We start from the raw sequence: 229,720 nt of genomic DNA, 5'->3' as shown, positions 1-229,720 counted from the left end.
CGCTGAGTGCTCGGCTCAGTGATGGCAATGCCGGGAACGTCGAAGTACTTGCCATGGTGGTTGATGGGGTGCACCTTGTCAGGATTGGTGAAGACACCGCTGGCTTTGTCGTACTGAACAGCATCGTCTTCCCACGACCCCTCGAGGAGTTTGTAGACGACCTCGAGATATTCATCCGCGCGGTCATAGCGCTCATCGTGAGGAAGCTGGTCAGTATCGCCTAGGTTTTGTGCAGCTGAGGGCAGATAGCCGGTGACGACGTTCCAACCAACACGACCATTCGTGAGATGGTCGATAGTCGCTAGACGACGGGCAAAGGGATAGGGGTGCTCATAAGCGGTTCCGGCAGTAATTCCAAAGCCAAGGTGCTCGGTCGCTTGTGCCATTGCGGAGACGAGCAAGATTGGATCATTGACGGGAACCTGCGTGCCAGCACGCAAAGTGGCTTCGTTGCTAGCGCCGTAGACGTCGTAGGTGCCAAGTACGTCAGCGATAAAAAGGCCGTCAAATAGTCCTTTTTCTAACGTCTTTGCTAGATCAACCCAGTAGTCGATGGTGTTGTAATCGCGAGCATGATCATCGGGATGTCGCCATAGCCCGGGTGATTGGTGCGCTACGCAGTTCATATCGAATGCGTTGAGGAGGATCTGTCGTTTTGTTCGCTCAGGCATGGTTGTTGTGTCCTTTTCTTAAGGGGCAGCTGTTAGTGAGAAGTTGGGGCAACTGTTGTTACCTGGGAACCGTGGAAGACCAGCGGGCGAGTGGTGCTGAATTCAGTGGCACCGTTGACCTTCAACACGGCGAGAATGTGGTCCCCGAGAGGAATCTCATCAACCACGTAAGTGGTCAGCTGTGCGCAGCAGTGGTCGAGGTGCACGGCATCGCCGTCCGTAAACCAGCCAACTCGGTCAAATCGGTGTTCCTTGGGGCCGGCGAGTTGGCGAACTAGGTGAGCGTGGTTTTCGGTCAGCACACTGATGCCTACGGCGTTGGCCGAACGAAGCCGAGGCCAAGTCGATGAGGTGTCTTGGATAGCCACCCCTACGAGGGGAGGATCCAAGCTAATGCCGACAAAAGAACCTGCGATCATGCCATCCGGTTGACCGTCGACAAGCGACCCCAGTGCGACAATTGATGTCGGTGCGTGGGCGAGAACGGTGCGGAGATGTGTTCCGGTGAGTGCGGGAGAAGTCATGTTTTTCCTATCGGGTCACGGGGACAAAAGGCACGGCGTTGTGCTGGGGAGTGGTGTTGCGGTCGTGGTTAGTGACCTCGAGGCCCAAGCGCTGTAATGCGGGAACGACGCCTTCGCCGACGTGGTAGGCCTCTTCGAGATGCGGATAGCCAGATAAGATGAAGTGCTCAAGGCCAATGCGGCGATATTCAGCTATCCGAGCTGCGACCTCGTCATAGGAGCCGACCAATGCGGTGCCAGCTCCGCCACGAACGAGGCCTACGCCGGTCCACAGGTTCGGTGCAATCTCCAGGTCACGGGCAGTAGTGCTGCTGGTGAAGTTGCCGCCCTGATCGTGCAGCTCGGTCATCCGACGCTGCCCCTCCGACTGGGAACGGCCTAGACCTGCCTGAATGCGTTCGACAGTATCGGGATTGAGGTCCGCGAGTAGTCGTTCGGCAACAGCCCATGCTTCCTCGCTAGTTTCGCGGGCTATCACATGCAGCCGAATGCCATAGTCGAGTTCCCGGCCTTCTTGGTCGGCCTGCGCTTGAACGCGGGTGATCTTTTCCGAGACTTTCTGTGGCGGCTCACCCCAGGTCAAGTACACATTGGCGTGTTTGGCAGCAACGTCAATGCCGGGCTTGGAAGAGCCTCCGAAGAAAATCGGGGGCGCGGTTTGTGGCCGGGATTTCAGCTGTGCTCCCTCCACGGTTACGTACTGGCCGTTGAAGTCAACGGGGTCTGGCTTTGTAAGGAGATGGTTGGTGATTGTGAGAACTTCGTCGGCACGCTCATAGCGCTGCTGCTTGTTCAAGTGGTCCCCAAAAGCTCGCTGCTCGTGGTCCTCGCCGCCGACGACAACGTTGACCAGCAGGCGATTGTTTGAGAGGTCCTGGAAAGTTTGGGCTTGCTGCGCAATGATCGTCGGGCTGACTAGCCCAGGGCGCAGCGCGACCAAGAATTTCAGGCGTGTTGTCCGGCCAATGAGTGCCGCGGTGGTTAGCCAGGCGTCCTCGCACCACTGTCCGGTGGGAGTGAGCACGGATTCGAACCCATTGGCCTCTGCCGCGAGAGCGAGTTGAGTTAGGTAGTGAAGGTCTGCTTTTCGTTCCCCGACGTGTGGGTCGGTGCCGTGTCCACCTGCCATGATGGCGCGCGAGTCGCCGTAGGTGGGAAGGAACCAATGAAGAGTTACGGTGTTGCTGTCTGACATGCCAAAAGTAGACCACACGGTCTATGTTGCGGTCGAGGATTTTTTGCAGTGTGAATATTCGCTGCTAGGGACAGTGAAAGAAAAGTGGGCAACTCGGTGCGCAGCCTAGACAGTGTTGTCTATAATTCAACAGCATGGCAATAACTACTCGAATCGCAGCATCGGTCACGCACGCGCATAACATCCAGTTCACCCTGCCCAACCAGCCGACAGCGCGAGTAATGCACCAGATTCGAGTTATGCAACAGCCCAGCCGCGCCCAGCTGGTAAAAACGCTGGGTTATTCCCAGCCGAGCGTTACGCGCTACGTCAATACGCTGATTGACGCAGGTCTTGTTCGTACTCAGATAGAACCTGGCCACGACATTCGCGCCGGGCGCCCTGCAGAGCAGTTGGTAATAGACGGCCACCAATTTGTGACCTGGGGAATCCATATCGGTGCTCGCACCACGGAGCTTGTCATTAGTGATGCCGCCGGCCGAGTGCTGCGGAGTCAGTCAATCCCTCTGCGAATCATTGATTACAGCGTCACCGATGCGCTGGGAAGAATCTGCCAGGAAGTGCACAAGCTCGCTCGTGGTCTCTCTCAGCCCTTAACAGTGGGAGTCGCGTTTTCTGAGCACGTGGACAGCAGTGGCTCCGTGACCTCGTCCGTCTATGGCTGGGATGGTGTCGCTGCCGGTGACATCGTTGCAGACATCTTGGGAAAGCAGGTTTGGGTTGCTTCCGGAGTCAGTGCTATGGCTGGCTCAGAGCTCGCACATGCACCGCTTGACGACGGTCCCCCTGATGCCAGCCCTCAGAAGAGCGAGTCAACTCTTTACTTCTATGTCCGCGAAGTTATCGCACACGCCTGGATCTTTCACGGGGCGGTACATAGGCCCCGCAGTGGTGTTTCGCCGAGAGCCTTCGCTCAGATAGCGCAGTCGGGTCCCTTTGAGGCAGAAGAGGGGGTCCACCCGTTGGGTAACAGTGCGGTGGTCAATGCTGCTCGAGCTCAGCGAATTCCGGCTACGGATCTCGCTCATTTGGTTGAGATTGCCAAGTGCAATGCCGCTGCACGCCGCCTCCTCGATGAGAGAGCCGAGCTTCTTGGCCGCATAGTCCGGCTGGCCATCGATGTCGTAGATCCCACAACTGTGGTCTTTGCGGGAGATGCCTTCACAACTGATCCCAAGGGAGTGCAATTGATTGCCCAGCAATTACGTCGTGACGCACACGGCCTCAGCGACTTGCGAATCCAGCGGGCCAGTCAGTCGATTGTGGGTGATGCAGCAAGGGCAGTGGCTACGCATCAGCTGTGGCAGGATCCCATCGGGACCCTCAACCGTTACGCGTAACCTAGTGGCATGAGATCAATGCTGACGAGTTTCACCTGGTCCGAGGTGCCAGACGTCTTCCTCGTGTACCTGTTAATCATTGCCATCCCCACTGCTCTCACATGGGTAGGTACCGCGTGGCTGGCCAAAAAGTACGGTGAGCGCATCGCATATGGTCACACGGTTTTCGTCTTTGTCGCCGCATTCGTAATCTGCTTTTGTACGCTCGCGTGGACGCTCGAGGGCGAATACGACTATTCGCCATGGCAGGTTTTCTGCAGTGGCTTCGCGATGGTCATCCTCACTGCCTCTGCCATGATGCGCGTGTCCGCACCAACTCTGAACCTGCTGCCCACCTGGTGGGCAGCAGTCGCCGGCTATGCCCTGTGCTGGAGCATCATCGCCGGCACTGACGACATCACCGGGCTTTGGGGAGTCGGTCTGATATTCCTGCTTCTCGGTCTCATCGCAGGCATCGGCGTAGTCGTGTGGCTTACGCTGGCGATAAGGAGGCTTTTGTTGGATTCTGCCGCTTAGGGATTCTTAGTGGAACGGAGTTCGACAGCTAACTCGTCGATACGGCGCTCGAGGTCATCGCGAATCAGGTCCATGCGTTCTTCTCCGTCGATGCCTCGTTTTGAAGGCTCGTCAGTAAGCCAGCGCTCGAGTGAGCCTTGAGCGTCCGAGGGGAGCTCTATATGAGCGGCATCGCCGATGATGACAACACGATCTGCAGTCCGGAGAATCGTGGGGGCAATGGGCTTTGGTGATGCACCGTCCATAGAGGCGCCGATTTCTGCAACTGATTTGGCTGCAAGCGCATTGGTAGTAGTTTTGGGGTTCGTTCCTGCTGAAAGGGCGATGAACTGCGTGGCATATTTTGCACGCGCAATGGCCTCGGCCATCTGGGATTTACCGGCATTTGCCACGCAGATGAAAAGTACCTTCGGGAGTTCATTCATTTCAGAATCCTTTTTCTATAGTTTGTCCGGTACGGAAAGGTCATTGGGGAAAAGGCGCGGCCCGAGCCAGCGGGTGACATAGACAAGTGCAACGAGTACGGGTACTTCAATAAGTGGTCCAATCGTTCCCGCAAGTGCTTGCTGGGACAATGGGCCGAAGGTGCCAATCGCAACCGCAATTGCCAACTCGAAGTTATTTCCGGCGGCCGTAAAGGCAATCGATGCGGAGGTTGCGTAGTTCATGCCCGCGGCCTTGGCCGAAGTGAGAGCGATCGCGAACATGGCGAGGAAGTAGATCACTAGTGGTAGCGCCACTTTCGCAACGGTCCAGGGATTCTCAAGAATCTGCTGTGACTGAAGCGCAAAGAGCAACACAATTGTGTATAGAAGGCCGGCAAGCGCCAATGGTGAGATTTTGGGCAGGTACTCATTTTCATACCAGTCGCGACCTCGGGTGCGTTCACCAATTATGCGTGATGCCGCGCCAGCCAGAAGCGGAATACCGAGGAATACCACTACGGATAGTGCGATTGCCCAAAAAGAAAAGGTGGCGGAAGTGGTTTCCAGCCCCAGCCAGGAGGGCAGAATCTGCAGGTAGAACCACCCCAGAGCACCGAACATGCAAATTTGGAATAGCGAGTTTACGGCCACCAATACGGCAGCGACTTCAGTATCGCCGCAAGATAGGTCGTTCCAGACCAAAACCATTGCAATGCAGCGGGCGAGACCGACGATAATCACGCCAGTGCGCAGTTCTGGACTATCGCTGAGGAATATCCAGGCAAGGATGAACATCAGTGCGGGGCCGAGAATCCAATTGAGGAAGACTGTGATGCCCATCAGCTTCTTTGATGTCAAAATTTTGCCCGTTTTGTCGTATCGAACCTTTGCCAGCGGTGGGTACATCATGACCAGCAAGCCGATGGCGATTGGTACGGAAATTGTCGCAATTTTTGCTTCTGCCAGCCAGTTCACAAGTGACGGTGCAATTTTGCCCAGAATGAGGCCAATTGCCATTGCAGCTGCAATCCAGAGCGGCAAGAAGCGATCTAGGAAGCTGAGTGACTTTGTAGTCTGTGTCATAGTTTCCGGTGTAATCGATATATCGATGATTGTCAATATATTTAGAGGGGAGGCCGTGTAGCCTCAACAGGTATGGACGAAATCTCAGAATGCTGTGCACTTGGCGGTCGGCCTCTCGACACGGCGGAAGCGCAGGCTGCGGCAACGCTCTTCAAGGCGCTGGCGCAACCGGCGCGCCTGCAAATCTTGTCTCAGCTCGCTGCCGCTGGTTGTAGTCCGATGACCGTGGGTGAGCTGGCCGCTGTTTCTGGGCTTAGTCAGCCGACGGTGTCGCATCATTTAAAGACCATGGCGGATGCCGGGCTGCTTACTAGGTCTAAGAGTGGACGGGTAGTAACCCATGAGGTACGCCCTGAGGTATTTGCTGAGCTGCGACGTATCCTGGATATCGGTCACACGGACGGGAAATAGTGAGCCGCTCGTCGCAAAATTGCGATAGGTCGGAAGAGTCTGTTTACCCGTTCAGGCGCTTGACGACGGCGTCGTGAAGCAACCCATTCGTCGCAACTGCGTCCCCGCCGTGTGGCCCGTCGACGCCCGCTAGGGAAGTGAAGCGGCCGCCAGCTTCCTCCACCAGAATCGCAAGAGCTGCCAGGTCCCACAGGGAAACTTCTGGCTCGGCGGCGACATCGACCGCACCCTCCGCTACCAGGCAGTAGGAGAAGAAGTCGCCATAGCCACGCAGGCGCCAGGCGTCATCGGTGAGTGCAATGAAGTTGTCGCGCAAATCGCGCTCGGCCCAACCGGTTAGCGAAGAATTGGAAACTGAGCAGTCCGCGATGTCGGCAACCTTTGAGACCTCAATGCGGCGCTCAGTGGCTTCCCGGCCGCCGACCTGCACGCGCTTGAATGCGCCGTCGCCCTTGGACGCCCACCAGCGACGTCCCAGCGCAGGTGCGGAGACCACGCCGACAACGGGCTTGCCGTCCTCCAACAGGGCAATCAGGGTTGCCCAGACCGGGACATTGCGCACGAAGTTCTTCGTGCCGTCGATGGGGTCGATGACCCACTGACGGCCCTCAAACACAGCTTCGCCACCGAATTCTTCGCCGAGAACTTCATCGTTCGGACGCTTGTCCGACAGAATCTCGCGGAGCAGCTTTTCGCACGCGATATCGGCATCGGAGACCGGTGTGAGGTCGGGCTTGGACTCGACGATTAGATTGGCCGCCTCGAAGCGGGACATAGTGAGGTCGTCGGCTGCGTCGGCAAGCGAGAGTGCGAGGGCGAGATCTTCGGAGTAAGAGGTGGTCATGGCCGAAATTCTAGCGCAGAACCTCACGTAACTCTGCGACCTGGCCACTCGAGCCCGCGAGCTTCCAGCGCCCCACCGACGTGCCTTCGCCGCCTGCGCCCGTAATAAGCGCATATCCAGGCAGCCAGTCCCAAGCCGCGACGTCGCGCTGGAACCATACGCCGATGCGACCGTCGGCCACGCCGGCCATATCCACCGACGCTGAGCCCAGCATGCGCCAGGTAGCGCTGCGGGACACTGCATCCAACCAGGACTTTGTGGCTCTGACCTCGGATTCCTCGCTCGAGTTCACCACCGTGGTGTGGAGGTAGGTCGCTGCGCAGACTTCCGAAAGCGGGTGGTCAGTGACCCGGAGATCGTCAACAGTGCCGTCAATGTTGATACGAGTGGTCGGGAGATTGGGGCCACCAATCCAGCTTTCGCCCGTGGCCGGACGGTGCACCGCGCCGAGGATGACCTCGTCCGGATTGTTCGCATCGCCCATAACCAGCGCTAATGCGCTGCACCAGTAGTCCGAACCAGTGGTGAAGTTGTAGGTGCCATCGACGGGGTCAATCACCCACGTGCGACCAGACTGGGACTCCTTCGCCGATCCTTCCTCGCCAAGAATGCCGTCCTCCGGGCGGAGCGCGGCCAAAGCCTCGACGACGAACTTTTCCGCTGCGCGGTCGGCCGCGGTGACGACGTCGGAAATCGATGTCTTGTACTCCGTGACCAGGCCTTCGTCGCGCATGCGAGCAGCAATGGCAGCGGCACGCTTCACGATGGCAACCGCAACACTGGTATCCGATGCCACAATCGACTCGGATGCTTGGGAGAGAAAGAGTTCTAGGTCTTGGCTGGAATCTTGGTGCGGGTCTTGGCTGGAATCTTGGCTGGCGGTGGATTCAGACATACGTCCTATTGTGCACCGAAACAGGAGGTATAGCTAAGGTAGTACCCGTGAACCCGGATCTGAATGCTGACCTCAAAGAACTCGACGCGACGCTGACCACCATTGAGAAGGTGGTCGATGTCGACGAGCTTTCCGACCGGATCAGGGAGTTGGAAGCCCAGGCCGCCGACCCGTCGCTGTGGGATGACCCCGACCACGCGCAGCAGGTCACCAGTGCACTGTCGCAGGCGCAGGCGAAGAAGAAAAAGATTGACTCGCTGCGCGGGCGCCTCGACGATCTCTCCGTGATGTACGAACTCGCGGAAGAGGAGGGCGACCCCGACGCCGTCGAGATGGCCGATGCCGAACGCGCTGAGCTGCGTGCCGACATCGAATCCCTCGAGGTCACGACGATGCTTTCGGGGCCTTACGACGAGCGCGAGGCGGTCATCAACATCCGCTCCGGTGCCGGTGGCGTGGATGCCGCTGACTGGGCCGAGATGCTCATGCGCATGTACCTGCGCTGGGCCGACAAACACGGGCATAAGGTCGAGGTTTACGACACGTCCTACGCTGAAGAGGCCGGTATTAAGTCCGCTACTTTCGTCGTCCATGGCGAGTACATGTACGGCACCCTCTCGGTCGAACAGGGCGCGCACCGTCTGGTTCGTATTAGTCCTTTCGACAACCAGGGGCGCCGCCAGACCTCCTTCGCTGAGGTCGAGGTGCTGCCGGTTGTGGAGGAAACGGATCACATCGACATCCCCGAGTCAGATTTGCGTATCGACGTCTACCGCTCCTCCGGCCCAGGTGGGCAGTCGGTGAACACCACGGACTCCGCGGTCCGACTTACGCACGTCCCAACCGGCATCGTGGTGACTTGCCAGAACGAGAAGTCCCAGCACCAGAACAAGGCATCTGCTATGCGAGTTCTGCAGGCGAAGTTGCTGGAGAAGAAGCGCCAGGAAGAGCGCGCGGAGCTGGATGCTCTCGGCGCAGGCGGCAATGCCTCGTGGGGTAACCAGATGCGCTCCTATGTGCTGCACCCGTACCAGATGGTTAAGGACCTGCGCACCGAGTACGAAGTCAACAACCCACAGTCGGTCCTCGACGGTGACCTCGACGGTTTCATCGAGGCCGGTATTCGCTGGCGCATGGCTCAGCAGTCCGAAGGGGAGTAACGCTAGAAGGGCGGTTCGTCTTCGGGCGCTTCCGGTGCCTCGGGTGTTTCCGGTGTGGTGGGCTCGTCGGCTTCTCCGTTTCTCTCGTTTTTGTTTATTCCCAGTTCTTCGCGAGCCTGATTTGTCAGCTCCTGTGATTCGCGGAGGTTTTCCAACCTCTGCTCGTTGTACTCCTTGAGCGTCTGTGCTTTCTTTGTCTTGCGCAGGTCGAAAGAGTAGCGACCGTGGCCGGAGAGCGGTCCTGATTCTGTGCTGATAAGCGCAGCTTTTTCGGTGCTTTGATCAGTGACGGAGGTCCAGTACTCCACGCCGTCGATATCGCGCACGACATTCCAAAGACCGGCCGTTTTTAGATTGTGATGGCGGCGGCATAGGCAATGGAGGTTGGGCGTTTCGGTTCGGCCACCTTCTTCGGGATTCTCGTGGTTATACGGCTGAATGTGGTCGATGTCGCACTTCGTTGCATCGACATCGCATCCGGGAAAGCGGCAGGTGCCGTCTCTACCTTGGACGTAAGTCCGCTGTCGCTCTGTTGGTGAGTACTTTTCCGTTTTCTCATCAGCTAGTAGCCGGATGCTAGTGACCCGGTCGAGCCAGGATTCAGTAGCGATTTTGTTGATCCACCCCAGACCGCCAATCCATGCCTCCTGTGGCTTGTCTTGAGTAAGTGGGCAGTACAGATTCAACGTGGCGGTGACCTGAGCAGTTCCGTGCAGAAGGTGTGAAAAAGCCTCGACGAAGTCGCAGTCCTGATCAGCGGTAATTTCTTCTAGGACCTTTTGGAATTCAATTGCCCGCTCAGGCATCAGTTCCATGGTGACTTCAGTGAGGTTGTCCTTTGACTCGAACTTTATAGATTCGCCAGCTTTTTGCTCGATGCCTTTTTGAAACGAAGTAATCGGCGGGTCGTACTCATTTTTAGGGCGCAATAGCGGGCTGACTTCATTAATAAATCGCTGAATATTCTGTTGAAGACTCCGAACCCCTCGAAGAACTTCACCATTGACTCTCGGCGTGATCAGTTCGAGGAGATGGTCTTCGAAATATTTCACAGCAGAGGTGTCATCCAAGGGGAGGATGGCTGTGGCAATGACCCGCATGTGGGGAAGCGGTAGCTGTGCGCGTTTGAGCAGAAGCTCTTTCAACCGCGGGAGCCGCTCTAGCTGCATCCCGATATCGATGTACTGGAGTGTTCTCCCGCGCGACATGCCAAGAGCTGGAGCGATTTTGGCGATGTAATCTTCGACATCTTTTGTTGAAGAAGAGGGAACACAAGCAAGGGCAAGCTTCAAGTCAGCTCGATTACGGTCAATTCCAAGACGTGCTGGTGCTGTTTGAGAAATCTCATGGTGAAAGCGTGGCGCTGTTGCTTCCATCGCCGCAGCGTAAGTGCGTTTCCGTGGTATATGTTCCCCGCTGGCCATTGTTGAATCCCCCTGAAAGATAAGGCCTGGACGTTGAAATGTTGAAATAAGGAAGAGCTAGGGAAAGTATTTTCGACTAACTCTGAGTGTTAATTCTCCGAGCTTTAAGCAGCTCGGCGACGTTATTTGGTGTATTCAATCCTCGCGTTTAATCTTTCATGGGTCATTTTAATCGAACATGTAGGCGAAGTAAAGGGGGATTTGAAGATTTTTTGGGAAAATAATTTCGAATACTGCCGTAGTGTGCACTTCTGTGTGGTCACGCGGTCTGGGGGGGGCAACGCCACTTAGCCCCACAGCCTCGCTATTCCAGTGCCCAATTCCATGCATTCCAGAGTGACTTGAGTGGCTTAAGTGATTAGAGTGTCTATCTATGATCACTTTCGACGGGGTTACCAAGTCCTATTCGACTTCTAGCCGACCAGCTCTCGACGGCGTTTCAGTCCACATAGATAAAGGTGAGTTTGTCTTTCTCATTGGACCGTCGGGCTCTGGTAAGTCGACATTCCTGCGCCTTATGGTGCGTGAAGAGAAAGTGGATTCAGGAAAACTGACGGTCGCAGGTCAGGATCTGACCAAGATTTCTCGCCGCAACATCCCGAAATTGCGCCAAAAGGTAGGGTACGTCTTCCAGGACTTCCGCCTGCTGCCAAAGAAGACCGTGTACGAAAATGTCGCGTTCGCATTGCAGGTAATTGGCAAGCCGAAGGCGAAAATCGACAAGGCTGTTCCGGAAACGCTCGAAATGGTCGGGCTCGCAGGCAAGGAAAATCGCTACCCGCACGAGTTGTCTGGTGGTGAACAGCAGCGCGTTGCCATTGCTCGCGCCTTCGTTAACCGCCCGCTCATCTTGCTTGCCGACGAGCCCACCGGCAACCTCGACCCAAGCACTTCCGGTGACATCATGCTCCTGCTTGACCGCATCAATCGGATGGGCACGACCGTTATCGTGTCGACTCACGACAACGATGCCGTGGACTCCATGCGTCGCCGCGTACTGGAGCTGGAGCTGGGGCGTCTTGTGCGTGACGACGCCACGGGCGTTTACGGCCTGAACAATTAGCAGACAGTCCATCGGTAGAAGAACTCATTCGAAAGGTATTACTGACCTATGAAGACTCGCTTTGTCCTCGGTGAGGCTTTCTCCTCCTTGGGCCGAAACATCACGATGACTATCGCGATGATTATTACGACTGCGGTGTCGTTGGCGCTGCTTGCGACCGGCATCCTGGTTACTGAGCAGACTAGCCGCACGAAGGATCTCTATCTCGATCGCGTAGAAGTACAGATCGAACTGAATGAACAAATCTCCGCTGAGGACCAAACTTGCTCCTCACCGGAGTGTGCTGAGGTCGTCGGCAAGCTTGAAGAGACTGACGGCGTTGATTCGGTGACCTTCCGAAATCGTCAGCAAAACTTTGACCACTTCGTGGAGATGTTCAAGGATAGCGACCCCGTGCTCGTAGAAAATGCGACGCCGGAGTCGCTGCCGGCTGTGGTGATGGTGCGTCTGAGCGACCCGACCGATGTCAGCCCGCTCGATCCGATTCGGGAACTACCGCAGGTCGACCATGTAACTGATCAGCATGAAGAGATTGGTACTGCAGCTCAGAACCTGGACTCGGTGCGAAATGCGACCTTCCTGCTGGCGGCGGTGCAGGCCGTTGCCGCTGTGTTCCTGATTGCGAACATGGTCCAGATTGCGGCGTTCTCGCGTCGTAAGGAAGTTGAGATTATGCGCATGGTCGGTGCCAGCCGCTGGTTCACGCAAGCGCCGTTCGTCCTCGAGGCTGTGATTGCGTCGCTGATTGGTGGTCTGCTGGCCATCGGTGCGTTGTTCCTGGGTAAGGCGACGGTCATCGATCCGGCGCTGGGTAACCTGTACAAGGCGCAGCTCCTGGCGCCGCTGACCAACGGCGATATTGGTGTGGTGGCGCCAATCGTGGTCATTATCGGTATGGTCTTTGCTGGGCTTGTTGCGCAGGTCACGCTGCGTCTTTACTCGCGTGACTAGGGCTCCAATTAGGTTTGCGATTAGACCCCACGGTTAAACCCGGCGAATAGGGGCGTTGCGCTCTGCCGGGTAAGCTGAAAGCTATGAATAATGACGACGTCCAGCGCCCACCGAAGCTCGACAAGAAGGCTTATGAGGCCGAGCTCAAAAAGCTCCAGGCAGAGCTCGTCGAAATGCAGCAGTGGGTGGTAGAAACCGGTGCCCGAATTGTCATCGTGATGGAGGGTCGTGACGCTGCCGGCAAGGGGTCGGCTATTAAGCGCATCACGCAGTACCTGAACCCCCGTACCTGCCGTATTGAGGCCCTGCCGGCTCCGACTAGCCGTGAGCAGGGTCAGTGGTACTTCCAGCGTTATGTCGAAAAGCTGCCGACTGCTGGTGAGATCGTGATTTTCGACCGCTCCTGGTACAACCGTGCCGGCGTTGAGCGTGTCATGGGTTTCTGCACCTCGCAGGAGTACCGTCGCTTCTTGCATCAGGCGCCGATTTTTGAGCGTCTGCTGGTTGAAGACGGCATTATCCTGCGCAAATACTGGTTCTCCGTGTCGGACGAGGAGCAGGTTGCTCGCTTCAAGTCCCGCCGTGAGGATCCGCTGCGCCGCTGGAAGCTCTCGCCGATGGATTTGGAGTCCATCACTCGCTGGGAGGACTACTCCCGCGCTAAGGATGAGATGTTCATCCACACTGATATCCCGTCCGCACCGTGGTTCACGGTTGAGTCCGAGGACAAGAAGCGCTCGCGTATCAATGTCATCAACCACCTGCTGACCACCATTCCGTACGAGCACATTCAGCGGGATGTTCCGGAAATCCCGGAGCGTCCGGAGTCGGAGGGGAGCTACGAGCGTCCGCCGCGTACTGAATTCCGCTATGTGCCGGACGTTGCCGCGAAGCTCGAAGCTGACCGTGTGAAGGGTGCAGGCAAGTCCGATAAGAAGGGCAAGAAGCACAAGAAGGACAAGAAGAGCAAGAAGAAGTAGCTTCTTTGTTCAGGCAGTTTTAGCCGCCGTCAGTCGTTCCATCAAGCCAGAACCTTTCCCTGGTTAGTTATCTGTGTCACACTGGGTGGCATGACTGCTACTGATAACGGTTCTGGCACTGCACGCACCGAGGTTGATGAGCCGAAGGTGCTGCGAGAAGTCCACGGGCGATCTGGTCACCTCCGGCTGAATAGGCCGAAGGCACTTAATTCGCTCGATTTGGATATGGTCACCGAGGTCGTCGAGGGGATTCGCGCATGGCGTGACGACGACTCGGTGGATCACATTGTTGTTTCATCCGGTCACCCCAAGGCGTTTTGTGCCGGTGGTGACGTGCGCGCAGTTCGGCAGGCTGTGCTCGATGGCGTTCCGGAGCAGGGGGAGAAGTTCTTCCAGGACGAGTACGAGATGAACGCGATGATTGCGGAATTCGCGCAGTCCAAACCATATATCGCGATTATTGACGGTATCGCTATGGGCGGTGGCCTGGGAGTTTCCATGCACGGCTCCCACCGAATTGTGACCGAGCGTGCCAGCGCTTCCATGCCAGAAATGGCAATCGGCTTTATTCCCGACGTTGGCATTACCTATTTTTCGCAGCATGTGAACACTCAGTTGGGAGGGCCCTCGCCCGCGATTGCCCGGTTTGCAGGACTGACCGGTTACCGCCTAACTGCGGCGGACATGCTGTGGGCTGGATGGGCGACACATGCGGTGCCATCCGCGCAGCTGGGCGAGTTCGTCGCGGCCTTGGACCGAGATGGAATTGATTCGGCGCTCGCGGAGTACGCGCTCGATGCAGACTCAGCTGAGGCTCGTGAGCTGCTTGGGGATCCGCAGTTGGCCGAGTGGAGCGACTGCATTGAGGCTTGCTTTGGGGCTGATACCTGGTCGGAGATTGAGCGAGCCCTCAACGAAGCCGCTGAGGCGGGCTCCTGTGCGTCGTCAACAGTGGAGACCATCCGCGACCTGCTGGCACCAGCCAACCCGGAGAGTCTCGTGGCAGCTGTGGAACTCTATGCGGCTAACGCCGCCCACGAGGTCACACTGCAGGAGGCGTTAGGCCGGGAAATGAAGCTTGGCGCTTACATGCGTCAGCACCCCAATTTTGCCGAAGGCGTGCGGGCGGTTTTGGTGGATAAGGACCGCGACGCCGCCTTTAGACCCGCTACCGCGCAGGAAGTCGATGTCGAGGGGATTCGACAGCACCTGAGCTAAACAAAACTGTGACGGCCCGTAGTCGGCGCGAAGTCATCGGCAATCATGGCCGCCAATTCGAGATAGCTCTGGGTAGTGGCGGGCTGGAGATTGTCCAGCTCGATATTCGCGCCATTCGCAATGTGCGGGTCATAGGGGATGACCTGCACTGCGCGGCAGCGCTGGGCAAATAGTTCGTGCACGGTCTCTGTGGACAGCCCCTGTTTATTTAGCTCGTTGACCACCACGACAGTGGTAGAAACCAGCCGTTCGAAGCCGTGCGCTGAAAGCCAATCCAACGTCGTCCAGGCGCTTTTCACGCCGTCCAGTGCGGGCGTGGTGACCAGCACCAGGCAATTGGCCGCAGACAGAATCGAAGCGCAGATGGGCTGCGTCAGGCCGGTACCGCAGTCTGTCAGGCTCACATTGTAATGACGCCGAAGGATGTCGAGGGCTGCGCAGTATTCACCGTCGGAAAGCGCGATAGTCGATGTCGGATTTTGGTCACTGCCGACAACCTCCAGCCGCGATGGCGTGTGTGATGTATACGCGCGGACCTGCGCATATTTGTCCGTATCCGGGGCTCGGAGCAGATCGCGAATGGATGCGGGATTGGCCGCGGTGACGCGTGCGCCGAGGGTGCCAAAGTCCGGATTCGCGTCGATTGCGACGATTCGGTCACTGCGCAGGCTTGCAAGCGTGGCGCCCAGGCACATGGTTGTCGACGTCTTGCCGACGCCACCTTTCACGCTGACAACAGCGATGTTGTAGTCACCGTAGATAGGCTGTCGCACCCGCTCTATCAGCTCGCGTTGCTTGCGTGCCGACGATGATTCCCGCAGCGAAATTGCGCCCCAGGTGGCCTTATGAACCCAGCTGCGCCAGCCCGACTGTGGTGCCTGCCGCGAGTTCAGGTTAACTGCCAAGTCTGAGACGGAAACTGCGTGAGTGACTGTGCGGTCGACGGTGTAATTGGTGGAAGTCATAGACTTCATCCCCTCCCCAAAAATCCCCAAAGTTTGTCCCCGCCGTCGTTTTTACCACGCGGCCAGAACGACGGCGACTCCAAAGAAGGCATCGAGGATTCCGACCTGTTTCGGAGTCCACGGCCGAGCACGGCGAGCGCCGGAGATTGGCATGGCAAAAGACCTGATGAGAAGCCCAATGGCGACGATGGGCACACTGATGCTGATTAGATCCCGGTCGTGGAGGAGGAGCCACCCGATGATGGCTGCGGCGGTAATGAGGACGTGGTACGTGACCGAGCCGATGAGCCACTGGCGGTTGCCGCGCTTGCGAATCATTGTTTTTACATAGGGCACGGTGCCGACGAAATATCCAGCGTAGATAGCCGCAATTGCCCAGGCTTTCGGGGAGGGGCCGGCGATGATAGGCACCATAAGGCTAGCGGCCAAAACGGTGGAGACGCCAGAGAGAAGTGAGCGCGGTCGGCGGCGGTAGGTTTCCCAAATAGCGATAGCGGCAAGAGGGGCGATGAGGATGACCCAGGTGAGAAGGGAAACGTCGGCAAGCAGAGTGATGCAGCCAGCGACGGCGGCGAGCGCGGTGTAAGTGGCGGCGGGTGCCAGGTGGCGGCGTTGGCGACGAGAGCGGAGCCAGACGCTGACGGCGAAGAATGCGAAGTAGCCGAGCAGCCAGGTCGCGGTGACGGCAAGGCCTGTCCATGTGGGGTTGAGTGCGAGAGCGGTCAGCGGGGGAATGGTGACCATGAACCAGGCGCCGTGCTGGTCCGGAACCCAGCCAGCGGAGCGCTTGTGGTGGGAGCGGCGGGCGGGGCGGGAAGGACGTGGCTGGCGGGGCTTTTGACTCATACTACGCATTATAGATTCGTAATTACGTCGGGACTGTATTAGAACCTCATTGAATAAAATGCACATGCGCGCAAGGCGACAGTGCTAACGTTGAACTCGCATTCTCAGGGCGAGGTGAAATTCCTCACCGGTGGTGATGCTGCGGCTGACGCAGACAAGTCCACGAGCGCCCTACCTGTGGCCAGAAGGGGCATCAGGTAGGGGACAAGCAGATTTCGGTTGGAATCCGAAACCGACGGTCATAGTCCGGATGAAAGAGAAGGAGTTGAATAATTCGTGGAATACGTGTCGGATTTTTTGGTGGGTTTCCTCACTGCACAGCTCAGTGTGGCGGGAGCACCAATCTTAATTCGAGAAATTGTCGGTAACCTCTTTGGCCTCGCGTGTGCCTTCCTAGGTATGAAACGCAAGGTATGGGCTTGGCCGGTCGGCATTATCGGAAATGCCTTGCTGTTTACCGTCTTCCTCGGCGGAGTTTTCCACACGCCGCAAAATCTTGATCTCTATGGCCAGGCTGGGCGTCAGGTCATGTTTATCGTCATCAGTCTCTACGGGTGGTTCAGCTGGGTCAAGAGCCGCAATCAGAGCGGTGATGAGGTCGCAATTGAGCCGCGGTGGGCGACGGCAACGGAACGCATTGGGATGATTGCCGTGGCTATCTTCGCCACAGTGATCTGTGCCAATGTCTTTGAGATGCTGGGCTCGTGGGGGCCATGGGCCGATGCCTGGATTTTCGTCGGTTCGATGCTAGCGACCTGGGGCATGGCCCGCGGCTGGAATGAATTCTGGCTGATCTGGATTGCCGTTGACGCCGTGGGAGTGCCGTTGCTGCTCAAGGGTGGCTACTACCCGTCGGCAGCGCTGTACCTCTTCTACGGATGCTTCGTTATTTGGGGCTTTGTCTCCTGGGTTCGACTCGAGCACCAGCACGACAATAACCAGCAGAAGAGCTCCGAGACCGACCAAGTACCGGCTTTGGCAGCAGTCGAGCGGTAGGATAGTCCAGGTGAGCTTCCGACCAGATAACTCCCGTACCAACCGCGCCCATCAAGCCGAAGAGCGTGCCCGCAGTCTCGTGCAGGACGTCCTCGACCGCGAGGAGCGGGTACGCAACAATCTGGCCAGCGCTGATGTCGACCCGTGGACGATGCGTTTCGTCGTCGATGAGTCGATTTCTGAGGGCGCAATCATCACCTGGCGCAATGAGGCCACTCGTGCCCGCCGCATCATGCGCCGCTACGACATTCAACGGGGCTACCGCGAGAAGTTGCGCGAAGTTGAAAAGCGCATCGATGCCATGTTGCACCTCGCGGAGTCGCTGGAGGAGTCGTGGGACGCCGCGGCACACGCTTCAAAGAGACTTTCCGACGCGGAGGCCCGCGATGTTGCCGCCTTTGAGCGTGAGCGCGAGCGGCAAAATGACGCGGCAGAGACTAAGCGTCAGCGCGAGGAGAAGGTCCGCAAGTTCCGTCGGAAAGCGGAAAACATTGCTACCGACGCGTGGGACGCGGGCCGTGACGCGCTGGAGAAGCTGCCGCCACTGTCGTCTTCGTTGAAGGACATCGCGGCCAAGTTCCGTTCGCGGGGCTCGGAGGAGCAACCGCGCGAGGTACGGCGGGCAACCGCCCGCGACCTACGCAAGGAGCCTCCGCTGCCGGAGGACTAGTCAGCGACCAGCGTCTCGAGCGTGAACTCCGGGTGCTCCTTCTCAATGAATGACAGCTTCCACTTGTCGCCGAAGAGGGCGATGAGGGCGCCGTCGGAACGGGTGAAGATCTCCACGCCGCGTTGCTTTGCCAGCTCCGGCGCGGTCTCTTCGTCCGTGCGGCGGGCAACGGAGTAGGGGATGGGCTCGGCAATAGTCTCGACGTTGTACTCGTTTTCCATGCGGGCCATCATGACCTCGAACTGCATCGGACCGACCGCAGCCATCACCGGGGCAGCATCGCCGCGGGCATCGTTGCGCAGAATCTGCACCACGCCCTCGGCATCGAGCTGATCAACAGCCTTGCGGAACTGCTTGTACTTGCCCAGGCTCTTGGCGCGCAGAGTGCGGAAGTGCTCCGGCGCGAACTGAGGCATTGGCTTGAATTGGACCTTGCGACCCTCATAAATCGTGTCACCCGGAGCCAGCGAACCCGCATTGACCAGGCCGACAATATCGCCCGGGTAGGCCGTCTCCACAGTCGAACGCGTCCGGCCGAAAACGGTCAGGGCATACTTCGTGGAGAAACTACGTCCCGACTGCGCATGCGTGACCTGCATGCCGCGGTCAAACTCACCAGAGACAACGCGCATGAACGCCAGCTTGTCGCGGTGGTGCGTATCCATACCCGCCTGCACCTTGAACACGACGCCCGAAAAATCATCGGTCGGTTCGCGCTTTTCGACGATAGCTCCCTGGCCGCCAGCCGCAGCAGCAGCAACGGCAGCCGGGTCGGACTCGCGGGCGCCAGGGGCCGGAGCGAGCTCACAAAGAGTGTCCAGGATCTGGTGGACACCCCAGTTCAGCATGGCAGAAGCGAAAATTACCGGGGAGGTGTCACCAGCGAGGTACATCTCCTGGTCGTGGTCAGCGCTATCGGCGGAGAGCAGTTCGGACTCCTCGGCTGCCGTCTCCCAGGCATCGCCCTGCTCCGCGGCGGCCTCCTCTGGGGTGAGGTGGCGCTCAGCGGCGATTGTGGCGCCACCGGCAGTGCGCTCGAAGCCAATGAACTGCTTGGCTTCGCCGTCCTCGCCACGCTCCAGCAGACCGCGGAAGTCGCCGGCCTCACCGACTGGCCAGTACAGCGGAGTCGGTTGCAGACCAATCTCCGCGACAATCTCATCCATCAACTCCAGGGGAGCCTTACCCGGGCGGTCCCACTTGTTGATGACGGTGACAATGGGAATTCCGTTGGACTTACAAACCCGGAACAGCTTCAACGTCTGAGGCTCGAGACCCTTGGCGCCGTCGACAAGCATGACAGCGGCGTCGACAGCCGTAAGCACACGGTAGGTGTCTTCGGAGAAGTCGGCGTGACCAGGCGTATCGACGAGATTGATCATGTATGGTTCGCCGTCGTGCCCCTCTGGCTGGTACTCGAACTGCAGCGCGGAAGAGGCAATCGAGATGCCGCGATCCTTCTCCATGTCCATCCAGTCGGACACAGTCGACTTGCGGCCGGCCTTGCCGTGGACAGCACCGGCTTCGTTAATGACATGAGCATGCAGCGCCAGCGCCTCGGTGAGCGTGGACTTACCGGCATCCGGGTGTGCGATGACGGCAAATGTGCGGCGGCGTGCTGCTTCTTCGGCGAGAGTGGTCACAGGGAGACTACGCTTTCCTTAAAAAGAAAATCGGAATAAGGGAATCGGGTTCAACCTTTCTAACTTACCGCTCCAGTGGGGTAAGGGGTCAATTACGGTGGGGCGGCGTTAGAGGTTGAACAGTTCGCGCAGCGTCGTGATGACGCCTTCCTCCGCATTCGACGGCGCGATGTCGGTTGCGCGACGCTTGATTTCAGGGTGCCCATTGGACATCGCAAACGAGCGACCTGCGTAGTCGATGAGCTCGAGGTCATTCAGGTAGTCAACAAAGCAGACAGTTTCGGCAGGAGAGACACCGAGGGCCTCCTGCAGGGCGGCGAGTGCGGTGCCCTTGTTGGTGTTGGCATCAATGAGATCGACCCAATGCGCACCGGAGACTACCGCGCGCAGGTGCGAGCTCTGGGAACGCAGGTAATCGGCGGATTCCTCCTCGACGGAGTAAGGATCGAAAGCGGCAATTTTGACGATGCCGTCCTCGGCGGCAGCGACGATGACATCATCGACCTTCTGTAGCTTCAAGTAGTACTTGGCGGCCTCGTTGAACTGCAGCTGCTGAACTTCCTCCGGAATATTGAAATGTGGCGGGAAAAACTCCACGTATGCGCTGGCAGCACCGCAGATGATAACCGATAGAGGAGTGCGCCCCGCTGCCACGCGGTTGTCGTTGAACTGGCGGATCGCGTGTACCAACTGGGTGACGATGTCGTGGTCGATACTGGTAACCGAGACCACCTCGCCCGCATCCGCGACATAGTTGCCGTTTTCCGCAATGATGGGGATGCGGTGTGCAATGGGGGCGAACTGGTCAGCCAGAGTGGCGTACTGGCGGCCCGACGCGGGAGCGAAGTGGACACCGCAGTCGAGCAGTTCGGTGACTACCGGCCAAAAGGAATCCGGGATTTCCTTGTCTTCATTTAATAGAGTCCCGTCCATATCCGTGACTACAAGGCGGTATGGCGGCTGGGCGGGAGATTGCTGCTGGATATCCAGGGGTTCCGTCATGGCTTTAATTCTAACGGGTAAGTAGGGTTCACTTTTCTTCCTCAGGTCGCCTCCCAGCGCCTCCCCCGATTGGGTGAAAGCTGGGCCACAATACGGGGTACCCAGTTGAGGGTGATAGCCGGTGAATAGCGTGTGCGGGGTATTTTGAGGGGGAACTCAAATTCATTTAAGCCAGGAGGATTTATGTCGGATTCGGCCCCCATCAAGCGCAATGACTGGAATGAGCGCATCAGCCTTGCAGAGCAGATGATCCCCCTCCTGGGACAGCTGCGACGCAACAACGATGTCGTGACTTCAATCTTCGGCCGCCGACTGGAAAACGTCACCGAGACCGGCATCATTAAGTCGCACCGCTACGCCCGTCGCATTACCTCGCAGGAGCTGCCTCTGAGCCAGACTCTGCCGATTCTGCAGGAACTGGTGAAGATGGATCTCGGCACCGCCTCCATCGACCTGGGCGCCCTGGCTACCAGCTTCGAAGAGGAAGGCGGCGACCTGCGCGCATTCCTCGAGCGGGAGCTTGCCGACGTTATCGGTGCCGGGACACAAACCCCGAAGACCGACATTGTCCTCTACGGTTTCGGACGCATCGGTCGTCTGCTGGCCCGCATTCTGCTGGCTCGTGAGGCACTGTTCAACGGCCCGCGCCTGCGCGCGATTGTGGTTCGCCAGAATGGTGAGGACGACATCGTCAAGCGTGCTTCGCTGCTGCGCCGTGACTCCGTCCACGGTGCATTCGACGGCACCATCTCGGTTGACCGCGAAAACAACATTATTTGGGCAAACGGCACCCCGATCCAGGTCATTTACTCCAACGACCCGGCAACTGTTGACTACACCGCCTACGACATTAACGATGCGATTGTCATTGACAACACCGGTCGTTGGCGTGACCGTGAGGGACTGTCGCAGCACCTTCAGTCCAAGGGGGTTTCCAAGGTTCTGCTCACCGCGCCGGGCAAGGGCGATGTAAAGAACATCGTCTACGGAATTAACCACAGCATCATCGAGGACTCTGACAATATTTTGTCGGCAGCTTCCTGTACTACCAACGGCATCACCCCGGTGCTGAAGGTCGTCAATGACAAGTGGGGCGTCGAGTTCGGTCACGTCGAGACTGTTCACTCCTTCACCAATGACCAGAACCTGATTGACAACTTCCACAAGGGTTCCCGCCGTGGTCGCGCAGCCACCCTGAACATGGTTCTCACTGAGACTGGTGCCGCAAAGGCCGTCGCCAAGGCTCTGCCGGAGTTTGAGGGCAAGCTGACCGGTAACGCCATCCGCGTTCCCACCCCGGACGTTTCCATGGCGGTGCTGAACCTGACTCTGGACACTGAGGTCGACCGCGACGAGGTTAACAACTACCTGCGCGAAGTTTCCCTGAAGTCCGTCCTGCGCCAGCAGATTGACTACATCCACTCACCAGAAGTGGTCTCCACCGACTTCGTTGGTTCCACCCACGCTGGCATCGTCGATGGTCTGGCTACCATCGCCAACGGTAAGCACCTAGTGCTCTACGTCTGGTACGACAACGAGTTCGGTTACTCCAACCAGGTCATCCGCATTGCTGAGGAGATTGCCGGTGCTCGCCCGCGCGTCTACCCGAAGCGCAAGCACATCGACGAGCTGTAAGTCGGCGGTCCTGGGCTTGAGCTGTTGAGCCCTCGAACGCCCTCTTCCCCCTCCTAAACCACGGGGGTTGAGGCGATGGGGAGGGGCAGGGGAGGGGGGGGGACGGAGCTTTCGGTGCGGGAGGCCGCTATCGCCTACCGCTGGTGGACGTGGTTCTGCGCGGCTTCGGCGCGGATGCATGGGCCGGGGCGGTAGGGGATAGATGACGTTGCAGCGGCTCCGGGCAAGCCACATCACCGCGGCATTGTGCTTCTGTCCTTCACCCCGTTTACGCAGGTAGTAGTCGCGCGATGCGGGATGGCAGTTCGACGCGATCCACGCCGATCGAAACATCGCGTTTTTCAACTGTTTATTGCCGGCCCTGGTGGGAAACTCGCCGCGGACCGACGTACCCGACTGCCGGGTGGTCGGCGCGATGCCGGCGTAAGCGGCCAAGTGCGCGGCATCGGCGAAGTCCTGGCAATCGCCGATGGACAACAAGATGTTAGAGGCAGTCGTGATGCCTACGCCGGGCATCGACATCAAGACCTGGGCAAGAGGGAACGATTCGAGCATCTCCTCGACTTGCCCGGCGATCGTGTCGCGCTGTGCTTGAAGCGCTTTGATGTTCGCCGCCAGCTGGGAAATGACCAATTCTGCTGCCGCAGTGCCGGGTACCGTGACAGTTTGCTCGGCAAGGGCAGCGAAAATTGCGTCAACCAGGGCAGCAGGGTCCTTCTTGGCGCGGTTGCGTATCCACTTCAGGATCCGGCCTCGACCTGCGGCGGTCAGTTTTGTCGGACCTTCGTAGTGGATGAGCGAGTCCAGCACCCAGCGTGCGCGAGAGAATCTCGCCTGCAAAGACGCGCTCGAGTGCGGGGTGAATCTGTGTGAGCACGCTGCGAAGGCTGTTTTTCGTTCGGGTGGCGTCTTTGGTGATGTCGTCGTGGAATCCGGCGAGCGTCTTCAGCGCTGCTAGTGTCTCGTCGTCGCGGTCGACTGCCCGCAGTGTGTGCGGCATGGTGCGGGCGGTGTCGGCGATGATGAATGCATCCCGGCGGTCGGTTTTTGATCGTCCAGGGTAGAGATCGGCTGCTTTTCGTATGGCTAGGTCGGGGAGGTCTCCGACCGTGCAGCCGCAGTCGCGGGCCACGGCGATGGGCAGGGCGCCGATGGTGTTGGGTTGATCGACGACCATGAGAACGCTGCCGTGGGCCTGCATGGACGCGAAGATTTCGCGCCGTGCGGCTTCGTCTTGGGGCAGTGGTTTGTCGTAAATTCTCTCGCCGGTGTTGGTCAGCGCGCAGGCATGGTGGCCGGTTTTGCCGACGTCGAGGCCGATGATGATGTCGGGTGTTGTGGACGGTTCCATGGTGGTGCCCTTCTGTTGCGGCTGGTCGCCGGTGTCTTGGATATCCGTTGCAGGCACCCACGTTACGACGAGACCTCTGTTTGGTCCGTGGCCCTATTAGCTGTCAGCGGTTGTCCCCGGTGTCCGGTGGCAATATCCCCGGATTATGGAAATGTTCACGCAGATAAGCCATACCGGGCACGGTGACCGCGCCCCGTGAGGGGGCACCATCGTGGTAACGGGGGAGGGGGTAATTTCAGTGAATTGAGCCTTGCGTAAGGCGATAAGCATTGCCTAACCTAATGCTGTTTTAGGTGGTGTTCCCGATCGGGAACCGGCAACGGAAGCGAGGCGGCGACGATGAACGGAAAACGTGGATCGACCGGAGAGCCCCTCTCCGGAGAGGGAGTCGGGGACGCGGTGGCGTCGCAGACGGATGACGGGCGGTTGGTGCACGTCGCACCGGTCGCAGCGGGTGGCCGACCATCCACCCGCGACATGCTCGTCGCCGCCGCGATCGGCGTTGCGGGGTCTCTCATCATCGTGCCCCTGACCTACCTGCAGGTGTTCGCCGGCATCGCCCACGTTTATCTCGTCGCGGCGACGCTCGGGTTGTGGTTCCTGCAGTGCGTTGTTCCCCTCATCGTCGTCCGCAAGCTTGGCGCGAGCCTCATCGCGTGCCTTGCCATGGGCGTCGTGTCCGCGGCGACCACCCCGTTCGGCGTCGCCGCAATCGGGGCGCTGATTATGGAAGGATTGCTCATCGAGCTTCCGTTCATGGTCACCCTGTACCGGCGGTGGACGCGTCCCCAGTTCGTGGCCTCGGCGATGTTGTTCTCCGCGCTGATGGGAACGATGGCCCCGCGCGCAGTCGGCGTCGACTCGCCGACCACGCCCATGACCCTGATCAGCTTCGCCGTAGCCTTGGCATCGAGCTTGGTGTTTTTGGTCCTGGGCTTTGCCGTCGCAAAGGGGCTTCGCAGCCGCGGGGTCACCCGGTGACCGGCGGAGCACCCGCGTGCGCCGGTGCGACACGCGGGACGGCCCCGTCCCGGTTACGGGTTAGGGGCGCGGGCGTGCGGCACGCCGATGGGCGATGGGCACCCGACATGGTGGATCTCTCCTTCGATTTCGGCACGATCAACGCCATCACGGGACCCGTGGGATGCGGAAAGACGAGCCTGGCCCACCTCATCGCTGGACTGATCCCCTCGCACATCCCCATCGACCATGCCGGATTCGTGCACATCATCGATGCCGACGGCACCGAACGCCCCGTGGACGGGGACCGGGTCACCCTCGTTGGGCAAGACCCGGCGACGCAGGTGCTCACGCTCCGAGTCGTCGATGACGTGGCCATGGCCCTCGAGTTTTCCCTCGTGGAAGCCGGTATCGTCGCCAAGCGATCAGCCGAGGCTCTATCGGAGCTCGGGCTGTCAGAGCTCGCGGAGAAGGATCCGTGGGCTTTGTCGGGCGGGCAACGCCAGCGGATGGCCATCGCCGGTGCGGTGGCCAGGGCGCCGGAGGTCATGATCTTCGACGAGCCCGCGGCCCACGTCGACGAGGACGGTCGCCGGTCGCTGTTCGCCGCCATCCGTGATTTGCGGGCCCCGGGGCGCGTCATCCTGCTCATCGAGCACGACCTCCGCCCGTTCGACGGGTGGGTCGACACGGTGACAATCCTCGATGCGGACGGGAGCGTCGCCGCCCACGGAGCGCCGGATGGCATCGCGGTGAAGGGCATTGCGACGACGGCCGCGACCGCCGGAACGCCGGACGCCAGTACGCCGGGCACGGGGGCGCCGGACCGTCCCGATCCGGAATCAGAGGCGGATGCCGTTCCACTGCTGGCCTTGACCGGAACCCACGTGGCCCGAGGCGGGGAGAGGATCCTGAACGGGGCCGATCTGACACTGGAACGGGGCGAGATTCATGCCCTAGTCGGTGCCAACGGAGCCGGTAAGTCCACCTTGCTGGCGGTGCTGTCGGGCCAGATGAAGGCGGGAGCGGACCTCCGGATTGACGGCGCGTCCGCCCGGCGCGTCCCCGACGCCTTCGCGTCGTTGGCGTTCCAGAACCCCGAGCACCAGTTCACCCGCGCGACCGTCGCTGCGGAAATCGACTCCGCGCTGGCCGGCACGGACCCGCACGGACCACTCGGCACCGATGAGCTGCGGAAACTGCGGGAAGCCCTGTGCCCCCGGGCACTTGACCCCGTCTCGCCGTTCGTCCTGTCGGGCGGACAGAAAAGACGGTTGGGCATCTTCCTGGCGGTGGCAGCCAATCGCCGTTTGCTGCTTCTCGACGAGCCGTTGGCGCACCTGGATTCGCCGAGCTCGCGCATCGTACTGGATGCCCTAGCGGAATACGCCGGGGCCGGCGGAACCGTTGTGTTCACGTGCCACGACCGCCGTGCCGCGCGAACGTGGGCGGATCGGGCGAGCATCGTCGCCGAAGGGAAGGTCGCCTGGTCCGGTCCCGCAGCCGACGTGCCGGCTTCCCCTGAGTCGTCCCGGCGGGATCGCGCACTGCCCGCGGCCGGCGCACGGACGTCCTTGGACGAAAGCCCCTGGACCAGTGGATCCGCCGCTCGAAGGCGCGCGGGGTTGAACGCCATCACGATTGTCGCGGCGGTGATGCTCGTCCTCGTCGCCGGGCTGCTCTCCGGCGGAGACGCCGTTCTCGCTCTGACTGGGGTGGCGTTCCTCGCACTCGCTGCGATCGCGGAACGCGACGTTCGGGCGACGGCGGGGAAGGTCCTCCTCGTCCTGTTGATCGGGGTGTTCTTCGGCCTGCTCGGGTGGCGCTCCGAGTTCTACGGCGGTGGGGATCCGGCGGAGGCTGTCCGCCACGGCATCCATCACGGACTGCTGCTGACGGCCGTGTTTGCGGGGACGGTCCTGGTCTCCGCGTGCATGCGCGTCGAGGAGCTTTTCGACGCCATGGTGCAACGCCTCCGGGTGCCCTACACATGGTGCACCATAGCGATTTCCGGGGTGAGCATCGCGGCGTTCCTGCGCAGCGAAATCCCCCATCTGACATGGGCGATTAGATTGCGCTCAATGCGACCGGGGCAGTCTTTCCGCTCCGGCTTCATCCGCGCGACGACGCCCGCGCGCATCGCCTTTCCCCTGTTCGTCAGCGCCGTGCGCTGCGCCGAAAAGCTGTCCCTGACCCTGGCGATGCGCAACTTCGGCCGCCATCCGCGGCGCACCTTCCGCACCGATTACCCCTGGCGAGTGCGTGACGGGTTCGTGGCCGCAGCGTCCGCCGCGGCCTTCGTCGCCGCCCTGGTGTCCGCAGTGACTTGACGGGCACCCGGAACCGGCGGGTCCCGGGCCCGCGAGCGTTTCCGAGCTTGTGCGGAGACGCGCCCCACCCAGTTTCGTCACCCTTTCAACCCTTCAGACACATCCGCCGGGTCACGCCATGCGGCCCGGTCCGCCCGGCACCGGCATGGCGCCGACAACCGAAAGAGGTACCAATGAACACGATCCGGACCATCAGCGACGTGCTTCGGGACAAGGCCGATGAGACGAAAAAGGGGATCACCTTCGTCGAGAATCGGCGGGACGTCTTCGTCCCGTATGGCCGGGTCCATGCGGAGGCGGTGGCGGGCCCGGTTGACGTCGACAGGGTGCGGACGCTCTCGGACATGATGCCCGGGGCCCCGATCCTGGTCGACGAACGCAGTCACACGCTGCTCACCGGCGCAAACGGTGCCGTGGTCGTGGGCGAGGACCGGCTGCTCGACGTGTCCATCGTCAATGACGCTGCCGCGGAACCGGGTGCGGCGATGCCGGGTGATGCTGAATCGGACTTCTCTCAGGCGGGGGACGTGGATTCCGGGGATGGCTCCGGGGCGGTCCCCGCGTTCCCGGTGCGAGGTGGGACGGCCGGCGAAGCCCTTATCCAGTTTTCGTCCGGCTCCACGGGATCGCCAAAGGGCGTCATCGTAACCAACGAGTCCGTGCTGAACGGTCTGCGCGCGACGATCCCACGCCACGCACACCGGTACGAGAACAAGATGCTCACGTGGCTACCTTTGCCCCACAACCTTTCGCTGATCGGCTTCCACGTCTACGCCCTTTTTCGTGGTTACGACCAGGTGTTGCTGCCGGTTTCCGAGGTGGTCGCCGATCCCCCGAGGTGGTTCGAGGCCGTGACCAGGCACCGGCCGAGACGACCGTCGTCCGGGCGACCGGCCCGGGTTCCTACAAAATGACCGCGGCGATTGCTGCCGCCACCGTTGTGGCGGTCGCGGGGAAGCCGGTCGCGCCGGGGTGCCGGGATCTCGTCGGCCACCCCCGGCTCCTCGAACCGGTCCTCGCCTTCGCCCGCGATGCGGGCATCCATATCGAGGTGCCGCATGACAACCCGACCACGGGCCCGCTGCCGACAGCGGCCCACTGCGATACCAAAGGAAAGGGGAAACGATGACGGATCAAGCTGAACGAGGTGCGGCGATTGTCGTCCGCGACCTCACGAAGAGCTACCCGATTGCGGGCAAAGCGGGCACCCCGCCCGAAGGCGGGGCAGGTGCCCCGCCGGACGGCGGCCGCAAGGGAAAGCGCGGTGCCCGGATGCGCAAGCATGTGCTCGACGGCGTGAGTTTCACCGTGCCCACCGGGGCGATCGTGTCGTTCCTCGGCCACAACGGTGCAGGCAAGACCACCCTCATCCGAATCCTGTCGACGCTCATCACCGCCGACTCCGGCGAGGTGAGCATCTTCTCGCGCGATGTGAAAGAGGACCCGGCGGGCGTGCGCGCTGACATTGCCACCACCGGCCAATTCGCGGCGATCGACGAGAACCTCACCGGCCGGGAGAACCTGGAGTTCTTCGGGCGGCTGCGCGGACTCGACCGCGCCGCCGCGGCCGCCCGCGCGACGGAACTGCTCGCGCAATTCTCGCTCGCGGACAGTGCCTCGACGCTGGCGTCGGCCTATTCGGGTGGCATGCGGCGCCGCCTCGACATCGCCGCGTCGCTGTGCGTCGTGCCCAGGCTGCTGTTCCTCGACGAACCCACGACGGGGCTGGACCCGGTCAGCCGCGAAGAGCTGTGGGGCTTCATCCGGCAACTGCGGGACGACGGAATGACCCTGGTGCTGACCACCCAGTACCTGGAAGAGGCGGAGGCGCTGGCAGACCACGTCCATCTGCTCAAGGATCGCCGCATCGTCGCCAGCGGAACGCCGGAGGAATTGCGCCGCGACTTCGGGTCGCACGTGCTTCGCGTGTCCTTTGCCACCGCCGCCGAGGCGGAGGCGTTCGCCCGCTGCCTCGGGGGAACGTGCCTGGACGGCGCCCGCGTCGCGGGGAAGTCGGTGTCCCTCGACGTCGACCCCGGACCGCGGGTCCTCGAGGCGGTGGCGCAGGCGATGGAGGCCTCGGAAGCGTCGCCGGATTCGCTGAGCGTGTCGCCGCCCACCCTCAACGAGGTGTTCATATCGATGAACGCAGGGGGTGCGGCGCGATGAGTGCGACGTCGGTCGCGGCGTTTCTCCGTCGGGATCTGCTGCTGTTGCGACGCAACACCGCGTCGCTGATCTCCATGTTCGTAGTTCCGCCGCTCTTCCTGCTGTGCCTGTACGCGGTGTTTGGGTACTCGGCGGGGCAATCCGGCTTCGGGTACCTGCGTTTCGTGCTCGGCGGCTGCCTGTTCCAGGCGGCGATGTTCACCGCCGCGGCGTCGGCGATGGCGGTGGGACAGGACGTCGAGTCCGGGCTCGTTGACCGCGTGCGCGTGTTGCCCGGGGCCACAGGCGGCTATGTCGCCGGCAGGCTCGCCACCGATGTGCTGCGGATGTCCGCGTCGATCGCGGCGCTGCTGGTCGTCGCGTGGTCCTGCGGCCTCGACATGGCTATCGGTGACGTCGCGTGGACTGTCCTGTGGTCGCTGCTCGCCGCGGCGGTCCTGTCCCTGGTCACGGACGGGGTGATCCTGATGGTGCCCGCCCCGGTGTCGACGGCCTCATCGATCCAGGCGCTGGAAATGCTGCTGCTCATGTTCTCCACCGCGTTCATTCCGGCGACCGCTTTGGACGGCTCCCTTCGCGACGTCGTGCGCCACATGCCTTTTTCGCCGGTGATCGAGGTGATTAGGGCGGCGTCCCCGGACGCCTTCCCGGATCGCGCCGGGGAAGAGGCCGCCCTGTGGCTCGGTGTCGCGGCGGTCGCCGGAATCGTCCTGTTCATCCGCCGGTTCACCTCGAGGAGCGAATCATGATCGGCCCCATCTTCGTGCATCTGCGGCGCATCGCCCACATTTGGCTGCGGCGCCCCGACTTCTGGTTCATGACGTTCATTGCTCCGCTCGTGTACCTGTTCATCGTCAACCGCATGTTCGGTGGCCTGGTCAGGCAGCTCACCGGAGAGTTCGAACTCCGGAACGCGGTCATCCTGGTCGTGACGGCGTGGGCGTTCATCCTGGCCATCACGGGATCGTCCACCGTGTTCGTTGAACGCAGCAATGGCTTCCACGAGCGGTTAATCACCATGCCGTCACCGTACGCGGCCGTGCCGGCCGCACGGATCATTGCCGAGTTCATCCGGATCATGGCGATGACGGCCGTCGTCGCGGCGATGGCCGCCTTGCTTTCCGACGGCCCCCCGGAGGTGTCCTGGTGGTGGAGGATCGCGGTGACCGGCGCGATGGTTGCCGCGGCGGCCGCATGCACCGGCACGTACATCGCGTTCTCCATCACCAGCCCCCAGGGTTCTGTGGCCCTCATCCCGTTAATCATCGTTGCGATGTTCGTCAACACGGTGCTCATGCCTGCCGACCACTTCCGTCCCCTCCTGCGCGGAATCGCCGGGCACACCCCCGTATCCGCGGCCGGCGAGGCCGTCAACGGCACCGGGGCTGCGGGTCTGGTGGTCTGCGCGGCCTGGTTCTTAGGCATCGCCGTGCTCGCGGCGTGGGGCATCGCCGTGAAAACGAGGCCGGGGGAGTCTGCATGACGGGCACGTCCACGGGGGCATCGCCGCCGACGACGGCCCGCGAACCCGAGCACCTAACCCGAAACGGCCGCGCGGACGCGGCCCACACACCCCGGAGACAGAACCAGATGAAGTCGATTGCCCAGATCGTCCAGAACAACCGCAGACTCCTTGCGGCCTACGAGGACAAGGTCCAGCCGAGGTTCCTCAGCCGCTATGCGCGTGAACCGATGGACGCCGCCGCCGTGTATCGGAAGCTCCGTGCGCTGGATCCTGGGCCGGATGCGCCGGCCCGGGTTCTCGACCTCGGTTGTGGAACCGGGTGGCTCGCCCGCATGCTCGCCGCCGAGCCTCGATATCGCAGGGCGAATATCGTCGGTTACGACCTGTCGCCCAATGCGATCCGCATCGCCCGCGAACGCGCCGCCGTCGACGGGCTCGGGGCCCGGACGGAATTCCACGTCGCCGACGTCCTCGCGCCGCTCGCGGGAGAGCCCGGCGGGGCCGATGAAATCTGGGTGTGCGGCGCGCTCCACCAAATGAAGGATGCGGGTGCCGCGCTCGGCAGGGTCGCCAGGCTGCTCGCCGACGGCGGCATCGCTTACGTGCAGACGTTCGCCGAGGATCCCGACGTGAACGAGCGGGTCGACATGGCCGTCATGGCGAAGATGGGCCACCGGGTGTTCCGGGGCAGCGAGCTCGAGGACCTAGCCGAAGCCAACGGGCTGAAGCTGGGCGGAGCCTCACGCGCCGGCATGGTGTACTTCTGCACTCTCGCGAAGAAGAGCGCGATCGGGGAGGCGGGCAAGTGAGCGCCGTGGACGGGACCGTCGGCCCGTGGTCGCTGCTCGCCCCAATCCGGACCCGGATGCGTGCGGTGGTCGCGTTGTCCGCCCTGTCGTCGGTGGCTACCGTCGCTTCGCTGGTCGGCATCATCGACATCGCGATGACGTACCCGGAGGCCCCGGCGCATCGGACGTGGTTGGCCGTGGCTGTCATCGTCGTCGCCGCGACGGTGCGCATGGTCGCGGACGGCGCCGCCGGCATGCTCTCGCACCGGGCGGATAACGACCTGCAGCTCCACCTCCGGCGCCGGCTGGTAGCCCAAATCCGGAAGTTGCCGCTGGGCTGGCTGGACGCCCGGCGCTCGTCGGGAATCATCGGGTCGGTTGAGAAGGACGTCGCGGCTGTCCACCAGCTCATGGGCCACACCGTCGGTGAGACCGTGGTGGCGGTGTTGGTTCCCCTGCTTTCCCTCATCGCGCTCGTCGCGGTGGATTGGCGGATCGCGGCGGTGGCGGTCGTCCCGGTGCTGGTCACCTTCGCCCTGATGGGCGTAATGATGTCGCGTGGCGCCGGCCTTCAGCGCGACTACGAGCGAGCCTCCGAAGGAGTGACGGCCGCGGTCATCGAGTTGGTGCGCGGCATCCCGGTGATGAAGTCCTTCGGACGCGCCAACCAGGGCTCGGGCCGCTACGATGCCGCGGCGTCGTCGTTCGTCCGCGCGTGGTCCGCCTGGTCCCGGCAGTCGAACATCTATCTTGGGCTCATCGACGTGGTGACGTCTCCAATCACGGTCCTCGCAGTGGTGTGCGGCGCCGGCCTCGCTCTGCGGGACGCCGCGGGCGGCACACCGGAGGGTCTCGTCGCCGGGCTGGTTCTCGGCCTTGGACTCTCCGCGGCGATCGTGCGGGTGGCCATGAACTCCGAACCCATCATCGCGGGGATCGCGGCCCTGAAATCCATCGCGGAGGTGCTGGGCACGCCGCCGATCGCCGAGCCCGCCGATCCGGTGCCCGCGCGCGGGGGCGCGCTCGAGGTCCGGAACCTGGTCTTCTCCTACGGGGATGGGCCGCGGGTCCTCGACGGGATGTCCGCGACGTTCGAACCGGGGACCCTCACGGCGTTGGTGGGGTCCTCCGGTTCCGGAAAGTCCACCGTCGCCCGGTTGTTGGCGCGTTTCCACGACCCCGTCGAAGGCTCGGTGCTGCTGGGCGGCGTTGATCTCCGCGACATCGCTGTGCGCGACGTGCACCGCTCGGTGTCGGTGGTGTCCCAGGATCCGCAGTTGCTCACGCTGCCGTTGCGGGAGAACATCCGGCTGGCCAGGAGAGACGCCACCGACGGCGACATCATGGCGGCCGCGAAGCTCGCCAACCTCGATACGGTCATCGCGGCGCTGCCGAAGCGCCTGGATTCGGTGGTCAACGTCGACGTGACCTTTTCCGGTGGCGAGGCGCAGCGCGTGGCCATCGCGAGGTCGATCGTTACGGACGCGCCGGTGCTTATCTTCGACGAGGCAACCGCTTACGCGGATCCGGCTTCCGAGGCCCTCATCCAGTCCGCAATCGAGCGTTTGGCCCGTTCGCGGACGGTGATTGTGATCGCGCACAGGTTGAGCACGATCCGCAACGCCGACCGCATCCTCGTTCTCGATGGGGGAGCGGTCGCGGAGGCAGGTACCCACGACGAGTTGCTTGCGCGCGGTGGCCGCTACCGGGATTTGTGGCGCGCGTTCGCGCTCGACGACGAACCATCCGCCCCGCGGGGCACTGAATCAGACGATGAAAAGGCGGGGAACCGATGATTCGGGACTTGTGGTCGATGACGGATCGGCGTTCGAGAATGACGCTGGCGTGGCTCATTGCGTTGGCCGCGCTTGCCGCGCTGGCCCAGGGCGCGGCGTTCGTCGCGCTGCTGCCGCTGCTGTCGGCTCTGGCCGAGGGGGATGATGCGACGGCGTGGCGTTTCACCGGCGTCATCGCCGGCCTCGCGGCCGCCCATGCGGTGCTGTCTCTCGCCGCGGGGACGGTGGGCAGGGCGAATTCCGCAGCGGTGCTCTCGTCCCTGCTGCGTTCCCTGGGCGAACGCGTGCTGACGTTGCCACTCGGGTACGTCACCAAGTCCACGGCCGGCCGCTTTTCGGAGATGGCGTCGTCGGGTATCGCGTTTGCGGCGTCCGTGCCGCACGTGATCCTGCGGCCCGTCATCGCCGCGGTGGTTGCGCCGACCGTCATCGCCTTCGGAATTCTGGCGGTGGATTGGCGCGTCGGTTTGGTTCTCGTCGCGTCGGCGCCGGTGATCTTCTTCGCCTACCGAGCCATTGGCCGGGTCGGCGGGGAGTCGGACGAAGCGCATGCTGACGCCGTCGCTACCGTCTCCGGCAGGTTGATCGAGTTCACCCGCTGCCAGCAGGCGATTCGCGCCGCGAGCGACGGTTCGGCGGCGGACGCGATGGTGGATGAGGCGATCCGGGCCCAGCACGATGCGTTCGCGAAGGCGACCTCGACGCAGGGGGCGGCCATCGGACGGTTGAGTTCGGTCGTCCATGCGGTGTTCACGGCGGCGGTAATCGTCGCCGTGGCAGTCGCCGCGACGGGCGGAATGGCGCCGGCGCATTTGGCGCCAATGCTCATCGTGGTCGTCCAGTTCACCGGACCGATCACCACGGCGGGAGCGTTGTCCGGCGGTTTCGGTGCGGGTCGCAACACGTTGGCTGCGTTGCGTGACCTGCGGGCAATCCCCGCCCTTCCCGAACCTGCCGCACCGGAGCCGCCCGACGGGCATGACGTGGAGTTCCGCGGCGTGAGCTTCGGGTACGGGGATAAGAAGGTTCTCGACGGCGTCAGCTTCCGTGCACCTCAGGGAGCGCTGGTTGCCGTAGTGGGACCGTCGGGGGCGGGCAAGACGACAGTCATGCGGCTGTTGTCGCGTTTTCATGATCCGGACTCGGGGGAGATCCTCATCGGCGGGGTGCCCTTGCCTCGGATCGGCACCGACGGCGTGAACTCGCTGGTGACCCCGGTGTTCCAGGAGACGTTCCTTTTCGACGCGTCCGTGCGGGACAACGTGGTCTTCGCCGACCCCGAATTCGGTTCCGGGCCCGGTGACGGGGACCGCTTGCGTGAGGCCGCCCGGCGTTCCGGGGTGGACCGCATCGTGGAGCTGCTGCCTTCCGGGTGGGATACCCCGGTGGGGGAGGAAGGGACGCTGCTGTCGGGAGGCGAGCGGCAGCGCCTCGCCATCGCCCGAGCGCTTTTGAAGGATTCCCCGGTGGTGCTTCTCGACGAGCCGACATCCTCGCTGGATGCGGCCACTGAGCGGGCGATCGTCGGCACTATGGAGGCGTTGCGCGGCGATCACACCGTGATCGTCGTCGCCCATCGCCTGCACACCGTCCGCGATGCCGACCTCATCGTCGTGCTTTCGGAGGACGGGACGGTCGCAGAACGGGGTACGCACGATGAATTGCTGGCGAAGGGCGGTCGCTACGCCGAGTCGTGGGCGTGCCGGACGGGGAGCTCCCCGGGCGCCTGATCCTCATCACCTGGTTGATGCCCTCACGGGCGCCCTGCCGCAGCTTCCCGAATCCCACCGCCAGGCGCTCGGTGGACAGAGCGAAACCGCCGACGAAAACGCCGAGCAGCACGAACACCGACGAGCTGTAAAGACTGAAGCTCCCGGGAACGCGAAAATAGCCCCCTTTTCTCATCCCAGTGAAAGTTGGGAGGGAAGGGGGCTCGTTGCTGCCATTTGCCTCTATCTGCTACCGCCCGTGCACCTGGTTCTGAGCAATCTCCAGCCCGTGGCTGGCGATTAGCTCCACTGCCTCCGCCGCGGTGGGCAGGGTGAAAGCGAGTTCCTCGCGCTCCTTGGCATTGAAGTTACGCAGCACGTAGTCAGCGGGATCTTGGCGGCCCGGAGGTCGGCCAATGCCAATGCGCACCCGTATGTAGTCCTTCGTGCCCAACGACTTCGTGGTCGAGCGCAGGCCATTGTGACCATTTTCGCCACCGCCACGTTTGAGGCGGACCCCGCCCGGGTCCAGATCCAGCTCATCGTGGACTACGACGACGTCGGTAGGTGCCACGTTGAAGAACTTGGCCAGTGCCGCAATCGGCCCACCCGACAGATTCATGTACGTCCTGGGCTTAGCCAGAATCACCTGTCGCTCGCCACCATCGGAGGTCTTAAACCGAGTCTGCACAATCTCAGCGTTGGACTTCTTATGCACGCTAAACGACGAGGGCATCGGAGAAGTGCGGCTGGCTAGTTCATCTAGCACCAGATGGCCGACGTTATGACGGGTGAGTTCATATTTGGGCCCAGGGTTGCCGAGCCCCACGACAAGCAGGGGTGTGGTGGAGACGTTCATGAGTTCAATCTTGGCACACGGGCCGGGTTGTGGAGAACAGGCAACTGCGGGGGTAGAGGCCGGGGCTAGTCGAATGAAAAGTGAAAAATAAGTGGTTGCGTTAGGTTAGCCAATGGTTGCAAAATTAGGTCATGCTAAATTACTTAAATCGAATGAGCATGGCTGAACCTCGCCGCGCACGATTTTTCGCCGCCATTATTGCAATGAGTCTCGCCCTGGTGTTTGTCCTGGTCGGATGCGCTGATGGGCAGGAATCTAATGGTGACTCTGCGGCAGAAGAGAAGAAAGACGCTTCCTCTATCCGTGTAGTAGCTCTCGACTGGCGTTACGAGGAAATTCTTTACGCACTTGGTGTTAAGCCGGTCGGTATTGTAGAGATTGGCAAGTCCGCCGCGCCTAAAACCCTCGAGGGCAAGCTCGACGGCATTACATCGGTGGGGCAGGCGAAACAGCCGAACTTGGAGGTCATTCAGTCGCTTGAACCGGACTTGATTCTGGCAAGCCCGACACGGCAGGCATCCATTATGGATCAGCTGAAGGAAATTGCTCCGACCGAAGCATACGGTGACACCTCCTATACCGAGGTGCTCGATGCGATGGATGACATTGCGACCAAGATTGGCGCTGAGGACAAGGCTGCAGAAGTCCGCGCCCGCATCGAGGACAAGGTGGTAAAGGCAAAGGAGAAGGTCGCGCCGGGCACGCGAGCAGCCGTCGTTGGTTGGTCCAAGAACACCCTCTACACTTGGGTCAAGGACTCCTTCGCAGGTTCTCTCCTGACCGCTGCTGGTTACGAGTACGGCTACGATGGAGAGAAGTCCGCCATCGAGTCCAAGACTGACGTAGCCGAGCTGACCGGTGACAAGCTCCCGGGAATGAAACTCGACGTTATGTACCTGTACAACGATATTGAGGGATTCCGTTCCAGCCCGTACGCAGATGTCGTAAGCAACATCGTTGACGTTGATCAGGACACTTGGTCACGCTCCCGCGGTCCGCTGGCCGCAGAGGCGATGTTGGATCAAATTATCAATTCCTAATGAAATTCCGTGCCTTTTGGGCATGCGTACTCATCTGTGTAGTAACTGTCGTGGCAATTAGTTTCTACCGACTATCTGGACTGTCAGCTCCGGCTAATGCCCCGCAGCTCTATCCGGAATTACGCAGCCTTACCCGTGATCGACTTTTAGCAGCTGTGATCGTCGGCGCCAGTCTCGGTGTCGGCGGCGTTCTGCTGCGTACCGCAACTGCCAATCCGCTGGCTGACCCGCAAATTACCGGAGTTAATTCCGGTGCTGCATTTGGCGCTGTTGCGACTGCGTTCGTAACTGGGTCTGCGACTGGTGCGCTGCTTTTGCCCGGCGCGTTAATTGGTGGTGGCGCGGCGGCAGCATTCACTATCTCTTTGAGTATGCGTGGATCTAGCCCAGAATCTGGCGGTGCAAACGCGATTCAAAAGATGGTTTTATTGGGCATTGCTGTGTCGGCCATATTTAGCGCGCTGACATCAATCTTCCTCGTCTTGGATGAAGCTCAGCTGACTACCGTATTGGCCTGGCTCAATGGTCGTCTCGCCGGAGTTCGCCTGCCGGACCTGGTTCCAGCCCTAATCGCCTTGGTGCTCATCTTTCCTGCCTTTGCCGCAGGTGGGCGTGCCCTAGATGCCCTCGGTGCCGGTGATGCAGTCAGTAGGTCTATCGGTGCGAATCCCGCGCGTGTGCGTGTCGGATCAGTTGTCGGGGCTGTAGTACTGACCGCCACATGTGTAGCGGCCGCGGGGCCGATTGGTTTTCTGGGGCTGCTTGCGGCTGTCGTCGCGCAGCGAGTAGCGGGTCGCACGCACAGGCGCAGCCTGGTGGCAGCTGCCGTCGTAGGCTCGGCCACGCTTCTCATCGCGGATAGCCTGGGGCAGTGGCTGTGGGCCCCCGCGGAGACTCCGGTAGGCATTCTCACCGGTATTGCAGGCGCTCCGCTGCTGCTATGGGGAATCCGTTCGATCAGGTCTGCACGTCAGGGAGGTCGCAGGCGTGGTTACTAAGAGTCGCTTTGCCCTAGTGCTCCTCGTCAGTTCATTGTTCCTCGTGCTGGCTTGCCTAGTCGGTATGGGGATTGGAGCAGTTCAGAAGTCGCTTCCCGACGTTATTGCCGGGCTTCTTTCCGGAGAAAATCTCTATTGGCGCTACAGAATGCCACGCATAGTCGTGGGCGTGCTGGCGGGTGTGGGGATGGCCGTGGCAGGAAGTTTGCTTCAGGTCGCATTGCGTAACCCGCTAGCGGCGCCGGACACTCTAGGAATTACTGCTGGAGGTGGCCTGGCGGCGGTCGTCGCACTTCTCGGTTTCGGATCTCTGCCAGCACTGGCACTCACCCCGATCGCGTTCGTTGGTTCCCTTCTCGGGGGATTGACGGTTTTTGCAGCGGCTGGTCGGGCAGTGGCTGATCCTGCGCGTTTGGCGCTGACAGGCGTGGCTGTATCTGTGGGGCTTGCTGCTGTGACACAGCTGCTCCTTGTGCGTGTGGCGCCAGAGGCCGGTGCCGCGATGACTTGGCTGAAGGGTTCTCTATATGCGCGCACCATGTCGGATGCGCTTACCGTTGCCCCCGTCATCTTTGTGGGGACAGCAGTGGCATTGGTGTTCGCGCGCCACTTCAACACCCTGGTACTGGATGATTCAACGATAGTCAGTATCGGTGGCCGTTTTAACGTGCTGCGAATCCTAGCGCTGATGGTCGCAGTGGCATGCGGCTCCGCGGCGGTAGCAGCAGCGGGTGTCTTGGGATTCGTCGGGCTGATTATCCCGCACGCAGCGAAGCTGTTGGTGGGGCAGAATCTTGCGCGTCAGATTCCCGTGGGCGCCGTGGCGGGTGCAGCTCTGGTGGTCGCTGCTGATGCTGTGGGGCGCTGGGCGTTTGCTCCGACGGAGATTCCCGTGGGGGCGTTAATTGCAATTGTCGGAGCGCCCTATTTCATCTACCTGGTTCATCGAGTAACGAGCGTGAAGAGGAAGTAGAAACTTATGACAGACTCTCTTACCTGTACTGAAGTGTCGGCGGGCTATGGCGCAGAGTTGATTGTCAAGGATGTCACGCTGAAAATCCCGCACGGGAAAATTACGGCTCTTATCGGTCCTAACGGCAGTGGAAAATCGACCCTGCTGAAGGTGCTTGGCAGGCAGTTGACACCTGAACGTGGAGCCGCAGAACTGGACGGTCGCCGAATCTCCGAATTTGGGGCTCGTCAGTTCGCCCGGCGCCTGTCCTTTCTACCGCAGCAGCCTGTGGTTCCGGATGGGATGACAGTTCGCGAGCTCATCGCTTTCGGCCGCTACCCGTATTCGGGAGCTTTTGCGTCGTTAAGCGCCGAGGATCACTCGGCGATTACGCAGGCGGCCCGGCAGACCGGAATTGAACAATTCCTTGATACGGATGCGATGGCGCTGTCCGGTGGGCAGCGGCAACGAATGTGGATTGCCATGACCTTGGCTCAGGACACCGATATTATGCTTCTCGATGAGCCGACGACCTTTCTCGATCCCGCGCACCAGCTGTCGATTCTTGACTTGGTTCAGGAACTAAACCGTAAAGGGCGGACGATTGTAATGGTTGTCCATGACATGGCTCATGCGGCGAAGTACTCCGACTATGTGGTTGTGATGCGCGATGGACGCATCGTTGAACAGGGCCCGACGCGAGAGACTTTCGATTCGGCTTTGATTCGACGTGCATTTGGAATCTCGTCGCTCATGGTTGAAGATCCGGAGACTGGGCGAAATCTTCCAATCGCCTATGGCGTGCATAAGTAAATTAGGGTAGCCTTACCTTCTGTGTTGCCAAATGTGTATGTAAATAGTGACAGTTGTGAAGCCGAAATTAGGCGACGACTCGTTTCAGCTCTCCGATCCGAGCGTCTCCTGATTCAAGAAGGAAAGTCAGTTCAACAGGCCGAACGCCTCATCGACAGTGAGCTAACTTCAGCAGATTTACTTAGGAGACTCGCTGAAGAGCGCTTGCTCAGCATAAATCCAACGAACCTCGACCGAGCCTGTGCTGAAATCTCCGATAGTGTGGCAGGCCTGCGCCGAGCTCGTCAGGGAATAGTTCGGCGTTGGGGCGTAGGGGACTCCGGAGCAGGTTATTTCGCACTGGTGGATGCATTGCGTCGGCGTTCGGAAAAACTCTCGGGTGAAGCTGGAGCCTCTGCTCTTCTCTCTCGGTGTGAACAGCTAGTCTGTGACGGCCACCCGGCGAGTCCAGCAGCGAAGACGTCGCTCGGAATTGGCAAAAAATGGTCCGACGTCCTCCCCGAACAGACCGAATCTATCCAACTTCGCTTCGCCGCTGTGAACAACGCGCGGGTGCATGAAGTAGGGCTGCCCACGCTGGAGGCTATTCGCAGCCACTTACCACGCCTTGCCTCGGCGCTGGCATCAGAGCTAGAGCGACGGCGAATTAGCGGATGGTCCGTGATTCCAGTCCACCCGTTCCAATGGGAGAGAATCATCGCATCCGAGTTCAATAACGAAATCGCTAATGGCGAAATCATCTTGCTGGACACCACTGCCTTTGCCGAGCCCCTAATGTCGGTTCGCACTCTCCGAGTGTCGGATGGAAAGGGGGCGATGCACATCAAGGTTGCGGTTGAAATTCAGCTCACAGGGGCGGTTCGAGGTATTTCGGCGGGAGCGGTCGCGGCACCGGTTATCTCGGAAAAAATTTCTGAGGTGTTGGAGCTTGACAGCGGGTTTAACCCGCGGAGTAGCGACGATAAGCCGGGATTTGTCGTCGCAAGAGATATTGCTGCCGTGCGGTGGGATGCAGACTCAGGACTGCGAGCGCACTGCTTTGGCGCCGTATTCCGAGAGGATCCCACTGCAGACCTTGAAGCTGATGATGTGGCCATGCCGGTGGCGACGCTTCTTTCCCGCAATCCGCTGTCGTCTCGTCCCATTCTGTGCGATCTCTTCGATGAATTGGGCAACGAACCAGGTGTATACGAAAAGTGGTTCCGGGAGCTGGGACGGCTCCTCTTCGTGCCAGTCGCAGCGCTGCTGGCACGGTGGGGTATCGCGGTGGAGCCGCACCCGCAAAACACTGTGATTGTGCTGCGTGATGGTTGGCCGGAGCGCATAATCGTCCGTGACTTGGGCGGGTGCCGAGTCCTCGAGCAGGGGCCCATCGGACGTACTTCAGTAGGGCAGCAGCTACGAGGAACCGCGCTTGTCGAAGATGACCCGATCCGGCTTGTGGATAAAGCCTTTTATCCACTTGTCGCGAACCTTTACCGTCACCTGCACTTAGCAGCCAATCTTCCCGCACCTACGCGTCGTAGGATTGACCGGGGCAATAGTGAATTGCTTGCGGAGGAGTACTGGCGTATCCGTGCAGCTTTGCTGGAGTCTGTGGAGGACGGCGGCGAAAACATCAGCGAAATCGTTTTTCGGAAGTTTCTCGGTTCCGAGGTGCCGATTAAGCGGGTGCTCGGTATGCGGCTAAGTGGCGCGGTCACAGAACAGGACTATGTCTATGAACTAAATCCACTCGCTGCTATTGAATTGCTGGACAATAAGCACTTCTGTCAGCGTATTGAGCCATGGCTGAGCTGGGCTGATGAGACTCTCCGACACCGGATTGAGAAATCGGCCGCCGAAGAGGAACTTTCCGACGATGCCCTAGTCGCCCTGCAACCTGATATCTCCAACGCCCGGGAGAACTTGGCGTTGGTTCGAGCTCAAGTAAGTCGACGGATTGGGGACTGGTCCGGTAGCTTCTGGGAGCTGCTGCGTCCCTTGCTGTCTCATGAGGCGACAGCGGCCGCTGATTCTTTCTGTATTTCTGGGCATAACGTACACCCGTTGGCCAAATTACGGCGTGGTTTTAGTACAGAGGAATCGATGCTCTATGGCCCAGAATCGGGCGGCACGGTTGATCTCAGATTCGTCGCCGTCGATCGAGGCATGGTGGAAATGTCCAAGCCCGGGGCCAGTGGGGATTTTGAGCAGCTTCTGGAGCAGCATTTTCCGAAGCATATCGAAGCAGCAAAGTCTTACCTCGACCGAGCCCATGTTGCGGGCGACTACGCAATTATTCCGGTGCACCCCTGGCAACTACGCCACGTCATCACCGACGTCTACGAGGACGAAATTGTCGCTGGCAAAATTGTTGTGATTCCGCTGCTGACTCTTGCTGCCCGACCGACAATCTCTCTTCGCACCTTGATTCCGCACTCGCTGGGAGCTTTGGGTTGCAGGCCGTTTCTCAAGTGTGCTGTCGACGTCACCCTGACCTCGACCAGGCGGTCGATTTCCCAAAACAGCGCGCTGGGAACGCCTAGAGTCGCCGAAGTTGTTAGTGAAGCCGTTGAACGGCTGCGTCAGGAAGTAGGGCTGAACCCTCAGGTGACGGTGGTGCCCGAGCTGGCGGGAGTCGCACTGGCTCGCCGCGAAGAGGACACAAAGACTCGACAGAGGGGTTTATCGGCACTAATACGCGAAGATCCCTCGGTGTACTTGAACGACGGGGAGATTGCAGTGAGTGCTTCCTCACTAAGGGGTCACTGCGAAGAGGTACAAAGTCCATTGGCGGATATCGCACCCGGATTCTTCGATGACTACGTCTACGACCTCGTGGCAACGGTATTCGGACTCATGTTCTTCCACGGCATTTCCTTGGAGCAACATTTGCAGAACACAATGGTCAAGATTGACCTCAGCGGGGAGGCTCCAGTTTATCGAGGATTGCTCCTCCGAGACTTTTCCGGGCTGCGTGCGCTGGCTTCTCGGTTAGGAGCCAAATCGGCGCAGGCATTCGAAAAAGGTTCAATAACCCTGACCGACAATTATGAAGAGTTTCTGAACAAGGGATTCTACGCCTGTGTATTCGGCAATCTCGATGGAATCGTGCAGGAGTTCGCCAAGGCTCAGGGTATAGGCGAAGAAGCGCTGTGGCACCGCGTCCGAGTGCAGGTCGACCGCGTTATCTCGGAGTGCCGACTACCTATTCCTGTTCAGGATCTCGAGTGGATGGGGCGACCAACCATGAGACGCAAGGGATTTTTGTCTATGAGGTTGACGGAGACTGGTGCAGACATTTATGTTGACAGGGCAAATCCGCTGGTAGCGGAGTTGGTGCATGAGTGATAGACGTTTGAATTGGGCAATTCGAGTACTGATTGGGCAGGCTCTCCTGTCACGTATCGCAGCTGCGGCTGAACTAGTGGCGCTCAACTGGTGGGTGTTTCATACGACGAATTCAGCGACGATGGTGGGAATAATGACCCTCGCCCGCCTGGTTCCGCTCATCGTAGCCGGGCCACACCTGGGCGCGCTGGCCGACAGGTCCGAGCCCACCCGACTGCTGGCTGCTGTATTGGCCGTTGGGGCCGTGATGACTCTGGCATGTGCCGGAACAATGTATTTCGTTGCAGACTATCAGTGGGCAGTGTGGGCGGTTTTGCTTCTCGTGGCCGCGCGCTCAACGGTAACCTCGGCAGAACCAGCAATTCGCAATACCGTACTTGCGCGGATTAGTGCGGAAGCGGGACTGTTGAGGTCGATGTCGTCGCTGTCACTAGCACTGACAACATCGTTGATTCTTGGGCCTGGGCTCGCAGGAGCACTAATGGCAGGAGAGGGACCGGCACTTGTAATTGCAGTTAGTGGGCTTGGATTCGCTATCTCGGCAGTGCTGGCCCGTGCACTTCCACGGCAATTCCCTGTTGGCTGCGTGCATGCTCGAGCGAAGAAGTCGCCCTGGTCGGAGGTGCTAACTCAGGCGTGGAGCTTCCCCAGACTTGGAGCTCAGCTAGTTCTCGGTGCAGGTCCAATGCTGTGCATATTTCCCTACACAGCCATGCTGCCAATCCTCGCCGATGTGATTTTCGACGAAAAGGCGGAGATGGGAATCGCCTATCTTTCTGCGTCTTCAGGTGTCGGAGCAGTCACCGGAGCACTCTGCCTTCGTTTCCTATTACCCGAGCGCCCCAGCACAATTGCTTTCCTGTCTGCTGCGCTTCTGTGCTTGCCGACGGTAGCTCTGTCAGCAGTTGGGTACCTGCCGGTAGCAGTCGGACTAGTTCTAATCGGGGTGATTGGACTGGTGGGACAGTTATACAGAACTTCGAATAGGGCAGCGGTCCTTTTGCTGGCTCCGGAAGAGCAGAGAGGTCTATTCGGTGGTATCTCTCAGACCGATCGCGTTTTGATTCCTGCCGGCGCGTTGCTGTTTGGCGTTATTGCAGATGTGGGCGGGGTAGCGGCTATGGCCATTGCGATGGCTGGTGCTAATGCTCTGCTGATTACGCCGGCAGTGGCGATGATGACGAAACATCGCAAAGCATAGAAAAGCGGGGACGGAAGATTGCTTCCGTCCCCGTTTCGTCTAGCTGTTAGCTAATTTTACGAGCGCTTAAATTACTCAGCGGATTCCTCAGCCGGCTCATCCGGGGTCTCAGCCTCGCCCATGCCCTCGATGTCGGCATCGACGTCACCAGCCGGCTCCTCCTCCGGCTCGACGATGTTGAAGATGAGCAGGTCAGCGTCGTCGGTGAGGACCAGGCCCTCTGGCAGGGTAACGTCGCCGGCGTGAACCATGGTGCCGACCTCTGCACCCTCGACGGAGACCTCGATCTCTTCCGGAATAGCCAGAACCGGTGCATTGACCAGAATGGTCTCGGCATCCTGCATGAGCAGGGCACCCGGAGCGAGCTCGCCAGTCGGAACGACCGGAACCTCAACCTCAACCTTCTCGTCACGGTGAATGGCGAGCAGGTCAGCGTGGTCGATGTCGAGAGTCAGCGGGTTCTGGTCAACAGCCTTAACCATGGACAGCTGGGACTCGCCCTCGATGTTGACGTCCAGAACAGCGTTGACACCGTGGTTACGGATGACAGCGTGGAAATCCAGAGTGTCAACGAGGATGTGCTTCGGAGCATCCAGGTCAGCGCCGTAGATGACAACCGGGATGTCGCCAGCAACGCGGGCACGGCGAGCGGCACCCTTGCCGAACTCGGTGCGGTTACGAGCATCAATCTTGATGATGTTGGGCTTTGCCATGAAAATGGACTCCTAAACGATTCGATACTGAGTCGTCGAGTCGAGCACGTGCCGCATCCATGCCACCGTGGGCGCAAAAGTTGGGCTGCGAGCGTCGCGTCGATAACGGCAACCACCTACTGTGGCCGCCCTCGCCGAGACTTACCGGAAAAATTGTAGTGGACTAACAGGTCAAACAGCAAACCCCGCCACCACCAGCAAAACTAGGTTGCTGGTCGCGGCGGGGTGCCCGTCGGCAAGCGGAAAGAGCTTATGCCTGGCCCTCGAAGAGAGTGGTGACGGAACCGTTTTCGAAGATCTCGTGGATCGTCTTAGCCAGCAGCGGCGCGATTGGCAGGACGGTCAGGTTGTCCCAGCCCTCGGTGGACTGCGGCAGAGTATCGGTGGTGATGACCTCGCGGGCACCGCACTTCGACAGGCGCTCGCGAGCTGGGTCAGAGAAGACACCGTGCGTGGTAGCGATGATGACATCGGAAGCGCCAGCCTCACGCAACACCTTGACAGCGCCGGCGATGGTGCCGCCGGTGTCAATCATGTCGTCGATGAGTAGACAGGTCTTACCGGAGACCTCGCCGACCACACGGTTGGCGACAACCTGGTTCGCGACATCGACGGAACGGGTCTTGTGAATGAAAGCCAGCGGGGCATCGCCCAGGGTGTTGGCCCACTTCTCGGAAACCTTCACACGGCCGGCGTCAGGGGAGACCACGACGAGGTTGTCCAGGGAGTAGTTCTTCTTGATGTACTCCGACAGAATCGGCATGGCGTGCATGTGATCGACCGGGCCGTCGAAGAAGCCCTGAATCTGATCGGTGTGGAGGTCCACGGAGACGATGCGGTCAGCGCCGGCGGTCTTGAGCAGGTCAGCGACCAGGCGAGCGGAAATCGGCTCACGGCCACGGTGCTTCTTGTCCTGGCGGGCGTATGGGAAGAACGGCAGGATAGCGGTGATGCGCTTGGCCGAACCGCGCTTGAGCGCGTCAATCATAATCAGCTGCTCGATGAGCCACTTATTCAGCGGTGCCGGGTGTGCCTGTAGCACGAAGGCATCGGAACCGCGGACGGATTCCTCGTAGCGCACGAAGATTTCGCCGTTGGCAAAATCACGAGCGGTCATCGGAGTCAGCTCTGTGCCGAGCTCCTTGGCAACTGCCTCGCCCAATTCCGGGTGTGCCCTTCCGGAGAAGAGCATGAGGTTCTTTTGGTTATCGATCCACTGGCCGGTCATCTGCCGTCTAGCCTTCCTGGTCTTCCTTGTTGTTGTCAGCGTTGTCAGCTACCTGCGCCGCCTGCGCTGCCTCAGCAGCAGCGGTACCTGGACGCTTCCGCTCGACCCATCCCTCGATGTTGCGCTGACGGCCACCACTGACCGCCAATGCTCCCGGAGGAACGTCGTCCTTAATAACAGTACCTGCACCTGAGTACGCACCATCACCCACGGTCACCGGAGCGATGAACATGGTGTCGGAGCCGGTGCGAACATGCGAGCCGATAACGGTGCGGTGCTTGTTGACACCGTCGTAGTTCACGAACACGCTGGAGGCGCCAATGTTGGAGTGCTCGCCAATCTCCGCATCGCCGACGTAGGTCAGGTGCGGAACCTTCGAACCGTTTCCAATCTGCGCGTTCTTCGCCTCTACGAAGCCACCGAGCTTCGCGCCGACACCGAGTTTGGTGTTCGGGCGAATGTAGGTGAACGGTCCGACCGTCGCATCCTCGCCGATCTCCGAATCGGAACCGTGTGTACGCACGACGCTGGCGCGCTTGCCGACGACCATGTTGGTCAGTGTCGTGTCCGGTCCCACGGTGGCCCCGTCGCCAATCACAGTCTTGCCGTGCAGCTGGGTGCCCGGCAGAATCGTGACATCGCGTCCGATCTCCACCTCAACATCAATCCACGTGGTGTCCGGATCGACGATAGTGGCACCCGCGCGCATAGCTTCCTCGCAGGTGCGGCGGTTGAGCTCGCGGCCAAGGGTAGCCAGCTGTACGCGGTCATTGACACCGGCGACGACGGTGGCGTCGGCGAGGCGGTGGCCGCGCACTGAGCGGTCAGCCTCACGGGCGATGCCAATGACATCGGTGAGGTAGAGCTCGCCCTGGGCATTGTTGGTGTCCAACTGCTTGAGGGCGTTTGCCAGGGTCTCGGCATCGAATGCGTAGACACCGGAGTTGACCTCGGTGATCTCACGTTCCTCGTCGGAGGCGTCCTTTTCCTCCACGATGCGCAGAACTTCGCCGTCGGCGTTACGAACGATGCGGCCGTAACCGTGCGGGTTTTCAGCAGTGGAGGTCAGCACGGTCACGGCAGCGCGTGGCTTGCGGTTGTGCTCTTCGAGCAGCGCCTGGAGCGCTTCGGAATCCAGCAGCGGAACATCGGAAGTGGTTACCAAGATGGTGCCATCGAAATTCTGCAGCTCAGGGTGTTCCAGTGCGCACTGAACAGCGTGGCCGGTACCGTTTTGCTCTTCCTGCGGGGCAATGACGACGTCGTTGGAGTGCTCGGCCTTCTCTGTCCAGGTGCCGATGGCGTCGATTACCTTTTCGCGCTGGTGGCCAACGACAACAGCAATCTCTTCCGGATTAATGCCCTTGGCGGCATAGAGCGCGTGCTCCAACATGGTACGACCGCCGATAGCGTGCAGCATTTTCGGCGTATCGGATTTCATTCGGGTGCCTTGACCCGCGGCGAGAATGACCACAGCGGTGGCCGAACCGTTTGACATGAAACTTGCTACTCCTCGGTCAGGGTGCATCACGGTCACGGCGGGGCGAAAAGTCACTTCTTAATTAAGGGGCCGGCCCCCCGCTTGCTCTCCCACCAGGACTCGAACCTAGAATGCCGGTACCAAAAACCGGAGTGTTGCCATTACACCATGGGAGAATGGGGCGAACGCGAAAAAATTGCATGGCTGAGTCGACTCAGCCGGCTCGCTTGCGCCTGCGATATACGATAGCAAGACTTTAGCCACTAATCTAAAAGCATGGCCTCCAATTCTCCGAGACGACGTATGACCGGTCCACAGCGCAAAGCTCAGCTGACAGAAGTCAGCCGTGGAATCTTTGCCGCCAAGGGGCTTGATGCCGCCTCAATGGAGGAGATCGCTGCCGCAGCCGGGGTGTCAAAGCCGGTTGTCTACGAGCATTTTGGTACCAAAGAGCGGCTCTACCAGGCAGTCGTCGACCAGGAGATGAAGACCCTGGAGGCCACGATTAGGGAAGCGTTGTCCCTGGGGCGCTCGCGTTACCGCATCGAACAGGCGGTGTTGGCACTGCTGACTTATGTCGAGGAAAACCCGGAGGGATTCTCCATTATTTCTCGCGACCCCGGTGTGGCGGGTGGCTATGAGACGCTGCTGAATAATGCCACTGAGTCGGTTACGCCTATCCTCGCCGAGGCTTTCAAACGCGCTGGCTTCGACCCGGCCATGTCGGTGCTCTACGGAAACTGCATGGTCGGTATGGTTTCGCAGACCGCTCGCTGGTGGATGGAGAAGCGCAGTCCGGATAAGGAGACGGTGGCGGCGCACATCGTGAACCTGTGCTGGAACGGGCTGGCCGGCATGGAGGGGGCCCCGACTCTGCATGGCTCCGCTGATGTGCCAGCGGCCGCTGAGGGCGCGAAGTTCGGAGCAGGTGCTGCAGCAGACCCGATGCAGGTGGCGGAGAACGGCTAACCAGCACGCAGGGTGAATCCGGGGTGCATGGTTATATTGGGGCTATGCCAACTTCTGCGTCTTCCTCGGCGAAAGCCACACCCAGCATTCTGCCGAACCCGCTGTCGGGGCTGGAAAGCCTCGTTGTCACGGATCCCCAATTTGTCGGCGTGCTCGGGCGCATCGGCGAAGACGAGCTGGCGCTCACGGGTGCGGACCCGGTGCGTTCGCACCTTATTTACGCCATGTCCACGAAGGTGCCGGTGCTGGTCGTCACGGCTACTGGCCGTGAGGCGGAGGACCTGACTGCCGAGGTCAAGTCGATGATCGGCGACCGTGTAGCTATGTTCCCCTCGTGGGAGACACTCCCGCATGAGAAGCTTTCGCCGGCCGTGGATACCGTGGCGCAGCGTCGTAAGGCGCTTTACGACGTTCGCCGGGGCAAAGTCGACGTTCTGATTGCGGCGGTGCGCTCGTTGGTGCAGCCGATTGTGGACGACCTCGAGGCTGAAGCCAGCGCGCCCATCCACATCCAGCTGGACCAGGACTGCGAGAACCTGGTTGAGCGGCTGGTGCATCACGGCTATTCGCATGTGGACATGGTCGGCAGGCGTGGCCAGTTTGCCGTGCGTGGCGGCATCGTCGATGTCTTCCCGGCGACCGAAGAGCTGCCGGTTCGTATCGAGCTCTGGGGTGACGAGGTTACCGACCTGCGCGCCTTTTCCGTCGCTGACCAGCGCACAATCTCTGAGATAGAGATCGACCAGCTGGATATCTTCCCGTGTCGTGCACTGCTTATCGACGACGACGTGAAGGCCGCCGCGGAGAAACTCGCCACCACGCGTTCTGGACAGGTCCAAGAAATGCTCACCCGCATCGGTGATGGCCAGTGGGTGGAGGGCATGGAGTCGCTGATTCCACTGATTAGTCAGCATCCGATGAAGATGCTCACCGAGGTCATGCCGGAGAAAACGCATGTGCTCATGTGCGGGCCGGAGCGCATTCGCTCTCGCGCGCAGGACCTGATTAGTGCGGGCGAGGAGTTTATGGCCGCAGCGTGGGAAACGGCCGCGATGGGTGGCTCGGCGCCAATCGCCACCGATGGTCTGGAGCCCAGCGCTTACCGCAGCTTGGCCTCTATCCCGATGCCCACCTCGTGGCATATTTCCCCGCCCGGCATGTTGGAGGCGGGGGTCACCGAAGATGATGTGCTGCCGCTAACCTTTGAGCCTGGGCCCGCGCCACGCGGTGACTTAAAGGAAATTGGTCACCTGATGAAGCAGCTGCGCGATGCCACGGTCGCGGGGGAACGAGTGGCGTACGTGGCGGCGACGCCCGCGGGAGCGCGTCGGCAAGCGGAAAGGTTTAGGGAAGCCGGAATTGCGACGCGCATGGCGGCGGGCCCGGAGTATCCCGAGTCCGGAAGAATTACCGTCTACCAGGGTGTTTTGCACGGCGGCCTGGTGTTCCCGCGTATTCCCGGTGGCGCGCTGACTCTGATTACTGAGCAGGACATCACGGGTAACCGCATCGCGGAAGGTGCCCTTGGTGGTCGCCGTAAACCGGCGAAGCGCCGTGGTCGCGTGGATCCGCTGGCACTGAAGGCCGGCGACTACGTCGTACACGACACTCATGGCATCGGTCGATTTGTGAAGCTCACTGAGCGCACCATCGGCACGGGCGAGGATCAGGCTCGCCGCGAGTACGTGGTGCTCGAGTACGCACCGAGCAAGCGCGGAGGCCCCTCGGACCAGCTCTACGTGCCGATGGAGAGCCTGGATCTGCTGTCGCGCTATGTCGGCGGCGAAAAGCCCGCGCTGTCGAAGATGGGCGGCTCGGACTGGAAGTCCACCAAGCGCAAGGCCCGTGGTGCTGTCCGCGAGATTGCGGAAGAGCTGGTCAAGCTCTACGCCGAGCGTCAAGCCGCGCCGGGCCACGCGTTCGCGCCGGATACGCCGTGGCAGCAGGAGATGGAGGATAACTTCCCCTTCACCGAGACTGAGGACCAGCTGCAGGCCATCGACGAAATCAAGTCCGACATGGAAAAGCCGGTACCGATGGACCGCGTGCTCATCGGCGATGTCGGCTACGGCAAGACCGAGGTGGCACTGCGTGCTGCTTTCAAAGCGGTTCAAGATGGCCGTCAGGTAGCAGTGTTGGTGCCGACCACGCTGTTGGCACAGCAGCATTTGACTACTTTCACTCAGCGTATGGAGGGCTTCCCAGTCACCATCCGCGGGCTGTCTCGCTTCACCTCGCCGAAGGACTCCAAAGAGGTTCTCGAAGGGTTGAAGAATGGGACGGTTGATATTGTTATCGGCACGCATCGTCTCTTGCAGACCGGCGTGCAGTGGAAAGAACTCGGTCTGGTCATCGTTGACGAGGAGCAGCGTTTCGGCGTCGAGCACAAGGAACACATCAAGGCGCTGCGTCACCACGTCGACGTGCTCACCATGTCCGCAACGCCAATTCCGCGCACGCTCGAAATGTCGATTGCCGGCATCCGCGAGATGAGCCAGATTCTCACCCCACCGCAGGACCGCCACCCGGTGCTGACATACGTCGGCGCGCAGTCTGACAAGCAGGTCGCCGCTGCTATCAGGCGCGAGCTGCTTCGCGACGGCCAGGTGTTCTACCTGCACAATAAGGTGGAAACCATTGACAAGGTCGCACAGAATATCCGCAATTTGGTGCCCGAGGCCCGTGTGGTGGTGGCCCACGGTCAGATGGGGGAGGAGCAGCTGGAGCGCACGGTCGATGGCTTCTGGCAGCGCGAGTACGACGTGCTGGTGTGTACCACCATCGTGGAGACCGGCCTGGATATTGCCAACGCCAATACGTTGATTGTGGAAAACGCCCACCATATGGGTCTTTCCCAGCTACACCAGCTGCGTGGTCGCGTGGGCCGTTCCCGTGAGCGCGCCTATGCCTACTTCCTCTACCCGGAGAATCAGACGCTGACGGAGACTTCCTACGACCGTCTGTCCACGATCGCGCAGAACAATGACTTGGGTGCCGGTATGGCCGTGGCCATGAAGGACCTGGAAATGCGCGGAGCCGGAAATATCCTCGGTGCGGAGCAGTCCGGTCACATTGCCGGCGTCGGCTTCGACATGTACGTCCGACTGGTTGGCGAGGCCGTGGCTGCACTGAAGGCAGTGGCCGATGGTGAAACGCCGGATGCTTCCGATAACGAACCGAAGGAAGTTCGGATTGATTTGCCGGTGGATGCGAATATTCCGGCCGAATATGTGTCGTCGGAACGCCTACGTCTAGAGGCGTACCGCAAATTTGCTGCCGCCAGTGCGCTGGACGATATCGACGTAGTGCTCGAAGAACTCATCGACCGTTACGGAACCCCACCCATTGAGGTGGAAAGACTGGCGGTTATTTCACGACTTCGAATTATTTGCCGGGAATTCGGCGTGCATGAAGTTCAAGCCATGGGTGCGCACATTAGAATAACCCCTATGGAGCTTGCTGACTCCAAGCAGGTGCGTCTCAAGCGCCTGTATCCACAGGCGACCTATCGTGCGGCAACGCGCACGGTTTCCGTCGGAATGCCGAAGGAAGGGCGAGGGTTGCGGGCAAAACCTGTCCGCGATATTGCATTGGTGCAGTGGGTAGCAGACTTCTTGACATCGATGGCGGGAATTCCACGTATGGATATCTCGCACATGGGAAAGGACTAGAAACCGTATGACTATCATCAAGCTCGATAGCCGCTTTCCAACTGCAATTCCGCTGGAAGCCGCTAGCCTGCTGACCGGTGAAGTCAGCTACACCGAAGAAGTCCCGATCCGTGTGCGCTGGGCAATCGCCGACGCCGGTGGGCACTCGGTGTCCCAGGCGGAGATTCTAGTCACCACCGATATGGAAAATGACGAGGTACTCGATCGCCTCGATGCGGGCGAGAAAGTCTACTCCGTCGAACTGGATGATGCACCGGACCCAGCAGCTCCAGCGGACCCGGCCGCTCCGGTTGCAGCGGCTCCCGTGCAGGAGTCGGCGCCGGAACCAGAACCGGAACCAGTGGCAGAACCGCTGACTCCGCAGGAACAGCTTGCCGCAGCTCGTCTGCCCCACGTCGTCGAGGCGGTGGACATCATGGCGGCCGCACGGCGCACGGGGCAGTGGGAAGCTCGCCAGACGCACAAGAGCCTGCTGCCGTATCTCATTGAAGAGACCTACGAGTTTGTCGATGCAGTCAACGAGGGCGGTGACATTCGTAGCGAGCTGTCAGATCTGCTGCTGCAAGTCCTCTTCCACGCTGAAATCGCTGAGGACTTCGACTTCGACGACGTGGCGACCGACTTTATTTTGAAGATGCGAGCTCGTCAGCCGTACCTCTTCGACGGCACTGTGGCCGAGGGAGAAATGGTCTCGGAGGAAGAGCAGGAGCGACTGTGGACTTACGGCCGCGGACGTCCGCGCTCGAACCCGGCTACGCAGTTGCCAGCTCTGACTTTGGCTGAGGAAGCCATCCGCCGCGCACGTGCGCTGGGACTGTCCGATGCAGACATTCCAGTGGAGATTCTGGTCCCGACCCCGGGACTGGAGACTGAGTCCGGTGCGGAAGAGCGAACCCGACAGGCTTCACGCGCATTCCTGGCTGAGCTGGCCCAGATGGAGAATCAGCAGGCCGGTAGTGCTGGGCAGTGGGCAGCGGGCAGCGAAGATAACGAAGAGGCTGAGGACCTCGGCCCGTCGGAAAGCGACAGCTAGTTTCCAACAAAAGTGATTTCTGTCCTCGAGTTTGAGTGATTTTTATGGTTTACCCCGTAGAGTAATTCCCCATGCCTTCTAATTCTCCCTTTGATGAATACGCGCACCCCGCACCCCGCGGGGCGAAGTCGCGTGGCCGCAGTAGGGGGAAAAAGAAGTCCTCGCGAGGCTGTGGCTGCCTCGGTCTAACCTCCCTGGCGGTGCTGATTATCATTGGCACGGTTGGGGCGTTGGCGATGTTCACTGGACCCGTTATCCCGTCGTTGACCAAGAAGCCGATTCCGGACAATGTGCCGCCTGCCGCGGCTGAGCCACCGCCGATGATTGATGTCAACGCGCCCGGGCGCACCTCTGAACAGCTCCGACAGTGGGCGCAGCAGATTTCTCCGAAGACGGGGATTTCTGAGGACGCCCTCCGCGCCTACGGCAACGCATATGTGATTGCGGCCGAACAGTTCCCGAACTGCCACCTGGAGTGGAACACGCTTGCAGGACTGGGCAAGGTGGAGACTAATCACGGCACGTACTCGGGCAATTGGCTCAAGCCGGCGCATATCGGTGCCGATGGGGTAGTGCGTCCGACGATTATCGGTCCGCCGCTGGACGGCACGAATGGCTTCGCTGAGGTTCTCGATACTGACAATGGCGAACTCGATGGTGACACAGAGTATGACCGCGCTGTGGGGCCGATGCAGTTTATTCCCGAGACATGGCATCGCTTTGCGATGGATGCTTCGGGGGATAGTGTCGCGGACCCCAATAACATCGACGACGCGACTGCGACGACCGCGCGGATGCTCTGCAGCGACGAACGCGACCTCGCCACCCCGGAAGGGTGGGCATCTGCAATTCGCTCATATAACCAATCTGAGCAGTATCTTCGCGATGTTCGGGACGCTGCGGCGAACTATGCGCTGAATCAGCCCGCATAGGGTGAAAAGGATTTAAGGCGAAGGTTGGCAAACCGTGCCACAATTGGAGTCATGTGCCGGAACGGTTCCGGCGGAAAGGTGACCTATGGCTGCAATCATCGAGTTGAACGCACGCGAAATTCTGGACTCCCGTGGTAACCCGACCGTTGAGGTTGAGGTGCTGTTGGAAGACGGCGCTGTGGGCCGCGCTGCGGTTCCGTCCGGTGCCTCCACCGGTGTGCATGAGGCTCACGAGCTCCGCGATGGTGAGGATCGTTACCTGGGCAAGGGTGTCCAGAAGGCTGTCCGTGCGGTGCTCGAGGAGATTGAGGACGCAATTATCGGCCTCGAGGCTGAGGATCAGCGTCTCGTTGACAAGACCATGATTGAGCTGGACGGCACCGACAACAAGTCCCGCCTGGGTGCCAACGCCATTCTCGGTGTGTCCATGGCCGTTGCCAAGGCTGCTGCTGAGTCCGCTGGCCTGGACCTGTTCCGCTACGTCGGTGGCCCGAACGGCCACGTTCTACCGGTCCCGATGATGAATATCCTCAACGGTGGTGCACATGCGGACTCCGGCGTTGACGTCCAGGAGTTCATGATTGCTCCGATTGGCGCCCCGACCTTCAAGGAGGCACTGCGTGTCGGCGCTGAGGTCTACCACGCACTGAAGAAGGTCATCAAGGACAAGGGGCTGTCCACTGGTCTCGGCGATGAGGGCGGCTTCGCTCCGTCGGTTGACTCCACCAAGGCTGCTCTTGACCTGATTGTTGAGGCAATCGAGGCCGCTGGCTACAAGCTGGGCGACGACGTCGCTCTGGCTCTCGACGTGGCTTCTTCCGAGTTCTTCAAGGACGGCAAGTACCACTTCGAGGGCGGCGAGCACACCGCTGAGGAGATGGCCGCTGTCTACGCTGACCTGGTTGAGAACTACGCCATCGTCTCCATCGAGGATCCACTGCAGGAAGATGACTGGGAGGGCTACACTACCCTGACCGCTCAGCTTGGTGACAAGGTCCAGATTGTCGGCGATGACTTCTTCGTTACCAACCCGAAGCGTCTGGCTGAGGGCATTGAGAAGAAGGCCGCTAACGCTCTGCTGGTCAAGGTCAACCAGATCGGTTCCCTGTCTGAGACCTTCGAGGCCGTCGCAATGGCCCACAACGCCGGTTACAAGACCATGATGTCGCACCGCTCCGGTGAGACTGAGGACACCACCATCGCTGACCTGGCCGTTGGTCTCAACTGTGGCCAGATCAAGACCGGTGCTCCGGCTCGCTCCGAGCGCGTTGCTAAGTACAACCAGCTGCTGCGCATCGAAGAGTACCTCGGCGACGCCGCAGTCTACGCTGGCCGCAGCGCTTTCCCGCGTTTTAAGTAAGTAGTTGATACGCTGCGGAAGCTGCGTATAGCACTGCCCGCCCGCACCACGCACGTGGTTGTGGGCGGGTTTTTGTTATTTCATCGGCTGGCGGTCGGGTAGAGTGTGGGGCATGAGTGCATCGGACCGATCTCGCCGCGGAACACAGTCGCGCCCTGCAGGGGCGGGGCAACGTTCGGCAGCGGCAATCGCATCGGGAATGCGCTCGCTGAGCACGGCACAGAAGATCGGTATTGGTCTACTGGTGCTTTTCTTAGTATCTGTTCTCGCAATCCCGCTGCGGACTTTTGCACAACAGCAGGCGGATGTGGCTGCAACGCAGGACAATATTGCTCGCATGGAACAGCGAATTGAGCAGCTAGAGGATGAAAAGGAGCTTTACTCCAACCCCGCCTATATCAAGGAGCAGGCACGTCTGCGCCTGGGGTTGGTAGAGCCGGGGGAGACCCCATTCCGTATCCTCGATCCGGCAGTGGGCGAACAGCCCGTGACGCAGCCGGAGGAAATTCCGCAGCACCAGGCAAAGAAGTGGTACGAGACGCTGTGGGATTCCATTTCCATCCCGCCCGAACCTGAAGAGACTCGCCCTAATCCGGGGCGCGATCAGGCAACGAGGCCCGAGAGTTTGCCGACGGTACCGGAGTCCTAAATCTCCGTAGGGCTCTCGGTGAGGTTGCATGCGCGGCGGAGTGTGCCGTCGTAAAGCGAAACAACGCGCTTGTAAGGCCACTGTGAGATTATGTGTCAGTAAAACGGAAGCAAAAGGAGTGTGACCGATGTCTGTGGATACCGCAGATTTGGAAGTGATAGCGGAGCAGCTCGGACGTGAACCGCGGGGTGTAGTGGACATCTCTTACCGCAGCCCCGACGGCACTCCTGGTGTGGTCAAGACGAAGCCTCGTTTGGACGATGGCACGCCGTTTCCCACGCTCTTTTACCTGACTGATCCGCGTTTGACAGCGGAGGCCTCCCGGTTGGAGACGACCGGCGTGATGAAGGAAATGACCGCGCGTCTGGAAAGCGACGAAGAGCTTGCCGCTGATTACCAGCGTGCACACGAGGCGTTTCTGGCTGAGCGCAATGAGATGGAAGACCTGGGCACGGACTTCTCCGGTGGTGGCATGCCGACGCGCGTGAAGTGCCTACACGTTCTTATTGCCTACGCGTTGGCAAAGGGGCCGGATCACTTCCGACTGGGTACGGAGTCGGTGGCGCTGGCGGCGGAGAATGAGAAGCTGCGCGGCACCGCGATTCCCGCGGACTGGCCGACGATTTCCGAGCTCGGTATTGCGTATCCGGGGGTGGAGGGGTAAATGATGACCCTCGCTGCCGTCGACTGCGGCACTAACTCGCTTCGACTGCTTATCAGCCAGGTCGAGGTCGTCGATGGAGTTCTCGAAATCACAGAACTGCACCGACTGATGGAAATCGTCCGCCTTGGCCAGGGCGTGGATGCCACTGGCATGCTGGCCCCGGAGGCACTGGAGCGCGTGCGGGAGGCTCTGATGAAGTATGCAGAGCTTATGCAGGTCGAAAAAGTGCAAGCAGTCCGAATGGTGGCGACATCGGCGACGCGCGACGCAAGCAACCGCGACGATTTCTTCGCCATGACCCGCGAGATTCTCGCTCCGTGGGGTGCAGAGGCCGAGGTTATTTCCGGCGACGAGGAAGCCGCGCTGTCCTTCCGCGGGGCAGTCGATGACTTGGAGCCCGAGCTGGGGCCGTATTGCGTCATCGACGTCGGCGGCGGCTCCACCGAGGTTATTGTCGGTGACCACGATGGTACGGTAGCCGGCTCTGATTCCGTGGCTATGGGCAGTGTGCGCTTGACCGAACGGTTCCTGCAGGCCTCGCCGCCGACGGCGGAGCAGGTCCAGGAGGCGCGTTCGTATGTTGCGGAACTGGCCGACGAGATTGTTGCGAAGGTGCCTGTCGACAAGGCTCGCACCATCGTCGGCTGCGCCGGGACCTTCACCACCCTGTCGGCGCTGGCACAGGGCCTAGAAACCTACGACCCGGAGGCAATCCACCTGTCGCAGCTGCGCTTTGCGGCGTTGCGTGCGTTGACAGCATCCGTCGTCGAGACCGATGCGGAATCCCTTGCTGCGAATCCGGTCATGCACCCGAAGCGCGCGGATGTCTTCGCCGGTGGTTCCATCATTGTTGACGGTCTGATGGACATGTTTGAGGCGTTGCCGCTTTCCGAGGCAGCCAAGGAAGAGCAGCGCTTTTTCTACATCAGCGAGAAGGATATCCTCGACGGAATTGTGGCGAGTTTGGTAGACACCCATATCGCCCATTAATCTTTTTTAGGGGCCCCTATAGCCCAATTGGCAGAGGCAGAGGACTTAAAATCCTTTCAGTGTGGGTTCGAGTCCCACTGGGGGCACCAAAAGGCCAGGTCAGAGAGTTTTCTGACCTGGCTTTTTGCTATTTGTGTGCGCTACACACGTATTACGGCAGGACGTTGAACTTCTTGCCGAGGACAAGTGCCGTGTTGAACACCTTCGAGTACAGCTCACGCGGCATCTGCGGCATCGACACCGGGGAAAGACGCTGCACGGTCACCGTCTGCTCATCGGTGTACTTCAGCAAGCCGCCTGCTGCTTGACGACGGCCCACACCCGAATCCTTGAAACCACCCATCGGGGCATCGACAGACGCGAAGGCTGCAGCAAAACCATCGTTGACATTCACGGTGCCGGCCTCAAGCTGTGGAGCCAGCTCCTTTGCGCGACGCGGGGAGGTCCACAGCGAAGCGTTGAGGCCATAACGGGAATCGTTGGACTTGGCGATAGCCTCATGGACATCCGAGACGCGCTGGAGGACTACCACTGGGCCGAATACCTCTTCGGTCAGCAGGGCGACGCCCTCCGGGACGTCGGCAAGCACGGTTGGCTCGTAGAACAGCGGTCCCAGATCCGGGCGAGGACGACCACCGGCCAGTACAGTGGCACCGGCCTCGATGGCCTCGTCGACCATGGACTTGACCGTGTCGAACTGCCCCTGCGACTGCAGGCAGCCCATTTCGGTTTCCCACTCGTAGCCAGCGCCGATGGACATTGCCTTCACGCGGTCGGTGAATGCCGGGACGAATTCGTCCCAGACGGAGTCCACGACATAGATTCGCTCAATGGACACGCACAGGTGACCGGAGTTGGTGAAGCAGCCGATGCGCGCGCCCTCGACCGCGCGGTTGATGTTGGCATCCTCAGCGACAATCAGCGGGTTCTTGCCGCCGAGCTCCGCGGAGAAACTAATCAGGCGCTCGCCGCACTGCTGTGCCAGTGAGCGGCCGGTCTCGGAGGAGCCGGTGAACATCAGGAAGTCGCACTGGCCGACAATGCCCTGGCCGACAACACGACCTGGGCCTGGAATGACCTGGAAGAGATCCTCCGGAAGACCAGCGCGGTAGAGCAAATCGACAGCGAAGAGAGCGGTAAACGGAGTGGTGCTGTCCGGCTTGAGCACGATGGCGTTACCGGCCATCAGTGCAGCCAGCGCGTCGGAAACCGCGAGGGTCAGTGGGTAATTCCACGGAGCAATAACACCGACGACGCCCTTTGGGTGGTGGTAGACGGTGGTCTTGGAAAGTACCGGGACAGCGCCGTGTGCTCGCTTCGGCTCAAGCAGTTTCGGGCCCTGATTGCCGTAGTAGCGGGCGGTGATAGCGGTGTGTACGAGCTCCTCGTGGGCACTGGCTCGGTTCTTGCCGGTCTCGGCCTGCAGTAAATCCAGCACCTGGTCGCAGTGGGTAAAGAGCAGGTCGTGGAAGTGGTGCAGCACTTCGCCGCGCTTTTCCGGTGCCATGCGGGCCCACTTCTTCTGCGCCGCACGGGCACGCTTGAAGGCCTCGTCGACATCGGCCTGGGTACCGACAGGAATCTGCGCCAGCTCCTGGCCGGTAAATGGCGCCGAGATGGTGGCGGTCTTCGACTTATCAGCTACCGTGACGCGCTGAAGAAGGCGGGCAACGAGCTCGTCGTTAAGCGGATTGCGGATGGTAGTTCGGTTTGTCGTGGCAGTAGATGCTGTCATGGCACAGATACTACTGTTGCGCGACGCTCCGAGATAGTAAATTTGGCAAAACTACTAAAAGTTAGTAGGTAGTCCAGCCCATCCGACGGTTGCGGTCCGGGTCGCGCGGGCCATCGTTGCCGAACTCGAACGGTTCGTGGCCGTCGACATCGCCGTAGCGCATCTCCGGGTCATCATCCAGATCGTCGTCGACATCGATGTCCGGCTTTTCCTCTGCCAACCGCTTGCCGAGAGTGTCATGCGGAGAAGCACCCCGCCAGCGGTCCGGCGTATCCATTACATAGTTTTCGCCGTCACCGGTGAGGAAGTCGCCATCGAGCCCCTCTGAGCCATCGAGCGTGGTCTCGTCGAAATCACCAGTCGTATCCGGATCGTAGTCAAGGCCATCAGACATCTTGACCAACCTCCTGTTTCGTAATCACTCAAGTGGTGCCCACGCCTGGCGACTGTGAGTGTTTCCGCGATTACAAAATCACCGCCAGCAGGCGAGGAATTACCTTGATAATAACTGTTTTTCAGGGTTGGGAACAATACCTTTACGTCGCCCGTTGTAGACAGTGTAGGCAAACGTATGCGCGTGTGCCTGAGTTCAAAACTTGTAAGAAAAACTGAGAAAAAGAAAGAAGGACGACGTGCGCGAAAGCAGCAATCCTGCATTCAGTTCACTTACTAAGACCGTCGCCCGCGGACAGGCGGGCGCACATCACTACGGCCAAGGTCAGATGGGCGCTGACTACGGGGATAACCCGTACCAGTCGCAGGTTGCCGCCGACTACCGTCCGATGACGGTCGACGATGTCGTTTCCAAGACTGGCATCACACTGGCAACCATCATCGTTCTGGCTGCAGTCAACTTCTTCATTGCCGTCAGTGTCTCCACCAGCCTGGCCATGATTCTGACTATTGTCGGCGCCATCGGTGGTCTGATTACTGTTTTGGTGTCCACCTTCGGCAAGAAGTACGGCTCCGCTCCAGTCACCCTCACCTACGCGGCCTTCGAGGGGCTCTTTGTCGGCGGCATCAGCTTCATGTTCACCGCCCCGATTCAGGGCGTTGCTGCTGGTGCGCTGATTATGCAGGCCGTGCTGGCCACCCTGGGTGTCTTCATCGGTATGCTCTTCGTCTACAAGTCGGGCGCTATCCGTGTGACCCCGAAGTTCACCCGATTCATGAGTGCGGCTCTGATTGGTGTCCTGGTCCTCATGCTGGGCAACCTGGTGCTCTCCCTGTTCGGCCTGGGCTTCCCGCTGCGTGACGGTGGCATGCTTTCGATCATCTTCTCGCTGGTCTGCATCGGCCTGGCAGCCTTTAGCTTCCTGATTGACTTCGATCAGGCTGACCGACTGGTTCGCGCAGGTGCTCCGGCTCAGTACGCCTGGGGCGTCGCCCTCGGCCTGGCCGTGACCTTGGTCTGGCTCTACACCGAGATTCTGCGTCTGCTGTCCTACTTCAGGGACTAAACGCTAGAAAAACTAACTAACGCACAAGCGCCGGTTAGCCCGTTTTACGGGTTGGCCGGCGCTTTGCTCTTATCTGATGAGCTGCTTTCTCGATTCGCATTAAACCCGGGTGTGCGGTGGGCCAATCGACCGGCAGTCGACATATTGACCGATTGGGCTGTGCAGTGTGACGTCGTAAAGCGTGATATCGAAGCGGGAGAGGGTACAAAAAATGGACCGATAGGCCATATGGGCTTCTATCGGTCCAAGAATCGGGCGCTGTGGCCCGAGATCGCCGCCTGGGTTGAGGCGGTCTAGCGCCGGGGTAAGTAACCTCAGCGCTTAGGCATCCATCTCCGGGTTGTACGGCTCAGCCTTAATTACGGTGACAGACACTTCGTCGCCGCTCGGGGAAGCGTAAGTGCGGGTCTCGCCCTCCTTAGCGCCGACCAGAGCCTTACCCAGCGGGGAATCGGTGGAGTAGGTCTCCAGGTTCGGGTTGGAGGAGTCAGCGCCGCGGGTACCGATGAGGAAGGTCTCGGTGTCGTCCTCGTCGCCGTCGTAGTAGACGTGGACCACGGTGCCGACCAGAGCCACACCGGACTCCTGCGGAATCTCGCCGACAGTGGCGCGCTGGAGCAGGTCTTCGAGGTAGCGGATGCGTGCCTCTTCCTGTCCCTGCTGCTCGCGGGCGGCATCGTAGCCGGCGTTTTCCTTCAAGTCGCCCTCTTCGCGGCGCTCGTTAATCTCGGCGGCGATGACCGGGCGGTTTTCATATAGCGCCTCAAGCTCGGCCTTGAGCTTGTCGTGGGACTCCTGGGTGAGCCATGGGCTATTGTTCTTTGCCTCAGTCATGGTTCCTCCTGTGTTTTTGGCTATTTAATACAAAAGCGGCCCCGCGTGGGGCCGTCGGCTGCGTCACAGGATAGCACTGTCACGCCACAAGGCAATAACAGGCGCGTTCGGAGTGTTGTCGCGCACGCTTTACGACGTGGCCCCGCAGCGCACAATCCTCAGTTGCGAAGGGAGATTACTTCGCAGGTGCGAGGAACTCCGGAATGTCGGTGGAGCAGCCATAGACATCGCCTGCGACGGCCAGCTCGCGGGTGGCAATGGGGACGTCCATCCGCACGGTAGCGGGGCCGCCGCCCGGGATGAATACGTCGCGACGGCCGACCTCTGCCACGTCATAGTTCAGCGCATAGATAATGCAGTAGCTATCCAGCTCTGGCTTTTCGCGGGTGACGTCCAGCGTAAAGATGAACTGCTCATCTTCCTTCCCTGGAGTGCGGCTCCAGCCCGCTTGCGTTGCAGAGACATCCGGGGTGGAGACGCGGTTCATCTGAACGAAGATGTATGCGCCGGCGATGACGAGCATGCCAACAATAGCGATGACAACCAATTTTGCGGGGAGAGTGCGACTGTTGTCCCCATAGCGCTCGCGCTGCTCGTTACGCGCTGCGGTATTTCGGGTGTTTCGCTCCGAACTTTCAGCCATGCTTTTTAGCCTATCGGAGTTCTCGGTCGACGTGGTAAAATGTTGACAGTTAAACAATCTTTCTGGTGCGGCGCGGTGTCCTGCTGCTATGTCGTTCCACCGAGTAGCGATGCTGCGTGGTCATATGATGGTGCAACGCTATAGTGGGGCGGTATTGAAACGGTGCTGTAGTAGCATCGTTGCGGTCGAAGGGCTCCGGCCTTGGCCAGAAAAACATGGACTGAGATAGTAGCGGGAGTGACTTCAATTGGCACTTCGTCTGATGGCAATTCACGCTCATCCTGATGACGAATCGAGCAAGGGCGCCGCAACAATGGCCCGATATGCGGCGGAAGGGCATCGCGTCAAAGTAGTGACCTGCACCGGCGGTGAGGCCGGTAGCATTCTCAACCCTGCGATGGATCGGCCGGAGGTGCGGGAGAATATCGCCGCGGTGCGCGTTCACGAAATGGCTGCAGCCGCTGAGATTCTCGGCGTTGAACATGAGTGGCTCGGCTTTACCGACTCCGGTCTGCCTGCGGGCAACCCGGTGCCGGTGCTGTCGCACGGTGTGTTTGCTCGCCAATCGGTCGAGGATGCGACCAAGCCTCTCATTCGGGCAATCCGCGAGTTTCGTCCGCACGTCGTCATTACTTACGACGAAAACGGTGGCTACCCGCACCCGGACCACATTATGACCCATATCGTGTCCATGCGCGCTTGGCTGGAGTCTGGAGCGGATAAGTACCCCGAGCTCGGTGAACCATGGGAGATTTCCAAGCTCTATTACACCCACGGTTTCATCAAGGCGCGTCTCATCGCGCTGGACAACTACTACCGCGACAACGGCTTGGAAAGCCCGCTGGCCGAGTCCTTCCGCCGTTGGACTAAGACTCCCGGCGACATCATGACCCGCGTGACCACGCAGGTTGAGTGCGGCGATTACTTCCAGCAGCGGGATCAGGCGCTGCTGGCGCACGCTACGCAGATCGATCCGAACGGGCCATTCTTCGCCGTGCCGGTAGACATTCAGCAGCGCGTTTGGCCGACCGAAGAGTTTGAGCTTGCCCGCACTCGAGTGCAGACCGAGCTGCCAGAGACCGATCTCTTTGCCGGTATCGACCCCGACGCGGAATAGTCCGGAATTAACGCTAAGCTGGAACTCATGATTGAAAGCTTCGATGCCTTGGCGGCTCGCACGACAATTTTCCTGGCGCAGAACCCCACTGGTCCGCGGGGTGCTGACTTCGGTAAGGCCTCTCCTGTTGGCCTGCTCATCATTGTCGTTTTGCTCATCGTCATCCTGGCTCTCGGCTGGGATCTCTCGCGGCGCGCGAAGCGCATGGCCGCTCGCCGGAAGTTCGCCGAGGCACACGGCATGGATCCCTTCGATTCCGAGGCTGTGGATAAGGCGATGGCTGCAGCAGAGCAGCGTCGTGAAGCGGAGTAGTCAGCGTCAAGGTGTGTGCGCGTCGCTTGACGACGGGCAGTTGCGCGCGCCCCTGATTGTTTCCCATGTGGCGGGATTTGGAGTTCGAATTGCGGGATTCTAGACAGTGCGCTACAGTCAAGCACATGCGTATGTGGCGATTTTATTTTTCGAAGGCTCCGGAGGCAGTGACGACATAGTCACAGCCGGCGGCTAATCGTCACGTCGCCACCAACCGGAGCCAAAGGCAGCAGCCCCACCAATAGGGGCGCTGCCTTTTGTCGTATCTACAGCCAAAATGCGCAACTAATCACCCAGAGAAAAGAGACCTCAGATGACCCCTCCAACTTCCCTCGAAGCCCCCGCCTCTACCGCGAACCGCCGTGTCGTAGCCTTCCACGACCTGCCCTCCCCAGAAGAGGTCATGGCCAAACAGCCACTGACCCCGAACCTCGTTAACGAAGTGGAGCAGTCGCGACTCGACATCGCCCGCGTCATCGCCCGCGAGGACGATCGCCTGCTAGTCGTTGTCGGCCCGTGCTCCATCCACGACCCCGAGGCCGCTATCGACTACGCCCGCCGCCTGAAGGCCACCGCCGATGAGCTCGACGAGGACCTGCTGGTCGTCATGCGCGTCTACTTCGAAAAGCCGCGCACCACCGTCGGCTGGAAGGGACTCATCAACGACCCCGACCTGGATAGCTCCTTCAAAATCACCAAGGGCCTGCACATGGCGCGCGAAGTACTCATCGAGGTCCTGCGCACCGGTCTGCCCGCCGGCGCTGAATTCCTCGAGCCCAACAGCCCGCAGTACATCGCCGACGCCGTCTCCTGGGGTGCGATTGGTGCGCGCACCACGGAGTCGCAGGTCCACCGCCAGCTCGCTTCCGGACTTTCCATGCCCATCGGCTTCAAAAACGGTACCGACGGCAACGTCCAGGTCGCCGTGGACTCGCTGGTCTCTGCAGCTAATCCACACTTCTTCTTCGGTATGAACGACCAGGGCCGCGCCGCCGTCGTCGAAACCGCCGGCAACCACAACTGCCACCTCATTCTCCGCGGCGGCACCTCCGGCCCGAACTGGGACGAGGCATCGCTTAACGACGCCGAAGCCCGCCTGAACAAGGCTGAGCAGACCGTCAGCATCATGGTGGACGCCTCCCACGCCAATTCCGGAAAATCCGAGGTGCGCCAGGCTGAGGTCGTTGAGGAGCTCGGCAAGCTCATCGGTGCCGGCGACGAGCGCATCACCGGCATCATGATGGAGTCCTTCCTCGAAGCCGGCGCGCAAAAAATTACCGATGGCCGTAATGGCCTCGTATACGGCAAGTCCGTCACCGATGCCTGCATGGATTGGGAAACCACCGACCGGCTGCTGCGTACGCTTGCGGCAGAAGTCCGGAAGCGTCGGCAGGCACGTGACTAAGCACAAAGTGGCCGTGCCCATTGGGTAGAGTTACATATGTGAAAGAAAACCAGCCATCCTCACTCCGGCGGATTGCGTATCCGCTCTACGAGCGCAAACTAGCCCAAGAGCTAGAAGGAAAACCTCGCCCCAAGCACGTTGCCATCATGGCCGATGGCAACCGCCGCTGGGCGAGGGAGGCTGGATTCACCGACGTCAGCCACGGCCACCGCGTCGGCTCTCGCAAAATCGCAGAATTCGTCGGCTGGTGCGCCGAGCAGGAAATCGAGCTGGTCACCATCTACCTGCTCTCCACCGAAAACCTCGGGCGCGACCCCGAAGAGCTGGAGTTACTGTTCGACATCATCGCCGACGTCGTCGACGAATTGGCGCAATCGCCTAACGACGTGCGCCTGCGCATGGTCGGCCACCTCGAGCTCCTTCCGGAAAGAATGACCGCCCGGCTGCGCCACGACGAAGAAGTCACCGCGAACAACACCGGCATCCAGGTCAACATCGCCGTTGGCTACGGCGGCCGGCAGGAAATCGTCGACGCGGTGCGCAGAATCATCCGGGAATCAGTCGCCGAAGGAATTGATGCTTCCGAGCTCGAGGAGAGCATCACCACCGACGCCATTTCTCGCCGCCTCTATACATCCGGACAACCGGATCCCGATCTAGTCATCCGCACTTCCGGAGAACAGCGGCTCAGCGGCTTCCTCCTCTGGCAAACCGCCTACTCCGAGATTTGGTTCACCGATACCTACTGGCCCGAATTCCGCCGCATCGACTTCCTCCGCGCACTTCGAGACTTTTCTCAGCGCTCACGCCGCTTCGGCAAATAACCACCCTACATCCGGAAAAATTTCCGGATGTTAGAGTTTGCGCATCCGGACCCTCGAAACCTTGTGGTCCCGAGACTTCGTAAGAACTAATGACGCCCGCACTCGAGTGGGCAAAATATTTTCCGTCAGGTTCGGCAAGTTCACCTGCTGCCAAATGCGTCGGGCCACCTCGGCCGCAGCTTCGTCGTCAAGCGTTGCATAATCCGCGAAGTGCGCGCCCGGAGCGCGAAACGCCGTCTGGCGGAGACGAAGGAAACGGCTGATGTACCAACGCTCGATGTCCGCGCGCGGGGCATCGACGTAGACACTGAAATCGAAAAGATCGGAAATCATCAGCGTCGGACCCGTCTGCAAAACATTGAGCCCCTCGAGAATGAGAATGTCCGGACGGTCAACATCGACGAACTCGTCAGGGACTCGGTCATAGAGTGTGTGCGAATACACCGGAGCCTTCACATGCCGCGCTCCCGACTTCACCGCCGTGACAAACCGCATTAGCGCACGCTGGTCATACGACTCCGGATACCCCTTGCGCTGCATAATGCCACGGCGATTCAATTCCTCAGAAGGGTAGAGGAAGCCATCAGTGGTGACCAAGTCCACCCGCGGATTAGTCTCCCAGCGCTCGAGCAGTACCTGCAGCAAACGCGCCGTCGTTGACTTGCCAACCGCCACCGAACCCGCGACGCCGATAATAAACGGCACCGACGCGCCCTTCGAAGGATTTTCCCCAAGGAAGTTCGACGTTACAGCGTTCAGCTCCCGATGCGCCGCCACACGCATGTGAATCAGGCGAGAAAGCGGAAGATAGACCTCGGCGACTTCGTCCAGGTCGATGTTTTCACCGATACCGGAAAGTCGTTCAGCTTCCTCTTCCGTCAGCACCAGAGGCATATTCTTGCGCATTTCGCGCCACTGCTCGCGTTTGAACTCGACGTACGGGCTGGGGGATGTTGCGCGCGTCATACCTCCAATTGTGCCAAGGGGGGCCCAAAACCGGAAAACGGAACAACAAAGGGGGCATGCTGGAATGGTGCTGCTTTCGTGGTTTGCCCCATAAAGGGCTAGCATGGCCTGTGGCATTGAAGTTTTATTGAAAGGTCGAAAACCTACTCATGACCGGGTCTAACAATAACGATGTCCGCTACCAATCGCTGCGTGAACTCGATCCCGACCTCGCAGAGGCAATGGCAGGGGAGCTCTCTCGTCAGCGTGACATGCTCGAAATGATTGCTAGTGAGAACTTTGTTCCACGTGCAGTGCTGCAGGCTCAGGGCTCGGTTCTGACCAACAAGTACGCCGAAGGATACCCGGGTCGTCGTTACTACGGCGGCTGCGAATACGTCGACGTCGTCGAGGACATGGCACGCAACCGCGCCAAGGAGCTCTTCGGCGCTGAGTTCGCCAACGTTCAGCCGCACGCAGGCGCGCAGGCCAACGCTGCCGTTCTGCATGCGCTGATCAACGCCGGCGACAAGATTATGGGCCTCGACCTGGCACACGGCGGTCACCTGACCCACGGCATGAAGCTGAACTTCTCCGGCAAGCTCTACCACGTCGCCGCATACGGTGTGGATAAGGACACCATGCGGATTGATATGGACAAGGTGCGTGAGCAGGCGCTCGCAGAAAAGCCGGATGTCCTCATCGCAGGTTGGTCGGCGTACCCGCGCCACCTCGACTTCGAAGCTTTCCGCTCCATCGCCGATGAGGTCGGCGCGAAGCTGTGGACTGACATGGCTCACTTCGCAGGTTTGGTTGCCGCCGGTCTGCACCCGTCGCCGGTTCCGCATTCTGACGTTGTGTCGACCACCGTTCACAAGACTCTCGGTGGTCCTCGTTCGGGCATGATTTTGGCCAAGCAGGAGTACGCCAAGAAGCTGAACTCCGCTGTTTTCCCGGGACAGCAGGGTGGTCCGCTGATGCACGCTATCGCCGGCAAGGCCGTGGCGCTGAAGATTGCTGGTACCGAGGAGTTCAAGGAGCGCCAGCAGCGCACTCTCGCCGGTGCCCGCATCCTGGCTGAGCGTCTCACCGCTGCCGACTGCGCCGAGGCTGGCGTCGATGTTCTCACTGGCGGCACCGATGTCCACCTGGTTCTGGCGGATCTGCGCAATTCTGAGATGAACGGCCAGGAGGCCGAGGATCTACTCCACGCTGTTGGTATCACCGTCAACCGGAATGCTGTTCCGTTTGACCCGCGTCCTCCGATGGTTACATCCGGACTTCGTATCGGTACTCCGGCGCTGGCCACCCGCGGTCTCGACGAGAAGGCCTTCACCGAGGTCGCCGATGTCATCGGTACTGCTCTCGCCGCCGGCAAGAATGCGGATGTTGACTCCCTGCGTGCTCGTGTTTCGAAGATCGCTCAGGAATTCCCGCTTTACGACGGCATCGAGGACTGGAACCTCATCTAATTCTGCGTTTTTGCAGCGCAAGTACCCGTTCTAGCAGTGCGCTAGGACGGGTTTTCCCGTACATCCGGGTTTTATTCCGGAGGTGGTGGCTCCGGCCCGAGCTGTCTCGTTGTGCCCGCCCGGTATCCGGCGTAGGACCTCCCGGACATTGATGTCACAAATGAGTTGCTAAACAGGGGCGGTCGAGTTTTGTCCGGCGGGCGCCATCGAATATGTCCGGATGTGGGGATACGTTCGAGGTAGCCGTTGCGTCCTTCCCGGTCGTCGTCGTTAAGCCCGTTGTGTTCTCGGCAGACCATGGTGAGGTTGTCCAGCGTGGTTGTGCCGCCGTTTTTGTGAGCGACTAGGTGGTGCGCTTGTCCGCTATAGGCGGGGCGTTCACAGCCGGGCCAGGCGCAGATGGGGTTGTCGATGAGCATCGCGATGCGCTGCTCTTCAGTCGCCAGACGGGGGTTGCCGATGGGAAATAAGTCCGTAATGGCGCTGTGTTCGTCGTAAAGCACGGCCCATCCGGTGTCGGCGAGTAGGGCGTTGAGGAAGACGTCGGGCGCGAGCGCGGAGCCGTTGGTGGTGGCGGCGAAGCGCGGGCTGTAGTCGATGATGTCTTGCGCGGTGATGATGATGGCGGGTTGGTAGCGCATTTCATCGAGCTTGTCGACGGGCATTGCGGCATCGGCATGCTCGAGGCGCTCGGCAAGCGCCTGACCGACGCAGCGGTCGTGGGAAAACTCCAGATGGGACTTCCGGATTTCTGCGGCGCGGATGGTAAGCGGCGACAGGAGATTGTCGAGCATATCCGAGGGGCCGGAGATATGAAAGTGCTTCATTCCCCGGATGTCTACCTTCCGGGAAAACCGGGCGCGCAGGTGCTGGGGTGGTTCGTCTTCGGTGTTGAGCTCGGTGAGAGTTTCCCGCATGTAGAGATCGAGTTCTTCGAAGCCGAGACGCTCGGCGGCTGCGACGAATGTGAGCCGCAGGTTGTCGTGGAGTTCTGCGTTGTTGGCTTGGCGGCTGCGCTTGTCGATAAGCACGCAGGTGTCCAGGCTGAGCCCGAGTCGGCGGGCCAGAGCTGTGGCGTCTTCGCGGGCTTTGGTGTTTTCCTCGGTGTCAGCGGGTTGAAGATAGTGGGCGGCGACGCGTAGCAACAGCCGGAGGCGCGCCGGGTCAAGGCCGAGGGTTGCCGCCAGGTGGGAGGTGGCGTCGTGGCCGTCGGGACGCGCGGCGTGGAGTTCCGCCAGCGTGTCCATTCCGCGCGAGGCCAGTGTGGCGAGCGTCCCAAGAACTGTCATGCCTTTGAAGGTAAAAGTCCGGATGTAGGGGGACAACGCCCATGAGGGCAGGCTGTGGATAAGTCAGCCGGTTTAGCAGTTATCCACATCCGGACTTTTCTGTTGCCGCCCCGCGCAAAAAGCAGCACCGCGCAACCATGCGACCGCACTGCCGCACCGCCAAACAACCGCCTCGCCGCACGGCCGCCTGTTACGCCCCGAAGTCAGCGAGCGGCTGTCCGGTGAGGCGGAAGGTGTCCCATTCGTCCATGGGGAAGGCACCGAGGGAGCGGTAGAAGTTGATGGAGGGTTGATTCCACTTCAGGACGCACCACTCGACACGTGAGTAGCCTCGCTCCACGGCAATTCGCGCGAGGTTCTGCAGCAGTGCTTTGCCCTTGCCGGTGCCGCGTGCCTCGGGGCGGACGTAAAGGTCTTCGAGGTAGATGCCGTGGGTGCCTTCCCAGGTGGAGTAGTTCAGGAACCACAGTGCAATGCCGTCGAGGCGAGGGCCGCCACCAACACCGCCACTACTAACAACACCGCCACTACTAACACCGGCGCCGTTATCGTCGCAATCGTCCAAATTTTCGGATGTGGAGTCGACGACGTGGCAGAAAATCGCGGGGTTGTCCCCGAAGAGCTGTTCGCGCAGGCGCTCGGGGGTCAGTCGGACGGCGTCGGGTTCTTTTTGGTAGGCTGCCAGGTCTTTGATGAGGTCGACGATCTCGTGGACGTCGTCAGGCGTGGCGGGGCGTGGAAGTGTCATGTGTCCCTTGTTACTCGAGGCGGGTGATTTGGTGCAAAAGTGCGTCCGAGGCGGGGGAGATTGCGATAACCTGCGAGGTTATGAGCAACGTTACTCAAGACTTTTCCGACGGCATTCTAGCCATCACCATCGACCGCCCGGATGCCTATAACTCCCTGGATAAGAATCTCCGCTTGGAGCTAAAAGCCGCTTTTGAGCGTGCGCAGGAGCCGGATGTGCGCGCTGTTATCCTGCTCGGCGGGCCGAAGGCGTTTTGTACGGGTCAGGATTTGAAGGAGCACATTTCCGACCTGCAGTCCGGCGCCGGCATGGGCAAGGTTGTCGAGGAGTACAACCCGATGGTCGCGGAGCTGACCGCGATTAACGTTCCGGTTATTGCTGCTATCGAAGGTGCTGCGGCGGGTGCCGGTTGGTCGCTGGCGCTGCACTGTGATTTCCGTATCGCTGGCCCGAAGGCATCGTTCAAAGCGGCGTTCCCGTCGATTGGCCTGGCCACGGACTGTGGCATGTCGGCGCTGCTGCCGCGTATGGTCAGCGACGCGAAGGCGCGTGAGCTGTTGTTCTTCGATAAGAAGGTGCTTGCCGACGAGGCCCTGAGCCTCGGCCTCGTCACTGAAGTGGTGGATGATCCAGCGACTCGGGCACGCGAGTTGGCAGCTCAGTTTGCAGTGGGGCCGACGGCCGCTCTGAAGGAGATTAAGGCTCTGCTGCGTCGGGATACCTTGGCTGCTGCTGCGGCGGAGGCGGACGCGCAGGCTCGTTTGGCGGTCTCGGCCGACCATAAGGAAGCGGTGGCCGCGTTCTTGGAGAAGCGACCACCGCGTTTCGTAGGTGAGTAAGTCAGATACCTGGAGTGGCAGGGGAGGTAGTAGTGAAGAACTACTGCTCTTCCTGCGCTCCTAGTACTTCGCTGGTGAGTTCTGGGTGATCTCCCAGCTCACCGGAAACCTCGTCAGGGTGCTTGGATAGGCTGACCAGCGAGACCGCCAGGCCGCCCCAGATGACGATGATGAACAGTGCCATCATGACAATTGCGATACCGGACATTTGGCTTAAACCTCCTCGATTTCCGGAGTGTGCTTGCGTGGCAGGTGTGAGGTTCGCTTGAAATCTGGCGTTACACCGAAGTCTGAGCCCGGAGGGCCGTCGAGACGGTGTTGGCCGCGCCAAGGCAGGATGGCCATAATCAGAGCGCCGATGAGAATCACGCCGATGACGCCCCAACCAAAGATGTCGATTTGGGTGTCGGAGTAGCCTTCGTAGTTTTCCTGGAAAAGTCCGATGAGCTCCTGGAACAGGATGACGGCGAGAATGACCGGCGTGATGTTTCCGACGAAGATCTGCCACATGGTGCCGACCTTGAACGAGGACACGGCGTTGAGGTGCATGGCGAATTCGTTGGTGCGGCGCAGGATCCAGTCGATTGCGATGATGGTCAGCAGCGCAACCAGGACGATACCGACGTTGTTGGTGAACTTATCGACGATGTCGAGGGTTACCAGACCTGAGGTGGTCGGGAAGGCCAGCAGCGAGATGACGGCCATGGAGCCACCGACGGTGAGAGTGGCCTGGACGCGGCCGAGGTTCAGCTTGTCCTTGACTGCGGAGACGACGACCTCGAGTAGTGACATCAGGGAGGTCACACCGGCGATTGCCAGGGAGAGGAAGAACAGCAGGCCGAAGACCGAACCGATGAAGTTTGGCATCTCAGAGATGACTGTCGGGAAGGCGATGAAGGCAAGACCAATACCGGAGGTTGCGACCTCGTCGACAGCCTGGCCGGATTGGGTTGCCATGAAGCCCAGGGTGGCGAAGACACCGATACCGGCAAGAACCTCGAAGGAGGAGTTTGCGAACGCGGTGACCAGGCCGGAGCCGGTGAGGTTCGTGCGTGGCTTCAGATAGGAGGCGTAGGTCAGCATGATACCGAAGGCCACGGACAGGGAGAAGAAAATCTGTCCGTAGGCGGCGATCCACACGCTGGAGTCAGTAAGTGCGGACCAGTCCGGGGTGAAGAATGCGTCCAGGCCCTTTGCAGCGCCATCCAGGGTCAGGGAGTAGATGACCACTGCGACGAAGAGAACGGTCAGCAGCGGGATGAAGATGACGGAGACCTTACCGATGCCCTTGTCCACGCCAGCGGCCAGAATGCCGATGACGAGAACCCAGACAATGAGCAGGACGATGGAAATAGAGGGGACGAAATCGAGAGAGAAGACGCTCTCGGTGTCCGCTTGGAGGAAGTCCTTCATGAAGTGGGTCTCGGCATTTGGACCCCAGCTCTTGCGGAGGGACTTCCAGGCGTAGATGAAGGACCACGCGATAATAACGGCGTAGTAGACGGTAATGAAGAAGGCGATACCGACTTGAATCCAGCCAATTGGTTCAGCCCAGGGCTTGATGCGACGCATCGACTTCGGTGCTGACCCGCGGAAGCGGTGGCCGATGGCGAAGTCGAGGAAGAGCAGTGGGATACCCGCGGTCAGTAGTGCGACCAGGTAGGGGATAAGGAAGGCGCCACCGCCGGAGTCGTATGCGACATAGGGGAAACGCCAGATGTTTCCGAGCCCGACTGCCGAGCCGATGGCGGCGAAAATGAAGGCTGCTCGGGTGGAAAACACCTCCCTTCGCTGAGGGGTAGCGGTCGAGTTAGTTGTGCTCATACCTCTGGAACTCCAATCCTTCATCTCCGGTCACGCGCCCGCGTGGCCGAGGGGAAAATTGGTGAAGTGCATCACCATTACCTAATGAAATCTTAGTATATGAGATAGGTATCTCATTGTATAGTTTCAGTTTTGTAGGGGGTAATGGTTTTGGTGAGGGCTGTGGTACAGGGGGGGGAGGGAGGCTCCAATCAAGCCTCGTAAATAATCACCGACCCTAAGAGCTGCCTCAGTCACAAGCATGCAAAAACCCCGCCAGGAAAACCTGACGGGGTTTGTGTCGAATCAGCTAGGCCGACGTGCGCTATTTACTCTGCGCCGCCCTTGGCGATGCGACGGAAGATGATCTCCTTCATGATCTCGTTGGTGCCACCGTAGATGGTCTGGACCTTGGAGTCGAGGTAGTGAGTGGAGATCGGGTACTCGAGCATGAAGCCGTAGCCACCGAACATCTGCAGGCAGCGGGTAACGATGTCCTGCTGCTCCTCGGTGGTCCAGTACTTGGCCATCGAAGCACCGGTCTCGTCCAGCTGGCCAGCGTTGTGAGCCATAACGGCCTGGTCAACGAAAGCCTGCAGGGCGGTGACGCGGGTGGCGATGTCAGCCAGGTAGTGGCCGTGGACCTGGTGCTTGATAATCGGGCGACCGAATGCCTCGCGCTCCTGAGCGTACTTGTAAGCCAGGGTCCAGGCGCGGCGGGAAGTTGCGACAGAGCCGCAAGCCAGGGTCAAGCGCTCGTGAGCGAGGTTGGTGCGGAGGTAGCCGAAGGCTGCGCCCTCTTCGCCGAGCAGGTTCTCAGCCGGAACGCGGACGTTGTCGAAGTTGAGCTCAGCGGTGTCCTGAGCCTTCAGGCCGACCTTCTGCAGCGGGCCAGCCTTGGTGAAGCCCTCGAGGTCGGCGTCGACGATGAACATGGAGACACCGGCGCGGCCCTTGGACGGGTCGGTGATAGCTGCAACGAGAGCGAAGTCGGCCATCATGCCGTTGGAGATGAAGATCTTGGTGCCGTTGAGGACGTAGTGGTCGCCGTCCTTCTTAGCGAAGGTGCGCATACCAGCTAGGTCGGAACCGGCACCCGGCTCGGTCATGGCGAGGCAGCCGATGGTGTCGCCGGCGTTCATGGAAGCCAGGTACTTCTGCTTCTGCTCTTCGTTACCGAACTTAGCCAGGTATGGAGCGACCAGGTCGTTGAGAACGCCGAAGGAAACGACGATGGAGCCACAGTCAGCGTTGGAGAGCTCCTCGTTCAGGACCTGGTTGTAGCGGAAGTCCATCTCTCCGCCGCCGCCGTATGCCTCCGGAGTGGACATACCAATCAGGCCGAGCTCACCGGCCTTCTTGAAGACCTCGCGGTCCGGCTGACCTTCCTTGTGCCAGCGCTCTACGTTCGGGGTGATTTCCTTCTCGACGAAGCCGCGAACCATGTCGCGGAACATGTTGTGCTCTTCTTCGAAGTGAGTACGGGGCAGAAAGTCCTTCATGACATGCTCCTAGAAATATTGTCGTGGAATTTTTGTCTTAAGGCCTTTTCGTACGTCGCAGATAAACGCTGCAGATAAACGCGATGGCCTCGGTTCATCGTCATAGTGACTATGACTGTTGTACCCCATTATGCATGAGTGTGATGAGAGACACTTGTTTTTTTAAAAGTTTTTTCCCGATTGGTGATGTGAAATCGCTTGACGACGGATATTGCGCCCAGCCTTCCCGGAAAACTACCCCCGTTGCGGTTGGGGGTGCTATTGAATTCGGGCTATCACCGACGGTCGGCAATGTTAGGTAATGCTAACCTGCAGAGCCAGGTGAATGGCTATTTTTGTCATGTCCGCTAGTCGGACTGCTGGGGCTTTGGGGTGGAGAGTGTAAGCGTTTGAGATGGCCGTCATGGGGGTGATTAACGAAACATTCTCGTTTTCTTATTCCCATTAGTGCTGGTGGTCGTTAGTATGAGCATCAGGTGGAGACCGGTTCCCTTGATTATCCGAGCTTCTTCCACTGCAGTCATAGCAACCTCCAATTGCACTCGAAAAAATGACGCGACCCGTGCGCCGTCCCTGTGGAATGGACAGCGAGCAGGTCGCGTCATTTTTTATTTTTTATTGCTGCGATTAGGCGCTAGTCGGCAATCCCATCAATGTGCGCCAGCAGGGCAGAGTTGTAGTACTCCGGGGTCTCCTGGTTAAGCAGGTGCTTGGCCGGCGAAATGACGACCATGGTCGAGCCCGCGATGCCGTCGTGAAGCGAAGTGACGACGTCGAGAGATGTAGAGGTGTCCTGCTTGCCGGCGATAACCAGCGTCGGAGCGGTGATCTCGGCGAGGCGCTCGCGGGTGTCGAAGCGGGACAGTGCGCCGCAGGCACCGATGTAGCCGTCATCGGGGCAGTCGGCAATCATGTCGCGGAAGCGGGCTGGTAGCTCGGGGTTGGTGTCGAAGCACTCGTCGGTAAACCAGTTGCGGACGACAGTATCGGCGAGCGCGACCGTGCCCTTGTCGCGCACGAGCTGGGCCTTTTCCTGCCAGGCCTCGGGTGTGCCGAACTTCGGCGCTGTCGACGACAGCGTCAGGCTGGCCACGCGATTGGCGTGCTCTAGCGCGATGGTCTGGGCGATAGCGCCGCCGAGCGATAGGCCGACAAAGTGCGCGTGGTCGACATCCTCCTCATTGAGAACCTCGATGATGTCGGCAGCCAGGTGACTCATATTCCACTCGCCCTCGGGGATGGGGGATTCGCCATGGCCGCGGACATCTGGCGTGATGACCTGGTACTTTTCGATCAAAGCAGCTACTTGCGGCTCCCACATCTCCTGTGTGGTGCCCAGCGAGCCGATCAGGACAACCGTACCGTTGCCCCTGTGGTTGATTGCATGTGCGGTGTAGTCGATGGCCACGAGGATCCTCCTTGAAGACGTCAGCTGTGTCGGCTGTGTCTGCTATTTCTCGGCGTTGCGAGCAGCTTCAGCGGCAGCCCGACCGGGGCCGTCGTCCTTCTTGGACTCTGCCTCAGCGGCTTCCACGCGCTGCTTCGCCATGGATTCACGAGCGGTCTCCAGCCACTCCGGCATCTGCTCGAGCAAATCCTTAATCTCCGCCGTTGTCAGCGGCTTGTCCATGTCATTCTTCTTCAACGCCGTGATAGTAATGCCCAGCTTGCGGGCAACTTCCGGGCGCGGGTGCGGTCCGTTGCGGCGTAGCTCAGCGAGCCACTCCGGCGGATTGGACTGCAGTTCCGCAAACTGCGCGTGCGAAATCTCACCAGTGCGAAATTCCTCGGGTGTGGCCGGGAGGAAAATGCCAAGTTTCTTGGCTGCGGTTAGGGGTTTCATGGGTTCAACGCTAGCACCCATTCGAGTAACCTTGCGGAGTATGTCGACTCCTGAACCCGCCGTCCTGCGCATCGTGTTCGCCACCGGCACCAGTCCCGAGAAGTGGTTCCGCCGCTTTAGAGATCGGATTCCGGCAACACTGCACGCCCACGCCGCCGACGATCCGATGTCCGACCTGGTCGGCGGTGCCGCTGACATGGCGCTGGTTCGGTTAGAGTCTGAAAGCTCGCTGCCCGAGTCGCTCCATCGCATCCGGCTTTACGACGAAGCCTGGGGCGTGGCCTACGAAAAAGAACACGTATTCTCCCTCACAGAGTCCGTGCCGGAGGAGCTGTTGGCGGACGAAACTGTGCTGCTGACCTCTGTGGATGCGGACGAGCTGCGACAGATGCTGCCTGTCGCAGCCACTGGTGCAGGCGTCGTAGTGGGGCCTCGCACGATTTTGAAGGCGCTATCGAAGAAGGCGGTGGCCTCATCGGACTTGGTGGCCGAGGAAGGTGCCACAAATCCGCTGTCCCGGACAGCTATTTGGTTGGTGTGGCCGAAAGCAGAGGACGACGAGCTCCGGCAGGAGTTCGTCGGCATTGTCCAGGGGCGTCGGGAGGGGTCGACACGCACGCAGCTGGGGCGCAGGAAGTCTGACGAGCACCCGAAGAAGTTGTCGGCCCGAGAAAAGACGCTGGCCAAGCAAGCCCGTCGCAGGGCCGCAAGTGGCGTCGTAAAGCATGCAAAACCCACTTCGAAGGGGCGTGGCGGGCGCGGTGGACGTGCGGGTGGCGGTCGTCCACGCAGGAGAAAGTGATTTTTTTACAATATTTTTACGGTTTCGTTCGACGCGCACCGAAAAATTAGCGACACTGTAGGTATGGCAGATAAGAAGCGCGATTTCACGATCCGAATGATGCGTGAAGAGGACTATCCACAGATCCAAGAAATCTATGAGATTGGCCTTGATACAGGACATGCATCGTGGGAACATTCGGCACCCGAATGGGACGAATTTATCGCTCTAAAGCGCGTTGACCTGTGTTATGTCGCAGTCGATGCGGAGAATCCAGACAAGATTTTGGCATGGGCATCAGCCGCGCCGGTGTCTAAGCGTCCGATCTTCAACGGTGTCATCGAAGACTCCATCTACGTCCATCCGGACGGCCAGGGGATGGGGCTGGCAGCGACGATGCTGCAAAAGCTTATCGATGATGCCACGGAGAAGGGCTGCTGGTCCATTCACTCTTGGGTTTTCCCGGAGAATGTGGGCTCGCTCAAGCTGCACCGCAAGCTCGGTTTCCGCGAGGTCGGCATCTACCATCACATGGCCAAGATGACCTACGGCCCGATGGCGGGGCAGTGGCGTGATGTCATTATTCTGGAAAAACTGCTGGAAAAGCCGGAGGAGCGCGCACTCAAGCGTGTCCAGGAAGAAGCAGAGGCCGCCGGCGAGCCGAACCGTCCAATTCTGGAAAAGCTCGACCGCGCCGACGGCCAGGTGGGGGCGTAGTAGGAGGTTGTCGAGGTTTTACTCGACGGTCTCCTTCAACGGATCCTCACGGACGAAGAACACAATGATTGCCGCCAGGACAATAACTGGCGTCAAGTACAAGAAGATCGGTGTCAATCCATCGTTGTAGCTGGAAATCAGCGCTTCGTGGATTGGCGCCGGCAAACTATCCAATACCTGCGGAGTCAGGGAACCGATGGACTTGGAGGAAAAGCCCTCCGGTCCCATTTGCTTTGCGAACTCCGCGGCAGCCTCGGGGGAGGCGGCCTTAATCTGCTCGATGGCAGCCGGGACACGCTCGCCGGCCAAGTCCTTCATGCGGTGGATGAAGATCGAGCCCACGATGGAGGAGCCGACCGCGCCACCAATCTGGCGGAAGAAGTTGTTAGCTGCTGTAGCAGTACCGACCATTGCCACCGGGAACGAGTTCTGAACAATCAGAACCAGAACCTGCATACCGGTACCCAGACCAAAGCCCATGATGAACAGGTAAATACCGAGCTGCCACAGCGGAGTAGAAGGCTCCAGGGTGGACAGCAAGTACAGCGACACAGCCATAATCATCAGACCGATGAACGGGTAGAAGCGGTACTTACCGGTGCGCGAAATAACCTGGCCCACACCAATTGAGGTCAGCAGCATACCGACCATCATCGGAGTCATCATCAAACCGGCCGCAGTCGGCGACATCGAGTGCACCATCTGCAGGTAAGTCGGGATGTAAGCCATCGTGCCGAACATCGCGATACCGAGAATCAGACCGGAGGAGGTCGTCAGCACGAAGTTCCGGCTGCGGAACAGGTGCATTGGGATTAGCGGGTTGGAGACGCGGGTTTCAGTGAAGAAGAACAGCGTCCACGAAATTGCCGAAGCAATGACCAGCGAAATGATGGTGCCCGACGTCCACGCATACTGCGTGCCACCCCAGGTTGTGGTGAGAATTAGCGTGGAGGCAGCAGCGGTGAGGAACATCGTGCCGATGTAGTCGAAGTTGCCCTCGCTCTTGCGGCGCGGCAGCTTCAAGAAGGCAGCGGCAGCGACGAGCGCAATCAAGCCCATCGGGACGTTGATCCACAGACCCCAGCGCCAGCCCGGGCCATCGGTAAACCAACCGCCCAGCACCGGGCCGAGCACGGAGCTCAGGCCGAACACAGCGCCCATGATGCCCATAAACTTACCGCGCTGACGTGCAGGGATAACCTCAGCCAGAATGGACTGAGAGGAGACCATCAACGTACCGCCAGCAAATCCCTGGAAGGCACGGGCGGCGATGAGAAGGCCCATGGAGTGGGTAATCGCGCCGATGATGGAGCCCACCATAAACAGGACAATGCCCATCATGAACAGGCCCTTGCGGCCAATCATGTCACCGAGCTTGCCGACAATCGGCATTGCCACAGTCTGTGCCAACAGGAACGCAGAAATGACCCACGACATGTGGTCGACACCGCCGAGCTCGCCGACGATGGTCGGCAGCGCGGTGGAGAAAATCATCTGCCCCAGCGAGCTCATCAGCATAGTGAGAATGAGCGCGAAGAAGATGATGCCCAAGCGTGATTCGTTGTCAGAAACCGTAGTGTTGGTTTCGCTTTGGACAGTGGTGTTACTAGCGGTCACTAATCCTCCTCCTAAAATTTGTAACGGCGTGTGCAGCGTCGTGAAGCGGTGTATCTGTATTGAATTCGTCCAGGTGAACGGATGAATAAAGGACGCATTCGCGAACAAATCCAACCGACAGTGATACCTCGGCCTCCAGTGGAAGCTCCGGGTGGCTGCGCGAGCTCGGATCTATTTCGAAATAGCGCTCAAAAGCGGAGCGAACTCGGCGCATGGAGTTTCCAAAGTTGGAGATAACCACCGTGGACAGTTTCGGCTCATTACGCAGGATTTCCTGGATGCGGTCACGCAGCATGCGACGAAACTCGTCAGTAGCTCCCAGAGCCTGATACCTGCGAAGCTTGTTGCGCTTTTCGGCCTCAATGTGATCGAGCATGTTAGCAATCGGGTCTTCGTGTTTCTGAGAGACGAATTGCTCTTCATCCTCGACATCGAACGACATAATGCCGTTGCCGAAAATGGACTGATCCTTGGAATCGAAATAATTGAAGAATGTACGTCTACTAGTGCCGGCTCGCTCGCAGATGTCTTCGATATTGACATTGTCATATCCGCGGTCGAGTACCAGCGCAGTGGCGGCATCCGCCAAATTACAGTGCGTTTTGAACCGTTTTAGTTCGCGTAGCCCGCATTCAGGACGCTCCCTGGAATGTTGACCATTGCTTTGTTCTTGCACGGAGTGAAAGTTTACACCCCGTGCAATCATGTGCAAGTTGATGTATCAACCTGGGGTTTTCTGGGTAAAGTAGACCAGTTCAGTCTTGCCCTAGTCCCTCGCTAGTGCTCTTTCACAAGCTCGTGCTCGAGCGCACGCTGCAGTGAAGTGAAACGGAACTCATGGCCGACCTTTGCCAACACCGCCGCATCGACACCATCGAGCAAGTCATGCGCAGGCTGGGCCGTATCCCACAACCGCGCTCCACCATCACCATTGCCGTTCTCACCCGCCGGCCGCGTCTGCTCCGGGTGGCGCACCAAGGACACAACCGTGTATCCCGCGGTCATCAGCAGCGCACGCAACTGCGTGCCGACGGTCCCCGACGCCCCCGTCATCGCCACCGTCAGCGGCTCCGGAGAATGCCCGAGGTAGGTAGAGAGCTTATCGACGGCACCAAGATCACCGGCAACTTTGGTAGCGCGATAAGAAAACATTGACCTAAGTCCCGGCACTGGCACCTTCGTAGACACGGTATCTACCAGTGCTGTTGCCTGAGCAGTCCCCGTAAGACTGATGGCATCTTCCAGGCGATGAGTGTGACGCCAACCAGTAAGCGCAGCAAAGGGCTGGTTGGTTACGACATCGACAAACGGTTTCCCCGGCTCGAATTCTGCACCTTAATGCTGCGCAACCCATCTGCCGCCTATGGGCAGGGAGAACACCGTGGTGCCGTCGACAAGCGACGATGCCTCAGACTTCGGTGCCATCGGAATCAGCCCTGGAGTGAGACGCGTGACCGCGCCGGGTCATGCGAACCACTCGGCGACGCGAGCGCGCGGAAAATTGACGGTGTGATGGAAGATTTTGTCAAAGGCTGGCAAGCGGGTGCTCATGTCTGCCACGGTACGGCAAAGTGCGGATTCGTCGAGTGGACATGAAAAATCCCCTCCCAGGAAGTTGCCGTAAAAGCGGCAACAGACTGGCAGGGGACTAGGTTTCGCTAGCCACGGTTAGCGTGGCAGAAAACCTGCGATTAGTCGCGGTCGGTGTTTGCCATGTCGAGGACGTTCAGGCGCTTGTCCAGCTCGTCCTCGGTCAGCTTCTCACCGTCGACGAAGCCCATGTCAATAACAGTCTGACGGATGGTCTTACCTTCCTTCAGGGCGGTCTTAGCGACCTTAGCTGCGTTCTCGTAGCCGATGGCGGAGTTCAGCGGGGTGACGATCGACGGGGAGGACTCAGCCAAAGTCTTCATACGCTCGATGTTCGGCTCGATGCCGTCAACCAGCTTCTCAGCGAAGACGCGTGCGGTGTTCGCCAGCAGCTTAGCGGACTCCAGCACGTTACGTGCCATGACCGGGATGAAGACGTTCAGCTCGAACGCACCGTTAGCGCCGGCGAAGGCGACAGCGGCGTCGTTACCCATGACCTGTGCTGCGACCTGAGTAGCGGTCTCACACAGAACCGGGTTGACCTTGCCCGGCATGATGGAGGAACCCGGCTGCAGGTCCGGCAGGTGGATTTCAGCGAGGCCGGTCAGCGGGCCGGAGCCCATCCAGCGAATGTCGTTTGCAATCTTGTTCAGGGAGACAGCAACCGAGCGCATAGCGCCGGAGAACTCAACCAGGCCGTCGCGGTTAGCCTGAGCCTCGAAGTGGTTCCGAGCCTCGCGCAGCTCCTTGATGCCGGTCAGCTCGACGAGCTCAGCGGTGACCTTGGCGCCGAAGTCCGCCGGGGTGTTCAGGCCAGTGCCGACAGCGGTACCACCAATTGGCAGCTCGCCCAGGCGCGGCAGGGTTGCCTCGATGCGCTCAATGCCAGCCTCAATCTGGCGAGCGTAACCGGAGAACTCTTGACCCAGGGTCACCGGGACGGCATCCATCAGGTGGGTACGGCCGGACTTAACAACGGTCTCCCACTCCTTGGCCTTCTTAGCTAGGGACTCCTGCAGAACCTTCAGGCCCGGGATGAGGTCCTTGACAGCTGCCTCGGTTGCTGCGACGTGAGTAGCAGTCGGGAAGGTGTCGTTGGAAGACTGGCCCATGTTGACGTGGTCATTCGGGTGAACCTCAACGCCGTTGGCCTTTGCGATGGATGCAATGACTTCGTTGGTGTTCATGTTGGAGGAAGTGCCCGAACCGGTCTGGAAGACATCAATCGGGAACTCAGCATCGTGCTTGCCTTCAGCAATTTCCTTGGCAGCGGCGACGATGGCATCTGCCTGCTCAGCAGACAGCAGGCCGCGGTCCTTGTTGACGATGGCGCAAGCTGCCTTCAGCAGACCCATAGCGCGAATCTGTGCAGACTCCAGCGGACGGCCGGAAATCGGGAAGTTCTCAACTGCACGCTGAGTCTGTGCGCGCCACAGGGCGTTAACCGGAACCTTAACCTCGCCCATGGTGTCGTGCTCGATGCGGAACTGCTGCTCTGTCATTCGTTGCCTCTTTCAGCTAGGGGAACTTGAGTGCGCGCAAAACGGCCAATTATGCATGTCATTTTCATGCGACGCAGAACCGTTAGCGCATTCGCCTTCAAGTATGAATCAGATTGATAAAAAAGTGGTGCCCTGAGGGCACCACTAAAGGGGTAGTTACTTACAGATCGATGTTCGGCATCTCACCGGAGCCGTAGTCGATGGTGGCGTACTTACGCAGCTTCTCCAGGGAGTGGAAAGCCTCGATGCGGCGAATGGTGCCGGACTTGGAGCGCATAACCAGCGAGCGGGTCCATGCACCGTTACCGCGGTAAGCGACGCCGCGCAGCATGTCGCCGTTGGTGACACCGGTGGCAACGAAGTAGCAGTTGTCGGATGCAACCAGGTCCTCGGTGGTCAGAATACGAGACAAATCGTGTCCAGCGTCAAGCGCCTTCTTAATTTCCGCCTCATCGCGCGGGTGCAGCTTGCCCTGAATCTCGCCGCCCATACACTTCATGGCGCAAGCGGTGATGACACCTTCTGGGGTGCCGCCGACGCCCATCATGATATCGACGGAGTTGGTGTCCTGCGCTGCGGCAACAGCGCCGGCAACGTCACCGTCGCCGATTAGGCGAACCTTGGCGCCAGCTTCGCGGATGTCACGAATCATGTCAGCGTGGCGCGGGCGATCCAGCACGACAACGGTGACATCTTCCGGACGCAGACCCTTGGCCTTAGCGACGGCCTTAATGTTGTGCTCAACCGGAGCCTCGATGTCAATCTTGCCGGCAGCCTCTGGGCCAACAGCAATCTTGTCCATGTAGAACACAGCCGACGGGTCGTACATGGAACCGCGGTCTGCAGCGGCAAGAACAGCGATGGAGTTCGGGCGACCCTCTGCCATCAGGGTGGTGCCATCAATCGGGTCAACTGCGATGTCGACGGCCGGGCCTTCGCCGTTGCCGACCTTTTCGCCGTTGAACAGCATCGGAGCTTCGTCCTTTTCGCCCTCGCCAATAACAACGACACCGTTCATAGCCACGGTATTGATGAGCTGGCGCATGGCATCGACGGCAGCGCCGTCGCCCTTTTCCTTCTGACCACGACCGACCCACTGACCAGCTGCCAGTGCAGCGGACTCAGTAACTCGGACGAGCTCCATCGCAAGGTTGCGATCTGGTGCTTCAGGATTCGAGGCGTTCATTGACTTCTGGCCCTTCCGTCGTTTTTTAGGAACTCTTTTGAGGTTTGAGAATGTGCTGGGAGACGCCACGCCAGGAAACTGGGGTTTGGCGCTGCAACAATTTCTATTTATCGATGTTTGGCGCGACCTTTTGAGCGCCATTGCATCTGTTACTAGTGTTCCACCTTTTTCGTGTTCGGGGGTGGACGCAGCGCCAAAGTGGGGGGAGCTTCAGGGCTAAACCCCCACATCATGCGGGTATCAAAAGTTTGTTCCGGCGTCAGTTCGCTTGACGACGTCGACAGCGTCCGTCATCAAGTATTGCTAGCCGCAGCTGTGCGGATGCGACTGATGACTAGGTTCGTTGCGGGGCCTTTGGCATACTTGAGCGCGTGGCGAATGAGAAACCTAGGATTTTGCAGGACAGTCGAGACATGATTCTCACCCTCGTGGTGATGTTTCTTGCGGTGGCTGTCACCATCGGCTTTACCGGCCTGTGCAGTTTTAACCCCGGGAAGCCGGAAAACGGTCCGGTGCGCGAGGTCGATGCCGCCCCATTCGTGAACATGGAGGCTCGGCGCGTGGACTATCCAGTTCGCCTGCCGAAGGTGCCTGAGGGCTGGACTTCAAACTCGACCCGCGCGGGTATGGCGGCGGGGAAGCAGACGACCATTATTGGCTATGTCACCGCTAGCGGAGCATTCATTCAGGTCACGCAAACAGATGCGGAAGCAGGTCAGCTGCCGGAGGACGGTAAGAATCGTCTCCGCGACGGTACCACTGACGTGGAAGGTACAACCTGGACTAAGTATGTGCCGGCTGAGGACAACGTGCGTCGCGTATGGGTTGGGGACCTCGGTGACTCCCGCGCAATTATCGAGGGCACTGCCAACGACGAGGAGTTCACACAGTTGGCTGCGGCTTTGCAGAAGGCCGAGCCAATCGATCCGGACGCGACAATGCCGGATCCGTCACAGCCACAGCAGACTGCGTCCGAGACGCCGTCGGCACCAGCAAAGTAGGCCGAGTCGAGCACTCGCCTGGATTGGTAATCCCAACTAGGGCCATAAAATAGCTGAACTCAGCTATCGGCGACGAGACGAGAATCGATATGCACTGACGGTCGTTTCTCGTCTCTTTTTATTCCTCACCGCTCCCATTCTCGGCCGAAGCCGCGGCATCCTGATTCTTGCTGGCCAAGGCGGCTTCAACCTTTGCCCGGGCGCCAGCCAAATGCTCCTCGCAGCGGCGGGCCAGCGCCTCGCCTCGCTCCCACAGCGCCAGGGATTCATCCAGGCTCATCTGCCCGAGTTCTAGGAGCTTGACGGTCTCGACCAGCGCATCTCGCGCCTGCTCGTAGCTCAGGTTCTCAACCGGTACCTGTTCCTCCGAAGAGGGAGCCTGACCCGCGCCGAAAACATTGTCATTCATTAGCGAATACGTCCTTCACATCTAGTAATTAAAGCTTCAAGGTTGGAAAAGTCATTGCTTATTAATTCGCCGGCTTCGTAGCTAGCGTCGCTGCAGAGATGGAACCGTCACTGACGCGAATTCGCAGCTGGGAACCCATCGGAGCATCTGTAATAGAGGTCACAATCTGTGGTTCTGGCTGAGCAGCCGATTGTGCCTGCACGATGGCATAGCCGCGAGCGAGTGTGGCAGAGGGGCCAAGTGCTGAAACCTTGCCGCGCAATCCCGATACCACTGCTTCCTCGCGTTCCAGACTGCGGTGGATGAGAAAACGCAGCCGATCCACCTGCGCCGTGACAAACTCTTCACGCACGCGGATGGGAGTGAGCGGATCGCGCAGTACCGGCCGCGACGTCAAATCCCGCAGGGTCGCTACTTCACGGTCAACCCATCGCCGCAGAGACGCCGAGGAGCGCTCACGCAGCTGTGCAATTAGGCGGCGTTCCTCAGCAGCATCGGGCACTGTTTTCTTCGCTGCATCCGTAGGTGTGGCAGCACGTAAATCAGCGACGTAATCCAACAGCGGAGTATCCGGCTCGTGTCCGATCGCAGAAACCACCGGTGTGGTCGCCTTACTCACCGCACGAATCAGCGCCTCATCTGAAAAAGGCAGCAAATCTTCGACACTGCCACCGCCACGGGCGACGATGATGACATCGACCTCCGGGTCGGCGTCGAGCTGTGCCAGCGCCTCAATAATCTCCGGAACAGCCTTGGCTCCCTGCACAATTGTGTTGATTACCCGGAAATCCACCTCAGGCCAGCGGGCACCCGCGACCGAAAGCACATCGCGTTCAGCTGCCGAACCGCGACCGGTAATCAACCCGATCTTGTTGGGGAGGTAGGGCAGAGGGCGTTTCAGCCGCGGATCAAAAAGGCCTTCCGCCGCTAGCGCCTGGCGCAGCTGTTCCAGCCGTGCCAATAGTTGCCCCAAACCTACGGGCCTCCACTCCGTAGCCCACAGGGAAAACTGCCCCCGCCCGGCATAAAACGCAGGCTTGCCCAAAACCACTACGCGGTCGCCGTTGCGCAACGGATTATTACGCAGTGCCGCAGTAGAACAAGTCACCGACACCGAAAACTCCGCGGAGGTGTCACGCAGAGTGATGTAGGAGAGCTTCCAACTCGGCTTGGAGTTGATCTGGGCGATTTCCCCCTCGACCCAAATTTGTCCAAGGCGCTCAATGTAGTCCTTGACTAACTGGTTCAGGCGTCGAACCTGAACCGGTTTCTCGGCCGACGTTTCCAATTTCGACATACATCAACACTTACACGATGGGGCGGATCACCCTGCTAATAAACGCACGTTGCCCACAGGCTAAATTTGCCTGTGGGCAACTGTGACGGTAAAAGTGCAAGCCCGAGCTACTTGCGGTAACGAGACCTGCTATCGCGGCCGGTTATCCGCTCCTGGCGAGGGCGCTGCTGTCGCGGTGGCCACTCCTCGGTGCGGCGGTGGTTGCCCACTTGGCGTGCGGGGCTCTGTTGAGACTTTTCGGACGGAGACTCCGGCGAAGACTGCTCTCCCCACATCCGTGCCGTTCCTTCAGCTTGACGACGGGGAAACTCTGGCGTTGGCCGCTGCGGTGCGTTTGGCCTTTCAATCGGACGACGAGGCTGCTGTCTAGTCGAGTTCGACGAAGCGGAATCCTGAGTGAACTGTGCCTGCCCCGGATGCGGGCGAGACTGCCAACGGGAGGTTGGCTGCTGAGCCCGCTGTGCGAAATTCGAGCGCTGCTGGGCACGCTCCCCAGAACGGTCAACTGGTCGCTCACGCAGTTGCTCGGCGTTGCGCGATGCCGAGTTGGCGTTCGCTGCCGGTCGGGCACCAGAACGAGAAGTCCCCTGCCGAGAGCGTGCAGCCTGCTGGCGCGCCTGGCGGCGAGCTTCGGCATCTCGGATAATGTCCGCAGCGGGACGTCGTGAAGCAGGACGTTCCTGAGAGCGAGAAGCTACGCGGCGATCAGATTCGGCGAGACGACGGCGAACCTGAGAGCTGGATTCGACAGCGGCTTCGTCACGGTGCTGGCGTTGTTTAGCGGCCTTGCGCTGGGTGTTGAGGGATTTCTCCTGGGTGCGGGTGATTTCGAGGTAACGCCACACTGCGATGATGACACAGATAATCATCAAGATCAGCAGCCACGGGAACTGCTGGATGATGGGATATGCGGAGGTCACCAAACGAGCGCGTTTAGAGGTCGTCGCGGTCGCGCCACCATTTTCGGGATCGGCTAGAGAACCGGTAAACCACGCTGTGAAAAAGGTGACAAGCGCGAACAAAATGGGGATTTGAGCGACGGTAACTACCAGACCGCGAGGAACCACCAACAGTGTTCCGGCCACAGCTGCCACGGCAAAAGCAATGAAGTAGGGCTTGCCAATTGACCCGTTGGGAACAGAAAAGAGCAAACCAATAACGCCGGCCAGAAGCATCAGCAACGGCGGCACAAACATTGGCACGCGTGGAAGCAGGGGTTTGTTCCCACTGCCTTTACGGGGTATTGCTGATCTGTTCGACACGAATGCGTATCCTACCGGTTATTAGTGGTAAAAACGGGCAAGCCCTGTATATAGGCTCGCCCGTGTCTTGGAATCTGGCCTTACTTGTTTTTCTTAGAGAAAGACCCGGAGACTACTTCACTGATCTTGTGGAAGGCCTTGGTCATCGTTCCCTCTTCCTGCTTGGTCGGGCCAGCATCGGAGGAAACCTGACCGGCGGTGCGAGCATCTGCCTTCACAGCGCTCTCCGCGGAGCTGTCGGAGTCATCACTGCCCAGACGGAACGAAGCCAGTCGGTCGCGCATCGCACGGCCGGCAGCTTCAATCTGAATGCCGGAGATTGATCCGGCATCCGTGGCGAACTCGATGTCCTTTGCGGTCTTGTCACCCGTTCGCAAATCCGTGAGGTCGCCGAGGTAGCGGAACCAGACCGCGACGACTGCAGTGACTGGCACAGCCAGGAAAGCGCCGATGATGCCGAAGATACCGCCACCGAGCAGAACCACCAACAGGACGATTGCGGCGTGCAGGTCCATAGCCTTGGACTGCAGAATCGGCGAGAGGATGTTGCCCTCAATCTGCTGGACGGCAATGATGATGAGCAAGACAAAGATTGCTGTGGTCAGGCCGTTGGCAACAAGTGCGACAACCACCGCAATGAAGCCGGCGGTGAACGCGCCGACAATAGGAATGAAGCCAGCGAAGAAAGTCACCACGGCCAGGACCATTGCCAGCGGCACATTCAAAATCGCAAGACCGGCACCGATGAAGACCGCGTCGATAAGCGAAACGATAGCCTGCGTGCGGATGTAGCCCGACAGCGTGTTCCAGGAGCGGGTGAGTACCTCCGTGAGATGCCAGCCGAGGCGACGTCCGGTCAGGCGGCGGAGCCATGGCAGGAAGTCCTGGCCGTCCTTGATGAAGAAGAACGTCAGCACCAGCATTGCCATCAAGGTTACGGCGACCGAAGAGACCACCGAGATGCCTTGGAAGACTGTGTTGGCGATATCGCCGGAGCGCTCCTGGAGCCATTGGGAACCCTGGTCCAGAGCGTCGAGGATTTGTTCATCCTTGACGTTAAATGGCGGTGCCTGAATGATGTTCTGGACTTCTTGAATGCCGTCGGTGAACTGGCGACGCAATTCTGGGAACTGCGACTGCACAGTCGGTGCGAGGAACGCGACGACGCCGCCAAGCAGCGCCAGCGCGCCTAGGATGACCGTCAGTGCGGAGAGTGCGCGGGGCCAGCGGTGTTTCATCAGGAACACGGCGGGCGGAGCCAGCACCGTGGAGACAATCAGAGCCAGCAGAATCGGCAGAACGCCAGCCCAAATCTTTCCCAGAATCATAGCGCTGACATACAGCGCCGCTGCGGTGATGAGGAAACGCAGGCACCAACCTGCGAACCATCGGGCGCCCTCGCCAATGACGTCGGCGCGGTCGATGGACTCGGAGTCATTTTCGCTCATAAGCTCATCGAGGTTTTCAGCATCTTCCGGCAGATCCGGTTGCGTTGCCGCTGACTTATGGGCGTCGGAGGGGATAGACAGAGACTGTTCTATACGCAGAGGCTCCGATCCCATTACGTGATCGATAGCGTCTTTTTCGGACTGCGCAGTCCACTCTTCGCCTTCATTGGGTTTATTGCTCACGTATTCATTATGGGGGTTCGGAGGGGATAGGGGGCAACTTCACGAAGTTAGGGCGAGTTCAAATCTTTCTCCCCGAGCCCGTAAGATGAGCAATGTGAGTCTTACACTTGGAATCGTCGGTCTGCCCAATGTCGGAAAGTCAACCCTGTTTAACGCCTTGACACGCAACGATGTGCTGGCTGCGAATTATCCGTTCGCCACCATCGAGCCGAACGTCGGCGTTGTGGAGCTTCCCGATCCCCGTTTGAATAAGCTCGCCGAAATTTACGGCTCCGAGCGTATTCTTCCGGCTACGGTGTCGTTTGTGGACATCGCCGGCATCGTCAAGGGTGCATCGGAGGGCGAAGGTCTAGGTAACAAGTTCCTCGCCAACATCCGCGAGGCTGACGCTATCTGTCAGGTCGTCCGTGTCTTCAATGATGATGACGTTGTGCATGTCGACGGCAAGGTTGACCCGGCCTCTGACATCGGTGTGATTGAAACCGAGCTCATCCTGGCTGATATCCAGACTATTGAGAAGGCGCTGCCGCGTCTGGAAAAGGAAGCCAAGAAGGATAAGGAAAAGGTCGGTGAGGTTGAAGCCGTCAAGCAGGCTCTTGCCGTACTGGAAGAAGGGCGCACTCTCTTCGCTGCTTCCGATGATGTGAAGCTCTCCGCTCTGCGCGAGCTGCACTTGCTCACCGCAAAGCCGTTCCTCTACGTCTTCAACGCTGACGAGGAAGTGCTTGCCGACGAGGACCGCCGCGCGGATCTGGCCGCTGCTGTGGAACCGGCGGACTGTGTGTTCCTCGACGCCAAGGCTGAGTCGGACCTTCTGGAGCTGGATGAGGAATCCCGCAATGAGCTCCTGGCTGAAATTGGCCAGACCGAGCCGGGTCTGCATTCGCTTGCTCGCGCTGGTTTCCGCACTCTTGGTCTGCAGACTTACCTGACCGCTGGCCCGAAGGAGTCTCGCGCCTGGACCATTCCGAAGGGTGCTACGGCCCCGCAGGCTGCCGGCGTGATTCACACTGACTTTGAGCGTGGCTTCATTAAGGCTGAAATTGTGTCCTTCAGTGATCTGGTCGAGGCCGGTTCGATTGCCGAGGCAAAGGCTAAGGGGAAGGTCCGCCAGGAGGGCAAGGACTACATCATGCACGACGGCGACGTGGTGGAGTTTAAGTTTAACGTTTAGCCGAAAGCTCATGTCCGGTTCTCAGCGGAGGGCCCACACATCGAGACAGCAGTGCTGTCGCATGGCCGTCGCAGAGAGGCCCGCTCCCGCACCTAAGCGGACGGCTTGTGAGCCCTCATGAGCGCAACGCCGGTCAGCGCGGTCCAGAGCGTCAGCGAGTCGAAGGAGAGCCGCTCGGCACCGCCGAGCCCGATCCAAGGCATCTCGTACCCATCCAGTGCTGCGACGAACATGATGAAGCTTGCGACGGAGAGGATCACGACCGCGGCCGTGACCTTCCGGAAACTGCCCGGCCCGGCGGCGACGGCGATGAGCGCCATGGCGATCCACTGCGCGGCGGCTTGAAGCAGGGCGAAGCCGTCGTGGGCTGCGGGCGACACGTCCCAGGGGAGAAGGCCGACGCCGATGACCGAGGCTCCGGCGATCGCCATCAGGATGGTTCCGGCCTGGCCGGCGAGCCGAGCCCAGTATCCATGCAGGACAACCGCGCCGAGCAGGACCAGAGCCCCGGATGCAACCATGCCGATGTTGAAGACCGCGTGTTCCGGCGAGCACACCTGACGTATCTGCTGACCGAGTTCGGAGTACTCCCCGCAGGTGGTCACACCGAGATCGCTGATTGTGTTGCGAGAGAGCGAGTAGCGATCTGGCCAGCCCAGCGCCACGAACAACTGAATCGGAATCACCAGTGCGCTGAGCGCCCAGGCCATCGCGCCGACGCGGTACCGCTTCATACGAGCCTCCTCTAAAATACGATCGTATGGTAGATGCTAGCAGCGATCGTCGACGTGTTCGACGTGCACAGGCAGTCGGCGCCCAGCTCGTGGTGGATGCGGCGGTGCGCGTCCTCGTGCGGGATGGCTTGGATGGGTTGTCGGTGCGCAAGGTGGCGTCGGAGGCCGGGCTCTCCATCGGTGCGGTTCAGCATCATTATGCGACGAAGAATGCACTGCTCGTCGCGGCGTCTGAGCGCGTGACGGAACAGTTCACGGCACGCGCTGATGCCCTCACCCACCGAGCTCTCGTCGAGGGCGGAACGTTCGCGGCATTCGTCGCCTTCTGCGAGCTCTTGGCGAACGCGTCGCCGCCACCGGAGGGGACCGGGGACGATACGACGGCGTCCACCGTGTGGCTCTGGTACGCGGCGAAGGCGACGCGGCCCGGGCCCGTGGCCGATGCCTTCGCCGTGGCGTGGTCCCGAACGGAGGAGTATCTCGCGGATGTCATCGCTGAGCTGTACCCCACGCTCAATCCGGTAGACGAGGCGTCTCATCTCCTCGCTGTTCTCGACGGCATCGCCGTCGCGCGAGCCGCGGAACCTCAGCGGATGCCGCTCGCGCGGGCACGGATGCTGGTGCGGCGGCATCTGGACTGCTTGTCGCGGCGATGATGCACGGGGTTGTTAGCAGGCCAAGCTCAGCGCTCCTGTGCTCGGTTCAGCGTTGCTGATGGCAAGCACTGCTGCGCGGCGGCGCGGTGCTGCTGTCTCGGTAAAGCCGTAACACGGCCTGTGTCGGTGTAGAGGAAGACGGCGTGAGGCTCGGGCGTGCCGTCGAGGAAGATCGTCATGTCCCCCGGGAGCCCGCGCGGGGCACAGCCTGCCTCCGGGAGGGTCCTTGGGGAAGCCAATGACGGCAAGCTTGGGCGTGCTCCATGCGGAGATGCGCTCGCCGGCCTACTTGATGCCTTCCAGCGCTTCCCAAGAAGCCTGTCCTCCCTCTGCGTATCCTGTACGTGTCGTCGGCGACGGCCCAGCTCGGACGGGGGCTTGAGACCGGCCCGCCCGAGGACGTTCTTGAGCCGGGGCGCTCACGTTCCCGCGCGTGGTCAGACCCCGGTCGTCCTGGGCATGCTTGCCCTCCCATGTCTCGCGATCCTCGAGGAGCGCAAAAGACGGCCGTAGTGCCGAGGCAGTCGAAGGCCTCGACATCGGCCTCGGTGGTGAAGCCATCGGTGGCCACCGAATTAGGGCGACCTCGGTGGCCACCCCGGGCAGGAGCGTGCGGACGAGGCTGGTGATCAGCGCTGTGTGGCAGGGGATCTGGGGCGCTGATTTAAAGTCCATCCGCAGGTTGCCGCGATCACTGCGTTGCGCGTCGCGTGACTACGATTAGTCGCCTTCGTACGACGACGATGCTCAGTGAGAATGCATGCCGACATTGATGACGTTGCCTGATCCGTCGCGGTAGAAGAAGCGCGTTACGCCCCACTCTTCGGTCGTGAGAGGGTGCACGATCTCGCAACCTGCCTCGACAGCGCGACCGTAGGCGGCTTCGACATCGCTGACGAAGACTGAGACATCGGGATTCTCGCGGGCTGTGGCATCTTTCGCGAGGAGATTCAGCTGACAGCCTCTGGAATCGGCGAGTGTGACGATCCAGCCGTGATCCATGACCACCTCGAGACCGAGGACCGCAGCGTGTTCGTCGACGCTTCTGCGGAGGTCTGCCACCGTGAGGTTGGGGACGATGCGTTCGATATCCATGCCTTCATGCTTCCCGCTGGAGGAGTGCCAGTCAAGAGGTTATTCGGCTACGGAACGTGGTCGAGTTCAAGTTCAACGTGTAGTGCTTAACCTCTGCGAGGAACTCTTTGATCCCGGGACGTGATGAGGACTGGGGCTATTGTGCTCCCCCGAACGCTACGGCCCGGGGGCACGAGGCTGTGTAGCAGGTGCAAGCGAGAGGACCAGGAGCGAAACACAGACCGCTGAGTCGACGCAGTCACGGTAAAGACGGAGCCGTCTAGGCGGTGCTCGAGGTTGTGCGAGACACGGTGACGCTGGGCGTCGGTAAGCGATGCGCATTCGGCGACATTGATGGAAAGCTGAGCTTTGCCGTCCGTCGTGTTGACGCCCTGGCTGCCTGGAGTCGACGATTCCGCGAAACGCTCCGCGAGATCGGCGGCGGCGATGACCGCACCGTCGGGGATCCCCGGGCCGGGCGCTATGGTCATGTCGTTCATGCCGCCCAGCCTAGGTGCCCACAACCCTTTCTCGTCTCGGCGGAAGTGGAGACCGCGTCGCGACGGCCGGGATCCAGCCTCAGTATTATCCTCGTCACCGGTTGATTCGAACGCTTTTTGCTCCTCCTTCTCCCGTCGGGCTTCGATTTTAGCGGCCTCCGCAGGTGGCAGTGATCGCTGGATCCGCTCGAACTACCGGTTCCGATCAGTGGTCGAAGGATTTTCGCAGCAGCCGGACCTGCGGCGCCGGTGCCGCCGCCGTAGCCTGACGAGCATCCCCGCCATGACGGCCATCACGACGGCGGTCCCGGCACCGATGATCCAGGGATTACCGAGGAGCCCACCGACGCCTGCGAGTGCTCCGCCCGCCGCGATGAACGGCAGGCCGCAGCAGAGCAGCGACGGAAGCGCGCAGCATGCCAGCAAGAGCAGCCCGGTCACTGCAGCGACGACGGGACCGGCGCGCCATTCGTCGCGGTCCTGATCGGCGCTCATCGTCTGCTTCAGGATGAGATCTCCCCGATTGCCTGCGTTGCCGTTCATGCGCAGCACGACAGCAGCGACGGGTCGGTGGTGAAGGCCTTCGCGGCGATCCGGATGCCCTCGGCCATGGTCAGGTAGGGGGCCCAGGCGTTGGCGACCTCGGCGACGGTCCTGCCGAGCACGTGGACGCCTGCGGCGGCGAGCTCCCCGGCGTCCTTGGCGACGGCGGTCAGGCCGAGGATCTCTTTCGTCTCGGCGTTCACGACGATCTTGATGAACCCGCGGGTGTCGCGGTTCACCAAGGCGCGGGGCACGTGGTGCAGGGGCAGGACGCGGCAGTCGCAGCGGATCCCCGCGGCGAGGACGTCCTTCTCGGTCATCCCGACCGCGCCGATCGCGGGCCCGGTGAACGTCACCCGCGGCAGGCGGGCGTAGTCGACGGACCGGTCGGCGTCGGCGAACGCGTTCTCGGCGACGAGGGTGCCGTGGTGGGCGGCGACGTAGACGAACTCGGGGTGCCCGGTCACGTCGCCCGCGGCCCAGACCCGCGGGTTCGAGGACTGCAGCCGGTCGGAGACGACCACCTCGCCGGAGTCTCCGGTATTCACCCCGACCGCATCGAGGTTCAGGCCATCGGTGACGGGACGGCGTCCGAGGGCGACCAGGACCTGGTCGGCGCGGAACTCCTGCGAGCCGCCGGACAAGGCGGCGGTCACGACGGCCTCGCCTCCCGTGCCGCGGGAGACCCGGGTGGGCACTGCGCGGCTGACGACGCGGATGCCCTCGTCGGCGAACACCTCCTGGAGCGCCTTCGACACCTCCGGCTCCTCCTTCGAGGCGAGCCGGGACCGCACGAGCAGCGTGACCTGCGAGCCGAGGCGGGCGAACAGCTGCGCCTGCTCCAGGGCGACGTAGCCGCCGCCGAGCACCAGCAGCGACTCGGGGACCTCCGTCAGCTCCATCGCCGTGGTCGAGGTCAGGTATCCGGTCTCCTCCAGGCCGTCGATCGGCGGTGCCCACGGGCGAGAACCAGTCGCGACCAGGTAGTGGTGGGCCTCGATGGTCTCGACGCTTCCGTCGGATCCGGCAACATCGAGAACCGGCGCATCAGGGGTGCCCACGAACGAGGCGTCGCCGCGGAGGACCTGCCAGCCGTAGGAGTCGGCGACGTCGGCGTACTTCTCGCCGCGCAGCGACTCCACCAACGCTTGCTTCCCAGCGATCAGCGCGGGCATGTCGACGGGATCCGCCGTCGTCGCGATCCCGGGGAACCGGGTTGCGGCGTCGACCGCGACGTGCCGCGCGCCGGCCGCGGCAATGAGCGCCTTCGACGGGACGCAGCCCGTGTTCACGCAGGTGCCGCCGAGCGTCCCGCGCTCGATCATCACCACCGACTTCCCGAGCGTGCTGGCGCGGATCGCAGCGGCGAACGCGCCGCCTCCCGATCCGATGATGGCGAGATCGTACTTCGTAGGCATCGCTACTCCTGTCAACTCTTGGCTTTCTGCTCTGTCTCAGCCATACTGGACCTTCCAGTGCAGGGGAAGGTCAAGCGCGGCCACGGAGGGAGACAGCAATGTGGATCGGAGAACTCGCCGAGAGGGCAGGCACTACCGCGAAGACCCTTCGCTTCTACGAGGAACAGGGCCTTCTGCCCCCGACCGAGCGCACGCCGTCCGGATACCGCGACTACGCGCCCGAGACGGTCGCTCGGATCGACTTCATCCACCGCGGCCAGGCCGCGGGCCTCACCCTCGCCCAGATCCGCCAGATCCTCGACATCCGCGACGGCGGCCATGCGCCCTGCGAGCACGTGCGCGACCTGCTTGACGTGCGCCTCGCTGAGATCGAGCAGCAGATCACGCAGCTCTCCGTGCTGCGCGACACTATCGCGGACCTTAGCCAGGACGCCGCGCACCCGGATCCTGAAACGTGCAGCACCGATCAAGTGTGTAGGTACTTGTAGACGGCGGGAGTCAATGACTCAAACGCTACAACCCCGATATGTGCTAGCGCATGTCGATGCCGCCGGTGCCCACCTCGATGATTTTGGTGGTGGCCGCGATAGCACACAGCAGCGGCATCGGGGCGGAGGCCTGCAGCGCGAAGTGGTGGACTCGGAAGGACGCGTTGTTCACGCCGATTTCGTCCGCAGCCTGGGTGATCTCCAGACGAGTCTTGGCGATCTTTTCCGCAGATGGCCCGCACTAGCTGCCGAAGGCGTAATGCCCGAAGCTTAAGAAGCCGAACGCTTTCATTGGATAACACTCCTTTTGATGGTGTTAACGAGAGGGGGTAACTTTGCAACGACATACCGTCGAATTCAAGTTCAACGTTTAACGCGGGCAGCCGCCGCCGGATTCTCGGTGGCGATTCCGGCCCGAACCTCGGGGACATTCTCGCGCTTCCTCATCTACGTGAGCTCCGCGACGCCGGCCAGCTCACCGCTACCTCCATCTTCGATAGCTTGAACGAGCTCGACCACGACCATCTAATCTGGTGCACTGGTTTCCGTCCGGCCCTCGGCCCATTCCGCCACCTCATGCGTGGCCGTGAAACCGCGATGAAGAATCTCCATCTAGTTGGTTACGGCAACTGGACCGGCGACGGCTCGGCAACCCTGATGGGTGTCGGGCCCTTTGCCAAATACACTGCCCAGGTAGTCGCGGGTCGTGTCGATGAAGCTCGGCTTCAAAAGTTTTGAGGCGACGCTTGGTCCCTGAGCAGCTCGATCCTTCCAAGATCCGCGCTGGAGAGTCAGCGCGCTGGGCGAAGGTGTGTCTCAGCGCTTCGCTCGCGCGGCCCGCAGGCCGTTCAAGATCACGATAACTTCAGCGACCTCGTGAACCAATACGACGGCGGCCAGACCCAGCACGCCGCTAATCGCCAGCGGCATCAACACGATGATGATGGCCAGAGACAGCACGATGTTCTGGTTAATAATCCTGCTGCCTCGGCGGGCGTGCTGCAGCGCCTGCGGGATCAGCCGGAGGTCGTGGCCGGTGAAGGCGACGTCAGCGGACTCGATCGCGGCGTCAGAACCGGTTGCCCCCATCGCGATGCCCACCGTCGCGCCCGCCAATGCCGGCGCGTCGTTGATGCCGTCGCCGATCATCGCCGTCGGCGTCTTGGCGGAGAGCTCGGCGACGATGCTTGCCTTGTCCTCTGGACGCAGCTCGGCGCGCACGTCGTCGATTCCGGCGATTTCAGCCAGCGCCCGGGCGGTGCGAGTGTTGTCGCCGGTGAGCATGCTCACTTCCACGCCGTTGGCGTGTAGGGTCTGCACAGCTTCGGGCACCTCGGGCCGCAGTTCGTCGCGGACCCCGATCGCCCCGGAGAGCGCGTCATCGACGGTGACAAGGACGCAGGTTTGACCCTCGGACTCCATGCGCTCAACGTCTGCCTTCAGTGGCCCGGCGTCGATCCACCGGGGACTGCCCACAAGTACCCGTCGACCTTCGACGGTGCCGCCGATGCCATGCCCGGCTTCCTCGCTGATGTCCAAGGCAGCGGGCGCTTCGGGCCCCGCTGCCGCGATCGCAGCGGCGAGGGGGTGCGTCGATTGCTGCTCAACTGCCGCCGCGAAAGCAAGCACCTGAGCCCGATCGAATCCGTCTGCCGGGACCACGTCGGTAACCTCGGGCTGGTTGCGGGTAAGGGTTCCGGTCTTGTCCACCGCCAGGTGACGGATGCCGCCGAGTCGCTCGAACGCCGCGCCGGATTTGATGACCACGCCGAACTGGCTGGCCGCGCCGATCGCGGCCACGACCGTCAGCGGCACGGAGATTGCCAGCGCACACGGCGATGCTGCGACCAGGACCACCAACGCGCGGGTGATCCACGTCTCGGGGTCGCCCAGCAGCGAGCCAATCATGCCGACCAGCACCGCCAGGATCATCACCCCGGGCACTAGGGGTTGGGCAATCCGGTCGGCGATCCGGGCGCGGTCGCCCTTTTCCGCCTGCGCCTGCTCGACCAGGTCCACGAGTGTGGTCAGCGAGTTGTCCGTTCCAGCTGCGGTCGTCTCGACCTCCAGCACGCCGGCGGAGTTGATTGCTCCCGCGGGCACCTCGTCGCCGGGCGCAACCTCCTCCGGAATGGATTCTCCGGTGATCGCTGAGGTGTCAAGGCTGGAGCGCCCAGACCGAATGATGCCATCCGTGGCAATCCGCTCTCCGGGGCGCACGAGCATCAGCTCGCCAGCCACGAGGTCCTTCGCTGCGACCTCAACCGACGTGCCGTCGCGCAGCACCGTCGCGGTTTGCGGTACCAGCTTCAACAGTGCCCGCAGTCCGCCCTGGGCCCGGTCCATCGCCTTGTCTTCCAGTGCCTCGGCGATCGAGTACAGGAACGCTAGCGCCGCGGCCTCCCCGACGTAACCGAGGATCACCGCGCCGACCGCGCTGATCGTCATCAGCAAACCAATGCCGAGCTTGCGCTTCGTGACAAGGTTTCGGATCGCGCCGGGCGCGAACGTATATGCCCCTAGCAGCAGGCCGACCCAGAACAGTACTGTCGCGGGTGTCTCGAGCCCGGACCAGTCCAGCGCCAGGCCTATGCCGAGGGCTATGCCGGAGAAGATCGGCAGTAGCAACTCGGGGTCCTTCCACCATGGCCGATCGAGATCATCGATCTCCGTGGCTGGTTCGTGTTCGCATCCACATGCTGAACTCATGCGTCCGCTCCTTTTCCGTCGCAGCCAGGCACCGAGCACTCAGGGTCGATGCACGGGGCGTTTTCGTCGACAGCCAACGTCGCGTTCACTAACGCGTTGAGCGCTGTCGCGAGGTGCGGATCGGCGATTTCGTAGCGTGTCTTGCGGCCCTCCGGCTCGGCGACGACGATGCCGCAGTCACGCAAGCAGGTCAGGTGGTTCGAGACGTTCGAGCGGGTCAGGTCCAGGTCGCGCGAAAGCACGGCTGGGTAGCTCGGGCCGTCGAGTAGGGTCAGCAGGATTCTGGAGCGCGTCGGATCCGCCATGGCCCGGCCGAGCCGGTTCATGACGTCGAGGCGTGAAGCAATAGTCAGCATGTGCTGAACTATACAGCAATTACTGAACTATTCAACGCGCACTGAACTGACATTGAAGCGAAGAGCTGGCGACCTGCAGGAATTAGTCGATGGGATAGCCGGTAACTGGGCCTTCACGATTCGGTTGCCAACCCAACGCGGGGGCGACATGCGTGGCGAAGTTGTCCAAGATCTTCACGTTGACGTCCACGCCCATCCCGGTGAGGCCCTCGCTTCTGCTGTAAGTGATGCCACATGTAGGAAGGTGTTCGGCAAGGTGGTCGCCGTTGAACCACGGGTACTTCCTGGACCCGGGCAGCTTGCGCACATCCACGATGGATGCCACACCGGCAGCCTCGATCATTTCAGCGAAGTCCTCGAACTCGAGGTTGGAGTGGCCCACGGTGAAAATGCGCATGTCGCCAATGCTACGCGCCAAGCGGTTACACCCACATCGGCTTCACGAATGAGAAGGTGACTTTGCAACGACACGTCGAGGAGTTTAAGTGCAACGTGTAAAGGTTTTTCAAGCATCGCGCGATGGGGATGTGGACCCACGATCGCAGGGGCGACTGCGACGGAGTGACCATTGTCTGGCTCAGCCAAGCTATTGACTCTGCGGCGTCCCGGGTGCGCCATCAGACTCTTCATGCTGAATGCGTGCGGCATGCAGTCGGGCGTGGGCGATGGCATCGAGAGTGTTGTCGAAGACGTGATTCTCGTGCGCAAGTTGGTCGAATACGCCGAGTTCGCGCAACACCGGAATATGTTCGGGCTTCGTGGCTGCGAGCAAGACCCTGGTACCGCGGCGTTCGAGGCGCCCAATCGTGTCGGCGAGCATCTGGGCGCCGGTGGCGTCAATCGTCGTAACGTAGCGCATGCGGAGCACGACAACCTTGACCGACGAGACATCAGCGAGCTCGAGGAGGAAATCGTGCGCTGCACCAAAGAAGAGGGGGCCTTCCATACGGAAGGCGGCGATGTGCTCGTCGAGAAGCTCACGCTCCTTGTCGCGGTGGTCTCCCTCGTCTAGCGGGGCGGCTTCCAGCACCGCCGTGCGGGCGGTATCGCGCAGTGCGAAGAAGCCCGCCATAACAAGGCCGATGAGCACGGCGACTACAAGATCGAACACGACGGTGGCGGCAGCCGTGATGAGCAGGGTCGCCCCGTCGCCCTTGGTGGCGCGTATCACCGAGCGGAGGTTTCGCGGGTGGATCATCTGAATCGCAGTGGCGATGAGCACGCCGGCGAGCGCGGCGAGAGGAATCTCGCCCACCCACCGGGCCGCGACGAGTACGGCGACGAGCAGCAGCAGCGAATGGAACACCGCTGCCAGGCGTGTGCCTGCGCCTGCCCGCACATTGACGGCAGTTCGGGCGATCGCGGCGGTCGCGGGAATCCCGCCGAACAGGGGCGCGACGACGTTGGCCACGCCCTGTCCGAAGAGCTCGCGGTCGGGATCGTGCCGGTCGCCGACAGTCATTGCGTCGGCAACCGTCGCGGATAGCAACGATTCCAACGCGCCGAGAGCTGCGACGGCGACTGCTGCCAACAGAAGCGAATCCAGGTGCTCCCACGGGATCTGTGGCCAGCGTGGAGCAGGCAACGTCGACGGGATGTACCCGATTGTCTTCAGACCGCCGTCGGCCAGCATGTTGATGGCCGTCGCGGCAGCTACCAATACCAGTGCCGCGGGGAAGCCGCTACGAATGCGCGCAGCAAGCACGATTCCAGCCGCCACCGCAATGGTCATCACGGGCGCCTGCCATGCCGGAGCGTCTAACCAAGCTTTGATTGAGCCCCACGCCAACCCGAGGACTTTCTCGCCGTCCACGTCAACACCGAGTGCTGCGGGCAGCTGTTGGAGGCCGATGATTAATGCAATACCGGCGGTGAAACCTTCGACGACAGGTAGTGGCATGTACTTCATCGCGCGGCCAGCGCCGGTGAACGCCAGCAAGAGCAGCATGAGCCCCGCCAGCACGCCGACGACGAGCACCCCATCGGCACCATGGTTGGCCACGATGGGGATTAACACGACGGTCATTGCGCCGGTCGGGCCGCTTACTTGGACGTTACTACCGCCGAAGACTGCGGCCAGGATACCCGCGACGATGGCCGTCGTAATTCCGGCCGCCGCGCCGACACCGGACGCAACGCCGAAGCCGAGTGCGAGGGGGAGGGCGACGAGGGCCACCATGAGGCCTGCCGAGAGGTCGCGCCCGATTGTCGCGCGGGACCAGTCCGAGCGGCGCGGTGCGAAACGCAGGGCACGGGACCGGATGCCCACCGTAGAGGCGGCGGAGGAGGGGCGGGTCATGCTACTTTCTTGCTCCTTCAGGGCTCAATGACACTCAAAGGATACACAAGGTGTCATCCTCCGACGGTCACATTCCTGGTTCTGGCCGAGGCCTCATGTCGACGGAATAAAACTTCCTGACCTGGCGGGAGTTCCGTGGATCGTTGTCGCGGTACTTGGAGTGACGCGTGTGAGCCGGTGTCTGAAGAGCAAACAGCCCAGGAGAATCTGTACCAGTGCCATACAGAGCGCGACACCACTGCTCATGGGTCGGGCCTGACGACGGGCTGGGGGCGAGGACCGGCTACCGGATCCGGGCTTTCGCGGCGACGAGCAGCAGGGCGGCATGGTCGACTTCGCCGTTTTTGATCTCGCGATTGAGCTTGTGTAGCACCACGGGGCAGCGCAGGCAGCGGATGCCGGATTTGCAGCACTTCTTCTTCGGCGTCATCGCAGCCAGTTTAAAGGGGTCCTTGCCGGCGAGCTTTTTCGCGGCTTTGGCCTCGGCCTTCGAGTATTCGGGCAGACGTAGCGAGGTCGTTGCCGCAGCCTTTTTCGCGGCTTTGGCGGCGTCCTTCTTCTTGCCCTTGTCGCCTTTCTTGCCCTTGGCCATGCGCGTTCCCTTCGTCGCGAATTTTCCTGAATTAGGTTAGCGTCACCTCATGCGATGTGGGGAGGCGTGGGTGCCTGACGGGTGTAATTGGGTGTTGCTTGACGACGGCTCGCTTGTCGGCCAGTGTCGCAGCGGTAAATGACGGCCAAAGGACGCAAAATCGACCAAAACGACTCAGGTCTGTTTGCTGTGACCTGCGGAAATGGCGAGCGGTAGTGAGTTGTTTCGGCGACCAGTACAAGCAGTGGAATGCAGCTTTCGACGCGGGGTACTGTGCCGCGCTGGACAAGCCGTACATCACGCTTCACGGTGAGGACATTGTTCACCCGCTCAAGGAAGTTGATGCTGCTGCTCAGGCGTGGTGGACGACGACCGACCAGGCTGTAGAGATTCTGCGCTATGTGCTCAAGGCCTAAGGCCTGCAGAATTAGGAGCCAAAACAAAGAGCGACTTCGGAAGACAATTCCGAAGTCGCCCTTTGCTTAGTCAACGCTGCGCGGAACAAACCGGACAGAAACAAGCCTGCTAGGAGATTGCGAAGCCAGATGCTGGGCCTGGCTTTTCGACGGGCTCGCCAGCCTCGTCGACCATCCAGTCAATTTCCAGCTCTAGCCCGCGCTCGATGTCGGTACGCTTTCGGGAATCGACGACTTCTATCGTTGTATTAAACGATGTCGGCATGGTCATCGTCACCGCGGACTCGCCAGTGCCGAGAGTCATTTCCCCGGCGCGGATGCGAGCTGCCAGTGTCTCCAGCAAATCAGCGAGCTCGTCGCGATTGAAGCTTGTCTTGCTCTTCACCAGCTTTAGATTCTTCGGGGCGTAGTCTTTTTAGGTTTCGGTGCCGTGTCTTTACTTACCTTTCCAGCCGTATCGGTACTTGTGCAGCGCGGAGAATTGGCCGGCACTCCACACTGTCTTTGAAGATGGTCTAGAGAGCTTTCAGGAAGCCTGCCTATCCCCATTATCCCAATAAAAAGGTGTTTTTAACAGGAGAAATAATAAGAGGCTAGAAATTCCTATAGGTAGGTTATAAATTGTGGAAAACCCTTACGCTATGCTCTGGGGTGCAAGGTCCTGAGTGCTTTAGGTGAAGAGCTCTAGTAATGGCGCCCTTCGTCAGTGCTTCAAGTGGGTCGACCGACAGCAATAGGGGAGGAGTAAACGTCACATGGTGTCACCCGACAACATCCTGATGTACCTTCTGCCTGAGCAAGAGGCGCAAGTAAGAGAAATCTTTGCGCAACTCGCAGAGAGTGGCTTTCCGCAGCAGAATCAGAAGCCGCACATCACGGTCACGTTCGCGCCGACCATGCGCCCAGTGGCAATCCAACGAGCAGCCGAGATTCTCCCACCGCTTATGCCAGCGGAGTTTCGCAGAGTGGGAACGGTCATCTTCGGCGCCAAGAGTAAGCAGACTGTTGCCTGGTTGCTGGAAACCAGCGACGAGCTGGAAGAGGCCGCCCGCGTAATCAGCCGTCTCAATCCTGATGGGCGTGGCTCCCGTTGGATTCCGCACCTGACCATGGGCCTGAGAATTCCACGCGATATTGTGCCGGACTACGTGCGCGCACTTGACGAAATAACGAACCCGCACTTTAAAACTCTCAACGCGCCACGAGCTGCGTTCTGGAGTCCCAAAGTGCAGGAATTAACGGAGTTCTAGGGAGACTCCAGTACTTGTGTGCTGCTGTTCCTCAGCGATTGCGTCCCGCTATTTCGCAAAAACTGTGGTTTCAGAAAACAGTAGGCTAAGAAGAAAAACTAAGCAGCATCCATAATTTTCTTGGCCTGTGCATTGAAAACGTCCAACGCACGCTTCTTTGCTGCTTCCTTAGACTCTGGAGTTGCCTCTGGAACCTGCATAGGATCCGTCGTGTTTTCCATGTTGCCAGTTGGTACATCCGGAGTCGGGGCGGCGGACACCATTACCATTACGCCATTGACGATGCCGACAATGTCGTAGCTGGTGGCCGTAGTATCCGTGCCACCGGCGTTAATGTTCGCACTGGTCTCGTGTGCAGTGAACTCAGCTGGCTTGACGGAAAGATTTGGCTCCCACTTTTCTCGGTGCAGTTTCATTGTGGTCGTCATGTCCATGTCATTAAACATGTCCTGCATCTCAGGAGAAATCTCCTGACCTTCCATGGAGTCTTTCAGAATGTCGGAAGCATCCATCGTAGCCGTCACATCGGAGCACTTTTCGAGGTTGTCCTCGTACTTCTGGTACGCCTCAGGATTCTTCAATACCGAGACGCTGACAGTGACGTTCTCTTGCTTAATGTCCGTGTAAGCGCCGGCAGCATTCTCCAATTCCTCAGTTGAGTTGGTGAAAGTGGCGCATTCGGCCGGTTCAAACTTCATGGAGTCTTCCGAAAACATCTCCATGGCATCTTTGAACCCGGTGATTTTGTTTCCGGAGAAGTCCGCCCCTTGAACTTCATTGGTCAGCAGGAGTTGATCCTCAGATGCAGCGGGGGCTGATCCATCTGCCTTCGTCATCTTGGTCGCTGAATCCTTGCCGGTTTCACCACCTGCATTGTTGCCCTCATCGCCAGAGCCACATGCGGTGAGCAACGCGGCGCTTGCCAGACCCGCCACTACAGTTGTCGCAAACTTCTTCCACATTTCAGAGCCGTGCTGCTTCATGATTCCTCATTCCATCGAGCTGAATTTCAACAACCTATGCAACCCGCCCAGACGTCCTAAGCCGGAGCCAAGCTTTTGTGAAAGAAAGAATACAAGAGCGCGTCACGGCACGCTTCCCAAAAACAAGAATTTCAGTCGCGTCTGCTTTACGACGCTCCGTCGGACCTCACCGCAGACTGCGCAACCTTTGCCACGGGATACATGGATGCCAATGCAATAATCGCACCGAAGATGAAGACGGGCACAAACCCGAATTTCGGCGCTGCGAAAGAAATGACAAAAGGAGCGAAGAAGCCAACATAAGTCAGCGAATAGTAGATGGCGGTGGCCGCGCCCAACTCAGCCGTCGGTGCGATAATTTGCACTTCGCGGAGGCCGGAGACCATCATTACGCCGTACGCGGCACCGAGGGCCAGAGCAGCGGGGAAAACGCTCCACACATTCTGGGTGAGTGCGACGATAAGGCTGAGCAGCATTCCGACCGTCGTCAAGCCGAGACCGAAAATAGCTGGCGGGATAAAGCTGCTGGAACTAATTCGAGTGACCAGTGGTTGCACCAGAACGCCGGTGCCCATCGTAATGCAGGCGATGAGTCCGGCGAAGGCAATGGGGTAGCGGGATTCGGTGATTGTCGGAAGGACGACGAACGATGTGCACGCGGCACCGAAGACCCACGGTGCCCAAGCGGCGACTGCCCACAGGAATCTCGGGCTTAGGATGGCGGAGGAGAAGAACCGTTGCGGGGTGTCGCTGTGCTCAGAGGTTGGCAGTCCGCCGGAAGCGTTCCATGTCAGTGGTGTGATGCCAAGCAGCAGTGCGAGATGAACAAGATAGGGGATGACATCAGGGCGGGGAGCGAACTCCGCGACCAACCCGGAAGCCAGGGGACCGAGGGAGAACCCGGCGGAGAGCGCAACGGTTGCGCGCCGGGCGGAAATTTGAGGTGCGACGGGCGCAATCTCTTTGATCCACGAGGCGCCGGCGGCCATTACCATACCCATCGAAATGCCGACGACAAGGCGTCCTATCAGCAGTGATGGGAAGTGGAACCAGACGCCGGTGAGTAGGACGACGGAGCCGGCGGCAGAGGTTATGAGTGCGGGCCGGATGATGGCGCGACGGCCGAGTCGGTCGGAAAGTGGGCCGCAGATGAGTAGCGCGGGGATGAGCCCTGCGACGTAGATGGCGAAGAGAAAGGTGACCTGGGACTGGTTGAGAGCATCGGTTATTCGATACGCGGGCAGGAGCGGAGCAAAGAGGTTGGCGCCAAATGCGACCGCGAACATACCCAGGGCTACCCGAATCCAGTCTCGTGCCACGATTTGCCTCCTGTCGACTCTCCGATGGGGATAAGCAGCGTAGTAACAGAATAGGCCAGCTAACAAGCGCTAGCTGGCCTATTGAGTTATTCGGGTTGCCTACCCAAGTTAGTCGCCCTAGTTATTGGCGGCACCGAAAAACGCGGTAATCGGCGAGAAGAATCCCTTGGACTTCTTTGCCTTCTTAGCTGCCTTTGTCCTGCCAAGAATACGCTCAGAGATGCGGTCGGTAAGAACCCCTACCAGCTTGCCGCTGCGGACGACGGGCAGCTCGCTGAGGCGCCCGTCGATAAGCTGGCGAGCCCTGATGGCAGCTGGATCCTCGGGCTTGACGAAGACCTTCACCGGAGCGCCGACGGTGTTCATGTAGGCATCGCGGTCGGCGTATTCGCGGAGTTCCTTCAGCGTAATGTCGCTGGTCAGGTAGCCTTCATCGTCGACGAGAAAGACACAGGTATCGTCATCGAGACCAGCAAATTCAGCTGCGTAGGTGCTCAGTGCCTCGCCGACAGTGATGTCCTCCGGCAGCGCAATGTAAGAATCCGTCATGTGCATGCTTACGGTGTCAGGCAGGAGGCTGTAGGGGCTGATTGAAGACTTTGGCTTGAAGAAGTTGGCGATGGTGTTCTGTGTCTGTGTCATTGTGGATCCTTTTCCAGGTATCCCAGCTCCTTTGCTAGGAGGGAATTTCTGTCGATTGATAAATTGTGGCTCCCTCGCCTAAGAGCATTGGCAATGTAATGCCGTAACTAAAGGTGGCCACTTGAGATGAGCCCTTGCCTCGGGAGTCTTTCGAAACTCTCGATTAAGTGCAGGGCAGCGGCCTATGTGGATATAGGAGCCTTACCTAACGAGGTTGTTCGCTACGCAAAGGTTAACACAAGGTTACGTACACAGTAAAGAGGAATGAACGAAAAGCTTCCTAAGGGTGGCGGAAGCTACAAGCCCATGAACTCTCGAATTGCTGGCCATTCGGCATCGGCTTGTGCACGGCCGAGCTCGTAGTTGTGCATCAGCTTCGACCGCCTCCGCTCCGCCTTTGTGATGCTCATGTTATTGGCGTAGAAAACATATGCTTGGCCTTTTCGTTCAAGCTCAGCAGCCCAATCGAGAGAGGCGTTGTAGCGCTCGTGCCTGGTGATAAGTAGCTCAGCCACTATCGGGTTACTGCGGAAAATCTGGCGCAGTAGCTGTGGGCGCTTAGGGGCGGTGCGGCGGAATCCCTTCGGACGGGTCAGAACGATGAGGAACTTCTTAAAGCCGTCGGCTTCTGCGGCATCGATTGGGATACCACCTGATGATCCGAGTGCACCGTCGACAAACGGAACGCCATCAATATAGGGCATGCGCATGACGCCCGGAATCGTCGAGCTGGCGCGAGTGTACTTCATCAGCGTGGGTAGATCTGGAATATCGTCCGGCCCCCAGTTGATGGTCTCACCCGTATCCGCTCGGACAGCAGAAATCCGATAGGGAGTTGGATTGTTCTTAAAAGTCTCGTAATCCAAGGGCATGGCGCCGTCGGGAAGCCCCGCGTCTTCATAGATGTACTCGGCATCGAAATAGCCGCGTCCGCGCAACATTGGGCGCCAGCCGCTGCTGGCCGGCTGTGCAATGAAGTCAGTGAAACTATTTATAGAGCGCTGGATATCCCGGGAAAGGTAATTGACTACGTGAGAGGCACCGGCGCTTACCCCGCCGACCCAACCGACATCGATGTCCTCGCGAAGTAGCCGTTCGACGAAAGGTGCCGTGTAACTATTGCGAGTCCCTCCGCCCTCGAAGATTAATGCCACATCGCTGACCTGCATTTATATCCCTCCGGTTGTTATCGCGCTAGTGCCTTTCGGGCGTTACGATCGTTCAAGACTACCCGAACGCCATCCATATTAGATTTCGGTTAGCGTAGTTTACGGCGCATCCTGGAGGATGACCGGCAGCAGCCCCTCGCCCATATCTGGGTTCGGCAGTACGCCCTCCGGGTCGTAGAACAAGATCTCCTTGCCCTCGTGGCTCAGACGTCGCATCGCTTCCAGAATCAACGTGCGCCCCACCGGGTTGACAACGCCAACGCGGCTGACGTCGAAGACAACTTCGCTTTCCGACGGTGTGGAAGTCGCCAACCTGTTGAGAACAATCTCGGCCGCAGTGAAGTTGACTGGCCCCTGAATCTCGATGATCGAGCGGCCATTGCTGACGCGCGTACCGCGCAGCGCACGCGAACCAATCGCATCGGCATCCATGAGATGAAGACCCAAATCTTCGGAGAGCTTCCGGAAGATGGCAATGCTGCGGACGCTGTTGCCGTGGTCGTTCAATCGCGGCGAAAAGGCTGCGAGACCCGCCTGTCCAGGCAGCGCGCCCAGCAAGCCGCCGGCGACACCGCTCTTGGCGGGAATTCCGACTTCGGTAAACCATTCACCGGCCTCGTCGTACATGCCGGCAATAGCCATCACGGACAAGACTCTGCGAACAACCGAGCGGCCGAGCACAGTCTGATTGGTAACCGGGTTAACGCCGCCGTTGGCCAACACTGCGGTCATCATGGCGACATCGTGGGTGTTGACCAGCACGGAGCACTGTGCGGTGTAGCCGCGGACAGCATCGTGGGGAGTGGTTTCGATAAAACCGTAAGCTGCCAGCATATGTGCGATGGACATGTTTCGATGCGCGGAATCCATTTCGCTTTCATAGGCGTCGTAGTCAACGCGGAGCTTGCGGCCAGCCAAAGTTGAGAGAAGCTCCACCATGTGCTTGGTGCGAGTCTTCCAGTTGGCACCTGGCTGGCATACGAACTGGTTGATCGCCAGTGCACCGACGTTAATCATCGGATTCTTTGGTCGGTGCGTGCCTTGCTCCAGCGACAATTCATTGAAGGCCTCACCGGAAGGCTCGGTGCCCACAATGCTGTCGATTTTGTCTTTGCCGTGCTCAGTGATGGCTGCGGCATAAGCGAAGGGCTTGGACATCGACTGAATCGTGAATTCAGTATCGGTGTCGCCCGCGGTGTAGGTGCGGCCCGACACCGTGGTCATAGCTAGTGCCAGGCGGTCGGGATTAGCTTCAGCAAGGGTGGGAATATAGTCCGCTACCTCGCCAGACTCATCGGGGCGGACGGATTCGACGATTTCGGAAAGGTAATCTTTGATCGGCGTTTTCATCAGATTTTGCTAAGCATCTTTCCTGGGAAAGGTAATCCCGGTTGAGTCAGTGGAGTCCCGTTCGAACCTACACCAGGCAAGGCCGGCCACTGATCCTCACCTCTGTGCACTCTCACCGTGCGCGCCGGATAAATCAGCATATCCTGGGGTATGTGAAATTCCTCAACAATCAGTCCGTGCCCTACGAGCTGACCTACAGCGATGTGTTCATGGTGCCGTCGAAGTCATCCGTCGGCTCTCGCATGGGCGTCGATTTGTCCACTAATGATGGCACCGGCACAACCATTCCGATTGTGGTGTCCAATATGACGGCCATCTCCGGGCGCCGGATGGCCGAAACCACCGCCCGCCGAGGCGGAATTGCCATCCTGCCGCAGGACGTTCCAGCTGATATTGCCGCTGAGACTATTCGCAAGGTCAAGTCCGCTGGGCTGGTTTTCGACACCCCGATCGTCGTCAAGCCTCACCACACCGCGGGGTATGCGCGCCATCTTCTGCCGAAGCGCGCGCACGGTGCGGCAGTGGTGGTGGAAGACAACAAACCGGTTGGTCTGATCACCGGCCGTGATCTGGCGGGCGTTGACAACTTTGCGCAGGTGGGGACGCTCATGTCCACTTCGCTATTTACGCTTCCGGCCGACATTGAGCCCCGTGACGCTTTCGACCAGCTCACTGCATCCGGGCGCAAACTCGCTCCGGTGGTGGACGCCGATGGCGCGCTGGTGGGTATTCTCACGCGTAAGGGCGCGCTGCGTGCGACGCTTTACAAGCCCGCTGTTGACGCTGAGGGAAAGCTGCGCGTCGGTGCGGCGCTCGGCATCAACGGTGATGTTGAAGGACGCGCGAAGACACTGCTCGATGCAGGCGCCGACGTGCTTGTTGTCGATACCGCGCACGGTCATCAGGATTCGATGCTCCGTGCTTTACGACGAGTCCGCGCGCTCAACCCGCCTGTGCCAATTGCCGCTGGCAATGTCGTGACCGCCGATGGTGTTCGCGACCTAGCGGAGGCGGGAGCCGACATTATTAAGGTCGGCGTCGGTCCGGGTGCGATGTGCACAACCCGAATGCAGACCGGTGTTGGGCGTCCACAGTTCTCCGCCGTGCTCGAATGCGCTGCAGCTGCTCGTGAATGCGGCGTGCATGTCTGGGCTGATGGCGGAGTGAAGGATCCCCGCGATGTTGCGCTTGCGTTGGCTGCGGGTGCGTCCAACGTGATGATTGGCTCGTGGTTTGCCGGCACTTTCGAGTCCCCAGGAGATGTCCAGAAAGACGTCGACGGGCGCATGTTCAAGGAGTCCTTTGGCATGGCTTCACACCGCGCAGTGGAGAGCCGAAATGCGCAGGTAGAGGCCTTTGAGAAGGCCCGGCGTGAGATGTTCGAAGAGGGCATCTCGACTGCGAAAATCTACCTGGAGCCCGGCCGCGAAGGCGTGGAGGACCAGATCGATCGCATTATCTCGGGTGTACGTTCTTCGTTTACATACGCGGGTTCGGCCACCATTGAGCAGTTCGCTGAGCGGGCAGTGGTGGGAATTCAATCCGCTGCGGGCTTTGCGGAAGGAATGCCGAGGGCGACGCGGTAGCCGTCGTCAAGCCTCTCGGGGCTAAACCGACTAGCGGCGCTGCCGGCCAATTGGTAGGTATGTAAAGACGTTGTTAGGACGTGTTTAGTACCACGTGTGAGATTGGGGAGGGCTGGCGACTATGGGTCGGCAGGTAAGAGAAAACAGTGCTGTAACGGAGGCTGGATTGGGAGCAGGAAACGGTGCTAGAGCAGGAAGCGGGAACGCATTTTTCGCTCGCGCCCGCGTTACTGATTCCGATTTGTGCCCGTGCGGTGGGGGACTCTACGGGCAGTGCTGTGGCCCGCTGCACCGCGGTGAGCAGGAGGCTTTGACCGCAGCTGAGCTGATGGCAGCGAGGTACAGCGCTTACGCTGCCCATGAGGCGGATTACATCTGGCGGACGTGGCATCCGCGCTACCGCCCGGAAGTTATCAATGTCGATGACGGTGTCGAATGGGAAGGACTCACCATCATCAACACTGTCGATGGTGGCGAGGACGACCGCGAAGGCATCGTGGAATTTGAAGCGGCCTTTCATGACCATGACGGTGTCGGCACGATGCACGAGCGTTCCCGTTTTGTTCGTCGTGCGCGACGTTGGGTCTACGTCGACGGTGAGGTCACCTACTCCTAAGCGTCAGCTTTCCTTGGCAGAGGCCTTCGCTGCATTTTCCTGGTCAGACTTGTTGTGCTTGCCGTGGCCGAATGGCAGCACGGCGACAATCGCCACAATGATTGCACCCCAGATGGTGCCGAAAATCAGTGAGCCGGTGGTGTTGGCCAACCAGCCGAGGAAGCCACCGGTAAACAGCTGCTCAAGGTTGTGGACCAGCTGGTAGGGGAGGTGCCAGCCCAGCTCGTCGAGACCGACCACCATGATGTGGCCACCGACCCACAACATGGCAAACGTGCCAATAATGCCGATCGTGTTCAGAACGATTGGCATGGCTTTGACCAGCGCCGCACCAAACTTGCTGATACCGGCTGACTTCTTGGACTGCAGGTGCAGGCCAATGTCATCAATCTTGACCAAGAAGCCCACCACGCCGTAGACCGCAAGCGTGATGATGAGTGCCACCACGATAAGAATCAGCGCGCGGTTGAGCAGCGGCTGATCAGCGACCTCATTGAGAGAAATCACCATGATTTCCGCAGAGAGAATTAAGTCGGTGAAAATTGCAGACTTCACCAGCGAATCTTCATTCTGCGGTGTGCGGTTGGTCGCCGCCTCCATCCGTTCCTGCTCAGTCTGATCGGGAGAGATCCGGTGCTTAATCTTCTCCCAGACTTTTTCCATGCCCTCAAAGCACAGGTATGAGCCACCGAGCATCAAAATCGGCGTCAGCGCCCAAGGCAGAAACTGACTGAGCAGCAGCGCAATCGGCAGAATAATGACAATTTTATTTACCAAGGAGCCCTTGGTGATACGCCAAATAATCGGCAGCTCGCGTTTCGGCGAGACACCATCGACGAATTTAGGCGTCACCGCGGCGTCGTCAACCACAACACCGGCGGCTTTAGCGCTAGCTTTGCCGGCCGCAGCCGCAATATCGTCTGTTGTTGCCGCTGCAGCACGTGCAATCGTGGCAACGTCGTCAAGCAGCGCGACAAGTCCGCCTGCCATAAAAACCTCCCGCATTGGAGGACGCGACCAGGAGTCGTCGTCGTATCAAAGAATTACCGGAGCAATTTTAACCGCTTTCCCGGATTGACTCTGTGTTGTCGGTAGGGCGTCGATGCCCTATCGATAGTTGGCGTGCTCCTCTGAATGTGAGCACGTGGCAAGATATAGGCCATGAACGCTTCCTTCTCCGAAATCTACCGACAGGTCAATGCGGACAACTCGGACAATGCTGACACCGGGGCAGACACCAGCAACGACGCCCACTCCGAGGAACAGCAGCGTCCGGCGCGTCCCCGCATGGCACTGGTAGTCGTCGACGCTCAGAATGATTTTTCCGCCGGCGGCGCACTTGCCGTCGACGGTGCTGAGGCAGCGTACACCGCTACCTATCTGCATGTCGCGGGCACAGCGAACAAGTACTCGGTTCTTGCGACCACCCGTGACAATCACGTCGACCCAGGCACTCACTTCTCTGAAACCCCGGATTTCGTCGATACCTGGCCGAAACACTGTGTCGCAGGTACCCCGGGTGCGGAAATTCACCCCGGCATGCAGCGCGCCATCGCGTTTTTTGAGCAGCTCAACCCCGCTGCTGTGCGCATCGATGTTACGAAAGGGGAGTACGCTGCCGCCTACTCCGGTTTCGAGGGAACAACGGAGGCTGGCGTTTCGCTTGCCGACGCTCTCCGCGCCTCTGACATCGAGGAAATCGATGTGGTGGGTGTTGCGACTGACCACTGCGTCCGCGCCACCGTGCTGGATGGCCTCAAGGAGGGCTTTTCCGTCCGCGTTTTGAGCAATCAGGTCGCGGCGGTGGACCCGGAGCGCGGCAAGGCTGCACTAGCGGAATTGGCTGCTGCCGGGGCGACCGTGGTCTAGTTAAAAGTCACCATATCCAGGTCGACCTCGCGGAGGTGGCGGTGGTTGGACGCTGTATCCACATAACGCCCTGCATGGGCGATGAAGCCCTCTGCTTCCTCTGCCGTGAGCTGGCGACGCACCTTGGCGGGAACGCCGGCTGCCAGTGATTTCGGTTCAATCACCTGATCTTCCAGCACCACGGCACCTGCGGCAATGAGGCTGCCAGCGCCGATACGGGAACGCGAAAGCAGGGTGGACTTCATACCGATGAGGCAACCATCTTCAACCGTGGTGCCATGAACCAGTGCCATGTGTCCGACGGTGACATCATCGCCGAGAATTGTGGGCACTCCTCGGTCGACATGGACCGTGGAGTTGTCCTGAATATTGGTGCGCTGGCCAATGCGAATCGGTGCGACGTCACCTCGGAGAACAGAACCGTAGAACACGGAGCTATCCGCACCGATTTCGACATCACCGATAATGACCGCGCCGGGCGCAATCCAGGCGCTGGAATGAATGCGTGGGGTCTTATCTTGGTACGTGAGAATGAGCGGAGTGTTCATCATACAAACCAATATAACTGTCACCTGAGGTCAGCGTAAGAAAAATTCTCAGCGAAACTCTATTCGTCGAAGGGTGCAATTCTGCTTGGACGCGCATACAGTGGGCGACATGATTTTTATCGTTGTGAATTACCAAGTTAAGCCGGAGTTCGCCGACGAATGGATGGACCACGTCGCTGAGTTCACCGCTGCCACCCGCGCAGAGGCTGGCAACAAGTGGTTTGAATGGTCCCGCAGCGTAGAAGACCCCAACCAGTACATTCTCGTCGAGGCATTCGATGATGACGCTGGTGAAGCCCACGTCAATTCTGAGCACTTCGCCAAGGGCCTTGAGGCGATGAAGCCGCTGCTCGCTGAGACCCCGAAGATTGTCTCGCAGGTACTGCCAGATAAGCAGGACTGGGATCGCATGGGCGAGCTGCAGGTCGACTAATGTCCTCAGACACCATTCGCGATGGCGCAGCCGCTTCCAGCAGCGACACCTATTCTCTGATTGGACGCGGCCTGCGTATTGGCGCCGCTGTGCTGGCCTCTGCTCTCGTCGTTGGTCTCAGTGCCTGTGGGGACAGCGATGAGGCAGCTTTGGAGGGCAGCCAACATCAGCCAAGCCAGGCGCCGAGTGCTGTTGCCTCCACCGCCGCTATTCGGGATAACTTGGCTCAGCTGGCGGCGGATACTGCGGCGCTGAAGAAAGCATCGCAGACGCTAATTGGGAAGGAAACGGTCTCGGAAGAGACCCGAAAGATTGCGCAGCAGGCGGAGCCAATCTTTGCTGAAGAGGAAGCGCAGCTAGTCAAGACTCTCGGCGTCGATGTCGATCCGTCTGAGACCAAGCTCGACACCGCCACCATGACTCGCCTCGAAAACGAGGAGGGGCCACACGCAGATATGGCTTATCTGACGTTGATGGAAGGCAGCCTGGATAAGATGCTCGGCCAGTGGGAAGAACTGGAAAAGCATGGCGGAAACGACCTGCAAGAGTTGGCACGCTCTTCTCAGCAGCAGCTGGAAGATATTCAGCAGGCGCTGGAAAAACGTATGCAGTACTAGCCGCTGCCCAAACCTCGTGGGGGAAATTCAAGTAAAAAGTCCTGCAAAGCGTGCCCGGGGAACCGGGGAAGTGAGTAGCGTGTAAATAAAGCCAGTGCGCTGTGATCGTCGTCAAGCGAATGCGCACTCGGATGAAGCGCAATGCTGACTAATAACCCAGAGTAGAAGGTAGGAAAATACGCCAATGGCAAATAGCATCTCGCGAGTAGGTATCGTCGGCGCCGGTCAGATGGGCTCCGGAATTATTGAGGTCTGTGCGAAGGCCGGTAGCGATGTCAAGGTCTGGGAGGCCAAGGAGGAGTTCCTTGAGTCCGGTCGCGCCCGTATTGAAAAGTCGCTGGATAAGGCCGTTTCCCGTGGCAAGCTAGAGCAGTCTGCACGTGATGAGATTCTGGGGCGTATTAGCTTCACCACCAAGCTGGAAGACTTCGCTGACCGTGAGCTGGTCATCGAGGCCATCGTGGAGAACCCGGAAGTAAAGGCCAGCGTCTTCTCGCAGCTCGATGAGATTGTTGAGTCGGACGATGCCATCCTGGCTTCCAACACCTCCTCGCTGCCAATTCAGTCCATTGCTGCAGCCACCAAGCGCCCGGAGCGCGTCATGGGCCTGCACTTCTTCAACCCGGTTCCGGTTCTGCCTCTGGTAGAGCATGTCGTCACTCTGACGACCGGTGATGTTCAGTCGGAGCGTGCGTACGAGTACGCTTCCGAGGCGTTGGGCAAGACCGTCATTCGCGCTAAGGACCGCTCGGGCTTCATTGTTAACGCTCTGCTGGTTCCGTACATCCTCGGCGCTATCCGCATGCTGCAGGACGGCATCGCTACCGCAGAGGACATCGATGCCGGCATGGTCAATGGCTGTGCGCATCCGATGGGCCCGCTGACTCTGGCCGACATGGTTGGTCTGGACACCATCAAGTTCATTGCTGATGCCATGTTCGATGAGTACAAGGAGCCGACTTACGCGGCACCTCCGCTGCTCAAGCGCATGGTTGAGGCGGGGCACTTCGGCCGCAAGTCCGGCCGTGGCTTCTACGACTACTCCAAGTAGTCCACGCTTTTAGCCCCGTTTGGGGCGAGTATTGAATTCTTACCGGTTGACGGGCGCCTATCCCGCCGACCGGTTTCTTTATGCATTTATCAGTGAAAACCCGGCGTCTGAGGGGAAAAGTTCCCACGATTGGCACTAGCATTTTGGAAACTTGTTTCTTTTCAACGCGCCGAAACCTCACCGTGGCCTTAGCATGAGTGAAGATTTTGTCAGACCTTGACTTATAGGGCACTTCACAACTGGTGCCCCAGGCAGCAATCTGGAAAGGAACGTCTTAGTGTCTTCTTCGAAGCCGCACAAGCGCACAGCAACTCGTACTCGCGTTGGCGCTGCTACCGCAGCGATGGCAGTTGTAATGGGGCTCACGCCGGCAACGGCTTGGGCGGCTCCGGTTAACCCGCTGGCTGAGCTGGGTAGCCGCCTGGACTCAGTTTCGACGCTCCCAGCTAATGTAACCGCTCCGGAAGGGATCAAACTGCCCGGCGGTGGCTTGGAGGTCCCGGATTCCATTTCGCTGCCATCATCTTCCGGGGAAAACACCGACCCGAATGCGCCGAAGCCAACCTCGTACCGCCCGGACCAGATTGCGCGCGCGTACCCATCGGATGCCGCCACCGATAACTGGTTCTACTTCTACGTTGTGCATCCTTTCGTGGAGCTGGAGAAGAGCCACCCAGAGGTCATGGACCAGAACCTCGAAACGGTCGTCCGCATTAACAACGCTGCCAAGAATGACCCACAGGCACAGGAACTCGCTCTCGATGACGACTACCTGGATCCACTGGTCAATATCTCCACTGCTTTCGGTGCAAACCTGGGTCAGCATTTCCGTGATGCCTTCGATGAGGGACGTCTGCCGAAGGTGAAGGCACTGCTGTCCGGCAACCTTGCCCGCGGTGGTGGCCTTGTCAGCTCGACCTTCTTCGAGAAGTACGCATACGGCTATGATCGCCCGTTTGTGGTGGCGCCGGAACGCATCGAGCGCTACTACCGCGAAGGTCAGGATGACCCGTACTCGACCACGCCGTCCTACCCGTCGGGCCACACCAACAAGGCTGCATGGACCTCGACCATGCTGGCTATGATGCTGCCGGAGGTCGCACCGCAGATTCAGGCGCGTGCTTCCGAAGCTGGTCATTCGCGCATTGTCATGGGCGTGCACTACCCGCTGGATGTCATGGGTGGCCGCATGATGGGCAACCAGGCCGCAGCTGACCGTTGGGCAGACCCAGAGTTCCGCTCACTCATCGAAGAAGCAATGGATGAGCTGCGCACTGAACTTGAATACCGTTGTGGCGACACCATCGCCAACTGCGTTGCCAAGGACACCCCGTACATGAGCACCGCAGCTGCCGTTGAGCAGTACACCGAGCGTATGACCTACGACTTCAAGCAGGTTGGCCCAGCTAATGAGCCAGTTGTTGTCCCGAAGCGTTACGCAGGTTTGCTGGAGACCCGCTTCCCGCAGCTGACTGAGGAACAGCGCAACTCCATCCTCGCTCAGACCGCAATCCCGTCCGGTTACCCGCTCGACCGCACCGACGGTGAGGGCCAGCACGTTCGCATGAACCTGGCTCGCGCCCTGGCCGCCAACGTTGTTGTCAACGCCGATGGCAGCGTCACTGTCACCAACTAAAACGTCAACTACAAGCGCAGGGCCGCGTCGAGACGGTCCAGGGCCTCACTGAGGATTTCCGGGGAGGTCGCAAAGTTAAGCCGCACATGCCCAGCCCCGCCTTCGCCGAATGCGAAGCCGGGGTTGAGTGCTATTTTGGCGTTTTCAACCAACCACGCAGCTGGGTCATCACTGTCAACACCAGGCACGTCGCCTAAGTCCAACCACGCCAAGAATGATGCCTGCGGCGGGGTAAAGCGAGCCTGCGGCGCAATAGTGGACAAACGTGTTCGCAGAGTCTCACGGTTGGTGCGCAGGACATTGACAAAGTTGTCCAACCAGGGCACACCATCGCGGTAGGCGGCGGTGGCCGCGGCGACTCCAAGAATTGAGGCGCCCTCGCGCACAATGAAGGGCAGCTCCAGCCAGGTTTTGGCATCTTCGTCGTTAAAGATAATCTGCGCACACTTGAGGCCAGCGGTATTCCAGCCCTTCGAGGTAGCAGTCACTGTGATAGTCACGGCCGCCGCAGTATCCGACACCGACGCGGTTGGAGTGTGAGTGCCATTTAGAACTACTGGGCCGTGAATTTCGTCTGAGATAACTCGCGCACCAAAGCGAGCGGCTAAATCGGTAATCTCACGCAGTTTGTCAGCGGAGTAGGTAAAACCGAGAGGGTTATTCGGGTTACACAAAATTAGGCAACCTGCACCGTCGGCGAAGGCGCGTTCGAGGGCGCTGAGATCCGGGCCGTCGGCAAGCGTGGGGATGCACACTGTCTCGCGCCCCAGCGCGGGACCTACCTGGAAGAACGGCATGTAGGCGGGAGTGGGGACGACAATTGCGGAATCGGGGCGGGTGAAGCGTTCAACCGCGAGCGTGACACCGCGGACGACGTCGGCGACTGCAAAGATATTGTCGGGGTTCGGGCGCCATCCGTAGCGTGCTGCGGAAAAGTCCGCGGTTGCGGTCGTAAGCGCGGTGATGTCTTGCGAGAGGTATCCGAACTGTTCGCGCTGACACGCCTCGTCGATTGCGGCGCTGACCGCAGGGCAGGTTGTGGCATCGGATTCGGCGACCCACAGTGGCAGCACGTCCGGGGAATATGCGGTCCATTTGACTGTCCCGCGGGAGCGGAGTTTATCGAGGGAGGGGAATGTGACAGCGTTATTTACATTCATAGTTTCCGTGTATACAGAAAAAGCGGGAAGTCCGAAGACTCCCCGTTTTATCCAGTAGCTACGGCCACATCAGAAGCAGCCACAGCAATGACCAGCGCTAAGCCAGCCTCAGTGCCTCCTCAGCAGCTGGCAGGGCAGCTTCGCGATCAGCCTTGACCAGCCCCAGACGTGTGCGGCGATCGAGAATATCGTCGACACTGAGAGCTCCCTCGTGCGTCACATGCCAGGCGAACTCGGCGCGGGTGACATCGAGACCCTCCGCTACCGGGGCAAGCGGTCGGTCGAGCGGACAGGATTCGATGACCTCGAAGGATTCGGCACCGTAGCGATTAAACAGCGGCATCGGGATACGGCCTGCAGCGGCAGCGGTGCGAGCGCGGTCGAGCTCCTCCGGCTCGGAGCCCAGCACAGGGATCGTGCGGGTGGAGCACGGAGCAAGCGAAACACCGAGCTTCTCTTCGACCTTGTCCACGGTTTGCTCAGCCATAAGACGGTACTCGGTGAGTTTGCCACCAGTAATGGAAATCAGGCCGTTCGGGGCCTCCAACAAGGCGTGTTCGCGGGAGAGGTCAGCGGTGTGCGCCTCGCCGGCGTCGATGAGCGGACGCAGGCCGGCGAAAGCGCCGATGACATCGTCGCGAGTGAGCGGAACCTCGAGTGCCTGGTTGATGACATCGAGCAGAAAAACGATGTCATCCTCCGGTACTTCCGGCTCGTCCGGGATCGGGCCCGGTGCATCCTCATCTGTCAGGCCAATGTAGACGCGGTTGTGCTCTGCGGGCAGGACAAAACAGAAACGGTTGGTGTGACCGGGCACCGGTACCGTGAGAGAGCCGGTAGGGTTGCCTAGCTTCGCGGCGTCGAGAACCAGGTGTGTGCCGCGAGATGGGCGAATCTTGATGTTCGTCGCCAGTTCGGCTGCCCACACACCAGTGGCATTGACCACAGCGCGCGCCGGCAGCTCGAAGGAATCGCCAGTGAGCTCGTCGACTAGTGTGGCGCTCGTGCCAGAGGCAGTCTCGCAGCGCACCCGGGTCAGAATAGTTGCACCGTAGCTAGCGGCAGTTCGAGCGATAGCGGTGACCAAGCGTGCGTCGTCACGCAGCTGACCGTCGTAGTTGACGTAGCCGAATCTCACCTCGCGCTTACGTACGGTCGGCGAAAGCTGGCTGACTCGGCGGGAACCGACAGTGCGGGACAACGGAAGGGTAGTGGCGGAGGTACCAGCGATAATGCGCAAAAAGTCACCGGCCAAAAAGCCTAACCGTGGCAAAATTCGGGTCAGCGGTGCAAACTTATCCATCACCGGTACGACCTGCGGCAGGTTATGCACCAGGTGCGGAGCGGTGACGTCGAGCAGCGCACCACGTTCAATAGCTGAGCGGCGAGCGATACCGACATTGCCGCTGGCAAGGTAGCGCAGGCCGCCGTGGGCGAGCTTCGACGACCAACGAGAGGTACCGAAAGCTAAATCCTTCGATTCGATGAGAACGGTCTTCAAACCCCTCGACGCTGCATCTAAAGCGATGCCGACACCAGTTATACCGGCGCCAATGATCAGCAGATCGGGGATGTTGCCCTTAGCGGTTTCTTCGCGCAGACGATTCAAGTCCGCTTGCCGACGAGCCTTGTTCAAAACCGCAGCTGAGCGATCGCGCTGAGGAGCGTGCGTGGCAGTCATAGTCTTTCTTCCTCGACTTTCCCGAAGACGGTAATAGTGATGAAACGATCTGGCGTACGTGATGAAGTTGTGGAGTGCGTAGTGAGCGTGAACTATTTCGGGCGTAACCCATTGCAAGGCAATTAGAAATAGACTAAGTTGTTCATTATCAACGACCGGCACGGATATTGATTCAAGAAATCTTTCTTAGTTGCGAATCATTTCCCGGGGATTACAAGGAAGGAGACACCTCGATGGCTATGCACCCAGCGTCCAACCGCTCTGAGTCCATGAACCGAGCTTTCGCTGCTATTGCACCATCGCTGCAGATGTGTTGCTGCTGTCTCCAGTCCGTGCCGCCCCAGACAGGTCGTAACTAAAAAGACGCGCTTAGGCATGTAAAACGCCACGCTGTTTGCGGTCGCACGGACGAAATCGCACCGATTGAGCCGACCCATCCCACCATCCGAGCATTCTCGCTTGGAATCCTAGGAAGAAGCGACAGCGACAATGACCGCAGCACTCGAATCTTTTACCCTTGACGATTACGTTTCACTGTTTATTTATGACGGCCCAACGTCGCCGGAAATCTACGCTAGCGAACTGGTCAGTCTGGCGCACTAGTCGCTGCTAATGGCTAGGCATGCCGGACTTTCCATGTTTGGCAGAAAAAGGCTGTTGGGCTGCAGATGGCGGCACCAGGGTTAAATCATGTTGCCGTCGTAACGCTCTTCCAGGGAGCGCGGGCCGGTAGCCAACTTGCCCGGGTTGAGGATGCCAGCGGGGTCGAGTTCGTCCTTAATTGCGCGCATGACCTTGGCGAACAACTCGGTGTTCTCCTCGTAGTACTGCGGGCTGTGATCCTGGCCAATGCCATGGTGGTGCGTGATGGTGCCGCCGAATTTCATCATGGCTTCTGATGCCGCGGACTTGATGTCCATCCACTGCTGGAGAATCTCGCCCTCGGTCTCGCGGAAGAAGTACGTGAAGTACAGCGAGCAGCCGGATTTGTACATGTGCGAGATGTGGCAGAAGACGTACACCGGGGTGCCATGCTTTTCGCCAGCGGCTTCCATCGCGGAGGCGATTTCGCGGCGCAGTGTAGCGGCGTTATCCCAGGTGGTGGCGGTCTCTAGGGTGTCGACACCGACGCGGCGGGTCATCATGACATCGCGCAGGTACGGCGAGGAGAAGCGGTGGTTAACCCACGCCATGCCCGGGATGGAGCCCATGCGGACGCACTTCTTGGTCAGCAGGCGAGCGGCCAGGCGCTCACGGGTGACGCGGGCGCCGACCGGATCGGTCTGGGCGAAGCCAAAAATCACCATGCACGGGGTATTGATGCCACGCAGCTTCAGGTACTTTGTGACCTTCTCGGACATGCTGGCGGAGCCCAGCTGAGTGAGTCCAAACAGCGTCTCCTTCTCGTCGGAGATGCGCGCTAGGTGCGGGATATTTCCGCTCTGTTCCAACTTGCGCAGCTCCTCGGCGGCTTCCTCAAAGGAGTTGAAGAAGTAGGTGTCGAAGAGCATCTCCTTTTGTGGACGCTGATTTAGGGCAATCGTCACATGCGTGATGATGCCCAGGGTGCCCTCCGACCCCAGGAAAAGCTCACGCGGGTTTGGGCCGGATGCCGACGACGGCATGTCGCGGAACTCCATGGTGCCGGCTGGCGTGACGACGCGCATGCCAATCACATTGCGGTCGATGCGACCGTAACCAGAGGATTCCTGGCCTGCAGAGCGGCAGGAAACCCAACCGCCGACAGTGGAGTACTCGAAGGACTGCGGGAAGTGACCAGCGGTGAAGCCGACCTTGGACAGCTCCTTTTCCAGGTCGGGGCCGAAAACGCCGGTCTGGGCGGTGACGGTGCCAGCGACCTTGTCAATGTCGATGATCTTGTTAAAGGCGGTCATGGACACTGCGATGGCCTTACCCATGCCACCGTCAATAGCCTCCACGCCGCCGACGACCGAGGTGCCGCCGCCGAAGGGGACGACTGCAATCTTGCGCTCAGCGCAGACCTTGAACAGGTCCTCGATATGCTTTTCAGTTTTCGGTAGTACAACAGCATCTGGGGCAACATCGAGCTTGGCAGCACGAAGGCGAACCAGGTCGGGGTAGGAGCGGCCGACCGCGTGCTTGACGCGGGTTTCATGGTCGGTGGCGACGGCATCCGCGCCGATAGTAGCGCTCAGGGCTTCGATATCCTCGGTGTTGAGGCGGCTATCGGGGATGGTGACATCGGCGATATTGCGCGGCGGGTTGTTTGCGTCCAGCGACATACCGATTTCGCGTTGCAGGAGTTTCTCGCTGGCCACGGTGATTGGCTTGTCGTTGCCGTCAGCACCCCAGCCCCACCAGCGCATGCGGTACGGAATCGTGAGCTTGTTAGACATCCTGAGCTTCTCCTTGGGCATCGGTGCTGCGCGTCTGAACTGAGAAGTTATTTGTAGCTTGTGCAGAAGCACATCTTTACAGCTTTTATTATAGCGACATTGCGTTACGTTTTCTCAAAAAATGTCAATCATTCTTGGTAGACTTTAGTTAGATGCGGTAGCAAAACCGCATAAAGGCCAGTTTCGGCTGGTCAAAAGCCCACGTAAAAGTAGGTAATTCTTCGATGAACGCTAACGACAAAGATCTCAGTTACCCGCTGGGAACAACTGAGATTCGTACCCTCGCTCTGGTCACTAACCCCCACGCCGGTCATGGCGCCTCGCAGATTGCCTCAGCTCGGGCAAGTCGGGTGTTCGCGGATCGCGGTATCGACGTCATCGCTCTCCAAGGTGCTAACCCCGACGACGCCCGCAAGCTCATTCGTGAGGTCATCGCCGACGGCCGAATCGATGCCTTGGCAGTTTGCGGTGGCGACGGCATGATTAACCTCGCGCTGCAGGAGCAGGCACAGACCGGCATCCCCCTCGGTATTATCCCCGCTGGCACCGGAAACGACCACGGCCGTGAATACAATCTGCCGCGTGGCAATGCTCGCGATGCTGCTCACGTTATCGCCGACGGTTTCTGGACAACCACTGACCTCGGCCGCATTACGAGCGCAACAGGGGACCGGCGCTGGTTCGGCACCATCATGTGTGCCGGCTTCGACTCCATTGTCTCCGACCGCGTCAATCAGATGACCTGGCCACACGGCCGCAACCGCTACAACCTGGCCATCGTCCGCGAATTCTTGGCTTTCCACTCCCTGCCATTTCGCATCACGCTTGATGACAATCGGGTTCTCGAAGATCCCATCACGCTGGCCGCTTTCGGCAACACCCGTTCTTACGGCGGTGGTATGAAGATTTGCCCGTCTGCAGACCACTCCGATGGCCTGATGGACATCACCGTCATCGGCAAGGCCGGACGGATCAAGGCCGCCCTTGCTTTCAAGTCCGTATTCGACGGCACCGTTGAAAGAATCGGTGAGGTCAGCACCTATCGCGCTAAGAAGGCTTACGTGGAATATATTGGCCCGCCACGCCAGATGAATGCCTACGCTGACGGTGACCTCATGTTCCCGATGCCAGTCACGGTGGAAATCGTTCCAGGCGCTGGCCGCTACATCGTTCCCCGTCCGTAAAAGAGCGCAAGGGGGTTCTCGTCGTCAAGCTTTTCCCGCATGCTTGACGACGGCGCGCTACCCCTTGATGCCGTACTTCTTCAGGCGCAGACGGTCCGCCGCCGAGGCTGAGGCCGTCAGACGCAGTAGCTCTGCGTAGATGCCGTCGGTCTGCGCCAATTCGGCGGGCGCACCCACCTCGTCGACGTGACCATCACGCAGAGTGACGATGGTGTCGACATCGGAAATCGTGGACAGACGGTGGGCAATGATAACCGTGGTGCGCCCCTCCATCAGCTTGTCCAAGCCACGCTGAACTTCGCGTTCTGCCTTGGTGTCCAGCGCCGAAGTGGCCTCGTCCAGGATGAGCAGGGGAGCATCCTTCAAGATTGCGCGCGCAATAGCGATGCGCTGCTTCTGGCCACCCGAGAGCTTCAGCCCGCGCTCACCAATAGTGGTGTCGTAGCCGTCGGCGAAGCTGCGAATGAAGTCGTCGGCATTGGCCTTTTTGGCCGCAGCGATGACTTCCTCATCGGTAGCGTTGGGTTTGCCGTAGGCGATGTTCTCCCGAATCGTGCCGGAGAACAGCGAGGAGTCCTGGAACACGACGGCAGAGCCGGCGCGCAGAGTCGAACCGGAAACCTCGGAGACATCCGACCCCAGAACTCGTAAGCGGCCTGCGGTCGGGGCATAAAAGCCGAGCATCAGGTTGACGATGGTGGACTTGCCGCCACCCGATTCGCCGACCAAGGCGACTTTTTGGCCTGAGTACGCCTGGAAGCTGACGTTGGAGAGCACCGGCTTGTCCTCTTCGTAGGCGAAGTCCACTGCATCGAAGTCGACGACGGGAGCGTCAATAGCCTCCTGCTCGGCTGCGCGTTCCAGGGAGGAGCGGTAGGTGCTGTCGCTGGCCTCGTTGGTTGAGGTGGAACCAACGGATGCGGGGGCGAAGTCGCCGTTGTTCGCGGTCGCCGCATTGAGCAGCTCTGACTGCGTGCGAGCCTCTGGGGTAAGTTCCATGACCTTGAAGTAGTCCCGGGATCCGGCGACTGCGCGCTGGGCAGCGTCGACCAAGAAGCTCATCATGGTCACCGGTTGGCGCGCCATATTAATCAGCTGAATGAGCATGACCATGGTGCCGATGGAGAATTCCCCCGACAGCGTGCGCAGGAAAAGCAGCAGGTAGATGCCTGCGAAGATGACGTTCAAAATGCCACCGCGCAGGGCATCCATGCGGTGCCACCACGTCGACTGCTCGTGGGTCAGGGAAATGGTGCGGCGGAAACGGGAACCAAAGAAAGCAATCTCGCGCAGCTCCGCAGTGAAGGAGCGAACAACCTTGACCTGGCCGATGACCTCGGCAAAACGGCCACCGGCGATATCAATCTGTTCGTTCTTCTTGGCTTCAACCTTTTGCCAGCGTCTCGACGTCAATGCGGTGAGTAGGGTGTAGACCGGGAAAACGATAATCAGCAGCACCGCCAGCGGCCAGTAGTACCAAGCAGTGATGCACAGCACGGCGCCGACGGTCAACAACATCGGGAAGAAGTTGTTGGAAAAGGCCTGGAGGAACTGCGTGATATTGGTAATCGAGCGTTCCAGGCGGGCAATAATTGTGCCAGTGACCTGGCTGTCGAAATAGCGCTGCGGCAGCGACAGCAGCTTTGCATAGTAACGGGTCGACAGAATCTCGCGCATGCGCGCAGTCATCACATCGCCTAGGTAACCACCGATGTTATGCACGATGGTTTGCGTCAGATCAGCAATCAGCAGTCCGATGACCAGCCAAATCACGATGCGAGTGGTGTCGGACATCGCCGCTTGGCTCAAGCCTTCATCGCTGGACACCGCGCCGACGATGGCGTCGGTGGCATCGCGGATGAGGAAGGGGCTAATCAACGACGCGGCGGCGGTGGCCAGCGAACAGATGATGACCCCGATATAGAAAGGCCAGAGCACTCGCGTGGTGGATAGGATTCTGCTGAGCAGACGCACGGAAGACCTCTATCTTGTGGGATAGCGAATCCCACTATGAAATTACTGCGACAAAAGCCCTATCCTAACAGCGAGCGCACAGCACCAAGCGGCAGCGGCAGCCAGTTGGGACGGTTCTGTGCTTCATAAAGGCACTCATAGATGGCCTTATCCAGCACAAACGCTTCCAACAGCGCCGGGTCGCTGCTGTCGCCATAGCCTTCCAGGAAGGCATCGATATTGCGGCGAGCCCACTGCTCAACACGCTCGGTCGCTGCCTCGGTGTCCTCACGTCCCGTCAGCAGCGGATAGTGAGCGGCGTAATCGAAGGAGCGAATCATGCCGGCGATATCGCGCAGGCGGTGGTCCGGCAGACGGCGCTCCTCCCACGGGCGCGACGGCTCGCCTTCGAAGTCAATCAAGCGCCATGAGCTTGGAGTGCGCAATACCTGCCCCAAGTGCAGATCACCGTGGATTCGCTGGACGACGGCACCACCTTCCGGTACCGCAGCCTCTGCTCGATCGAAGATAGCCTGCGCTTTATCCTTGACCTCCGCAATCTGTGGCACCACGCCAGCGACAAAGTCCAGACGGGCACGCAGTGGAGCTATCAGCTCCGCTCCAGTCAGGCGATTCTTCACCGCGACAGCGGCTGCAAGACTGCTGTGCACCGAGGCCACTGCTTCGCCGAGCGCACGCGCTTCGGATGCAAAGTCGGTGCCCAAATCTTCCAGCGGGGTCTGGGCGTCGCGGATGGCATCGCGCACTGCGCCGAGAGCCAGCTCCCAGCCATCGACCGAGTTCGGTGCGAATTCCTGCAGCATGGCGGTGGTGTAGGTGTCCTCGCCAATGGTGGTCTCTACCCAGGAGTAGAGCTCAGGGACGAACTTGCAATCCGCCTGGGCCAGTGCGGCCAGCAGCTCCACATCGGCATTAGTGCCGGGGTAGAGGCGACGGAAGAACTTGCACATCACGCGGTCGTCGAAAATGACCGAGGTATTCGACTGCTCGACTCCCATGGGGCGGCCGGATTCCGGTCGGGGCTGCTCAGAGCCCGGCACACGCCGCAGTTCCATGCGACCGAGCTTGCCTTCGTCGGAAAGCTTCTGGCCGAGTGCCGTGATGGCATCCGAATCGATCAGAGCGTCGTAGCCGACGATGCCCTCGGCGCGAACTAGCAGGGATTGCTCGTGGCCCTCGGGGACGTCCTCCGCCCAAGCGATGGGCAGCTGATAGGTCGGTGCGGAATGGGCGGTGTGCACCCTCACCAATGCGATATCGACATCGGGACTGTCGGGATTGTCGCGCAGTACGGGGTCAAGCGCGAGAATCTCGACGTGGTCGATGTCAGAGACCTTGTCAGCGAAAAAGCGCATCTTGACCAGTGTGTCTGCCAGCTCTTCAGCAATGAAATCGGCGGTGGGAATAGTCATTTCAGTTCATTCGCCTTTCGGGACGTAAAAGATCACTCTTTATTATCGGCGTTTGTGACGGCATCGGTGGCGGTGCCAGAGGGCTCGCGTGATGACGTCACCGGCGCGTCCGATATCGCCTGTGCAACCGGGATTGTCGGCGCGGACATTGAGACGCTCGATTCGGCGTTTGTTTCCGGCGGAAGCTGGATTTCGAACCAGTAGAACCCGTGGCCAGGAAGCGTGATCTGGTAGGAATCGGTGCCAATCGTGGGGAAGGGTACCGAACCAGTGAGCTCTACCGGTGTGGCACCGGCGAACTCGGACAGATCCAGTGAGACGGCCGCGGGGTAGGAGGACAGGTTGTTGACGCACAGCAGCACTTCGTCGCCGTATGTGCGCAAATAGGTCAGAACAGAGGCGGTATCGCTATTCAGCTCGCGGAAATCACCGAGACCAAAAGCCTCATAGCGCTTGCGCACCTGAATCAGTCGACGCACCCAATTCAACAGGGAGTTGGAGTAGCTCGCTTGGTTTTCGACATTGACCGCCTGGTAGCCGTAGGTCGCATCCTGAATAGTCGGCAGATAGAGCCGACCCGGGTCGGCCTTGGAGAACCCGGCGTTGCGGTCGGGCGACCACTGCATTGGTGTGCGCACGCCATCGCGGTCGCCGAGCCAGATGTTGTCGCCCATGCCAATTTCGTCCCCGTAGTAGAGCACCGGCGAACCCGGCAGGGAGAGTAGCAGGGCATTGAAAAGCTCGAGCTGGGTGCGGTCATTTTGCAGCAGAGGCGCTAGCCGACGGCGAATGCCGATGTTGGCCTTCATCCGCGGATCGTGGGCATACTCGGCGTACATGTAGTCGCGCTCTGCATCAGTGACCATTTCCAACGTCAGCTCGTCGTGGTTGCGTAGGAAAATGCCCCACTGAGCCGAAGAGGGAATCTCTGGCGTGGACTCCAGGATCTCCGAGATGGGAAAGCGGGACTGCTTGCGCACCGCCATGAAAATGCGTGGCATAAGCGGGAAGTGGAAAGCCATGTGGCATTCGTCGCCACCGACCTCCGGGTCGCCGAAGTATTCCACCACATCGGAGGGCCACTGGTTGGCCTCCGCCAGCAGGACGCGACCCGGGTATTCCTCATCCATGACCTTGCGGCAGCGCTTTAGAAAAGCGTGGGTCTCGGGCAGGTTCTCGCAGTTAGTACCCTCGCGTTCAAAGAGGTAGGGAACAGCGTCGAGGCGGAAGCCATCAATGCCGAGATCCGACCAGAAGCGCAGCACATCGAGCATTGCTTCCTGCACCGCCGGATTGTCATAGTTCAGATCTGGCTGGTGGGAGAAGAAGCGGTGCCAGTAGTACTGACCACGCACCGGGTCGTAGGTCCAGTTGGAATCCTCGGTATCCACGAAAATAATGCGCGCGCCCGAGTAGGTGTCCGGGTCATCGGTCCAGACATAAAAGTCGCCGTAGGGGCCATCGGGGTCAGTGCGCGACTGTTGGAACCACTCATGGCTATCGGAGGTGTGGTTCATCACCAGGTCAGTAATAACGCGGATACCGCGCGCATGGGCCTCGTCGAGAAGCACCTTGAAATCCTCGACCGTGCCAAACTCGTCGAGAACGGCGCGGAAGTCGCGGATATCGTAACCGCCGTCGCGCAGCGGGGAGTCGTAGAAAGGCGGCAACCAGAGGCAGTCAACGCCCAGCCATTGCAGATAATCGAGCTTTTCCGTCAGCCCTTTGAGGTCGCCGGAGCCGTTGTCGTCGGAGTCAAAGAAGGCTCGGACGAGCACCTCATAGAACACCGCGCTGCGGTACCACTCGTAATCTTTCTTGGCGATAGTCATGCATCCCAGCGTAATGACTATGCCACTAGCCTGCAGAGAGAACCTTTCTGCGAGATCCCACAAAACCGCGCGAGTCGGCCGTCCTGGGAGACCTCATGAAACACCTTTTAAACAGCCTTGTGTTCCTGAATCAGCGCGGCGAGTTGGTACGCATCAGCCAGCGCGGGGTCGACCGGCTGCAGCGCAGAATTCTCGGGGATTAAAAGATTAAGCGGCTCCATAGTTGACAGTTAAACACAGAGGGAAAGCTTGCTTCTGGCCTGGGGGTTCGGTTACAACGGTGGCTATGGATCGCAGGAAACTTATCGCAGTTCTCATCACGCTTATCACCATTTTGGTCTGTGTAGAGATTTATCAGTACATCCAGACTTTGCCGGCCTAAGTTGCTGGGCTAAGTCGTTGAGTACAACAGTGCGGTACTAAGCAACGCAGCGCTAACCAGTGCGGCCAATGGCAAGCCTTACCCCGCCTCATGCGCCTAATCCCGCTTTATGCGCCAAAGAGCTGGCGCGGAGCCGCCCACGCATCGATGGCAATGCCCTCGACTGCCTGGGCGTCAGCGCCGGCAAAGGTAGTCACCTTGCGGTCATCGTTGTAGCGGGGCATGCGTGAGGTGCCTTCGCGGATGAACTCGACCGCCACTTGGTGGAATGGATGGTTGGGCTCTTTCATACCGAAGAAGCGTGCAATATCGATGCAGTGCGGAGCACCACTGGTGCGGCCAGCAGGTGCGTAGCCCAACCCTTCTCCCGGTTCGAATTGTGCCGCCCACACATCTAACCCAGCCGCTACGGACCGTTCGGCGACTTTAACAGCGTAAGAACGAATCGCGGAGTCAGAAATGACATTTCCCATCGGACGCTCGGCATAGGCGCCGGTAGGAAATTCGCCGCGGCCGCGATGCCCCCTGGCATAGCGCCGAGCCATCCACTCCCGCATGGGCAACTTGTCCATCGCCACAACCGGCGGTTCTGAGAAGAACTCTTCGCTGGTGGCGGTCACCATCGTGGGCAGTGTGGGAGCAAAGCTGTCAAAGCGAGGCCCAATTGCCGGATCCGAAGGCGAGGATGCCGAAACCAATTTCTGGGCCCGAGCGACCCTGCGTTCGTCGGCACGCGAAAAGACCTCGGTGGACGGCGCCCGTCCCACACCGATGCCCGCCAACGTGCGGCGGAGGCGCGAGCCGGACAGCAGCGAGAAGGCCGGCGACATGGCGATGGTGCGCTGGATCTGACCGCGCGTGCGTTCGTCGGCCGCGAGGGTGAGCGCCAGCGCCGCACCCGCCGATTGCCCCGAGATAGTGATGTTGTCGATATCGCCGCCGAAGGCAGGCGCGTTACGACGAGCCCACTGCAGCCCCAGATACAGATCATCAATGGCCCGGTAGGTCTCTGTTTGACTGTCGCGCCAGAATCCCTCCAGTCCCTTGCGGTATCCGAGCGAAACGGTGATGATGCCGGCCTGCGCAAAAGCCGTCGCGTCCGTCCAGGGCTCAGAGGGATGCCCAAACTCGTAGCTACCACCGTGAATCCACAGCAATACGGGATAGGAAGCGTCCGCGGGCCCAGCCGGTGCGGTGACGGTGAGAACTAACTCGCGCTCGGGCTCACAGCGCCGAGTGCCTGACTGTGGGCCGTCGGCCACTGGTACCGACGCGGCAAACGGAGCAGCATCTGCGTAATCGATATTGAAAACTTGTATTGCGCCTTCGCGAATCCGGCCGGTCAGTTGCCCGCAGGGAGCGGAAATAGTCGTCTCTGTCATGGCGGAAAACGCCTCCTCGTCACTGTTTGGTCCTGCCAGAAGGGCGGGGAGCCTGTGGTAGTCGCGCTCGCGTTTTCGAGCACGCTACAGTTGAATTCACTATGACCAATGATGCACGAAATCCACTGTTGACACCGTCGGAATTGTTCTGCGAATTGCCAGATTTTGCGGCAATCGATGACAGCCACGTCCGCGAGGCGTTTAGCGAAGCAATGCACAGCCATGCACGCGAGATTGACGCCATCGCCACGTCGTCGGAGGCACCGACCTTTGTTAACACCATCGAGGCAATGGAGAAGGCGGGCCAAGATCTGGACCGCGTCGCTGCTTATTTCTTCAACGTTGCCGGCACGGACGCCACCGATGTCCGCATGGAAATTGAAGCCGAGATTGCTCCGCAGCTCACAGCACACCTGGATCAGATTCGCATGCGCAGTGACCTGTGGCAGCGCATCAATGCCATTGACAGCGTTGACGATGCCGCCAACCCGGAAGAGGCGAAGCTGCTGCTGAAGAAGATCCGCGAGGACTTCCAGCGCGCCGGTGCGGACCTCAGCGACGAAGACAAAACCGAGCTTAGTCGCATCAATTCCCGCCTCTCTGAGCTGTCCACCGCCTTCGGCGAAAACCTGCTGAAGGACACCGTTGCGCGCGCCGTGGAAATCTACGACCGCGAAGAACTCGCCGGGCTTTCCGACGATGCCATTGCGTCCTTCGCCGCCTACGCGAAAAAGGCAGACACCGATGCGCCGTGGCTGATTCCACTGGACCTACCATCAACTCCTGCACAGCTGGCTGACCTGGATAGTCCGGCTACTCGTGCCAAGCTCTACGAAGCCTCACTGGGACGTGCGGGTGCTGCCTCCGGCAAGTTCGACAACTCCGACATTGTGCTGGAAATGGCACGCCTGCGCGCCCGCCGCGCCAAGCTGCTCGGTTACGACACGCATGCGGATTACGTCATTGCCAAGGAGACGGCAACCACCGCAGAGGCTGCTCGAAAGCTCATTGCAGACCTGGCGCCAGCTGCCATTGCCAATGCTGAAGGCGAGTACAAGCGGGTCGCTGATCTGGCTGGCGATGAGACGGTCACGGGCGCTGACTGGCCGTACTGGGAGCGCCGTCGTAAAGCGGAAGAATTCGCAGTCGACACGGAGGAGCTCAAGAACTACTTCGAGCTGCACCGTGTCATCGAAGACGGCGTGTTCTACGCTGCCCGCAAGCTTTACGGCATCGAAGTCGTCAAGCGCGAGGACCTGCAGGGATACGCGCCGGGAACGACTGTGTGGGAGGTCCGCCAGGGCGGAGGGGAGACCATCGGCCTGATTATTACGGACTACTTCTCGCGTCCGACCAAGCGCGGTGGTGCGTGGATGAGCTCGTTTAGGGATCAGTCCCGTCTGCTGGGCCGCCTGCCGGTCGTGGTCAACGTGATGAACATTGCCCAAACCGAGCCGGGAACCCCGGTGCTGCTGACACTCGACGAGGTCACCACTGCTTTCCACGAGTTCGGGCACGCCCTCCACGGTCTGCTTTCCGACGTCACGTACCCGACCTTCTCGGGCACTAACGTCCCGCGCGACTTTGTGGAATTCCCCTCTCAGATCAACGAGAACTGGGCGCTTGAGCCGTCCATTCTGGCCAACTACGCCGTCCACGTTCGTACCGGTGAGCCGATCCCAGCAGAGCTAGTCGAGTCGGTGAAGAAGGCCCGCACCGCTGGTGAGGGATTTGCCACGGTTGAGTACCTCGCAGCTTGCGCCATCGATTTGGCCTGGCACAGCCTCACCGAGGAGGAAGCGGCTCAGGTCACCGATGTCGACGCTTTCGAAGCGGAAGCACTCGCCGAACTCGGCCTCGATGTTCCCCACCTGGCCCCGCGTTACCGCTCCCGCTACTTCAACCACATCTTCGCCGGCGGGTATTCGGCGGGCTATTACTCCTACCTGTGGGCAGAGGTGCTCGATGCGGACGGTTTCGGTTGGTTCACCGACAACGGCGGTGCCACAATCAGCGGCGGCAGCCACTTCCGTGAAGAGATCCTCTCCCGTGGTGGCGCCATCGACTTCATGGCTGCGTACCGCGCTTTCCGAGGCCGCGATAAGGACATCCAGCCGCTCCTCGAACGCCGCGGACTGTCGGGCACTGATGCCTAGCTTCATGCTTTACGACGAGCCCCGCGACCGCCGCCCACTGGTTATTCCGGTCACCGGCAGGGTAGGTTGACACTCATGGCAGAAGCATTCGACAGAGTAGGGCAGTGGCTTATTCAATTGCCACTGCTTGCGCAGGTCAGCGCGCTATGCGTGGTTCTGCTGGTAGTCGGAGGGTTTGTTGCTTTCGTTCTCGTTGGTGCAATCGATGTTGTCAGCGGTCGTCTGTGGCAGAGGTCGGTGCGCCGGCGGGAGCGTTCGCAGGAGCGTCGAGGAGCGGGCAGCGAGAGCTAGCCGATGCGGTAGTGGCCTGCGGATAGCTCACTGGGAGGCCCGAAGAATTGAGCTGGGACAAGCCCCCGTTTAAGTGTTGGGTCGCTATCGCTGCCCTAAGGTATGTCTTAAAGTATTAGGAAATTTGCCCAACAGGCTAGAGTTGGGTAGTTCGCAAATATTTCGCAGTAGGGAGCTGAGTTAGCATGCATCGGTCGAGGCACTCGAAGGTCCTACTTGCCCTAATCGTTTTGCTTCTTCTCATCCTCATCGCTGGTGCAGTCACCGATTTCCAGTTTTAGCCTCGGTTTTAGTGCCGGGCACATAACCTGAAAAATCGGTGAACAGCAAAAATGAGGGATTAGGCGCTCACGAACCAATTAACGCTTGAATCCGGGGAAGCGAGGCAGGTCCTCGACAAGCACGGCCTTGCCCTCGGCATCGGTTAGCGGAATGCACCAGTTCGGGTATTGGTCGTGGCTCGTGCCCGGCTGGTTCTGGGTACGACGATCGCCGACCATGTCCACCAGGGCCTCACACTTCAGCGCGGATGGCGTCTGGTCGAGGAAGCGGTGCAGGCCCGTGACCAGTGCGTCAATTGGTGGCAGATTTTCGCGGGTAAGGGACTGAACATCCATGTCTGCGGCAGCCGTGTCACCAAAGCAGCCAGCTTCTTTGGCGGCGCCCAAAACCTTTCGAATCCACTCGAAGTCCCGGCGGTCTTCCTCCGCGACGTCGGAAAGCAATAGCCCCAGGCGTTCCCGCAGTTTGATGTGCTCGCCTGCGAGGTAGCCTGCCGTCGGCGGCAAATCGTGCGTGGTGACGGAGGACAAGCACAGGCTGCGGTAAGCGCTCGGTGGTTTCGGCTGGTCGCCGTCGGATTCAAACCACACGATTGAGGTGCCCATGATGCCCCGCGAAGCCAGGTAGTCCTGCACCCACGGCTCGAAAGTGCCCAGGTCTTCGCCTACGACGACGGCCCCAGCGAGCTCGGCCTCAAGTGCGAGAATGCCGACCATGGCCTCGTGGTCGAAGTACAGGTAGGTGCCATTGACGGGGGACTCCATCCGCGGCATGACCCAGAGGCGGAACATACCCAGCACGTGGTCAACACGAATGCCACCTGCGTGGCGAAGGATTGTGCGCAGCATGTCGCGCCAGGGGCGGTAACCGGCCTCGGCTAGCTTGTGCGGGTTCCACGGCGGCTGCGACCAGTCTTGGCCGCGCTGGTTAAAACCGTCTGGCGGTGCGCCAACAGAGATAGCAGGGGCGAGCCAATCAGCGAGGTTCTCGGCATCCGCACCGCCAGGGTGTACGCCGACGGCAAGGTCGGCCATGATGCCGATGCGCATACCCGCATCCAGGGCTGCCTCTTGTGCCTGGCCGAGCTGCTGATCGAGAATCCACTGCACCCAGAGGTGGAACTGGAAGATTTCCTCCCGCAGAGATTCGACACTGGCGTGGTTGCCCAGCGGTGGAACCAACTCGATATCGTTCTCGGCTACGGCACCAGAATCGGAAGTGGCAGCGCGTGCAGCATCGCGGGCAGCAGCGCGATCCGCGAGCTCGCGCTCGGTGCACCACGACGCGTAGTCGTATATGCCACGGCCCTCGGCCTCCAGCCAACGGTCAAATTCCGCCTGGCGTGCGTTGGACAGGGAGATCTTGTGAATTGCCCGCAATACCTTGAGCTTTGCAGCGTAGATGGGGTTGCGGTCAATCTCATCAGAGCTGTGATTGAGCTGGTGGAAGGAGTTCGCTAGCGCACGGGCTTCATCGGCCTCGTCCTTGTCCAGGTACCCGAACTCGTCGATAAGCTCTGGACGCGCGTACAGCGGATTGACATAGCGGCGCGTGGTGGGCAGGTACGGCGAGTCTTCTACCGGAGGCAGCGGTTCTGCGGCGTGCAGCGGATTGATGAGGACGAAATCAGAGCCCGCGTGCTGAGCGCTGACCTGTGCCAAGTCGCCGAGGGTAGCGAAATCGCCGATACCCCAGCTGCGGCTGGAGCGTACCGAGTACAGCTGTGCCATGACGCCATGCGCAGGATTCTGCACGTACTTGTCGGCAGTAGCGAGACGGTTGGGGGTTACGGCCAGATCGCACTCAGCGGCGTTGTCGTCGTTGACTGCACGCAAACGGTGCCAACCAAGTGGCAGATCCTCTGGAATTGCGAAGGCGGCTTCTCCCATCAACACATCGCCGACCTGGCGTGGTGGAACCAAGTGATGCACCTGTGCGCAGGGCCATTCTGCGCCATCCTCCAGTTTCACAGTCACGCTGACATTGCTGCCGTGCGGTACGTGAACCAGAACTCGGTGGAAGATGCCCTGGCGGGTAACTACCACGGGTGGGAGAAGGCGAGACCACTGCGTGTCCGCCCACTCACGACGGGCGTCGTTGATTTCGGCATCACTGGGATCTGGGCCCAAATCGATGTCGAGAGCAGCGAGAGTTTTTAGCACTGTCTCACGAGAGACGTGCACGAGTTGGCCCTCGGTGGAGTAGTAGGAAACCCCAACTCCGACATCTTTAGCGAGGTCGGCGAGCGGAGAGGAAAGGGGAGGATTGGAAGCTGCCTGTGTCACTCTTTCCATCATGCCAGTTTAGAAAAACTTTGCCAGTAGTAAGACAAATCACTTCGTTATCGAAATATTTAGTGAAATCACAACGGCGCAGGGTTTGATGTTCTAAGTTGATTCCTAACGAAACCAACGACGGACAGAACTACCGAAAGTAGGGGTTTGTAACTCGATGCGTGAATATACTACCGAGGCGAAATACGTCATCGGCGAGGACGAAACGATTATTACCTCGCTGCAGGAGCTGGTGCAGAAACGCCCGAAGCTGGTGCTTTTCACCCGCCCCAAGAACTTTGAGTGGGTAAATGTCACCGCTCAGGAGTTTTATGACGAGGCAAAGGGGGTCGCTAAGGGGCTAATCGCCAATGGTGTTCAGCCGGGCGACCGCGTAGCGCTGCTCAGTGAGACTCGCTACGAGTGGAACCTGATCAATACCGCTATCTGGATGGCGGGCGCCGCTGTTGTCCCGATTTACGGCTCTTCTTCGTCTGGCCAGATTCGTTGGATTATTGAAAACTCCGGTGCTGTTTTCGCATTTACTGAGTCGCGTGAGCACACCGACCGCATGAAGCCGCTGCTGGTCGAAAAAGGCACCGAGAACCCGGAGGGCGAGTCTCAGCTGCGTCGTGTGCTGGAGATTAACGCTTCCGCTACTGACACCATTAGCTACGAAGGCCGTGACATTGACGGCGACGAGGTCGAGCGTCGCATCAAGGGCACCAAGGCCGACGACCTGGCAACCGTGATTTACACCTCCGGTACCACTGGCCGTCCGAAGGGCTGCGTGCTCCTGCACAGCAACTGGCTGGCGGAGGCCCGCGCCATCCTCACCAACGAGATTGGCCTGATTGCCCGTCCGGGTAACCGCATTCTGACCTTCCTGCCGTTGGCGCACGTGTTGGCTCACGCAGTGTCCCTAGCTTCGATTATCGCTGGTGCTACCCAGTCTCACTGGGCTGATACCAAGACCGTCACCCTGGAGTTCCAGCGTTCTCGTCCGCACCTGATTCTCGGTGTGCCGCGCGTGTTCGAGAAGGTTCGTGACTCCGCCTACGCCTCCGCTAAGGAGAAGGGCGCATTCGGTCTGGCCATGTTCGAGCGTGCGGAGGCCACCGCCATCGAGTACTCCAAGGCGCTGGATACTCCGGCAGGTCCGTCGCGTGTCTTGAAGCTGCGTCGCCAGCTCTACGATCGCCTGCTGTTCTCGAAGATTCGCGCAGCTATGGGTGACGCCGTTCAGTACACCATCTCCGGTGGTTCGGCTCTGTCCTCTGACCTCGGGCACTTCTTCCGCGGTCTCGGTGTGCCTGTCTACGAAGGCTACGGTCTGACCGAGTCCACGGCTGCCATCACCGTGAACAACCCGGGCGAGCAAATCATTGGCACCGTTGGTCGTCCAGTTGGTGGCTGTTCCGCCGCTATCGCCGATGATGGCGAAGTTCTGCTGCGCGGTCCGGTTGTGTTTGACCGCTACTGGAAGAACGAAGAGGCAACCAAGGAAGCCTTCATCGACGGCGAATGGTTTAAGACTGGCGACCTCGGTGAGCTGACCGAAGAAGGTCACCTGAAGATTACCGGCCGCAAGAAGGACCTCATTGTCACCGCCGGTGGTAAGAATGTCGCGCCGGGCCCGATGGAAGACCGCATGCGTGCGCACCCGCTGGTGTCTCAGGCAGTCGTCATCGGCGATGGTCGTCCGTTCATCTCCGTGTTGGTCACTCTTGATGAGGAGGCACTGGAGAAGTGGAAGATTGAGCACTCCGTCCCCGAGCACACCTCGATCCGTGAACTCGCTGCCTCCAGTGCAGTTTTGCGCGCCGAGATTCAGGATGCCGTCAACTCCGCTAATGAGCTGGTTTCTCACGCAGAGGCTATTAAGAAGTTCCACATCCTGGACAAGGACTTCACCGAGGAAAGTGGCGAGCTGACCCCGACCATGAAGGTCAAGCGCAACATTGTCATGGACAACTACTCGCGTGACATTGAGGCTCTCTACCAGCGTTAATTCACGCTCTACCCGCTGTCGATAGAAAACGGCAGCGTGTTGTTACCGCGCTAGCGCCCCTCACCCCATTAAGGTGAGGGGCGCTAGAAATTTTTAAGGAGTTTTCAGTTTTCGAACGCCGAAGTTCGCCGATATTTTCCGGCATTCGTCAAAATTCGTCGGTATTCGAAAGCGGAAAACTGCAATGATGTCACTGACGCCGAAGATGTCGTGGGAGGGCGGGCAATGATTAACCACTTCGATGCTCGGCTACGCCTGCGCGAAGTGACCCAAGAGCTCTACGACATTGGTGACGAAGTTGCCGAACACATCGAGCACCTCGCTCAGGCGGTTGCTGATGTAGATCGTGAGCTGGTGGACGAATGTGTCCTCGAGCTCGCTGACATCGTCGACGAGGCCGTTGAGGACTGCCGCCCTCTGATTGGTGAACTTGATGGGCTACGCCAAGCGTTTACCTCCGGCATTCGCTCGGGGCGCATCGGTACTCTTTCCTCTGCTTCGACACCGCGGCGACACCCGCATCCGGCACCGAAGTCACCGGATGTGCAGTCGCTGTCGCTCATCCCGGCGCCATTGAAGCATCCGGTTGCAGTCCCTACGGTCACGCAGGCAATGATTGCTCGCTCCGATGCCGTGGCCTCCTACCTGGAGGAACTCGCCGACTGGGTTTCCGCCGAAAACATCCGAGGCGTGGAAAAGCTCGGTAGTGTGGTGCTTCCGCAGCTTTACGCGCAGTCTGGTCGCCGTGCTCTGTCTGCTGCCGCTGCCTGGTGCGTTGCTGTTCCCGAGACTCATCCTGCAGTTGCAAATGCGCTGCGCGGCCGCAGGCCTCCGGAGTTCCTGATGGAACGCGCCCGCATCGATGAAATTGTCCGCCGCGTCAAGCAACGTCGAGCCAAGGAGCATGCGTGAGCGAAGCCTCCGCACACACCGATTCCTTCGGTGTCTACTTACACGTCCCCTTCTGTGCCACCCGTTGTGGCTACTGCGATTTCAACACGTACACGCCAGGTCAGCTGGGCAGTGGCGCGACGCAGGGAGACTACCTCGATGCCATCGTGGCTGAGCTCGAGATGGCCGTCGTTAAGCACCCTGAACTCGCGCGTGGTGCCGACACCGTATTCGTCGGCGGTGGTACGCCGTCGATGTTGGGGGCGAGCGGTCTTCGTCGTCTGCTCGACGGTGTGCGCAACAGTTTTGGGCTTGCCGACGACGCCGAGGTCACCACCGAGTCGAATCCCGAGTCGACCTCTCCGGAGTTCTTCGAAGGCCTGGCCGAGGCAGGGTTTACCCGTGTGAGCTTGGGCATGCAGTCGGCTGTGCCGCATGTGCTGGCCACTTTGGATCGTACGCACACGCCGGGGCGTCCTGCGGCAGCGGTGGCGGAGGCACGCGCGGCCGGTTTTGAGCACATAAACCTCGACGTTATCTATGGCACGCCAGGGGAGTCGATGGCTGACCTCGATACGACGTTGGAGGCAGTCCTGGCCACGGAGGTCGATCATGTTTCGGCGTACTCGCTGATTGTCGAGCCAGGTACCGCGATGGCGCGTAAGGTTCGTCGCGGTGAACTGCCGATGCCTGACGACGATGATCTCGCCGATCGCTACGAGCGCATTGATGCTGCACTGAGTCAAGTCGGTTTCTCCTGGTATGAGGTGTCCAACTGGGCGAAGCCGGGTGGCCAGTGTCGCCACAACATGCTCTACTGGCGCGATGGAAATTGGTGGGGTGCGGGACCCGGTGCACATTCGCACCTGGATGGCACGAGGTTTTACAACGTCAAGCATCCGGCTCGCTACGCGGCGACCATTTCCGGCGGCGAGTTGCCGATCAAGGATTCAGAAGGGCTAACGGCCGAGGATCGACACACCGAGAAGATAATGCTGGGCCTCCGCCTGGCCGAGGGTATTGATGCCAATCTGCTCGGTGAGGATGAACTGGACAAGGCACGTCGGCAAGCGGAAGCGGGCATGGTGGAGTTTGTTTCCGTCGATGGTGGTCAGCGGATTCAGCTCACCAATCGCGGCCGTTTGCTGGCCGACGCAATAATTGTTGACATCCTTAGTTAAACTATCCGCATGTCATCTCAGACGGATAAGCGCAGGCAGGAAGTTCTTCGGGCAATTGTCTCGGATTACGTAGCTTCCCAGGAGCCGGTCGGCTCGAAGGCTCTGGTGGAGCGCCACAATCTGGGTGTGTCCTCGGCGACCATTAGAAATGACATGGCTGTGCTGGAGGCCGAGGGCTATATCCAGCAGGAACATGCATCATCCGGGCGTATCCCGACTGAGAAGGGCTACCGCCTTTTTGTGGACAGCCTTTCGCAGATTAAGCCGCTGTCCCGGGCTGAGCGCCGAGCTATCCTTGAGTTCCTCGAAGGTGGCGTCGATTTGGAGGACGTGCTGCGCCGAAGTGTGCAGCTGCTGGCCCAGCTAACCCGCCAGGTTGCAGTGGTGCAGGTGCCGACGCTGGAGGTCTCCCGCGTCCGACACTGCGAGGTCGTCCAGCTCGCCGACGCGCGATTGTTGCTGGTCGTCATCACCGACACCGGGCGCGTGGAGCAGCGCAATGTTGAGCTGCCAGCACCGATGGATCCCGATCTCGTGCCGCTGTTGCGTGAGCATTTCAACCGCGCAATGTCGGGGCACACACTTGCCGACGCGTCGATTGCGATTTCCGATCTTGCGGCTAACGCCCCGCGCGATTTGCGGGATGTAATCATCCGCTGCTCGACGGTGCTGGTGGAGTCGTTGATTGAGAAGCCGAATGACAGGCTCATCCTGGCCGGAGCGTCGAATTTGACCCGTGGTAATATGGCCGGTCGCTTACCTTCTACGTTGCCCATGGTTCTTGAGGCTCTCGAAGAACAGGTGGTCGTGCTGAAACTGCTGTCGGCCGCGCAGGATTTGCACCATGTTCGCGTTTCTATCGGTGAGGAAAACGAGGACGAGGAGCTGCGCGCTACTTCAGTTGTTTCAACTGGCTATGGCACCGGCACTGAGATTTTGGGCGGCATGGGAGTAGTTGGCCCCACATTTATGGATTATCCGGGAACAATTTCCTCGGTTGCTGCTGTTGCACAGTACGTTGGCCGGGTATTGAAAGGAAGTAGCTAAAGTTGGCACGCGACTATTACGGCATCCTCGGAGTGGAGAAGGACGCTACGGACGCTGAGATTAAGAAGGCGTACCGAAAGCTGGCGCTCAAGTACCACCCAGACCGTAATCCGGGTGATGAAGAAGCTGCGGAGAAGTTCCGTGAGGCCTCTGAAGCGAACGAGGTCCTGCTGGACCCTGAAAAGCGCCGGATTGTGGATATGGGAGGAGATCCTCTCAATCCACAGGGCGGTATGCCAGGCGGTGGCTTCGGCGGTTTCGGCGGCGGCGGAGTCGGCGATATCTTCGAGGCATTCTTCGGCGGTGCCGGCGGTACCCGCCAGCGCCGCTCGCGTGTACAGCCAGGTGCAGACGCGCTGCTGCGTATTTCTCTGGGCCTCGATGAGGCATTCACCGGTGTCCGCAAGCCCATCACGGTGGACACCGCGGTGCTGTGTGACCAGTGCGAGGGAACCGGCTCGAAGTCCAAGTCCAAGCCGAAGATGTGTACCAGCTGTGATGGCACTGGCGAGATTCAACAGGTCCAGCGTTCTTTCCTGGGCAATGTGATGACCTCGCGGCCGTGCCCGACTTGTGAGGGCACCGGCGAGATCATCCCAGATCCGTGTAACAACTGCGGTGGCGACGGTCGCGTTCGCGCTCGCCGTGATCTGACGGTAAACGTTCCGGCAGGTATCTCTGATGGCATGCGTATTCGCATGGCAGGGCAGGGCGAGGTCGGCCCGGGCGGTGGCCCGGCGGGTGACCTCTACGTGGAAGTTGCCATGGACCCGCACCCTGTATTCGAGCGTGAGGGCGATGATCTGCACTTTAACGTGCAGGTGCCCATGGCTGATGCCGCTCTTGGTACCGAGTTTGAGGTCGACGACCTGCTCGGTGAGCCAATGACCATCAAGGTTGATTCGGGTACCCAGCCGGCAGAGCAGATCCGCCTGTCGGGCAAGGGAATGCCACATCTGCGCGGCGAGGGCAATGGCGACGTGGTCGCACACGTCGATGTCACAGTGCCGACGAAGCTGGACCGCAAGTCCCGCGAGCTGCTGGAGAAGCTACGCGAGCACCGCGATGATGATGCCAAGGTGGCAGACTCGAATGAGCGCCACGGTTTCTTCTCCCGTTTCCGCCGCCGTTAAAACACGCCATCCCCAAAGCCCCCTCCAGTGAGTGTGAAGCACGCATGAGTTTGCCCGTATTTCTCGGTGAGTTCACCGAGCTGCCGCGCCCGGAAGAAATCATTCGAATCCTCGGGTCGGAGGCAAAACACATCAGCGTTCGCAGGCTGAAAGAGGGTTCGGAGATTCTTCTTGCCAATGGTGCGGACAAGGTGGTGCGGGCACAGCTCATGCACGTAGATCCGCGTGAGGTCCACGTTCGTGTGGTCGCCGCCGAGGAACGTCCACGTCCGCGCCCGCACGTCACCGTGGTGCAGGCGCTGCCGAAGTCGGATCGTGCTGAGCTTGCGGTCGATTTGATGACCGAGGCCGGGGTCGATGAGATTATCCCCTGGGCGGCCGTGAATTGTGTGGCCCGATGGCAGGGTACCGCGAAGGTCACTAAGTCCCGCGCTAAGTGGCAGTCGGCTGCGCGCGAGGCAGCCAAGCAGGCTCGTCGTGCATGGATTCCGCCGGTCGCTGACCTACATAGCTCCGCCGATATTGAGCAACTCATCCGGGAAACCACGTCAGCAGGTGGTGCGGCAGCCGTTTTGCACGAGGAGGAAACAGCTCCGTTCGTGGACTTCGCCGCACGGGCAGCAAACGCTGACAAGGTTCTTTTTATCGTCGGCCCAGAAGGGGGAGTCAGCCCTGGGGAACTCGAGGCCTTCTGTGGCGCAGGTGCGAGCTCGGTAGTACTCGGTCCGACAGTTCTCCGCAGTGCCCTTGCTGGAGCTGCTGCTCTTTGTGCACTGGGGCCGTTGACAAAGCGCTGGGGCGGCGCACCCACGCGTGGTCAGTAGGATAGACGCATAATGACAAAGTATTCAGTAACTGCTCGTACCACTGCCGTCGTCGAGCTCGATGACAATCTCGCGCCGATTGTGGTCGGCCATGCGGACCAGAATCTGCGGCTGTTGGAATCTCTGCTGGCAGCGGATATTCATGTCCGCGGCGGGGTTGTGACAATCAAGGGTGCTCCGGCGGATGTTTCGTTGGCTGTCCGCGCTTTCAAGGAGCTGGAGGCGATGGCCCGTCGTGGGCACGAGCTCTCCCCGGAGTCGGTGCGGCACGCGGTGGGCATTGTGGATCGCGGGGAGAAGTCCGCCAGCGAGGTGCTCGGTGGCGGCATCGTGACTCATCGTGGCAAGACCGTGCGTCCCAAGACAGAGGGACAAAAGAACTACGTCGATGCCATCGACCGCTATAACGTTGTTTTCGGTATCGGCCCCGCCGGTACGGGCAAGACGTTCCTGGCCATGGCCAAGGCCGTTGCTGCGCTGAAGAATAAGCAGGTAGAACGCATCATTCTGACTCGCCCCGCAGTGGAGGCGGGTGAGAACCTGGGCTTCCTGCCGGGTACGCTGCACGAGAAGATCGACCCCTACCTGCGCCCATTGCACGATGCGATGCGCGAAATGCTTGAGCCAGAGTTGATTCCAAAGCTGATGGAAACTGGGGTAGTGGAGGTCGCACCGCTGGCGTACATGCGCGGTCGTACCTTGAACAATGCGTTCATTATTCTCGACGAAGCACAGAACACTACTCCGGCGCAGATGAAAATGTTCCTCACCCGCCTGGGCTTCGGTTCGAAGATGGTCATCACCGGCGATGCCAGCCAGGTCGACCTACCCCGTGGGCAGAAGTCTGGCCTAGCCGTCGCCCGTGAGGTGCTGCGCGGCGTGCCGGGAATCGCTTTTCCGGCGTTGGCCGCCGCAGATGTGGTGCGCAACCCGCTGGTGACCGCAATTGTCGAGGCCTACGATGACTACGATGCCTATAACGAAGGTATTGAGCAGGGCGCCGAGTCCCCACAAAAGCGACAGTCCGCCACAAAGCGATAAAGGACGCTGAAATTACATGAGCATTGAAGTTTTCAACGAGTCCGGTCAGGGCGTCAATGAAGAGTCGCTTATCGACGTTGCCCGGTATGCGCTGGGGCGCCTGGACGTGCATCCGGCAGCTGAGCTGAGCATTCACATTGTCGACTTGAAGACGATCGAAGACCTCCATGTGCGCTGGCTGGATCTGCCGGGGCCGACGGATGTGATGAGCTTCCCGATGGATGAGCTCACTCCTGGCTCTGGCCGACCGGATGCAGCTAGCCCAGGGCCTGCGATGCTGGGCGACATTGTGTTGTGCCCAGAGTTTGCCGCGGGGCAGGCGGAGCGTGCAGGCCATCCGCTGAGCCACGAGTTGGTTTTGCTCACCGTGCACGGCGTACTGCACCTGTTGGGCTATGACCATGTCACGGCGGAGGAAGAGCGTCAGATGTTCTCCCTGCAGAATGGTCTGTTGGCGGACTGGTACGACGACATCGATCGTCGTGGCGTGAGCTTTTCCGAAAAACCAATCAACCCCAATGCGTTCCCGGAGCGTTCTAACGAGCGATGATCACTTTAGTAATTGTCGCCGTTGTGGCGATGATCTGCGCTGGCGGACTCAACACAGTCGAAACTGCGGTCGCAGGGATTTCCCGTGCACGCGTGGCAGAGCTGCAGTGTGACGAGGTCGCGGGTGCTAATGCGCTGCTCAAGGTCGTAGAAAATCGGGCTCGGCACGTCAATGTGCTGGTGATTTTGCGGACGCTGTGCGAGTCAATCGGTGCAGTGACGCTTGCGGCGGTCTGTCTTAAGCTTTTCGAGCCGGAGCGCTGGGCCATTGTGGCTGCAGTGGTGTTGTTGGCTCTGTTCACCTTCCTGGTCCTCGGGGTGTTTTCCCGCACGATGGGTCGGAAGAATCCATACTCGATTTCCCTTGCCACCGCGGTCGTTCTGAGTTTTATGGCCAAGGTGTTGGGGCCACTGGAAAAGTTGCTGATTTGGTTCGGCAACATCATCACCCCTGGTGGTGGCTTCCGCGATGGCCCGTTCGCCACCGAAGTCGAGTTGCGCGAGATGGTCGATATCGCCCAGGAGCGCGGCATTGTGGAGCACGATGAGCGCCGCATGATTCAGTCTGTGTTTGATCTCGCGGAAACGTCGGCACGCGTTGTTATGGTTCCGCGCCCAGAGATGGTGTGGATCGAGGCAGATAAGCACTGTGGTCAGGCAGTGGCCCTATGCGTGAAGTCAGGTCACTCGCGACTGCCGGTGATTGGCGAGAGCGTTGAGGACATCGTCGGCGTCATTTACTTGAAGGACATTGTCCAGCAGACGTACTCGCGTACTGATGGCGGCCGCGGCGTTCGCGTCTCCGAGGTCATGCGCGACTGCGTTTTTGTGCCCGACTCCAAGCCACTGGATGATCTGCTCGATGAAATGCAGCGCACCCGCAATCACATCGCCATTCTCATCGACGAATATGGATCGGTCGCCGGCCTTATCTCTATTGAGGACATCCTCGAGGAAATTGTCGGTGAGATTGCCGACGAATACGACGAGGCCGAGCAGGCCCCCATCGAACCGCTGGGGGATGCCTCCTACCGCGTGCAGGCGCGCCTCAGCTTGGGCGAGCTCGTTGAGCTTTACGACGAAGCCCACGGGCGCGAGCTCGTGTTCGATGACGAAGTCACCGATGAGGTGGATACGGTCTCCGGCCTGTTGGCCTATGAGCTCGGACGTGTACCATTGCCGGGTTCATACGTAGAATATGCAGGACTGAAGTTTACCGCTGAGGGGTCCCGCGACCGTCGTGGTCGCATGCGGGTACGCACTGTGGTGGTGGAGCCGACTGCGGAGTTCTACTCCGAGGAAGAAGATACTGATGGGCAATCTTGATGACATGCTGGCCAATGCCGGACTTGGCGGCGATGCTGATGATTACAGCGCGCCGGAGGGCTTTCGCTCCGGGTTCGTTTCCATTGTGGGACGTCCGAACACGGGTAAGTCCACGCTGACCAATTCTCTGGTGGGCGAGAAGATCGCTATTACCGCTAATCAGCCGGAAACCACGCGTCACCCGGTGCGCGGTGTGGTTCACCGCGAGAACTGCCAGATTGTTGTCGTGGATACGCCCGGTCTGCACAAGCCACGCACGCTGCTCGGTGAGCGCCTGAATGACATGGTTCAGGAGACCTATTCCGATGTGGATCTGGTCGCGCTGGTCGTGCCTGCCGACGAGAAAATTGGCCCCGGTGACCGTTGGATCTACGAGAACGTCTCCAAAGGTTGCAAGAACATCATGGGCATTGTGTCCAAGGTGGATAAGGTCTCTCGCGACACCATTATCGAGCGCCTGATTGAGCTGCAGGAGTTGCTCGGTCCGGATGCTGAGCTGGTGCCACTGTCGTCGAAGTCCGGCGAGAACATCAACACGCTGATTGATGTCATGGCTTCCCAGTTGCCGGAGGGACCGCGACTGTACCCAAAGGGTCACATCACCGATGAGGATCTGCACACTCGGATGGCAGAGCTCATCCGCGAGGCGGCCCTCGGCGGTCTGCGCGATGAGTTGCCGCACTCTGTGGCAGTCCAGATTGATGAGGTGCTACCGAGCCAGGACCGCGAAGGCGTCCTGGACGTCCACGCCGTTATCTATGTCGAGCGTTCGGGGCAGAAGTCCATTCTCATGGGGCGCGACGGTCGACGCATGGGCACCACCATTCACAAGGCTCGTAAGGAACTCATCGCGTTGCTTGGTCAGAATGTTTACCTTGACCTGCGCGTGAAAGTGTTGAAGGACTGGCAGTCGGACCCGAAGCAGCTGGGCAAGTTGGGATTCTAAAAAATTGGTCGAGCCGTATCGCGACCGTGCGCTGGTCGTACGCCGCTACGACCTCGGCGAAGCCGACCGCATCATCGTCCTTTTCACCCGCGACCACGGCCTAGTCCGCGGTGTCGCCAAAGGCGTGCGCCGAGCGAAGAGCCGCTTCGGCTCCCGCCTGTCACCATTCGTCGACGTGGATGTCAATATCTACCCACGCCGGGGGCTGTCCACTATCGCAGGCGCAGATACCGTGCGCACGTGGGCGGCACCGCTTGTCGACGACTATGCGCGCTACACCTGTGCGTGTGCAGTCCTGGACGTCGCCGAACGTATTGTCGGCGAGGAACAAGTGCCGGCTCCCGAATTGTGGGATCTCACCACCCAATCGCTCGACGACGTTGCGGCCGGTCGCCATCGCCCCGAGTTGTTGCTGACCTCCTACATCCTGCGGGCAATGGCACAGGCCGGTTGGCAGCCAAGCCTCTTTGAATGCGCAGGCTGCGGCAAAGCCGGGCCTCATCATGCGTTTTCTCCCGCACTGGGTGGAGCAGTGTGCACTAACTGCAGGCCACCGGGTGCAGATACTCCGCCGACCGAGGTTCTGCATCTGATGTGGCAGCTTGCTCATGAGCAATGGGCGGGCATCGATACGTCGTCAAGCGAATTTGAGGGGCGGATGGCGACGGCGCGTACCCTAACGGCGAAGTACCTGCAGTACTACCTGGGCCGCCGGGTGCCGGCGCTGGAACACGTGGATGCTTTTTGGCAGTAAATAGTAGCGGTGGGGCACAATAGGAAGCGTGTTGAATCCTCCTGTACCGCAGCAATTCGTGCCCAATCACATCGCGCTTGTGATGGACGGCAATGGTAGATGGGCCGAGCAGCGTGGGCTCAAGCGCACCGAGGGGCACAAGCGCGGTGAAGCCGTGCTGATGGAGTGCGTCGATGCTTGTTTGGAGATGGGCGTTAAGCACCTGTCGGCCTACGCATTTTCCACTGAGAATTGGCGCCGTTCTGTCGATGAGGTCCGATTCCTGATGGGCTTTAATCGTGATGTGCTGCGCCGACGCCGTGATGAGTTGGATTCGAAGAACGTTCGCGTGCGTTGGGCAGGGCGTCGTCCGCGCCTGTGGCGCTCGGTGATTAAGGAGCTTGAGATCGCCGAGGAACAGACGAAGGACAATGACGCGCTAACTCTGTATATGTGCGTCAACTACGGTGGTCGCGCTGAGATTGTTGACGCTGCTAGAGAGATTGCTCGTCAGGCAGCAGCGGGGGAGCTCAGCGAATATGACTTGACTGAGAAGTCTTTCGCACAGTTCCTGGATGAGCCGACTATGCCGGATGTTGATTTGTTCCTGCGTCCGTCGGGTGAGCAGCGCACGTCCAACTTCTTGATCTGGCAGTCCGCCTATGCGGAGATGGTCTATCAGGACAAGCTTTTCCCGGATTTCGGTCGGGATGACATGCGCGCCGCAGTGGTGGAGTACGCCAAGCGCGACCGTAGGTTCGGCAAGGCCTAGAGCCGGTATTTTTTTGGGGAGGGGAGCTGGGCTACTTCTTCTGGCAGTCCCTGCACAGGCCGAAGACCTCGGCAGTGTGCCCGGTCAGATTAAAACCGTGCTCCTCCGCCAGGCTGTGAGCCCACTGCTCGACGGGTCCGCCAGCGACTTCAACGGTGCTGCCGCAATCGGTGCAGACTAGGTGATGATGGTGGTGGTCACCGCACAGCCGGTAGAGAGCCTCCCCGGAGGCATTGTGCAGAACATCGACAATGTCCATTTCTGCAAGGGACTGGAGCGTCCGATAGACCGTCGTCAAGCCGACCTTGTCCCCACGTTCCGTCAGCGACTTATGAATGTCAGCAGCGGAGCGAAAATTAGGAGCTTCACTCATAATCGACACGACGGCGCGGCGTTGGCGAGTACTGCGCTGGCCGATGCGGGTTGCGGCCGGCCGCGCGGAGGCGTGCGTCCCGGGGCTAGCGGGGGAGCCCGTACCACGTGGGTTTTCGCCAGAACTAACTTCGTGCATATCATCGCCAGCCATGTAAACGACACTACCCGGTATCGGTGGGACAAGATGCGCTAGAGTATAGGGGAACTTTTAACTGGCCTCTCGGGGTCAGTACATTTTGCTTTTCATTACGTCGTTCGCCGCACGGAACGGGCTGAATCGAGTGTCCGGAAAAGGCGTGTGGTGTGCGATGCGAAGCCATTTATAAGGAGTGGTCTAGACCGTGGCACCTAAGTCAGTTGTCGATACCGTCGCCAACCTGTGTAAGCGCAGGGGATTCGTTTACCCGTGTGGTGAAATTTACGGCGGTACCCGCTCGGCATGGGATTACGGTCCCCTGGGTGTGGAGCTGAAGGAAAACATCAAGCGCCAGTGGTGGAAGACCTTCGTCACCGGCCGTAAGGATGTCGTCGGCCTGGATTCCTCCATTATCCTGCCGCGCCAGGTCTGGGAAGCTTCCGGTCACGTCGCTACCTTCACTGACCCGCTGGTGGAGTCTCTGCACACCCACAAGCGCTACCGCGCTGACCACCTGCTGGAGGCCTACGAGGCCAAGCACGGTCACCCGCCGGCCAATGGTCTGGCAGACGTTCCGGACCCGGAGACCGGTCAGCCGGGCGATTGGACCGAGCCGCAGATGTTCTCCGGTCTGATGAAGACCTTCCTCGGCCCGGTCGACAATGAGCAGGGCCTGCACTACATGCGTCCGGAGACCGCTCAGGGTATCTTCGTCAACTTCAAGAACGTTATGACCACGGCTCGTATGAAGCCACCGTTCGGTATCGGCCAGACCGGTAAGGCATTCCGCAACGAGATTACCCCGGGTAACTTCATCTTCCGTACTCGCGAGTTCGAGCAGATGGAGATTGAGTACTTCGTCGCACCGGACCAGGCTGAAGAGAAGTTCGACGAGTGGGTCGACGCCTGCTGGAACTGGTTCATCGACCTCGGCGTTAACCCGGAGAACATGCGTCAGTTCGACGTTCCGAAGGACGAGCGCGCGCACTACTCTGCACGCACAATTGACTTCGAGTACCGCTTCCACTTCCAGGGCAACGAGTGGGGCGAGCTGATGGGTGTCGCCAACCGAACTGACTACGACCTCGGTTGCCACATCGAGCACTCTAAGGAAGATCTGCGTTACCACGACCAGGTCACCGGCGAAAAGTACGTCCCGTACGTCATCGAGCCGTCTTTCGGCCTGACCCGCGCCCTGATGGCCTTCCTGTGCGATGCCTACACCGAGGAAGAGGTGCCGAACGCAAAGGGCGGCACCGACACCCGTACCGTGCTGAAGCTCGACCCGCGTCTGTCGCCGGTTAAGGTTGCAGTTCTGCCGCTGTCGAAGAAGGACACCCTGACTCCGACTGCTGAGGCTGTCGCGGACAAGCTCCGCCGGCACTGGGCCGTCGATTACGACACCTCCGGTGCTATCGGCCGTCGTTACCGTCGTCAGGATGAGATTGGTACCCCGTACTGCGTCACCGTTGACTTCGATACTCTCGAAGACAACGCTGTGACCGTCCGCGACCGCGACACCATGGAGCAGGAGCGCGTCAAGATTGACGAGCTGGAAGGCTACCTCGCAGCTCGCCTGGTGGGCTGCTAATGGCCGAAGAAGTTTTTTGGGAATCCTATAGTCTCGGCGACGGCTCCCGGGAAAAATCCGAGCAAACCTGGCCGATTCTGAAGGAAAGCACCGAAATAGGCACGTACAGCCGTGATGAGCAGGGCGATCGCCTCAACACCCCGGAAGGGGAGTGGGTCATTGATGCCTCTGCTAATCACCGTGTTTCCGCCACGCTTCCCGACGGTCGTGTGTTCTCGACCGTTGCTGCTGACCGTGACAAGATTTCGCGAGCCAAGCAGCTTTCAGTGACCTTTGGGCCGGATCGTCCCGAAGGCAAGCTGGTGTGTGAGGGATCGACGAACTACGTCATTGAGAATGCAAAGACCGGCGAGAAGTGGGGCCAGTTTACCGGTGCGTCCCGTGGCGTGCGCCACGCAGAGGTGCAGTTCGACACCGACGAAGGCCGTGCGCTGCCGGAAGAGGAGAAAATCTTCCTGGTCTACAGTGCTCGTCGAGTGCTGGAGTCCCGCATGGTTTCCTCAACCTGGATTCTCACTGTCTGCTTGCTCTTGCTGATTGCCTATATGATTTGGGTGTGGATCGTGTAGCAACTATTGCAGACGGCGTCGTTTACGACGAGAACAAAAAGGCCCTGTCCGACGGTTGGAGCTGTCAGGACGGGGTCTTTAGTGCTTTTTGGATCACCTCGCCACAAGGGCGTGGTTGGCAGGTGAAAGCCCGCTTTTTTAGCACGAACGCGCTAGTAATGACGAATTCGGACGAGGGGGAGTCTTTCGTCCTCAACAGAGAAGGACGGGGAATTCGTACGGTCTTCGACATCGAGCGCCCAGGCTATGAGCTCGCCCGAATCGTCAGAGAGGACAGCCTAGGCCGAGGGGTATTTGGCGTCTATGCCCAGGAGGGAGACTTCCGGGGGAGTTTCGAAGACTGGCTGATTGCCGCCGCACTGGCGACGTGGTCTGTGGATGGACCACGCCAGATGCGAATTTAGGCGGGAATCTAGAAGCCCATTGTGCTGCCGGAGCCGCCTGGTCGGCTCGAACCTCCGCCGAAACCGCCGATACTGCCTCCAAAGCCGCTGTTGTTGCTGAGCATGCTGCCCAGCACCATGCCGGCGACCATCGAACCGTTGCTGCCGCCACCGCGGCGCTGATCCTGGTAGCGGCGGATGTCACGGCGAGCCAAGTCAGCGGCCTCAGCCGCGAGCTTGCGCGCACGACGTGCGTAGGCCAACGCCTTTCGCGGATCGTCGTTGGCCAAGCCCTGAGCAGAGCCGTAAGCACGCTGTGCCTCTGCGAGGCGAGTGCGAGCCTCTGCGCCAACCACACGGCGGCGGGTAGCAATCAAGTCAGCTGCGGCGCGAATGTGGTTGTCGGCATCTTGCATGCTGTGCTGCAAAGTGGCGGTAGCTCGGACGAACGATGCGGCCTTGTCTCGAGCGGAGTCCAGGGCTTCGTCGAGCAGCTCATCGGCATCGGTCAGTGCGGTCCAGGAACTCAGCGGATCCACTTCGGACTTATTGGCTGCCACGCCGAGTGCTTCACGGCCTGCTTCGATGGCCGCATTGAGACGCTCGCGGTTGATGTTGGCACCTTGCGGTGCCGACATCAGGTGCGAGGCCTCATCGATTTCACCGCGGACCTCGGCGATAAGGGAAGCCAGTCCAGCGGCTGCAGCGTGAATATCGCTATCGGCGTGTTCAATGGCGCTTAGCAAGCTCTCTGCCTGTGTGAGCGCAAAGTCGGTGGCCGACAGCGCATCGATCAGACCACCTTGCTCACCGGCGGGCAGGTCAGCGATGCGGTGGGCCTCAGTCATTGACTGGTCAGCCTGATTAAGGTGCTCCGTGGCCATGTCGATATTGTCGGTCACAGAGCTGAGCATCTGCTCTTCGTAACGTGCGCGCAGACCGTCGAGAATTTCGCCGGCACGCGGCATACGAGAGCGCAGCTCGACACTTCGCTGAGTGAGCTTCGAAATGGTCGCTTCAGCATTCATCAACTCCTGGCGGAGTTTCTGGAAGTTTGCGGCCTCGCCGTCGAGCTGGTCATCCGCAACACCACAGGTGGAGATAATCTCCAGCAGGACACTGCGGCGCTCGATTTCGTCGGCTACGGAGCCGTCGTCAAGCCGTTGGCGAAGGGTGAATGCGCGCTCGAGCGTGGACTGAGAGTGCTTCAGTGCGTTGTCGAAGCTGCGGATGCGTTCGGTGCCGAACTCAGCGCGAGCAAGGTCGAGCTCGGTGCTGGCCTTGCGGATGGACTCATCGGTACTGACAATCTCATCGCGCGCAAGAACATCGAGCGAGCTGGTACTCAGCGAGTCCAGCGAAGAGACATCCCCGGGGTCGATGTTGCGGCCACGAGCAATCTCTTCCTCGTCGCGCTTCTTCTTATTGCGACGGCCCACGGCCCAGGTGGTGCCACCGACAACGGCGGCACCACCGAGGCCGGCGCCGAGCGCCCACCCACCGGCGGAGCCGCTGCCACCGCCTGCCTCGGCGATGGCAGCTTCGCCCGCAGCAGCCCAGTTGTCGTCCTCTAACAACTGCCCTTGAGCGGCGCTGTTGACGGCTTCTGCGTTGCTGGGGAAAGAGTTGCCGACGAACGCGCCTAGGTTGCGGTCTTCCACGGCGACGACCAGGACACCGCGGTTGTCAGCAGCGCCGAGGTGCTCCCAGGCCTGCTGCGCCCATTGCTCGCCCTGAATGCCGTCGAAGCTCTTGATGTAAAACACCGAGAACAGGAGCCGCTTGTCGGTCTTGAGCTGCTGAATCTGCTCCTTTAAGCGAGCCTCTTCGCTGCCGCTCAGCACACCTGCGAGATCGTCCACGTCACCTGACACATCCGCCGGTGCTTCGGCGTGCGCCAACGGTGCTGACGGTGCGAGTGCCAGTAGCGATGCAGGTGCATGAACCGGCGGCTGTGTTGGTATCGCAGCTGTGATGAGCGGCATGCTCAGGCCGAGGAAAGCACCCGATGCGGCAAGGTAAAGGGGGCGAAACACGCGATTCCTGTCAGACATATCTACAAGGATACGTAACAATAATTACGTGGCCGGTAAATTTTCGTATTCATCTTTTGAACTCGCTCGTATTGTCGAGGAGTCTCCGAAGCAGTCATTGCTGCCCGGGGTGCAGTCCTTGGAATCCCACCGGGCGGCGTTTGCACGAGATCGCGCCCGCGTCCTGCACTCCGCAGCGCTGCGCAGGCTGGCTGACAAAACCCAGGTTGTGGGGCCAGGGGAGGGCGATACTCCGCGCACACGCCTGACTCACTCGCTGGAGGTCGCGCAGATTTCCCGTGGAATCGCCAGCGAGTTGGGTGCAGATGAGGATCTCGCAGAGCTGGCCGGCCTGACGCATGACATCGGGCACCCGCCGTATGGCCACAATGGCGAGCGCGCCCTCAACGAGATTGCTGCTGGTTGCGGCGGGTTCGAGGGCAACGCTCAGACGCTGCGTATTCTTACTCGCCTCGAGCCGAAGGTGCTCGATGGTACGGGTGAGCCGTGCGGATTGAATCTCACTCGGGCGGCGCTCGATGCCGCTTGTAAGTACCCGTGGACGCCAATCGGTCCCGATGGTCAGCTCCGCCACAAGTACGGGGCCTACCAGGAAGATGCCGCGATTTTGCAGTGGATTCGACAGGGCGTTCCGCACGGCAAGCAGTGTCTTGAGGCGCAGATTATGGACTGGTCTGACGATGTCGCCTATTCTGTCCACGATGTCGAGGATGGCATCGTATCTGGCCGCGTTGATCTGGGCGTTTTGTGGGACACGGTGGAACTGGCCGCGCTCGCTGATAAGGGTGCTGCCGCATTTGGTGGCGATCCAGCGGAGCTCGTCGAAGCTGCCGGGCGTCTTGCCAGCTTGCCGGTGGTATCAGCTGCGGCGTCCTATGATGGTTCGCTGCGCTCGCTGGTTGCGCTGAAACGGATGACCTCGGAGTTGGTCGGCCGTTTTGTCACTGCTTCCGTCGCGGGTACGCGTGCTGCCTCCGGATCGACGCTTCCGCTCGGGCGTTACGACGCGGACCTCGCCGTGCCCAGCTCGATTCTGGCGGAGGTCACCATGCTGAAGACCATCGCCGTGTTGTACGTGATGGATCTTCCGCGTCATATTCGCCGTCAGGAGCGTGAGCGCGATCGCCTTTTCCGGGTGGCCGAGTATCTGCAGGAGGGTGCTCCGGGAACGCTTGATCCGATGTTCCAGTGGCTCTATTCCCGCGCGGAGAGTGACCAAGCGCGGCTGCGGGTAATCGTTGATCAGCTAGCGTCGATGACGGAGTCTCGTGTAGAGCGGCTTGATCGCCAGATTGCTGGTGTGGCCGCGGCGTGGGGATAGTTGTCTAGTCCTCCGCGTCAGGAATTTCGCAGAAGCTCTCGTAGTGGTCGTCGGTGTAGTACCAGACATCCGGGTCATTTTCGGAACCGCCGCCGACAACAATGCGACGTGCACCGCGGCTGGAATTGCCCGGGGTGGTCACGGTGTATTCGCGGTAGTAGTCACCGCGCTGCCTCGGCAGGCGTCCCTCGTAGTTGCCGAAGTGCTTGCCGTCGTGCTGCGAATAGATGTGGTCCTGGTCGGTCAGGATGCGGTCGATAACATCGTCGGCCTCCTGCGGCAGAGTATCTACTGCGCAGGTGGCACCCTTGGCACCAGCCTTGTTGCTGCCCGAATTAGTGCCAGGCTTCGGACTCGATTTCGAGCTGGGCGCAGCGGAAGTCTGCGATTCGGAATTCTGCGACCCCTGTGAGTTCTCGGATGCCGTAGAGTTCTGATCTCCGCCATCGAGCCCGAGATAGCTACCAGCCAGCACCAGAGCGGCAGCGCCTACGCCGCTCGCAATCTTCTTCCACTCAGCCATGGCTAGTATCTTTCCATATCTGCTGCCGCCGGCACGTTTTTGGGTTGGGCGCGGGCGGCTCGTCGTTAAGCGAAACCTCTACGGCGGAGTCGATTGGACGGGTTGGGTAAGGTTATTTTCATGGCTAGGGGAAGAATTCCGGACTCCGATATCGCGGCAATCCGCGAGCGGACTCCGATTGAGGAGATCGTTGCGGAATACGTGAACCTCAAACCGGCTGGCGCGGATTCTTTGAAAGGGCTTTCGCCTTTTAAAGACGAGCGCACGCCGTCGTTCCACGTACGCCCCAATCATGGCTATTACCACTGCTTTTCCACTGGCAAGGGCGGTGATGTATTTAGCTTTCTCATGGAGATGGAACACCTGTCTTTCCCGGAGGCTGTCGAAGCCTGTGCGGAGAAAATTGGCTTCCACATTAACTATGAGGGCGGCGGCACGGGCCGTCGCGAGGAACCGGGAACCCGCCAGCGTCTCATCGCCGCAAACCGCGAGGCACAGAAGTTCTACCGCGAGCAGTTTTCGACTCCAGCGGCAGCGCCCGCTCGCGAGTTTCTGGAAAATCGTGGCTTCACTGCCGAGCATGCGGCCCAGTTCGGCTGTGGCTACTCGCCGGCCGGTTGGGACACTCTAACCAAGCACCTGCAGCGCCTGGGCTTTAGTTTCGAGGAGCTGGATAAGGCGGGTCTTTCCAAGATGGGGCGTATGGGGCCAATCGATCGTTTCCACCGTCGTCTCATGTGGCCGATTCGCAATATGTCCGGCGATGTCATCGGCTTTGGTGCCCGCAAGCTTTTCGACGATGACAATCTGGGCAAGTACATGAACACGCCCGAGACCATGCTGTACAAGAAGTCCAAGGTGCTCTTCGGCCTGGATCTGGCCAAGAAGGACATTGCTGCTGGCCACCAGGCCGTAATCGTTGAGGGCTACACCGACGTCATGGCCATGCACGCCTCGGGTGTGACTACTGCCGTTGCTTCCTGTGGTACCGCTTTCGGCGAGGAACACCTCCAGCTGCTGCGCCGTCTCATGCTCGATGACAACTTTTTCCGCGGCGAACTCATCTACACCTTCGACGGCGACGAGGCAGGGCAGAAGGCCGCCATGCGCGCCTTCGAGGGCGAGCAGAATTTCACCGGCCAGTCCTACGTCGCGGTCGCGCCGGACGGCATGGATCCGTGCGATCTGCGCCAGAAGAAGGGCGAGGCCGCAGTGCGCGATCTCGTCGCTTCACGACGGCCATTGATCGAATTTGTCCTCCGCACGCTTCTGGCCGACTATGACCTGACCACCGCTAATGGCAGGGTCTCCGGGTTGCGCCGCGTGGTGCCTGTCCTGGCCCAGCTCAAGGACGCGGCGCTGCGCGATGAGTATGCCCGCGAAGTTGCCGGCTGGATCGGCTGGAATGATGAGGCCGAGCTGGTGCAGCGCGTCCGCGAGGAGGCCAGTCGGCCACAGAATGAAAAGCGCACCCCCTACCAGCGTCGCCAAGAAGAGGCCCGTGCCCGCGAAGAGGCGGAGGAAGCGCGGCGCCGGCGCAACCCGGCACTGCCGTATCCAAATCCGCGGGACCCTGTGCTTTATGCGCAACGTGAGGCCCTCAAGCTGGCAATTCAGGAGCCCGCCACCACCGGTCCGGTATTCGATGCGCTCGCACCCGAGACCTTTGGGCATCCGACCTACCGAGCGGTATTCGACGCCATCATGGCCGCCGGGGGTGCCTGCGGGGAAGCGGCCACACAGCCACATAGTTGGGCGACCGCAATTATGGATCAGGCGCGGGAGGACGTCGTCAAGCATCTCGTGACTGAGCTGGGCGTGGAGCAAATCGCCGTCGATGAGGAGACCTTGCGCCCGTATGCGCAGGCGATTCTGGCGCGACTGCAGGAAGTGTGGGTCGGCGACCAGATTGCACAGCTGAAAGCGATGCTCTCGCGGATGCGGCCCTCAGACGACGAAACCGCCTACAACTCGCTGTTCGCGGACCTGCTCGCGATGGAGCAGTACCGCCGCGAACTGCAAGCAGAGGCGGTCAAGGTCGTATTTGAGTAGCTAGTGGCTAGCAGTTTCTAGGCGCCAGCCACCCGTCAGCAGCTAGCGACTAGTAGCCGCGGCGAATCCACTCTTCCAAGTGCGGAGCCTCGCGACCAATCGTCGTGTGATCGCCATGACCCGTGCGGACAGTCGTTTCCGCAGGCAGGGTCAGCAGGTTGTCGCGGATGGAGTTAATGATCGTGTCGAAATCCGAGTAGGACCGACCGGTCGCTCCAGGACCGCCGGAAAACAGCGTGTCCCCAGAGAACAGCTCCGCGGCCTCCGGCACGTACAGACAGCACGAGCCAGGGGAGTGGCCCGGAGTGTTAATAATGACAACCTCCGTGCCCGCAATCTCCAGGCGCTGACCGTGTGCGAGGTCCTCGTGCGCGAGGTTCGGCCAGGACTGCTCCCACAGCATCTGGTCGCCCGGGTGGACCAGCAGGGGAGCGTCGAGCTTTTCCTGCAGCTCAGGTGCCACAGTGATGTGGTCGTTGTGTGCGTGGGTGCACACGATGGCCTTTACCTTGCGGCCATCCACCGCATCAATGATCGGCTGCGCCTCATGCGCCGCATCGATGACAATGACCTCACGGTCATCGCCGAGCACCCATACGTTGTTGTCTACGTCCCACGTGCCACCGTCGAGCGAGAACGTGCCCGACGTGAGAACGTGGTCGACCCTCAAATCCTTGTTCACAGCGTCACCACCGATCGCAGTACCTTACCGGCCTTCATAGTTTCGAAAGCCTCATCAACATCCTCAATGCCAATGCGTTCTGTTACGAAGCCCTCCAACGGTAGGCGGTTTTGCAACGACAGATCTACCAGCATCGGGAAGTCGCGCTCCGGCAGGCAGTCGCCGTACCAGGACGACTTCAGCGCACCACCGCGGCTAAACACATCCGCCAGCGGGATGTCCAGCTCCATCGTCGGTGCCGGAACGCCGACCAGAACAACACGTCCAGCCAGGTCACGGGCGTAGAACGCCTGCTTGTAGGTTTCCGGACGGCCGACCGCATCAATCACGACGTCAGCACCGAAACCGTCGGTCAGCTCACGCACTCGCTTAACGACGGGATCCTCTTCCCCGGTGCCCTTATCGCTCTTAGCCAGCTCCGCAGAGTTAATGGTCTCGGTGGCGCCGAATTCGCGGGCGGTGTCGAGCTTCTCGTCCGAGATATCGATGGCAATAATCGTGCTAGCGCCAGCCAGCTTGGCACCGGCGATAGCGGCGGTACCAACGCCACCGCAGCCGATGACGGCTACTGATTCACCGCGCTTAACCTCGCCGGTGTTGATGGCCGCACCGATGCCGGCCATGACGCCGCAGCCAAGCAGACCCGCAACGGCCGGATCGGCTGCCGAATCGACCTTGGTGCACTGGCCCTCGTGGACGAGGGTGGCATCCGCAAAAGCGCCGATTCCAAGGGCTGGGGTGAGGACGGTGCCGTCGGCAAGCGTCATGGGCTTGGAGGCGTTGAAAGTGCTAAAGCAGTACTGTGGCTCACCACGCTTACAGGCGCGGCACTCGCCGCAGACAGCGCGCCAATTGAGGACGACGAAATCGCCGACGGCAACATGCGTGACCTCTTCGCCAATCTCGGAGACCACGCCTGCAGCCTCGTGGCCGAGGAAGAACGGGTACTCGTCGGTGATATCGCCGTCGCGGTAAGCCAGGTCTGTATGGCAGACGCCGCAGGCCTGGATGTCGACAATGACATCGCTCGGGCCCGGGGACGGGATGTGGATATCAGTAAGTTCTACAGGTGCGCCTTTTTCGCGTGCGATAACGCCGCGAACAACGCGTGCGGTTTGCTCGGTGTTTTCGGTTCCGTTGGTTTGTTCAGGCATAAGCCCCATCGTATGAACGCGGTATGAATAGTGCATGATGGAAAGTGTTTTCAGTACTGCTCGGGGCTTCGTTGGACCGTGTGAGATTGCGCGGATTGCGTGGATTGCGCGGATTGCGCGGATTGCGCGGATTGTGTGGTTTCAAGAACTCACAACAATGTCATGGCCGATGGGTATGAGATGCCTAAATTGGCTTTTGACCTGGCGATTTGTGAGTTTCAAGGGGTCTGGGTAAAGTATCTATCCGTCGCAAGGAACGGCGTGGCCAAAGTATGGTTTAGCTGGTTCTTGGCGGTGATTATTCCTCCATAGCTCAATGGCAGAGCATTCGACTGTTAATCGAAGGGTTGCTGGTTCGAGTCCAGCTGGAGGAGCAATTAGGCCAGGTCAGAGAGTTTTTCTCTGGCCTGGTTTTTTATTCGCAGTGTTAATCCACTAAAACAATCATTAAATATTCGGGCCAAAGGACAAAATTCGTGTCTTTCCCCGACGCGCCCCGGCTGGTTATTGAGGGGTTGGGGCCGTGGGAGTGAGCGGTCTATTTTCTATTCCGCCACTTATGGCCAAGTTTCGGGGTCTTGTCGATGGTGTCGGTGTCTTGTCGATGGTTTTTCGGCACTTATGCGCACGGTATTGGCCGGGTCTCTCACATGTCGATGAGGTATTCACTTATGGCCACGCTCCAGCGCATCGATAGGTGAATACCTTGGCCACAAGTCGCTGGAGTCTTGGGCCAGAGCGCTGGAGCCGAAAGCTTGCCACTTACTCGCCACTTATGCGGGGGTTCTAGAATCCCAATAGCGCAATGACAGGTGAAGAGGAGCCATCACAGCATCGCGGCAGCACGCCACGTATGGTTCGAAGATGACGTATGGCTCGACAGTAACGTTTGGCTCTGTATACGCGACCATATGTACACATTTGCGCCACAGGTCACTTTTGGGCCATAGGCGGACAGTTAAGCCATAAGTGGACAGGCGCATAGGAGGCGATGGAGCACTTTTTTTTGGGGGGGGGGCACAAAGCTGCCCGAGCTAGCCAGTACCTGAGTACTTAGAGACGTGGGCGCTATGAGTTCCCCAGCCGAAGCCGCAGGTGGCGCGGTTGGGCTGGGGCGCGGGGACCGTCGTAAAGCTAAAGGTTAGACCTGATCTAGGAGGTCCCAGAGTGTCGAACTGTGGATAATCTGCAGGTCGTGGGCTTCGGGCGCGACGTTGACGTGACCGGGCATGAGCGTCACGGACGAATGCGTGTGACCGTGAACGATGCCGGTCCAACGATTAGCGTGCGGAGCCCAGCGGACGGCATTCTTGGACGCGGTCCGATCCATCAGCGTGGGGTAGTGGTTGAAGAGATAGGCCTTCTTGCCCTGTTTAATCTGGAGATTCAGGCTGATGAGGTCAAAGACATTCTGGAAGGCGCCCATCCATTCCATCTGCACAGCAGGCTGGAACTTGGGATGAATCTGATCGTGGTTACCAGGATTCAGAATCATGGTGAGGTTGCGCGCTGACTTGACCTCGGCCAGCTTCTCCAGCGCGTAGGTATCTTCGTGAACCGAAATATGGGTTAAGTAGCAAAAAGTGTGTCTGGTCGGCGTTTCGCCGGTGGGCGCCTTTTTCCGTTTAGCCCCAATGCGAGTTACTGACCACGTTTATGCCCGGTGCCGTTGGGCCGATCCGAGTTACTGACTGCGTTTATGTCAAAAATGGCCCGGAAAATTGCCTGAAAGTGTCATAAGCTCGCACAGTTTCACATTTGCAGCCCGCAAGTTTTCGGGTTGTCGGTTTTTCTACTTAGCCCACTCTATGCTCGGAGGGTTTTGCGCCTGTGAGCGTAACTCGATTCTCCGTTGGAGGGGAGAGAGACTCAGTCACGCTGCAGGTCTCCTCACGTAACCTGGGACGCATGAGGCTCGACAATATAACCCGCCCCTTGCTGGCGTCCTTTTTCGCCGCGGTCGCGTGGAGTGTTTTGGGTGGGCTAATCTTGCCGGAGCCCAATCTCGCCTACGACGAAGGAATTGCGTCGTGGATCGTGTCCATGCTGGTCTCAGTAGTGCTGGTCGGAGCAATAGCTGTTTTTGCCGGTGATCGTTCGTCGGCCCGGGGGATGACCAGCGCGCGCAGCATTGTCGCAGCAGCTACCGGCGCAGGAATTGCTGCGCTTGGCGATTTGGCATTCCTATTTCTCACCACGCCGCCCGACGGGCAGGACGGCCTAGCCGTCGCCTATGTCGTGTTCTTTTACATCCCGCTACTATTTATCGGCGGATGGGCCGCCAGTGCCGCGATTAAACGGGTGTGTAGGGGGCGCCGGAAAGCGAAGAAAGAAAGAGAGACCTAGCTGGCGGCCGTGAGCTAGGCCTCTAAATTTGGAGTCGCCAGCGCCTGGTGCGTCCGGTTAAGGCCGACCATTGTAGCCGGCCAGGCGCGGAGGGCGTTTTTTTTGGGGGGGGGGAGCAGAGGCAATTGTCGACACCTTCATCGGACGTGAATCGGAATCGACAAACCGCCTAGCCCCAAAGGGATAGATTCTTAGAACAGGCCAGTCGGGTTCTCGTCGTAAGAGACGAGCATGCACTTGGTCTCCTGGTAGTGCTCGAGCATCATCAAGTGATTCTCGCGGCCGATACCGGACTGCTTGTAACCGCCGAAGGCTGCGTGAGCAGGGTAGCTGTGGTAGTTATTCACCCACACGCGACCAGCCTGGATGCCGCGGGCAGCGCGGTAGGCGTCGTTCTGGTTGCGGCTCCACACACCGGCGCCAAGACCGTAGATAGTGTCGTTGGCAATCTCGAGAGCCTCGTCCAGAGTCTTGAAGGTTGTCACGGCCAGGACCGGGCCGAAGATCTCCTCGCGGAAGAAACGCATTGAGTTGTTGCCCTTAAAGATTGTCGGCTCGACGTAGTAGCCTCCTTCCAGCCCTTCGAGCTTGGCGACGTTGCCGCCGGTGAGAACCTCCGCGCCCTCCTTCGGCCCGGACTCCAAGTAGCCGGAGATTTTGTCCAGCTGCTCCTGGGAGGCCTGGGCGCCCATCTGTACCGACGTATCCAGCGGGTTGCCGGTCTTAATCTGCTTAACGCGCTCGACCGCAAGCTTCAGGAACTCATCAGCGATGTCTTCGTGGACCAGGGCTCGCGACGGGCAGGTGCAGACCTCGCCCTGGTTCAACGCGAACATGGCCAGGCCCTCGATGCACTTCTCGCGGAACGCATCGTCGGCGTCCATGACGTCGGGGAAGAAGATGGACGGGGACTTGCCGCCGAGCTCCAGCGTGATCGGAATAATCTTGTCGGACACTGCCTTGTTGATTAGCTGGCCCACGGCAGTCGATCCGGTGAACGCAATCTTGGAGATCCGGTCGCTTGCGGTCAGCGCAGCACCGGCCTCGGTGCCGAGGCCATTGACGATGTTGAGGACGCCGTCCGGAAGCAGATCGGCGATGATCTCGGTGAGCATGAGAATCGACGCGGGGGTCTGCTCTGCTGGCTTGAGCACGATGCAGTTGCCGGCGGCGAGGGCCGGGGCGATCTTCCATGCGGCCATCAGGAGGGGGAAGTTCCACGGGATAATCTGGCCGACGACGCCGAGTGGCTCGTGGAAGTGGTAGGCGACCGTGTTGTCGTCAATCTGCGAGATGCGCCCCTCCTGCGTGCGGGTGGCCCCGGCGAAGTAGCGGAAGTGGTCGATTGCGAGCGGGATGTCAGCGGCGAGGGTCTCGCGAATGGCCTTGCCGTTCTCCCAGGTCTCGGCGACGGCAATCTTCTCAAGGTTTTCCTCCAGACGGTCCGCGATGCGGTGGAGGATTAGCGCCCGCTCGGCCGCAGGAACCGAAGCCCAGGAGTCCTTCGCTTTGTGTGCGGCGTCGAGGGCGAGCTCAATGTCTTTCTCGTTAGACCGCGGAACCCGGCAGAAAACCTCGCCCGTAACCGGGGTGGAGTTGTCCATGTATTGCCCGTCTACTGGAGGTGTCCACTTACCGCCGATGAAATTCTCGTACTGCTCCTTGTACGTGAAGATGGCATCGGGGGTGCCGGGGTTGGCGTAAACAGTCATGTAGACACATCCTTTTGATGGGGAAACAACAAACGTATGAGCCAACTCTAAATTGTGACTCGTGCCATAATCAACACTTATTTTTTCATCGCTTTTGCGAGAGATGCGATTGCTGCCGACCCTAAATCTGCCCCGACGTCGCCGTGAGAAATTCCAAAATTGCCCGCACACGGCGGTTTTCCTCGCCGGGCTCCAGATGCAGCTTCATAAAGATGTTGGACACGTGTTTCGCCACCGCCGCCCCGGAAAGCACGAGGTCATCGGCAATCTGCTTATTGGACTTGCCGCGTGCCATCAGCTCGAGCACTTCGCGTTCGCGCGCCGTTAAACTGGCTAGCCCCGATTTGCCGGACTGCATCAATGCCGTCGCCACATCAGGGTCAATCACCACGCCACCACCGGCGACGACCTCGAGCGAACCCAAGAAGTCCAGCACCTGGCCAACGCGGTCTTTGAGCAGATACCCGGTCCCGCCACTCGAGCTGCTGCCACTCGAGCCGACCCCAGTACCAACCCCAGCACCGCCCGGCGAGAACAACTCACGCGCATACGCCGGCGCCACATACTGTGACAGCACCATCACATTTAGCTGCGGATAACGCTCGCGCAACTCGACCGCCGCCCGCAGGCCGTCATCGCTCATCTTGGGAGGCATGCGCACATCGGTTATCACCAGGTCTGGCAACTCGCCCGTGTCATCAAAACGATCATCGATGTCCGCCACCAGGCCGTGGGCAGTGTCGACCATCGCAATGACTTCATGTCCACGCTTTTCGACGAGTCCCGCGACCCCCTCCCGCAGGAGTGCCGAGTCATCCGCAATGACAATTTTCATTTTTTCTCCGCACCTTTCTTCTCCACGCCTTCCATTTCTCCAATGCCCGATTCCCAGCGATTTAGCATCAAGGGAATTCTGGCTATTACCTGCGTTGGCCCGCCTTCGGGAGAGTGCATGGTCATCGCACCGTCGAAAGTGGCCAGGCGCTCTTTCATGCCACGCAATCCGCGCCCCAATTTTGCCCCACCCGGACCTTGGTCGGTAATTGAAATATTCAGTGTTTGATCTGAGGTGAGCAATACAGAAACAGGAGCATTCGGCGCATATTTCGCCGCATTAGTCAGCACTTCTGCACAGAAAAAATAAGCTGCCGCGAGCACACTTTCATTTAATTCCGGCAGGGGATAGGGAGTGTGCACAACAACGTGAGGGCCGTACCCTTCAGCAATTTCCTCAACAGCCGCTTGCAGACCGCGATCGCGCAACACCTGCGGGTGAATTCCGTGGACTGTTCTCCGCAAAGCTCGCAGGCCATCCTCCAAATGGCCGCGAGTTTCCGCCAGGAGTTGCATTAATTCCTCATTGTCCGTATTGGATGCCTCTAATTCCGCAAGGCCCAATTTCATTGAAGCCGCAACAATGTATTGCTGAGCTCCGTCGTGGAGGTCATTTTCGATGCGGCGACGTTCAATCTCAAAGGCTTCGGCAATTGTGCGTCGTGAAGCGGTAAGTTCGGCGATGCGAGCGGCGGCGGATTCCTCGTAGCTGCGTTTATGCGCTTTTTCGCGGCGGTTCGCGCCGATATATTTGCGGAAATAATCCTTCAGCTCCATAGTCTCCCATGGTACGAAAGCTCTGAACGCGGAGGAATTATTTTCCGGCATGGTAGACCTAGCACTACCGCAAAAGGAAAGTGAACACGGTGTTGAAATCGCGTCCGTGCGAGTGAAATGAGTGCCATGACAGAGAACAACAGCCCAAAAAACGCACGACTTTGTATCCGCGACATCACCAAGTCCTACAATTCCGCTCCCGTTCTCACCGGCATTTCGCTGACCATTGAGCCCGGCGAAACCGTTGCAGTCATGGGACCGTCCGGCTCTGGTAAGTCCACGCTGCTGCACTGCATGTCCGGCGTGCTGCTGCCGAATGACGGCGATGTCATCTACGGCGACACAAAGGTCAACTCGCTTTCCGACGCCGACCGCTCCGCCCTCCGTCTGCACGACTTCGGCTTCGTTTTCCAGGATGGCCAGCTCCTGCCCGAGCTGACGGCACGGGAAAACGTCGCTTTGCCAATGATTCTGCAGGGCAAGAAGCGCTCAAAGTCACTGGCGCTTGCCGACGATGTCCTAGGCCGCCTGGGACTAAAGGACCTCACGCGCCGTCGCCCAGGACAGATGTCCGGCGGTCAGGCACAACGTGTGGCCATTGCCCGCGCGATGGCCGGTGAGCCAGGTGTCATCTTTGCCGATGAGCCGACTGGCGCGCTGGACCAGTCCACAGGCCATGAGGTGATGCAGCAGCTGATTGCGTTGGTGGAGCAGACCGGTACGACATTGGTGATGGTCACGCACGATGTGAAGGTGGCCGACTGGTGTCGTCGCCGTGTGGAAATCCGCGATGGCCTGATTCACGATGACCGCCTGCTGGCAGGAGCGGAGGTTACAAAGTGAGCACCGTAACTGAAGCAACGAAACCTCAGAAAATTCCTACCGGTGCACTGGCGGACTTGAGCACGCGACTACAGCGCGCCGGGCGTGAATCTCATTCGGGAAACGGCTGGTTATCCGCACTATCCGTGGTAGCTATGACCGTGAGTACGTGGTTGGCGCTGGTCGTCGTCGGTGGCACGGCGATGTTTTACCGCCGTTGGCAGGCTGAGCCAAAGCTGCCACCGAACCCAACACCCGAGGATTACATGAATGAGGGCTCGGGCGAGATGTACCTGCAGTTGGCACTGGTGGCCTGCGTTTTTGTGATTCCGGCAATGGTTTCGCTGGTGGCACAGTCGGCGGTGCTTGGCGCTGCAGGACGTGAGCAGCGATTGGCAACTCTGCGCTTGATTGGTCTGTCTAACGGGGCAGTTACACGCATGGTGATTATCGAAACCCTCGTATTGGCAGCTGTTGGGCTTGCGGTGGGCACATTCTTGTCAGTTGCCACTGCGCCGTTTTGGGCAATGATCAAGTTCGACAATGATTATCTGGATACCTGGGACATGTTGCTTCCCTGGTGGGGTTACCCGCTGGTTTGGGTAGCAGTGGTGCTTCTCGCGCTCTTTGCAGCTGTGGTTGGTTTGCGAAGGGTGATGATTTCACCACTTGGCGTTAGCCGCAAGGAAGTGCCCAAGTCGATGAAGGCATGGCGCATGATTGTGGCCGTTGTCATCGGTGCGGTTGTCCTGTACGTGGTTGCCAACTCCAATATCGCAGGCGGGACCATCGCTACCACGATTGGTGTTGCCGCAATGATGTACCTGATGGTCTGGGCAATTGGCCTAGTGGCGCCTTTCTTTATCCAGATTGTTGCCCGCATCTCCAGCTTCTTCGGTACTTCAAGTGATTTTGTGGCGACGCGACGAGTAGCCACTAACGCTAAGGAATCGTGGCGTCGAGTAAGTTCCATGGCCTTCCTGTCCCTGCTGCTTGGCTACACAATGATGGTGCCGAGTGAAGACAAAATTGAAGAAGTTGCAGATGTCACATTCGCGCACGATATTGCAACTGGTGTGACTATCACCTTCGTAATTGGCTTCATTCTGCTGCTGGTATCGACTGTGCTGACGCAGGCCTCAGCTGTCTATGAAGAGGCCTCGCTGACAAAGGCATTGGACTTCATTGGTACGCCAATCGCCTTCCATCGCACGGTCACTTTTAAGCAGACGTTCTTCCCCATGCTTGTGACCAGCATCTTCGGCTTTGCCATGGGTGCACTGTTGGGAGCCGTCATGTTCGGTTCGGGCGCGTATGAAGTTACCTTTAGCCAACGCTCACTTGTTGTTGCGCTGGCGTACCTGTTGGGAGTTCTAGCAGTTGGTGCTGTGACCTTGGCTGTCGATCCACTGCGCCGAAAGCTGCTGGGGCGCCAGATTCGCCACAACGACTAGTTGCCATTGCAACGACTAGTTGCCCTTAAAAGGGCAGTGGAGTGGCCGTGCAGTGGTGCTCGGCCAGTTCCTTAGGGTTCAACTTGAGGATTAAAGCCTGTAACCAATTGTGGTTCTGCTGATAACCAAGCATTCATCTCACAACCACGTAATTTCTACCTCTGACTTTTAGCCTGAAGTCATGCGTACCTACGTACTTGATACCTCGGTCCTGCTGTCCGATCCCCACGCCACCAAGAAGTTCGATGAGCACCAAGTTGTGCTTCCGCTGGTCGTGGTGAGTGAGTTGGAGGCCAAGCGCCACCACCCAGAGCTGGGGTGGTTCGCCCGAGAGGCGCTCCGTTTTCTCGAAGAGCTGCGCTACCGCTACGGCCACCTGGACCGACCTGTGCCCGCCAATGACCTTGGCGGGTTTATGCATATTGAGCTCAACCACTCCGATCCTTCTATCCTCCCCGCTGGCTTCCGCACCGCCGAAAACGATCACCGTATTCTCGCTTGCGCCCTTAACCTTCAGCACGATGGCCATGATGTCGTGCTGGTCACCAAGGACATTCCGCTTCGCGTTAAGGCTGGTGCGGTGGGCTTGCCTGCCGACGATTACCGCGCCCAGGACGTCGTACTGACTGGGTACTCGGGAATGGTGGAAGTGGACGTCGACCCGGAGGAAATTGATCGTCTCTTCGCCAACGGCTTTCTGGAGCTCGAGCAGGTCCAGGAGCAGCCGCTGCACTGCGGCGTGCAGCTCAGCGCCGGTAGCCAGTCTGCGCTGGCAAGGGTGAGCGCCCCGGGCGTCGTCAAGCTGGTGCGGGGCGATACGGAGGCGTTTGGGCTGAAGGGGCGGTCGGCGGAGCAGCGCGTTGCGCTCGACCTGCTGTTGGATGACTCGGTGGGGATTGTTTCCCTCGGCGGCCGAGCCGGCACGGGTAAGTCGGCGCTTGCGCTGTGCGCGGGTCTGGAGTCGGTGCTGGAGCGCGGACTGCATCGCCGAATCGTGGTGTTTCGTCCGCTCTACGCGGTCGGTGGCCAGAACCTTGGTTACCTGCCCGGTAGTGAGGACGAAAAGATGAACCCGTGGGCGCAGGCTGTCTACGACACGCTGGAGGGGCTAGTCTCGGAGAACGTCATGGATGAGATTGCCTCGCGCGACATGCTGGAGGTTCTGCCGCTGACCCACATCCGTGGTCGCAGCCTGCATGACAGCTTCGTGATTGTCGATGAGGCACAGTCGCTGGAGCGCAATGTACTGCTGACGGTGCTGTCACGTCTTGGCAGCAATTCGCGGGTCATTCTTACTCACGATGTGGCACAGCGTGACAACTTGCGCGTCGGCCGCCATGACGGTGTGCAAGCGGTGATTGAGAAGCTAAAGGGCAACGAGCTTTTTGCGCATATCACGCTGAAGCGCTCGGAGCGCTCGAAAATTGCGGAGCTGGTGACCAGCATGCTGGATTAGCGGCGACGGTCGTGTTAGGCATCGTCCCTAGTAAGAAGGAAGGTAAGCCGTCGCCGTGTAGCCAGACCCGCCGCTCAGAAACCCGCTAGTAAACGCGGATAGCGGGGAAGTCCTCGGCTTCAACCATCTCCAACAGTTTTTCGCGACGTGCAAAAGCGGAGCATGCGCCGACCGCCTGTACGGCTGCTGCACCTGCTGCGGTGGCCAGGGGTACGGCGTCGTAAAGCGAGGTGCCCTTAGCAAGCTCTGCGGTGAGCGTGCCTACGAACGCATCTCCAGAACCGGTGCCGTCGACAATCTTCTCCTCTGGAAGTTTGAGCGCGGGCTGTTCGTAAATTGTCGGCTCATCGTCAATCCCATCGGTGTGCTGGGCGAAGAGGCAGCCGTGGTCGCCGCGGAGCATGATGACGCTGGGGCAGTACTGCAGTAGGGCCTCGAGCTGTGCGCGGTAGTCGGTGGCGAGGATGCCTTCGGCGATGTCCAGGCGTCGAATGGTCTCCCAGGCGCCCTTCATGTTGACGATGAGCGGATCAGCATGGTCAATCAACGCAGGAGTAACGGTGGTGACCGGATTGAGGTTCAGTACTAGTCGCGCGTTATACATGGATGCGACGGACGCGATGGCCTCAGTTGCTTCCGGGAGCAGCTCGCCCTGTGCGAGCACGACATCCGCTGATGCGAACTCGTCGACGAAATCGGTGGGGTCGGTCAGCGCGTCAGCGCCTCGCTGGACAAAAATGACCGGTCGACCCTGCCGATTTGTTGCGACGAAAGCGCTGCCGGTTGGCAAATCCCAGGAGGTTTGAATGGAGTGGACATCCACGCCGTGTGCGTTGAGTTCCTCGACTACGACATCCGCAGCGCGATCCTCGCCAACCGTGCCGGCCATGACAGCGCGGACACCGTCGTAAGCAATGGCAACGGCCTGGTTAGCGCCCTTACCGCCTAGCGAATTAGTGCCGTCATCAACGATGAGCGTGCCACCTTCGGCGGGTACGCTATCGACCTGTACCAGGGTATCTAGGTGGATAGAGCCACATACAACAACGGTTGGATTCTCATTCAGGTCAGGAATCGGCTGCATAAAAATATAGGATAGTCGGGAATTCAAATCCGTGTTGGTCGCCCGAGTTTACAGCCGTCAGAGCCCGCGAATCGATGCCCTACAATCGATGGCTATGGCAAAACTGTACTTCCGCTACGGAACCATGAACAGCGGAAAATCCATCGAGGTCCTCCGCGTCGCGCACAACTACCGCGAGCGCGATATGCGACCGTTGATCGCCAAGCCGGCCGTCGACACCTTGGCTGACGGCGACGTGCACTCCCGCATCGGAATCGCGGAACGCGCGCACCTCATCCACGACGGCGATGACCTCTCCTCGCTTGCCGACGGCCACGATTGCCTAATCATCGATGAAGCACAGTTTCTCACCCCTGACCAGGTTGACCAGTTGCTGGGCATTACCCTTCGCGGTATCCCGGTGCTCTGCTACGGACTGCGTACCGACTTTCGTACCCACGCCTTTCCCGGCTCGCAGCGCCTGCTCGAAGTCGCTCACACCATTGAGGAAATTAAGACTATTTGCACCTGTGGCCAGAAGGCCATCTTTACTGCGCGGTTGCACTCGGACGGCAGCATTATTCTCGACGGTGAGACTGTGGAAATTGAGGCGCTCGAAGCGCCGAAGTACATCTCCCTGTGTGCCAGCTGTTACAACCGGATGTCAGGCAAGTGGGTGTGAGCGGGCTGGGACAGTTCCGAGATTAGAGTGCGACAAGAAAACGCGCGACGAAAAATAGGGAACAAAAAGGGAACAGCCCTGGCAGTTGAACTGTGGAAGTTCGCCCACCAGGGCATTTAGTGCCCCCACCAGGGCTCGAACCTGGGACAAAAGGATTATGAGTCCTCTGCTCTAACCGACTGAGCTATAGGGGCAAGGCTCGAGTGCTGTGAAGCGGCAATTAAGCACCGTAAATCAGTGCCCGAGGCCTCATAGCATCATAGCAATCTGCCACCGTGCGGTGATAAAAGCCCTATAACCAGCAGGTTCTGCTGCCATCGCACGGATTCAAAGAAGCTGTCCCGCGTTCTCGATGCCCTCATCTCTGAGCTCGATGAAGCAAAGCGTCTCCCGTGCTCAACGAACCAAAGTTGCTCCGTAAAACTGTCGGCAAAATTACGACTTTCGGTTGATGAATCAGTACTTGGACACTCCTAGCATTAATCCTATGAGTGCAAAACCTTCCTTGAGCAGCGCCGACGTCTCAGCCGACGCACAACCCGGCGCCACGGCGAAAGCGAAGGGTGCCGCCGTCACGGCAATTGCCAGCGATGAGCAAATCGCTGAGTTCGCAGCCTCGCCACAGAGCTGGTGGGGCCTGCTCGTGCTCGCGGTTGGTCTCGGCATGATCGTCCTCGACGGCACCATTGTCGGTGTTTCACTGCCGACCATCATTTCGGAGCTGGGTCTCGACATCGTGGGCGCGCAGTGGATTACCACGATCTACTCCGTTGTCTTTGCTGCACTGCTGCTAACCTCCGGCCGTGCTGGGGACCGCTTCGGCCGTCGAACGCTTTTCCTCGTCGGTCTGGTCATCTTCACGGTCGGCTCCGTTGTGGCCGCGCTTTCCACATCCTTGGCCCCGTTGGTCATAGCCCGCGTTATCCAGGGCATTGGTGGCGCGTGCATTCTGCCGTCGACACTGTCCAGCGTTAACGCACTGTTCCGTGACAAAGATCGCGCCACCGCATTCGGCATCTGGGGTGCGGTCATGTCCGGTGCCGCAGCAGTCGGCCCGCTCTTGGGTGGCGTCCTTACTCAATTCGCTGGTTGGGAAGCTATTTTCTGGGTCAATGTTCCCATCGCCGTGGTGCTCTTTATCCTTGCTCTGCGTTGGGTACCGAACACCGCGGGCGATACCAATGGCGCTGGTGGTTTCGATGTCGTGGGGCTGGTGCTGTCTGGAATCGGCTTTGGTGCCGTGGTCTTCGGCATCATTCAGGGTGCCAAGATTGGGTTTGCTTTTCCCTCCGCGCCCGTCGTCACGCTCTTAGTTGGTGCGGTGGTGCTCGTCGCCTTCGTGCTGTGGGAGAATCGTCGTCGAAAGAACGCGGATCCTGCGCTGTTGGATGTGTCGATGTTCTCCTACGCCACGTTCAGCTGGGGAAATACCACGGCGATGCTCGTCGCGGTGGGTGAGTTCGCGCTGGTCTTCGTGCTGCCGCTTTACTTGGTGTCGGCGATTGGCTTGTCGACGATCGCAACTGGCCTGGTCCTGGCAGCGATGGCTCTCGGCGCGTTTTTCGCAGGTGCCATGGCGCGTCATCTGGCGGCCCGGATTACCCCGGCCGGTGTGGTGATTGTGGGGCTTGGCCTCGAGGTCTTCGGCTCGCTGCAGTTGGCGGCGGAAGAGCGTGTTGATCTGCCACTGTGGCTCGTTGTGTTTGCGCTGATTATCTACGGTCTGGGGCTTGGCCTGGCATCAGCGCAGCTGACCTCGCTGGTGCTCGGCGATATTCCGGTGCGTCTGTCGGGGCAGGCGTCGGCGACGCAGTCGACGATCCGCCAAATTGGTTCTGCTCTCGGTGCGGCACTCGGTGGTATGTCGCTGACGATTGGGCTGGATCGCGAGATTGAGAAGTTGTCGCCGGGACTGGAGCAGATGGGGCAAGGGTTGAAGGATTCTGCCGGATCTATGCTGATTGGTCTGCGCGCGCAGGGTGCTCCCGACGGTGTATTGATCCCGCTGACAAATGCGTTTGCACATGCCACGCAGTTTGCGCTGTATTCCGCTGTCGGCGCGCTGACTGTAGGCTTCCTCTGCTCGCTGAAGGTGCTGCAGTTGCGCAAGCAGGCTGAGAAATCGAGTTAGCTACTTGGAATATTCGGGTGAGGGGCCGCGTTGGGAATTGGTGTCACAACATCAATCGTGGCAGTCTTATCGTTTGTCTCTTAACCGGACTTGCAAGTTAGAAATGACCAACATGAAAATGCTCACAAAGCGGCGTTGGCTCGATTACGGCCGAATTTCTACTTCCTCCTGTCGCTAAACACTTCGGGCTTCCGCCCCCCCGTTGCGCCTACCTCTTCGAGGCTGAGCCCAGCGGCCCCGGATACCCCATCACGCGTATATGCCAGACGGGCTTAGGGCGCGGCACAAGTGTTTTCAGAGAAATAAAATCCCAGGAGGAAAAGTGAATAAATTTAAATGGGCGACCGGCTTCGGTGCCCAAGTTGTCTATGGCCTGATTATTGGTCTCATTTTGGGCTTCATGGCCCGCAGTACTGGCGATGACTCTTCGCTGCGCACAGCGCTGGACGAGGTCGGTAGCACCTACGTCACGCTGTTGAAGCTGCTCATCCCGCCGCTGGTGGTCACCGCGGTGGTGGTGTCGATTGCCAACCTGCGTCAGGTCGCAGGTGCAGCCAAGCTGGCTGTTTCGACACTGGTTTGGTTTGCCATTACGTCCTTTGTATCGGTGGTCATCGCCATCGTGCTGGGGTTGGTCATCAAGCCGGGCGTTAACTCCGGCGTTGATGCCTCGGCCGCACAGGAACCGGATTCCGTGGGTTCCTGGTGGGGATTCCTGCAGAGCATTGTCCCGCAGAACTTCCTCGGCCTCGGTGTGAAGATCAGCGAGTCTGACGGTGCTGTATCCGGCTCGCTGAACTTCAACGTTCTGCAGCTGCTGGTCATCGCGATTGTCTTCGGTATTGCCGCAGTAAAGGTCGGCTCGAAGGCTGAACCGTTCATCGAGTTCTCCGGCTCGCTCCTGACCATCGTGCAGAAGGTGCTGTGGTGGGTTATCCGTCTGGCACCAATCGGTACCGCGGCTCTGATTGGCCATGCGGTTGCTGAGTATGGCTGGGAAGCGCTCGGCAGCCTGGGCAAGTTCGCCATCGCCATTTACGTTGGCCTATTCCTGGTCATTGCAGTCGTGTACCCGGTAATTTTGAAGATTCATGGCATTAGCCCGATCGACTTCTTCCGCCGTGTTTGGCCGGTGACCTCGCTCGGCTTCTTCACCCGTTCGTCGATGGGCGTCATGCCGGTCACTGAGCGTGTGGTCTCCCGCCGCCTGGCAGTGCCGGATGAGTACGCCTCCTTCGCAGTGCCGCTGGGCGCTACTACGAAGATGGATGGTTGCGCTGCCATTTACCCGGCTATCGCAGCTATCTTCGTGTCGCAGTTCTACGGTGTTCCGCTGGATTTCACGGACTACCTGCTCATCATCTTCGTCTCCGTTATCGGTTCGGCCGCAACTGCTGGCACCACCGGCGCTACGGTCATGCTGACCCTGACTCTGTCGACTCTCGGCTTGCCACTTGCCGGCGTCGGCCTCCTGCTGGCTGTTGAGCCGATTGTGGATATGGGACGCACCGCGGTGAACGTCACCGGCCAGGCCGTGGTCCCGTTGGTCGTCGCAAAGCGTGCAGGAATTTGGAACCAGGACGAGTGGGACGCAAGCGCCAACGCCGATTTGTCGCCAGCCGACGAAACAGCTGACGAGCCGGACGACGAGACCGTGGACGACACTGTGGACGCGCCTGCTGAGAAGTCCACGTCTGCCGCGCTTGCGTAGTCTTGAGGACATGACTTCTTGGAAGCCCTCTGTTCTAGCGCAAGTTGACCAGTGGCCAGTCGACGCGGTCGCGACTGCCGCGCGTGCCGACGATGGCAGTTGGCACACCCACGGTGATAGCGGCCGAGTTTTTGAACTGGCCAGTGTGACCAAGCTGTTGGCGGCCGTGGGAATGCTTGTGGCCGTCGAAGAGGGCGCGCTGGAGCTCAATCAAGAGCTCACGCCACCCGGTCGTGGTGCGACTGTGCGTCACCTACTGGCGCACGCCGGCGGGGTGGGGTTTGCCAGCCGTGAGCTGGAAAAAGAGCCAGGGCAGCGGCGTATTTACTCCTCCGCCGGTTTTGACATCATCGCCGATGTAATCGCCGCGGAGGCAGAGATGCCGTTTAGTGAATACCTGCGCCAGGCTGTGTTTGAGCCGCTGGGAATGGCGGATTCCGTGCTGGATGGCTCGGCAGGGCATGGCGCGCGTAGCAGCGTCGCTAATCTCATGGCCTTCGTCGATGAGATTCTCGCCCCGACTGTTCTGCATCCCGATACCGTGACTGAGGCTTTGACCGTGCAGTTCCCGGGGCTGAATGGTGTCGTGCCGGGCTATGGTATGCAACGTCCGGCCGATTGGGGTCTGGGCTTTGAGATCTTCGGGCACCCCGATTCCAAGCAGGGGCTGTGGTTTGGTGCCTCGATGCCCAAGGATGTCGCAGGCCATTTTGGGCAGGCGGGCACATTCCTGTGGCTGCATCGTCCAACCGGACGGGCGGCAATCGCTTTAACCGATCGAGCATTCGGTGAGTGGGCAAAGCCGCTGTGGACGGATTTCAATGATGAACTCTGGCGTGAGCTGGAAGAACACGCTGAGGATTAAGAGGATGTGGGGCAAGTCGGCGTCGCTTGCGGCGCCGATTTTTCGTCTCAGCGTTAAATCACATCTGGGGGATTAAGGACAACTTGAGGGTTGCCAGCAGCCGTCTCGGAAATAACAATCATAAACACGTGCAACGCAAACCTCAGAAGTGTTGTTTTACCGCAGTGCTTTTTCTGCAGTGTGGCAAGTGTCGTTGGATGAGTTCGTAGGGGAAGACGAATCTCGTCTTACACCAATTGACCGCAACTTTTCCGAGGACCTTCGTCTATGCGCACCCAACTTTCAGGCGTCCTGTGGATTCACAGCATGCCAGGGCCGCTGCAACCACACATCACGTGGGCGCTGGCCCGACTCAGCATGCCCGATGGCACTAAGCCAGGTCGGGATATTTGGCGTGCGACCGACCAGGATTCCACTTTGTGCGCTGAGGTGCCTTTCACTGCAAGTGCTGACACCATCGCCACACTGGTGGACAACCTGGCTAGGTGGCCGCGCCTCTATTTCGAGCTGGCGCAAGACCCAGTCGTGGATGATGACGGCTACGCCATCGACGGTATGCGCTACTGCCATACCCCGCAGCTGGGGACTTTCGCCGGACAGACCGATGCCGCCGGAAACATCGTGATCAACGAAGACGCGCTGCGTTCCATCATGGCGCGCGGCGGCGACATCGAAGGTGCCCTCGACGCGGCCATCGGCGGGCCGTGGGATCGCGTGTTAGAGCCAATGCGCATGATGACGGCAGGCTACGCCCCCGAAGAGTGCTTTACGACGTCCACCCCTGCCGGGCCCGACAGTGCCAGCGGCAACTCGACCGCTGGCAGCGCAGACCTCGGTGGGGTAGAGGCAGCTAACGTGTTGCAGCTCTACCCGCGCCGGGCGGCGATGTAGTCAACTACATCGCCGAGGGTCTTAAACGAGGATATGTCCTCGTCTTCAACGCGGACTCCCAGCTCTTCTTCGCAACGGACGGCCAACTCTACGACGCTTAGGCGGTCAAAACCGTAGTCGGTCAGCGGGGTGGAGAGCTCTAAGGACTCCACCTCGTCGTTAGCCATCTTTTTGACGATTGCCGCAACTTCGCCGTGAAGACCTGCGGGCAGGTCAGCGTCGGCGGAACTCTTCTTCGAGCCCCCGTTCGCTGCATTAGGTGAGGCATCGTCAGCGTCACCGGTGACCTGTGTGCCCAGTAGGGCGCTGAGCTGATCTCCAAGGCTTGAGGTCATTATTCAGCGTCCTGAGTGGTTGTGGTTGGATCGGTAATCTGCAGCTCTTCAGCTGCTTCCTGGGCGACATTCATGTCGAGCTTGCCAGCGCGTGCCAGTGCGGACAGGGCCGCAACAGCGACTGACTCGCCGTCGGAGTTGAAGTAGCGGCGAGCGGCCGGACGGGTATCCGAGAAGCCGTAGCCGTCGGTGCCGAGGACGGTGTAGTCACCCGGAACCCACTTGCGAATCTGCTCCGGGACCGCACGCTGGAAGTCGGTCACTGCGATGAACGGCCCATCGGTGTCGGACAGCTGGCGGGTAACGAAGGCGTCGTCGACCTCTTCAGCCGGGTTGTGCAGACGCTCAGTGTCACGCTCGTGCCCATCGCGGGCCAGCTCATTCCACGATGTCACCGAGTAAATCGAGGAAGCCACGCCGTAGTCTTCCAGGATGTCCGCGGCGCGCAGCGCCTCCTGCATGCCAATGCCGGAAGCCAGCAGGTTGACATGCTTGTCGCCCTCAGCCTTGCGGAAGCGGTAGATACCGCCAAGTAGCCCCTCGACATCGAGGTCTTCCGGGACGGCCGGCTGCGAAGTCGGCTCATTGTAGATAGTCAGGTAGTAGATGACATCTTCGCCACGCTCCGGCCCGTACATGCGGTCGATACCGTCGCAGACGATGTAGGCAATCTCGTAGGCGAACGCCGGGTCGTAGGAGACCACAGACGGGTTCGTAGCCGCCAGCAGCTGGGAGTGACCGTCCATGTGCTGCAGGCCTTCACCTGTCAGCGTCGTGCGACCAGCTGTAGCTCCGAGCAGGAAGCCACGGGACATTTGGTCACCAGCGGCCCAAATGGAGTCAGCCGTGCGCTGGAAACCGAACATAGAGTAGAAGATGTAGAGCGGAATCATGGCCACGCCATGGGTGGCGTACGCCGAGCCGACAGCGGTAAACGACCCCACAGAGCCCGCCTCGGAAATGCCCTCGTGCAGAATTTGGCCGTCCTTCGCTTCCTTGTAGGACAGCATCAGCTCATGGTCGACCGGAGTGTAATTCTGGCCGTGCGGGTTGTAGATCTTCAGCGTCGGGAACCAGGAGTCCATGCCGAAAGTACGGGCCTCATCAGGGATGATGGGCACAAAACGATCCTTGAGGTCCTTATCGCGCATCAGGTCCCTGAAAACACGCACCGTCGCCATAGTGGTGGCGACCTTCTGCTTACCTGATCCCTTGAGGAGGTTTTTCAGGCTCTCAGGCTTTGGCACTGTCAGAGGCTCGTAGCTAGTGCGGCGCTCTGGCACGAAACCGCCGAGCTCCTTGCGTCGCTCCAGCATGTACTGCACTTCCTCGGACTCCGGGCCCGGGTTGTAGTACGGCGGTAGGTAGGGATTCTTCTCCAGCTCCTCGTCGGAGATTGGAATGCGCTGGTTATCACGGAAAAGCTTCAGATCATCGAGCGTCAGCTTCTTCATTTGGTGGGTCGCGTTGCGGCCCTCGAAGTTGTGGCCGAGGCCATATCCCTTAATCGTGTGCGCCAGGATGACAGTTGGCTGGTCCTTGGTCTCCAAGGCCTTCTTGTAGGCAGCGTAAATCTTGCGGTAGTCGTGGCCACCGCGACGGAGGTTCCAAATCTCCTCGTCGGTCATGTCCTCGACCAGCTTGGCAGTGCGCGGGTCACGGCCGAAGAAGTGCTCTCGCACCCAAGCGCCGTCGTTAGCCTTCAGCGTCTGGTAATCGCCATCGCAGAACTTATTCATCAGGTCGACTAGTGCGCCGTCCTTGTCCTTGGCGAAGAGCTCGTCCCATTCACGGCCCCAAACGACCTTGATGACATTCCAACCAGCGCCGCGGAAGAACGACTCCAGCTCTTGGATGATGCTGGTGTTGCCGCGCACCGGACCGTCGAGGCGTTGCAGGTTGCAGTTAATGACGAATGTCAGGTTATCCAGGTTGTTCAGCGCCGCATGCTGAATGGCGCCACGGGATTCCGGCTCGTCCATCTCGCCGTCACCGAGGAAGGCCCAAACGTGCTGCTGGGAAGTGTCCTTGATACCCCGGTCATGGAGGTAGCGGTTAAAGCGGGCCTGGTAGATAGCGTTAATCGGGCCCAGACCCATCGACACCGTTGGGAACTCCCAGAACTCCGGCATGCCATGCGGGTGCGGGTAGGAGGGAAGGCCATTGCCCTCACCGAGGGAAACTTCCTGACGGAAACCGTCGAGGTCCTCCTCGGTCAGGCGTCCCTCCAGGAATGCGCGGGCATACATGCCCGGCGAAGCGTGGCCCTGGAAGAAGACGTGGTCACCGCCGCCTGGGTGGTCCTTGCCGCGGAAGAAGTGGTTAAAGCCGACCTCGTAAAGCGGTGCGGCACCCGCATAGGTGGAGATATGTCCGCCCACGCCGATACCTGGACGCTGTGCGCGATGGACCATAATTGCCGCGTTCCAGCGGATCCACTTGCGGTAGCGGCGCTCAATGTCCTCATCGCCTGGGAATTCTGGCTCCATCTCAGTCGGGATGGTGTTGACGAGGTCTGTCGAGGTCAGCGGCGGTAGGGCCACGCGCTTTGCCGTGGCACGTTCCAGCAGTCGCAGCATGAGGAAGCGTGCGCGTTCCGGACCTGCCTCTTCTAACAGGCCGTCGAGAGACTCAAGCCACTCCCTGGTCTCTTCAGGATCTGTATCCGTGAGATAGGAGGCGACCCCATCACGGATAAGGGCAAAGTTTGACTCATCAGAGTGGGCTTGTGGCGTACCTGACGATGTATCGGACATTGTGAGCTCCTTTCAGTCCCTGAAGGAAAGGCAAAGGTTATTTTTCTCCACTCTACTTCTGAATCGTTTGTTGTGCCCCTAGCCGTTTCTTACACACGCTTTCACCAAATAATCCGCTTGGCTTTACGACGAACATTGCGAAGAACACCGCGAAAACTGCACCTTTTTGGGGAAATTCTTATTTTGCAGCTGTGAAAAATGTATTTGAGCGGTAAAATTCCTGCACATAGTTCGAAAAATCGAGCTGAATAGTTTTTCTAGAGGAGGAAAAGGGAAGTGGTCAACGCCACAGGCGCTGCTCATGAATATGCGAGCAGGCTCGGCATTAAGGAAGGTCAGCTAGTCCAGGAGGTTGGCTGGGATACAGACTGTGACTCAGCAATCAGTGAGTCGGTCGAGAATTTCCTGGATGCAGACCTGCTCGACGAAGACACGGATGAGGTTGTCGACGTCGTATTGCTGTGGTGGCGCGAAGAAGACGGCGACTTGGTCGATGGTCTTGTGGACGCTTCCCGCCCTTTGGAGGATGAAGGTCGCGTTTGGCTGCTCACGCCGGGCGCTGGTCAGCCGGGTGCCATTGATCCTGGCGTGATTGACGAGTCCGCACAGCTGGCAGGTTTCTCCAACACCTCGGCGCTTCGTCTGGGGGATTGGCAGGGCAATTGCCTGGTGCAGCGCTCTAGTTAGCCGGCTTTAGCTGTCCCGTTTGAATCGGCTACTAGCTGAGCTGTTGAAACAATATACTTAAACGCTGTTTGTAGTGCGCAATTGGCAATCTATGTTTGCCGTGTGTTAAAGTTTCGCAGCAGCGCGGCGATAGCTCAGCGGTAGAGCTCTGGTTTTACACACCAGCGGTCGGGGGTTCGAAACCCTCTCGCCGCACAGATATAATCCGCCCGGATTCTTGTAATGGAGAATCCGGGCGGATTTTGTTTGTGCTAAACTCCCGGTCTGTGCGTTTTACAAAATCGCTTGCCACCATTGTTTTTGTCGGATCTCTGCTTGCGGGCGATCCCGCCTACGCAATCGGCGGGGATGGTAAACCGATAATCGATTCGGCCACCTGTAAAGCAATGGTCAAGGCTGCAAATGCGGGCGAGCCGCTCGATGTCGTAGCCGTTCTACAGGGACAGTTTGATTAGATTGCGTACACATGCCAGGAGCCGACACCTCTGGCGGCGTGGTGCGGCTATCGCAGTGGGGTATGCACTTGACCGCATTTTCGCAGACCCCACCAATCACCATCCGGTGGCCCTCTACGGGCAGGCCGTCAGCAAACTTGAGCGCCGAATCTACGCCGACTCCAAAGCGCGCGGTGTGGCGTTCACCGCAATCGCAGTGGCCACACCGGTAGCGCTTACCGCCGCAGTCAGCACGGTCGCACCGAGTCTCACGCTGGCTGCCGCCACGTGGGCTTCGCTCGGCGGCACCACTCTCCGCCGTACTGGCGAGCGCATGACTGACCGACTCACCTCCGGCGACATCGATGCCGCCCGCGAACTTGTGCCGTGGTTGTGTTCGCGTGATCCGGAAGCTCTCGACGCTGATGGCATCGCCCGAGCGACCGTCGAATCGCTCGCTGAAAATACCTCCGACGCAGTCACCGGCACTCTCATGTGGGGTGCCATTGCAGGCGCTCCTGGTGTGGTCGCTCATCGAGCGGCTAATACCCTCGACGCGATGGTGGGATACCGCAACGCTCGCTATCGGCAGTTCGGGTGGGCCAGTGCACGGCTTGACGACGTCGCCGGGTTCTTCCCCGCGAGACTTACAGCTGTCGCAACTGTGGTTGCAGGTCCGGACCGTCGTCAAGCATTGGCAGCGTGGCGACGAGACGCCAGCAACCACCCAAGCCCGAACGCGGGCGTCGTGGAGGCGAGCGCTGCTGGTGCGCTGGGGCTGCAGTTGGGCGGCGCGACGGTGTATCCCAGCGGAGTGGAGATGCGCCCGGTGCTTGGCAGCGGTCGGAGGCCTTCGGTGACCGATGTGCGGCGTGCCGCAGGGCTGAGCAAGCGAGTACAAAACATTGTTGCGCTCAGCTGCGCCGGAGCAGCAGTAGTCGCCGGATGTATCCGACGAGTGAAAGCGCGAGCTGAGAGTTAGAAACGCTCGTCGTATCGGTTATCGCGATAACCTGCGGCGCGGTGGCCAGTGTTGCCGTAGCGTTGCGCCATGCGCTGACGGTGCAGCTCGGTGGCGCGATCCTCTTCGGGCTTAGCCGGCGGAGGGGTGGGAGTGGTGGCATCGTCCGATTCGGGTGTTGCGGCTTCGGCGGCATCAGCGTCATCTGCTGGTTCCGCGGCTTCGGCGTCGCGGAGGGCCTTGGCCATCTCCTCCTGCTCCGCGCGGTCTCGTCTGCGCTCGACGATTTCAGCGCGAATGAACCAGACGACGGCAAGCGGCACGAGAGCGCCGAAGAAGATCCATTGAATGCCGTAGGAGAGGTACGGGCCGGACTCCAGAGTGGGCAGCGGAATGGCCTCGATGACGGCATCGGATTTGTCCGAGAGCTGAAGCCAATCGGGGTTGAGTTCGGTGTCGACTAGCTCGGACACTTCCTTGGTATTGATTCCGTAGACCTGCGGCGGGGTGCCGGCGATTGGAGCGGTCTCGGCGGGAATCTCGTTTCGGCGGGTAAAGGCCGAGATAGTCAAGGTGCCCTTCGGGGCTGGCTCAACATTGGGGGTGCTGGAGTCTGTCGGGCGTACAAAACCACGGTTGACCAGGTAGTTTTCGCCATTGTTAGCGACGAAGACATCGAGTACCTGAACGGCGGGAGCGCCATTTACTGGGCGGTTACGCAATAGAACGCGGGTATCCGGCAGGAAGGACCCGGTGGCGGTAACGCGACGCCATTCGTTGCCCTCGACGAACCCTTTGCCCTTGGGCATTAGCTCATTGACATCTACGGGGTCGAGCTCGAATGAGTGCTCAAGCTGCTGATTGCGATGCTGCGTCGCGGTGTTCTTACCCAACTGCCATGGAGCCAGAACAGTAAATGCGAGATAGGAAAACGCAATGGCGACAATCGCAGTGAGAACCCATCCAGGGGTCAGAAACTGGCGCACATTCTTAAACACATTCATTGAGCTTACCCGGTGCTGCGGATGGCACTAGAGCGTATGGCACTAGAGCGGCTGGCACTGTTGCGGCGGGTGGGCAGTGGCACCTGTTTTCAAAGTGCATACCAAATGTGCACAGTGCTGATGTGGTGATGCGGGAGGAAATGGCTGATTGCCGTGAGGGAAATCTCGCTTTCGCAAGGATTCACCTGCGCGGAGATTGAGTGAACTTCGGGTAAAGTTGTTTGAGCGTATTTGACGGGGAATCTACCCGGGATAGATGGAAAGAGAGGTGTCGTGGTGGGCACGCAAACAGCGAAATCTTCGCCTTCACGCCGCTTCAGCACAGTCTCGCGCCAGTTCATCAAGTTCGGTCTGGTTGGCGGCACAGGTGTGGTTGTCAATCTGCTTGTCGTGATTATTGCTCGCAAGTTCGGGCTCAGTCTGGGCACCAATGAACATGACGTGTTTATGAACCTGTTCGGGACACGGTGGAATATCCGTTACTCCCACGTCTATGCAACTCTGGCGTTTGTCGTGGCTAACATCTGGAACTTCCAGCTCAACCGCTCCTGGACTTTCCGAACTGACAATCGCCCGAACTGGTTTAGGCAGTTCTTCCCGTTTTTATTTGCAGGTATCTCAGCGCTGATTGTGAACCTGGTTGTCATCACGCTGCTGACTAACCCCACCTCGCCGCTGGCACTGCCAACGGACATTTTCGACGACTCCACCGGCTTTAGGAACCGCCTCTACTGGGCAAACCTCATCGGTGTCATCTTGGGCACGCCCGCTAACTTCATCTTGAATAAGATTTGGGCGTTCCGAAACCGGGGCAATGCCAATAAGACAAAAGAAAAGGTTGTTTTGAAACCTTAACGCTCAGAGGCCAGCGCCAGAGTCTCACGCAACCATGCGATGATGCCCGGCGTCGCGGCCTCAATTTCGTTTCGAGTGCGGACGAACCCCTCCGGGCCGCCGTAGTAAGGATCGGCCACGACGGCGCTCTTCGGGGACGCCGGGTCGAAGGAACGCAGCAGGCGAATCTTCTCTTTTGGCACGCCAGCGCGGAGTAGACCATTGATGTGCGATTCATCCATGGCGATGAAAAGCGTTGCATCCATGTGCTCATCGCCCAGCTGTGCTGCGGTGTGATTTGGGTCGTATCCAGCATTTTCCAGCTCGGCCTGAGCCCGCTCGTCGGCGGGTTCGCCGACATGCCAGCCGCCGATTCCGCAGGAAGCGAGCAGGACATCGTCGGCAAGCGCATTGGCTTCAACTGCGTCACGGACGATGATTTCAGCCATGGGGGAGCGGCAGATATTTCCGGAGCAGACAAACACGACGTACACGGACTCAGTACGATGCGACGAGTTCATAAGCATAATAGGCAAAACCAAACTTCTCGGAAAATAAAAATAGGATTGTCACTAATCGTTGACGAGTCTTAAAGATACAACATTTCCCGCACAACACGATTCAGGTTCCCAGGCGAGGCCGCCACCGCCGCAGCCGATGCCCACTCAGATTCCGAGCCGTAGCCCCATTTAACAGCGATGGCCGGGATACCGAACTGTGCGGCGCCCTCAAAATCATGGATGCGATCGCCGACCATTACAACCGACCCACACGGGCGCACTGCTTCATCGGTTTCAATGCCCAACTCCTTGAGCGTGTACTCAATGACCTCAGCCTTTGTCTGCCGTGAGCCGTCGTCGCTGGCGGCGCCGATGAAATCAAAGGCGTCGAGAAGCCCGAAATTATCCAGGGTCTTGCGGGCGAAGTACTCGCCCTTGGAAGTCGCGGTGGCTAGTTGAACACCAGCTTTCCGCCAATCGCGCAGGAGCTCCGGCCAGCCGGGAAACATCTCGGCACGCTGCCAGCCACCGGCGTGTTGATGCTCCATGTACACGGCGAAGGCTCGGTCGACTTGTTCGTCGGAAAGCCCGAGAGATGCGAGTGTTTCCACCATTGGCGGCCCGGGAATCGTGTTGATAAAGCTCTCAGGCGGAAGGGGGTGGTCAATTTCCTCCAATGCAAGGCGAAAGCCATGTGCGATTGCGGGGAGAGAATCGGCGATGGTGCCGTCGACATCAATAAGGACAGTGGGGCGATGGCCAGTGGACATATTGTTCATCCTAAAAGGTCATTAGGCTGGATGGCATGTTAGACGACCCGCTGCGCTATCACGGTGACCAGGCCGCCCATGGCGCTGACCTGGACTTTGCCGTCAATGTCCACGGCGCCACACCGCAGTGGCTACAGAACTCGCTGGCCACGTCCCTCGGAGAACTTGCCGCGTATCCGTCGGCGCAGCTCGATGCCGACGTCCGCGCCGCCATCGCCGCCAACCACAATCGCAGCGCCGACGAGGTACTGCTTCTCCACGGCGTCGCCGAGGGCTTCTCGCTCTTGCCTCACTTGGGCTTGCCCGCCACAATCGTCCAGCCGCAGTTCACCGAACCCGAAGCCGCCTTCCTCGCCGCAGGAGTCGAGGTGGATTCGCTGGTACTGCCGTCGCCGTACACACTCATGCCTACGCTTGTCGACGTCCACGAGAACGCATCCCTCCCGCATTCCCAGCAGCTTGAAGGCCGGATGGTCATCATCGGCAATCCGACCAACCCCACCGGCGTTGCTCATTCAGCGGATAATCTGCGGGGGCTCGCCAGCCGTTGTGGGATCCTGGTCGTGGATGAGGCGTTTATGGACGTCGCCGATGGTGAGATTATTCGGCGGTGCTCGCTAGCCGATTGCAGGCCGGGGGAAGCGAACAGAATCCCCGATAATGTCATCGTTTTCCGCAGCATGACTAAGACCTGGGCAATCGCTGGCCTGCGCTGCGGTTACGCACTCGGTCACCCGGAGCTCCTGGCACAGCTGGCGCGACGGCGTCCGCACTGGCCTCTGGGCACGCTGCAACTTACCGCTATGGCGGCAATCGCTCAGCGTGAGGAAGAGCTGCTATCAGAAATTCGTGCCGAGATTCGTCAGCAGCGCGAGTCTATGACACAGCTGCTAAGGGCCGCCGGCTGGCAAGTGTTGGATTCCGAGGCTCCCTTTGTGCTGGCACGTCCGAGAGGTGACCGGAGTTCTCACAATGGGCAGGGTGCTGCGGAGGTTGACGTCGTCAAGCATGAGCGTTTGCGGCAGGATCTTGCAGAGCGTGGAATAGCCGTGCGACGTTGTGACACCTTTGCCGGCCTGGACGGTTCGTGGTGGCGGCTGGCCGTGCGGGATGAAGCGAGTGTGCGGCGACTAATTGCGGAGGTGGCGGAATTACTGTCGCAGAACTGATGCGGTGGGGCAGAGTTCACTACGCTGGAGGAGAGGCTGGAGAGAAATGCATGTTGAAGGGATGGATGTATGACGGACTCTGCGCAGACCCGTGCCGAGGGCGATAACACGGTGGTGACCGTTGCCGACGTGCGTACGGCGATGGACGCGGCCTACCCACCGGCACTGGCGGAGAGCTGGGATAAAGTTGGCCTGATTTGCGGTGACCCGCAGGATGAGGTTCGTCGCATCGCGTTGGCGCTGGACTGCACTGACGAGGTCGCAGATCGCGCGATTGCCTCCGGTGCTCAGATGCTCGTTGTGCACCATCCGCTGCTTCTGCGCGGTGTGAATTCCGTGGCGGCGGATACACCGAAGGGTCGGATTATTCATAAGCTGATTCGGGCAGGTGTAGCTCTCTTTGCAGCGCACACTAACGCTGACAGCGCACGACCGGGTGTCAACGACCAGTTGGCCACGGTGCTCGGAGTCGAACCGGGTGCGCCGCTAGCTCCGCAGCCGGCTCCCGGCTTGGATACCTGGACGGTGAAGGTTCCGGCAGATCACGTCGATAAGGTCGCGCAAGCCATGTTTGAGGCGGGCGCGGGCACTATCGGCGACTACGACAGCTGTGCGTTTCACATTAACGGCCGCGGCCAGTTCCGCCCGCTGAGCGGGGCAAATCCCTTCATCGGTGCCGAGGGGCAGGTCGAGTATGTCGAGGAAGTGCGCCTGGAAATGGTCGCACCACGGTCCATGCGCGCGGCGATTGTTAAGGCTCTCGTTGCAGCGCACCCGTACGAGGAACCGGCCTTCGACATCGTGGACAATCAAGCCACCGGTCTGGACCCACAGCAGGCTGTGGGCATTGGGCGAGTGGGCACGCTAGATACGCCGATGCCATTTAAGGACTTCGTCGCTCGTGTGGCTGAGCGCCTGCCTGCAACGGCATGGGGAGTGCGCGGCGCAGGCGATCCGGAGCGGATGATTCGTACGGTTGCCGTTGCATCTGGTTCGGGCGACTCTTTCCTGGACACCGTGGCGAAGATGGGCGTCGATGCGTTTGTTACCTCGGACCTGCGTCACCACCCCGTTGATGAGACACTGCGGACCGCGGACTTCTGCGTCGTGGATACGGCCCACTGGGCCAGCGAGTTCCCCTGGTGCTACCAGGCCGCAGACATGCTGGCCGAGAGGCTCGGGATCGCGACCGAGGTCCTTGAGGTGCGCACCGATCCCTGGACAGTGGCAGAATCGTCGACACAGGCAAGGAAGTGAAGACCATGAGGCTTAGTCCACAAATCCAAGTGGCGATGTTGGAAAAGGCGGAAAACCAAACTCTGTTGGATGGGCTCACCGCCCGCCAGAACGTTCTGCCCGAGCGTGCCGAGTTGCAGGAGCTGCGCAAAAAGCACAGCCGTCAGGCCAGTGAGGCTGCGCGCTCCAAGCTCAGCGCCTCCGATATTGGCCGCGATATTGCCAAGCTGGAATCGGACATCAACAAACTGAAGGCCCGCGAAAAGGCAGACCGCCTGTCGCTCGGTGCCGCAGAAGACGCATCCACGCGCCGTGACCTCGAGCACGACCTGCGCTCCACCGAGCGTCGCCGCGAACGCGCTGAACAGGAACTCCAGCAGTACGAGCGCATGCAGGAGGCCTATCAGGTCGACGCCGAGCACGAATACGACGCCGACGAGGCGCACGATGACATCGTCGCCGCCAAGCAAAGGCTTAACGACGCCGAGGTTGACCTCATTGCGCGCATTTCCATCGCTGAGACCCGAATCGAAGAGGCTGACAAACTCATTGATGGTTCGGCAGCCAAGCTATACCGTCGTCTAGCGCTTGCTAACGGCATCCCTGTCGCACGCCTGAACGGGCGCACCTGCGGTTCCTGCTTCATGGAGCTCGATGTCGGAACCGTGCATGAATTCACCACGCTCGCGCCGGAAGAAGTGACGTTCTGTCCTGAATGTGGCGCGATGATCGTGCGTGCGGAAACGCTGGGAGCAGTGAAAGGCAAGTAAATGAGCCAGGCTGCAGACAAGCGCGATAGCGCGCCGGGCTGGACGGGTGCGACCACGGACCCCACGCGGCTGGTGCTGCTGCGCCATGGGCAGTCGCCGATGTCGATTCGCCGGGAGTACTCGGGAAGTCGTTCGAACCCCGACCTGACGGAGGTCGGCAAGCAGCAAGCGGCAGCGGCGGCACGGCACCTCGTAGAGCTGGTTGATAGCGGCAGCATGAATTTCTCGGCCATTGTGGCCTCTCCACAGCGTCGTGCACAGCAGACGGCAGAGGCGGCAGCAGATGCGCTCGACCTGGACATCCACATCGAAGAGGATCTGCGCGAGACCGACTTCGGGCAGTGGGAGGGCATGACTTTCTCCGAGGCGCACAACTCCACCCCTGAGCTGCACAGTTCCTGGCTTGCGGACCCGACCGTGGCGCCGCCGGAGGGGGAGGATTTCCGCTCGGTCGATAGCCGAGTGGGCGCCGCGCGCGAGCGCATCGCTCAACAATTCGGCGCCTCTGATGTGCTGGTAGTCAGCCATGTCACGCCAATCAAGTCGTTGCTGCGCCAGGGGCTCGGCTGTGGTTTTGAAATCTTCACCCGCCTGCACCTGGACCTGGCCAGCCTCTCCATCGCGGAGTTCTACGCAGATGGGCCGACATCAGTGCGGCTGATTAACGACACCAGCTACCTGCGTGGTTAGCAGCCGGGTACGGCGGGTTATTTGAATTGCGGTTGTGGCGGGTACACTAACCATTCGAGCGAGCCGGCCGGGTGATCGCGGCAGTTAACGGAACCGGGCGCCTCTTTTTACAGAGTGTGTCCAGGCCGCTGTCGAGGAAAGTCCGGACTCCACTGGGCATGGTGGTTGCTAACAGCAACCCAGGGTGACCTGCGGGAATAGTGCCACAGAAAATAGACCGCCGGGCGCACAGCCGATGTCTTTGACATAAGGCTGTGGAGATTCGGTGAGGGTGAAAAGGTGCGGTAAGAGCGCACCAGCGGGGCAAGTGATTGCACCGGCTAGGTAAACCCCACCAGGAGCAAGGCAAAATCGCGCATGCTTCGTCGTGCGTGTGCGCGAGTGTTTGAGGGCTGCCCGTCCGATACTCGCGGGTGTGCTGCTTCAGGCTGTCAGCAATGGCAGACCGAGATGGATGATCGCCACCCGGCGCTTTCCGAAAGGGACGCCGAGGGACAGAATCCGGCTCATAGGCCGACTCGTTCACACAAACTTTTTTACTCGACCACCGCGCCGGCCGAAGTGTTCTTCACACGGATGGTCTCGGAACCGCCGTCGTTAAGCGCGGAGGCGATCCGATCGGCGTCGTCGACGTGGGACCACATCACCAGCGACGCGCCCGGGCACGGCGCACAACGGGCAATCTTCTCACAGTCGATGGTGTCGGTCAGCTCGGCAATCTGCCCCAGCACAGAGCTTGCCGACGGTGCGGAGCCACGTTCACTGACATCGCGGGAAACCCCTGCGATGGCTGCTTGAATATCGCTGTGTCGGATGTGACCGATGACTGCGCGGGCGCGGTCGGAGGATGCGTCGGCGTCGTCAAGCCACTGGATGGCGCGGCCGATGGTGGGGATGTCTTCGTCGTCCGGGTGCACCTCGTGACGAGCACGCACCCAGTCCGCGACCCGCTCCTGTGAGTCGGGGAGGCTAGCGAGAGTCGGCACGCCAAAAGCGGCGCAAGCTTGCTGGAAGAACTCGTATCGCTCCTCGTCGGGCGAACCGCCGGTGACATCGGGGGAGTAAGCGATAGTCAGCGCCAACGACTGTGGCAACGCCGTCTGCGTGACTGCCTCGTCGGAGTGGTTGATGCACAGTAGGCTGTCCGGGCGGCTGCGCAGTGCTGTGGTGTAAGGGTACAGCGGCCACGACTGCCCCTTGATCTGCACCATGGTTTCGTGGATAGCGGTGGCAATGCGCGTGCGTGTGGGCACATCATCTCGGTCGCCAAAACGCGCATTGAGAGCCAGCGCGAGTGCACACTGAATTGCCGGAATCTCTCCAAAACCGCGACCTGGCGCGATAGTGGAGGCAATGGTGACCTTCAGGCCGTTGCTGTTGCGCGGAACGAGGTGCAGCGAGTGCTGCAATGCGACGATGGTAGCCGCGACAGCGGTCGGCACCTGCGAAAAAGCGGCGGGGACGCTGTCCGGGAAATCCATCTTGGTAGTTTCGCGCTTGTACACGACAATGAGCTGCTGCTCGTCGATTTCCTCGATACCGACCGCAGCATAGGCCGGAATAGCGGTGGTTAGGAGCATGCCGCCGGAGGACGCGCAGTCCTCACCCAACAGGTTGATGGAACCCGGGGCGTATGCAACTGAAGCATTAGAACCGACGGCATCGAAGACGTCGTTTACGACAGCGGGTGCGGCGGGCATGGGTGAAACCTCTCCAGAGATCGGACTCATAGTGCTTGTGTGCAGTGTTCGCGTTCAACGCTTGTGTCTAAGGTGAACAATTCCGTCGATAATACCCGGCTCGGGGGACAGTGACAAACCTATATACTGGGATTTTATGTCGCCGCAGTGCACATGGCAGGCAAATGGTTGCCTCTCTGCAAGTTTGCTTATGCGCGGAGTAAGCGGTGGCAGAACCGCTTGATAACTCGACATGTTCTCGATGTGGAAGAGGAGAAGAATCGTGAGCGACAACAGCAGTAAGTGGTACTACCAGCCGTCGACAGGTACGGTGTTTCAGGGGAAGAAAACCGGTTGGGACGACCGAATGGGCCCTTATGATTCCGAAGAGGAAGCTCGCGCTGCCATGGAAAAAGTCGCCGAGCGCAACAAGGCGGCCGACGACTGGGATGAAGAAGATGACGACTGGGGCGTAGCTGAGAAATAAGGCTCTACGCGTTTAGGCCTTCTTGCCCTTCTTAATCTTCTTTTCCATCTTGCGGAAGGCTTTGAAAACCTTTGCCACGGCATCGTCGTACTCAGCCAGGGCCTTCAGGCCGTCGTAGTACTCCATCTGGTAAAGCACGCCGTAGCCGAAGGTGTCCCTGCCCGCGCGGGAGGCACGCTTAGCGCGAGCCAACACGAAGTCACGCGCAGTACAGGTGTCCTGGAAGTCACCGAGAACCGACTGCAGGTTCTTGCAAGCAGCGTAGAGCTTCTCGGTCGGCAGGTCCGCGTTCTGAGCAGCTTCCGCGCTGTAGCGGAGCTTCTTCGCAGCCTTACGGACATCGTGGTAGCGCTCGTCCAAATCTGCCTCTGGAAGGTCAGCATCCTCTCGGCCATCGAGTACTAGGTTGTGGCGACGACGGAACTTCGAAAATGCGCTACGCAAGTGATCGAGCAGCACCGCAGTGGTGTCGAGTTCCTTCGGTGCCTCTACCTTCTCCGGCTCGGCCGTGTCCGAGGCCGTGGAAGCAGCTGCATCGGCGGCAGCAGCAGCAGTATCAGTCTCAGCCGCGACCTCGGAGTCAGCTGCCGAAGCATCCTCGGAGGCTGCGGCCTCCGCGCCGTCGACAAGCGAATCATCCTTCTTCTTGGACTTCTTTTCCCCAGCCTCGCCCTCTTCCGAGTTTGCGGCGATTGGCGGGTTGGCGAGGAACTCATCGAGATCGTCGAGAAGTTGCAGGTACTCGCTGGAATTGAGTGCGAAAATGACTCGCTGATGAGCGCGGTCGTAGTCCTTCTGGACATCCGCGACGAGATTCGCACGCAGCTCCTCGCCTAAAGCGGCGCTTTCGCGCTTGGCCAGCAGCTCCTCCCAGCGCATAGCGACGACCTCAGCGTCACGGGCCACACCGAGAACACCCGCCAGCTGCTTGAGGTTGCTCTCCAGCTCAGCGACCTTATCGCCCACTACAATGCCGTGGAAGGTCTGCATGTGACTGCGCAGCTCACGAGTGGCGACGCGCATCTGATGCACCGAGTCGAACTCATCGCGGCGGACCTTCGGGTCGTACTCGACCATCTTGGCCACGTTAGCGGCCAGCGCATCGACCACGGTGCGCCCCGGAGTGCCCTTCGGTAGCTTCGCCGGAACAGGCGGCAGGGGAGCGGAGTCGATGGAGTCACCCAACGCCGTCGCCAACTTCGACGGGCTTTCCGACGGCACGGCACCAGCCACCTCAGCGACCTTGGACATCGCTGCCATTACAGCCTTGCCGTCCGGGTGATCTGCCCAATCCCCCAGAAGCTCAATCTCCCACTCACGCCAGGTGGTGGTTTCGCCGCCGTCGAGGAAGGAAGTCGCCGTGACGTGGTCATCCGCGAACTCCGCCATGGGAGTGCCATCGAGGGCAAACACCGTGGTGACGTGGCGCTCATTGTCTACCTGTGCGATTGGTTGCAGCGGGTGATTGCGCACAATTGCGCGGACGGGGGCAAGTAACTCGGTGGGCACGACGTAGTCGGCGTCGCGGCCTTCACCGTTAACAGAGCCCTCTTCCAGGCCAACGCCATATTCGAGGCGACCGCCGGTGCCCGGTGCCTTCAGATGCCACCCCTCATCGGGGCCGCCAGTGCGGCGACGCAGGGTGTGCTTGGACCGGGTCAGACGCAGGTCCGCCGTGTCCAGATAAATCGCGGAGAGATTTCGCACCTCAGTGGTGGTGGAGCCAACCTGTGGAACGAAATCGAACGATGGGGCTACCACCTCTGGGGTAGCTGAGAACTTAGATTCCACCTCCAACGCCGCAGTTGGAGTTTTGGACTTAGAACCAGACTTAGATGCCATAAGCACCAATTCTACCCCCGAATCGAAGAGCTAACCCGAGAAGTTCTGCGCCTCAGTTGGGAACTCGCGGGAGTGCACCTGGCCGACGTACTCCTTAGCTCCCTTGGTCAGCATCTCGCCGACCTCTTCGAACACCGAACTAAACGACGGCCTGCGGCCATCGGCCGGAACTGCAAAGGCATCTTGCCAGACGAGAACCTGGCCATCGCACTGATTACCAGCGCCAATGCCACAGGTTGGAATGGATAGCTCACGGGTAATCTCAGTGGCCAAATCTGCAGGCACCATTTCCAGGACCACGGCCGAGGCACCAGCATCGGCTACCGCGTGGGCGTCGGCACGCAGCTGTTCCGCCCCCGCACCGCGTCCCTGTACCTTGAAGCCGGACAGCGCGTTGACGGACTGCGGAGTGAAACCGATGTGCGCCATGACCGGAATGCCGGCGTTGACCAGCGCACGGATGCGCGGAGCGATGCGCACGCCACCTTCAATCTTGATCATGTGTGCGCCGGATTCGCGCATCATCTTCGCGGCGGACAGCACGGCCTGCTCATCGGATGCCTCGTAAGTGCCGAAGGGTAAATCGGCAACCACAAGTGCGTTGCCAGCGCCTCGGACGACACCGCGAGCAAGCGGAATCATTTCTTCCAGCGTGATCTCGGTGGTGGTGTCGTAGCCGTAGACAACGTTTGCTGCAGAGTCGCCGACCAGTAGCAGCTCGACACCGGCGGCGGAAAAAGCGCGCGCGGTGGAGTAGTCGTAGCAAGTCAGCATTGCCCAGGGGCGAGACTCAGCCTTCCATTCGGCCAGATTATTCAGACGAATCTTTTTTCCGCTCATGCCAATAGAGCATGCCATAGTCACACGCAATTCGAGACCACGAGGGCAGCAGTTATGACGCGGGTGTGGCAGTTGGCTAGCCACGCCGGATGGTCAAAATGTGTACCGCGAATCCGGGCACCTGGGTAACGTTGGAAAGTATGAACAGTCAGCAGGAATTCGTCCTCCGCGCAATCGAAGAGCAAGATATCCGCTATATCCGTCTCTGGTTTACCGACATTTTGGGGTATCTGAAGTCCGTTGCCGTCGCACCGGCTGAGCTCGAGGGTTCCTTCGAAGAGGGCATCGGTTTCGATGGCTCCGCGGTAGAGGGCTTTTCCCGCGTCTCCGAGGCTGACACCATTGCGCAACCGGATCCCTCGACGTTCCAGGTCATGCCGCGTCTGCATAAAGAAGACACAATCACGTCCGCGCGCATGTTCTGCGACATTGTCATGCCCGATGGTCAGCCGTCGTGGGCAGATCCACGCCAGGTGCTGCGCCGCCAAATTAAGGCGCTTGCCGACGAGGGCTTCCACGCGTTCATCCACCCGGAGATTGAGTTTTTCCTGGTAGAGAGCCTGGCTACTGATGGAAAGCCGCCGGTGCCAACGGACAATGGCGGTTACTTTGACCAGGCGGTCTACGACCGCGCACCCCGCTTTCGCCAAGAAGCGATCACGGTGTTGGAAGACATGGGAATCCCCGTGGAGTTCTCCCATCACGAAAACGCGCCGGGCCAGCAGGAAATCGATCTGCGCTACGCCGATCCGCTGACTATGGCGGATAACGTGATGTCTTTCCGCTACATCATTAAGCAGATTGCGATGAAAAACGGTGTGCAGGCGACATTCATGCCGAAACCTTTCCAGGACTTGCCGGGCAATGGCATGCACACGCATATTTCCCTCTTCGAAGGGGACACAAATGCATTCCACGATCCGGATGATGAAAATCAGCTCTCCGACACCGCAAAGGGTTTCATTGCCGGCATTCTGACTCATGCCAGCGAAATTTCCGCTGTGACCAATCAGTGGGTTAACTCCTACAAGCGCACGGCATTTGGTGATGAGGCTCCGACGTCCGCGACCTGGGGAATGGCCAACCGCTCGGCTCTCGTGCGTGTGCCCATGTACTCGCCGGGTAAGGCACATTCGCGCCGGGTGGAAATTCGTTCCTTGGACTCGGCCTGTAACCCGTATCTTGCTTACTCGGTGATTTTGGCCGCCGGTTTGAAGGGAATTAAGGAGGGCTACCAGCTTCCGGAGCAGGCAGAGGACAACATCTCCGAGTTGACCAAGCGGGAACGACGTGCGATGGGCTACCGCGATTTGCCGACGTCCCTGGAGGTGGCGCTGCAGGAGATGGAACGCTCCGATTTGGTGGCCGATGCTCTCGGTGACCATGTCTACGAGTTCTTCCTGCTCAATAAGTGGCGCGAGTGGCGCGAGTTCCAGCGTCAGGTGACGCAGTGGGAGCTGCGCACAACCCTGGATTATTAGTTTCCCCGCATCGCTCCTTTCCTTTTTCGTCTTTATTTTGTTTTTTTGGGTGACCAGTTTCAATGGTGATGAATCGACCTCGTACATCCCGCCAGTCAGTGCCGCGGCCCGCAGCGCTGGGCTTGCGTAACGACGATCGGACGCGCGCTGACCTGGAAGATTTGGGGTGGTACAACGAGGAGTCCCTACAGCTGTTGTGGGGGCTTGCCGGAGCCAGCGACCCCAAGCTGGCGCTCATGGCACTAGTGCGGCTCAAAGGCGCTCTCGACGAGCTGGAGCAGGATGGAAAGCTGGAGAACTGGGCCACCTGGTCTGGCCTCGATGAGGCCATGCGTGCGCAGGTTCCGCTGCGTACGCGTATGTTTGCGCTGCTCGGGGGATCGAGTGCACTGGGCGATCACTTGGTTGCGCACCCAGAAAAGTGGGTTCTGCTCCAAGCTGAGCTTCCCACTGAGGCAGACATGTTCCGCGAGATGCTCTCCAGCGTTGGGGCTGTGCCCGAGGTCATCGAACTCACTGATGAGGCCAGTCTGGAAAAGCAGGAGGATCCGGAGTACCGCAAGCCGGTCGTTGCGCCCGCCACGCTTGAAGGCCCCGGTTTGTACCGTGCGAAGCTCACCGGCCGTGAGGCCGAAGTTGCGATGCAGTGCGCCTACCGAGACTTGATTATGCGTATTGCGTGCCACGACTTGGCTGGTACGTACCCACGGGGTCCCCGCCGCCCTGGACAGCCACAAGTCCCATTCCGTCAGGTCTCGGAGGCACTCAGTGACTTGGCTGATGCGGCGTTGACTGCTGCGCTCTCTGTCGCGGTGCAACAGGTCTTTCCTTCGTCGCCGGTCTCAACACGCCTGGCCGTAATCGCCATGGGCAAGTGCGGTGCGGAAGAGCTGAACTACATCTCCGATGTGGATGTCATATTCGTCGCAGAGCCGGCGGATGCCCGAGCTACTCGTTTGGCCAGCGAATTTATCCGGATTTCTTGCCACTGCTTCTTTGAGGTCGACGCGAATCTCCGCCCGGAGGGCAAGTCAGGTGCACTCGTACGCACCGTGGATTCCCACGTCGCCTACTACAAGCGTTGGGCTGAAACCTGGGAGTTCCAAGCGTTACTGAAGGCGCGGCCGATGACGGGCGATGTCGAGTTGGGCCGCGAATACATCGATGCTCTAGCCCCGATGGTGTGGACCGCCTCTCAGCGAGAATCCTTCGTCGACGATGTTCAACGCATGCGCGCCCGCGTGATCCAAAACGTCCCCGAAGAGCTTCGCTACCGAGAGCTCAAACTCGGTCGCGGTGGCCTGCGTGATGTCGAGTTCGCGGTACAGCTGCTGCAGCTGGTCCACGGTCGCTATGACGATAGCCTCCGTGTGCTGCCAACTGTGATGGCGCTCGACGCACTCGTCGAGGCTGGCTACATCGGTCGCGAAGACGGTGCCGCGCTGATTAACGCCTACGAATTCATCCGTCTGCTGGAGCACCGCCTGCAGCTGCAAAAGATGCGGCGAACGCATTTGTTGCCCGCCGAGGACGACACCGAAGCTCTTCAGTGGCTCGGTCGGGCCTCTGGCATCCTCGGTGAGGGCGGCACCGATGCCAGCAAACCGCTGGCCAAGCAGGTTCGACTGGCCAGCTCACAGATCCGCTCCCTGCACAACAAACTTTTCTACCGTCCACTGCTGAACTCCGTGGTGGAGCAGGACATTGGAACCCTGCAGCTATCGGCCGATGCGGCAAAGCGCCAGCTAGCCGCGCTGGGCTACCAGTACCCGGATCGCGCCTACGAGCATCTTTCTGCACTGGCGGCAGGCACCTCGCGCAAATCGCGTATTCAGGCGATGCTCCTACCGACGCTGATGGAGTGGCTATCGTCGACGCCAGACCCCGACGCGGGGCTGCTCAATTATCGCAAGCTCTCTGAGAAGCTCCACGACGAAACGTGGTTCCTGCGAACGCTGCGCGATGAGGGCGTCGTCGGCCAGCGGCTGATGCGCGTACTCGGTTCTTCGCCCTACGCGTCTGATCTGATTATGAGTGCGCCGGACGTAATTAAACGGTTCGGCGACGGTGCGTCCGGGCCGAAGCTACTGAATACCGACTCCGATGCAGTCGGGCGTGCGCTGGTCGCAGCGGCTGCCCGTCACAACAGTCCAGCTAAGGCCATTGGTGTGGCACGTGCGTTGCGCCGTGCAGAGCTCGCGCGCATTGCCTCCGCGGATCTCTTCGGGCTGATGAATGTGCAAGAGGTCTGTCACTCTCTGTCGATGGTGTGGGACAACGTGCTCGAAGCTGCCCTCGCCGCCGAAATCCGTGCGTGGTCGCTGGAGCATCCGGACTCGGAGGTCCCGGGCGTTATCTCCGTGATTGGTATGGGGCGACTCGGCGGTGCTGAACTGGGCTACGGCTCCGATGCCGACGTGATGTTTATCTGTGAACCCCGCACGGACGCCGAAGGAACGCCGCTTGTCGACGATTCCGAGGTGGTCAAGTGGGCAACCAGGATTTGTGACTCGTTGCGTCGTCGGCTGGCAAAGCCAAGCCAGGACCCGCCACTGGAGGTCGACGTGGACCTGCGTCCAGAAGGACGCTCGGGCCCGATTGTGCGGACCCTGGATTCTTATATGACCTACTACGAGCGCTGGGGTGAAACCTGGGAGATTCAGGCACTGCTACGTGCTACCTGGATAGCCGGCGACAAAGATCTGGGCACCCGCTTCCTCAGAGCCATCGATCCGCTGAGGTACCCACAGGGCGGAGCTGATGCCAAGATGGTCCGCGATGTCCGTCGTATGAAGGCGCGTGTTGATTCGGAGCGACTGCCGCGCGGCGCTGATCGGCGTACCCACACCAAACTCGGTTCCGGCGCACTGACCGATATTGAATGGACTGTGCAGCTGCTAATCATGCTGCATGCCCACGAAGTGCCGGAGTTGCACAACACTTCGACGCTGGAGTGCCTGGAAGTGCTGAAAGATCGCGAGATTCTAGATGCGGAGGATACCGACGCACTTCGGGATGCCTGGCTGATGGCGACGAATGCTCGTAATGCACTGGTGCTCACGCGCGGTAAGCGCACGGATCAGCTGCCGCAGCCGGGGCGTCAGCTGACTCAGGTCGCAGGTGCGGCAGGATGGGATGCATCGGATTCCAACGGTTTTATTGAGCACTATTTGCGTCTGACTCGCCACTCCAGCCGTGTCGTCAATCGCGTGTTTTGGGGTGAGGAGAACCCCGACCACGAGTAGCCCCGGCAGAGGTCTGCCGAACCTTGCTGCGAGGATCATTATGAGGCAGCGGGGTGCAGCCTTTGTCTTAGCACGGCGACCGGGCATAATGGTGGGCTATGGAACGCAACGTCGATTATTCGGTACGCCCTAGGTATGAGGATTTCATTCTCAACCTCGATGGCACTGACCTGCGTTTTTTATTGAGCCGCACGTGCCCAGCAGCTGACACCTCAGCTGCTGGGCAAGAGGCGGTGGAATTGCTGATGTCACAGGATTCAGCGCATACCGCGCTGTCTTTTTGTGATCCCGATGTTCTCGATGTGGCTCACTTAGTTCATATTCTGGAGGATTCCGCATCGCTGGATACCCTCACAGAAGTGGCCTATTGGGCATCGGATGCGGACGTGATGGCGCACGATACGCCGAAGGGTGTTGACCGCAAACGTCGTCGCGTCGGCAAGCAGCAGCTTGAGCATGTGCTACGCCGTGGCCAGCGCCAGGGGCTCGTGTGGGAGGAACCGGCGGGCGTGTGGCATGTGCCACCACATATTTCGGAGGTGTTCCCGGCGGAACCGAGCCTCAGCTTCCGCGTCGCCGACCTGGTGGCGAATATGCCAGCGGATGTGCTGAGTCGCCGTATGGAGCGCATGGGGCTGGAGCCGGATAGCGCGCGGGGAGAGGGCGCTCCGCGAGCTCTGAACGCCAGCGATTTGACGGTGCGAAATTTGCAGGCTCGCCAGGTGGAGCAAATTGCAGGCTTCCTCTGCGATCCGGTGAAGGTGCGGGCGCTGGTGATGACAGCGCCGGTGGATATTCGCAATGAGCTGCGTTGGATGGCAACCGACGAGAAATACTTGCCCTCCTACATGTGGTCCGAACTGCGTGCCGACGCGGTGCGATGGGCCGAAGAGCGTCTGCTGCTGACTGTGGTTGAAGAACCGGCAATGCCGGTATTCGAGCAAGAGGCGGAAGCACACAACGGGCCGACAGAGGTTGCCCGCCTGGTGGGCGCAGTCGCGTTGGCGCTCAAGGGCGACATGTGGTCGATTCGTAAGCCGCATCCGACGGAGTCTTTCCCGGCAACGCTGGAGTCAAAGGAGTTGACCGAAGCTTCTGTGGCTGCGGTGGCGTTTGCTTCGGCGTTTATGGATGCTGCGGGCAGCGGCGACGGGCGCCTGAAGGACCCGTTGCACATGTATGAGGAATCGAGCCTACTGTGGATTCAGGACTTTGCAGCATCAATAGGCGCGAGTGGTTTCGCGGCGCCCTGGATTGTGGAGATGCTGGTCAACGCGGGATTAATTCACGCTGACAGCGGGCATCCGACTCCGCGCGCACTGCAGTACTGGTACAACGCCGATGCCTCGACCCGTTGGGCGTATCTCGTGGCGGGCTTCCTAGTTGGTCGCGGTCCGTGGCACGGTGAGTTTCCGTGGGTGACGGTGGGTGTCGATGATTTGTCGCATGCCACCCTTGCTTACGGCTACCCGTTTGCCGCACGTGAAGTAGTGTCGCTGGCCGCACAGCTGGAGGAAGACCAGAAGTTCTATGGCTGCTGCGTCGAAGGGCATATGGCTTGGAATGTCGACAACCTCTGCGCTCGCAACGGCGCTGATGGGGACGCGATGGTCGGTTGGCTGCTGGAGCAGGCCGGCATCTTGGGCATTCTCTACCATGGGCACGCCTCGTGGCAGGCCATGGCCATCATGTATGCCTTGCACGACATTTGGCTGACTGATCAGCACGTCGGCGCTCAGCGTATCGCTGAACTCATCGCTGAGTATGCCGCTGGCCAGGTGCCGACGGCGGAGGCAGTCCAGATTGCCCGCCTGTTCAAGGATGCCGCACCTAACGAGCGCCTGGCTGCCACACTGGATGGCGTGGCCAGTAATCAGGTTGCTCTCGCGTTGGACTTCATCGGTGACCGCGAAACTTGCGCGGAAACCTCCCGCTGGATTATTTCCGAGGAGAGCCTGCGCCGCGCATGCCTCGCGGTTGACGGCGATGTTGATGTCCTGTTTTCCCAGCTGGGGCCGCTGGTCAATAGTTCTATGAAGCTGGTCATCTACGCCGAGCTAGTCCGCATTACTAAGACCGAGAAGTTGCAGGAAATGTATGAGCGTGAGGCCGTAGAATCAACGCCTTCGCTTGACGACGTCCCGGAGAACGCAGCCCCCGAAACTGACACCGGTGAGCGCGTTTCCCATGATGCTCAGACCGATGGCAGCGAACGCACGGCGGATAGCGGCCACGCAGACTCCTCTGAGCAAGCGGAGGACTCGGACGACTCGGACAACTCGGAGGGGCTGGAAGGGCCAGAGCAGCTTTCGCTGTTCTAGCCGCTCTGTCTCTCGGCTTCCTGCAGTTCCTACTCCGTAGGTTCCAGCTCAAAACGGCTCTGCTGGGCGACAAAGCGTGCCGCCGCACGCTTTGCGACCAGCAGGCCAACGAAACCAATCACCCACACACCGACGACAGCCAACCAGCCAATGCGGAAGGTTTCCCAGGTGTAGTTTCCATCGGGAGCTGCAATATCCAGCAGGAAGCCGACACCTTGTGCAGCGAGCATGGTGGCCACAAAACCGCCCATATTCGCCAGCCCAGTGCCGGTGGCGAGTACCTTGCGGTCGACCTCTTCGCGCACTGAGTCGAAGCCGAAGTTGGACATCGCACCAAGACCGGCCATGAGGATGTTGACCACGATAATTGCCCAGTACGCTGGTGGGTTGTTCGGTGCCAGGAACACAATCCAGACGGCCATGTTGATAAACGCGATTGCGACAACAACCTTGATGCGGTCGCGGCCGGTGCGTGCCGACACCATGCCCATCAACGGCCCGGCGATAATTACTGACAGCGTGTTAATGACCAGCACCACACTGGCCTCGGAGGGCTTAAGCCCCATACCTAGCATCATCAGAGGCATGCCCCACAGCAATGTGAAGATGCACTGATGCATCAAACCAGTCCAGTGCGTGAAGAAACCCTGCCAGCACACCGGGTGAGTGGTCACAATCTTCAGCGTCTGGCCGATAGTCAGCTTCTCATCGGCTGCGGCAGAGGCTCCGCCATCAGCAGCCGTCTTCGCGGCCTTTTTGGCGGCGCGGCGTTCACGAAGTGACATCCCCACTGTGGAGGAGTTCTCCGGGATGTCGGCAAGCGCGATCATGCCTACGATAGCGATGAGAAGACCCGCGGTGCTCAGCGACAGGAACGCGGGCACCCACCCTGCGGCGTGCAGAATCGCGAGGAATGGGACAGCAGAGATGAACTGGCCGAGCTGGCCAAGACCAGCCGTGAGCTGTGTAAACAGCGGAGTGACGCGCAGCGGGAACCAGGCGGGAAGCAGGCGCATAGCACCGAGGAATGCGGTGGCATCGCCGGCGCCGATGAACACACGAGCGATGACAGCCAGCGGATACGATGTCGTAAACGCGATGATGACCTGGCCCAGCGCCATAATCAGTGCGCCCACGACCATGGTTTTCTTGGCGCCGACGCGGTCAATGATGATGCCCGTCGGAATCTGCGCCAGGGCGTAGACACCAACCTGCACGGCGGTGAACAGTGCGAGTTGGGAGGCGTTGATATGGAAGCGATCGAGCGCCTCGACGCCAGCGACACCCATGGAGGTGCGGCCGACGATGGCAACGATGTAGGTAATCAGCGCCGCCAGCCAGACGGCAATCGCGCGGCCAGTGACGTGCTCGCGCGGGTCCTTTGCCACCGCAGTGGCGGGCTGATCTGTTGATGAAATCTGATCGTTACCGTTACGCTGCTTTACCACTCGCCACATTGTAGACCCCATCAACTAACCGGCCTGAAGTGGGGTCGCACCGGGGGTCTAGGTGACCCGATCATGCCCGCGGCAAACTACCTTTGTGCCTTAGCCAGAACTTCCTTCACGAAGTCCGCAACCACCAGCCGTGAGACCTTGAAATCAATTACGGCAACGGAAGCCTCATCGGAGTTGGAAACGTCATGGAAATAGGCGTCGAGCTGGGAAAAGTCCTCAGGTTTGCCGACACTGAAACCGTGAGCGCCATAGGCGCGCCCGACTGCGGCGAAGTCGTAGTCGGCAATCTCCATGGACGAGGTGTCCAACCCGACATCGCCAAACTGATGCAGCTCCGCGCCGTAGGCAGCATCGTTAATGAACACCACACAACCGCCACGACCACGCCGCAGCTGCTCAATCGCCGCAGGTAGATCCGCAATACCCATCGTGCCGCCACCGTCACCGGCGACTAGCACGCAATAGTCCTCGGGCCGTGCCGCCGCGAGGCCGACAAGCGAGCCCATGCCCAAACCAATTGACTGAATCGCCGTGCCGACAATCACTTGCTGCTGCGGTCCAGGCACATCGAGAAATTTTGGAACCCACCCCAGGAAATGCCCACCGTCGGTACACACAGCGCGCTGGTTGGGCAGGACACGATTCAGGTACTGCAGGCACGCCCGCGGATCCAACCGGCCATCCGCACACGTCAGCGACTCGACCTCCGCTGTCGTCGGCAGCGTCTTCAACTCCGCACGCCATGTGCTTGACGACGATCCCAGCGCCTCACCCATTGCGCTATCTTTGGCTGTCTGCGCCCGAGATTCCAGGGGCTCCTCCAGCCGCTCTGCCAGGACGGGCAGAAGTTCCTCCAACTTAGCCAATAGCGGTGTCACCGATGGCTGAGCGGCGGGATGGGGCTCGTCGACAACCTGGATAATCTTCGCGTCCGGTGCAAACATGTTGCCGCCACGGTTTTGGAAAGCGTTGAAACTTGCTCCCAGGAACAGCACCACATCGGCCTGTCGGGCTAGCTCCACCTGCCACGCGTGCGCAAAACCGCCCACGGTGCCGATCTGCCATGGGCTGGAAAGCACATGACGAGCCATCGCCGAGTGCATAAACAGTGCCCCTACACTGTCCCCGATGCGGCGGACTAGCTCTGCGGTATCAGAGAGCAATACACCTCTACCAGCCATAATGAGAGGGCGGTGGGCAGCCTGCAGTTCCGCTGCCAGCGACGTGACAGTTGACTCTAACCATTCTGGTCTGCTGGTGTGTAGATGCTCCTGGTTAGCCGACTGTGTTTCAGACGCAGATGCCGTTATCGGTGCTTCTTGGATGTCATAGGGGAGCAGCAGCACGACAGGCTGCCGAGACCTCAGCGCGTGCTGGACCGCAAAGTTTGCGTCGTCAAGCGCGGACTCGGGAGTAACAGTGCGATGGCAGACGTCGAGGGCATCGAGGAGCGCCGCCTGATTGAGGTCAAAGGGGCGGGGGCGTTCCGGGTGCGTGCCGACGACAAAAATAAGCGGGATACGGGCTACGCGAGCCTCGGCCAGAGTGGTTAGCGCATTGGTGAATCCTGCGCCGCAAGTGGCGGTCGCGATAGCAAGCCCTCCGCCTGCACGGTGGAAGGCATCGGCGGCCCCGACAGCAGCCGATTCGTGTCGGACGGAGGAGTAGCCGAAACCCGATTCAGTAAGGGTTGACGTGAAGTGGGAGTTCGCGTTTCCGATGAGACCGAAGCAGTGGTCACAGCGCTGGGCCAGTGTGTCGGCCAGCGCCTGCGAGACCGTGGTGATCTTTTGGGAACCTTCCTGCGAGGAGGAAGCGGGCGCGTGGGGCTTAGGACGGCTATTAACTCGAGTGAAACTCATGTGAACAATTGTGAGGTAATCACGGGGGTAATAACAGCCCTATAGCCCAAGATAATGCCGTTTGCCCTTAAAAAAGAGGGCACTATTCCACATCGCTGCTGCGCGAATGGGGGGGGCGTTGGGCTTTGCCAGGTTTTAAGCCACGTTGTCGTCGATGAACTTCTTCACCACATCGACATCATTCGGTAGCTCGGTGACGCGGCGCGGGGCATTCATGATGTCCGCGAAACGCTCCGGGCAGTCCGGCTTGCGTCCGGTGGCCTCCAGGATTGTCTCGGAGAACTTCACCGGCAGGGCGGTCTCCAGGCAGACAATTGGGGTGGACACCTGATCTACCAGACCGCGGGCGACGTGGATGCCGTCAGCGGTGTGCGGATCGACCATGACCTCCAGGCGCTCCCAGCAGTCCTTGATGGTCTCGACGCGGTCAGCGTGGGTGGAGCGACCGGAGAGGAACCCGTACTGGGCAGAAGCCTCCGGGAAAACCGGATCAGCAGTAAGAGAGAAGCCGCCCTCCTTGACCTTGACACCAAAGAGGCCTACAGTGCGCTCAGCATCGCGCCCCAGCAGATCGAAGATGAAACGCTCGAAGTTAGACGCGCGGGAGATATCCATCGATGGGGAAGAAGTCGCCTGTGTCTCCGCAGCGCTGCGCACGCGGTAGGCGCCCGTGTGGAAGAACTCATCCAAAACATCGTTTTCATTGGTAGCCACAATCAGGCGGTCAATTGGCACACCCATCTGACGTGCAATATGACCAGCGCAGATATCACCGAAGTTGCCGGTCGGCACACTGAAGCTGACCTTCTGCGAGTTATCGGCCTCAGCACCGTTGCCGCCAGTGACACGAATCCACGAGGAGACGTAGTACACAATCTGAGCCATCAGGCGAGCCCAGTTGATGGAGTTGACTGCGCCAATGTGGCGGCTGGCCTTGTAATCCAAGTCACCGGAGACAGCCTTAACGATGTCCTGACAATCATCGAAGACACCGTCGAGGGCAACGTTGTGAATGTTGGCATCCTGTAGACCAAACATCTGAGCTTGCTGGAAAGCGGTCATTCGGCCAGCCGGAGTTAGCATGAACACGCTGATTCCCTCACGGCCACGCATTGCGTACTCGGCCGAGGAACCCGTGTCACCAGAGGTGGCGCCGAGGATATTCAGGGTCTCGCCACGACGAGCCAGCTCATACTCGAAGAACTCACCGAGCAGCTGCATCGCCATATCCTTGAATGCCGCTGTGGGGCCCATGGACAAGTGACCGATGTAGAGCTGATCTTCCAGCTTCGTCACCGGCACAATATCCGGATCGGAAAACTTCGGGTAGGTGTACGCCCGTGCACAGATACCGCGCAAATCCTCCAGCGGAATGTCGTCCACAAAAAGGCTGACGACCTCTGCAGCCAAGGCTGCGTAACCGTCGTCGACAAGCACGGAGCGCCAACGCGTCAAAGTGGCATCGTCAACCTGTGGGTACTCGACCGGCAGGTAGAGGCCACCGTCGTTAGCGAGACCTCCCAGGAGAATGTCTGAGAACTTGTACGGCGTGCGCTCTGGGTCGCGAGTCGAAATGAAGTCCAAGGCGGGCCCCTTACATGTATGCCAACACCCGCCGCATCGGCCTATAAGAAGGCCTTGTGAAAGATTGCGACGGGGTCGACCGGTGGATGTTTTCTTTAATTTTTACATATGCACTGAAGCCAGTCAGGCCTCGGCTGTGGAAGATGCGGAATTGGCCACTTCCGCGTCGAAGCTGAGCTCTTCGGAACGGTCGATGACATCATCCTTGGCGAAGCGGTTAACGATCATGGCAATTGCGCCGTCACCAGTGACATTGCATGCGGTACCGAAGGAGTCGATGGCGATGTAGGAGGCAATCATCAAAGCGACCTGCTCCTGATCGAAGCCGAGCATGGACTGCAGCACACCGACCGCGGCCATAATTGCGCCACCCGGAACGCCCGGAGCCGCAATCATGGTGATACCCAAAGTGAGAATGAAGCCGATGGCCATACCCGGCGAAACCGGCTTGTCCGCCATGAACATCACCGCAAACGCGAACAGAGTGATCTTCATCATCGAACCGGCCAGGTGAATGGTCGCGCACAGCGGCACGGTAAAGCCAGCGACCTTCTCCGAGACACCATTCTTCAGCGCGGCCTTGTAAGTCACCGGAATGGTAGCTGCCGAGGACGAGGTGCCGAGTGCGGTGGCGTAGGCCGGCAGCATGTTCTTCAGAGACTTCCACGGGCTGTGGCCAGCGATGGCACCAGCGATGGAGAACTGGATTGCCAACAGAAGCACGGTGCCGATGACTGCCAGAACGAGCACCTTGAAGAACATCGACAGCGTCGTGGTCAGGTTGCCGTTCATGCCCATAGACAGGAACATGCCGAAGATGTAAATCGGCAGCAGCGGGATGATAAACGCCGAGATGATCTTCATAATCACATCGCGCAGCTGCGTCGCACCGCGGTAGAGCGAGTCCGACTTCACGGTGGTCATCGCCACGCCGACCGTGAAAGCCAGCAGCAGGGCGGTCATGACGTCAAACGGCGGTGGCATCTCTACATTGAAGAAGCTCTCCAGCGCGCCCTCATCAATATCCACCGATGCACCGGCCTGATCAGCGCCGAGCAGCCAAGGGTAGAGCCCCTGGGTAGCGGCGTAGGCCAATAGGCCCGAAAACACCGTCGAACCGTAGGCAATAGCAGTGGTAATACCCAACCACTTTCCGGCACCACGGCCCAGGCTGGCAATCGCCGGCGTGATGAGGGCAAAAATCAGCACTGGGATAAAGAAGCCCAGAAAATTACCAAACAGACCATTGAAGGTTACAAAAATCCGAGCCAGCCATTCCGGGAAGAAAAAGCTGCAGATAATGCCCAGAATAATCGCGACAATAACGCGGAAAAGGAGCGTTTGCGTAAAACGCATTCGGGTACTCATAGTCAATCCTTGTTCGGATGGAATTTACTTCTCTAGCGTGCGGTATTTACGTTATGCAACGCAAATAACCGGGTGTAGTTTTAAGCCTTCTCGGCTACCTCTTCTGCGACGGGAGCGTCGGCAAGTACACTCGCCGGGCGATTTGCGCGCCGCTTCCGCGTGACGACGTCAATTGCGTAACCAATCACCGTCGCTGCCAGAGTCGGCAGGAACCATCCGAACTCGATGGCCTGGCCCGGGACGAGACTGAGGAAGTCCGCCAGTGCGGTGCGGCCAACGCCCAGGCCGGAGAGCACCGAGATACCCGACCAGATGGTGGCAACCCAGACACCCAGACGGTAGGTGTAATGCAGCTTGAAGGAGTAGGAAATGACTGGGTCGAGAATTGTCAGAGCAATCAGCGTGATTGCCGGCGGGTAGATGAAAGTGATAATCGGCGCGGCAATCGCCAGTACCTGAGACAGCCCCTGTGTTGCCATGACGAAGGACATGACCGTGAAGACAATCGCCCAGGCCTTGTAGCTGATCCCCGGAAGCAGCAGATTGAAGAACTCGCTGGTTGCGGCAATCAGGCCAACAGCCGTGGTCATGCAGGCCAGCAGGACGATGAGACCGAAGACAATCTGACCACCCTGTCCCATGGCCTGCTTGGAAGCCTCTGCGAGGATGCCCGAGCCGTTATCGAAGGAGGCGGCATTCGGCAGCACCTGGCCGACATATCCCAGACCCAAGTAGATGATGGCCAGCAAAATGCCGGCGAACAGACCTGAGATCATTGTGCCGCGAACCATACGCTTGCCCTCTGGGACACCGCTGACGCGGAGGGCAGAAATGACAATGATGCCGAATGCCAGGCCGGCGATGGAGTCCATGGTCAGGTAGCCCTCGACTAGGCCGGAGGCAAATGGGGTAGAGGAGTACTTTTCAATTGGCCCAGCCGAAGCGGCATCGAATTTGAAGGCCGACATCCCAACCAATACAACCAAGAGAATCAGCAGAGCCGGGGTGAGAATCTTGCCCAGCTTGGACACAATTTCATTCGGATTCCACGCCAATGCCAAGGCGATACCGAAGAAAACAAAGTAGAACGCCGCAGCGGCGGCCAGCGAATCACTGCCGAAAATCGGCTGGACACCGGTTTCATACGACACGGCACCGGTACGCGGCAGAGCGTAGAAAGCACCGATAGAAAGGTATGCGATTACTGGGAAGCCCAGGGAAAAGATGCGGCCCGCGCGGAACGCTAGGTCACGTAAATTGCTGCCTGAAATGGCGATCGCAATGATGGCCAGAACTGGCAACGCCACACCGGTGAGCAGGAAGCCGGTGATTGAGGGGCCAAAGTTGGTACCGGAATCCACTCCGAGCTTCGGCGGGAAGATGAGGTTGCCCGCGCCGAAGAACATCGAAAACAGCATGAGCGCTGTAACAACGATTATGGAAGCGAAAGACTTCGAGGACTCCACTCCGCTCGACTTGGTCATGAGAATTGTGTTCTTTCTAAATTAGTGTCGCCCGTAAGGTCAAGGGCGATGCTGCATGCTGCTGTGGCGACGCCGTTGTTGCTGGTGCTGCGGTGGCGCAAACGCCCGTTACAGCAGCGCAATTGCAGTTCGTGTGCCCATGTAGATGAAAGGCCACGATGTCGAAAACTGACACTTTAATGTGAAATTGTGAATTGTCACGGGCTGGGTGGAGCCTGATGCGTGAATTAAGTTGCGGCTTGTATGAGCCGTCTTTATTTGAACTATTAAGGGGCTTCGACGGCGTTGGTGGTGCCGACGAAGGCACTCTATTTATCCTAATCGGGCGTTCGAGAGAGCGAAAATCAAGAAATTGCCCAGAGAGTTCGCTGCTCGTGATCGATCGACGCGCCAATAAAGAAAGAGCCTGGCACACACTTTTACGCTGACCGTGTGTGCGCCAGGCTCAGTAATAATTCCGTCGCTCTACAGCAGATCCTTCACCTTCGGATCCACCAGCGCGGTCACTGCGGCCTTCGCATCAGCCGCAGTCTCGGCATCGACAGCGTACGCTGCCATCTGCTGGCAAGTAGCGCGGTCGTGGAGGCGGAGAGCGGCGCGGACGGCCGGCACCTTCTTGGAAGCCATGGACAGCGAGCTCACGCCGAGACCCACCAGGACCAGTGCCAGCAGCGGGTCACCGCCGGCTTCACCGCAGACACTAATCGGCTTGCCGGTAGCATTGCCGCCCTTGCATGCGGACTTAATCATTTGCAGTACCGCTGGTTGCCACGGGGAAAGCAGATCCGCCAGAGCCCCCTGCATACGGTCGGCCGCCATAGTGTACTGCGACAAGTCGTTAGTACCAATGGAGGCAAAGTCCACAATGGACAGCAGCTGCTTCGCGCGAATTGCTGCTGCGGGGACCTCAATCATGATGCCGACCTTCGGCAGGCCACGCTCACGCGCCCTGTCCGCAAACCACTTTGTTTCTTCGACCGTTGCTATCATCGGAGCCATAACCCGCAGGTCAGCCTTGCGGCCGGTGGCATCAAACGCAGCGGCGAGTGCATCCAGCTGCGTATCCAGCAAATCTTCCCGAGCCTGCGACAGGCGCAGTCCGCGGCGACCCAGCGCCGGGTTTTCTTCCTCGCCTAGGTCGGCAAAGCTCAGCGGCTTATCCGCGCCCGCATCCAGTGTGCGCACAACCACGCGGCGCTCACCGAATGCCTTCAGCACACGAGTGTAGGTTTCCGTTTGTTCTTCCAAACTCGGAGCCTTGTCGCGGTCGAGGAAAAGAAACTCAGTACGGAACAGACCTGTGCCCTCATTATCCTGCGCTGCTGCAGACTCACCATCTTCCGCCGTACCAATGTTGGCCAGCAGATTCACAGGGTAACCATCAGCGGTCTTGCCTGCGCCCACAGACTGCGCCAGGGCGGCTTCCCGGCGACGAGCGCGCTCTTCCAACTCGGCGACCTCATCGGCGGTCGGATTCGCAATCACCTCACCGGCGCCACCGTCAATGGCGACAAGGGTACCGGCCTCAAGTTCCATGACGCCCTTCGCCTTAACGACGGCCGGAATGCCCAGCTGAGCTGCGAGGATAGCCGTGTGACTGGTCGGCCCGCCACCAGCGGTGGCAATGCCTACGACCAACTCGGGATCAAGCCCCACGGTTTCGGCGGGCGCGAGATCGTCGGCAAGCAGAATAGTTGGGGTGGAGACATCCGGGACGCCCGGCTTTGGCAGACCGCGCAGCTCGCAAATCGTGCGGTCGCGAACATCGTAAAGGTCGGTGACACGTTCAGCCATGTAGCCGCCGAGACTTGCAAGGAGCTGCGCGTAGTCCTCAACGGCATCGTGAACTGCCTGGGTGACGCCGGAGCCCGCCTTAAGTTTCTTCACCACGGCCTTGACGAGCGCCCTATCGGAAGCCAGTTGCGCAGTAGCCTCCAGAATCGGACGTGCCTGCGGGCTGGAATGCTCAGCTTGCTTCTTCAGCGACTCTGCGACGTTGGCCATCGCTTCGCGAACGCGCTCACCATCGGCGACAGGGTCGGTCGACGATGGCTCTTGAGTATCAACTCCCGGAGCGGGGAGTACCTTTACTACTTCAGCGCTGGCCGTACCGGTCGAGACACCGATGCCATAGATGACAGTGTGCTGCTCGTTCATTGCTTCCGATCTCCTTTTCGGGACCTTTGCGGGGAGACCCCGTCGGTCGTGGTGTGCCGTGGTGTTATCCAGGAGTGTTTTAGCTGGGCTTACTCGGCATCCAGGTCGCGCTCGAGCATGGCAGCGAGCTCGTCCAGAGCTGCAGCTGCGGAGTCGTCCTCACAGCTCAGCGTGACTTCATCACCGTGCTTAGCGCCGAGGGTCATGACCTCCAGAATCGAAGCGGCATCGGCCTCTTCGTCATCCAGAGAAATGACAATGTCGTAGTCGTACTCAGCAGCAGCCTGAGTGAACAGGGAAGCCGGGCGAGCGTGCAGGCCTACGGAGGAACCGATGGTCGCGGTACGAGTAATCATGGTTGAATCCTTTCGGGTCGAGTGTGTGAAATTCTCTGACTCAGGCACAGTGCCTGTACACCCCACCGCGGGTGCGCCGCCCGCTGGTGCTTGCTTAGCATCAACGTCGCGCACGCTCCGGGAAGCCCTGGAGGCGGTGGGAGATACAGCCGCTGCCTGCACAATGCGTGCAATGTGCAGGGTGAGGTAGGAAATTTCGTCTTCCGTTAGCTCCGACCCCAGACGCAGTTCAATGACTGCGGAGATGCGCTGTGCGCAACGATATGCCTCTGGGGAAGAGTCACGGATGGCCTGGCCAATAGCGGAGGAGTGGTCTTTCAACTGCTCATGCTTGGCGATCCGGACGAACAGGTAGCGCAGGTGCGTGATGAAGCGCCCCACATTGACAGTCTCTGGCTCCAGCGTGATGCCAAAATCACTTTCAATGATTGTGAGCAGCTGCTGCAGCACGCCCGTCATGGTGTAGGTGAAGCTCAAATCGCCCGTAGAAAAACCAGCATTGACCAGGTGTAACGTAATTGCCACCGATTCTGAGCGGGGCAATGGCGCTATACGACGGTCATTGAGAGCGCGATTGATATGCGACAAAATGGCCTGCGCCTGCGCGTACTCTTCACTATAAAGTTGGCTGACTTCCGCGAGCAGCGGGTAATCAGCTTGCTGCCCGTTAGCTGCCCTCATGATGGCGAAACCAATGTGATCGGCCAACGCCACAAGAAGGGAAGCGTTCTTTGTCATTGATTCCGGCAGACCGGCCGCGGTTACCGCATCGGTCACAAGAGTGATGTGGGCCAACGGAATCTCTGTGAGCATCGTGGCAATATGGTCCGGATCGCGGCCTTCCGCTGGGACAAAGATTCGAACAACTTTGCTCGAATCAACCGACTGCCCCGGGCGGGCCTTGAAGCCAATGCCGCGGCCGGTGATGATTTTCTCGCCGGTCGCGTCCTTGGCCAGGACCACGTTGTTATTGAATACTCTTAAGATTTCCATGTCGGTAACCGTGAACTCCTCCATAAGTTGAGGGATTTCAGGCCGGTATGCCTTCTAGAAATCAATTATGGCTGAACTTCGATGACGGTGTCGCCGGCGTGGACGGTGATGCCGGTGACCGGGGAAACCTTGGTCAGCTTCTTGGTATTGGTGATGGTCATCAGCGTCGTGGTTGGGTAACCAGCTTCCTTGATCTTGTCGAAATCGACTTCGGCAAGAACATCGCCGGCCTCGACGTGCTGCTTCTTGGAAACCTGGACATCGAAGCCCTCACCGGCCATCTTGACCGTGTCAATACCGACGTGGACGAGTACCTCCACACCGTCATCGGTCTTAATGCCGAAGGCGTGACCGGTCTTGGCCACGGTCATCAACGTGCCCGATACGGGGGCGACCACGGTCGAATTGGTCGGCTTGATTCCGACACCGTCACCGAGAGCACCGGAGGCAAAGACCGCGTCGCCGGCATCGGCAAGGTTAACAACCTCACCGGCAACTGGGGCCTGTACCTGTACAGGCTTGGTAGCAACGGCCGTTGCGGCACCACCGGCGCCAGCTGCTGCGGCAGCCGGTGCGACAGCCTCGGTGTTGGCGCCGCTTTCACCTGGAGTCCCAGCGGGAGCGGAAGCGGAGTCACCTGAGGCAGCGTGTGGGGTGTCGTCGCTGGGCTCGTCGTCAAGCTCTGCGGCGCGTGCGGCCTCGGCCTCAGCCTTATCTTCCGGCGTGCGGTAGTCGGTGAGGATGATTGCGAACATGGCGACGAAGAACGCCACTGCAATGGAGATCAAGTAGACCCAGATTGGCTTGAACACGACAGTGGTAATCAGAGAGGTAAAGACGAAGGCGTTGGTGGTCACGCCACCGTACGGCGCGGAGAGGATGGCGATTGTCAGACCGCCGGCGAAACAGCCGAGCAGCATACGCGGGTAGATCCTCTTAAAGCGCAGGTGAATACCGTAGAGAGACGGCTCGGAGATACCGCCGAACAGACCCGCAGCGAGTGCGCCTGTTGCAGTCTGGCGCATCTGAGTGTCGTGGTCGCGCATGGAAAGAACCAGCACACCGGCAGTGGCGCCGAAGCAGGCGAAGTTCCAGGCGCCCATTGGGCCTTGGATGAAGTCGTAGCCGAGAGTCTGGATATTGACCAGCATCAGCGCATTCAGTGGCCAGTGCAGGCCAAGCGGTACGAGGAACGGGTAGAGCATCGGGATCAGAATTGCGAACACAAACGGTGCGTTCGAGTTCATCCATGCTAGGCCAGAGCCGATGCCGTTACCAAGCCAGATGCCCAGTGGGCCGATGAGGAAAGCGGTCAACGGAATCATAATCAACATGGAGATAAACGGCACGAAGACCATCTGCACATTCTCCGGGAAGACCTTCTTCAGACCGTGGTAGACCACAGCAAGGATTGCCACCATGATTAGCGGTACGAAGACCTGTCCACCGTAGTCATTGAGCTGCATCGGCAGACCGAAGATGTTGGCGGTGAATGCCTCGGTGCCCAGTTCCTCGTTGACTGTCCGGACGGTGTCGGAGAAGCGCTCAGTATCCTGCAGACTCATAAACTCCGGAGTCATCAGGGCAGCCATGATGGCCGCGCCCAGCCATGGATCTACCCGCAACTTCTTCGCTGCGTTGTAGGCGACCATGATTGGCAGGAAGTAGAAGACGCTGCGCCACATGGCATCGACGAAAACCCAGGTGGCGGACTTATCGTCAGCGCGGAAGTCGACGATATTCAGACCATCGAGAACTGCGGCAATCGCGATGATCAGCGATGCACCCAGCAGCACGCCCAGGATTGGGCGGAACGAATCCGAGAGGTACTCGAAGAAGTTATCCAGCCAGGAATACTTGCCGCGTGCCTTCGAGCGGGCTTCTGCCTTTACGTCTGCATCGGACTTAGTGGCGACCGCGCCCGCCCCCTTCATCTCTGGCAGGTGCTTAATTGCCGTGTACATCGACTCGACACCACCGCCACAGATGACCTGGTAACGGTTGTCGCCCTGGTGAACGACGCCGAGTACGCCCGGCACCTTGTCAATCTTGTCCTCGTTGATCTTGGAGACATCACCGAGTTCAAAACGCAGACGCGTCGCACAGTGTGTCATGCTTGTGATGTTTCCGGGTCCACCGAGGTTTTCAACTATTGCCCTCGCGCTGGAATCTTTTGACGACCCCATCGTGACCTTCCTTCGCGGTAAACAGGGCCGTTAAACGCAAAAAAGACCCGAGGCACCACAAACTGTGGGCCTCAGGTCTTGCCTCAAAAGAGTAACAACCCTGGGTTGATATCTATTGATTTCGACCCTACTCCGCTTTACATAGTTTTGACAAGGTAGTAATTCAAGTCCAATTTTCACATTTGGGGATAGCCCGGATTGCCTGTGGACAACCGAATGCAACTTCCTTCGCGCTCAACACGGAAGTCGTAAGGTGGCAGCTATGAGGATTGGAGTTTTAGGTGTAGGAGCTGTGGGCGGCTGGTTTGGCGGTCGCCTCGTGCAAGCGGGCTATGATGTTGTCTTTCTCGCCCGCGGTGAGACCCTGACACGTCTTCGTGAGGTGGGGCTCACGCTTATCGACGAGCACGGGGAACGCAGCATTATCCCTGTTAAGGCAGCCGACAACTGGGACGAACTCACTGCCGATGGCATCGGCGTCGATGTTGTGATTGCGGCAACCAAGGCGCTGCCGGGCAACGATCCTTTCCCACAAGTTCCGGCTGGAGCCACGGTTGTGACCACCCATAACTCGGTGGAAATCCCTTATTTGGCAGCGGGGCGGTTCGGTGAGGACAAGGTGTTCCCGGGTGTTATCCGCGGTTTCTTTATCCACACTGGCCCGGCGGAAGTTACCTTCCGCCCAGGACCGATGAGCCTGAACATCGGCACATTCGATGGCTCCACTAATGACCTGGTCGGGGAAGTTATCGAGGCATTGCACACGGCTGGGCTCGGTGGCGAACAGCTCCCGGATATCTGGGTCGATATCTGGGCAAAAGCGATGTTCGTGGCTAACCTCGGTGCACTAGGTGCCCTGGCTGATAGCCCGATTGGTTACTTGCGTTCGGAAATGCGCGACAGCTTGACGCGGATGTTTGAAGAAACTGAAGCAGTTGGTCGAGCCTGCGGTGTCGCGCTGCCAGAGGACATCGTGTCGCGGACCTTGGCCTTTACTGATGCTCAGGGGTACGACAACACCTCGTCGATGCAGCGTGACTACACCGAAGGCCTTGCCAATGAGCTCGATGCCCAGATTGGCGCAATCCGCCGGATGGGGCAGAAGGTGTCAGTGGAAACACCGACACTCGATCTGGTGTATGGCGCTCTGGTTGGGCGTCAACAGAACCACAAGGATTAACAGCTGCGGCGCGCAGTTAAATCAAACCGGAATTGGGGGATTGGAAAGACTGATGAAAATTGGATCGGACTACACGGAAAACAATGGGCTCATCATCGGTGACGATGAATTGGCTCGACCGGCGTGGGCGGCTCACAGCGAGCTGCTGAGAGACTATTACGATACCGAGTGGGGGATGCCGGTGCGTGATGAGCAAGGACTATTCGAACGGCTCAGTCTGGAAGTATTTCAGGCGGGACTGTCGTGGGAGACAGTTCTGAAGAAGCGGCCCGCGTTTCGGGAAGCCTTCGCGAACTTCGACCCCGATGCGGTTGCTGATTTCGATGACGAAGACGTCGAAAGATTGATGAATGACGAACGGATCATTCGGAATCGCAGGAAGATAACCGCAGTAATCAATAACGCCGAGGCGACTATTGCACTGCGTGAGCACGGCGGCTTAGCCGAGCTGATGTGGTCGTTTAAACCGGAGAAGTCTCCGGAGCCACGCTCAATCGAAGAGGTTCCCAGCTTCTCCGAAGAGTCCAAGGCGCTTGCCAAGGCATTAAAGAAAGCCGGTTTTAAGTTCGTAGGCCCCACCACGGTCTTTGCATCAATGGCTGCCGTGGGGATTGTCGATATCAACATTGTTGGCGCACATCGGCGCGGTGCCTCTGGCGTTTTTGACTAGGTGAGTGGGGGGGGGAAACTAGGTGAGTGGGGAACGTGACTAGCTAAGGGGAAAGAAAAAGAGCGTGCCGTCAGGCACGCTCATAATCTACCGGTCAGCGTAGAACTACTTGTTCTCGTAGGAGTCGGAGTAGTTCTGGCCGTCCTCAGAAGTCCACTTCATGGTGTCCTTAGTGAACGGCTGCTCCCAGCCGTTTTCAATCTCGGACTCCGGAGCGGTCGGCAGACCGATCTCGTTTTCCAGTGCACCGTTGGCAACCCAAGTCTCGCGAATCTTACCAATCAGTGGCTGTGCACCATTGGTCTCCGGGGACTCAACGAAGGTGACGTTCTCGTATTCAGCGGCAACTGCGTCGCCGACCTTCTTAGCGGACTTGAACTCGCCAGCTTCAGCACCGTACGGGGAGGTGAAGGAAGAAGCTGCCTCGGTGATGGACTCAGGCAGGTCAGCTTCTGCCACATCCTCGCCAGCAGCGTCGCCCAGACCCAGACCGTTCATAGCCTCGTTAGCCTTGTCCTTAGCACCGTCAGCAGCGTCGCCAGCCTTATCCTTGACGCCGTCAGCAGCGTCGCCAGCCTTATCCTTGGCGCCATTAGCAGCGTCGCCAGCCTTATCAGTGGCGTCGGTTGCTACCTGGCCAGCCTGATCCTTGGCGTTGTTAGCAGCATCCTGTGCATCATCGGAAGAACATGCAGCCAGGCCGCCGAGAAGAGCGGCGGAGCCGACGATTGCGGTAGCGATACGGGTCATCTTCTTGTTCTGCATTTCAAACCACTTTCTTGAGAGCTAACTAAGTTACCTATTCAATTATCGGCATCTTCCACTATTTGCCCGAATTAAATTCAAAGAGAAAATGACAATTCTTTTGAATATCAGGCATCGGAAGAGGGCGTGGCTTCAAAGCCGTACAGAAAGAACATTAGGTAATTCTGAGACTTGCGCAAGTCAAATGACGTGAATCTGTGCACTTTGTGCACTATTTGTTACCGATTTTGCGTGACTGCGAAAATGGAATAGTGCTGGTGAGGACGTTCTGGGTAACGGATAGGTATCAATCTTATCAAGCTTGACATTTATTGCTTATTTTCTTTCCCTGCGGGATTGGAGCCGCGGGCCTCGTCGTCAAGCGTGTACTCACCATCTGGTAGGACGAACCAGGCCAAGAGGTAAAGAGCGAGGAATCCAGCGCCAATCTTCCAGCCAAGCATCAATCCAACGCAGGGAAGGATGATGTAGACCATTCGTGTGAAAGTGATATCCCAACCTTGGCTTTCCGCAATTCCTGCCAGGACGCCACCGATGAGGCGGTCATTACGCGAGCGGTAAATTTTCTTGGTGGATTTTTCGGGAGGGGCATCGCTCATTAGATAAATACTCCAAGGTATGGATATTTAAGTACTTCCGGTTGATTGCGCTTATGCGTAAGTTTCCTTCGGCATGATAATCCATGCTGCGAGGTAGAGAAGAAACTGCGGACCCGGCATCAGGAAAGACGCGACAAATATAACGCGCAGCAAAGTCGCATCCCAGTTGAAGTACTCAGCGAACCCACCGAGCACACCGGCAACCATTTTGTTATTGGTGGAACGGGTCAGTGACTTGTTGTTCATACTTATCAAGGGTAGCCCTGATCCGTTTAGTTCGCAGTGGTGCTAGCTCTACTAAATGTGCCGACTAAAACAGCATGCCTCACCTAAAAACACCGCTACCCCAAGACGGTTAGGTGGGGTAGCGGTGTGGGCGTCGTCAAGCGAGTTTTACTGGGCGAGTGCTAGCAGTCGTAGTAGAGCTCGAACTCCTGCGTTGTCGGGCGCAGACGTGCCGGCATAAGCAGCAGCGCGGCGGGCTTCGGGTGCTCCTTCTTGAAGTACGGGAAACCAGACGGGCCACCGGAGGAGGTCGAGGTGCCGGCGATGAGGATGTCGGAGTCGCTGATGGCTTCTTCTTCAGCCTCGACGATACGAACCTCTTCAAGCTGTGAGAACTCGTTCTTAATCCAATCGACATCCTTCTGAGTCGAAGCCTGCGAGCCTAAACCTTCTTAATGTTCATCGGCCACCGTATGCGGCGGCTGTGCTTAAGAAATTCCAGATGCATGCTCTCCAGAATCAATCAAATGCCTCGGCGTGGGCTCTCGAGTTGCCATTTCCGAGGGGGTATGTCGTACCACCATACGGAAAAGCCACAGCGTAGGGGCGTTTACGCAGTCTTCAGCACGCCATTTCCGCTTTACGACGGTCACAGCGGCAGAGTCCAATTTCCGTCAATAAGTTGCCCGTAATAACTACTTCGACATGCACAATTGATGCTTTTTGAGAACGATTACCGATGAGTGAATTATCCTCCCACGCATCAATGTTTATGAACTTTGTCACATGTCATTAATCTGCGACACATTTCTGGTTCAACGGGCGTGATTGCCTGGCATCCTACCTTCGCAGCATGCCCCATCCACCCTTGGTGGCCGCCCCTCGCATCCGTCTCTTGGTGGACGCCCCTCGCATCCGTCCCTAGTGTTGTCCCTAGCGCCGCCCTCGCACTTATGGCCAATTTTTTTGGTACTTATCGATGATTTTCCTTCACTTGTCGACGATTCTTCGTCACTTATCGACGGCTGTCCGGCTCTTATGCGCACGGTATCCTCCCCACCCTGTCACTTGTCGATACGCTGTTCACTTATGGCCACGCTATAGCGCATCGACAAGTGAATATTGCATCGATAAGACCGGGGAGGAGAGTGTGCGACTCTACTCGTGCAGGAGATGCGGCCCTTTTGTGGTGGTGTATGGTTCTGTTCCGGGAAGTGGCCTGGAATCGCGCACAAATTCGTGCTCACATACGCGCGTATGTGGGCCCAGGCACCCGCAGCCAGCATGGCCGCAACGAAAAACCGCCTGGCCACATTAACTGTGGTCAGGCGGCATCTAACAAGCTCGTCGGGCAGTCGTGAGGAGCAATGGGTGATGCTCGCTGCGGCCGTCGTAAAGCGAAAACTTTAGCAGTCGTAGTACATTTCGTATTCCTGCGGAGTCGGGCGCAGGCGAACTGGCTCGATCTCGTTTTCGTACTTGAAGTCGATGTAGGTCTGGATGAGGTCCTCGGTGAAGACATCGCCCTCGAGCAGGAACTCGTGGTCGTTCTTCAGAGCCTCAAGAGCGGCCTCGAGGGAGGTCGGAGCCTGTGGGATGTCGGCTGCCTCCTCTGGCGGGAGCTCGTAAAGGTCCTTGTCGACCGGAGCGTGCGGCTCGATGCGGTTCTTCACGCCGTCCAGTCCGGCCATCATCATGGCGGCGAAACCAAGGTACGGGTTACCTGACGGGTCCGGAGCGCGGAACTCGATGCGCTTTGCCTTCGGGTTGGAGCCGGTGATCGGAATGCGCACAGCGGCCGAGCGATTGCGCTGCGAGTAGACCAGATTAATCGGAGCCTCGAAGCCCTTGACCAGGCGATGGTAGGAGTTCAGAGTTGGGTTGGTGAAGGCCAGAACTGCACCGGCGTGGTGCAGGATGCCGCCAATGTACCAGCGAGCGATGTCCGACAGGCCTGCGTAACCGGCCTCATCGTGGAACAGCGGCTTGCCGTCCTTCCACAGCGACTGGTGAGCGTGCATGCCTGAGCCGTTGTCGCCAGCCAGCGGCTTTGGCATGAAGGTGACCGACTTGCCCTCTTCCCAGGCGGTGTTCTTGATGATGTACTTGAAGGACTGCAGATCATCTGCAGCGTGCAGCATCGTGTTGAACTTGTAGTTGATTTCCTGCTGGCCGCCAGTGCCGACCTCGTGGTGGGCTCGCTCCAGGTCGAAGCCGGCGTTGGCCAGCTGGAGACACATTTTGTCGCGCAGATCCTGGTAATGGTCGTATGGGGCGACCGGGAAGTAGCCGCCCTTCAGGCGAGTCTTGTAACCCAGGTTCGTGGATCCATCTGGGTTCTCGTCCTTGCCTCGGTTCCACCAGCCTTCGACGGAGTCAACTTCGTAGAAGCCGCGGTTGGTGTCGGTTTCGAACTTAACGTTGTCGAAGATATAGAACTCGGCCTCAGCGCCGAAGAAGCAGGTATCGGCGATTCCGGTGGAGATTAGGTATTCCTCTGCCTTCTTGGCGACATTGCGCGGGTCGCGGGAGAATGGCTCGAGGGTAAATGGATCGTGGACGAAGAACTTGACGTTCAGGGTCTTCGCCTTGCGGAACGGGTCAATACGCGCGGTGCTGAGGTCGGGTAGCAGCGCCATGTCGGACTCGTCGATGGAAGTGAAGCCGCGGACTGAAGATCCGTCGAACGCCAGGCCTTCGGTCATCGCATCTTCGTCGAATGCGGATGCGGGGATGGTGAAGTGCTGCTCGGTGCCGGGAACATCTGTGAAGCGAACGTCAACGAATTCGACGCCCTCTTCCTTGATATACGCGACTACTTCCTCGGGAGTATTGAAGGACATGTGCGGTCTCCTTAGTTGGCCTTGGTTAGTGCGAGGCGGGGCTGGGTACGACTTTCGTACGCCTGTCTCGCTGTCAAGGACTGGCCGGTTGACGCTTTTAAGCTTAACGAACCGCGCATTCATTCTGGAATTAGAACCACGAATTTTGCCGTGCAGCATAAAAAACCCGCCAATACGGAATGGGTTACGCAAATAGGGATTAGGTTATCTGTTTGTGGAAACAGGGCAATACCCTGCGCATTCGCGTCACACACGCTTTACGACGAGCCTTTAGCCCCATGCTGATAAGAAAATGGAAAAGGCGACGCAACATCGCCCCCGGAATTACCCCCCCCGCATAGGCTGAGTGGCTGTCCCAGCCCGTGATTTGATAGCCGGATTACTGCATTAGACTATGAACCCATGGAAGAAAAGCACAGTTGGCTAGATGGCCCTCAGATTCCGGGAGAGTTTGATAATCCGGACAAACTCTCGGACTATCCCGGCCAGGCGTTGGGTCTTGCCCCCGATGGCCCAGGCTCGCAAGCGACGCTGATGCGTCGCGTCGGCGGTATTCTTATTGACTGGATTATTTCCTTGATGATCGCCGGCGCTGTTTCGATGTTCGTCGGCCCGAGTGAGGGGCAGATTGAACAGTTCGGGGATTCGTTTATCGCCTGGCAGTCATTCCTTGCGACCTATACGCCAGTTGTCTTCCTCATTATTGGCACGGTGTCGGTTTGGCTGTTCGCCCGCACTCCGGGGCAGTGGATGATGAAGATGGGCGTCGCTCGCGTGGACAAGCCCAGCGAGCGAGTCGGCTTTGTTCGTGCCTTCTTCCGCAGCTTGCTTACTCTTTTCCTGCTGCCGCCAGCAATCACCGACTCGGATATGCGCGGCATGCACGACCGTGCCACTGGCACGGCCGTCATTTTGGGTTAGTTCTGTTTGAGTTAGTGCTATAGCACCAACACGACCAGGACCTGGGCGAGAATGATCTTCATGATCATTGCCATTGGATACACCGTTGTGTATCCCATTGCCGGCAACTCGTTCTTGGCCTGGTCGTTGACGTATGAGAGCACTGCCGGGTGAGTCTGCAAGCCCGAGAGGATACCCGCAGTTTGACCGAACGGAATCTTCAGCACGCGGTGACCGACAATGAGGGTCAACAGTGCGGAGCTAAAGGCGATGATGGCGGCAAGGCCCAGAACTGTCAGTGATGCCGGGTCAGACAACGCAGCCTGGAATCCCTTACCAGCAGTGGTGCCGATACCAGCCAGGAACAGCGCTAGACCCATGGTGCGGAACGCCAGGTTGGCCGAGTAGGGGATAGGCCAAACCAATGGGCCAGTGCGACCAACAGCACCCAGAATCAGTGCCACAACCAGTGGACCACCAGCGGATCCCAGGGCTAGCGAGCTGCCGCCCGGAAGCGGAATCTTGATGAGACCGACCAAGACGCCCAGCGTAAGCCCAAGGGTGAGCGGCAAGAGGTTGACGTCGGAAAGCTTCTTGTAAGAGTCGCCGAAGAACTTTGTTGCGTCCTTGATTTTCTCTGGCGGTGCAACCACTCGGACGCGGTCGCCAAGCTCGAGGCGCATGTTTGGTTCCGCGACGATGTCGTGGTCGCCGCGGCGAATACGCGTAATAATCATGCCGTCCATGCGAGTCTGAAGCTCCGCGATAGGTACGCCAACCACATCAGATGCGGAGACAAAGATGCGACGGAAATCCAGGCGACCGTCGTGCGTCGGATCACCTGGCATAAGCTCACCAATGTGCTCGGCGGCACGAGCAATCTCTTCCTCAGTCCCGACGACGGAAACAATATCGCCGACGGAGACAGTGTCACCCGGAGATGGAATGTAGAGGTGGCCCTTATACTCGATGCGTGAAACCGTGATGTCCAAACCGAACTTCGACGGAAGGTCAGTAATGGAAGGCAGGTCCTCCTTGAGGACCTTGATGTCCCGAGTATGCAGTGGGAGTGCGGCAACACCTGCGTCAATAGCTTCCTGATCGTGATCGACGCGGAAGACCTTCGACATAATACCGATTGAGGCAATCACTGCCAGCACACCGATTGGGTAGGCCAGGGAGTAACCAATCACCGGCATATCGTGGGCAGCGGCCAGCTCGCCCTTATCTGAAATTAGGCTAGGAAGAGCATCGACGATTGCGGCCATAGCCGGGGTGTTGGTCAGGGCGCCTGTGAAGGCGCCTGCGCCCTCCACCGGGTCAATAGGCAAAAACTTGATTAGCAAGAAAGACTCGATAGTGACAACTGCGAGCACACCAATGCCGAACAGGTTGTGCTTAATACCGCGTGAGCGTAACGAGCTGAAGAACTCGGGGCCCGCCTCCAGCCCGATGGTGTAGACGAATAATGCCAGGCCCACGATGTAAATCAGCGGGGAGATTTGAATTTCCGGCTCGATGGTCGCGAGGATAAGGCCGACGAAGAGGACGGCAGCCACGCCAAGCTTGAAGCCGAAGATCTTGATCTGGCCAATTGCCAGGCCAAGAAACAAAATCACTAGAAGCGCTAAGAGTTCATTTTCAGCCAAGAGTTGCACATATCCCATGGTGGCACAACTAGCAGTAATCTTCATTAAGTATTGTTTCCAGCAAGAATGAACCCTTTACCGGCGGCGAGGTAAGTAATAGAAATCGCTTCGACAAGACATCGGAAGCTGCGTTTGAGGGCGCAGCTTTAGACTTCGTTTTAGAGCTTTAAAGCACAAAAAAGGGGCCCGAAAGCCCCTTTTCCACAACCTAGATTGTCCCTCGTCGGGTTGCCCGAGCAACCAACCCTGGTGAAACCTAGCTAAAACCTCTAGTGCTTCTTGCCACGATTGGCGGCACGGCGCGCACGACGGTTCATGCCGGCCTGTGGGTTAGCGCCCTTCGGCATAGGACCCTTGGGCATGTTCGCGCGCGCATCGCGAATGCGGTCCATCGACTGGATGCGCTCATTCAAAGCATTGGCCTGATCCTTATTCAGGTTGCGTGGCAGACGCATGAGTTCGCGCTGCAGCTTCTTCGGCGGGACCTGACCCTCGTCGCTACCAGCAATCATGTCGTAAATCGGAGCTTCGCCCGCAATGCGTGCCAGCGACTTCTTCTCACGAGCAATCATCTGCTTGACGCGGTTCGGGTCACCTTCACCGACCAGCACAATACCGGCGTTACCAATAACACGGTGAACAGCATCCATGTGCTGATTAGCGACAACACCGGTCTTGACGTGCCAGACATAGCCAACGCCCTGACGCATATTGTCCAGCGTCCACGCCGCAGCGCCGGCTTGGCCTTCTGCCTCGGTGTAGAAGGAAGCCTCAAGACGCTTGGAGAAGATGTACATCGCGACCATAAAGCCGATCGAAATACCAATAATCGTCAGAACCCAGGGCCAGACTCCACCAATGAGCAGACCAAGCAGTAGCAGCAGGATAATCGGGCCGAAGAAGCCCAGTGCCATGTAAGGCACGAGCTTGTTGTCCCGCGAGCGTTGCAGCTTAAACGCCTGCCACATCTGGCTACGAGTCTGCTTACGCTGAGCGCGCTTGGCGGCGCGGTTCGCCTTCTTCATTTCTTTCGCATCATTGGTCGCCATAATCACCAACTTTAGGGCATGCGATGTAGTTTTAGGCAATAGACCGCGCCGTAGCGCCGTTTCGCTTTACGACGGCGTTGCGGCCGTCAGGCCTCTAGGAAGCCGGAATAGCCGAAGTGACTGGCGTATCCTCCGATGCGCCGTAGCGGTCGAGCAGAGTCGAGGCTTCCTGAAGCGCGAGGTTGTTGTCGTTGTCGTCGGCAAGCGCGGACAGATGTGCAGGCAGTTCCTGACCGCGGTGCGCCAGTGCGCGGGCGTAGAGCCGTCCAGCGCGGTAGGAAGAGCGGACCAGCGGGCCGGACATGACACCAGCAAAGCCCATCTCTTCAGCGGTCTTGGAGAGCTTAACGAACTCCTCCGGCTTAACCCAACGTTCAATTGGGTGGTGCAGTGGAGTGGGGCGGAGGTACTGAGTGATCGTCAGAATGTCGCAGCCGGCATCGTGCAAATCCTGCATAGCGGAGACGATTTCGTCATAGGATTCGCCCATGCCCAGGATGAGGTTGGACTTGGTAACTAGCCCAGCTTCGCGAGCACGAGTGATGAGTTCCAAGGAACGCTCGTAGCGGAATGCGGGGCGGATACGCTTGAAGATGCGCGGCACCGTCTCCAGATTGTGAGCGAAAACCTCGGGCTTGGCGTCGAAGACCTGCTGTGCGGCAGATTCGTCGCCACGGAAGTCATCGACAAGGAGCTCGACACCGGTATTCGGGTTGAGTTCGTGGATCTGTCGGCATGTCTCTGCGTAGAGCCAGGATGCACCATCGGGCAGGTCGTCGCGGGCGACACCGGTGATAGTGGCATAACGAAGACCCATCTCGCGGACGGACTCTGCAACACGGCGCGGCTCATCCTTATCCAATGGGTCGGGCTTGGCCGAGTTAATCTGGCAGAAGTCGCAGCGGCGGGTGCACTTATCGCCGCCGATGAGGAAGGTGGCCTCGCGGTCTTCCCAGCACTCGTGAATGTTCGGGCAGCCAGCCTCCTGACAAACTGTGTGCAGGGAGGCGCCCGAGACACGGTTCTTCATGTCTTTGTAGCTGGGGCCCGGGCGAACCTGGTTGCGGATCCACCGTGGCTTGTTTTCGATAGGGGTCTCGGCATTTCGTGCCTCGACGCGCAGTAACTTACGTCCTTCTGGCTTAACAGTCACAGTTTCACCCTACTTGTTTGTTGATGAGTACTCGAATATGCCGGTAGTGGAGTTATGCTTCACCCGGTGTGGCAGGCCCTTCGTGGGGTCGGGCGCGGAGCCGAAGGAATGGTCGGCAACGGTCAGACGGCCTTCCAAAGCATCTTGTAAATCCGCCAGAAGCGGCTCTGTCATCTCTGACACGCTAACATCTCGGTCAAGCTCCCGGGATAGGGTGGTCACTCCAGCATCGGAGATGCCACACGGGATGATGTAGTTGTAGAACTCCATAGAGTTGTCGCAGTTCAGACTGAGTCCGTGCATGGTCACACCATGAGTCACGCGGATTCCCAGTGCCGCAATCTTTCGGTCGGTAATTCCGTTTGATGCGGGAATCCATACCCCCGAGCGGCCATCGATACGGCCAGCAGCTGCGATGCCGGCCCGGCGAACGGTTTGAATGAGGGCTTCTTCCAATCTGCGGACGTAGTCCACCACATCGACCGGCTGAGCGAGCTTGATGATGGGATACATCACCAGCTGGCCCGGGCCGTGCCAGGTGATGCGGCCCCCGCGGTCGACATCGACGACCGACAACCCATTGGTAGGGCGGTCCTCGGGCTGGGTGCGCTTTCCTGCTGTGTAAAGACTCGGGTGCTCAAGCACGAGAATCTGATCTGGAATCAGGTCTTTCGCACGCTTGGCGGCAAGATCTGCCTGTAGGTGCCAGGTCTCTTCGTAGTCGACAAGACCCAGGTGCTGAATCTCGATGTCGGAGCTAGAGGCTCGAATGGATTTATCTGCGCGAGTAAAAGGTTTTCTTGGGGCAGTCATGGTGGCCTATAGGATACGCCGAATTTCTGTGGGCCTCAGATTTCTTGTTACTTGGATAGCATCAGCCACAAAAATACCCCGGTGGTCACTAGAAAGTGACCGCCGGGGCGAAAGTGGCGTGCTTTTGTGGGCTTAGCCGAAGACGACGCGCAGGATGGAAACGGTGATTGCCGAAATACCTGCAGCGGCCGGAAGGGTAATAACCCAGGCCAAACCAATCGGCTTCATCAGGTTCCAGTTAGCGGCGCGGTTAACGATACCGACGCCGAGAACGGCACCAATCAGAATGTGGGTGGAGGAAACCGGCAGACCCAGCAGGGAAGCAATCATAACGACCACAGCAGCGGAAAGCTCTGCAGCAAAACCCGATGCCGGGTGGATCTCAGTCAGGCCGGATCCGACCGTCTTAATAACGAAGCGGCCGATAAACCACAGACCGGAAATCAAAGCGACACCCATGGTGGCCATGACTGCCAGCGGAACACCGGACTCGGAAGAAATCTCGTTGGTACGGAGAACATCCAGAATTGCCACGAACGGGCCAAGCGCGTTAGCGATGTCGTTCGAACCGTGGGAGAAAGCGAACGCAGCAGCGGTGAAGACCTGCATCCAGCTGAACAGCAGGAAGGTGGAACGATCCAAATCCTGACGTTTCAAAGTACGCGCAAAGATGTAAACGGCAAGCCACACAGCGGTGGCAATCATGCCCATAATCAGGAAGTTGTCCAGGCCGGACAGGCCCAGGTGCAGGTTCTTCAGACCCTTGAACAGCATCATCGCGGAGATGACGATAGAGCCCAGGGCCGCTAGACCCGGAACCCAAGCTTCCAGCGCGCGGTGAGCGCGGACATCATCAACCTTGGACTCGATGTGGACGAGCTTGCGGAAATACTCAGACTCCAGGTCATCCGGAGTCCAGTCGTTGTCACGCATCGTTGTCGCATCGCGAAGCATCGCGTTGGTGTAAGAGATCTGCTCGTGCTCAGGCAGCTTTTCGAACTCTTCACGGTGCTGCGCCTTGAGGTCCGCCTTTTCCTGGTGGATGGACTGCAGCTGCTTGGAAGCCTTGTCGTTGTAAACGAGAATCGAGTTCTTAATACCGCCGAACAGAAGGAACGCAACCAAACCGCCGAGTAGCGGAGAGAGGACCCAGGAAATTGCGATCTGGCCAATCTGATCCCACTGGACCATGCTCCAGCCACCCTTGCCGGTGATGAAACCGACCGTCAGTGCGGCACCGACGATACCGCCGACGATGGAGTGGGTAGTGGAAACTGGCCAACCCATGCGGGTGGCAACGAGGAGCCACACTGCCGCGCCGAGAAGCGCGGACATCATGATGAAGGCGAACTCCATCGGGTCCAAACCGTGGATCGCATTCAGGTCCACAATGCCGGAACGGACGGTGTCAGTAACCTCGCCACCTGCGAGGACGGCGCCCGAAACCTCAAAGACTGAAGCGACAACTAGCGCCTGCTTCATGCTCAGGGTGCCGGCACCGACTGAAGTACCGAAGGAGTTAGCAACGTCGTTACCGCCGATGTTGAACGCCATGAAGATGGCGAACGCGATGGTAATCAGAAGAATTGCCGTATTTGCCTGCGAGCCGACGAAGTCATAAGCCCAGAAGACAAAAATTACGATGTTGATTGCGAGAAGCCCGCCGAAGAAGAGATGCCACCACTTATCTGAGGAGTTCGATTGCTCAGACGATGTGGCCCCGGTCGACGAACTAGTATTCGCTGGAGCCGAGGACATGCTCCACCTTTCTAAGTTACGTACAGAGAGCGAAAATAGGCACGCCAAAGAAGCCTGCTGTCTGATGATTTCTTAGATTGGTAAAGGCTAATTGCTAACTAGGTGACGGCTAGGTTAACAGATAATGAATTTAATTATCGCTATCTTTGGTGTCGGTGGACGCTGCTGGAAATTATAGCTGGAACTGCGTGTGTGGGTGTACGGAGTTTTCGCATTTCTGCAGTACAAAAGCATGCACATTTGCTACTCAGGGCTTTGTTTCCGGTTAAAACCTCCTGCTCTCCGCCAATGGCTTAATGGCGCAATAACAGCACGTAAATTCTTTGTGCCGATGGGGTCTTCGATAGGTGTGTAGATACGTGGATTCTCAGCACAAGCCAAGAATAGGGCGCGAGGCATTTGAAGGAATCGCGAATCAGGTTTAACTGCGGGGCGAATGCACCAAAAGAAATACCCGCGTCGGCCGCAAATTGCGACTAACGCGGGCAGGGAAGAGGTAGAACCTCTTGCTAGCAAACTAGTTAGATTCCCACGGCGCTACGCCCCTTCCCCCCCCGGGAGGGGAGAAGGCTGCTTAGAGCTGCAAATCCGATTCGAAGTTAGCAACCTCGAGGCGGTCAACAACGGTCGTCATGAAGCGACCTGCATCAGCGCCGTCGATGAGGCGGTGATCGTAGGTAATTGGCAGGAAGACCATGGCACGAACACCAATGGCATCTGCCTCATTCTCGGTGACGACTACTGCGCGCTTCTTAATCGCGCCGGTGCCGACCATTGCAGCCTGTGGCGGAACCAGAATCGGGGTGTCGGTCAGGGCACCCTCGGAGCCAATGTTGGTAATGGTGAAGGTGCCGCCGGACAGGTCCTTCGGGGTCAGCTTGTTATTGCGAGCGCGGTCTGCGATGTCCGCGATAGCGGCAGCCAGCTCCGGCAGGGACATATCCTGAGCGTCGTGGATGACCGGGGAGAGCAAACCACGTTCGGTATCGACAGCGATACCCAGGTTGACCTGCTCGTGGTAGGTAATCTCCTTGGTCTCTTCGTTCCAGGAAGCGTTGACGTTCGGGTGGCTGACCAGAGCCTCAACGATTGCCTTTGCAAAGAATGGCAGGAAGGTCAGCTTCGCGCCGTGCTTCTTCTCGAACTCAGCCTTCTTAGTAGCGCGCAGATCCCAGATGGCAGTCATATCTGCCTCGTGGACCTGGGTCAGCTGTGCGGAAGTCTGCAGAGACTCGAGGGTCTTGGCGGCGGTAATCTCGCGGATGCGGTTGACACGCTGGGTGGTGCCGCGCAGCTCAGCGAGCTCAGGACGAACGCCCTTGTTGGACCAGTTGGAGCCGGACTCGGCAGCAGTCTCCTGGCCGCCCTCGGCAGCGCGCAGAACATCCTGCTTACGAATGCGGCCGCCAATCCCAGAGCCCTGGACCTTAGTCAGGTCAACGCCGTGCTTGTCAGCCAGCTTGCGAACCAGCGGGGTGACGTAAGGAACGTCCTTGTTGGCGGAAGGCTTGGATTCAGCCTTCGGAGCCTCAGCCTTTGGAGTCTCCTTCTTCGGCTCTTCCTTCTTTGGCTCCGGCTTGGACTCTGCCTTCGGCTCTTCCTTCTTTGGCTCCGGCTTGGACTCTGCCTTTGGAGCTTCCTTCTTCGGTGCGGCCTTCTTTGGCTGGCCACTGCCAACGCGAGCGATGACCTCGCCGACATCAACGGTGTCGTCTTCGTCGTAGAGGACCTCGAGCAGGGTGCCTGCGACCGGGGAAGGAATTTCGGTGTCGACCTTGTCGGTGGAAACCTCGAGCAGTGGCTCGTCGACCTCGACGGTGTCGCCGACCTTCTTCAGCCAGGTGGTGATGGTGCCTTCGGTGACGGACTCGCCGAGCTCCGGCATCTCAACGTCGGTGGCGTCGCCAGCGTCAACGTCAGTGGAGTCTTCCTCAGTCTCCTCGTTGGCCTTTACTGGTTCCTCTTCCTTCTCGACTGCAGCAGATGCCTCTTCGGTTTCTTCCTCAGCCGATTCGTTGGCGGCCGGAGCAGCGTCTGCATCGCCAACGCGAGCGATGACCTCGCCGACATCAACGGTGTCGTCTTCGTCGTAGAGGACCTCGAGCAGGGTGCCTGCGACCGGGGAAGGAATTTCGGTGTCGACCTTGTCGGTGGAAACCTCGAGCAGTGGCTCGTCGACCTCGACGGTGTCGCCGACCTTCTTCAGCCAGGTGGTGATGGTGCCTTCGGTGACGGATTCGCCGAGCTCCGGCATCTCAACGTCGGTAGCGGAACCGGAAGCGGCCTTCGGTGCTTCCTTCTTTGGCTCTTCAGCTTCTTCCTTCGGAGCTTCTTCCTCAGTCTCCTCTGCGGAATCGTCAGCGCCTTCCGGCTCTTCGCCCGGCTCTCCGACCTTTGCGATAACCTCGCCAACATCGACGGTGTCGTCTTCTTCAAAGAGAATCTCGGTGAGAACACCGGCGACCGGAGATGGAATTTCGGTGTCGACCTTGTCGGTGGAA

The 229,720-nt window shown here is 59.6% G+C and carries 199 protein-coding genes, 5 tRNA genes, 1 other RNA gene, 7 pseudogenes and 1 riboswitch (1 of these 213 only partly in view); of the genes and pseudogenes, 106 read left to right on the top strand and 106 right to left on the bottom strand.

Annotated elements, in window-relative coordinates; translation table 11 throughout:
* The 3 genes and pseudogenes from HMPREF2708_RS11315 to HMPREF2708_RS10040 form a co-directional block, all read right to left on the bottom strand.
* Window positions 1–671: pseudogene (locus HMPREF2708_RS11315) on the bottom strand (LLM class flavin-dependent oxidoreductase) (its annotated part extends 724 nt beyond the left edge of the window); the annotation flags it as partial.
* A 32-nt stretch (window positions 672–703) separates the two neighbouring features.
* Entirely contained in the window at window positions 704–1,195 is a 492-nt protein-coding gene (locus HMPREF2708_RS10045; RefSeq protein WP_070834126.1) for a flavin reductase family protein, read from the bottom strand.
* Window positions 1,196–1,202: 7 nt separating this feature from the next.
* Window positions 1,203–2,390 (bottom strand): LLM class flavin-dependent oxidoreductase, encoded by a 1,188-nt coding sequence (locus HMPREF2708_RS10040; protein ID WP_070834125.1) that lies wholly within the window; start codon window positions 2,388–2,390, stop codon window positions 1,203–1,205.
* 134 nt (window positions 2,391–2,524) lie between these two features.
* Here HMPREF2708_RS10040 and HMPREF2708_RS10035 point away from each other — a divergent pair, with 134 nt between their 5' ends.
* Both HMPREF2708_RS10035 and HMPREF2708_RS10030 read left to right on the top strand, forming a co-directional pair.
* Window positions 2,525–3,730, top strand: a complete 1,206-nt coding sequence (locus HMPREF2708_RS10035; protein ID WP_070834124.1) for an ROK family transcriptional regulator — start codon at window positions 2,525–2,527, stop codon at window positions 3,728–3,730.
* Between the two features lie 18 nt (window positions 3,731–3,748).
* Complete coding sequence (locus HMPREF2708_RS10030) at window positions 3,749–4,246, top strand: hypothetical protein (protein WP_246840409.1); 498 nt, start codon at window positions 3,749–3,751, stop codon at window positions 4,244–4,246.
* On the opposite strand, the gene HMPREF2708_RS10025 is transcribed toward HMPREF2708_RS10030, so the two are convergent.
* Window positions 4,243–4,671: an arsenate-mycothiol transferase ArsC gene (locus HMPREF2708_RS10025; RefSeq protein WP_070834122.1), complete on the bottom strand. Its 429-nt coding sequence runs from the start codon at window positions 4,669–4,671 to the stop codon at window positions 4,243–4,245. The two genes, HMPREF2708_RS10030 and HMPREF2708_RS10025, sit on opposite strands and share 4 nt — an antisense overlap.
* A gap of 15 nt (window positions 4,672–4,686) precedes the next feature.
* Window positions 4,687–5,754, bottom strand: coding sequence for an ACR3 family arsenite efflux transporter (gene arsB, locus HMPREF2708_RS10020; RefSeq protein WP_070834121.1), 1,068 nt, complete (start codon window positions 5,752–5,754; stop codon window positions 4,687–4,689).
* Window positions 5,755–5,826: 72 nt separating this feature from the next.
* Between arsB and HMPREF2708_RS10015 the strand changes: the two genes are divergently transcribed.
* The gene (locus tag HMPREF2708_RS10015; RefSeq protein WP_070834120.1) at window positions 5,827–6,165 is read left to right on the top strand and encodes an ArsR/SmtB family transcription factor; all 339 of its coding nucleotides are present in this window, start codon (window positions 5,827–5,829) and stop codon (window positions 6,163–6,165) included.
* A gap of 43 nt (window positions 6,166–6,208) precedes the next feature.
* Here HMPREF2708_RS10015 and hisN read toward each other — a convergent pair whose 3' ends face one another.
* Both hisN and HMPREF2708_RS10005 read right to left on the bottom strand, forming a co-directional pair.
* Entirely contained in the window at window positions 6,209–7,009 is an 801-nt protein-coding gene (hisN, locus tag HMPREF2708_RS10010) for a histidinol-phosphatase (protein ID WP_070834119.1), read from the bottom strand.
* A 10-nt stretch (window positions 7,010–7,019) separates the two neighbouring features.
* Window positions 7,020–7,904, bottom strand: a complete 885-nt coding sequence (locus tag HMPREF2708_RS10005) for an inositol monophosphatase family protein (protein WP_070834118.1) — start codon at window positions 7,902–7,904, stop codon at window positions 7,020–7,022.
* Window positions 7,905–7,951: 47 nt separating this feature from the next.
* Here HMPREF2708_RS10005 and prfB point away from each other — a divergent pair, with 47 nt between their 5' ends.
* Window positions 7,952–9,064, top strand: coding sequence for a peptide chain release factor 2 (gene prfB / locus HMPREF2708_RS10000; protein ID WP_038626269.1), 1,113 nt, complete (start codon window positions 7,952–7,954; stop codon window positions 9,062–9,064).
* Between the two features lie 2 nt (window positions 9,065–9,066).
* Here the strand turns inward: prfB and HMPREF2708_RS09995 are convergent, their stop codons facing one another.
* A complete protein-coding gene (locus HMPREF2708_RS09995; RefSeq protein WP_246840408.1) occupies window positions 9,067–10,440 on the bottom strand; it encodes an HNH endonuclease signature motif containing protein in 1,374 nt (457 codons plus the stop codon).
* A gap of 421 nt (window positions 10,441–10,861) precedes the next feature.
* On the opposite strand from HMPREF2708_RS09995, the gene ftsE reads away from it, so the two are divergent.
* From ftsE to HMPREF2708_RS09975, 4 genes are all read left to right on the top strand, one after another.
* Window positions 10,862–11,551: a cell division ATP-binding protein FtsE gene (gene ftsE / locus HMPREF2708_RS09990; RefSeq protein ID WP_070834116.1), complete on the top strand. Its 690-nt coding sequence runs from the start codon at window positions 10,862–10,864 to the stop codon at window positions 11,549–11,551.
* 48 nt (window positions 11,552–11,599) lie between these two features.
* Entirely contained in the window at window positions 11,600–12,502 is a 903-nt protein-coding gene (gene ftsX, locus HMPREF2708_RS09985) for a permease-like cell division protein FtsX (protein ID WP_070834115.1), read from the top strand.
* Between the two features lie 83 nt (window positions 12,503–12,585).
* On the top strand, window positions 12,586–13,482 hold the full coding sequence (ppk2, locus tag HMPREF2708_RS09980; RefSeq protein ID WP_070834114.1) for a polyphosphate kinase 2: 897 nt from the start codon (window positions 12,586–12,588) through the stop codon (window positions 13,480–13,482).
* Window positions 13,483–13,572: 90 nt separating this feature from the next.
* Window positions 13,573–14,700: a 3-hydroxyisobutyryl-CoA hydrolase gene (locus HMPREF2708_RS09975; RefSeq protein WP_070834113.1), complete on the top strand. Its 1,128-nt coding sequence runs from the start codon at window positions 13,573–13,575 to the stop codon at window positions 14,698–14,700.
* On the opposite strand, the gene HMPREF2708_RS09970 is transcribed toward HMPREF2708_RS09975, so the two are convergent.
* Window positions 14,697–15,665 carry a MinD/ParA family ATP-binding protein gene (locus tag HMPREF2708_RS09970; RefSeq protein WP_246840407.1) on the bottom strand — a complete coding sequence of 323 codons (969 nt, stop codon included), beginning with the start codon at window positions 15,663–15,665 and terminating at the stop codon, window positions 14,697–14,699. The two genes, HMPREF2708_RS09975 and HMPREF2708_RS09970, sit on opposite strands and share 4 nt — an antisense overlap.
* Window positions 15,666–15,716: 51 nt before the next feature.
* Window positions 15,717–16,511 carry a YwiC-like family protein gene (locus HMPREF2708_RS09965; RefSeq protein WP_070834111.1) on the bottom strand — a complete coding sequence of 265 codons (795 nt, stop codon included), beginning with the start codon at window positions 16,509–16,511 and terminating at the stop codon, window positions 15,717–15,719.
* A 96-nt stretch (window positions 16,512–16,607) separates the two neighbouring features.
* Window positions 16,608–16,777: riboswitch (FMN riboswitch) on the top strand.
* 10 nt (window positions 16,778–16,787) lie between these two features.
* Here HMPREF2708_RS09965 and pnuC point away from each other — a divergent pair.
* Both pnuC and HMPREF2708_RS09955 read left to right on the top strand, forming a co-directional pair.
* Entirely contained in the window at window positions 16,788–17,507 is a 720-nt protein-coding gene (gene pnuC / locus HMPREF2708_RS09960) for a nicotinamide riboside transporter PnuC (RefSeq protein ID WP_070834110.1), read from the top strand.
* Between the two features lie 10 nt (window positions 17,508–17,517).
* On the top strand, window positions 17,518–18,177 hold the full coding sequence (locus tag HMPREF2708_RS09955; protein ID WP_070834109.1) for a hypothetical protein: 660 nt from the start codon (window positions 17,518–17,520) through the stop codon (window positions 18,175–18,177).
* Here HMPREF2708_RS09955 and HMPREF2708_RS09950 read toward each other — a convergent pair.
* Window positions 18,174–19,820 carry a peptide chain release factor 3 gene (locus HMPREF2708_RS09950; protein WP_070834108.1) on the bottom strand — a complete coding sequence of 549 codons (1,647 nt, stop codon included), beginning with the start codon at window positions 19,818–19,820 and terminating at the stop codon, window positions 18,174–18,176. The genes HMPREF2708_RS09955 and HMPREF2708_RS09950 overlap by 4 nt on opposite strands.
* Before the next feature lie 108 nt (window positions 19,821–19,928).
* A complete protein-coding gene (locus tag HMPREF2708_RS09945) occupies window positions 19,929–20,822 on the bottom strand; it encodes a Cof-type HAD-IIB family hydrolase (protein WP_070834107.1) in 894 nt (297 codons plus the stop codon).
* A gap of 183 nt (window positions 20,823–21,005) precedes the next feature.
* Here HMPREF2708_RS09945 and HMPREF2708_RS09940 point away from each other — a divergent pair, with 183 nt between their 5' ends.
* Window positions 21,006–22,457: a glyceraldehyde-3-phosphate dehydrogenase gene (locus HMPREF2708_RS09940; protein WP_070605758.1), complete on the top strand. Its 1,452-nt coding sequence runs from the start codon at window positions 21,006–21,008 to the stop codon at window positions 22,455–22,457.
* A gap of 192 nt (window positions 22,458–22,649) precedes the next feature.
* On the opposite strand, the pseudogene HMPREF2708_RS09935 reads toward HMPREF2708_RS09940, so the two are convergent.
* A pseudogene (locus HMPREF2708_RS09935) lies at window positions 22,650–23,808 on the bottom strand (IS110 family transposase); the annotation flags it as partial.
* A 399-nt stretch (window positions 23,809–24,207) separates the two neighbouring features.
* Here HMPREF2708_RS09935 and HMPREF2708_RS09930 point away from each other — a divergent pair.
* The 10 genes from HMPREF2708_RS09930 (at window position 24,208) to HMPREF2708_RS09885 (ending at window position 35,046) form a co-directional block, all read left to right on the top strand.
* Window positions 24,208–24,789 carry an ECF transporter S component gene (locus HMPREF2708_RS09930; protein ID WP_224783742.1) on the top strand — a complete coding sequence of 194 codons (582 nt, stop codon included), beginning with the start codon at window positions 24,208–24,210 and terminating at the stop codon, window positions 24,787–24,789.
* 107 nt (window positions 24,790–24,896) lie between these two features.
* On the top strand, window positions 24,897–27,098 hold the full coding sequence (locus tag HMPREF2708_RS09925) for an ATP-binding cassette domain-containing protein (protein ID WP_246840406.1): 2,202 nt from the start codon (window positions 24,897–24,899) through the stop codon (window positions 27,096–27,098).
* Between the two features lie 173 nt (window positions 27,099–27,271).
* The gene (locus HMPREF2708_RS09920; protein WP_070834105.1) at window positions 27,272–28,012 is read left to right on the top strand and encodes an AMP-binding protein; all 741 of its coding nucleotides are present in this window, start codon (window positions 27,272–27,274) and stop codon (window positions 28,010–28,012) included.
* Window positions 28,009–28,227, top strand: a complete 219-nt coding sequence (locus tag HMPREF2708_RS09915) for a hypothetical protein (protein WP_224783744.1) — start codon at window positions 28,009–28,011, stop codon at window positions 28,225–28,227. Before HMPREF2708_RS09920 ends, HMPREF2708_RS09915 begins: the two co-directional genes overlap by 4 nt.
* The gene (locus HMPREF2708_RS09910; protein ID WP_049189759.1) at window positions 28,224–29,267 is read left to right on the top strand and encodes an ABC transporter ATP-binding protein; all 1,044 of its coding nucleotides are present in this window, start codon (window positions 28,224–28,226) and stop codon (window positions 29,265–29,267) included. Before HMPREF2708_RS09915 ends, HMPREF2708_RS09910 begins: the two co-directional genes overlap by 4 nt.
* On the top strand, window positions 29,264–30,016 hold the full coding sequence (locus tag HMPREF2708_RS09905; protein ID WP_070438218.1) for an ABC transporter permease: 753 nt from the start codon (window positions 29,264–29,266) through the stop codon (window positions 30,014–30,016). Before HMPREF2708_RS09910 ends, HMPREF2708_RS09905 begins: the two co-directional genes overlap by 4 nt.
* Window positions 30,013–30,750, top strand: coding sequence for an ABC transporter permease (locus HMPREF2708_RS09900; RefSeq protein WP_070834104.1), 738 nt, complete (start codon window positions 30,013–30,015; stop codon window positions 30,748–30,750). Before HMPREF2708_RS09905 ends, HMPREF2708_RS09900 begins: the two co-directional genes overlap by 4 nt.
* A gap of 107 nt (window positions 30,751–30,857) precedes the next feature.
* On the top strand, window positions 30,858–31,541 hold the full coding sequence (locus HMPREF2708_RS09895) for an SAM-dependent methyltransferase (RefSeq protein ID WP_070834252.1): 684 nt from the start codon (window positions 30,858–30,860) through the stop codon (window positions 31,539–31,541).
* Entirely contained in the window at window positions 31,538–33,316 is a 1,779-nt protein-coding gene (locus tag HMPREF2708_RS09890) for an ABC transporter ATP-binding protein (protein WP_070834103.1), read from the top strand. Before HMPREF2708_RS09895 ends, HMPREF2708_RS09890 begins: the two co-directional genes overlap by 4 nt.
* Window positions 33,313–35,046 carry an ABC transporter ATP-binding protein gene (locus HMPREF2708_RS09885; protein ID WP_070834102.1) on the top strand — a complete coding sequence of 578 codons (1,734 nt, stop codon included), beginning with the start codon at window positions 33,313–33,315 and terminating at the stop codon, window positions 35,044–35,046. The genes HMPREF2708_RS09890 and HMPREF2708_RS09885 overlap by 4 nt, the downstream gene beginning before the upstream one ends.
* Window positions 35,047–35,275: 229 nt before the next feature.
* Here HMPREF2708_RS09885 and pth read toward each other — a convergent pair whose 3' ends face one another.
* On the bottom strand, window positions 35,276–35,884 hold the full coding sequence (gene pth / locus HMPREF2708_RS09880; protein WP_070834101.1) for an aminoacyl-tRNA hydrolase: 609 nt from the start codon (window positions 35,882–35,884) through the stop codon (window positions 35,276–35,278).
* 158 nt (window positions 35,885–36,042) lie between these two features.
* Between pth and HMPREF2708_RS09875 the strand changes: the two genes are divergently transcribed.
* The 6 genes from HMPREF2708_RS09875 to HMPREF2708_RS09850 are packed head-to-tail and all read left to right on the top strand — an operon-like array spanning window position 36,043 to window position 44,221.
* Window positions 36,043–36,924, top strand: coding sequence for an ABC transporter substrate-binding protein (locus HMPREF2708_RS09875; protein ID WP_141762945.1), 882 nt, complete (start codon window positions 36,043–36,045; stop codon window positions 36,922–36,924).
* Window positions 36,924–37,922: a FecCD family ABC transporter permease gene (locus tag HMPREF2708_RS09870; protein ID WP_070834099.1), complete on the top strand. Its 999-nt coding sequence runs from the start codon at window positions 36,924–36,926 to the stop codon at window positions 37,920–37,922. The genes HMPREF2708_RS09875 and HMPREF2708_RS09870 overlap by 1 nt, the downstream gene beginning before the upstream one ends.
* Complete coding sequence (locus HMPREF2708_RS09865) at window positions 37,912–38,895, top strand: FecCD family ABC transporter permease (protein WP_048759791.1); 984 nt, start codon at window positions 37,912–37,914, stop codon at window positions 38,893–38,895. The genes HMPREF2708_RS09870 and HMPREF2708_RS09865 overlap by 11 nt, the downstream gene beginning before the upstream one ends.
* A gap of 6 nt (window positions 38,896–38,901) precedes the next feature.
* The gene (locus HMPREF2708_RS09860; RefSeq protein WP_048759789.1) at window positions 38,902–39,687 is read left to right on the top strand and encodes an ABC transporter ATP-binding protein; all 786 of its coding nucleotides are present in this window, start codon (window positions 38,902–38,904) and stop codon (window positions 39,685–39,687) included.
* Window positions 39,688–39,708: 21 nt separating this feature from the next.
* Entirely contained in the window at window positions 39,709–43,020 is a 3,312-nt protein-coding gene (locus HMPREF2708_RS09855) for an IucA/IucC family protein (protein ID WP_070834098.1), read from the top strand.
* Entirely contained in the window at window positions 43,013–44,221 is a 1,209-nt protein-coding gene (locus HMPREF2708_RS09850; RefSeq protein WP_070834097.1) for an MFS transporter, read from the top strand. The genes HMPREF2708_RS09855 and HMPREF2708_RS09850 overlap by 8 nt, the downstream gene beginning before the upstream one ends.
* A gap of 71 nt (window positions 44,222–44,292) precedes the next feature.
* Here the strand turns inward: HMPREF2708_RS09850 and HMPREF2708_RS09845 are convergent, their stop codons facing one another.
* From HMPREF2708_RS09845 to HMPREF2708_RS09830, 4 genes are all read right to left on the bottom strand, one after another.
* Window positions 44,293–44,934, bottom strand: a complete 642-nt coding sequence (locus HMPREF2708_RS09845; protein ID WP_038626221.1) for a 50S ribosomal protein L25/general stress protein Ctc — start codon at window positions 44,932–44,934, stop codon at window positions 44,293–44,295.
* A 250-nt stretch (window positions 44,935–45,184) separates the two neighbouring features.
* Entirely contained in the window at window positions 45,185–46,162 is a 978-nt protein-coding gene (locus HMPREF2708_RS09840) for a ribose-phosphate diphosphokinase (protein WP_070653330.1), read from the bottom strand.
* Between the two features lie 7 nt (window positions 46,163–46,169).
* The gene (gene glmU / locus HMPREF2708_RS09835; protein ID WP_070834096.1) at window positions 46,170–47,660 is read right to left on the bottom strand and encodes a bifunctional UDP-N-acetylglucosamine diphosphorylase/glucosamine-1-phosphate N-acetyltransferase GlmU; all 1,491 of its coding nucleotides are present in this window, start codon (window positions 47,658–47,660) and stop codon (window positions 46,170–46,172) included.
* A gap of 87 nt (window positions 47,661–47,747) precedes the next feature.
* A tRNA-Gln gene (locus HMPREF2708_RS09830) sits at window positions 47,748–47,818 on the bottom strand.
* Between the two features lie 100 nt (window positions 47,819–47,918).
* Between HMPREF2708_RS09830 and HMPREF2708_RS09825 the strand changes: the two genes are divergently transcribed.
* From HMPREF2708_RS09825 to HMPREF2708_RS09785, 9 genes are all read left to right on the top strand, one after another.
* Complete coding sequence (locus HMPREF2708_RS09825) at window positions 47,919–48,611, top strand: TetR/AcrR family transcriptional regulator (protein WP_141750501.1); 693 nt, start codon at window positions 47,919–47,921, stop codon at window positions 48,609–48,611.
* 44 nt (window positions 48,612–48,655) lie between these two features.
* Window positions 48,656–52,282 (top strand): transcription-repair coupling factor, encoded by a 3,627-nt coding sequence (gene mfd, locus HMPREF2708_RS09820; RefSeq protein ID WP_070834095.1) that lies wholly within the window; start codon window positions 48,656–48,658, stop codon window positions 52,280–52,282.
* Between the two features lie 7 nt (window positions 52,283–52,289).
* Window positions 52,290–53,315 (top strand): MazG nucleotide pyrophosphohydrolase domain-containing protein, encoded by a 1,026-nt coding sequence (locus HMPREF2708_RS09815; RefSeq protein WP_070834094.1) that lies wholly within the window; start codon window positions 52,290–52,292, stop codon window positions 53,313–53,315.
* A 71-nt stretch (window positions 53,316–53,386) separates the two neighbouring features.
* Window positions 53,387–54,247, top strand: a complete 861-nt coding sequence (locus HMPREF2708_RS09810) for a lytic transglycosylase domain-containing protein (protein WP_070834093.1) — start codon at window positions 53,387–53,389, stop codon at window positions 54,245–54,247.
* Between the two features lie 85 nt (window positions 54,248–54,332).
* Window positions 54,333–55,607 (top strand): phosphopyruvate hydratase, encoded by a 1,275-nt coding sequence (eno, locus tag HMPREF2708_RS09805; RefSeq protein WP_070834092.1) that lies wholly within the window; start codon window positions 54,333–54,335, stop codon window positions 55,605–55,607.
* A 112-nt stretch (window positions 55,608–55,719) separates the two neighbouring features.
* Complete coding sequence (locus tag HMPREF2708_RS09800) at window positions 55,720–56,256, top strand: FtsB family cell division protein (RefSeq protein WP_070834091.1); 537 nt, start codon at window positions 55,720–55,722, stop codon at window positions 56,254–56,256.
* A 127-nt stretch (window positions 56,257–56,383) separates the two neighbouring features.
* Window positions 56,384–56,920 (top strand): DUF501 domain-containing protein, encoded by a 537-nt coding sequence (locus HMPREF2708_RS09795; RefSeq protein WP_016423198.1) that lies wholly within the window; start codon window positions 56,384–56,386, stop codon window positions 56,918–56,920.
* Entirely contained in the window at window positions 56,921–57,910 is a 990-nt protein-coding gene (locus HMPREF2708_RS09790) for a Ppx/GppA phosphatase family protein (protein ID WP_070834090.1), read from the top strand. It begins immediately after the preceding gene.
* A gap of 12 nt (window positions 57,911–57,922) precedes the next feature.
* A tRNA-Leu gene (locus tag HMPREF2708_RS09785) sits at window positions 57,923–57,999 on the top strand.
* A gap of 62 nt (window positions 58,000–58,061) precedes the next feature.
* Here the strand turns inward: HMPREF2708_RS09785 and HMPREF2708_RS09780 are convergent.
* Both HMPREF2708_RS09780 and HMPREF2708_RS09775 read right to left on the bottom strand, forming a co-directional pair.
* A complete protein-coding gene (locus tag HMPREF2708_RS09780) occupies window positions 58,062–59,645 on the bottom strand; it encodes a succinic semialdehyde dehydrogenase (protein ID WP_070834089.1) in 1,584 nt (527 codons plus the stop codon).
* Window positions 59,646–59,706: 61 nt separating this feature from the next.
* Window positions 59,707–60,039: a hypothetical protein gene (locus HMPREF2708_RS09775; RefSeq protein ID WP_070834088.1), complete on the bottom strand. Its 333-nt coding sequence runs from the start codon at window positions 60,037–60,039 to the stop codon at window positions 59,707–59,709.
* Between the two features lie 238 nt (window positions 60,040–60,277).
* On the opposite strand from HMPREF2708_RS09775, the gene HMPREF2708_RS09770 reads away from it, so the two are divergent.
* On the top strand, window positions 60,278–61,105 hold the full coding sequence (locus HMPREF2708_RS09770) for a Bax inhibitor-1/YccA family protein (protein ID WP_070834087.1): 828 nt from the start codon (window positions 60,278–60,280) through the stop codon (window positions 61,103–61,105).
* Window positions 61,106–61,426: 321 nt separating this feature from the next.
* On the opposite strand, the gene greA is transcribed toward HMPREF2708_RS09770, so the two are convergent.
* Together greA and HMPREF2708_RS09760 are read right to left on the bottom strand one after the other, a co-directional pair.
* Window positions 61,427–61,939, bottom strand: a complete 513-nt coding sequence (gene greA / locus HMPREF2708_RS09765; protein ID WP_070834086.1) for a transcription elongation factor GreA — start codon at window positions 61,937–61,939, stop codon at window positions 61,427–61,429.
* Between the two features lie 175 nt (window positions 61,940–62,114).
* On the bottom strand, window positions 62,115–62,582 hold the full coding sequence (locus HMPREF2708_RS09760; RefSeq protein ID WP_070834085.1) for a DUF4307 domain-containing protein: 468 nt from the start codon (window positions 62,580–62,582) through the stop codon (window positions 62,115–62,117).
* A 262-nt stretch (window positions 62,583–62,844) separates the two neighbouring features.
* Between HMPREF2708_RS09760 and mca the strand changes: the two genes are divergently transcribed.
* The 4 genes from mca to HMPREF2708_RS09740 all read left to right on the top strand — a co-directional run bounded on the left by mca (window position 62,845) and on the right by HMPREF2708_RS09740 (window position 66,240).
* The gene (mca, locus tag HMPREF2708_RS09755) at window positions 62,845–63,699 is read left to right on the top strand and encodes a mycothiol conjugate amidase Mca (RefSeq protein ID WP_070834084.1); all 855 of its coding nucleotides are present in this window, start codon (window positions 62,845–62,847) and stop codon (window positions 63,697–63,699) included.
* A gap of 27 nt (window positions 63,700–63,726) precedes the next feature.
* Complete coding sequence (locus HMPREF2708_RS09750; protein ID WP_038626184.1) at window positions 63,727–64,011, top strand: hypothetical protein; 285 nt, start codon at window positions 63,727–63,729, stop codon at window positions 64,009–64,011.
* Between the two features lie 313 nt (window positions 64,012–64,324).
* Window positions 64,325–65,416, top strand: coding sequence for a 3-deoxy-7-phosphoheptulonate synthase (locus tag HMPREF2708_RS09745; protein ID WP_070834083.1), 1,092 nt, complete (start codon window positions 64,325–64,327; stop codon window positions 65,414–65,416).
* Between the two features lie 38 nt (window positions 65,417–65,454).
* Window positions 65,455–66,240 (top strand): isoprenyl transferase, encoded by a 786-nt coding sequence (locus tag HMPREF2708_RS09740; protein WP_038626180.1) that lies wholly within the window; start codon window positions 65,455–65,457, stop codon window positions 66,238–66,240.
* A gap of 30 nt (window positions 66,241–66,270) precedes the next feature.
* Here the strand turns inward: HMPREF2708_RS09740 and coaA are convergent, their stop codons facing one another.
* Window positions 66,271–67,206 carry a type I pantothenate kinase gene (gene coaA, locus HMPREF2708_RS09735; protein WP_042388837.1) on the bottom strand — a complete coding sequence of 312 codons (936 nt, stop codon included), beginning with the start codon at window positions 67,204–67,206 and terminating at the stop codon, window positions 66,271–66,273.
* A 149-nt stretch (window positions 67,207–67,355) separates the two neighbouring features.
* Between coaA and glyA the strand changes: the two genes are divergently transcribed.
* A complete protein-coding gene (gene glyA, locus HMPREF2708_RS09730; RefSeq protein ID WP_070834082.1) occupies window positions 67,356–68,657 on the top strand; it encodes a serine hydroxymethyltransferase in 1,302 nt (433 codons plus the stop codon).
* Window positions 68,658–68,728: 71 nt separating this feature from the next.
* Here glyA and HMPREF2708_RS09725 read toward each other — a convergent pair whose 3' ends face one another.
* On the bottom strand, window positions 68,729–69,946 hold the full coding sequence (locus HMPREF2708_RS09725) for an HNH endonuclease signature motif containing protein (RefSeq protein ID WP_246840405.1): 1,218 nt from the start codon (window positions 69,944–69,946) through the stop codon (window positions 68,729–68,731).
* Between the two features lie 190 nt (window positions 69,947–70,136).
* Window positions 70,137–70,694 carry a GNAT family N-acetyltransferase gene (locus HMPREF2708_RS09720; RefSeq protein WP_070834081.1) on the bottom strand — a complete coding sequence of 186 codons (558 nt, stop codon included), beginning with the start codon at window positions 70,692–70,694 and terminating at the stop codon, window positions 70,137–70,139.
* Window positions 70,695–70,774: 80 nt separating this feature from the next.
* Between HMPREF2708_RS09720 and HMPREF2708_RS09715 the strand changes: the two genes are divergently transcribed.
* Window positions 70,775–71,533, top strand: a complete 759-nt coding sequence (locus HMPREF2708_RS09715) for an enoyl-CoA hydratase-related protein (RefSeq protein WP_070834080.1) — start codon at window positions 70,775–70,777, stop codon at window positions 71,531–71,533.
* Window positions 71,534–71,573: 40 nt separating this feature from the next.
* On the opposite strand, the gene metS is transcribed toward HMPREF2708_RS09715, so the two are convergent.
* The 5 genes from metS to HMPREF2708_RS09690 form a co-directional block, all read right to left on the bottom strand.
* Window positions 71,574–71,741, bottom strand: coding sequence for a methionine/alanine import NSS transporter subunit MetS (gene metS / locus HMPREF2708_RS09710; protein ID WP_048733989.1), 168 nt, complete (start codon window positions 71,739–71,741; stop codon window positions 71,574–71,576).
* Window positions 71,742–71,746: 5 nt separating this feature from the next.
* Window positions 71,747–73,357 carry a sodium-dependent transporter gene (locus HMPREF2708_RS09705; protein WP_070834079.1) on the bottom strand — a complete coding sequence of 537 codons (1,611 nt, stop codon included), beginning with the start codon at window positions 73,355–73,357 and terminating at the stop codon, window positions 71,747–71,749.
* 308 nt (window positions 73,358–73,665) lie between these two features.
* Window positions 73,666–74,838: an acyl-CoA dehydrogenase family protein gene (locus tag HMPREF2708_RS09700; protein ID WP_070834078.1), complete on the bottom strand. Its 1,173-nt coding sequence runs from the start codon at window positions 74,836–74,838 to the stop codon at window positions 73,666–73,668.
* A gap of 634 nt (window positions 74,839–75,472) precedes the next feature.
* Entirely contained in the window at window positions 75,473–76,246 is a 774-nt protein-coding gene (locus tag HMPREF2708_RS09695; protein ID WP_070834077.1) for an alpha/beta fold hydrolase, read from the bottom strand.
* Between the two features lie 42 nt (window positions 76,247–76,288).
* A complete protein-coding gene (locus HMPREF2708_RS09690; RefSeq protein ID WP_070834248.1) occupies window positions 76,289–76,681 on the bottom strand; it encodes a DUF5997 family protein in 393 nt (130 codons plus the stop codon).
* 40 nt (window positions 76,682–76,721) lie between these two features.
* On the opposite strand from HMPREF2708_RS09690, the gene HMPREF2708_RS09685 reads away from it, so the two are divergent.
* Window positions 76,722–77,483 (top strand): type 2 periplasmic-binding domain-containing protein, encoded by a 762-nt coding sequence (locus HMPREF2708_RS09685; protein WP_070834076.1) that lies wholly within the window; start codon window positions 76,722–76,724, stop codon window positions 77,481–77,483.
* A 63-nt stretch (window positions 77,484–77,546) separates the two neighbouring features.
* A complete protein-coding gene (locus HMPREF2708_RS09680; RefSeq protein ID WP_070834075.1) occupies window positions 77,547–78,179 on the top strand; it encodes a GNAT family N-acetyltransferase in 633 nt (210 codons plus the stop codon).
* A gap of 18 nt (window positions 78,180–78,197) precedes the next feature.
* On the opposite strand, the gene HMPREF2708_RS09675 is transcribed toward HMPREF2708_RS09680, so the two are convergent.
* The 5 genes from HMPREF2708_RS09675 to glpX form a co-directional block, all read right to left on the bottom strand.
* Window positions 78,198–79,796, bottom strand: coding sequence for an MDR family MFS transporter (locus HMPREF2708_RS09675; RefSeq protein WP_070834074.1), 1,599 nt, complete (start codon window positions 79,794–79,796; stop codon window positions 78,198–78,200).
* Entirely contained in the window at window positions 79,786–80,385 is a 600-nt protein-coding gene (locus HMPREF2708_RS09670) for a TetR/AcrR family transcriptional regulator (RefSeq protein WP_246840404.1), read from the bottom strand. Before HMPREF2708_RS09670 ends, HMPREF2708_RS09675 begins: the two co-directional genes overlap by 11 nt.
* Before the next feature lie 188 nt (window positions 80,386–80,573).
* Window positions 80,574–80,948 carry a Rossmann-fold NAD(P)-binding domain-containing protein gene (locus HMPREF2708_RS09665; protein ID WP_070834072.1) on the bottom strand — a complete coding sequence of 125 codons (375 nt, stop codon included), beginning with the start codon at window positions 80,946–80,948 and terminating at the stop codon, window positions 80,574–80,576.
* A 539-nt stretch (window positions 80,949–81,487) separates the two neighbouring features.
* Window positions 81,488–82,888 (bottom strand): class II fumarate hydratase, encoded by a 1,401-nt coding sequence (locus HMPREF2708_RS09660; RefSeq protein ID WP_070834071.1) that lies wholly within the window; start codon window positions 82,886–82,888, stop codon window positions 81,488–81,490.
* 160 nt (window positions 82,889–83,048) lie between these two features.
* Window positions 83,049–84,074, bottom strand: a complete 1,026-nt coding sequence (gene glpX, locus HMPREF2708_RS09655; RefSeq protein WP_070834070.1) for a class II fructose-bisphosphatase — start codon at window positions 84,072–84,074, stop codon at window positions 83,049–83,051.
* Between the two features lie 371 nt (window positions 84,075–84,445).
* Here glpX and HMPREF2708_RS09650 point away from each other — a divergent pair, with 371 nt between their 5' ends.
* Complete coding sequence (locus tag HMPREF2708_RS09650) at window positions 84,446–85,075, top strand: DUF4245 domain-containing protein (protein WP_083321930.1); 630 nt, start codon at window positions 84,446–84,448, stop codon at window positions 85,073–85,075.
* A 118-nt stretch (window positions 85,076–85,193) separates the two neighbouring features.
* Here HMPREF2708_RS09650 and HMPREF2708_RS09645 read toward each other — a convergent pair whose 3' ends face one another.
* From HMPREF2708_RS09645 to HMPREF2708_RS09630, 4 genes are all read right to left on the bottom strand, one after another.
* A complete protein-coding gene (locus tag HMPREF2708_RS09645; RefSeq protein ID WP_048733840.1) occupies window positions 85,194–85,484 on the bottom strand; it encodes an exodeoxyribonuclease VII small subunit in 291 nt (96 codons plus the stop codon).
* A 61-nt stretch (window positions 85,485–85,545) separates the two neighbouring features.
* On the bottom strand, window positions 85,546–86,781 hold the full coding sequence (gene xseA / locus HMPREF2708_RS09640; RefSeq protein ID WP_070834068.1) for an exodeoxyribonuclease VII large subunit: 1,236 nt from the start codon (window positions 86,779–86,781) through the stop codon (window positions 85,546–85,548).
* Between the two features lie 107 nt (window positions 86,782–86,888).
* Window positions 86,889–87,977, bottom strand: a complete 1,089-nt coding sequence (locus tag HMPREF2708_RS09635; protein ID WP_070834067.1) for a DUF6542 domain-containing protein — start codon at window positions 87,975–87,977, stop codon at window positions 86,889–86,891.
* 146 nt (window positions 87,978–88,123) lie between these two features.
* On the bottom strand, window positions 88,124–89,674 hold the full coding sequence (locus HMPREF2708_RS09630) for an AI-2E family transporter (protein ID WP_070834066.1): 1,551 nt from the start codon (window positions 89,672–89,674) through the stop codon (window positions 88,124–88,126).
* Between the two features lie 94 nt (window positions 89,675–89,768).
* Between HMPREF2708_RS09630 and ychF the strand changes: the two genes are divergently transcribed.
* Window positions 89,769–90,848 (top strand): redox-regulated ATPase YchF, encoded by a 1,080-nt coding sequence (gene ychF, locus HMPREF2708_RS09625; RefSeq protein WP_049189393.1) that lies wholly within the window; start codon window positions 89,769–89,771, stop codon window positions 90,846–90,848.
* 92 nt (window positions 90,849–90,940) lie between these two features.
* On the opposite strand, the gene HMPREF2708_RS09620 is transcribed toward ychF, so the two are convergent.
* Window positions 90,941–91,582, bottom strand: a complete 642-nt coding sequence (locus HMPREF2708_RS09620; RefSeq protein ID WP_070834065.1) for a DUF998 domain-containing protein — start codon at window positions 91,580–91,582, stop codon at window positions 90,941–90,943.
* A gap of 26 nt (window positions 91,583–91,608) precedes the next feature.
* Here HMPREF2708_RS09620 and HMPREF2708_RS09615 point away from each other — a divergent pair, with 26 nt between their 5' ends.
* The gene (locus HMPREF2708_RS09615) at window positions 91,609–92,238 is read left to right on the top strand and encodes a TetR/AcrR family transcriptional regulator (RefSeq protein ID WP_083321929.1); all 630 of its coding nucleotides are present in this window, start codon (window positions 91,609–91,611) and stop codon (window positions 92,236–92,238) included.
* Between the two features lie 26 nt (window positions 92,239–92,264).
* On the opposite strand, the gene HMPREF2708_RS11045 is transcribed toward HMPREF2708_RS09615, so the two are convergent.
* From HMPREF2708_RS11045 to merA, 5 genes are all read right to left on the bottom strand, one after another.
* Window positions 92,265–92,417, bottom strand: a complete 153-nt coding sequence (locus HMPREF2708_RS11045; RefSeq protein WP_168168112.1) for a hypothetical protein — start codon at window positions 92,415–92,417, stop codon at window positions 92,265–92,267.
* A gap of 568 nt (window positions 92,418–92,985) precedes the next feature.
* Window positions 92,986–93,333 (bottom strand): VOC family protein, encoded by a 348-nt coding sequence (locus HMPREF2708_RS09610; protein WP_070834064.1) that lies wholly within the window; start codon window positions 93,331–93,333, stop codon window positions 92,986–92,988.
* A gap of 86 nt (window positions 93,334–93,419) precedes the next feature.
* A complete protein-coding gene (locus HMPREF2708_RS09605; RefSeq protein WP_040361288.1) occupies window positions 93,420–93,812 on the bottom strand; it encodes a peptide chain release factor I in 393 nt (130 codons plus the stop codon).
* A 192-nt stretch (window positions 93,813–94,004) separates the two neighbouring features.
* Window positions 94,005–94,355, bottom strand: coding sequence for a hypothetical protein (locus tag HMPREF2708_RS09600; protein ID WP_005510697.1), 351 nt, complete (start codon window positions 94,353–94,355; stop codon window positions 94,005–94,007).
* Complete coding sequence (merA, locus tag HMPREF2708_RS09595) at window positions 94,352–95,773, bottom strand: mercury(II) reductase (RefSeq protein ID WP_034978272.1); 1,422 nt, start codon at window positions 95,771–95,773, stop codon at window positions 94,352–94,354. The genes HMPREF2708_RS09600 and merA overlap by 4 nt, the downstream gene beginning before the upstream one ends.
* A gap of 98 nt (window positions 95,774–95,871) precedes the next feature.
* Here merA and HMPREF2708_RS09590 point away from each other — a divergent pair, with 98 nt between their 5' ends.
* Window positions 95,872–96,261, top strand: coding sequence for a heavy metal-responsive transcriptional regulator (locus tag HMPREF2708_RS09590; RefSeq protein ID WP_040361285.1), 390 nt, complete (start codon window positions 95,872–95,874; stop codon window positions 96,259–96,261).
* Between the two features lie 46 nt (window positions 96,262–96,307).
* Here the strand turns inward: HMPREF2708_RS09590 and HMPREF2708_RS11445 are convergent.
* Window positions 96,308–96,553: pseudogene (locus tag HMPREF2708_RS11445) on the bottom strand (alkane 1-monooxygenase); the annotation flags it as partial.
* Between the two features lie 107 nt (window positions 96,554–96,660).
* Between HMPREF2708_RS11445 and HMPREF2708_RS09580 the strand changes: the two are divergent.
* A pseudogene (locus tag HMPREF2708_RS09580) lies at window positions 96,661–96,999 on the top strand (pyridine nucleotide-disulfide oxidoreductase); the annotation flags it as partial.
* Between the two features lie 78 nt (window positions 97,000–97,077).
* Here the strand turns inward: HMPREF2708_RS09580 and HMPREF2708_RS09575 are convergent.
* The 5 genes from HMPREF2708_RS09575 to HMPREF2708_RS09550 all read right to left on the bottom strand — a co-directional run bounded on the left by HMPREF2708_RS09575 (window position 97,078) and on the right by HMPREF2708_RS09550 (window position 102,217).
* Window positions 97,078–98,970: a heavy metal translocating P-type ATPase gene (locus tag HMPREF2708_RS09575; protein ID WP_070834063.1), complete on the bottom strand. Its 1,893-nt coding sequence runs from the start codon at window positions 98,968–98,970 to the stop codon at window positions 97,078–97,080.
* A complete protein-coding gene (locus tag HMPREF2708_RS09570) occupies window positions 98,967–99,326 on the bottom strand; it encodes a Cd(II)/Pb(II)-sensing metalloregulatory transcriptional regulator CmtR (RefSeq protein ID WP_005510636.1) in 360 nt (119 codons plus the stop codon). Before HMPREF2708_RS09570 ends, HMPREF2708_RS09575 begins: the two co-directional genes overlap by 4 nt.
* Window positions 99,327–99,408: 82 nt before the next feature.
* Window positions 99,409–99,723, bottom strand: a complete 315-nt coding sequence (locus HMPREF2708_RS11440; RefSeq protein WP_083321945.1) for a DUF488 family protein — start codon at window positions 99,721–99,723, stop codon at window positions 99,409–99,411.
* 189 nt (window positions 99,724–99,912) lie between these two features.
* Complete coding sequence (locus tag HMPREF2708_RS09555; protein WP_070834062.1) at window positions 99,913–101,625, bottom strand: SulP family inorganic anion transporter; 1,713 nt, start codon at window positions 101,623–101,625, stop codon at window positions 99,913–99,915.
* A gap of 283 nt (window positions 101,626–101,908) precedes the next feature.
* The gene (locus HMPREF2708_RS09550; protein ID WP_070834061.1) at window positions 101,909–102,217 is read right to left on the bottom strand and encodes a hypothetical protein; all 309 of its coding nucleotides are present in this window, start codon (window positions 102,215–102,217) and stop codon (window positions 101,909–101,911) included.
* A 140-nt stretch (window positions 102,218–102,357) separates the two neighbouring features.
* Here HMPREF2708_RS09550 and HMPREF2708_RS11370 point away from each other — a divergent pair.
* Window positions 102,358–102,633: pseudogene (locus tag HMPREF2708_RS11370) on the top strand (YtoQ family protein); the annotation flags it as partial.
* A 109-nt stretch (window positions 102,634–102,742) separates the two neighbouring features.
* Here HMPREF2708_RS11370 and HMPREF2708_RS09540 read toward each other — a convergent pair.
* Window positions 102,743–103,018: an amphi-Trp domain-containing protein gene (locus HMPREF2708_RS09540; RefSeq protein WP_070834060.1), complete on the bottom strand. Its 276-nt coding sequence runs from the start codon at window positions 103,016–103,018 to the stop codon at window positions 102,743–102,745.
* A gap of 370 nt (window positions 103,019–103,388) precedes the next feature.
* Here HMPREF2708_RS09540 and HMPREF2708_RS09535 point away from each other — a divergent pair, with 370 nt between their 5' ends.
* Complete coding sequence (locus HMPREF2708_RS09535; RefSeq protein ID WP_070834059.1) at window positions 103,389–103,883, top strand: 2'-5' RNA ligase; 495 nt, start codon at window positions 103,389–103,391, stop codon at window positions 103,881–103,883.
* 98 nt (window positions 103,884–103,981) lie between these two features.
* On the opposite strand, the gene HMPREF2708_RS09530 is transcribed toward HMPREF2708_RS09535, so the two are convergent.
* The 5 genes from HMPREF2708_RS09530 to HMPREF2708_RS09510 form a co-directional block, all read right to left on the bottom strand.
* On the bottom strand, window positions 103,982–104,866 hold the full coding sequence (locus tag HMPREF2708_RS09530) for a hypothetical protein (RefSeq protein WP_070834058.1): 885 nt from the start codon (window positions 104,864–104,866) through the stop codon (window positions 103,982–103,984).
* Window positions 104,867–105,012: 146 nt separating this feature from the next.
* Window positions 105,013–106,185, bottom strand: a complete 1,173-nt coding sequence (locus HMPREF2708_RS09525; protein ID WP_083321926.1) for an MFS transporter — start codon at window positions 106,183–106,185, stop codon at window positions 105,013–105,015.
* A 117-nt stretch (window positions 106,186–106,302) separates the two neighbouring features.
* Window positions 106,303–106,827, bottom strand: a complete 525-nt coding sequence (locus HMPREF2708_RS09520) for a CBS domain-containing protein (protein WP_070834057.1) — start codon at window positions 106,825–106,827, stop codon at window positions 106,303–106,305.
* A gap of 296 nt (window positions 106,828–107,123) precedes the next feature.
* Complete coding sequence (locus tag HMPREF2708_RS09515; RefSeq protein WP_070834056.1) at window positions 107,124–107,996, bottom strand: patatin-like phospholipase family protein; 873 nt, start codon at window positions 107,994–107,996, stop codon at window positions 107,124–107,126.
* 99 nt (window positions 107,997–108,095) lie between these two features.
* Window positions 108,096–109,346, bottom strand: a complete 1,251-nt coding sequence (locus HMPREF2708_RS09510; RefSeq protein ID WP_049170675.1) for a glutaminase — start codon at window positions 109,344–109,346, stop codon at window positions 108,096–108,098.
* A 152-nt stretch (window positions 109,347–109,498) separates the two neighbouring features.
* Between HMPREF2708_RS09510 and HMPREF2708_RS09505 the strand changes: the two genes are divergently transcribed.
* Both HMPREF2708_RS09505 and HMPREF2708_RS09500 read left to right on the top strand, forming a co-directional pair.
* Entirely contained in the window at window positions 109,499–110,932 is a 1,434-nt protein-coding gene (locus HMPREF2708_RS09505; protein ID WP_070834055.1) for a GuaB1 family IMP dehydrogenase-related protein, read from the top strand.
* Window positions 110,933–111,098: 166 nt separating this feature from the next.
* Window positions 111,099–111,548 (top strand): YchJ family protein, encoded by a 450-nt coding sequence (locus HMPREF2708_RS09500; protein WP_168168111.1) that lies wholly within the window; start codon window positions 111,099–111,101, stop codon window positions 111,546–111,548.
* A 3-nt stretch (window positions 111,549–111,551) separates the two neighbouring features.
* Here the strand turns inward: HMPREF2708_RS09500 and HMPREF2708_RS09495 are convergent, their stop codons facing one another.
* Complete coding sequence (locus HMPREF2708_RS09495) at window positions 111,552–112,538, bottom strand: DUF808 domain-containing protein (RefSeq protein WP_070834054.1); 987 nt, start codon at window positions 112,536–112,538, stop codon at window positions 111,552–111,554.
* A 171-nt stretch (window positions 112,539–112,709) separates the two neighbouring features.
* Between HMPREF2708_RS09495 and HMPREF2708_RS09490 the strand changes: the two genes are divergently transcribed.
* Entirely contained in the window at window positions 112,710–113,417 is a 708-nt protein-coding gene (locus HMPREF2708_RS09490) for an isochorismatase family protein (RefSeq protein WP_070834053.1), read from the top strand.
* Here HMPREF2708_RS09490 and HMPREF2708_RS09485 read toward each other — a convergent pair.
* Window positions 113,414–113,968, bottom strand: a complete 555-nt coding sequence (locus HMPREF2708_RS09485) for a gamma carbonic anhydrase family protein (RefSeq protein WP_070834052.1) — start codon at window positions 113,966–113,968, stop codon at window positions 113,414–113,416. The two genes, HMPREF2708_RS09490 and HMPREF2708_RS09485, sit on opposite strands and share 4 nt — an antisense overlap.
* A 106-nt stretch (window positions 113,969–114,074) precedes the next feature.
* Here HMPREF2708_RS09485 and HMPREF2708_RS09480 point away from each other — a divergent pair, with 106 nt between their 5' ends.
* The 4 genes from HMPREF2708_RS09480 (at window position 114,075) to HMPREF2708_RS09465 (ending at window position 117,702) form a co-directional block, all read left to right on the top strand.
* Window positions 114,075–114,398 (top strand): putative quinol monooxygenase, encoded by a 324-nt coding sequence (locus tag HMPREF2708_RS09480; protein WP_038629105.1) that lies wholly within the window; start codon window positions 114,075–114,077, stop codon window positions 114,396–114,398.
* Window positions 114,398–115,015 carry a hypothetical protein gene (locus HMPREF2708_RS09475; RefSeq protein WP_070834051.1) on the top strand — a complete coding sequence of 206 codons (618 nt, stop codon included), beginning with the start codon at window positions 114,398–114,400 and terminating at the stop codon, window positions 115,013–115,015. The genes HMPREF2708_RS09480 and HMPREF2708_RS09475 overlap by 1 nt, the downstream gene beginning before the upstream one ends.
* A gap of 184 nt (window positions 115,016–115,199) precedes the next feature.
* Window positions 115,200–116,066 (top strand): 3-hydroxybutyryl-CoA dehydrogenase, encoded by an 867-nt coding sequence (locus HMPREF2708_RS09470; protein WP_005510660.1) that lies wholly within the window; start codon window positions 115,200–115,202, stop codon window positions 116,064–116,066.
* A 277-nt stretch (window positions 116,067–116,343) separates the two neighbouring features.
* Window positions 116,344–117,702, top strand: a complete 1,359-nt coding sequence (locus tag HMPREF2708_RS09465; protein ID WP_070834050.1) for an acid phosphatase — start codon at window positions 116,344–116,346, stop codon at window positions 117,700–117,702.
* A gap of 8 nt (window positions 117,703–117,710) precedes the next feature.
* On the opposite strand, the gene HMPREF2708_RS09460 is transcribed toward HMPREF2708_RS09465, so the two are convergent.
* The 3 genes from HMPREF2708_RS09460 to HMPREF2708_RS09450 form a co-directional block, all read right to left on the bottom strand.
* On the bottom strand, window positions 117,711–118,862 hold the full coding sequence (locus HMPREF2708_RS09460) for a MalY/PatB family protein (protein ID WP_070834049.1): 1,152 nt from the start codon (window positions 118,860–118,862) through the stop codon (window positions 117,711–117,713).
* A 97-nt stretch (window positions 118,863–118,959) separates the two neighbouring features.
* Window positions 118,960–120,543: a glycerol-3-phosphate dehydrogenase/oxidase gene (locus HMPREF2708_RS09455; RefSeq protein ID WP_070834048.1), complete on the bottom strand. Its 1,584-nt coding sequence runs from the start codon at window positions 120,541–120,543 to the stop codon at window positions 118,960–118,962.
* Between the two features lie 683 nt (window positions 120,544–121,226).
* Window positions 121,227–122,921, bottom strand: a complete 1,695-nt coding sequence (locus HMPREF2708_RS09450) for an FAD-binding oxidoreductase (protein WP_083321925.1) — start codon at window positions 122,919–122,921, stop codon at window positions 121,227–121,229.
* Window positions 122,922–123,145: 224 nt separating this feature from the next.
* On the opposite strand from HMPREF2708_RS09450, the gene HMPREF2708_RS09445 reads away from it, so the two are divergent.
* Entirely contained in the window at window positions 123,146–124,105 is a 960-nt protein-coding gene (locus HMPREF2708_RS09445; RefSeq protein WP_070834047.1) for a diacylglycerol kinase, read from the top strand.
* A 57-nt stretch (window positions 124,106–124,162) separates the two neighbouring features.
* On the opposite strand, the gene HMPREF2708_RS09440 is transcribed toward HMPREF2708_RS09445, so the two are convergent.
* The 4 genes from HMPREF2708_RS09440 to HMPREF2708_RS09425 all read right to left on the bottom strand — a co-directional run bounded on the left by HMPREF2708_RS09440 (window position 124,163) and on the right by HMPREF2708_RS09425 (window position 131,087).
* A complete protein-coding gene (locus HMPREF2708_RS09440) occupies window positions 124,163–126,079 on the bottom strand; it encodes an ABC transporter ATP-binding protein (RefSeq protein ID WP_070834046.1) in 1,917 nt (638 codons plus the stop codon).
* Between the two features lie 59 nt (window positions 126,080–126,138).
* Complete coding sequence (locus HMPREF2708_RS09435; protein ID WP_070834045.1) at window positions 126,139–127,491, bottom strand: maltokinase N-terminal cap-like domain-containing protein; 1,353 nt, start codon at window positions 127,489–127,491, stop codon at window positions 126,139–126,141.
* 32 nt (window positions 127,492–127,523) lie between these two features.
* The gene (gene treS, locus HMPREF2708_RS09430) at window positions 127,524–129,323 is read right to left on the bottom strand and encodes a maltose alpha-D-glucosyltransferase (protein WP_070834044.1); all 1,800 of its coding nucleotides are present in this window, start codon (window positions 129,321–129,323) and stop codon (window positions 127,524–127,526) included.
* Between the two features lie 489 nt (window positions 129,324–129,812).
* Entirely contained in the window at window positions 129,813–131,087 is a 1,275-nt protein-coding gene (locus HMPREF2708_RS09425) for a carboxylesterase family protein (RefSeq protein ID WP_070834043.1), read from the bottom strand.
* 101 nt (window positions 131,088–131,188) lie between these two features.
* On the opposite strand from HMPREF2708_RS09425, the gene HMPREF2708_RS09420 reads away from it, so the two are divergent.
* Entirely contained in the window at window positions 131,189–133,243 is a 2,055-nt protein-coding gene (locus tag HMPREF2708_RS09420; RefSeq protein WP_070834042.1) for a M3 family metallopeptidase, read from the top strand.
* A gap of 75 nt (window positions 133,244–133,318) precedes the next feature.
* The gene (locus tag HMPREF2708_RS11035) at window positions 133,319–133,534 is read left to right on the top strand and encodes a hypothetical protein (protein WP_141762941.1); all 216 of its coding nucleotides are present in this window, start codon (window positions 133,319–133,321) and stop codon (window positions 133,532–133,534) included.
* A gap of 359 nt (window positions 133,535–133,893) precedes the next feature.
* Here HMPREF2708_RS11035 and malQ read toward each other — a convergent pair whose 3' ends face one another.
* Entirely contained in the window at window positions 133,894–136,113 is a 2,220-nt protein-coding gene (gene malQ / locus HMPREF2708_RS09415; RefSeq protein ID WP_070834041.1) for a 4-alpha-glucanotransferase, read from the bottom strand.
* 154 nt (window positions 136,114–136,267) lie between these two features.
* Here malQ and HMPREF2708_RS09410 point away from each other — a divergent pair, with 154 nt between their 5' ends.
* The 12 genes from HMPREF2708_RS09410 to HMPREF2708_RS09355 all read left to right on the top strand — a co-directional run bounded on the left by HMPREF2708_RS09410 (window position 136,268) and on the right by HMPREF2708_RS09355 (window position 148,543).
* Entirely contained in the window at window positions 136,268–138,100 is a 1,833-nt protein-coding gene (locus HMPREF2708_RS09410; protein WP_070834040.1) for an AMP-dependent synthetase/ligase, read from the top strand.
* A 225-nt stretch (window positions 138,101–138,325) separates the two neighbouring features.
* A complete protein-coding gene (locus HMPREF2708_RS09405; RefSeq protein ID WP_016423121.1) occupies window positions 138,326–139,012 on the top strand; it encodes a hypothetical protein in 687 nt (228 codons plus the stop codon).
* On the top strand, window positions 139,009–140,172 hold the full coding sequence (gene hemW, locus HMPREF2708_RS09400; RefSeq protein ID WP_070834039.1) for a radical SAM family heme chaperone HemW: 1,164 nt from the start codon (window positions 139,009–139,011) through the stop codon (window positions 140,170–140,172). Before HMPREF2708_RS09405 ends, hemW begins: the two co-directional genes overlap by 4 nt.
* A 9-nt stretch (window positions 140,173–140,181) precedes the next feature.
* A complete protein-coding gene (hrcA, locus tag HMPREF2708_RS09395) occupies window positions 140,182–141,219 on the top strand; it encodes a heat-inducible transcriptional repressor HrcA (RefSeq protein ID WP_070834038.1) in 1,038 nt (345 codons plus the stop codon).
* A 2-nt stretch (window positions 141,220–141,221) separates the two neighbouring features.
* Window positions 141,222–142,352 (top strand): molecular chaperone DnaJ, encoded by a 1,131-nt coding sequence (dnaJ, locus tag HMPREF2708_RS09390; protein ID WP_070834037.1) that lies wholly within the window; start codon window positions 141,222–141,224, stop codon window positions 142,350–142,352.
* 44 nt (window positions 142,353–142,396) lie between these two features.
* On the top strand, window positions 142,397–143,176 hold the full coding sequence (locus HMPREF2708_RS09385; RefSeq protein ID WP_038626038.1) for a 16S rRNA (uracil(1498)-N(3))-methyltransferase: 780 nt from the start codon (window positions 142,397–142,399) through the stop codon (window positions 143,174–143,176).
* Window positions 143,177–143,188: 12 nt separating this feature from the next.
* Window positions 143,189–144,217, top strand: coding sequence for a PhoH family protein (locus tag HMPREF2708_RS09380; RefSeq protein WP_005511086.1), 1,029 nt, complete (start codon window positions 143,189–143,191; stop codon window positions 144,215–144,217).
* Between the two features lie 16 nt (window positions 144,218–144,233).
* A complete protein-coding gene (ybeY, locus tag HMPREF2708_RS09375; protein ID WP_005511056.1) occupies window positions 144,234–144,767 on the top strand; it encodes an rRNA maturation RNase YbeY in 534 nt (177 codons plus the stop codon).
* Window positions 144,764–146,092, top strand: coding sequence for a hemolysin family protein (locus HMPREF2708_RS09370; RefSeq protein WP_070834036.1), 1,329 nt, complete (start codon window positions 144,764–144,766; stop codon window positions 146,090–146,092). Before ybeY ends, HMPREF2708_RS09370 begins: the two co-directional genes overlap by 4 nt.
* A 4-nt stretch (window positions 146,093–146,096) precedes the next feature.
* Window positions 146,097–147,038 carry a GTPase Era gene (gene era, locus HMPREF2708_RS09365; protein WP_048732786.1) on the top strand — a complete coding sequence of 314 codons (942 nt, stop codon included), beginning with the start codon at window positions 146,097–146,099 and terminating at the stop codon, window positions 147,036–147,038.
* Window positions 147,039–147,042: 4 nt separating this feature from the next.
* Window positions 147,043–147,792: a DNA repair protein RecO gene (gene recO / locus HMPREF2708_RS09360; RefSeq protein ID WP_070834035.1), complete on the top strand. Its 750-nt coding sequence runs from the start codon at window positions 147,043–147,045 to the stop codon at window positions 147,790–147,792.
* A gap of 28 nt (window positions 147,793–147,820) precedes the next feature.
* The gene (locus HMPREF2708_RS09355) at window positions 147,821–148,543 is read left to right on the top strand and encodes an isoprenyl transferase (RefSeq protein ID WP_016423112.1); all 723 of its coding nucleotides are present in this window, start codon (window positions 147,821–147,823) and stop codon (window positions 148,541–148,543) included.
* Window positions 148,544–148,574: 31 nt separating this feature from the next.
* Here HMPREF2708_RS09355 and HMPREF2708_RS09350 read toward each other — a convergent pair whose 3' ends face one another.
* Window positions 148,575–149,069 (bottom strand): Fur family transcriptional regulator, encoded by a 495-nt coding sequence (locus HMPREF2708_RS09350; protein ID WP_049181323.1) that lies wholly within the window; start codon window positions 149,067–149,069, stop codon window positions 148,575–148,577.
* Between the two features lie 190 nt (window positions 149,070–149,259).
* Between HMPREF2708_RS09350 and HMPREF2708_RS09345 the strand changes: the two genes are divergently transcribed.
* The 3 genes from HMPREF2708_RS09345 to HMPREF2708_RS11030 all read left to right on the top strand — a co-directional run bounded on the left by HMPREF2708_RS09345 (window position 149,260) and on the right by HMPREF2708_RS11030 (window position 151,618).
* Window positions 149,260–150,645 carry a glycine--tRNA ligase gene (locus tag HMPREF2708_RS09345; protein ID WP_070834034.1) on the top strand — a complete coding sequence of 462 codons (1,386 nt, stop codon included), beginning with the start codon at window positions 149,260–149,262 and terminating at the stop codon, window positions 150,643–150,645.
* Window positions 150,645–151,214: a hypothetical protein gene (locus HMPREF2708_RS09340; protein WP_048732687.1), complete on the top strand. Its 570-nt coding sequence runs from the start codon at window positions 150,645–150,647 to the stop codon at window positions 151,212–151,214. Before HMPREF2708_RS09345 ends, HMPREF2708_RS09340 begins: the two co-directional genes overlap by 1 nt.
* Window positions 151,215–151,372: 158 nt before the next feature.
* On the top strand, window positions 151,373–151,618 hold the full coding sequence (locus HMPREF2708_RS11030; RefSeq protein WP_038626020.1) for a hypothetical protein: 246 nt from the start codon (window positions 151,373–151,375) through the stop codon (window positions 151,616–151,618).
* 8 nt (window positions 151,619–151,626) lie between these two features.
* Here the strand turns inward: HMPREF2708_RS11030 and HMPREF2708_RS09330 are convergent, their stop codons facing one another.
* Window positions 151,627–153,651 carry a TPM domain-containing protein gene (locus tag HMPREF2708_RS09330; RefSeq protein WP_246840403.1) on the bottom strand — a complete coding sequence of 675 codons (2,025 nt, stop codon included), beginning with the start codon at window positions 153,649–153,651 and terminating at the stop codon, window positions 151,627–151,629.
* A 28-nt stretch (window positions 153,652–153,679) separates the two neighbouring features.
* On the opposite strand from HMPREF2708_RS09330, the gene HMPREF2708_RS09325 reads away from it, so the two are divergent.
* Entirely contained in the window at window positions 153,680–154,972 is a 1,293-nt protein-coding gene (locus HMPREF2708_RS09325) for a deoxyguanosinetriphosphate triphosphohydrolase (RefSeq protein WP_016423106.1), read from the top strand.
* A 4-nt stretch (window positions 154,973–154,976) separates the two neighbouring features.
* Here the strand turns inward: HMPREF2708_RS09325 and HMPREF2708_RS09320 are convergent, their stop codons facing one another.
* Window positions 154,977–155,495 carry a guanyl-specific ribonuclease gene (locus HMPREF2708_RS09320; protein WP_070834032.1) on the bottom strand — a complete coding sequence of 173 codons (519 nt, stop codon included), beginning with the start codon at window positions 155,493–155,495 and terminating at the stop codon, window positions 154,977–154,979.
* A 120-nt stretch (window positions 155,496–155,615) separates the two neighbouring features.
* On the opposite strand from HMPREF2708_RS09320, the gene dnaG reads away from it, so the two are divergent.
* The gene (gene dnaG / locus HMPREF2708_RS09315; protein WP_083321944.1) at window positions 155,616–157,547 is read left to right on the top strand and encodes a DNA primase; all 1,932 of its coding nucleotides are present in this window, start codon (window positions 155,616–155,618) and stop codon (window positions 157,545–157,547) included.
* A 49-nt stretch (window positions 157,548–157,596) separates the two neighbouring features.
* Here the strand turns inward: dnaG and HMPREF2708_RS09310 are convergent, their stop codons facing one another.
* Both HMPREF2708_RS09310 and HMPREF2708_RS09305 read right to left on the bottom strand, forming a co-directional pair.
* On the bottom strand, window positions 157,597–158,229 hold the full coding sequence (locus HMPREF2708_RS09310; RefSeq protein ID WP_016423101.1) for an MBL fold metallo-hydrolase: 633 nt from the start codon (window positions 158,227–158,229) through the stop codon (window positions 157,597–157,599).
* A complete protein-coding gene (locus HMPREF2708_RS09305; protein ID WP_070834236.1) occupies window positions 158,226–159,383 on the bottom strand; it encodes an S-(hydroxymethyl)mycothiol dehydrogenase in 1,158 nt (385 codons plus the stop codon). Before HMPREF2708_RS09305 ends, HMPREF2708_RS09310 begins: the two co-directional genes overlap by 4 nt.
* Before the next feature lie 302 nt (window positions 159,384–159,685).
* On the opposite strand from HMPREF2708_RS09305, the gene HMPREF2708_RS09300 reads away from it, so the two are divergent.
* Window positions 159,686–159,757 (top strand) — tRNA-Asn (locus HMPREF2708_RS09300).
* Between the two features lie 767 nt (window positions 159,758–160,524).
* Here HMPREF2708_RS09300 and HMPREF2708_RS09295 read toward each other — a convergent pair.
* Window positions 160,525–160,878, bottom strand: coding sequence for a hypothetical protein (locus HMPREF2708_RS09295; RefSeq protein ID WP_070834031.1), 354 nt, complete (start codon window positions 160,876–160,878; stop codon window positions 160,525–160,527).
* 413 nt (window positions 160,879–161,291) lie between these two features.
* Between HMPREF2708_RS09295 and HMPREF2708_RS09290 the strand changes: the two genes are divergently transcribed.
* On the top strand, window positions 161,292–161,729 hold the full coding sequence (locus HMPREF2708_RS09290; RefSeq protein ID WP_070834030.1) for a hypothetical protein: 438 nt from the start codon (window positions 161,292–161,294) through the stop codon (window positions 161,727–161,729).
* A gap of 191 nt (window positions 161,730–161,920) precedes the next feature.
* On the opposite strand, the gene HMPREF2708_RS09285 is transcribed toward HMPREF2708_RS09290, so the two are convergent.
* From HMPREF2708_RS09285 to HMPREF2708_RS09275, 3 genes are all read right to left on the bottom strand, one after another.
* Entirely contained in the window at window positions 161,921–163,441 is a 1,521-nt protein-coding gene (locus HMPREF2708_RS09285; protein ID WP_070834029.1) for an acetaldehyde dehydrogenase ExaC, read from the bottom strand.
* A 121-nt stretch (window positions 163,442–163,562) separates the two neighbouring features.
* Window positions 163,563–164,276 carry a LuxR C-terminal-related transcriptional regulator gene (locus tag HMPREF2708_RS09280; protein WP_070834028.1) on the bottom strand — a complete coding sequence of 238 codons (714 nt, stop codon included), beginning with the start codon at window positions 164,274–164,276 and terminating at the stop codon, window positions 163,563–163,565.
* Window positions 164,273–165,052: a sensor histidine kinase gene (locus tag HMPREF2708_RS09275; protein ID WP_083321924.1), complete on the bottom strand. Its 780-nt coding sequence runs from the start codon at window positions 165,050–165,052 to the stop codon at window positions 164,273–164,275. The genes HMPREF2708_RS09280 and HMPREF2708_RS09275 overlap by 4 nt, the downstream gene beginning before the upstream one ends.
* A gap of 117 nt (window positions 165,053–165,169) precedes the next feature.
* On the opposite strand from HMPREF2708_RS09275, the gene HMPREF2708_RS09270 reads away from it, so the two are divergent.
* The 3 genes from HMPREF2708_RS09270 (at window position 165,170) to HMPREF2708_RS09260 (ending at window position 168,784) form a co-directional block, all read left to right on the top strand.
* Window positions 165,170–165,895 (top strand): ABC transporter ATP-binding protein, encoded by a 726-nt coding sequence (locus HMPREF2708_RS09270; RefSeq protein ID WP_070834027.1) that lies wholly within the window; start codon window positions 165,170–165,172, stop codon window positions 165,893–165,895.
* On the top strand, window positions 165,892–167,328 hold the full coding sequence (locus HMPREF2708_RS09265; RefSeq protein ID WP_070834026.1) for an FtsX-like permease family protein: 1,437 nt from the start codon (window positions 165,892–165,894) through the stop codon (window positions 167,326–167,328). The genes HMPREF2708_RS09270 and HMPREF2708_RS09265 overlap by 4 nt, the downstream gene beginning before the upstream one ends.
* A gap of 181 nt (window positions 167,329–167,509) precedes the next feature.
* Window positions 167,510–168,784, top strand: coding sequence for a PhoH family protein (locus HMPREF2708_RS09260; RefSeq protein WP_070834025.1), 1,275 nt, complete (start codon window positions 167,510–167,512; stop codon window positions 168,782–168,784).
* A gap of 85 nt (window positions 168,785–168,869) precedes the next feature.
* Here the strand turns inward: HMPREF2708_RS09260 and HMPREF2708_RS09255 are convergent, their stop codons facing one another.
* Window positions 168,870–169,868 carry a PfkB family carbohydrate kinase gene (locus tag HMPREF2708_RS09255; protein ID WP_070834024.1) on the bottom strand — a complete coding sequence of 333 codons (999 nt, stop codon included), beginning with the start codon at window positions 169,866–169,868 and terminating at the stop codon, window positions 168,870–168,872.
* Window positions 169,869–169,962: 94 nt separating this feature from the next.
* Here HMPREF2708_RS09255 and HMPREF2708_RS09250 point away from each other — a divergent pair, with 94 nt between their 5' ends.
* Window positions 169,963–170,529, top strand: coding sequence for a thymidine kinase (locus HMPREF2708_RS09250; protein WP_070834234.1), 567 nt, complete (start codon window positions 169,963–169,965; stop codon window positions 170,527–170,529).
* Window positions 170,530–170,649: 120 nt separating this feature from the next.
* On the opposite strand, the gene HMPREF2708_RS09245 is transcribed toward HMPREF2708_RS09250, so the two are convergent.
* Window positions 170,650–170,723: transfer RNA gene (locus HMPREF2708_RS09245), tRNA-Ile, on the bottom strand.
* A 293-nt stretch (window positions 170,724–171,016) separates the two neighbouring features.
* Between HMPREF2708_RS09245 and HMPREF2708_RS09240 the strand changes: the two genes are divergently transcribed.
* From HMPREF2708_RS09240 to HMPREF2708_RS09225, 4 genes are all read left to right on the top strand, one after another.
* A complete protein-coding gene (locus HMPREF2708_RS09240; protein ID WP_083321921.1) occupies window positions 171,017–172,660 on the top strand; it encodes a DHA2 family efflux MFS transporter permease subunit in 1,644 nt (547 codons plus the stop codon).
* A 322-nt stretch (window positions 172,661–172,982) separates the two neighbouring features.
* Window positions 172,983–174,371: a dicarboxylate/amino acid:cation symporter gene (locus HMPREF2708_RS09235; RefSeq protein ID WP_070834023.1), complete on the top strand. Its 1,389-nt coding sequence runs from the start codon at window positions 172,983–172,985 to the stop codon at window positions 174,369–174,371.
* A 10-nt stretch (window positions 174,372–174,381) separates the two neighbouring features.
* The gene (locus tag HMPREF2708_RS09230; protein WP_070834022.1) at window positions 174,382–175,236 is read left to right on the top strand and encodes a serine hydrolase domain-containing protein; all 855 of its coding nucleotides are present in this window, start codon (window positions 174,382–174,384) and stop codon (window positions 175,234–175,236) included.
* Between the two features lie 267 nt (window positions 175,237–175,503).
* A complete protein-coding gene (locus tag HMPREF2708_RS09225; RefSeq protein WP_070834021.1) occupies window positions 175,504–176,127 on the top strand; it encodes a DUF3145 family protein in 624 nt (207 codons plus the stop codon).
* On the opposite strand, the gene HMPREF2708_RS10940 is transcribed toward HMPREF2708_RS09225, so the two are convergent.
* Window positions 176,103–176,462 (bottom strand): acyl carrier protein, encoded by a 360-nt coding sequence (locus HMPREF2708_RS10940; RefSeq protein ID WP_083321920.1) that lies wholly within the window; start codon window positions 176,460–176,462, stop codon window positions 176,103–176,105. The genes HMPREF2708_RS09225 and HMPREF2708_RS10940 overlap by 25 nt on opposite strands.
* Window positions 176,462–179,218 carry a pyruvate dehydrogenase (acetyl-transferring), homodimeric type gene (aceE, locus tag HMPREF2708_RS09215; RefSeq protein ID WP_070834020.1) on the bottom strand — a complete coding sequence of 919 codons (2,757 nt, stop codon included), beginning with the start codon at window positions 179,216–179,218 and terminating at the stop codon, window positions 176,462–176,464. The genes HMPREF2708_RS10940 and aceE overlap by 1 nt, the downstream gene beginning before the upstream one ends.
* A 276-nt stretch (window positions 179,219–179,494) precedes the next feature.
* Between aceE and HMPREF2708_RS09210 the strand changes: the two genes are divergently transcribed.
* The 4 genes from HMPREF2708_RS09210 (at window position 179,495) to HMPREF2708_RS09195 (ending at window position 181,321) form a co-directional block, all read left to right on the top strand.
* On the top strand, window positions 179,495–179,905 hold the full coding sequence (locus HMPREF2708_RS09210; RefSeq protein ID WP_005511050.1) for a DUF3052 domain-containing protein: 411 nt from the start codon (window positions 179,495–179,497) through the stop codon (window positions 179,903–179,905).
* Between the two features lie 123 nt (window positions 179,906–180,028).
* A tRNA-Val gene (locus HMPREF2708_RS09205) sits at window positions 180,029–180,100 on the top strand.
* A 71-nt stretch (window positions 180,101–180,171) separates the two neighbouring features.
* Window positions 180,172–180,360 (top strand): hypothetical protein, encoded by a 189-nt coding sequence (locus HMPREF2708_RS09200; RefSeq protein WP_141762940.1) that lies wholly within the window; start codon window positions 180,172–180,174, stop codon window positions 180,358–180,360.
* Between the two features lies 1 nt (window position 180,361).
* Window positions 180,362–181,321 (top strand): cobalamin biosynthesis protein, encoded by a 960-nt coding sequence (locus HMPREF2708_RS09195; protein ID WP_256380894.1) that lies wholly within the window; start codon window positions 180,362–180,364, stop codon window positions 181,319–181,321.
* Here HMPREF2708_RS09195 and HMPREF2708_RS09190 read toward each other — a convergent pair.
* Window positions 181,318–182,304, bottom strand: coding sequence for an SURF1 family cytochrome oxidase biogenesis protein (locus HMPREF2708_RS09190; RefSeq protein WP_070834017.1), 987 nt, complete (start codon window positions 182,302–182,304; stop codon window positions 181,318–181,320). The two genes, HMPREF2708_RS09195 and HMPREF2708_RS09190, sit on opposite strands and share 4 nt — an antisense overlap.
* Before the next feature lie 276 nt (window positions 182,305–182,580).
* Between HMPREF2708_RS09190 and HMPREF2708_RS09185 the strand changes: the two genes are divergently transcribed.
* A complete protein-coding gene (locus HMPREF2708_RS09185) occupies window positions 182,581–183,159 on the top strand; it encodes a GtrA family protein (protein WP_246840402.1) in 579 nt (192 codons plus the stop codon).
* Here HMPREF2708_RS09185 and HMPREF2708_RS09180 read toward each other — a convergent pair.
* Both HMPREF2708_RS09180 and HMPREF2708_RS09175 read right to left on the bottom strand, forming a co-directional pair.
* Window positions 183,156–183,659 carry a low molecular weight protein-tyrosine-phosphatase gene (locus HMPREF2708_RS09180; RefSeq protein WP_371326301.1) on the bottom strand — a complete coding sequence of 168 codons (504 nt, stop codon included), beginning with the start codon at window positions 183,657–183,659 and terminating at the stop codon, window positions 183,156–183,158. The genes HMPREF2708_RS09185 and HMPREF2708_RS09180 overlap by 4 nt on opposite strands.
* A gap of 68 nt (window positions 183,660–183,727) precedes the next feature.
* The gene (locus HMPREF2708_RS09175) at window positions 183,728–184,408 is read right to left on the bottom strand and encodes an HAD hydrolase-like protein (RefSeq protein ID WP_070834014.1); all 681 of its coding nucleotides are present in this window, start codon (window positions 184,406–184,408) and stop codon (window positions 183,728–183,730) included.
* 35 nt (window positions 184,409–184,443) lie between these two features.
* Between HMPREF2708_RS09175 and cobC the strand changes: the two genes are divergently transcribed.
* From cobC to rnpB, 5 genes are all read left to right on the top strand, one after another.
* Window positions 184,444–185,577, top strand: a complete 1,134-nt coding sequence (cobC, locus tag HMPREF2708_RS09170) for an aminotransferase class I/II-fold pyridoxal phosphate-dependent enzyme (RefSeq protein WP_070834013.1) — start codon at window positions 184,444–184,446, stop codon at window positions 185,575–185,577.
* A gap of 69 nt (window positions 185,578–185,646) precedes the next feature.
* A complete protein-coding gene (locus tag HMPREF2708_RS09165) occupies window positions 185,647–186,834 on the top strand; it encodes a Nif3-like dinuclear metal center hexameric protein (RefSeq protein ID WP_070834012.1) in 1,188 nt (395 codons plus the stop codon).
* A 5-nt stretch (window positions 186,835–186,839) separates the two neighbouring features.
* Entirely contained in the window at window positions 186,840–187,583 is a 744-nt protein-coding gene (locus HMPREF2708_RS09160) for a zinc ribbon domain-containing protein (RefSeq protein ID WP_070600939.1), read from the top strand.
* Window positions 187,584–188,273 (top strand): histidine phosphatase family protein, encoded by a 690-nt coding sequence (locus tag HMPREF2708_RS09155; protein WP_070834011.1) that lies wholly within the window; start codon window positions 187,584–187,586, stop codon window positions 188,271–188,273.
* A gap of 59 nt (window positions 188,274–188,332) precedes the next feature.
* An RNA gene (gene rnpB / locus HMPREF2708_RS09150) (RNase P RNA component class A) lies at window positions 188,333–188,798 on the top strand.
* 11 nt (window positions 188,799–188,809) lie between these two features.
* Here rnpB and HMPREF2708_RS09145 read toward each other — a convergent pair.
* Window positions 188,810–189,973 (bottom strand): galactokinase family protein, encoded by a 1,164-nt coding sequence (locus HMPREF2708_RS09145; RefSeq protein ID WP_070834010.1) that lies wholly within the window; start codon window positions 189,971–189,973, stop codon window positions 188,810–188,812.
* 262 nt (window positions 189,974–190,235) lie between these two features.
* Between HMPREF2708_RS09145 and HMPREF2708_RS09140 the strand changes: the two genes are divergently transcribed.
* Window positions 190,236–190,439, top strand: a complete 204-nt coding sequence (locus tag HMPREF2708_RS09140; RefSeq protein WP_016423068.1) for an SPOR domain-containing protein — start codon at window positions 190,236–190,238, stop codon at window positions 190,437–190,439.
* Between the two features lie 12 nt (window positions 190,440–190,451).
* Here HMPREF2708_RS09140 and HMPREF2708_RS09135 read toward each other — a convergent pair whose 3' ends face one another.
* Together HMPREF2708_RS09135 and panB are read right to left on the bottom strand one after the other, a co-directional pair.
* Window positions 190,452–192,281: a CYTH and CHAD domain-containing protein gene (locus HMPREF2708_RS09135; RefSeq protein ID WP_070834009.1), complete on the bottom strand. Its 1,830-nt coding sequence runs from the start codon at window positions 192,279–192,281 to the stop codon at window positions 190,452–190,454.
* Window positions 192,282–192,311: 30 nt separating this feature from the next.
* Entirely contained in the window at window positions 192,312–193,121 is an 810-nt protein-coding gene (gene panB / locus HMPREF2708_RS09130; RefSeq protein ID WP_246840401.1) for a 3-methyl-2-oxobutanoate hydroxymethyltransferase, read from the bottom strand.
* A gap of 140 nt (window positions 193,122–193,261) precedes the next feature.
* On the opposite strand from panB, the gene HMPREF2708_RS09125 reads away from it, so the two are divergent.
* From HMPREF2708_RS09125 to HMPREF2708_RS09115, 3 genes are all read left to right on the top strand, one after another.
* On the top strand, window positions 193,262–194,602 hold the full coding sequence (locus HMPREF2708_RS09125; protein ID WP_005511085.1) for a glutamine synthetase family protein: 1,341 nt from the start codon (window positions 193,262–193,264) through the stop codon (window positions 194,600–194,602).
* A 62-nt stretch (window positions 194,603–194,664) separates the two neighbouring features.
* Window positions 194,665–197,847, top strand: coding sequence for a bifunctional [glutamine synthetase] adenylyltransferase/[glutamine synthetase]-adenylyl-L-tyrosine phosphorylase (locus HMPREF2708_RS09120; protein WP_070834007.1), 3,183 nt, complete (start codon window positions 194,665–194,667; stop codon window positions 197,845–197,847).
* A gap of 98 nt (window positions 197,848–197,945) precedes the next feature.
* Window positions 197,946–200,168, top strand: a complete 2,223-nt coding sequence (locus HMPREF2708_RS09115; protein WP_070834006.1) for a hypothetical protein — start codon at window positions 197,946–197,948, stop codon at window positions 200,166–200,168.
* A gap of 29 nt (window positions 200,169–200,197) precedes the next feature.
* Here HMPREF2708_RS09115 and HMPREF2708_RS09110 read toward each other — a convergent pair whose 3' ends face one another.
* The 9 genes and pseudogenes from HMPREF2708_RS09110 to HMPREF2708_RS09075 all read right to left on the bottom strand — a co-directional run bounded on the left by HMPREF2708_RS09110 (window position 200,198) and on the right by HMPREF2708_RS09075 (window position 213,615).
* On the bottom strand, window positions 200,198–201,625 hold the full coding sequence (locus HMPREF2708_RS09110; protein WP_070834005.1) for an MFS transporter: 1,428 nt from the start codon (window positions 201,623–201,625) through the stop codon (window positions 200,198–200,200).
* 77 nt (window positions 201,626–201,702) lie between these two features.
* A complete protein-coding gene (locus HMPREF2708_RS09105) occupies window positions 201,703–203,487 on the bottom strand; it encodes a thiamine pyrophosphate-binding protein (RefSeq protein WP_070834004.1) in 1,785 nt (594 codons plus the stop codon).
* 135 nt (window positions 203,488–203,622) lie between these two features.
* Window positions 203,623–205,071, bottom strand: a complete 1,449-nt coding sequence (thrC, locus tag HMPREF2708_RS09100; RefSeq protein ID WP_070834003.1) for a threonine synthase — start codon at window positions 205,069–205,071, stop codon at window positions 203,623–203,625.
* A gap of 123 nt (window positions 205,072–205,194) precedes the next feature.
* Entirely contained in the window at window positions 205,195–206,439 is a 1,245-nt protein-coding gene (locus tag HMPREF2708_RS09095) for a dicarboxylate/amino acid:cation symporter (protein WP_070834002.1), read from the bottom strand.
* Window positions 206,440–206,519: 80 nt separating this feature from the next.
* Complete coding sequence (gene brnQ / locus HMPREF2708_RS09090; protein ID WP_070834001.1) at window positions 206,520–207,923, bottom strand: branched-chain amino acid transport system II carrier protein; 1,404 nt, start codon at window positions 207,921–207,923, stop codon at window positions 206,520–206,522.
* A 465-nt stretch (window positions 207,924–208,388) separates the two neighbouring features.
* Window positions 208,389–210,080: a phosphoenolpyruvate--protein phosphotransferase gene (gene ptsP, locus HMPREF2708_RS09085; RefSeq protein ID WP_070834000.1), complete on the bottom strand. Its 1,692-nt coding sequence runs from the start codon at window positions 210,078–210,080 to the stop codon at window positions 208,389–208,391.
* An 89-nt stretch (window positions 210,081–210,169) separates the two neighbouring features.
* Window positions 210,170–210,436 carry an HPr family phosphocarrier protein gene (locus tag HMPREF2708_RS11305; protein ID WP_224433282.1) on the bottom strand — a complete coding sequence of 89 codons (267 nt, stop codon included), beginning with the start codon at window positions 210,434–210,436 and terminating at the stop codon, window positions 210,170–210,172.
* Between the two features lie 177 nt (window positions 210,437–210,613).
* Window positions 210,614–211,429 (bottom strand): annotated as a pseudogene (locus tag HMPREF2708_RS11300) (PRD domain-containing protein); the annotation flags it as partial.
* A 65-nt stretch (window positions 211,430–211,494) separates the two neighbouring features.
* On the bottom strand, window positions 211,495–213,615 hold the full coding sequence (locus tag HMPREF2708_RS09075) for a glucose PTS transporter subunit IIA (protein WP_070833998.1): 2,121 nt from the start codon (window positions 213,613–213,615) through the stop codon (window positions 211,495–211,497).
* Between the two features lie 262 nt (window positions 213,616–213,877).
* Here HMPREF2708_RS09075 and HMPREF2708_RS09070 point away from each other — a divergent pair, with 262 nt between their 5' ends.
* Together HMPREF2708_RS09070 and HMPREF2708_RS09065 are read left to right on the top strand one after the other, a co-directional pair.
* A complete protein-coding gene (locus HMPREF2708_RS09070; protein WP_070833997.1) occupies window positions 213,878–214,795 on the top strand; it encodes a 2-dehydropantoate 2-reductase in 918 nt (305 codons plus the stop codon).
* A 52-nt stretch (window positions 214,796–214,847) separates the two neighbouring features.
* Entirely contained in the window at window positions 214,848–215,465 is a 618-nt protein-coding gene (locus tag HMPREF2708_RS09065) for a DNA-3-methyladenine glycosylase I (protein WP_070833996.1), read from the top strand.
* Window positions 215,466–215,570: 105 nt separating this feature from the next.
* On the opposite strand, the gene HMPREF2708_RS09060 is transcribed toward HMPREF2708_RS09065, so the two are convergent.
* The 5 genes and pseudogenes from HMPREF2708_RS09060 to glnA form a co-directional block, all read right to left on the bottom strand.
* Complete coding sequence (locus tag HMPREF2708_RS09060; RefSeq protein WP_070833995.1) at window positions 215,571–216,230, bottom strand: hypothetical protein; 660 nt, start codon at window positions 216,228–216,230, stop codon at window positions 215,571–215,573.
* Window positions 216,231–216,538: 308 nt separating this feature from the next.
* Window positions 216,539–216,829: a PspC domain-containing protein gene (locus HMPREF2708_RS09055; RefSeq protein WP_070833994.1), complete on the bottom strand. Its 291-nt coding sequence runs from the start codon at window positions 216,827–216,829 to the stop codon at window positions 216,539–216,541.
* A 51-nt stretch (window positions 216,830–216,880) separates the two neighbouring features.
* On the bottom strand, window positions 216,881–217,075 hold the full coding sequence (locus HMPREF2708_RS09050) for a PspC domain-containing protein (protein WP_070833993.1): 195 nt from the start codon (window positions 217,073–217,075) through the stop codon (window positions 216,881–216,883).
* A gap of 200 nt (window positions 217,076–217,275) precedes the next feature.
* Window positions 217,276–217,494: pseudogene (locus HMPREF2708_RS10935) on the bottom strand (ornithine cyclodeaminase); the annotation flags it as partial.
* 966 nt (window positions 217,495–218,460) lie between these two features.
* Entirely contained in the window at window positions 218,461–219,897 is a 1,437-nt protein-coding gene (glnA, locus tag HMPREF2708_RS09040; protein WP_070833991.1) for a type I glutamate--ammonia ligase, read from the bottom strand.
* A 402-nt stretch (window positions 219,898–220,299) separates the two neighbouring features.
* Here glnA and HMPREF2708_RS09035 point away from each other — a divergent pair, with 402 nt between their 5' ends.
* Complete coding sequence (locus HMPREF2708_RS09035) at window positions 220,300–220,818, top strand: RDD family protein (RefSeq protein WP_070833990.1); 519 nt, start codon at window positions 220,300–220,302, stop codon at window positions 220,816–220,818.
* A gap of 17 nt (window positions 220,819–220,835) precedes the next feature.
* Here the strand turns inward: HMPREF2708_RS09035 and HMPREF2708_RS09030 are convergent, their stop codons facing one another.
* The 6 genes from HMPREF2708_RS09030 to sucB form a co-directional block, all read right to left on the bottom strand.
* Entirely contained in the window at window positions 220,836–222,455 is a 1,620-nt protein-coding gene (locus HMPREF2708_RS09030; protein WP_210400343.1) for an aspartate:alanine exchanger family transporter, read from the bottom strand.
* A gap of 260 nt (window positions 222,456–222,715) precedes the next feature.
* The gene (locus tag HMPREF2708_RS09025; RefSeq protein ID WP_070833988.1) at window positions 222,716–223,495 is read right to left on the bottom strand and encodes a DUF4191 domain-containing protein; all 780 of its coding nucleotides are present in this window, start codon (window positions 223,493–223,495) and stop codon (window positions 222,716–222,718) included.
* A gap of 94 nt (window positions 223,496–223,589) precedes the next feature.
* On the bottom strand, window positions 223,590–224,648 hold the full coding sequence (gene lipA / locus HMPREF2708_RS09020) for a lipoyl synthase (RefSeq protein WP_070833987.1): 1,059 nt from the start codon (window positions 224,646–224,648) through the stop codon (window positions 223,590–223,592).
* Window positions 224,649–224,657: 9 nt separating this feature from the next.
* Entirely contained in the window at window positions 224,658–225,461 is an 804-nt protein-coding gene (gene lipB / locus HMPREF2708_RS09015) for a lipoyl(octanoyl) transferase LipB (RefSeq protein ID WP_070833986.1), read from the bottom strand.
* A 132-nt stretch (window positions 225,462–225,593) separates the two neighbouring features.
* Window positions 225,594–227,219, bottom strand: a complete 1,626-nt coding sequence (locus HMPREF2708_RS09010) for an inorganic phosphate transporter (protein ID WP_070833985.1) — start codon at window positions 227,217–227,219, stop codon at window positions 225,594–225,596.
* Between the two features lie 574 nt (window positions 227,220–227,793).
* A partial coding sequence (sucB, locus tag HMPREF2708_RS09005; RefSeq protein WP_083321917.1) for a 2-oxoglutarate dehydrogenase, E2 component, dihydrolipoamide succinyltransferase occupies window positions 227,794–229,720 on the bottom strand: 1,927 nt, incomplete at its 5' end.

The organism is Corynebacterium sp. HMSC073H12 (assembly GCF_001837775.1).
Lineage (GTDB): Bacteria > Actinomycetota > Actinomycetes > Mycobacteriales > Mycobacteriaceae > Corynebacterium > Corynebacterium amycolatum.
This window is presented reverse-complemented; position numbering and strand designations above follow the sequence as displayed.

Bases quoted from the DNA above. Each gene is read 5' to 3' on its own strand.
- HMPREF2708_RS10045 (WP_070834126.1), bottom strand. From the start codon at position 1,195: ATGACTTCTCCCGCACTCACCGGAACACATCTCCGCACCGTTCTCGCC.
- HMPREF2708_RS10040 (WP_070834125.1), bottom strand. From the start codon at position 2,390: ATGTCAGACAGCAACACCGTAACTCTTCATTGGTTCCTTCCCACCTAC.
- HMPREF2708_RS10035 (WP_070834124.1), top strand. From the start codon at position 2,525: ATGGCAATAACTACTCGAATCGCAGCATCGGTCACGCACGCGCATAAC.
- HMPREF2708_RS10030 (WP_246840409.1), top strand. From the start codon at position 3,749: ATGCTGACGAGTTTCACCTGGTCCGAGGTGCCAGACGTCTTCCTCGTG.
- HMPREF2708_RS10025 (WP_070834122.1), bottom strand. From the start codon at position 4,671: ATGAATGAACTCCCGAAGGTACTTTTCATCTGCGTGGCAAATGCCGGT.
- arsB (WP_070834121.1), bottom strand. From the start codon at position 5,754: ATGACACAGACTACAAAGTCACTCAGCTTCCTAGATCGCTTCTTGCCG.
- HMPREF2708_RS10015 (WP_070834120.1), top strand. From the start codon at position 5,827: ATGGACGAAATCTCAGAATGCTGTGCACTTGGCGGTCGGCCTCTCGAC.
- hisN (WP_070834119.1), bottom strand. From the start codon at position 7,009: ATGACCACCTCTTACTCCGAAGATCTCGCCCTCGCACTCTCGCTTGCC.
- HMPREF2708_RS10005 (WP_070834118.1), bottom strand. From the start codon at position 7,904: ATGTCTGAATCCACCGCCAGCCAAGATTCCAGCCAAGACCCGCACCAA.
- HMPREF2708_RS09995 (WP_246840408.1), bottom strand. From the start codon at position 10,440: ATGGAAGCAACAGCGCCACGCTTTCACCATGAGATTTCTCAAACAGCA.
- ftsE (WP_070834116.1), top strand. From the start codon at position 10,862: ATGATCACTTTCGACGGGGTTACCAAGTCCTATTCGACTTCTAGCCGA.
- ftsX (WP_070834115.1), top strand. From the start codon at position 11,600: ATGAAGACTCGCTTTGTCCTCGGTGAGGCTTTCTCCTCCTTGGGCCGA.
- ppk2 (WP_070834114.1), top strand. From the start codon at position 12,586: ATGAATAATGACGACGTCCAGCGCCCACCGAAGCTCGACAAGAAGGCT.
- HMPREF2708_RS09975 (WP_070834113.1), top strand. From the start codon at position 13,573: ATGACTGCTACTGATAACGGTTCTGGCACTGCACGCACCGAGGTTGAT.
- HMPREF2708_RS09970 (WP_246840407.1), bottom strand. From the start codon at position 15,665: ATGACTTCCACCAATTACACCGTCGACCGCACAGTCACTCACGCAGTT.
- HMPREF2708_RS09965 (WP_070834111.1), bottom strand. From the start codon at position 16,511: ATGAGTCAAAAGCCCCGCCAGCCACGTCCTTCCCGCCCCGCCCGCCGC.
- HMPREF2708_RS09945 (WP_070834107.1), bottom strand. From the start codon at position 20,822: ATGACGGAACCCCTGGATATCCAGCAGCAATCTCCCGCCCAGCCGCCA.
- HMPREF2708_RS09940 (WP_070605758.1), top strand. From the start codon at position 21,006: ATGTCGGATTCGGCCCCCATCAAGCGCAATGACTGGAATGAGCGCATC.
- HMPREF2708_RS09925 (WP_246840406.1), top strand. From the start codon at position 24,897: ATGGTGGATCTCTCCTTCGATTTCGGCACGATCAACGCCATCACGGGA.
- HMPREF2708_RS09920 (WP_070834105.1), top strand. From the start codon at position 27,272: ATGAACACGATCCGGACCATCAGCGACGTGCTTCGGGACAAGGCCGAT.
- HMPREF2708_RS09915 (WP_224783744.1), top strand. From the start codon at position 28,009: ATGACCGCGGCGATTGCTGCCGCCACCGTTGTGGCGGTCGCGGGGAAG.
- HMPREF2708_RS09910 (WP_049189759.1), top strand. From the start codon at position 28,224: ATGACGGATCAAGCTGAACGAGGTGCGGCGATTGTCGTCCGCGACCTC.
- HMPREF2708_RS09905 (WP_070438218.1), top strand. From the start codon at position 29,264: ATGAGTGCGACGTCGGTCGCGGCGTTTCTCCGTCGGGATCTGCTGCTG.
- HMPREF2708_RS09900 (WP_070834104.1), top strand. From the start codon at position 30,013: ATGATCGGCCCCATCTTCGTGCATCTGCGGCGCATCGCCCACATTTGG.
- HMPREF2708_RS09895 (WP_070834252.1), top strand. From the start codon at position 30,858: ATGAAGTCGATTGCCCAGATCGTCCAGAACAACCGCAGACTCCTTGCG.
- HMPREF2708_RS09885 (WP_070834102.1), top strand. From the start codon at position 33,313: ATGATTCGGGACTTGTGGTCGATGACGGATCGGCGTTCGAGAATGACG.
- pth (WP_070834101.1), bottom strand. From the start codon at position 35,884: ATGAACGTCTCCACCACACCCCTGCTTGTCGTGGGGCTCGGCAACCCT.
- HMPREF2708_RS09875 (WP_141762945.1), top strand. From the start codon at position 36,043: ATGGCTGAACCTCGCCGCGCACGATTTTTCGCCGCCATTATTGCAATG.
- HMPREF2708_RS09870 (WP_070834099.1), top strand. From the start codon at position 36,924: ATGAAATTCCGTGCCTTTTGGGCATGCGTACTCATCTGTGTAGTAACT.
- HMPREF2708_RS09860 (WP_048759789.1), top strand. From the start codon at position 38,902: ATGACAGACTCTCTTACCTGTACTGAAGTGTCGGCGGGCTATGGCGCA.
- HMPREF2708_RS09850 (WP_070834097.1), top strand. From the start codon at position 43,013: ATGAGTGATAGACGTTTGAATTGGGCAATTCGAGTACTGATTGGGCAG.
- HMPREF2708_RS09845 (WP_038626221.1), bottom strand. From the start codon at position 44,934: ATGGCAAAGCCCAACATCATCAAGATTGATGCTCGTAACCGCACCGAG.
- HMPREF2708_RS09840 (WP_070653330.1), bottom strand. From the start codon at position 46,162: ATGACCGGCCAGTGGATCGATAACCAAAAGAACCTCATGCTCTTCTCC.
- glmU (WP_070834096.1), bottom strand. From the start codon at position 47,660: ATGTCAAACGGTTCGGCCACCGCTGTGGTCATTCTCGCCGCGGGTCAA.
- HMPREF2708_RS09825 (WP_141750501.1), top strand. From the start codon at position 47,919: ATGGCCTCCAATTCTCCGAGACGACGTATGACCGGTCCACAGCGCAAA.
- mfd (WP_070834095.1), top strand. From the start codon at position 48,656: ATGCCAACTTCTGCGTCTTCCTCGGCGAAAGCCACACCCAGCATTCTG.
- HMPREF2708_RS09815 (WP_070834094.1), top strand. From the start codon at position 52,290: ATGACTATCATCAAGCTCGATAGCCGCTTTCCAACTGCAATTCCGCTG.
- HMPREF2708_RS09810 (WP_070834093.1), top strand. From the start codon at position 53,387: ATGCCTTCTAATTCTCCCTTTGATGAATACGCGCACCCCGCACCCCGC.
- eno (WP_070834092.1), top strand. From the start codon at position 54,333: ATGGCTGCAATCATCGAGTTGAACGCACGCGAAATTCTGGACTCCCGT.
- HMPREF2708_RS09800 (WP_070834091.1), top strand. From the start codon at position 55,720: ATGAGTGCATCGGACCGATCTCGCCGCGGAACACAGTCGCGCCCTGCA.
- HMPREF2708_RS09795 (WP_016423198.1), top strand. From the start codon at position 56,384: ATGTCTGTGGATACCGCAGATTTGGAAGTGATAGCGGAGCAGCTCGGA.
- HMPREF2708_RS09790 (WP_070834090.1), top strand. From the start codon at position 56,921: ATGATGACCCTCGCTGCCGTCGACTGCGGCACTAACTCGCTTCGACTG.
- HMPREF2708_RS09780 (WP_070834089.1), bottom strand. From the start codon at position 59,645: ATGACAGCATCTACTGCCACGACAAACCGAACTACCATCCGCAATCCG.
- HMPREF2708_RS09775 (WP_070834088.1), bottom strand. From the start codon at position 60,039: ATGTCTGATGGCCTTGACTACGATCCGGATACGACTGGTGATTTCGAC.
- greA (WP_070834086.1), bottom strand. From the start codon at position 61,939: ATGACTGAGGCAAAGAACAATAGCCCATGGCTCACCCAGGAGTCCCAC.
- HMPREF2708_RS09760 (WP_070834085.1), bottom strand. From the start codon at position 62,582: ATGGCTGAAAGTTCGGAGCGAAACACCCGAAATACCGCAGCGCGTAAC.
- mca (WP_070834084.1), top strand. From the start codon at position 62,845: ATGGCAATTCACGCTCATCCTGATGACGAATCGAGCAAGGGCGCCGCA.
- HMPREF2708_RS09750 (WP_038626184.1), top strand. From the start codon at position 63,727: ATGATTGAAAGCTTCGATGCCTTGGCGGCTCGCACGACAATTTTCCTG.
- HMPREF2708_RS09745 (WP_070834083.1), top strand. From the start codon at position 64,325: ATGACCCCTCCAACTTCCCTCGAAGCCCCCGCCTCTACCGCGAACCGC.
- coaA (WP_042388837.1), bottom strand. From the start codon at position 67,206: ATGACGCGCGCAACATCCCCCAGCCCGTACGTCGAGTTCAAACGCGAG.
- glyA (WP_070834082.1), top strand. From the start codon at position 67,356: ATGACCGGGTCTAACAATAACGATGTCCGCTACCAATCGCTGCGTGAA.
- HMPREF2708_RS09725 (WP_246840405.1), bottom strand. From the start codon at position 69,946: ATGACAGTTCTTGGGACGCTCGCCACACTGGCCTCGCGCGGAATGGAC.
- HMPREF2708_RS09720 (WP_070834081.1), bottom strand. From the start codon at position 70,694: ATGACACTTCCACGCCCCGCCACGCCTGACGACGTCCACGAGATCGTC.
- HMPREF2708_RS09715 (WP_070834080.1), top strand. From the start codon at position 70,775: ATGAGCAACGTTACTCAAGACTTTTCCGACGGCATTCTAGCCATCACC.
- metS (WP_048733989.1), bottom strand. From the start codon at position 71,741: ATGTCCGGTATCGCAATTGTCATGATGGCACTGTTCATCATCGTCATC.
- HMPREF2708_RS09705 (WP_070834079.1), bottom strand. From the start codon at position 73,357: ATGAGCACAACTAACTCGACCGCTACCCCTCAGCGAAGGGAGGTGTTT.
- HMPREF2708_RS09700 (WP_070834078.1), bottom strand. From the start codon at position 74,838: ATGAAGGACTTTCTGCCCCGTACTCACTTCGAAGAAGAGCACAACATG.
- HMPREF2708_RS09690 (WP_070834248.1), bottom strand. From the start codon at position 76,681: ATGAAACCCCTAACCGCAGCCAAGAAACTTGGCATTTTCCTCCCGGCC.
- HMPREF2708_RS09685 (WP_070834076.1), top strand. From the start codon at position 76,722: ATGTCGACTCCTGAACCCGCCGTCCTGCGCATCGTGTTCGCCACCGGC.
- HMPREF2708_RS09680 (WP_070834075.1), top strand. From the start codon at position 77,547: ATGGCAGATAAGAAGCGCGATTTCACGATCCGAATGATGCGTGAAGAG.
- HMPREF2708_RS09665 (WP_070834072.1), bottom strand. From the start codon at position 80,948: ATGTTTTCTTATCGCGCTACCAAAGTTGCCGGTGATCTTGGTGCCGTC.
- HMPREF2708_RS09660 (WP_070834071.1), bottom strand. From the start codon at position 82,888: ATGACAGAGCAGCAGTTCCGCATCGAGCACGACACCATGGGCGAGGTT.
- glpX (WP_070834070.1), bottom strand. From the start codon at position 84,074: ATGAACGCCTCGAATCCTGAAGCACCAGATCGCAACCTTGCGATGGAG.
- HMPREF2708_RS09645 (WP_048733840.1), bottom strand. From the start codon at position 85,484: ATGAATGACAATGTTTTCGGCGCGGGTCAGGCTCCCTCTTCGGAGGAA.
- xseA (WP_070834068.1), bottom strand. From the start codon at position 86,781: ATGTCGAAATTGGAAACGTCGGCCGAGAAACCGGTTCAGGTTCGACGC.
- HMPREF2708_RS09635 (WP_070834067.1), bottom strand. From the start codon at position 87,977: ATGTTTGTGCCGCCGTTGCTGATGCTTCTGGCCGGCGTTATTGGTTTG.
- HMPREF2708_RS09620 (WP_070834065.1), bottom strand. From the start codon at position 91,582: ATGAAGCGGTACCGCGTCGGCGCGATGGCCTGGGCGCTCAGCGCACTG.
- HMPREF2708_RS09615 (WP_083321929.1), top strand. From the start codon at position 91,609: ATGGTAGATGCTAGCAGCGATCGTCGACGTGTTCGACGTGCACAGGCA.
- HMPREF2708_RS11045 (WP_168168112.1), bottom strand. From the start codon at position 92,417: ATGACGATCTTCCTCGACGGCACGCCCGAGCCTCACGCCGTCTTCCTC.
- HMPREF2708_RS09610 (WP_070834064.1), bottom strand. From the start codon at position 93,333: ATGGATATCGAACGCATCGTCCCCAACCTCACGGTGGCAGACCTCCGC.
- HMPREF2708_RS09605 (WP_040361288.1), bottom strand. From the start codon at position 93,812: ATGAACGACATGACCATAGCGCCCGGCCCGGGGATCCCCGACGGTGCG.
- HMPREF2708_RS09600 (WP_005510697.1), bottom strand. From the start codon at position 94,355: ATGAACGGCAACGCAGGCAATCGGGGAGATCTCATCCTGAAGCAGACG.
- merA (WP_034978272.1), bottom strand. From the start codon at position 95,773: ATGCCTACGAAGTACGATCTCGCCATCATCGGATCGGGAGGCGGCGCG.
- HMPREF2708_RS09590 (WP_040361285.1), top strand. From the start codon at position 95,872: ATGTGGATCGGAGAACTCGCCGAGAGGGCAGGCACTACCGCGAAGACC.
- HMPREF2708_RS09575 (WP_070834063.1), bottom strand. From the start codon at position 98,970: ATGAGTTCAGCATGTGGATGCGAACACGAACCAGCCACGGAGATCGAT.
- HMPREF2708_RS09570 (WP_005510636.1), bottom strand. From the start codon at position 99,326: ATGCTGACTATTGCTTCACGCCTCGACGTCATGAACCGGCTCGGCCGG.
- HMPREF2708_RS11440 (WP_083321945.1), bottom strand. From the start codon at position 99,723: ATGCGCATTTTCACCGTGGGCCACTCCAACCTCGAGTTCGAGGACTTC.
- HMPREF2708_RS09555 (WP_070834062.1), bottom strand. From the start codon at position 101,625: ATGACCCGCCCCTCCTCCGCCGCCTCTACGGTGGGCATCCGGTCCCGT.
- HMPREF2708_RS09550 (WP_070834061.1), bottom strand. From the start codon at position 102,217: ATGGCCAAGGGCAAGAAAGGCGACAAGGGCAAGAAGAAGGACGCCGCC.
- HMPREF2708_RS09535 (WP_070834059.1), top strand. From the start codon at position 103,389: ATGGTGTCACCCGACAACATCCTGATGTACCTTCTGCCTGAGCAAGAG.
- HMPREF2708_RS09530 (WP_070834058.1), bottom strand. From the start codon at position 104,866: ATGAAGCAGCACGGCTCTGAAATGTGGAAGAAGTTTGCGACAACTGTA.
- HMPREF2708_RS09520 (WP_070834057.1), bottom strand. From the start codon at position 106,827: ATGACACAGACACAGAACACCATCGCCAACTTCTTCAAGCCAAAGTCT.
- HMPREF2708_RS09515 (WP_070834056.1), bottom strand. From the start codon at position 107,996: ATGCAGGTCAGCGATGTGGCATTAATCTTCGAGGGCGGAGGGACTCGC.
- HMPREF2708_RS09510 (WP_049170675.1), bottom strand. From the start codon at position 109,346: ATGAAAACGCCGATCAAAGATTACCTTTCCGAAATCGTCGAATCCGTC.
- HMPREF2708_RS09495 (WP_070834054.1), bottom strand. From the start codon at position 112,538: ATGGCAGGCGGACTTGTCGCGCTGCTTGACGACGTTGCCACGATTGCA.
- HMPREF2708_RS09490 (WP_070834053.1), top strand. From the start codon at position 112,710: ATGAACGCTTCCTTCTCCGAAATCTACCGACAGGTCAATGCGGACAAC.
- HMPREF2708_RS09485 (WP_070834052.1), bottom strand. From the start codon at position 113,968: ATGATGAACACTCCGCTCATTCTCACGTACCAAGATAAGACCCCACGC.
- HMPREF2708_RS09480 (WP_038629105.1), top strand. From the start codon at position 114,075: ATGATTTTTATCGTTGTGAATTACCAAGTTAAGCCGGAGTTCGCCGAC.
- HMPREF2708_RS09475 (WP_070834051.1), top strand. From the start codon at position 114,398: ATGTCCTCAGACACCATTCGCGATGGCGCAGCCGCTTCCAGCAGCGAC.
- HMPREF2708_RS09470 (WP_005510660.1), top strand. From the start codon at position 115,200: ATGGCAAATAGCATCTCGCGAGTAGGTATCGTCGGCGCCGGTCAGATG.
- HMPREF2708_RS09460 (WP_070834049.1), bottom strand. From the start codon at position 118,862: ATGAATGTAAATAACGCTGTCACATTCCCCTCCCTCGATAAACTCCGC.
- HMPREF2708_RS09455 (WP_070834048.1), bottom strand. From the start codon at position 120,543: ATGACTGCCACGCACGCTCCTCAGCGCGATCGCTCAGCTGCGGTTTTG.
- HMPREF2708_RS09450 (WP_083321925.1), bottom strand. From the start codon at position 122,921: ATGTCTAACAAGCTCACGATTCCGTACCGCATGCGCTGGTGGGGCTGG.
- HMPREF2708_RS09445 (WP_070834047.1), top strand. From the start codon at position 123,146: ATGAACGCTAACGACAAAGATCTCAGTTACCCGCTGGGAACAACTGAG.
- HMPREF2708_RS09435 (WP_070834045.1), bottom strand. From the start codon at position 127,491: ATGACTATTCCCACCGCCGATTTCATTGCTGAAGAGCTGGCAGACACA.
- treS (WP_070834044.1), bottom strand. From the start codon at position 129,323: ATGACTATCGCCAAGAAAGATTACGAGTGGTACCGCAGCGCGGTGTTC.
- HMPREF2708_RS09425 (WP_070834043.1), bottom strand. From the start codon at position 131,087: ATGACAGAGACGACTATTTCCGCTCCCTGCGGGCAACTGACCGGCCGG.
- HMPREF2708_RS09420 (WP_070834042.1), top strand. From the start codon at position 131,189: ATGACCAATGATGCACGAAATCCACTGTTGACACCGTCGGAATTGTTC.
- HMPREF2708_RS11035 (WP_141762941.1), top strand. From the start codon at position 133,319: ATGGCAGAAGCATTCGACAGAGTAGGGCAGTGGCTTATTCAATTGCCA.
- malQ (WP_070834041.1), bottom strand. From the start codon at position 136,113: ATGATGGAAAGAGTGACACAGGCAGCTTCCAATCCTCCCCTTTCCTCT.
- HMPREF2708_RS09410 (WP_070834040.1), top strand. From the start codon at position 136,268: ATGCGTGAATATACTACCGAGGCGAAATACGTCATCGGCGAGGACGAA.
- HMPREF2708_RS09405 (WP_016423121.1), top strand. From the start codon at position 138,326: ATGATTAACCACTTCGATGCTCGGCTACGCCTGCGCGAAGTGACCCAA.
- hrcA (WP_070834038.1), top strand. From the start codon at position 140,182: ATGTCATCTCAGACGGATAAGCGCAGGCAGGAAGTTCTTCGGGCAATT.
- HMPREF2708_RS09385 (WP_038626038.1), top strand. From the start codon at position 142,397: ATGAGTTTGCCCGTATTTCTCGGTGAGTTCACCGAGCTGCCGCGCCCG.
- HMPREF2708_RS09380 (WP_005511086.1), top strand. From the start codon at position 143,189: ATGACAAAGTATTCAGTAACTGCTCGTACCACTGCCGTCGTCGAGCTC.
- ybeY (WP_005511056.1), top strand. From the start codon at position 144,234: ATGAGCATTGAAGTTTTCAACGAGTCCGGTCAGGGCGTCAATGAAGAG.
- HMPREF2708_RS09370 (WP_070834036.1), top strand. From the start codon at position 144,764: ATGATCACTTTAGTAATTGTCGCCGTTGTGGCGATGATCTGCGCTGGC.
- era (WP_048732786.1), top strand. From the start codon at position 146,097: ATGCTGGCCAATGCCGGACTTGGCGGCGATGCTGATGATTACAGCGCG.
- HMPREF2708_RS09350 (WP_049181323.1), bottom strand. From the start codon at position 149,069: ATGGCTGGCGATGATATGCACGAAGTTAGTTCTGGCGAAAACCCACGT.
- HMPREF2708_RS09340 (WP_048732687.1), top strand. From the start codon at position 150,645: ATGGCCGAAGAAGTTTTTTGGGAATCCTATAGTCTCGGCGACGGCTCC.
- HMPREF2708_RS11030 (WP_038626020.1), top strand. From the start codon at position 151,373: ATGACGAATTCGGACGAGGGGGAGTCTTTCGTCCTCAACAGAGAAGGA.
- HMPREF2708_RS09330 (WP_246840403.1), bottom strand. From the start codon at position 153,651: ATGTCTGACAGGAATCGCGTGTTTCGCCCCCTTTACCTTGCCGCATCG.
- HMPREF2708_RS09320 (WP_070834032.1), bottom strand. From the start codon at position 155,495: ATGGCTGAGTGGAAGAAGATTGCGAGCGGCGTAGGCGCTGCCGCTCTG.
- dnaG (WP_083321944.1), top strand. From the start codon at position 155,616: ATGGCTAGGGGAAGAATTCCGGACTCCGATATCGCGGCAATCCGCGAG.
- HMPREF2708_RS09305 (WP_070834236.1), bottom strand. From the start codon at position 159,383: ATGCCTGAACAAACCAACGGAACCGAAAACACCGAGCAAACCGCACGC.
- HMPREF2708_RS09295 (WP_070834031.1), bottom strand. From the start codon at position 160,878: ATGATTCTGAATCCTGGTAACCACGATCAGATTCATCCCAAGTTCCAG.
- HMPREF2708_RS09290 (WP_070834030.1), top strand. From the start codon at position 161,292: ATGAGGCTCGACAATATAACCCGCCCCTTGCTGGCGTCCTTTTTCGCC.
- HMPREF2708_RS09285 (WP_070834029.1), bottom strand. From the start codon at position 163,441: ATGACTGTTTACGCCAACCCCGGCACCCCCGATGCCATCTTCACGTAC.
- HMPREF2708_RS09280 (WP_070834028.1), bottom strand. From the start codon at position 164,276: ATGAAAATTGTCATTGCGGATGACTCGGCACTCCTGCGGGAGGGGGTC.
- HMPREF2708_RS09275 (WP_083321924.1), bottom strand. From the start codon at position 165,052: ATGGAGCTGAAGGATTATTTCCGCAAATATATCGGCGCGAACCGCCGC.
- HMPREF2708_RS09270 (WP_070834027.1), top strand. From the start codon at position 165,170: ATGAGTGCCATGACAGAGAACAACAGCCCAAAAAACGCACGACTTTGT.
- HMPREF2708_RS09260 (WP_070834025.1), top strand. From the start codon at position 167,510: ATGCGTACCTACGTACTTGATACCTCGGTCCTGCTGTCCGATCCCCAC.
- HMPREF2708_RS09255 (WP_070834024.1), bottom strand. From the start codon at position 169,868: ATGCAGCCGATTCCTGACCTGAATGAGAATCCAACCGTTGTTGTATGT.
- HMPREF2708_RS09250 (WP_070834234.1), top strand. From the start codon at position 169,963: ATGGCAAAACTGTACTTCCGCTACGGAACCATGAACAGCGGAAAATCC.
- HMPREF2708_RS09240 (WP_083321921.1), top strand. From the start codon at position 171,017: ATGAGTGCAAAACCTTCCTTGAGCAGCGCCGACGTCTCAGCCGACGCA.
- HMPREF2708_RS09230 (WP_070834022.1), top strand. From the start codon at position 174,382: ATGACTTCTTGGAAGCCCTCTGTTCTAGCGCAAGTTGACCAGTGGCCA.
- HMPREF2708_RS09225 (WP_070834021.1), top strand. From the start codon at position 175,504: ATGCGCACCCAACTTTCAGGCGTCCTGTGGATTCACAGCATGCCAGGG.
- HMPREF2708_RS10940 (WP_083321920.1), bottom strand. From the start codon at position 176,462: ATGACCTCAAGCCTTGGAGATCAGCTCAGCGCCCTACTGGGCACACAG.
- aceE (WP_070834020.1), bottom strand. From the start codon at position 179,218: ATGTCCGATACATCGTCAGGTACGCCACAAGCCCACTCTGATGAGTCA.
- HMPREF2708_RS09190 (WP_070834017.1), bottom strand. From the start codon at position 182,304: ATGAATGTGTTTAAGAATGTGCGCCAGTTTCTGACCCCTGGATGGGTT.
- HMPREF2708_RS09180 (WP_371326301.1), bottom strand. From the start codon at position 183,659: ATGAACTCGTCGCATCGTACTGAGTCCGTGTACGTCGTGTTTGTCTGC.
- HMPREF2708_RS09175 (WP_070834014.1), bottom strand. From the start codon at position 184,408: ATGTCCACTGGCCATCGCCCCACTGTCCTTATTGATGTCGACGGCACC.
- cobC (WP_070834013.1), top strand. From the start codon at position 184,444: ATGTTAGACGACCCGCTGCGCTATCACGGTGACCAGGCCGCCCATGGC.
- HMPREF2708_RS09165 (WP_070834012.1), top strand. From the start codon at position 185,647: ATGACGGACTCTGCGCAGACCCGTGCCGAGGGCGATAACACGGTGGTG.
- HMPREF2708_RS09160 (WP_070600939.1), top strand. From the start codon at position 186,840: ATGAGGCTTAGTCCACAAATCCAAGTGGCGATGTTGGAAAAGGCGGAA.
- HMPREF2708_RS09155 (WP_070834011.1), top strand. From the start codon at position 187,584: ATGAGCCAGGCTGCAGACAAGCGCGATAGCGCGCCGGGCTGGACGGGT.
- HMPREF2708_RS09145 (WP_070834010.1), bottom strand. From the start codon at position 189,973: ATGCCCGCCGCACCCGCTGTCGTAAACGACGTCTTCGATGCCGTCGGT.
- HMPREF2708_RS09135 (WP_070834009.1), bottom strand. From the start codon at position 192,281: ATGGCATCTAAGTCTGGTTCTAAGTCCAAAACTCCAACTGCGGCGTTG.
- panB (WP_246840401.1), bottom strand. From the start codon at position 193,121: ATGAGCGGAAAAAAGATTCGTCTGAATAATCTGGCCGAATGGAAGGCT.
- HMPREF2708_RS09125 (WP_005511085.1), top strand. From the start codon at position 193,262: ATGAACAGTCAGCAGGAATTCGTCCTCCGCGCAATCGAAGAGCAAGAT.
- HMPREF2708_RS09120 (WP_070834007.1), top strand. From the start codon at position 194,665: ATGGTGATGAATCGACCTCGTACATCCCGCCAGTCAGTGCCGCGGCCC.
- HMPREF2708_RS09115 (WP_070834006.1), top strand. From the start codon at position 197,946: ATGGAACGCAACGTCGATTATTCGGTACGCCCTAGGTATGAGGATTTC.
- HMPREF2708_RS09110 (WP_070834005.1), bottom strand. From the start codon at position 201,625: ATGTGGCGAGTGGTAAAGCAGCGTAACGGTAACGATCAGATTTCATCA.
- HMPREF2708_RS09105 (WP_070834004.1), bottom strand. From the start codon at position 203,487: ATGAGTTTCACTCGAGTTAATAGCCGTCCTAAGCCCCACGCGCCCGCT.
- HMPREF2708_RS09095 (WP_070834002.1), bottom strand. From the start codon at position 206,439: ATGAGTACCCGAATGCGTTTTACGCAAACGCTCCTTTTCCGCGTTATT.
- brnQ (WP_070834001.1), bottom strand. From the start codon at position 207,923: ATGACCAAGTCGAGCGGAGTGGAGTCCTCGAAGTCTTTCGCTTCCATA.
- ptsP (WP_070834000.1), bottom strand. From the start codon at position 210,080: ATGAACGAGCAGCACACTGTCATCTATGGCATCGGTGTCTCGACCGGT.
- HMPREF2708_RS11305 (WP_224433282.1), bottom strand. From the start codon at position 210,436: ATGATTACTCGTACCGCGACCATCGGTTCCTCCGTAGGCCTGCACGCT.
- HMPREF2708_RS09075 (WP_070833998.1), bottom strand. From the start codon at position 213,615: ATGGGGTCGTCAAAAGATTCCAGCGCGAGGGCAATAGTTGAAAACCTC.
- HMPREF2708_RS09070 (WP_070833997.1), top strand. From the start codon at position 213,878: ATGAGGATTGGAGTTTTAGGTGTAGGAGCTGTGGGCGGCTGGTTTGGC.
- HMPREF2708_RS09065 (WP_070833996.1), top strand. From the start codon at position 214,848: ATGAAAATTGGATCGGACTACACGGAAAACAATGGGCTCATCATCGGT.
- HMPREF2708_RS09060 (WP_070833995.1), bottom strand. From the start codon at position 216,230: ATGCAGAACAAGAAGATGACCCGTATCGCTACCGCAATCGTCGGCTCC.
- HMPREF2708_RS09055 (WP_070833994.1), bottom strand. From the start codon at position 216,829: ATGAGCGATGCCCCTCCCGAAAAATCCACCAAGAAAATTTACCGCTCG.
- HMPREF2708_RS09050 (WP_070833993.1), bottom strand. From the start codon at position 217,075: ATGAACAACAAGTCACTGACCCGTTCCACCAATAACAAAATGGTTGCC.
- glnA (WP_070833991.1), bottom strand. From the start codon at position 219,897: ATGTCCTTCAATACTCCCGAGGAAGTAGTCGCGTATATCAAGGAAGAG.
- HMPREF2708_RS09035 (WP_070833990.1), top strand. From the start codon at position 220,300: ATGGAAGAAAAGCACAGTTGGCTAGATGGCCCTCAGATTCCGGGAGAG.
- HMPREF2708_RS09025 (WP_070833988.1), bottom strand. From the start codon at position 223,495: ATGGCGACCAATGATGCGAAAGAAATGAAGAAGGCGAACCGCGCCGCC.
- lipB (WP_070833986.1), bottom strand. From the start codon at position 225,461: ATGACTGCCCCAAGAAAACCTTTTACTCGCGCAGATAAATCCATTCGA.
- HMPREF2708_RS09010 (WP_070833985.1), bottom strand. From the start codon at position 227,219: ATGTCCTCGGCTCCAGCGAATACTAGTTCGTCGACCGGGGCCACATCG.